We start from the raw sequence: 177497 nt of genomic DNA, 5'->3' as shown, positions 1-177497 counted from the left end.
CTCGGCGGGCGGCTGGAACCGCGGCGGCGCGGGCGGCGGCACAGACGGCCAGGCCGGCGGGGCCTTCCAGCCGGGCGCAGGCGGCGCGGGCGCCGGGAGCTTTGGCGGCGCGGGCTTCGGCGGCGGCCGGATGAACGGCAGCGGCATGGGCCAAGAGTCCGCCGCGCCTTTGGCGGAGCCGGTCTCGCTGGCCGTCTACACCGTGCTGTTTGCCGCAGCCGCCGGGTTCGGCTATCGTGTTTATACCCGCAGACGGGCGGCGCGGACGCAGGCCGGCAGAGGCAGAGAGGCCGAAGGCAGCCTTGCTCAACACAGCCTAACGGACAACCGCCGGTCAAGGCGAAGCATTCTCTGGCTGATCCTCGGCAGCGCCCTGCTGCTCCGCATTGCGATAGCGCCCTGGACCCTGGGGCATGTGGGCGACACGAATTACTTCCGGAAGTGGGCGGCCTCGGCAGCGCTTGACTTTACGGGCTTCTATGTGAACGGCTCGGCCGATTATCCGCCGTTCCTGATTTATTTCCTGTACCTGATCGGCAAGGCGGCCACGCTGCCGGGCATGGACATCTTTTTGAATACGATGATCAAGCTGCCGTCTCTCGTCGCCGATGTGCTGACAGGTTATCTGATTTATCGCCTGGCTTCTAAATATGTATCCTTCAGATTCAGCGTAATTCTCGCGGTGCTCTATATCTGCAATCCGGCGGTCCTCGTAGATTCGCTGTTCTGGGGGCAGGTGGATTCCTTCTTCACCCTGCTGATCGTGCTCGCCGTGCTGCTGATGACGGAGGGCCGCCTGGCCTGGGCGGCGGCAGTATTTGCGGCCGCGGTGATGATGAAGCCGCAGGGGATTATTTTTACCCCGGTCCTGTTCTTTGAGTGGGTAAGGCTGAGAAGCGTGAAGCATTCCCTGACCGGCATAGCCGCCGCGGCGGTTACCGCCATCCTGCTGATTCTGCCCTTCTCTTCGGGCCAGGAGCCGCTGTGGATTGTAAAGCTGTTCCAGAGCACGATCGGCGAATATCCTTACGCCTCGCTGAACGCGGATAATTTCTTCAGCCTGGTCGGCGCGAACCATGTAGACAGCTCTGCCGCCTTTATTCTGTTCAGCTATCATACGTGGGGCTTCATTTTTATTGTGCTGACTACGGCCTTCTCCTGGCTGATCTACTCAAAAATGCGCACCCGGGAAGCGGCTTTCCTTGCCGCCCTGTTCCAGATCGCCGGGGTGTTCACCTTCTCGTCGAGCATGCACGAGCGCTATCTGTTCCCGGCGGTTGCGCTCGCCTTCTGCGCTTACGTGTTCTTTAAGGACAAACGGCTGCTGTGGCTGGCGGCAGGGCTCAGCTTTACCGTCTTCGCCAACATCTTCTCCGTGCTGTACGGCGCAACGGGACGCACCGGCACTCCGAGCTATACCTATTCGATGCAGTTGATATCGCTGGTGAATGTCGTGCTCGTGCTGTGGCTCGCCATCATCATGTGGCAGCTCGCAAGCCGGGCGCAGCAAAGCCGCCAAAGCCAAGCCTCTTCTATAACTCAGGCTGCCGGCAAATAAACCCGGCAGCGGACAAAGCCGCCTGCACCGTGGAATTCACTCCATGGTACAGGCGGCTTTGTCCGTTACTTAGTAGTTCATCCCGATTCGCTGATCCGTGCGGCCCTGCAGCCCTGCCAGCCGCATCATAATTTCAGCCGCTTCAGCTTTGGTTACGTAAGCTCCGGGTTCAAAGCGGCCGCTTCTTCCCTCCATCAAGCCAAGCTTGACAACAAGCGTGACGGCCCCTTTATTGCTGATAGAGGAAGCGTCTGAGAACGCGTCTGCTTCGCCATTTTTCTCAAGGAAGGCGGTTAATTTGCTGTATTTCAGAATTCCGGCCAGCAGAACGGCCATCTGCTCGCGCGTCAGCTTGTCATGAACCGCAAGCTTCGTATCTTCATTGATCCAGCCCAGCTGAACCGCCTGCCGGATATAAGCAAAATATTCGTCATCCGCAGGCACCCCTGCTGCATCTGCCGGCTGGCTTCCGTCCGTGTTCAGCCCGTAATCCCCGGAGGAGATATAGGAAGATGCCCTCGTCATCATCTGAATCCAGTCCCCGGCCGTAATGGCCGCATCCGGGTGAATCAGGCCGGCTTCATCCGGCATCAGGATGTGATAGCGGATCAAGGTCTGAAGCTCCTGCTCCTGAGGATGCCCTTTAATGTCGGCCGGTTCCGCCTCCGGTGCCTCGGCGCTCTCATAAGTGGACACCCATTCTCCGGTCGCAGCATCGAGCACATCATATTCATGCTTCTTATCTTTAGGCACAACTCCATAAACCAGCCTTGTGAACGGCTCTGCATAGACATTATTGGTATAGTAGCCGCCATACCGGCTGAAATGGAGCCCGGTCTGGAACTCCTTCAGATAGGCCGCCTCTGCCGTTTCTTTGCTGACTGCCGGCTTGGACGCAAGCCCTGATTGCTCAACAAGCCTGTTCGGATTCGAGAAATAGGACTCCAGCCCTCCGGCGCTGTTCAGACGGACCGTCACCGTGTCACTTAACACTTTAATGCCCTGGTAGTAGCGCTGGAAGCTGAACGTATACCCGTTGTCCGGCCCCTGCTCTCCTTCTCCGGCAAGTTTCAGCTGCCGGCTGGCATCCGCATACAGCAGATTCACCCAGTACATGGCCTTCTGTTTGGCCGCCGTATAGGACACAGGCTGCCCGGCTGCCGCGGCGGCGGAACCCTTTTCCCCATAAGGCATAAAATCCTCTTTCGTATAAGAATAAATCTGACCCGTGCTGCTATCCACTTCTGCACTGGACTGTGAAGGGAAGGCCGTAACCGGCGCATTCGGGCCGCTGCCCCACGTCAGCCGCCATACCGGATGCTCGGGGTTCCAGTAGCTGTCGTCCAAATAGGAATAGGATAATATCCGCCCTGCGGGAATTCCGATATATTGTTCAACCAGCTTCTGCGCTTCATCCGCTGTCAGATCGGTTTGAACGGATCTTGCCTGAAAAATCTTCCTGCCCAAAGGAACATCCTCCAGCACCGGCGGAGTGCCGTCCGTTTCCTCTCCCATTCCATTAATCCGCTTGCCCGAAACGGCGTCAATGCTGTTCACCGAAGCTTCAGTCGGGCGCCAGGCCAGTACAAGGCGGTCCAGCCCCTCCTCGTCATACAAAGGAACGTAAGCCAGCTCCATGTCCAGCTGCTCTGCAAAACGGCTGTCCGCCTCCGCCTGTGTCACAGCAGGCTTAAGATCCGGTAATTCAGCGGGATCGGCAGATCTCGTAAACTGGGTCACGGTACCGCTGCCGTCCACGATGACATACGTATCGGTATACTCGGACTCAATTCCGTTTCTCTTCTGTTTGAAGCCGAAGGAATACTCGACAGGCCCAAACAGGAGCTGGCTGGCCGGATTGCTGAGACTGCTCTCCTCTGCGACCATCTCAACGCCGTCAGGGAGCGTTATGGCCTTATCCAGAAACGCTTTGGCTAATTCAAACGCCTCCTCCTCCGTTACCTTTGGCGGGTAGTAGACCTCATTGTTCCAGCCGGAGGCGGAGATGAAGGCATTGATCAGGTTGCCGCTAACAGCGTCCACCCGGGCGCTGAACCCGAAATACGAGCTGTTCTGGTTATAGCTCCACTGAAGATTCCATACCATCTGATTCTCGGGGGGCGGATATTCATTCGTAACGCCGAGCTCATAGCTGGTTACCGCCGCCTTGTTCAGTATTGGAAAGAGCTCCTTCAGCTTGGCCACCGCCTGATCCTTCGTAAATTTCACCTTGGAAGGGTCCGCCTCAGCGGTGGAACTGGCCGTTTCGGCTGCTGTTTCTGTGGTTGCTGCGGTTGCTGCGGTTGCTGCTAATGATGCGCCTGTGATCCCTGCTGCTCCTGTAATTCCTGCTGCCCCTGCCGCTCCGGCAGTTCCGCCGGGAACAAGTAAGGAAATGGATGCTGCTCCGATCAACATGAATTTAGCTGCGCTGCTGATTCCCCTCTGGATCTGCTTCAATAAGTTCCCTTCCTTCCCTTTGCTTTGTAAAATACTTCCTCCTCCATTGTAGCTGGATTCCTAGATTATTTCCATTTTTACTAGAGTTAGGTATAAAAGGATTCTATTAAATAAGCCCGTATTAATAGACCCATAAATTTCCTTATTTCTTTCAGCAACTGCTCAGTCAGCGTTCAGCTTGCTTTCAGCCCATTTTCATGTTGGCGGCCGATGAATATTAAGGGCTTAACAGTCCCAAAATTCACCAGACAGAAAGGGGTTTTTCGATGTCATTTTCCATTCAATCTTATGGCACCTCCGCGTGGACCTATGGTTACGCACAAACCAGCAGCACCGGGAAAGAAACGGAAGCCAGTTCCAAATCCAAGTCGTCCTCCGGCGACTCGGTCGAGTTCAGCCAGCAGCTCATGGACATCATGGCCAGTGCTGCCCAATCCGGCCTATCAACCGGAAGTACGTCCACAAGCACGGACACGGGTTCAGAATCCGGTTCTAACAGCGATTCTTTAACGTCCGAGCAGAAGAAGCAGTTCCTCGTTAACATTCAGAACAAGGTGAGCGATCAAACCGATTCCTCCGACACCAGCAGCACGAGCAGCACAAGCAGCTCCAGCAGCACTTCCAGCCTGTACTCCTCCATTTCGGCCGTATTGGACGAATTTGATGCTTCCACTGCAACAGACGACGAGGTTGATGATCTGTTCAGCCAAGTCACGGAGAAGCTGGACGCAAGCCGCTCGTCCAACCCTTATCAGCAGAACGGCGTCGGCCGCCGCATGCCGCCTCCTCCGCCGCCAGCGGACGGCCAGGATTCCAGCGATGATGATTCTTCAGACAGCCTGTCGGTGGATGAGAAGAAGGACCTGCTGTCCGAAATTCAGGACCTGCTTGAAAGCCTGGACAGCTCGGACGATGAGGACGATGACGACAGCAGCGATTCGGACGATTCCACTACGAGTACAAGCACGGACACTTCCTCCAGCACCAGCAGCCTCTTGTCCTCCATTACATCTGACCTGAGCGGTGTAGATCTGTCTTCAGCCAGCGATGACGACATTTCCAGCGTATTTGATCAGGTTATGACAGAGCTGCAGAACGCGCTTCCTAAACCTCCGCCGCCGCCGGAAGAGAGCAGCAGCACGGATTCCGATTCGGATGAAGATGAAGATGACAGCTCCTCCACATCCCTGAGCGGCATACCGAAAGAGCTTCAGATGATGGGCAGCGTCCCTCCTCCGTTCATGTGGGGATTGAACCAGACGGATGCTTCCAGTGACGACAGCGACAGCAGCGATTCCAGTTCGGATGACAGCTCTGCTTCATCTGCATCCTCTTCTTCATCCGTAACTTCAGAGCAGAAGAGAGAAGCGCTGTCCCAGCTTCAGAACGCCTTCGCCCTGTTTGGACAGCTGAGCAATACATCAGCTGACAGCACAGACAGCTCCGCGGACGGCAGCACAGATGATACCTCGAGCACCGATTCGGCTGAGGCTTCAGCGCTTCAGCGGGCCCGGTTTGACAGCAGCCAGGCGACGGATGACCAGGTTTCGCAGCTGTTTGACGTGGTGATGTCCTCCTTCCGTCCACATCTGTCTTCCGCCAATTCGTAGGCTGATTTTTCCTGCAGAAACGGAAGGACCCGGCAATCCTGCCAGGCAAGAGGCCATTTATTCGCCGGGTTTTTCATAGTAAAATACAAGAATACAGACGCCCTTAAGCGTTAGGGGCGTCTTATTTTGTCCATGCAGGGAGAACAATGGAAATGAAAACTATTTTATTTATTAATACAGGAGGCACCATCTCATCGTCGCTGCAGGAGAACGGCCTCACTCCAACCCAAAGCGCAGAGCATATTCTGGAGCAGATTCCGGAGCTCCGGCAGATGTGCCGCATAGACGCGATTGACCTGATGAGTATGGACAGCACCAACACCCAGCCCGAGGACTGGGCCGCTATTGCCAGACTTGTGCACCAGTCGCTTGATCTCTACGACGGAATTGTCATCGCCCACGGCACGGATACCATGGCTTATACCTCTTCTGCTCTGAGCTTTATGCTGGGAACGGTAGAGAAGCCCGTCGTCCTGACCGGCTCGCAGGTGTCCATTATGGCCGAACATACCGACTCCAAGAAAAATGTGATCGACTCCTTCCTTACCGCCTGCGGCGAACGTCCCGGCGTGTTCGTCGTCTTCAACGGCAAGGTCATCAACGGCACAAGAGCCTCCAAGGTCAGAACGCGCAGCTACAATGCTTTTGAGAGCATCAATTATCCCTATATCGGCACGGTCGAGAACGGCCAGCTGGTCTATAACCCGAATCTGCCAGCGCCGGCAGAGCAGCAGCAGAAGTTCCCTTACAACGTCACCTACTGCTCCGAGGTGTTCCTGCTGCGGCTGATTCCCGGCACCAATCCGAGCATCTTTGACGCGATCCGGTCCTTAGGCTACAAAGGAATTGTCATTGAAGGCTTCGGCCTGGGCGGTGTTCCGTTTAAGGAACGCAGTCTGATCAGCAAAATCGAAGAGCTGATGCGCAGCGGCATGACCATCGTCGTGACGACGCAGTGCCCTTACGAGGGCGGGGATTTAACGATTTACGAAGTGGGTCAGCGAGTGCTGGAGAAAGGGGTTATCCCCGGCTATGATATGACCACCGAAGCGCTCGTTACCAAAATGATGTGGGCGCTCGGTCAGACGACAGACCCCGCCGAGGTGGCTGAAATTATGGACACCAACTACGCTGGCGAATTCAGCAAGCCGGTCATGCCGTAGCTGGCTTAACTAACCGGCAGGCAGCCAGGCCGCCCGCAGTTAGTTGTCCTGAGAGCCAGCGTCCGGCATGCCGCTTACTCTCGCCAGCTGAGCATCAGCATCCAGCAGTTCTCCGGCCTCTTCGGCTTCCCGGACCTCTTCTGCTTCTAATACCTCTCCGGCCTCTGCTGCTTCTCCGGCCCCTTCCGTCTCTTTGGCTGCTGCCGCTTCCTCGGCCTGAAACGCAAAGAAGGTATCCGAGCGGAGCCCCAGCCGCAGCGTCTCCAGCGGGATCGGGTCGGAGAACGGAATATTGGCGAGATTCACGTTGGGGCCAGCTATTTTGATAAAGCTGGTTTGGAGATTTTTGTTCGGAGCTTCAAAGATCATGGCGTCCAGATGAATGCCTGCCTGCAAAATTTCTTCCACCACATCCATCCGCAGCTCGCCCGTTTTGCTGCAAATTCCGCTTGTTCCGCTTTCCCTGGCTTCCGTAATGACTTTATAAGCACCGGCCTCCATATCCTCACAGATCGCATCTACCCAATCTGCAGAGCTTTGGCCCCCCGCCCGTTCGGGGTCCTTGTGGCCCACCTCGCTGAACACGTAAAAATGCTTGGAGAACTCCCGGATATAGCCTGCCTTCTCCTTGTTGGAGATGGGAAGCGTCCCGTTTGAAATCTCGACGTAGGAGGCTTTATACTGCTTGCAAAATTTGATGTAATCGTCCAGCTTGTTCTGGGCCAGGCATTTCTCAAACAAGGTTCCGCCGAAGAAATAATCCACATTATGCTCAAACAGGCAGGCAATCTTCTGCCTCAGAGTTGGCGTCACAACCGATGTTCCCCAGCCGAATTTGACGAAGTCGATATAGCCGGACGCGCTTTCAATCGTGTCCATAAACAGCCGGTAAGGCACGCCGTTGTCGATTAATACGGTCAGACCGCTGTGCCTAGGCTTGCACGTCCGTCTCGGGAGGGCTAATTCCAGATTCAATTTACCTGCACCCTTTCAATCCATGGAATAATCGTATCCTTGCCGCTGATCTTCATGACAAAACCGGAGGACAGCTCCTTCGTGCAGAACGTTAAATCCTCCAATAGAAAATCCGGATTGTCCGGATCCCTGAATTTTTCGGCCGCTTGAGACCCCATTATCCGTGCTGCGGCTTGAGCCGGCGTAATCTCCTGTGTGCCCTCCAGCAGGGAGCGGATGTATTCGGCGCAGGCCAAATCGTCATCTCCGGTTGGATGGGAGGCAATGATCTGAATGTTCAGGTTCGGATCGTGATGAAGATACTGCCTGCAAATATATTCCGCAGTCGTTCGGGCATTGGCAAATCCCGTAACAAAGATATGGTCCGCATCCAGCGCATTTAATGCCGCTCTTACGCCGTTCGTTGTCTTCTGCAGTAAAAATCGTCCGCTAAGGTCAAATGACATGAGCCTTGCCGGAGAATTATCCAGATCAAAGCCCTCAATCGCCAGGCCCTGTTCTTCTCCAGCCAGAAGGAACCTTTCGTCCGTGCCTTTCCAGCGGAAGGCCTCCTCCTTGCTGCCCACCAGCCCGATGCCCTTCGCCCCCTTCAACAAGGCGTAATGAGCCACCGTAAAAGCCCTGATGACGTCAACGATGATGTTAATATCCGAATGCCCCGTCCTTCTCGAGCTGCCCTGCAAAATCCGGATCTGCACCGTCTCCCTCCTCCCTTTTGAAAGCATTGTATTCGCCCAGCCCGAAAATGTACCGGTCATCCTCATGGGGAAGGGCACTATTTTTATACACGCAAAAAAAACCAGCCTGGATAAACCAAGCTGGCCGCGCCGCTGCACCTGCGGTGATTCGATTCGGTTGTCACACTCTAACCGCTACGTCCGTTTGACCCGGTCCGGGCCTTCCGTCAGCTCGTCCGGTTTGGTGGTAGATTGGGTCGGGGCCGGCAGGATCGGATGCTCGTGCACGTTTAAATCCTCATAAATCGTCTTGGGGTCTCCGTCCGTTTCGATTTCGAGCGCTCTGCGTTCGTTCGGCATCTATCTGCTCCTCCTTATTGCGGAATACTGAATAGACTGCCCCGCCGTTTCATTTTGATGCAGCAAACAAAAACAAGGCGGCGGTCAGCCCGCCAGCCTTGCTCTTATGGTCTATAAGCCCTGCTTGATATCCAGCAACTCGTATTTGATAATGCCGATCGGGGCTTCCACTTCAACGGTGTCGCCGATCTTGTGTCCGATCAGCGTCTTGCCCAGAGGGCTTTCGTAAGAGATTTTATTGTTCGCTACGTCCGCTTCGGCAGGGCCGACAATCTGATATTCAATCCGCTCGTCGAATTCAAGGTCGTTCAGCACGGCGATGGAGCCAATCGCGACGACATCGGTCCCCTGCTTCTCCACCACTTTTGCCTTGCGGAGAATGTTTGTAATGGTCAAAATCCGGGTCTCCATAAAAGCCTGGTCGTCTTTGGCCGAGTGGTATTCACTGTTCTCCTTCAAATCCCCGTAGCTCAGCGCCACCTTGATCCGTTCCGCGAGCTCTCTGCGGCCGGCTGTCTTCAGCTCTTCGAGCTCCTGCTCCAACTTGGCTACACCCTCAGGGGTTAAAATGATTTCGTCTTCATTCGGCATGGTAACGTTCTCCTAGCTTAAGAGTTTTTTGGCCATTCTTGCAGCTCTAATTAAAAGATATGCATATTATACCATTCTAGGACAGGTTATAGTCGTTTTATTCGATTTTTCACCGGATTCCGGATAAATCGGGCTTACAGAGCCGGGTTCTGCCGTCATTTGACGTTCCTCTCCCGCCAGCCTTAGTATGAGGGATAGGAGGTGGCTTACATGAATCAACTATTGACTGCAGGCGCGGCCGTCATGTTTCTGGCGGTCGTTCTGGGCGCATTTGGAGCTCATGCGCTGAAAGCCAAATTGTCAGAGAATCAGTCTAAAAATTACCAGACCGGCGTCCAATACCAAATCGCCCACGGCCTGGGCCTTATCCTGCTCGGAACGGCCGGGAAGCAGCTCGGACATGCCTCGCTGGTCGAGTGGGCAGGCTGGCTGATGCTCGGCGGAATCGTGCTGTTCTCCGGCAGCCTGTATGTGCTCAGTCTCAGCGGAATCCGCAGGCTGGGCGCTGTAACGCCGTTCGGCGGCCTGCTGATGCTGGCCGGCTGGGTGCTGTTTGCTGCCGCGGCGGCTCAGGGCTGAGAATAATTCCGGCCGGCGCTTCCCATTCTAACGGCATAAGAATTGGAGGAATGGGGATGGGCATGGACAAGAATACGGAAAATAGCGTTCTGCCCGATGATGTCAGTTATCTGCGGACGCTTATCGCCAATGTGGTGATGATCGCCAATCCGGAGGGCAGCGCGGAGGACGGCGGCGGACTGATGGCCGGCGGACCGCCTGCTGGTTGCGGGAGACGCCTTCATTACGGTCAAGCAGGAATCAGCCTTCGCCGTCTTAACCCAGGAGAAGGAAATCCACGGCCCGCCGGCCTATTTTACGTTCGACTGGGAGGCCGCCGGGGAATCCGTGCGGAAGCTTGCGGCCCTGAAGCCGGACACGGCCGTTACCGGGCACGGAGTGCCCGTGTCCGGGCGGGAGCTGCAGGAAGGGCTGCAGCGGCTGGCCGATGATTTCGGCCGGCTGGCAGTTCCGAAGGGGCCGCAGACGCCCTGGAGATAAGGCGTTCCAGCATGAATAATGCTGCAAATGAGCAGGGTCGCAAGAAGACTCCGCACCGGGCAGCGGGCGGAGTCTTCTTCAACCGTATTTTTCTTTAACCGTCTTCTTTAACCCGTTATTCCTCTTCCGGCAGATGCTCCTTGCAGAAGGCCTCAAGCTCTGCCTCCTCTTCCTCCTCCAGATCAAACTCGAGAATTTTATCGGTGCCCCGTTCCAGAAGATCATAGGTAACCATGCTTACTGTACCCTGTTCCTCCTTCACAATGACCCGGGCATAAACCCCGTTCACCGTGTATAAATCGTCGTCCTCCGGAATGTCCAGATTGATTCTGAACTCATATCTTCTCCCGGATAAAATGCCAAACGGATCTTTGACATATTCAGCGCTGTAGTCCGCTATATTCAGCATATATGCATGCATCCTCTTTTCTGATTGATAGATTCATCAAGTGACTTCTGATTCCTGATTATTTTACCATACTCGGTCCTCAGACCGATACGTTATACACCCTGGGGAAGGAAGACAATCCCCTAGGGCCGTGTTATGCTGAGAGCACTTAGAACACGTTGAAGGAGTGAGTCCTTTTGAAACTTGACCGCAGCGCCTTTCTCGGGCCGATTCTGGTGCTCCTGGGCATCTTCATGCTCGTGAAGGGAGAAATTCACTGGACAACCGGTTCGACCTTCGCTTATTTCTGGCCGACCCTGTTCGTCCTTCCTGTAGCGGTATTTTTCCACTGGCTGTATTTCTCTATTCTGCAGCGCCGCGGAGTCGGCGTCCTCGTGCCTGGCGGTGTGCTGCTGACCGTGGCCATCGTCTGCCAGATCTCCATGCTGTTCGACAGCTGGGACGTTATGTGGCCAGGCTTCCTACTGGCCCCTGCCGCCGGTTTGTTCGAGCTGTACTGGTTCGGCAACCGCAACAAATGGCTGCTGATCCCGATTAACATTCTGACCGTGCTGTCCCTGCTCTTCTTCGCCGTCTTCTCCATCGGCTCCCTGATCAGCAGCCTGGCGGGCAGCCAGCCGGTTATTGCTGCCGTGCTGGTCATTGCCGGATGCCTGATGATGTTCTTCCGCAAAGGCAAGGCGATGTAGGGAAGGCGGGCTGTTCACAAAGAAAGCGGCTGTGCTTGGAGGTTCCCCGGGCACAGCCGTTATTTTTTTAAAAATGTGATTATCCTTGTAGTGCCATTCCTTTATCTTTATAATGCTCTCTTTATAGCTCTCTAATCTTGAGTGCAGAAAGAACGTTAATTAGGGCGATATAAATCGGCATTAGAAGAGCCGCACCAATAGTGACAAGTCCACGCCCCGGCAGAGGCAGCTCTTGCGGGTTATTTATCGGGAACCTCCCTAATTTAATTGGTATATATTTTATCAATTCAACATTAAGGCGATTGAAATAAAAAAGAAATCTTTATACGGGTATTACATGGGTTAAATGTGTTATTGGTTGAATGATGGGTTCATTCGTCACTGGGTAGCCCCCTCCTAAAAAAGAAACCTTGAGAGGCGACAGCCAATCAAGGTTTAATCGTATACTACCCCGAATGAACCTCAAAGCAAAAGTACCCAAAGGCTAAGTCGTCCTCCACCAATGTCATTTTTGACCTAGATATCTCCATTAGTTTCGGAATTAACACGTCTATAAATTCCAAATATGCTTCTAGTGCCTTTTTGAAAGTAGATGCATCCTCATGTTTGCACAATGGATATAAAACATGACCATACGTAAATTCCTCACTACTCATGTCTGTGTATTCTTTACCAACGCATGCCCCAATATGCTCTTTTAAATCGTTATCATCAAACTGATCTCTACATTCCATATAAAACATGTAGTCATCAAATTCAATTTGGCGATCTATCCGTTCGTTCACGTAAAAAGGAGTAAATCTAATATAGTTGGTTGTAGAATTTGACTCTATTATTTCACGAATCAATTTTTTCAAATTTGTAATTGTTGGATAGTGCCTATATTTCCCGTTAGGGTAAGCAGTGTTATCATAGATAATTCCGTTTATGATTCCTTCTTTCTTCTCCATATGATCACCTCTACTTTGTTAGATCCATTTTCCAATCAGCTTTGTTTAAATCCGCCACTTGTATTACTTTGCCTGTCCCATTATCAACTGCTACATAATGAACATCATCAACATAGTATAGTGTAACATCATTTCCTGTGTATGGATTCTTCGATGTTCCTATTTTTACTGGGTTGTTTCTCGCATCAGCAATAGAATCATTCGTCCACCCACGATCAGCCACTTGATTTTTATATGCAGGTTTACTGAATTTATCGCTAAACGTGATATCTCTACCAGTTAGTTTAGCAGCACCATTTCCCGCACCCTTACCAACTATTTCTCTCTCTGACGCCTGAATTTGGGTTCGAGTCAAATTAAGGCCGGGGCTAACACTTCTCGAAATGGATTTAGCCGAACGCTTCGGTATATTCTCCATTATTTCTTCATAAGTGTACGGTATTCTATAGGAACCAGCAGAACTAGAAAAACCACCAACTGGGCCCATACTTTCAGACATTGTGCGGTTCACAGGAACATTCCCCGTCGGATCCCACTGCGTTAACGGATTATTCTCCACATACGTATAAAGATTCAAGCTAAGCGGATTATCAATCTGCCCCTCATACGTATCCTAGTTTATAAACCACACACCTCTTCCTGTTAAAAATTAGTATATCATCCTGCTTGTTTTTCCGGTATAGCTGGCATCTGATAGACGGTCTTATGCTTCAAAAGATGATAGACAACGTTGACCAGCTTGCGCATAAGACATACAATCGCTTGTCGCTTGGACTTTCCTTCGGCGATTTTCTGTTCATAGTAATGCAGTAGGTAGGCGTTGCGAGGTTGTTTCGTATTCTTCGCTACGACCAATTGACGTACTGCCAGTTGCTTGAACAAATCATGCAGAACCCGGTTTCCCTGCTTGCTCTTGTAGTTCTTCGTCTTTCCTCCCGTACCGTACATGACTGGAGCAATTCCCGCAAATCGAGCCAGCTTCTCAGCACTTGCGAACCGCTCCACGTCTCCGATCTCCGCCAAGAAACAAGCTGCTGTCACCCGATCAATGCCCGGCAGGCTGTCGAGTGTACAACCTACAATACCGAGCAGAACCCCTAATTCGGCTTCCAACTTTGTCATTTCATCGGCGCTGGCACGCAGGCTTCTAACGAGGGATTGAACAAGCATGTCTCGTTGATCCTGGTGTTCGCGCTTCGTACAGCCGTCTTCGGCAACGAGCTGGAGAATCTGTCTCGCCTTCGCCAGCGACAGATAATGGTTGCTCTCTTGTTTCAGAAAGTCTGCCAGTTCCGACTCGGTTACTTCCTCCAAACAACGCGGAGACGGGTACTTTGCCCAGAATGCCAGTGCCGTCTTGCCGTCCACCTCCGAGAAAAATTGCTTGTAGCTCGGGTAATGGTAGCTCAGTTGCTGATGAAGAGTCTCCTGACGTTTCCGGAATAATGAGCCGCTTCTCCCGCCCTCACTTTGACGATCTGACCGATAGCCCAGTAGTGGTCTAACGGATTCGCGTCCGGCAGGCTGTCCCACTCATCGCGGACAACCCGTGCCACGCATTCGGCGTCCCAGCTATCGTGCTTCTCGACCGTCGTCCGTGTTTTCCGCTTGTCGCTGCTAAGCGTCGGATTGACCTCCTTGACGGTATAACCATCCTCCCGCAGAAAAACCGCCAGTGACCGCCCGAACCCGCCGACATCCTCCAGCCCGTAGATCGGTGTTTGTCCGCGTTTGGTATGCCGTTTGACCACCTTGACCAATTCCGGAAATGCCGAGGGCCGGTTCTCGACCGCGACTTCGCCCAGCTTGCGATTCCAGCAATCGATGATAACCGCGACATGCTGCCGCTTATGAAGATCGACGCCGACATACACATGCTTCGTCGGTTTCGTTGTCAACGTGCAACACTTCCTTCCCCTATCGGGTCAGGCGGCTAGCGTGAAGGCTTGCATCCTCAGTTCGAGCGGACGTGATCGCCGCAAAGATACGTAAGCAAATGCCTGCACGCTCGCCGCCTGACCCCTCAATCTTTCAAACCTGCTTTTGCAACCTACATGACAATAATGCCTTCTCAAATCGGATGTTCAACAAATGCTGGCGGCGGTCGTTTTCTACCGCATATATAGCGTTCAGCATGTCCTCGATCATCGTCATCTGGAAACGGTCACCATGTTTATGCGTATAGCCGAGCATCCCATCCAAATAGGCTTCAATCGTTTCAATTTCCGCTATCAACTGGTCTTCCTTTTCGACAAGGCGGTTGTATCGGACGTTCAAGTCTTCCACTTCATCGCCTCCTAAATAATCGCCGTATAGCGACCCGGAGCTATGACTCCGCCGTAACTGTAGATGCCTTTGTAAAAGTCCTCCCGGTCGAAAATCCGTTTGATCTGCACCTTCGTAAAGGGTTTTCCTTGCGCCGTCTTGTATCCGTCGTAATTCAGTTGCTTGGCGAATTCTGACAACGGCCAATGCGGGAACAATTCTTTCAATTCAAACAGCCGATGGACAATAATGGCACACTCCCAGTCGACCTGAAACGCCTTCTGCCCCTTGATTGCCCGATAACCAAATGGAACGCCGCCGCCCGCGTAACCGCCTTGCTGTGCTTTCTTCTTTCGGCCGCGGCTTAGCTTCAAGGCAATTTCGAGCCGCTGATATTGGTCTAACAATTCCAGCATGCCATTGACGAGGAAATCGTTCGGGTCATGGGCATAAATGCTGTAGTTTGGCTGTTCGATGGCGGTTACATCGACGTTATGGCGTTTCAGCTCCCGCTGAATGAGAACCTTCGCCATGTCAGAACGCCATAGCCGCGACGTGTTCAGCACCACAACAGCGGATACGTTCCAGCCTTTCAGATCGGCTAGCATTTCTTGCAATCCTTCTCGCTCGACGGTCAGCCCTTCCTCATCGACAGCCGCACCGCTGATGCCTTTGTCCTCGTAGATGTGCAGCAAATCCAGACCGTTCTGCTGACAATACCGCTCGATTTCTTCCACCTGATAGGTCAAGCTGTAGCCTTCCTTCGCCTGCCCATACGTGGACACCCGGACGTAGCCGACGACTTTCTCCCTCAAGAAAATCCCCTCCTGTTACACGGACTAAAGTCCCTTTAACGCTCCCGTCGTTTTCTGCGGATAACTGGCATCTGTCAACGGTTAAACGTTGATGCGTAGTATACGACCTTTTCCAAAATCTGCACAACCCGTAAGTTTATGCTCGTTTTCGCTCCAGAAAAGATCGTAAACTGTTCGCAACCATTCAACTGTGGAGGGGAGGGAAAAGCTATGTCACATCATGTCCGAATCCGGTTAAACGAAATTTTGCATGAGCGCCGGATGACTCGACAGGAACTTGCACATTTGACTGGACTTCGTCCGTCTACGGTCAGCGACCTGTGCAAGCCGACTGCCAGCCGAATTTATCTAAGCACCATCGCCGCACTTTGCACAACTCTGAACATTTCCGTCGAGGAACTGATCGTGTTAGAGCCAGACGAGCCTTGTTAAGCCGTGTTTAACGTTCATATTCCGGTGCTGTGCCGGCTCAAACCTATGCTCGGTTTCATCGTACCGATCTATGGTGGAAACGGGAGCAGCACCAAGATAATGACAATCCGGAGGTGTACAATCGTGTCGCCGACGAGCTTGCTCCAGTTCCAATCGCACCATCTTTTCGCGTTGGCTTGCTTCCAGCTTCAAAATGGAGGACATGATCGAATTGCTAACTTCCCGACATTCATACGGCATTTGCTGAATCGAACACAGAATGGCCGCTCCGAATGACTGGCACGCTTGCAAGTTCAACTCGGTCTGAACAACCTCCCAGCACAATGCTTCCGTTCCCATCTTTTTGACTGACTTTCTCATTGCTTCATCTCCCATCATTTTTTTGCTTCTTGCCGACTGTCGACCGTCGTTTCGTCCTTTTCGCATACAAATGCAAAAAGGACACTCAATGCCACCGCTGAAACGGTGAGAATCAAGTGTCCTAAGATTGATAAGGTTAGGTTTGTAAGTTGAGAAGTTGCTTACAGCGGAACTCGGGAACTCCGCTGATGCGTACTCATTATTGCATAGACTTCCGCCTGTGGTCAATAACAAAATTGAAACCGCTACACCACTTCTTGTACGATCATTTTCAGAACTCTGCCTGAAACTCGGGTCATCGCATCTTCCAGTTGAAGTAGGCGATCGAAATTGTTATCTACGTCCTTGTCCCATTCATTCATACGTTGCATCATTCTGGCCCGACGAACAAATTCTATTTCAAGAGGTTCTGTTACCCGTTCATCGGGCTTCATTCCATAATACTGGCGAATAGATTCCCGTTCCCAGTCCTCAAGTCGTCCCCAAGTAATCGTCTCGTATTCCCCGGTCGACAGTTTGCTTTTATTGCCAATAGCATTCTGATTTCCCTTCAATTTATCCGGCTGTTTTGGCCCGGTGCTTTTGCCGCCGTGCATTCGGCAGCGACCGTTTTTCATCGGGATATTTATGCAATAGGTACCTTTTCTCGTCTTTGCTCCGCAGATGACGGTCTGTCCTCTCATCATGCTGAAAACCTCCGTTCATTAACCTGCATAGGGTTCGAGGATGAAAAATACCGCCTGCACAATTTCGGCAAGCGGTAGAATGGTATTGATTTCAATTTGAATGGGTGATGACCGTTATTCACGCAAAGAAGGAAGCTCCCAGTAGCTGTCGGCCAGTTTGACAAAATTGTCTTTATCAAACTCGCTCCAGTTGATCTTATTGGCAGTTGTTTTTGTTATCGTTATTTTCAGTACCGTATTGAGCGATGAATTGCCCCCGCTATCCGTAGTCGGGAACTGCCAGAGGAGCGCGACTTCTTCTACATCCGGCATTACAAACAACGCTTTGAACACTTTGATCGATTCCAGTTGCATACCGCCTTTCATCATCTTATTGCTCAAGTTGTCGTTGCCATGCAAAGTAGCGATGACGATTTTGTCGCCGTCCTTCAGCGTTCCGGCATGGTCGTTCACTTGCAGATCAATGATTTTCGGTTCGCCCATATTGGTTTCCGCGCCGACAGCTTTCGTAATACGCGATCTGACTTGCGATTCGACACTTGTTTCATCTGTTCCGATCATCGCAGTTCAACGCAGGGTCTAACCCGTCGGAAGTGTTTTTGTCACCAAACATAGCAACTGCGACAACGGCTACAATTCCGATCAGGACGAGAACGCCAAAACAACCAAGACAGCCCTGTAGAAAAGTATTTTTTGTTTTCTTGCCACTGGAAGCTGCGTTGTTGTTTGACGCGTCCCCCTTGTTTACTGGCTGTTGCTGTGCCGCATTGGCGTCGTTCTTGGCATTCACGCTAATTTTCGTCTGAATATTACGCTTTTCCTGCATCTTCTGCACCTCTTCGCCAAAGTATGATAGACAAAAGTATACAGGAAAATGATACTTTTTAGTATTATACAATCTAATACCTTTCTATTCATTACCCCTTGATCTGCCATTGTCTACACTCAAATAGAGGTGTTGCCTGTGGCAGATATTCGTAGTTTGGTAGGCTCTAAAATCCGCGATTGCCGGAAAGCGAAGGGGCTTTCCCAAGACCAGCTCGCCGAGCTTTGCGGCTTCCATTATTCCTATATTGGCGGTGTCGAGCGGGGAGAGCGAAATATTTCTCTGGAGAACTTAGCCAAGATCGCTGCCGCGTTGGAACTGGAACCGAAAGTATTCTTTGAATTTGATGTGCCGTTTCAACAACCTGTATCGGACAAGAAGGATGCGGCAATTCAAGAAGTGCTCGCGATTCTGAAAGCAAAAGACGTGCAATATATTCAGATGACGAAGAAGTTGCTCGTAGAAATATTCAAGACATTTCCCCGCCAATGAAAACAGGCCAGTTTCCCCGGCCTGTTTTTTTGCTTGTCAGTTTTTTTCCTCTCCTGCTGTCCGCATATGCCGCTGCGACATTCGAGCGTTGCCTCTGCGACATTTTGTAACGGAGTCCGGTATCATTTTACCTCTTACTGTTGATTTGTCAGATCGTTGATTCTCTTAGAAGATCGAGGATTCTTGATGTTAGTCGAAAAAGAAACCACATGGAGTTGTTACACTCGCATGTGGCCATACTTCTAAGTCATTGTTCATCTAACACATAAGTTTTTATTACTGCACCACTTTCCCAATCAAACACATAAATTCGTTCGCATTTGTAGCAACGCCAAATATCATTCTTTGGAAAAGGAAGCGACAATGGATCGATTGACTCTGTTTGAATAATATTATCCCATTCTTCATCTGAATATACTCGTAATTGTACATTGTTTGGCACTAACGTATTTGAAAGGATTTCCCCGCACTTACATGTAAATCGAGCCATTTTCCCACTCCTTATTGAGTAACAATGCTACCATTTATCCAAATTTCAACGCTTCCAGGCAAGACTTTATTAGCATATGTTCCTGCCGCCCGAGACAATATACTTTGGGCATCTGAAAGTGAAAGATTCGTTGATCTTGCATCAATAATTACCTGTGCTGCACCTTGTTTAAAGGCTTCTTGTATTCTTGTCACCCCAGTATTTAGACTTGTCCCTGTTAGAGTCTTCAACTCGGTTAATACCCCGTTCACCTTTAAATCAGGAGTTTTTACACCTTGCTGATTTGATGTTTGGAGTACCTCGACATTCTTCCCTTGATTGAGTAAATCATCAATAACCGTTTTCTCATAACTCTTCAGTCCGTTTAACGACCCTGTTAGAGTACCGATATTAGGAATTATGCCTTCTTTCTTCAACTGAGTCACTTTATATTCAAACGATGCTCGAACATTTGCTTGCACAGATGGAGGTAGTCTATTGAAATCTTCAGGAGCCATTCCATAGATTTTGACTCCCAATTGGGTGGGGGCGTATTCTTCATCAATAAATGTACGGGCTGCTGAGCGTTTAAAACCGTTTGTAGTACGAAATGCAGCTTCATCGTCGTCGAAGTAGCTTGGTGAATGACCAGTTGGATCAACATAACCAAGTGGATTATTCTCCACATAAGTATAAAGATTCAAACTAAGCGGATTATCAATCTGCCCTTCATACGTATCCTCACCAATAAACCTTGCCGTGGAAGGATCATACCAACGCGCTCTCAGGTACTGGAGTCCGGTATCGGCATCCCAATACTCTCCCGCATAACGCAGCGCATTCGGCACCGTTTCCTGTACAATCACCGGGTTGCCCCAAATATCGTAGCTGTAGCTGTTCAGCAGTTTGCCACTCGCATCTCGCAGCTCTACTACATCGCCATGCAAGTTCGTCACATAATACTGCAGCTTGGATTCCGTCCCTGACTGGCGGCCCACTAACTGGCCCGTCGCGTCGTATACGTAGCCGTACGCAATCGTAACCGTACTTCCGCTGACGTTACCTTCTGCCACCAGCAGCCCCCGATCATCATAGTAATAGCGAGTGGTTTGGCTGCCTTTGATCCGGCCTACCATCAGGCCATCCCCGTTATAGGTATACGCTAGGCTGATTCCATTGACCGTTGCCTTTGTTAGACGGTTCCGGCTGTCATATTGATATGTCGTTGTACTCGGGATCGTAGGGGTTCGGTCACTCGTCAAGCTGCTCCGGTTGTCCCGCTGGTCGTATCCATACGTCTCGTTAAACTGGCTGGAGGCTTTGATCCGGTTCAACACATCGTACGTATACGTGTAACTTGTTCCGTTATCCTTTTGCGAGGTGATATTCCGGTTGTTATCATAACCATACGTATAGGTCTGCAGCGTCGTATCTTTGCTTGCCACAGTCAGGCCCGTGACGTTTAGCCCCGTATAGGTCAGCGTATGCGTCAGCCCCGTTCCCGTTGCCGTTTGCTGCAAGCTGTTATTCTTTAAATATTTATAAGTCAGACTCGCAATGGATGTACTTGCGGTGTTCTTTACGTTTAAGCCGCCAGGCAGGGCCGAGGCTCCTTGATAAGTCGTTTCCAAGGATAACTTGTAGCTGCCCGAGGTGAAGGTCTGACTTTTGCGTATCCCGCGCTTGTCATAGTCAAAAGTCAGCTTAGCTTGGTCCGGATAGGTGAGGCTGGTGAGCTGTCCGGTCGGGCTGAACCCGTAACTCGTCGTCCCTGTGCTGTCCTTCATTGTCTTTCGGTTGCCCATCGCATCATACGTATAGGTGATATTTTCTCCCGGTGCTGAATCCTGAGTCAGGAAGTTTCGGTTATTGTACTGGTATGCATGCGTTTGGCCTTTCCGGTCAACATAGGTCACCAGATTGCTGTTAGCGTCATACGTGTACGTCTCCGATTGTTTAAGCGGATCGGTAGTCTTCAAAAGCCGGCCAATTTCGTCGTAGGTATTTGCCAAGAATTGCCCATCCGCATAGGTTTGCTGAATCATATTGCCGAGCAGATCGTATTTATAACTTGTCGTTTTGCCTTCAGCGTCCGTAACAGAAGTCAAGTTGCCTGCAGCATCATAGCCGTAGCTGGTTTTATTATTGTTGGCATCAATAGTGGACAACAGATGGCCATAGTTATCATAGGTGCTGGAGGACAGTGTAGTGTTTCCGGTGCTTTTTAGTTCCTCAGTTTTAATCAATCGGCCCAGGATGTCATAGGTTTCCCGGATTTGGTTACCTTCGCCATCTTTCGTTGTTTGAGTTCGAGCCACATCATCATAAGCGTAGGCAGTCGTGCTTGTGCCGTCATTTTCAGTTAAAACCCGGCCATAAGCATCATAGGTATAGGTACTAACGTTTCCCTCAGCATCGGTTTGGCTGATCATTCGTCCAAACTCATCATAGGTTTGTATCGTGCTGCCCAAGGCATCGGTCTGCTGAACTAAATTGCCTAAGGGATCGTATTGGTAAGTGACCTGACTGCCGTTTGGCAAGGTAGCGGTTACTCGGTTATTCGCATCCTCATAGGTTACCTGCGTCTGGCTTCCGTCCGGATTGGTTTCCAAAATGACCCGGCCCAGGGAATCGTACATAAAGTCTTCCTATTAACCAATCATCCCAACTCCTTTATCCATCAGAATTAAAGCAAGGCAACTACCATATTTATGTTTTTAGTATATTATTTGGTAATAGAATAAAACAGTGGGTGTAAAATGTACTTTGGGGTCGTTCTTAGTCACATAGTGAAGAATGAAGGAGTTCACCGAAGTTATATTAGTCCATCGGATCTTCACACAACTTAATACTTTAATAGACAACCCTGGAAATTGGTTGAGAGGAGTAAGGACTGGGTGAACACATTGAGGAAGGTAAGAATCAGAGTCTTTGGTGAAGCTGTGACATCCAACAAGTGAATCAGCAGTAGTAAAGGCACTGTAAAAAAGCGTCAAAAATGTAAAAAAGAAGCCCCCCCCTTAATGGATGCTCGACACTTCCATTCTAATCAGGAAAAGGCTTCTTTATGTTGGTAAAATCGCGCCGCTCTGGCCTCAGCCTGCCTTGGCCTCGGCCTTACGCGCCCTTGATCTGCTTGCTGCGCAGCTGGCCGCAGGCGGCGTCGATGTCGGTGCCGTGCTCAAGGCGGACGCTGACGTTGACGTTATTTTTCTTCAACTCGTCGTAGAAGGCCAGGATGGTCTCCCGCTCGCTGCGCTGGTACTGGCTGTGCTCATCGACCGGGTTGTACGGGATGAGGTTCACCGTCACCTGCTGTCTGCGGTCCTTGATCAGCTCCGCCAGCTCGGCCGCATGCTCGCGCTGGTCGTTCACACCCTGCAGCAGAATGTACTCGAGCGTCACCTTCCGGCTGCTCCGCTCGCAGTAGTAGTCCATCGCTTCAAGCACTTTCTCAATCGGGATCGCTTTGTTGATCTTCATGATGCGGGTCCGCAGCTCATTGTTCGGCGCATGCAGCGAAATCGCCAGGTTGACCTGGAGGTCGGAATCGGCGAATTCCTTGATTTTGCCGGCCAGACCGCTTGTGGAGACAGTGATGCTTCTCGGCCCGATGGCCAGACCCTTCGCGTCCTTGATAGTCCGGATAAAATTGCTCATATGCTCAAAATTATCAAACGGCTCGCCTATGCCCATGACCACAACGTGGCTGACCCGCTCCTTCCGGCCGGTCCGGTCGAGGTGCAGCTGCACCTTCATGATCTGCTCCGTGATCTCTGCGGAGGTCAGGTCCCGGCTCTTCGCAAGCAGGCCGCTGGCGCAGAAGCTGCAGCCGATGTTGCAGCCAACCTGCGTGGTGACGCAGACGGAAAGGCCGTATTTCTGCCGCATCAGCACCGTTTCAATCAGGTTGCCGTCCTGCAGCTTGAACAGAAATTTGATGGTGCCGTCAACCGATTCCTGGCGGGTATGCTCCTCCATCGTCTCCAGCACAAAATGCTCCTTCAGCAGCTCAACCGCCGCCGCGTTCGAACCGGTCATCTGGTCAAAAGACGTGACCCGCTCGCGGTACAGGGCCTCCCAGACCGGAATCGCGCGCGACCGCTTCTGCCCGTGCTCCTCCAGCCAAACCGACAGCTGCTCCAGCGTAAATCCGTAAATGGATGGTTTGTTCATTTATGTTCCTCTTTCCTCTTTCCAATCTATATCAATTCAACACGCCCAAAAGGACTTAATCTGCGTATAACCCTATCATTGTCCCAAATTTTGCAGTCCAGCACAAGGGGAATCCTTGGCGGGCGTTCCAGCTTTCCGAATAAATTCCGCATTAAAAATAAAATTTCCACATCAAAAATAAAATTTCCACATCAAAAATAAAATCCCCGGCAGACCCTTCCGGCGGAAAGGTGCGGGGATTCGGTACAGTGCGGTTCAATTTAATGCGGTTCGATCCGCTTCGATTCGATTCGATTTAATACGGTTCGATCCGCTTCGATTCAAGGCGGTTCAATTCAGGAAGAGTAGATTAAGTCCGGATCTGTCTGAGTCATTTTTCGGGCAGCGCACTGCCGGTTTCTGCGTCGATCAGGCTTGCACCGGGCTGTTCTCCAAAACGCTGCGGATCTCTTTCTCAATGCTCTCCGGCGTATCTTTCGGGCCAAACCGTTTGAGCACACGTCCGTCCCGGTCTACGAGGAACTTGGTGAAGTTCCATTTGATGGCTTTGGAGCCGAATACGCCCCGGGCTTCATTCGTCAGCAGGCGGAACAGCGGATGCGCGCTGCTGCCGTTCACGTCGATCTTGGCGAACAGCGGAAAATTAACGCCAAAATTGATCTCACAGGCCTCCGCCACCTCTTCATTGCTCTCCAGCTCCTGGCCCGCAAACTGCCCGCACGGGAAGCCCAGTACGACAAAACCTTGATCCTTGTAGGCGTCATAAAGCTTCTGCAGACCCTTGAACTGCGGCGCAAAGCCGCATTTGGTCGCCGTGTTGACGATCAGCATAACCTGGCCCTTATAAGGGGAAAGGTTGCCGAGCTTCCCTTGAATCGTCTCTACTTCGATATCGTAGATGGACATGGTAGAATGCCTCCTTCGGGATTGTGGTCCTCATTTCAATCATCCGCCAATTCTTGGTGCGCGATATAATCATTATAAACCTTTTTGAAGAAGAAAGGAAAAAATGCCCGCCCCTTAATTGACAAAAAGATGAAATTTGGCCCCATCCCTGAAGGAGGCTCCTTTAAATCCGCTAAACCAGAAACATCGCCAGCACCGTTGTGGCGGCAAGGCCGATCAGCACCGGCTTCAGATTGCGCCGGGCCAGCTCAAACGGGCTGACGCCGCAGATGGCGGCCGCCGGAATCAGCGCCCACGGGATCAGCGTGCCGCCGCCGACCCAGATCGCGGCCACTTGGCCGAGGGCGGTCAGCGTGGCCGCACCGGAGCCGATCGCCGCCGCGAACAGCTGGGCGATGGAGCCCGCGAGGGAGATGCCGGAGAAGCCGGAGCCGTCGAGGCCGGTAATCGCGCCGGCGACCGCAAGCGTAACCGCGCCGACCGCGCCGTTCAGCGGCACCTCATGGGCCAGCGCCACGCCAAGGTCGTTGACGATGCCCTGCGAGCTGTCCGGCAGCACCTTGCCGAACAGCTCCGTGAAGGCCGAGTCGCCGAGGTAGAAGAACGCCGCAATCGGAATTACCGGGCCAAACACCTTAAAGCCGAATACAAAGCCGTCGATCAGGTAGGAGGTCATTTTCTCCAGGCCTTTATTCCGGTGCGCCAGCAAAGTGACCGCCAGGAGAATCAGAACGGCGGTGCCGCCGACTAGCGCGGTAGCGTCGCCTCCCTGAAGATGGAGGGCAAACATTCCCGCCACGTCGATGACAAAGAGAATCGGGATGATGACGGCAAGCCATTTTCTGGCGGCCGGGGAAATGACCGAAGGCGCGAAGTCCTCCAGCCCGCTGGAAGTTAGAGCGCCGGGACCGCTTTTTCCCGAGACCAGTCCGTCCTTAAAGGTGCCCCGCTTCAAATCCCGCCGCATGAACCAATACGCGGAGACCGTCGTCACAAGCCCCATCACCGCGACAAGCGGCACGCTTGCCTCCATCACGCTGGACACCGGCAGCCCGGCCGCGTCTGCGGTCAGCTTCGGCGCCCCCTGGATAATGTAGTCGCCGGATAGAGCGATGCCGTGGCCGAACAAGTTCATCGCCATCGCTGCGCCCAGCGCCGGCAGGCCGACCCGCGTCGCCGCCGGCAGCAGCACCGCCCCGATCAGCGCGACCGCCGGGGACGGCCAGAAGAACAGGGAGGTCACCATCATAATGATGCCGATGCCCCAGTAAGCAAGCGCCGGCGTGCGGAGAAACCGCGTCAGGGGCGCGACCATCGTTTCATTGATGCCGGTCACAATCAGCACCCGGCTCATTGCGACAATAATGGAGATGATCATGATCGTCCCGAGCAGTTCCTTGGTCGCATAGATAAAGGAATTGAAGATTCCGGAGACCGAGCCGCTCAGGGTCTCGGTGGCCAGGAGGCCAAGCGCCAAGATCCCGGTAATACAGATCATCGTTGTATCGCGCCGCCGGATGAGAAATGCCATGATCAAAATAATAAAAGCCAGATACACCCAGTGAATGGCTGTTAAATGAATACCCACTGCCGCCACACCCTTTCCTTCCGCCTGAACCGGTACCTGACAGGTCCGGTGGTTATATGTATGCAGGCAGGCGGGCATGGGTTCGAGCGGAGCCCGGCTCATGCAAGGCGGCGCAGTGCAGTGCGGTACAGTACAATCCAGTACAGTACAATCCAGTACAGCGCAATCCAGCATCATCACCGGGTAAAATCATGCCAAAAGCCGCCCCTCCCGGGACGGCTCTTCAGCTTTTATTTCACAAATCAGGAACCAGGAATCAGCAACCAGGAATCAGCAACCTCAAAAATACAACCCCGCCCGTGCCGCTTCACTCAGCCGCTCCTCCCGGCGCTCCTCCCGGCGTTCTCCCCGGAGCTCCTGCTCATAACGGATGGTCTCGGTTAATCCGTCCAGCAGGGAATAGGCCGGTTCCCACGGCAGCGTCCGCAGCGCTCTCCGGTTGTCGAGCAGGCTGTCCTGAATATCTCCCGGCAGCGCGGGGCGGTATTCCGGCGTCAGCTCCTCCCTGCCGCAGATCCGGCTTACCAGCCGGAACAGCTCGTTCACGGAGGTCCTCCGGCCGCTGCCGATGTTGAGCGTCTCGCAGTCTCCGTGCGCAAGCGCGGCGGCGTTGGCGGCAGCCACATCTTTTACATAGATGAAATCCCGGGTCTGCTCGCCGCTCCCGTTAATATGCGGCCTTCCGCCCTCCAGCAGCTGCTTCACGAAGGAGGCGGCAGCGCCGCTCTCCCCTCTCGTATTCTGGCGCATTCCGTATACGTTCGCGTAGCGCAGAATCGTGTAGTTCAGACCGTACCGCTCGGAGAATAAGCGGATGTAGTGCTCGGCCATCTTTTTCGAGGCTCCGTAAAAAGACAGCGGCTCCGCGCCCTCCCCCTCATGAATCGGGAGCATGGCGGCATTGCCGTACACCGCTGCCGAGGAGGCAAACACGAGCTTGGATACGCCGTAATCGGCGCACTGCTTCAGCAGGTTGACCGTACCCACGATGTTATGCCGCGCGTCCGCAGACGGATTCTCAAGTGAACGCTGCACGCTGACCTGCGCCGCAAGGTGAATGACCGCATCCGGCCTTTCGGCAGCAAAGATGTCGGCCAAATGCTCCGAGCCAATGTCGATCGGGTAAAGAGCAGCCTTCGCCCCCGGGAAGGTGCGGGTTCCCTCCCCGAGGTTATCCACGATCACAACCTCATGCCGCTGCTCCAGCAGCAGCTCCACCGTATGCAGGCCTATGAAGCCTGCGCCTCCGGTAACAATAATCTTCATAACGATCGGACTCTCCCATTCCTCACAATTCATCTTCTTGTCCTTCCAAATATATGAAGACGGGGGGGCTGGCAGACTAGTCCGTCAAGACCTTTTTCGCAAGCTCGCTCCACGCCTTCTGATCCGGAATCCAGTAATAAAGCTCCTTCCCGACCAGCGGGTCCTTGGCCCGGCCGCTGCTGCCCGGAATCTGGACGTAATGAATATCCTCGCTCTTCAGATCCTTTGCCAGCAGGGACAGGCTGATCAAATCGCTGTCGCTCAGGTTGGTGTCCAGGACATCCTTTTTGACCTTGGCGAGGAGCGCGGGGATACGGACCAGATTGTCCGGCTCAAGCATTGTACGGATCAGCGCCCGGAGCACCAGAGCCTGGTTCTGCTGCCGGTTGATGTCCCCGGATGCCAGGGAATGCCGCTCCTGCACCAGCTTCAGCGTCAGATCGCCGCTCAGATGCTGGCTGCCCGCCGGAATCGTCACATGCGCGTAGGTCAGCTTGACCGGATCGTCCAGTTTGACGTCCAGCCCGCCGATGGAATCAATAAAATGAACAAACCCCTCAAAGTTAGTCTTCATATAATAGTTGATCGAGCACCCGCACAGATTGCTGACCGCCTGAAGCGAAGCCATCGTTCCCGCATGGCCGCCCCCTTCAAGCTCGCCTAACAGATGGGCATGGTTGATCTTGGTATAGCCGGTTCCCTTGATATAAACCCTTGTATCCCGCGGAATGGACACCAGATTGACCTCGTTCCGGCTCAGATTGACATGCGCCAGCATCATCACATCCGTCCGTGAATCCTCCGATTCGCGGGCATCAATGCCGAGCAGCAGCAGGTTAAAGCGGGTTTCGGACTGCCCCTGCTCTGCCGAGGCGCCGGAACCTTCTAAAGCCCCGTCCTGAGCGGTAAAAGACGACCCGTCCCCCGCCTGCGCGGCTCCGGAGGCAGAGCTGTCCCCGGCTGAATTGCCGGCGGGGGCGCCTGCGCCAGCACCGGTTCCGGCGACCCCGGCGGCAGTTCCTGCTGTGCTTCCGGCTAGGCCTCCGGCAGCGGCTCCGGCTGCACCGCCGGCATTCGCCTCCGGCGCGGCTGCCACCGGAATGTCCGCCTGCCGGAAGTGACGCTCCGGAGACAGCCGCAGCAGCATAACAGCAGCTGCCCCGGCTGTCAGCAGCAGCACACCTCCCAGGATGAGCAGTGTCCGCTTTAGTGCGGCTCTCGATTTCGGCCGGCTTGTGCGGTTCTTCATCAGGCTGTCACCTCCGTGAAATTGCGGACAACGCGCAGCGAACGGGCGGCTTCGAGCCAGGCTTTCGGCCCGCTGCCGCCCCGCTTTAGGCTGGGCTTCCGGCTATTTCCGCCCGGCCACCGCTTCCGGCGCGTTTACCGGCAGGCCTCCCTGCTGGACAAGGGAAGGCGCCGGCTCGCTGCCGGAGACCCTGTGCAGCAGGCCCTTCGCGCCGGATGCCGGGTCCTCTGCAGGCCGGACTCCCGCCCCGGGCAGTCCGGCAGCCTCTTTCCCGGCCCCGCTTCTTACGCCTCTTGCCTGCTCCCGGCTGAGCACAACCAGAAGGGTCTGGAAGAGCAGCTTCAGGTCGAGAAGCAGGGAATAATTCTTGATGTACATCAGGTCATATCTCAGCTTATCCGCAGCCGAGGTCGTGTAACCCGCCATCACCTGCGCCAGCCCGGTCAATCCCGGCTTCACCATCAGGCGGTACGTGTAATAGGGCAGCTCCTTCTTGAACTGGTCGATAAAAAAAGCCCGCTCCGGCCGCGGCCCCACCAGGCTCATCTGCCCGGCCAGCACGTTGAACAGCTGCGGCAGCTCGTCGATGCGGGTCGAGCGCATGAACCTTCCGACCGCGGTGATCCGGCTGTCGCCGTCCCCGGCCAGCACCGGCCCGGTCGCCTGCTCGGCGTTGTCAATCATGCTGCGGAATTTCAGCAGCCTGAACGGTCTGCCGAGCCGGCCGAGCCGCTCCTGCACGTATAACGCCCGGCCTCTTGAAGTGGCCGGAACGAGCAGGAAGGCCGCGAGCAGGAGCGGGCAGGCCAGAAGCAGCAGCAGGGCCGAGCAGACAAGGTCGAGCGCCCTCTTGAGGAAGCGCTCCGGCAGAGTCAGCTGCGGCGGCATAATGGAGTAGACCAGCAGATCGTCGATTTGCTGGGCTTCAGCTTTGGCCAGGTACAGCTCATAGAAGTCCGGAATCAGCAGCACCTCGACGCCGCGCTCCCCGGCCTCCCGGATCCATTCGCTGCGGACATCAGCCGGCACGCCCTGCCCGAGCATCAGCACCTCCGCTTCTCCCCAGTGAAGGTGATCAGCCCCGCGCCCGGGAAGGGGCCCGCCGCTGTCCCCGGCCTGCTCCGCAGCCGTCAGCACCTGCGTAATTTCCAGCCACGGCGCCCCCTTCTGCTTCAGCTTCTCCAGCATCAGCAGATCCGCAGGCCTGCCGCTCACGATGACGAGGGTTTTTCTGCGGCCGCTGCCTTTGGCCTGGATGCCGAACAGAAGGAGACGAAGGCCGAAGGTGAACGTGACTTGAGCCATAAAAGCCGTAATCACAACCGAACGCGGCAGGCTGAACGACTTCAGCCAATAGTTGACGACAATCAAGGCGGCCATAAAGACGAGATGGGCCAGCACCAGATTGTACAGGAGCACCGCCGGCTTCCGCCTTCCCGCAAAATCATACAGATTAAAGAAGTAATAAATCACTGCTGTCAGCAGACCCAGCCACGGCACATACTGCAGGAACGAAGCCCACTCCTCTTCCGGGATCTGCCCGGAGAATTTCAGTTCATAAGCCAGCAGATAACTGACGAACATGCCTCCTGTATCCAGCAGCAGCACCGCCAGCTTCAGCCAGCCCATCCGAAACAGCTTCATGCCATTTCCTCTCCTTCCCGGTCTTTCACATGCTCCCGGTACAGCTCCGCCAGCTGCTGCCTCACCGCATCAAGCCGGTATCCGGCAAACCGGCTCCGGCCCGCCTGCCCCATCCGCTTCCGCAGCTCCGCATCCCGGTACAGGGTGCTGAGCGCCTGCGCCGTTCCCCGCGTGTCACCAACCGCCACGCGAAAGCCGTTGGTTCCGTGAGCAACCAGATCGCGGCAGCCCCGCACGTCGGAGGCCACAACCGGCTTCCCCGCGCTAAGCGACTCCAGCAGCACCTTCGGCAGGCCTTCCCGCTGCGACAGCAGCACGACGACGTCCGCGGCCGCCATCAGCCGGGAGCCGTCCCGGCGGTAACCGAGAAACTGCACGTTCTCCCGGATGCCGAGCCTGCCGGCCAGCGCTCTGTACCGCTGCTCATGGCTTCCCTCTCCGGCTAACAGGCAGCAGACCGGGATGCCGGCGTTTATCAGGTCATGGACGGCGCGAAGCAGCTGGCCTTGATTCTTATTGCCGTTTAACTCGGCCATGCAGAGCAGGACAAACGCTCCGTCCGGAATAAGCAGCTCCTGCCTGAGATCCGCCAGTTCCCCTTCCGTATGGGAACGGCCGTAATTCTCCTCCACGCCGACCCCCGGGAGCAGAGCGGCTGCACCGCGCAGGCGAAACCGGCCTGCCCGTCCGTAATCCTCGCCGTTAATCGTAATCAGTACATCCGTAAACCGCGCGGCCAGCCACTCCAGCGGATAATAGAGCAGCCAGTTCAGCAGCGGCGCCCCTTTATAGAAGTGAAACCCATGCGCTGTATAGAAAATATTCCGCGCACCGGCGGCAAAGGCCGCCAGCCGGGTAATCCAGCCGGCATTGGGAGTGTGGACATGGACGAGGTCATATTGTTCCAACTTGAAGTGTCTATACATGCCGGCCAGCGCTTTGACATTGCCCGGCGACAGCGGATTTCGGCTGAACGGAACGTCCCGGCATTCAAAGCCGGCACGCTCCACCTCTTCACGCAGAGCGTCCGGGCAGGCGTAAGCATGCACCTCATAACCGGCCGCGCGGAGATCCTCCATAAAGGGCAGATGAAAGGCCGCAAGATGGGAATAGACGGTGGCAGCGTAAGCGGCTTTGCGGGGTTTGAAGGCAGAGCCGGAGGAGATCGCTGAGGACGCCGGCGGCAGCGGTAATGGGGACGGCGGCTGCAATAGTGACGGCAACGGCAGCGGCAACGGCAGCGGCAACGCCGCTCCCGCCGGACCGCTAGGGGAGCTGCCGGACACCGTCCCGCTGCCCTTGGCTGCTGTCCCGCTCCTGATGATGCCCGTTCCTTGAATCATGTCTTCGCCTGCCGGCCTGCTCATAAAGCACCTCCCATCTGCGGGCAATCGCCTTAATGTCATAGCTCTGCCTGACCTTTTCCCTGCCGCAGGCTCCCATGGATTCCCGCTGCTGCGGCGTGCGCTCCATCAGCCTCTGCATTTCCCCGGACAGCAGCAAATGATCGGAGGGGGCGGACAAATAACCGTTCACGCCATGCCCGACGATCTCCCGGTTGCCGCCGGCGTCGGTTGCCACGATCGGCAGCCCGCTTGCCGCGGCCTCCAGCAGCACCATCGGCAGCCCCTCCCATTTGGAGGACATCAGGTAGGCATCGGCCCCGGCCATCAGCTCCGGAATATCGGTGCGGAGGCCCAGAAACCGGACCTGGCCGGCGACCCCCAGCTCGCCGCACAGCCGCTTCAATTCCGGCGCCTCCGGGCCGGTGCCGGCGATCAGCAGCACCGCTGCCGGGAAAGCCGGCTGAAGCATGGCGAAGGCTTTGAGCATGGTAGGGTAATCTTTTTCCGGGGCCAGTCTTCCTACTGCCAGCCACACAAACTGCTCTTTGATTCCAAGCTCATGACGAATCCGGTGCCGGCTGCCCTCCGGCAGGCTGAAGCGTTCTGTGTCGATGCCGTTAGGCATGAGGAGGATTTTTCCCGCCGGGGAGGCCTTGATGGCAATGTAGCGGTTCACCGCTTCCTGGCTGACATTGGTCATGATGTCGCATAACCGGTCGGTCAGCCGGTAGAGCCAGCTCCGCAGCCGCCCGCCCTCATGAATGCTGTGCGCCGTACAGGCCAGCACCGGCATCCTTACGAACAGCCGCGCAGCCCGGGCCAGCAGATTGGCGTGCACCATATGGCTGTGCACCACGTCCGGCCTGAAGGAGCGCACCAGCCGCCGGAGCCGGAAGACTGCGCGCGGATCGGGAACGCCTTTGCGCATGCCAAGCGTCATGACCACAACCCCCATGGCCGCCAGCTCCTCCAGATAAGCCGCAGGCTCAATCATGCTGACCAGCTGCACAATCCAGCCTGCACTGCGGAGCACCCGGCTGAGCTGGACCACCTGCGCTTCAGCTCCGGCGTAATCGAGACCTGTGATAAGAAAGAGGACTTTCTTCATAAATGGCAGCTCCTTCATATTCCCGCTTCGGCTTGAAAGCCAAAACGACCATGGCGATAAACACGTATTCAAAGTTGTAGCCGAAGTCTCCGCTCACCAGGGCACTGCCCAGGGATTGGAGCAGCAGCACAAGGAGCACCGGGTGCTCTCTTGCCGCGTAAACCGTGTAGAGAAAGGCGGCCAGCCAGAGAAAAAGCCCCGCAATCCCCAGCTCGCCCGCCATTTCCAGCAGCACATTATGCGGGAATTCATCCGTCACCGGCGGGGTATGCCCGCCAAGCCCGACGCCGAAGAAGGGATGCTCCGTGAAGGTCTGAAGCGCGTCAAGCTGCAGCCCCACCCGTCCGAGGTAGTTGTCATCGCCCTGCAGCTGATTGGTGTCGATCAGCACGCTGAACCTGCTGCTTTCCACGGCCTCCAGAAGGGTGTCCTTCATCACAAAGCCAAACGCCCCCGCAATTATCCCCGCCGCAGCCAGCACCTTAAGCCACTTTGACAGCTGCCGGGATCTGCCGCCCTTCGTCCGAAGCTCCCGGTAAACGATCCACCCCGCAATCAGCAGGTTCGCCAGAAGGAAGAAGGCGAGCGGACCGCGCGACTGCGTCTGAATCGCCGAAACGATGGCCGTCCCTCCGGCCGCAAGCCTCAGCCACAGGGGAATTCCTCTGCCCCACAAGCAAACCGTTACCGTCATCAGGGAAATTCTCGCATTAAAAATCGGATTATCCCCCGGCAGCGTCAGCCGGCCCGGATATTCGGCGGAATAAACCCCGAACGTCAAATGGACCACCGCATACGCCAGCCCGAACAGCGCGGCAAAGGACCAGGAGAAGGTTTTGTATTTTTTGTAGAAAATGTAGGTGTACAGCCCCGGAACTACGCCGTGCGCAAACAGCAGCAGCAGCTTGGACAGCCCGCCGGACTGCTGCGGCGACCAGGAGAAGGACAGGATGCAGTAGCCGAAGAACGCCGCCCAGAGCCACAGCCCTTCATTGTCCAGCATCCCGAGCGGCCGCAGCGGCCTCTGCAGCACGATAATCAGCACCAGAATCAGCGGCAGGCCGACCAGGATCACGAGCGCATTGCCGGGCATTACCTTCTTATAGAAAAATCCCACCATATCAAAATACAGACACAAGCCAAACAGCAGCGCAGGGTCCAGCTTCAGCCCGAGGTGCAGCACGCTTTGGGCGAGAAACACCAGCATGCTGAGCAGCAGCGCCCCGATAAAAATAACCTCCGTGCTCATCCCCGCTCCCTAATCTTCCGGGCGGCAATTTCCGCCATGAACCGGAGCCGCTCCGCTTCCTTGCGTCCGGTATCAAGCCGGGCCGCCTCACCGGCGGCGATGCGCCGGCCCTGCCAGGCTTCCACAAACCGGGTAATCTCCTGCAAATGAGGGCAGATATTATTTCGTTCGGCCGGCAGCCGGAGCAGAAAGGGCACCTCCTCCGGAAAATCGGTCTCCTCGTAGCCGATGATCACCGGCAGCCCGTTCGCCAGGTATTCCCTCACCTTCAGCGGGGAGGCCTCCTTCATGTCCTTGCGGTACAAGGCCAGCGTGCCGATGGCGGCATCTGCCTGATCGAGCAGGGTTTGATAGCCGCTTCGTGTCAGCTTCCCGTGGAAAAAGAGGTTCGGCGGCAGCTCCCCGCCCTGCGCCGGATGGCCTGCTGCCCGCGCGCGGGCAGCGGATACCGCGGCTTGGCGGCCTTTTGCCGCTGGGCCGGCTGGAGCTGCGGCCCCGGCCGCAGGCGCCGCGGTCGAGGCAGGGCCTGCAGCTGCGGTGCGGCCTGCGGCGGCTGCGTTTCCTGCCGCAGTAACGGCGCCCGCTGCGTCAGGGCGGCCTGCGCGGGCAAGCAGGGCGGCCAGCTCGGCGGCTTCCACGCCGATCAGGTCAAACCGCCAGTCCGGCTTCAGCACCGCCAGCTCGGCGATATGGTCAAGCCCGTGCCAGGGCTGGCCCGCCGAGCCGATAAAGACGAGGCGCGGAGGGCGGCTCTGGCTCTTGACCGGGCCGGGCGGAGCAGCGCCCGGCTGCCCGGCCTCCTCCTGCCCGGCAGGAGCGGCTCCGGAGCCGGCTGGCAGCGCGGCCCCCAGCGGATACTCCTCCAGCCGGATGCCGTTGCCGATGACGACCGACGGCTTCGCAAAGGAGCGGAAATGGCCGCTCTCCGCGAGCTCCCGGCTGACATAGACATGGCCGGCGGCCGCGGCCAGCACCTTCCCGCGGGTAATCGAGTGGTAATAGTAGCGGAAGCCCTGCTCCATGCGCAGCTCCGCCATATCGTTCGTGTTGATTTCGAGCACGGAAGGGAACGCCCGGAGCAGAGCGGGAAGGGAGAGGTAATACAGGTCAAAGCGGTGGTACAGCACATCCGGCCGCCATCTGCGGACCTGTTTGGCCAGCAGGCCGAAATCGGCCATACGGCCCGGGGTTCCTTTGTAGGCCTGGACGGTGAGCGGAATGTCCCGCTCCGCGCACAGGGCGCGCCAGTCGCCATCCGGCTTGCAGGTGAACAAAAACAAAGCCGGCTGATGCCCCTGCCGCTGCCATTCGGCCAGCTGGTGCATGACCTTTTTCAGCACGCCGCTTTCGGCGCCTTCATTCCAGTGAATCAAGTAAGCGATTTTCACGGGTCTCCTCACCTCCCCTTTCTTCTGCCGGCAAGCCCGATCGGAAGAGCCGCCGGAAGGACTGCCCCGCCCGGATCTCCGTCTTCGCGACGTTCATGAATCATGGAGCTGCCCGTTTCATGCGGCCCCGGCTCTCTGGCATCAACCGGCCCGCCTTGGCGGTGCTCCCGGTCCTTCTTGTATCTGTCCAGGGAATCCCGGTACAGCTTCCGGTCGGACCGCCTGACCAGCTGGCTGTTATGCCAAAGCAGTGTAAAATCCCCGCCGTAAGCCGCACACTGATCGTAATAATGGCGGATTGCACCGAAGGCGGCGTCCCCCTTCAGCGCCATGTAGTCCGGGTGGATGATGGACTGGTCCATCACGACAAGGGGACGCTCGCGCAGATGAAGCTGCCTGCGGGTCCGCAGGTTAAACACCGGGTACTCGCAGCAGACTCCGCAGCGGAAGCCTGCCTGGTCGGCAAAGCTCAGCGTGCTGTCATAGTCCAGCCCCGCGTCCTCCCAGTGCTGCCACGTATCCGGCGCTCTCCAGCGGAGGTAATGCTGGCGGCCTCCCCAAACGTCCTGCCGGATACCGGCAGCATCGGCCGCCCGGCGGAGCAGGGCAAACTGCCGGAAGATCCGCTCCGGATGGAGGTAGGTCTGATAGCCGGGATGCAGGCCGATCCGGTGGCCGCGCAGATGAATTTCCCGCAGCAGGGCGCGGATTGCCGGGTCATCCATCGTGTAGCTGCCGTCCAGCCCGGGAGCCGTATCCTCCGTTATAAAGTAAAAAGAACTCTGCACTCCCGCCGCTTCACTGAGTGACATCAGCCAGTCAAACCGGTTAAACGGGTCTGCCGCATACCGGTCCCGGCGGGGCCAGGCCACCCGCGCCTTGCGCCAGGCGGATTCCAGGCTCCGCCTGAACAGAAGCTCGGCCAGCGCTTCCTTCAGCAGGCTTGGGCGGCTGCGCCCCATAGCCAGAAAGGGGACATCGACGTCATGGCTGACCTGCAGCCGGAACCGGCGCCGCTTCCGAGCAAGGCCGGGCCACAGCTGCTGAAGCGCCGCCCACAGCAGCTCGGCGTATTCATTTACGACCGGCCGGTGCAGGAAGCCGTCCCGGGCAGCAGCCGAGCCCGAAGCCGGAAAGCGGTCATGGCGGTCGCGTATGGAGACTTCCGCCGCTTCCTCGTAGCGGGTCAGCATAAAGAAGCTGCTGCCGAACAGATCAATCCCGCACCACAGGCCGTGCGGCGTGCGCTCCAGATAGGCACTTCCGCTGCGGCGGCGGCCTTCCAAGCCGTCCCCGGCCGTATAGTGGCCGGCGAAGTCATGACCGGCATAGCTGCCGCCGGTGTCCGCATCCCTGTACGGAAGCCCGTACAGGACCGGGAGCCCTCCGGAATTGCCCATTCCTGCGGGAAGGAAGATCCCCGGCGGCGCCGTGCGCGGGTCCCAGCGGTCCAGCGGCAGTCTCGGCAGCGACCTCGACTTCAGCCAGTCCCGCTCCGGCGTCCGGAGCAGCACGTCCGCCAGCTCCAGCACGGCTTCACCGCCGGGGGCCCAGCCGCCGCCCGCTGCCTGGCCGCGGCCGCCGTACCTGGCCGCCGCTTCCTCCGCAATGGTAATTTCGATGCCGATGCGTTCTTCATACTCCACCCGGTAAGGGAGGCCGAGGAACTCGCCCAGCAGCACTTCATAGATATAAGCCCTTTCCGGCATGCGCTGCCGGGGAGAACGCACAATCAGCAAGCGGGGACCCTCCTTTTGTTTAGGCTCAGCTACCTTTCCTTTAATGCTAATGCGGAAGCCGCCTCCGGCTCCGTTCCGGCTTCAGATTCAGCTTCTGGCTCGATCACGGGCCCGGTCTGGGGCCCGGCTGCCGGTTTGATTCCTCGTTCGGCTTCCCTCTCAGCCTCCCACCCCTCTCCTCGTTCGGCTTCCCGGTTGTATTCCAAACCCTCCCGCCCCTCCGCCCCCGCCGCATATTTGCGGACGGAGAACCAGGACAGCCCGAGATGCAGCACATATCCGGCGGTCGAAGCGGCGCTGAACATCAGCACGGCGGTGTCTGCGCCCTGGCCTGTGTAATAAGCTCCCAGAATGGCGCCAAGGATTAGGGACGTGCGGATCACTTCGCGGAGCAGGTGAAGATCCTGCCGCTCCATGATGTCGATCGTGGTGCCTACGGCATTCGCGACAAACTGCCCCAGATACATGACAGACATCAGCCGGATGAAATCGGCTGACGCTGCCCACTGTTCCCCGAACATGGGCCCGAACACAAGCGGCGCGATTCCTACGAACAGGATGATAATGGCCAGCCCGGCAGCCAGCACATGCAGCACCGTCCGCCGGAACAGGGGAACGAGCCGGTCAGGGGACTTCTGCAAATATTCCGACGATTCCGCCAGGTAGACGCTGCGCACAGCGCTGACCAGCAGCGTCATCGGCGAGCCGAGAATCCGCTGCCCCAGCGCAAACAGCCCGGCGGCTTCTGCGCCATAGAAAGAAGCAAGCAGCACCGTCGGCAGATACACGCCGATGCTGTTCAGCACGTTTGACGCCAGCGAAAGCTGGGGAAAACGGCGGTACCGCCAGGCCACCTCCTTGAGCCCGCTCAAATGGCCGGCCCTCAAGCGGCTGATCCTCTCCTTCACCCCGGCTCTGAGACGGGCCCGCCATCCTCTCCGTCCAGCCCTCCCCCTCCAGCTCCGCCGGCTGTGCGTGCGCCGCCGTGAGCTGGAACGGGGGAGGAAGCTGGAGCTCTCCGCAAAATCGTTCCGGGGACCGCCGTCCAGAGAAACCCGCCCCAAAGGCTTCGCCTCAAGTCCGCAGGAGAGCGCAGCTCCTTCCGATTCCGGCAGTCCTGCCACCTGCGCAGCCCCTTTGGCCTCCAGCAGCCTTATCACCTGCGCGGCTCCTCTCGCCTCCGGCCTCCTCACAACCTGTGCAGTTCCTTCCGCCTCCACCAGCCTCGTCTCCTGCGAGACCCCATCCAATCGCTCCGCCCCCGCCTCTTTTCCCTGCGCCAGATCAGCCCGCCACTGGCGCCACAACGGAATCAGTCCGCCATAGCGGCCGATTATATCGCCGGCAATCAGGCCGACCGGGCCAAGCGTAGTCAGGCTGAAGGCGAGCTGGCCTCCAACCTGGCCGGCGCTTTGGGTGTATTTGGTGCGGGAGAGGAGGCGGAAATGCTTTTTGCGGACCGACCAGGTGCTCAGAATTTGATAGAAGCCCGCTCCGAGCATGCTGACGGCAAAGAGGACGTAATAGTCCGGCAGGCCGGGCTCCTTCAGCCACTCGGCCAGCTGGTGCTGCAGAAGCGCCATGACCGCCAGCACCAGCAGACTCATCCCGGTGCAGATCAGCAGGCTCAGCCGGACAAGATCCGATGCGCTGCGGTCGTCCTCAGGCAGGGTAATAGCAAATTCGTAAGCGCAGGACACGAGCATCAGCAGCATGCCGATCAGCGATACATACATGGAGTAGGTGCCGTATTCCGCAGGCGTGTACAGCCTGGTGAGCAGGGGCAGCGTAGCGAGGATGAGGATCTGGCTGAGCAGCGTACCTCCGGCCAGGACAGCGACATTGCGGATAAAGCTGCCGCTCAGAAGCCGTTTCAGGGTCCCCAGCATAAGGCGTTAACGGAGGTATTCCGCTATTTTGCCCGCAATGAACAGCTGCGTCTCCGCATCCAGATAAGGCCCGATCGGCAGGGACAGCACCTCACGGGACAGCTGTTCGGCGGCAGGCAGCTGCACGCCCATGTCCGCATAGACCGGCAGACGGTGCACGGGAACCGGATAATACACAGCAGTGCCGATGCCCGTCTCCTCCAGCGCCGCCTGGAGGCCGTCTCTCCTGCCGTCCATCACGCGGATCGTGTACTGATGGTACACATGCTTCGCGCCTGCGCTCTCCACCGGGCAGACCAGGCCGGGGATTTCCCCCAGCAGCTTGCCGTACAAAGCTGCCGCGCGGCGGCGGCGCTCATTCCACTCAGCAGCATAGGGAAGCTTCACCCGCAGGATGGCGGCCTGGATTTCGTCCAGGCGGGAATTCAGGCCGATCAGCTCGTTGTAGTATTTCTTAATGGAGCCGTGAGCCCGCAGCATCCGGGCCTTCCCGGCCAGTCCGGCATCGCTGGTCACCAGCATGCCTCCGTCGCCGTAGGCGCCGAGATTTTTCGACGGGAAGAAGGAGAAGCAGCCAATATGGCCGATCGTGCCTGCCTTTCTGCCCTGATACTCCGCGCCAAACGCCTGCGCTGCATCCTCAATGACTAGCAGCCCGTGCGCCTCGGCGGCTTCCATCACTCCGCTCATATCCGCAGGCAGGCCGAACAGATGCACCGGAATCACCGCCTTGGTCCGCGCCGTAACCGCCTGCTCCAGCTGTCTTACATCCAGATTGAAAGTGTCCGGGTCTACATCCACAAACACCGGCACGGCCTGCACCCGGCTGATCGCTTCCGCAGTAGCGAAGAAGGTAAACGGGGTCGTAATGACCTCATCCCCTGCTCCAATTCCGGCCGCCAGCAGGGCGATCATCAGGGCGTCCGTACCCGAGTTGAGCGCAACCGCATAACCCGCGCCCAGCTCGTCCGCAATCTCGCGCTCCAGCTGCCTTACCTGCTCTCCCATAATAAAAACGCCCGTATCCAGAACCTCCTCAACCGCCTGCAAAATCTGCGGCTTCAGCTCCCGGATTTCCCGGTTCAGATCCAGGACAGGGATGGCTTCCCGGCTCAAACGGTGACTGCCCATGCCTTATTCCTCCTTTATTTTGACAACGCGGCCGTCTCCCAGCCGGTACCGCCTTCCGCAATCCGGACAAACCGCCTGTCTCTCTGCAAAAATAAGCCGGCTCCCGCATTCGCACGCCCAGCCGGTCTGCACGGCGGGAACGCCGGCGCACATCGCATAGGCCGGGACATCCCGGGTCACAACAGCGCCTGCAGCGATAAACGCCCACTCCCCGATCGTTACGCCGCACACTACGGTGGCGTTGGCGCCGATGGAGGCTCCCTTTTTGACAACGGTCTGCAGATAATCTTCACTGGAGCTCCGGGGAAAGGCCGCCCGGGGCGTCCGGACATTGGTGAACACCATGCTGGGCCCGCAGAACACAAAGTCCTCCAGCACCACGCCTTCATAAATGGAGACATTATTCTGGATTTTGACGCCGCTGCCGATCCGGACCCGGTCTGCCACGTACACGTTCTGGCCGAGGCTGCACGAATCGCCGATGACCGAGCGGGAGGAGATGTGGCTGTAATGCCATATTTTTGTGCTTTGTCCGATTTCCGCTCCTGTATCGACCACAGCTGTGGGGTGAACATAATAGGCCATCGTTCTCCCTCTCCTTTTCCTAGATATCTATAACAGGTAATAGCTTGCGGGCTTCCGCCTGTCCCGCATGGCGTTGCGGGTATCAAACACCGGGGCCGTGCTGTCTGCGATCATGTCATAATCGAACCCCGAATGGTCGGTGGTGATGACCACGATGTCGGCTTCGCCGAGCAGCTCCTCATTCACAGACACGCAGTCATAAAATCTGCCGTCCCTCTTGAAGCTCGGAATATGCGTATCGCTGATCCTCACGCGGGCCCCCTTCTCCTCCAGCAGGCCGATAATGTGCAGCACCGGGGATTCGCGGTAATCGTCGATGTCCTTCTTGTAGGCCGCGCCGAGCAGATGGACGACCGAGCCGTGCACCGGCTTGCCGCGCTCGTTCAGAATTCCGGCAATCCGCTGAACGACGAATTCCGGCATCGCCTGATTGATCTCGCCGGCCAGCTCGATCAGCCGGGTATGGTAGTTGTATTTGCGCGCTTTCCAGGTCAGGTAGAACGGGTCAATCGGGATGCAGTGGCCGCCGAGGCCGGGACCGGGGTAAAAAGCCATAAACCCGTACGGCTTGGTCTTCGCCGCATCCACAACCTCCCAGATGTTAATGCCCATCCGGCTGCAGAGCAGCGCCATCTCGTTGGCAAGGGCAATGTTGATGTGGCGGAACGTATTTTCATAAATTTTCTCCATCTCGGCGACCGCCGGGCTGGAGACGACATGCACGCTGCCCTCCAGCACCGCGCGGTACATCGCTGCGGCGGCCTCCGAGCAGGCCGGGGTAACGCCGCCGACCACCTTCGGCGTATTCTTCGTGCTGAACGTCCGGTTGCCGGGGTCGACCCGCTCCGGCGAATACGCGAGGAAGAAGTCCTCGCCGCACACCAGGCCGGAACGCTCCAGAGCCGGCTTCACCAGCTCCTCTGTCGTGCCGGGATACGTGGTGCTCTCCAGCACGACGAGCATGCCGGGATGCAGGAAGCGCGCCACCTCGGCAGCGGAGTTCTCCACGTAGCTCGTATCCGGCTGCTGGTAGACATCGAGCGGCGTCGGCACACAGATCGCGACCGCGTCCACCTCGGCAATAAACGCATAATCCGCCGTCGCCCGGAGCTGGCCCGAGTTCACCATCTCTCTTAAATCCGCATCCACAATATCGCCGATATAGTTGAGCCCCTGGTTCACCATCTCAATCTTGGAAGCCTGCACGTCGAAGCCGATGACCCGGTAGCCCGCCTTTGCCTTCTCCACCGCCAGCGGCAGGCCGACATAACCGAGCCCGATCACGCCGATTACTGCCGTCTTGTCCCTTAATTTCGCCAGCAGCTCTTCCTTATGCCGGTCCTGCTTGACCGGCTTCACCGTTTCTGCTGATTCCCGCAGCATCGCTATCCCCCATTTTGAACATCTGAACTTGATTTCGGTTTAGATCCCGCTTCCGCCGCCAAAGCATCCGCCGATGCCAGCAGCTCCTCAATTAACCGGACGGACCGCAGCCCGTCCTCCACCGTCACCGCCGGTTCCCGGTCCTCCAGAATCGCTGCGGTCATGTCGCGGATGATCTGCTCATGGCCGGGTACGCCGTAAGGATCGGCTTCGATGAACCGCACCAGCGCCGCCGATTCCTCGCGGCTCATGGAGCTGCAGTGCCAGTGGCGGATCCAGCTGGCGGTCTTCCCGCCCAGCACGGCGCAGCCGTCCTCGCCGAAGACGCTGATCGTCTCCTCCAGATTGCCGCCGTACACCGTTGTGGCGGCCTCGACCGTCCCGATTACGCCGCTCTCGAACCGCAGCAGCGCTGCGGCTGTGTCCTCCGCTTCCATGCGGCGGATGCGGGTGTCGGCCATGGCGCTGACTTGCCGGACGCTCCCGAACAGCCAGAGCAGCAGGTCCAGGCTGTGAATCGCCTGGTTCATCAGCACGCCGCCGTCCAGCGCCTTCGTGCCCCGCCAGCCGGCCTGGTCATAGTAGGCCTGGCTCCGGTTCCACCTGACTGCGGCGCTGACATGGCCGAGCTTCCCGAACAGCCCCCGGTCCAGCGCTGCTTTCAGCTCCCGGACTGCCGGGCGGTACCGGTTCGGATGGACAACGGCCGCCTTCACACCGCTTGCCCGGACCGCCTCCGAGATCCACTCCCCATCCCGCGCCGTCAGGGCCAGCGGCTTCTCGATGACGAGGTGTTTGCCGCTGCGGGCCGCCATGACCGCCAGCTCCGCATGAAGCCCGCTCGGCGTGCAGATGCAGACAGCGTCAAGTTTCGGCTCATCTGCCAGCATGTCGGCCAGGCTGGGATACGGAGCAGCCCCCGTCCTTTCGGCGGCTGCCTTCAGCCGGTCCGGATGCGTGTCGCAGACGGCAGTCAGCACCGCACAATCCGTATTCCGGATGGCTTCAATATGTTTGTCCGCAATATGGCCGCAGCCGGCAATGCCATAATGAATCATCGGTAATTCCCTTCCTCCCCGGAGGCTGCTGTCCGCTCAGGCAGACATCCCTGACAGCTCAACCCCGATATTATGAAGCCTTGCTTTCCTGCGCGACTGCTCGCGCTTCTCGAGCGCCACCGCCATGCTTAATCCGGCAAACAGGCCGATCAAGACAGACAGGGCGAGATTAAACGTCTTCTTCGGACTGACCGGAATCGAGGCCTGCTGAAGGCTCGCCCTGTCCAGCAGCGTCACATTGGCGTTCTGGACGATCTTTTTCGAATTGGTGATAAAAGAATCCGCAAACGCATTGGCCACCTCCACCGCCCGCTTCGGATCATCCGATTTGGCATACAGCATAATGACCAGCGTACCCGGGTCGGTCCGGACATTAATGGTCTTCAGCAGTTCATAAGCGGACTGCTCCAGATTCAGCTTGCGGACAACTTCATCGGCAATGTACCGGCTCTGAATCGCTTTCTCGTAGGTTTTGGTCAGCATCTGGCTGGCCAGAAATTCGTTATAGGTGCCCGAGTTCGCCGTAGGCCCGATATTGGCTACCAAGCTTGCTTCAGCCTGGTAGGCCGGCTCAACCAGCTGATTGACCAGAACGGCGGAGCCGATGCAGACCAGGAGTGTAAGGACAAAGGCTATATAGTGTTTTCTCAAGGCTTTTCCCAGAAAAATACCGTTCAACCGCTCTCCCCCTCTCGCTTCGTAATCCATTCGTACAGCTCCTCCATACCGGCGCTCCTCATCCCGTACTGCTCTTCCAGCTCTTTAAAGTGGGCGACGATCCGCTCCAGCAGCCTGAAGCTCCGGCCTTCCCGGTCTGCCAGATTGTAGGGATGCCACCATAAATGGTAGACCTCTCCCCGTTTGGCCGCGCGCGTCATGGCGCTTGTAATTCTCCGCAGGCGGAGCGGCTCCAGGCAGCCCAGCGGTTTGACATAGGAGCGGAGAAAATGGCTGGCCGGCAGGTTCACCGGAACCGGAGCCCCGCTCCCGCTCTCGTTCCCGTCCGTAACGGAAGCCGGGGCCGGGTAAGTATGACAGCCTGTCAAGTTTATATAGGCATCCAGCAGGCGGAGCAGCCGCTTTAGAAAAGGGTCGTTCTTGCTGTAGCCGCCCCGGTACAAAGGATGCTCCGGATTTCCCCTGTAAGAGCGGATGCCGAGCCTTGGCAGCTCCTGCAGATAGTCGTCCCTGAGCTGGTTCCGCGGAAAAACGATGCTTTCCAGCGAAATCCCCTCCCGCTCCGCCGCCCGTACAGCGGCTTCAAGGTCGGCCGCGAACTCGGCCGCCGTCTGGCCCTGTTCCCTGCAGTAGTAATGAGAGAACGTGTGCGTGCCGATCCGCTGGTAAGGCGTCTCCCGGATCAGGCGGATTAAAGAGGGAGCGTAATGCAAAGGGTCCTGCTCTTCGTTCTGACCCACTGCCTCTCCGAACAGGGCCGGATAAGGAGACAGCCTGGAGTTCCTGTAACCGGGCAGGCGCGGCGGAAGGCAGCGCCAGAGCTCCCTTTTTTCCCGGAGAAACAGCAGTCCGACCGTGGCCCAGGTGGCGTGAATCCCCTGTTCCCGGAAGAGATTAAGCACGCTGGGAATCAGCTCCCTTTCTGGCAGCAGCTCCCGCCTGTATCTGCCGGCTGTCATGACATCTCTCAATCCCCAATAGAGCTCAAAGTCGATCGAAACGACAAATACCCCCTGGTTTACCCGCATGTCATCCATCCATTCATGGGCTTAGCTCATTCCTTTGCTTCTTCATCCCCGGCAGCGAGTCCAAAAGCTGTATTCCTCAGATTCTATTAAAAAAAACCGGCTCCTATTCTAGGTCAAAAGACCTAAGAGGTGCCGGCCTGACATAAAAACAACCGCAGCCCGCTCGATCTACACCAGATCGATAACCAGGCTGCGGTTTTTTATTATTTTTATCGGATCACAATATTCTTGTTCCCCGCTCCCTGCCGGATGGTGAACGTGCCCGCCATGATTTTATTGTTCTCGACCGTAATATTCTGCTGGACATAGCCCTGCAGGTAAGTCGAGAGATCAATGCCGCCGCCCTGCTTGACGGTGATGATATTGCTGCTAATTGTGCCGTCAGACGCGTTCTGCCAGGTCCATATGCCCCGTTCCCCGCCGCTGATCGTATTGCCGCTGATGTTAAAATCGGACAGGCTGCCTAACCGGATGCTTGTTGTCCCCTGAACGCGGCTGCCCGCTCCCATCGTAATCCGGTTGCCCGTAATCGCAATATCCTCGACCTGTGTGCCCGCCGCGACTTCGATGGCCGCATAATAGCTTCCGACCCCATCAATGATATTATTCTCTGCAGAGAGATGGCTGCCATACAAGCTGATTGCGGCATACATGTCCGGCGCCAGCTGCCCTTTATCCGCCCCCGCCTGATACCGGTTGTTGTTCAAATAAGAGTTCGTGATATGGTTCCCTTTGACCACAATCCCTTCCGCATAGATCTTGATTCCCCGTTTGGCCACATGGTCAAAGGTATTGCCGCTTATGACGCTGTCCGAGAGCTGCCCGCTGCCGCTGTCCATGCCCGGATCTTCAAAATAAATGCCGTCCCCGTCATCCGCCGGGCCGACGTGATGGATATAAGAGCCCTGAATGCTGACCTGCCGGGCCACCGTCTCTTTAGAGCCCCAGGTTGCAGTGATATAGATGCCGCGGGCGATCGGATCGCCGGTGCGGGAGTTGATCGCTGTAATATTTTTCACCTCAACGCCGCTGACCGTAATCTGCTTCGTGTTCCCGTAAATGACGATGCCGCATACGACCTCGCCATAGCCCTCACTGCCCGGAATCAGGCTCTGTGAGGCATTAGCCACCGTCAGTCCGGACAGGGTGACCCTCTGGCTGCCCCCTGCCACCACCAGCACCCGGTTCACCTGGTTATTGCCGTCCAGCGTCAAACGGGTGACCGTAATATCCGAGCCTGCAGCGCGGAGCAGCTCCCAGCCGAACGAGCCGGTGCCTGCCTTGATAACCGAGCCTGCGCCGTCCCCTGTAACCGTCGTGCCGGAAGGAATGATGAGATCCCGGGTGCTGTCCACCAGATAAGTCCCTTTTGGAAAATATACCGTCCGGCCGCCCCCCGCCGCCTGCCCAAACGCCTTCTGCAGGGCTGCTGTATCATTCGTCCTGCCGTCGCCTTTCGCTCCAAAGCTCTTCACATTAAGAGACACGTTAGCAGAGCTGACCTTCGCCATAAGCTCCGAATCTTCCAGAAGACCTGAAGACTTGAGCAGCATCAGAAGAATCAAAATGATGACGGCGGATGCTCGATACAAAGAAGATCGTACAGCCATTTTCGCCACACTCCCTTGTCGCCTGATAGACTTGCTGCAGCCTGTCAGCCAAACTATTAAATCTTCCTGCCAATCTATGTAATGGAATAAATATTTGGCACGGCGAATATCTTTTAGGCAGACAAGCATGACACTGGCCCGAGAGAGAATAAAATTTCACGACAAGGAGCTAATCAATAAAAATGACGGCACAGGAGTTTTGGACAAACTATGCCGCGGCCTCGGACAAAACATCAGATCTGCTGAACTGGGCTGAGTTTAACCGGCTGAAGTGGGGCTGCCCGTATGTCATCCGCAGGTTCCAGAGCGGGGATTCGGATTATTACGGTGAGGCTATATTTTTCGAGGGAAAAAGAGGAAAGTGGTATCTGCCGCCGCTCAACGCCTACCACTTCATATCTTTCTGCAGCGGGGCTGCCTCCAAAGCCCACAAACAGAGCAGCCGCTGGCATGAGACCGCAGAGCTGATGATCGGGGACTTCAAAGCCAACATGGGTACGGCAGGCATAGTGTTTCCCCCGGACATTACGGATATGCGCCCATTCCTGTGGGCCGGCTTTCAGGTCGGCATCAAGTACACGTACCAGCTGAAGCTGCCCTTTGTCCTGGGAGATGCAAGCTCGGAGATCCGCGGAAAAATCCGAAAAGCCGCCGGCATGGGCTACCGGACGGAACTGACGGCCCGGATGGCCGATGTCGCCGCCTGTCTGGACGAAACGGAAAGCCGGAAGGGCTTCAGCCACCAGCTGACGAAGGAGGATCTGGAGCTGGCCAGAGAACTGCTGGGCGACAAGGCCCTCCGCTGCTATGTCTGCTACGCCCCGGACGGAGAGCCGGCAAGCGCAAGCGTTGTTCTCGCGCTGGATAACGGCATGACCCTGGGGTGGGTTGCCGGCAGCAAAAGCGCGCACCTCTCCAGCGGGGTTGTCCAGTTCTCTCAAAGCTTCGTCTTTGAGGATCTGTCCCGCCTTGGCTGCACCAGCTTCGACTTTGCCGGAGCCAATATTCCGGCGGTCGCCAAATCCAAAGCGCCCTGGGGAGCCGAGCTTGTCCCTTACTATTTCATCCGCAGGCCGAGCCTGAAGGGAATCCTCAGAAGCGGATACGATTGGGGAAGCAGCCGGATGAAGCTGAGCTGACTTGGCTGTGCGCAATAAATGATGAACCAGCCGCCCTCCGGGTGGCTTTTTTGCCGTGATCCCGTTATGATAAATCCAAATTGGGATATTCCCCTAGATGGGATGGGGGATTCTGAAGAGTGAGTATGAGGAGATGAAGAAGTGACGGAGAAGGTTACAATTAACAATGCAGTCAGCGGTACAATCAACGATAAAGACAGAGCTGCAATCAAAAATATGATCGCAGATATGTTAGCCGATTTAGGCAGCCGCCCGAGCAAAACGGAAGTTATGAACATAGCGGAAGTGATGGACAAAACGGAAGTCATGGACAAATTCCTGCTGAACTGGGAAGGGACGATCAGCAGCGCCGTCTTATTTCAGATCGTTGAGGCGGTCTTCGGCATCAGTCTGCAGCAGGTTCCAGTACTGGCCGCTGAACCGGAGCTGGCTGCAGCAGCAGAGAATACGGCTGCACCCGCACTCTCTCTGATTGACCCCGGAGCCGCAATGGACAAGCAGCTGGCGGTAATGTCCGCAGAAGCGTGGACAAGCGGGGCTGAGCTTCGACAAGCCATAAATGCCGTGTTCGGCGTGAACCTGGACGCGATTGCCGGCCTGGGGCAGTGCCGCATTTCCCTGCATTCCAAAGGCCAGTGGATCGTCCGGAATGACCGCGACCTCGTGCTGGTATGGACAGGGGCAGGCGATGTGGATGTCCGGGTATCGCCTACGCGTTATTTTACAGAGCATACGGGCTTAAACAGCCTGCCACACGAGCTCCGCAGCAAGCTGGCCGGACTGGGCTACACCTCCGAAACAGCGGACGGAGCTGGTGCTGAAAGCTTCTATTATGCGCAGCCGGACGGCCAGCCGGTTCCGGATGCCTTCAAGGGCCAGACGATGGGCGCCATTATCCAGACGCTGCGTGTGGGGTATATGGACTTATAATTTTATGAATTTATAATTTTCCGCTAGCCGTACAAACCGAAAGCTTGGGCAGGCTCAAGAATTATGCCGCTGTATTCAGGGAATACTGCATTTATTCCTATACAGAAGGAGCCTTCGGGTGATGGTGATCGATGCTGATAAATATTAATCTAAATTTTTTCGTACTGGCACTCATATGGGCGCTCACCATCGTGATGCTGATTCTAGCAATCCCCAGGCATCAAATCCGGGAAGCCATGTTAATCTTTATGTTCAAGCAGGTGTTAACCTGGCTCTTGGGCTTTATCGTCGTTGAGCTGGGATTACTCGAATATCCGGTCAGGGAATTCGCCTATGCGTCCCGCAGCAGCTTTTCCTTTGAATATTTCATCTTCCCGGCGGTATGTGTAGTGTTTAATCTGAGATTCCCGGTTGGCCGCAGCTTTACACGCAGGCTTCTGTGGTACCTGTTCTTTCCCAGCTGGATGTCGTTCATTGAATCTATGCTGGAGAAGCATACCCGTTTGGTTCACTATGTTCATTGGACCTGGTATTGGACCTGGATCTCGCTGCTCATTACCTTCTTCCTTTCCCGCCAATTTTATATCTGGTTCTATAGAAAAGGACAGGACAGCAGCGCCAAGCCTGCGGACAGCGCAGCAAAAAGGCAATAAAAATAACAGCAGCTGAGGGACTTAATTTCTGTCCGCAGCTGCTGTTATTTTTACATGCGAAAATGCAGAATTGCTAGTTTGAAAGGAAGAGCTCTTTATTATTTTCCAAAAGAAGAAAGGAATTTCACCCGGTCGCCCATCGGCGGGATGCTGTTGTCCTTAAGGGCAACCTCCAGAACGGCCGGGCCGCTCAGCTCCGCAAAGCCTTTGAGGAAGTCATCATTCAGATCCTCCAGGCTGCTTACGCGGAAGGACGGCAGGCCCATCGCCGCTGCCATGGCCGCAATGTTAGTCTCCTGCTGGTCAAACGAAGCATGGGTCCGCTTGTACTGCAGGTTATGGCCGTGATACACCATGCCAAGGCGGGCGTTGTTCATCACGACGAACAGAATCGGCAGATTGTACTCTTTGGCCGTCAGAATCTCCATGCCGTGCATGAAGAAGCAGCCGTCACCGGTAAGGCTCACTACAGGGCGCTCCGGATCAGCAAGCTTCGCGCCGATCGCCGAGCTGATGCCGCTGCCCATCGCGCCGAAGTGGACGTTGATGTCAAAGCTGTGGCTGTCCACGACATGCATGTAATGAATGACGTAAGACATAAATTCACCGATATCCACCGTGTAGCGGGTGTTGGCCGGCAGGCTGTTTTGCAGCGCGGTGAAGACATTTTTCGTGTTGTATTCGTCCGTCAGGATATGCGGCTCCGGCTTGTCCACCTTCCGCAGCTCGCCCTCTTCCTTCCTCGAAAGCCCCATCGCACGCAGCTCGTCGATCAGGAACATCAGGCTGAGGCTAATATCGCCAAGCACCGGTATGTCCACCGGATATTTGCGGTTAAATACAGTCGGGTCAAAATCCATCTGAATCGTAAACCGGCCTTTGTTCAAATTGCCGTTGTAGTTGTTCGTTGCTGTCTCTCCAAGGCTGGAGCCGATCACCAGCAGGGCCTGATTCGGCACCTCTGTGTTGATCAGATTCGAAGCTGATTCATGGCCGGCGAAGCCAAACACGCCCGCATTCAGCGGATGATCCTCTGTCAGGTAACCTTTCGCTACCGGCGTCGTAACGATTGGCCAGTTCAGCATCTCCGCCAGCTCAATCAATTCAGCTACGGAGCCTCTGACCCCTTGGCCGGCCATGATGATGCCGTTCTCCCGTTTAGCCAGCTCTTCCGCAACCCGTCTGATCGTTCCGGCATCGGGCACCACCGGTTTTCTGACCGCAGGAGCTGGAAGCTCCTTATGCTCGACTTGTCCGGCCTGAACGTCAATGGGCAGCGCGACGTGAACCGGGCCCGGTACGCCGGACACCGCGATTTGAACCGCTTTGGCTACCTCGGCCAGCACATCTTTGGACTCACTGACGCGCACGCTGTATTTGGTAACCGGAGCGAAGATCGGTGCTGCATCCAGCTCCTGCGAAGCGTTAAGCCCTACGGTATTTATCGGCACCGCGCCGGTAATAAACAGCACCGGCAGATGCTCCCGCATCGCATTGGCTGCGCCGGTCACCAGGTTCGTGCCGCCCGGCCCGCTGCAGCCGATACATACGCTGAGTCTGTTCGCATATTTGGCATAAGCAGCCGCCATGTAAGAAGCCGCTCCTTCATGCTTGGTGACAACCGGTGTAATTTCCGGCATCTCATAAAGCTCATCGAAGATGACATTCACGGAACCCGCCGGAATTCCAAAAATATATTCAACCCCGTTGTTCTTCAAATACTCCAATACATAACGCGCTGCTTTCATCTGACTCCAGCCTCCACTTTCAAGAATTTATTGGATCCCCTGCTCAAGCTGGGGAATGGACAAAAACTCGCCAGCAATCCCATCAGCCGTCATCGGACGGCCGAAATAATAGCCCTGCATCAGATAGCAGGCCCTGGTGGACAGGAACTCCGCCTGCTCCAGGGTTTCCACCCCTTCGGCTATGACGTTCAGCTTCAAATTCTGCGCCAGGGTGATAATCGTATTCGTAATCGCTGTCGTATCGCTTTTTCCCAGATCCTGAACAAAGGACTTATCAATCTTAAGCGTACTGATCGGGAAGTTCTTCAGATAACCGAGCGACGAGTAGCCGGTTCCAAAATCATCGATCGCAATCTGAACGCCCAGGCCCAGCAGCTGCTCCATCGTCTTCAATGTGATTTCGGTATTCTTGATGATCTGGTTCTCTGTAAGCTCAAGGTGCAGATAATACGGGCACAAATCAACCTTCCTCAGAATGTTCTTCACCGTGGAGAACAAGTTATTCTGCTCCAGCTGGCGGACCGAGAGGTTGACCGACACGCTGATCTTCGGCGCCCCCATGTTATGCCACTGCTTCAGCTGCCTGCAGGCCGTCTTCAGCACATATTCGCCTATCGGAATGATAAGCCCCGTCTCCTCGGCAATTGGGATGAACTCGTTTGGCCCGATCAAACCCTCGGTCGGATGATTCCACCTTACCAGAGCCTCCACTCCTACGAGAGACCGGCTCCGATAGTCGATCTGCGGCTGGTAATAGATTTCGATTTCGCCGTTATCCAGCGCCTTGTAGAGGGCATTTTCAATTTTGACGCTCTCCAGGGACCGTGTATCCATGCCGCTGCTGAAGAAATGGTAGCTGCTGCCCGAAATTTCCTTCGATTTGTACATCGCCGTATCGGCATTCTTGATCAGCTCTTCGCTGGTCTCCCCGTTCTCCGGATACATGCTGATCCCGATGCTTGCATTGATGAAGTTCTCACTTTCACCGAGGTAAAAGGGTTTGGAGAAGCCGCTGATGACCTGATTGACGATGCGAAGCACTTCTCTCTTGCCCGTAATGTCGGGGAGAAAAATCGTAAACTCGTCCCCGCCCTGCCGGGACACCGTTGCATTCTTCGGCACACAGGAGCTGAGCCGGTGCGCGACCTCCTTCAGCAGCAGATCGCCGTAGCTGTGGCCCAGCGTATCATTGATAAGCTTGAAGCGGTCAAGGTCCAGGTACAGGAGCGCGAGCTTGTTGCCGTCCATCTGCGCATAAGTGATCCCCTGGCTCAGCCGGTCCTTCAGCAGCACCCGGTTAGGCAGATCCGTAATGCTGTCAAAGTAAGCATGGTAGCGGATCTCCTCCTCCATCTGCCGTCGTTGGGTGATATCCTTGAAAGTGACCACATCCCCCACAATCCGGTCGCCCTCCTGAATGGAGGAAATGACGTATTCAACTGGAAGCTCGGTTCCATCCTTGCGGTAAAAGGATTCTTCCAGATGGAAATTGTTCCATCCGCGGTTAGCGGAGGCTGAGAATTTGAGCAGATCGAGGTTCTTATCTCCAAAAATCAAGTGATAGCATTGCCCGATCAGCTCGCCCTTCCCGAACCCGAGCATATTCTCGGCAGCCGGGTTGCAGAATGAGATTCTGCCCCCCAGATCCAGACCGAAGATCCCTTCGCCTGCCGAGTTCAGAATCAGCTCCCGCTCGCGGCTGATCTGCTGCAGCTCCGCGATCACCCGCTCCAGCTCCTTGTTCTTCTCCCGCACTTCCAGTGTGCGGTCCTCGATGATGATCTCCTGCTTCTCCCGGTAGAGCAGGTTGGAGATCGTGGAGGCCGTAACGTCCACAATTGACTGGGTCAGCTGAATGTCCGCATCCGAGTAGCGCTTGTCTCTCTTCTCAAAGTCCACAACCGCGATGACGCCAAGCACTTCCCCCATCGAAATCAGCGGGAACATGAACATCGCCTGGATGCCGAAACTTCTGCACATCTCATGGTTAGGCCGCTCATCTTCCCAGACATCGTATACGAGCAGGGATTTCTTGGTTCTCATAACCTCCTGAAACAGCGCGTCGTTTCTCATGTCGAATTTAACCGCCTGGTGCGTCTCCATCCATTCTTCCTGCGACCAGTTGCTGTCCTTGCTCAGTCTGACCGGACGGATGCTGCGCTCGGCAAGCGGATCGACAAGATGCACGGCCGGATTGACATTCTTCAGCACTTTGCCCACGTAAGTGAAGCAGTTGTCCAATACCTCCTGCAAATTGGAGGACAAGGACAGATCCCGGGTCAAGTCCAGAAGCATCTGCTTCTCGGCGATCAGGTTCTCTTTGTGCGTCAGATTCTTGGCATTGCGGATCGCAACCGCTGCCATATTGACGTAAGCTTCAACCGTTTGAATCTCCTCTTCCGTCAGGTTCATCGGATTGCCGTAATCAAAGAGGAATACAAGACCGTACAGCTCTTGCTCATAGGAAATGGGCAAACCTAGCAGCGACTTGATCTGAAAGCCTTGCACGGCCCTCGGGTCAGGCCGGTTATCCTTGGACGTATCCGGGATATAAATCGCCTTCTGGGTCTCAATAACCTCCTTGGCGAGCAGGTCATACTGGGTGTCTACTACATGCATGTCCAGCGTCATTCCATTGATCAGTTCCGGTTTACCTACGTAGCCCCTGAATACACCATCCTCCTGCGGCAGATAGATCCCAACCGAATCGCACTGCACAATCTCTTCAGAGATTGCAGCCGTGACATACTGCAGCATCTCCCGCAGCTCCAGCCTGGTGTTAATCCGTTTGGTTATATCTGCAAGTCGAGAATATCTGGTCTGATCCTTCACAATACACTTCCTCTCCTTGTCTGTTGTGCGATAGCCATGGTGAGCTTAAATGACATATAACCGGTTAGACGGATAATTGTTGGTTTGATTCACTTTAGTTCACTACCGAAAAAAAACGATAACTATATCAATAATTCGACGAAAATTTTGAATTTCCTATTTTAATTCGATGCTGTAGGGAGTTTTTTCTAAAAAAAAGCCGAAGAGCCGCATCCGTTAATCGCAACGAAAGCGGCTCTTGCTCATATCATGGCGCCAGCTTCAGTTCTTGAAGCTGTGGATCGGCGCCGGAATGCGGCCGCCGCGGTCGATAAAGCCGGCACAGCTGAAGCCGCTCACCGGCATAACCGGCGCGTAGCCCAGCAGTCCGCCGAATTCGGCGATCTCGCCGACCCCTTTGCCGACGACCGGAATGATGCGGACAGCGGTGGTCTTATTGTTCACCATGCCGATGGCGGCTTCGTCGGCAATAATGCCCGAAATCGTGGCGGCGCTGGTGTCGCCGGGAATGGCGATCATGTCGAGGCCGACCGAGCAGACGCAGGTCATGGCCTCAAGCTTTTCAAGGGTCAGCGCGCCTTTCTGCACCGCCTCAATCATGCCGTGGTCTTCGCTGACTGGAATAAACGCGCCGCTGAGTCCGCCGACGTAGGAAGACGCCATGACGCCGCCTTTCTTCACGTTGTCGTTCAGGATGGCAAGTGCTGCCGTCGTGCCCGGTGCTCCCGCCTCTTCCAGGCCCATCACCTGAAAAATCTCTGCAATCGAGTCGCCGATCTCAGGCGTCGGCGCAAGCGACAGGTCCACAATGCCAAACGGCACGCCGAGCCGCTTGGAGGTCTCCTGCGCCACCAGCTGGCCGACGCGGGTCACCTTGAACGCGGTGCGTTTAATCGTTTCGCAGAGCGTTTCAAAATCTTTGTCCTTGGCGTCCTCCAAAGCACGCTTCACAACGCCGGGGCCGCTGACGCCGACGTTAATGACGCACTCCGGCTCGCCGACCCCGTGGAACGCCCCTGCCATAAAAGGGTTGTCCTCCACAGCGTTGCAGAAGATGACGAGCTTGGAGCAGCCCGCCGAATCGCGGTCCGCCGTAAGCTCCGCCGTCTTCTTCACGATGCCGCCCATCAGCTTCACCGCATCCATGTTGATGCCGCTGCGCGAGGAGCCGATATTTACGGATGCGCAGATGCGCTCCGTCACGGCCAGCGCTTCCGGAATGCTGTCGATCAGCCTGCGGTCGCCCTCCGTAAAGCCTTTATGCACGAGCGCCGAGAACCCGCCGATAAAGTTGACGCCGATTTCTCTCGCGGCTTTCTCCAGCGTTTCGGCAACCGGGACATAAGAATCGGTTCTGAGCCCGCCTGCGGCAATGGAGATCGGCGTGACCGAGACCCGTTTGTTGATGATCGGAATGCCGAACTGGCGCTCCAGATCTTCTCCAGTCTTGACCAGCTTCTCGGCCAGCCTTGTAATTTTATCGTAGATATTCCGGTTAAAGACCGCCAGATCCGAATGCGCGCAGTCCATCAGGCTGATGCCCATCGTAATGGTGCGGACATCCAGATTCATCTCCCGGATCATTTTGTTCGTTTCTTGTACTTCTCCAATTGTTATCATGGTTACCCTCCTAAGCTGCATAATCGAGCAGGCCCGCGGGCTGCTGCCCGCTCCACTGCGTGCTTCCACTGCCTGCTTCCACTGCCTGCTGCCTGTTTGTCCTTAAATCCGGTGCATGGTATTAAAAATATCCTCGTGCTGCAGCTTGATCTCCACGCCCAGCTCCGCTCCGATCCCTTGGAGATCCTCTACCAGCGCCTCGAAGCTCTTGGCCGGAGAAGAAATATCCACGATCATCATCATATTGAAATACCCCTGGATAATCGTCTGGGAAATATCCAGAATGTTGACGTTCTGGCTGGCAAGATAGGTGCAGACCTTGGCAATAATGCCGACTCTGTCCTTGCCGAGTACGGTAATAATCCCTTTCATAATTACAAATCCTCCTCTGCATTCATCCTTTATTCTGCGCGGAACCCGAATAGTTGTCCTTAATTATGGCAGATGTCGGGCAGTGCTTCAATGCGCTTTCTCGCCTCTGGCATAGGGTTTAGGCTATCCGGGCATGCTACCCTTGTATCCCTACTGTCAAGGAGGCTGATGCAGCATGGCAAGAAGAAAATCCGGCAGAGCACCCGGCACGGAGCATGCACTCCAGCATTTTAAGGCGGAGGCCATGCGCCAGGAAGGCTACAAGGTCGATCCGGCCCATCCGGACAATGTGAAATACGAGGTGGCCGAGTCGCTTGGCGTCCCGCTGAAGCATGGGGACAACGGCGATTTGACCGCCGAGCAGGCCGGCAAAATCGGCGGCGCCATCGGCGGATCCATGGTCCGCGAAATGATCCGTCAGGCGCAGGAGAAGCTGAGCGGCCGGCAGTAATACGGAGAGAAAAATGCAGAGCCGGCCGGGAGACGCCTCCTGACCGGCTTTATTTTTGCTGAAGATTTATTCCCCTAATTCCGCCCTCACAACTGAATTCGCCGAATGCCTGCATCCTGCCTCTCCCCAGCCCAACATGACAAATGTCATGTCCGTTTGATGACATTTCCTTCTGTGTGCGCCAGTCAAATTCCGGTAGTTTATAACTATAAACTTTGACTAACGGAGTGATGCAGATGTCCCCTAATATAATGTCCCGCAAGGAACCGGTTATTGCTTTGAAAGAGCTGACGAAAGAGTTTGCAGGCGGCAAAAGAGCCGTCGATCACCTCTCCTTCACCGTCGAGGCCGGAACCATCACCGCGCTGCTCGGCCCGAACGGAGCCGGCAAGTCCACCACGATCTCCATGATCCTCGGCCTCCAGCAGCCGACGAAGGGCGAAGTGAAGCTGCTCGGCGGCAGTCCCCAGGACCTCGCGGTCCGGAGCCGGATCGGCGCTATGCTGCAGGATACTGAAACCGTGCACGGCCTGAAGGTGGAGGAAGCCATCGACCTCTTCCGGAACTTCTACAGCCGCCCGATGCCGCTGGAGCTCCTGCTCCAAATGGCAGGGCTGGAGCAGGAGCGGCACAAAATGGCCAGCTCGCTGTCCGGCGGGCAGAAGCGGAGACTGGCCTTTGCGATGGCCCTGGCCGGCGATCCCGAGGTGCTGTTTCTGGATGAGCCGACCGTCGGGATGGATGTGATGTCCCGGCAGGTCTTCTGGGAATCGGTGCGCGCTCTGGCCCGCCTCGGCAAGACGATTATCCTGACCACTCACTATCTGGAGGAAGCCGACCAGCTGGCCGACCGGATTATCGTGATCAACAACGGACGGCTGATCGCTGACGGGACGCCCGCCGAAATTAAAGCGACAACCCGGCACAAATCGGTTATCTTCACTGCCGGCCCGGGACTGACGCCCGGGGATCTGGAGCAGCTTCCCGGCACCGCCGAGGCGGTGTGGAACGGCCGGAGAGTGAAGCTGACCAGCCCCGATACGGATACCCTGATCTTCGCCATTGCCCGGATGAATCTGGATGTCAGGGACATCGAGATAACCGGAGGCGGATTGGAAGAGGCTTTTCAAACACTTGTTCAAACGGAAGGAGCTCGATAATCGATGTATACAACTGCGCTGCTTGCCCAATGCCGGGCTGAAATCAAACGGACGCTGCGGAACCGCCGGTTCTTTATCTTTTCCCTGATGATGCCTGCCCTGTTCTATTTCATCTTCACCGGAGTCGTAGGAGACTCCATGCAGATTGGGGGCACGGATTGGAAGTCCTATTATCTGATGTCCATGACGGTTTACGGCGTGCTGGGCTCCAGCATCACCTCGCTGAGCAGCCGGCTTGCGGCAGAGAGAGCCTCCGGCTACATCCGCCTGCTCCGGGTTTCTCCGCTGCCGTCCACTGTTTATGTGCTGTCCAAACTGGTCTCGACCTTGATGGTGAACGCGGGAATTATCGTCTTTATGTTCCTGCTCGGCGGTCTGGTTAAGGGCGTTTCGATGGGCTGGGAGAGCTGGCTGGCCTGCGGATTGTGGATCTGGGCGGGCAGTCTGCCGTTCATGGCTCTGGGCACGCTGATCGGCCTGATTAAGAATACCGATCTCGTCCAGGTCATCGCCCAGCTGGTTTATATGGGCATCTCCGTGCTGGGGGGACTGTGGTTCCCGAAGCAGGCCATGAACTCCACCCTGCAGCGGATTATGGAGGCCCTGCCTTCCTACCGGTTCGGCAGCGGCGCCTGGAGCCTTGCGGCGGGTCATGCGGTTTCCCTGCAAAGTCTCCTGATTTTATGCGGATACGCGGTTGTCTTTATGGTATTATCTTCCTATCTGAACAAAAGACAGGAAGCGATCTGACGTGACGTTTTTTCCAAAGAAGGCGATTTATCTCTTCCCGGTTCTGTGGCTGGTGTACCTCGCTTTTCCCGTTACGGATATCTGGGGCAGGCCTCTAAATGAGCGGGTCCTCGGCTTGGCATTAATAGCGGTGTTTGTTGCAGCCTATCTGCTGAGCTGGTGGGACCTCGGCCCGGGGCGGAAGCGCCTGATCTATTATCTTGCGGCCGAGACCGTCATTACGGCGTACTTCACGCTTTATTGGGCGCCGGAGTATTTGTACATGATCTTCTTCGTCACGCCTGGCGCGGCTCTGATTCCCATCCGCTGGCTGTTCCGGACCTTTTCCGTGCTGCTCGCGGGCCTCACCGGCCTGTATATCTTCTTTAGAGCCTCCTCCATGTCCCCGGGCGAGCTGCTGAATCTGGTGCCGGCGATGATCGTCGGCATCATTGCGCCCCTGGCGATCCGGGTCAGCATCCGCTCCCGTGAATTGAAGGGACAGCTGGTGCAGGCGAACGAGGAAATAGCCCGTCTCAGCAAAATGGAGGAACGGCAGCGGATCTCGCGCAACCTTCATGACACGCTCGGGCATACGCTGTCGCTGATTGCCCTGAAGAGCGAGCTCGTAGAGAAGCTGGCCCTCAAACGGCCCGAGCAGGCCGCGCAGGAGGCGAAAGATATTCAAATGACGGCGCGCGCCGCCTTGAAGCAGGTGAGGGAGCTGGTCTCCGATATGGCGTCGGTTACCGTGCAGGAGGAGCTGGGGAATGCCAAGCGGATTCTGGCCGCCGCAGGGATTGAGCTGACGGTCCGGCAGCCGGAGGAGCCTGCAGAGCTGGAGCCTTTTGCGGAAAATGTGCTGGGCATGTGCCTAAGGGAGTCCGTGACGAATGTGGTCAAACACAGCCAGGCCTCCTTGTGCACCATTACACTGCAGCCGGAAGCCCACCAGTTCAAGCTGATCATCAGCGATGACGGAACCGGACTCGGGGAGAGCGGCGTCTGGTCGCAGGGCAGCGGGCTAAGGGGCATGAAGGAACGGCTCGGGTTAATCAATGGACAGCTGGACATGTCTTCGCCGCCGGGCGGAGGAGTCAGTGTCTGCCTGACGGTTCCAAGAGTCATACGAAATTTATCTGCCGGGGTGAATGCACAGTGAAGATCATCATTGCCGAAGACCAAGGAATGCTGCGGGGGGCTCTGAAGCTTCTGCTCGATATGGAAGAGGATATTGAGGTAGCGGCTCAGGCCGAGAACGGGGAAGAGGCGCTGCAGCTGATCCGGTCGCTGAATCCGGATGTGTGTCTGCTGGACATTGAAATGCCCAAGCTGACCGGCCTCGAAGTTGCAGAGCAGCTAAAAGAAGAAGGCCACCCCTGCAAGGCGGCCATACTTACTACCTTCTCCCGGGCCGGCTATTTCCAGCGGGCCATGAAGGCCGGTGTCAGGGGGTACATGCTCAAGGACTCACCTGTAGACGAGCTCAGCGCTGCGCTGCGGCGGATTCACCGCGGAGAGCGGGTAATCAGCATGGAGCTGTCGCTCAGCCTCTGGGATAACCCGAATCCCTTAACCGAACGCGAGCAGGCCGTTCTCAAACTGGTAGCCGAGGGGCTGCCGGTCCAGGAAATCGCCAAACGGCTGTTTCTCTCCCGCGGCACGGTCCGCAATTATATGTCGGAGGTTATCCAGAAGCTGGAGGCCAAGAACCGGATCGAAGCGATCAAAATTGCAGAGAGCAACGGCTGGCTAGCGTAAAACCGCTGATTAGCATAGGCTGAGCGTACGCTGTCTAGCGCTGCTTAGCGCTTCTTAACGCTGCTTAGCGTCATTAGAATAATTCCTTCAGCGCCCGGGACCGCTGATCCAGTTCCCTGGCCGCCCCATTAATCCCCGAGAAGGTCTCCACTGCAAGCTCCATCTTCCTGCGGCTCTCTGAAATCAGGCCCTGCGAGCTCTCCGTGGCCTGGACCGCATCGGCTGCCTGGACGGCAATTCCCTGCAGGCGGCCGCTGATGCTGTGCGTGGCTTCCTCTGCCTGCGCAGCAAGCTTGCGGACCTCCTGAGCCACAATGCTGAACCCGCGGCCGGAATCACCGGCATGGGCGGCTTCAATCGCCGCATTCAGCGCAAGCAGGCTGGTCTGGGAAGCGATCTCGCGGATCGTCTTCACGATTCCCTTCACCGACTCCGCCTCCAGCTCCAGCTGCTTCAGTGCCCGCATGCTGACTTCGGAATCATGGGCAACATGCAGGATTGTCTCGGCAATTTCCGCACTGCGGGCGCTCCCCGCTTCCGCCTGATCCAGAAGGCGGTCTGCCATCTGCTGAAGCTGGCCGGCAAGCCGGGAAGCATCATTTTCCCGCTGGGTAATGTCTGTGGCGATCTTGATGACCCCCTGCACGTTCCCTTCTTCATTCAGAACCGGCGTATAGGTCGCTTCAAACCAAAGCAGCTCTCCCTGCTTGGACACCCGCTGAATCTTCTCCTGAACCGGAACTCCGCTTCTCAGCTTCTCCCAGAACTGCCCGTATTCCGGGCTATGTACAAATTCAGGCGTACAAAACTGCCTGTGTTTCATTCCGATCATTTCTGCAGGCTGATAACCCATGGACTGGGCAAACAGGTTGTTGACCACAATACATTCCCTTCCGGATCCAGCTCGATCATCGCCAGTGAATGCTCCATGGCGCCGAGCACAGCTGTCTGATCAAGCACCTGCGTGCTGGAAAATATTCTATTGAAAGAAATCATGTCTTCCTTCCTCTGCAAATAGGATGAACTGCTGGTTAGATTATACGAACATTATACAAATTGAACAATCACTATTTAAAGGAATTGAAAATTCTACATTATTCCTTCATTTTCCGCTTACAAATGCCCCCTATTTCGGAGGTGCGCCTAACAGTTTTGTATAATTTTTGTATAATCTCTTTTTACATATATTTGAACGAGAGAAAGACATGGAAGGGACGGTCAGATAACGAGCGCAATAATTCGCTGACGAATCGTCCGCTATAGATTTAGCCGGTCCAGGGCTTGGTTCACGAATCGTTTATGACGTTCTCTGAATTTCAGTAGAGTCTCTCTATCGAGTCCAAAGCCTGACATCCGGCCCGCTGGCCGTAATGCCGCGATTAGGTCCCAATAGGGCAAGTTTGTGTATTCAAGAGAAGCCATTAAGGAGCGATAGTGCCGGGTAAACTCATTCATGGATTCAATTCCGAAAAACATCAGGATTTCAAGTCTGGCATTTGCAAAATCAGAAAGCGGATCCCCGCAGCCTGCATCCTCCCAATCAATAACTGCAGCGATTTGATCTACCTTCCACAAGAGATTGCCCGGCCAGAAATCGCCGTGCAGCAGGGCGGATTTGTTCTTTTGAGGCGGCGGCCACACCTGTTCTAATGTATCTCTGATGCGGCCTTCGCTGAGCGAGTCGTCCAGTTTGGCAGGTCTTGCTGCGATCAAGCTGGCTGCTGCGTGCTCTTGAGCGGGTAAGAAAGACAAGTCGTGTTCCGAAAACTTATGGCTGTGTATTTTTGCAAGAACGTCACCCATCTTTCGAACTAAAGGATGCACATCCGCTGGCTCAGTCCGTGTTTGTCCTTCAATGAACTCAATGACGATATACGGCGCCGGAAGAAGATTAGCGGATTCATCAGCAAAGTACGGCTTGGGGACAGGAATCCCCGCGGCATGCAGCAGGTTCAGAAGTTTCCATTCACTCCTGGCAATATGAGAATTGCTTCTAAGGTTAGCCTCTCCATACTGGCGCACAACTGCCCTTTTACAATGCCCTCCTGCCTCGAACTCAACTGCAGTGGTTTGGGCTGAAACACCGCCTTGCAGATTCCAAATCCGAAGCAGTTTCGCTTGATGTTCAATTTTCTTAATGATTTTGGTAAATGCAGCATACGCAGCATCCTCCGTACATTCAGCCATCGAGATCATCCTTTCAACGGGCACTTTTCTTTTTCAACTTAACGGAAGCAATCGAGGTCGATTTGAAATGAAAGAGGCAGGCGCCCGAGTAAACTGGTACCCATAGATTGGACACTTTGAAAAAAAGGTGTCTGGGCTATGGGTACTTTTTGTATACTGGAAGAGGCAATGGAGGGGATGACATGAGCAAGAAACATTTTAACCAAGCAGAGCGCGAGACTTTATCTGAAAATCCATATATTTCTAGGGTTAGCGAAAAATCGTTAGCGTACACAGATGAATTTAAACGCCTTTTCATCGATCAGTATCTGTCAGGGAAAACACCTAGAGAAATCTTTGAAACGGCTGGATTTGACGTATCTCTCATTGGCTACTATCATTACCTGCAAACCGCGGATGTACGCATCAAACGAGCTTAAAAAGATGAGGAAAGCGTCAAGTGGGTGAAGAAAGCCTTTGATCGCCGAGGTTTCAAGAAGGGAGCTCGCTCCATCAAGATGACCTTAGAGAATGAGTTTGGCATCGTGTATAACCTTAAACGGATTCGCAGACTGATGAAGAAATTCAATATCGTCTGTCCTCACCGGAAACCAACCCCTACAAACGAATGGCCAAAGCCACTCAGGAGCACGGACCGTGCCCAATCTTTTGCAAAGAGATTTTCGAAAAGAAACCCCCGGTCTCGCCCTGCTCACGGACATCACCTATCTGCCCTATGGATCTTCCAAAATGGCCTATTTGTCCACCTTACTGGATGCTTCCACAGGCGAAGTCCTGGCTCATCATCTCTCGGACGAATTACGCTCCCGCAGGAGTCCTTCTTTGGCCATCTCAAAGACCATGTTGACCACTTTAGCTTTACTAACTTCGAGACTCTCAAGCAGGAAATCAATCGATACATACGTTATTACAACAACTACAGATATCAATGGGGACGTAAAAAGATGACTCCTGTACAGTACAGGAATCATCTTTTCTCCGCCGCTTAAAAACCACAAGTCCTTTTTTTTATAAGTGTCCTTGACAAGGGGTACAGTTCAAAGGATCATTCAATGTTTTCCACAAATCATCTGGAATATCTAAACCAAAACTGTTTCGATCAATGGCGTTTTCTTTGCTAAATTTCCGGTAAGTATGATGAAGGGTTCTGGATTCTTCGGTCATTTCCGAAATGGACTCTTGCCAAAGCTTCTCTAGACGCAACTTGCATACGTAATGTTCTTTCCCTTTTACCAGTTCAAAATTTAACTGAAGGCCCTCCCTCTCCAAAATTTGAGCAACACGTGGTAACTCAAGTTGCATGATTTGTGTCATTAAGGGGATCGTGTGAGTACAAACTATAACGGTTTTTATTTTGAGCAGCCCATCGTGCTGCTGGAGTTAAATAACCTAATGATTTACCGGTTCCAGTGCCGGCCTCACAGATCAAATGCTCCCCTTTTTCTAAGGCGTATCCACCTTAGTAGAAATCATAATTTGAGGAGCACGAGGAGAGTATCCGTTTACTAGCTTGGAAAGATGTCCTTCTGCTCCAATAGCTCTTTGAATAAACTCATCCAATAGATTCACTTCCGATTCATATATATTAATATACTATCAAATACTCAGAAGTTATTAAATAACTTTTTGGCTATATCCCTTTACTTTGGTGAGGAAAATAGAGAGCGATTTTATAGGTAGTTGCGGCCCCATGTTAAATCGCTCTATTCTGCTCTCAAATGTAACTGTCCCACGTGGAGAGGATTGCTTCACTAGTCTAATTTACAGATGTATCCAAGTAAGCGAGAAAAGCTTCTTTAATATTCTGTAGTCTAGTTCGACACTGCTCAACTTCTACTGGATAGTGCAGTACTCCTTTTTCTATGACTAGTGACCAATTCATTCCTAATTCCCTTGCTTCATTTACCAATAAAGTAGTATTTTGAAAACTTAATATTTCGTCATGATCACCTTGTATTATAGTAACCGGAACCGTTTTATTTTTAAGATGAAACTTTTCTGAAAAGAAATAGCGATTTTCTTTATTATAGAACCTGGCCTTAAACCAACTAACCATTTCAGGATAAGAGGACTCTAATTTGGCCACGTGCTTTTCTAAACTAACTAAAGGTGCAACAGCTATTACAGAATTAATTTTAGAATTAATTACTGGAGAGGCAAGAGCAAGTGCTCCTCCAAAACTAACTCCAAATATGGAGATTAAGTTCTCACACAATCCATAAGTAATTTTCAGATATTCCAAAGCATGTTCTAGTTCTTTTGAGAACGTATCCAACCAATTATTCCATGGAGAGCTGCGGTATTTAAATCCAAAATTTGCAGAGCCTTGGTAATTTAAAACCAATACTAAAACGTCATCCCTCAACAACTCACGGTATAGTCCCCAGTATCTTAATTCATCATATTCGCAAGATTCAGGCCCGCCATGTAAAGAAATAAATGCTCTCTTAGGTAAACCTTTAGGACGATGCACTAGAAAATTACCATGCGTATAACTTTCGTTCATAAAGATGAAACGTTCAATACCTTGTTTTCTAGCTATAATACCTTCTAAATTACAAACAATCCACTCTGAGCCCTCTAATATAGAACATTTGTGTAGACAAATATTACTTTTCTGAATATTAGAAATATCTAATCTCCCTTTAATATTAGGTACACTATTGATTAAATTATTATTTAAATTTAATAGGAGTAGTTTTTGTATGCCATTACAATTTTGAATTAGAGCTAGATGACTTGAGCTTAAGAATCTTGCATCTAAAATATAATCTGAAAAAGGAAATGTTTTGAATAACTGTAAAGAGTCCCATCTATAAATGTTGACAATTGCCCCTTCCTCTGCTTCAACAACCGTACAAATAAATAGAGCATTGGAACATATATAGTTCCCTTCAATTTCCACCTTTTTTTTGTGTGCTATAGAGTACCAAAAGAATAAATCATTTTCAGGGAATTGGCTCACTCGATAAATTAAGGCTTGTTGTTCACTATTTAGAACTTCCATCTCCTGAAATTCTAGTGAACTCTTTAAACAAAATTTTCTAGATAAGTCAACTTCAAACCAATACTTCTCCTGTAAATCTTCAATTAATAGAAATATACTATTTCTACTCTTGTCCTCTACCACATTCGCCAAGATTGGTTCTTGAAATTTAGTTAGAGGAACCTTCAGAAATTTTGTGGCTTCTCCCTCTAAAGTGATTGTTTGCATGATTAGTTCGTTCATATAAATGTAAATATATGCGATGAGATTAGAGTTAAAAAGATAGTGGATGGCACCATCTAACTCTCCAAATTCAAATAAAGTTATTAAGTCATCTTCATGCATACTAATTAAAGAGAGATTATTTTCTTCAGATTGAATGTATACAAAATGTTTTTCTTTATTAAGACCTACAAAATGTAAATTTTCTTCAAAAAATATTTGGTTATAAAGAGACTGCATTAGTATTTACCTCATCAATTTCTCTAACTTTATTCTTATTTATTAACTTGTAAAATATCGGATAAAAACAACTGTTTAATACTGTGAGCGAAGCAGTAACAACAATTACAATATTTGTACCAGCGTTGTTGTATATCCAGCCAGCTATTGTTCCCCCTAATGCATCTCCTACAAAGAAGGCTGTCTGAGCTAAACCAAAAAATATTCCTACTAATTTGGCTGAAAACATAGATATCTGCATCAGTTCTTCAGACAATACTGATATCGAAATCAAAATAGACCTTATAATTACGATAAGCATTACCAAATAAGGAGAAAACGGTATTAACAAGAGTAAGAGACAAATAGCAATACAAATTTCTGACAATGCAAAATAGACAATTTTATTCTTATTGTTAACTTTGCTACCTATGAAAGGATTAACTACAATACGAAGAATTGTTAATATCGTCATTAATATTGAAATTAAATGTAATGGTAACCCTAAATCTTTCAAAATTAAGGGCAAATACGGATTTAACATACTCACAACTAGTCCAGATAGAACCCCAAATATTATTACTCCAACTGAAAGTAGTTTCTTTTCTTTAAGTAGGTCTCTGTATTTGATTTTTTTCTCTGTATCATCTTTAGATTTAGAAGTATTTGTTCCTTTGATTTTCGGTACAAATAAGACACTAAGCAAAACTAATACTGAAGAAACTATTAGAAAAATGGGATACCCAGTTTTTAGATTCCCTAATGCTGAAATACCAAAACCAGCAATAATTACTCCTATAGATGTCCCTAAATTGTTACTGGTTTGATTTATGGATAGAGCGACAGGACGCTCTTTTTCTGAACTCCAAGAAATTATCCAAGGACGTAAAGAAACTAGTACAGTCGATGCTCCTAATCCCCCTACAATACCTGACACAATAGATAAAGAAAAAGAATCAGCGAAAACACGCAATAATAAAGCTATTGAATAAAGTAATGTACCTATTCTTAATGTCCACGCCGTACCAAATTTATCAACAATCATTCCCGTTAAAAAGGATAAACTTCCTGCTATTGCCATTGCAGTATAAGAAAAACCGAAATAATCCAAAGAGTGATTATATTCAAACCACAATGGATGAATTGTTTTCGAACACCACATACCAGAAAAAAACAATGTCACAAAAACAAAAAAGTGACGAGCACTGCGATTTTTTTTAATTAAAACAAAAAAATTAAGCATTAACATTCACCTTCATACTTCTCAAAATTTTTAAATTTTTTTTAATTTCACTATCTTCGGGCAAGATATTTAACCCACTCATTAGAATTTGCACTGCGTCATTTACTCCCTGACAATTAAGTGCTGCCTCTGCATGCAGTGTAATAATATTACGCAAGCTAGATACTTCTAATTGGGAGGGATTTATTTCGATATTCTCTAACAGCATCAAACACTCTTCATAACGCTCTAATTCCGATAAAGCATAACCATACTCATATGCACTATCAATTTTGGTTTTATCTAGCTTCCACGCTTTTTTATAGTTCTCAATACAATGATTAGTCTCACCTAATTCATCATAACAATACCCAGCTAGTGAGTAAGCCTCCAAGAAAAAGGGATCTAGTTCGATAGACCTATTAATAACTTCCAACCCTTTTTTGTAGTCGCCGGAGAAGATTAGTACCCTTGCATACTCCAAATAATTTTCAGGATAATAGGGATCATGACTAATAACTTGATTATATAACTCCAATGCTTCACCATACTTTTCTATTTTAGTAAAACATTGCGCTAGATTATAAATCAAAACTGTTTTGTGCAATTTTTTATTCTTGTCATTTAAGTTACTTATCCCAAAATTCAAAAGCTCAATAGCTTCCTGAATCTTGCCTTCTCTAAACAAAACTAAGGCGTAACCATTTCGATTAAATATTTTATGAAAATGAATATCTTTTAAATCCGTTTCACTTAAAGAACAAAGTATTTCATAAGCTTCTTCAAGGAAATTTTTAGACTTATTTATATCAAGAAGGAATTTTTGATGATGACGTGCGTATAACATTGATAGAATATAGTTAGCCAAAGCTTTATCACTTAACGAACCTGTTGTTCGACACATTTCCAAATAGTGTTCGGCTTCAATAGTTCTGCCTAGCTGCGTATAGACTACTCCCATTCGATAAAAATAATCAGGATCTGCTTTTTCATTTATAAGTCGCTTTAGTATTTTTTCTGCCGTCCAAGGATCTCCAACCCCTATGTATAAAAGTGCTCCTCTGTGAAGTAAGTGTATCTCTTCTTCTGTTAAAGCTGCTTTTTTAAAAAAAATTGTTTGTAGTTCCAATTCTTTTTCATTGAGTTCATACCTATAAATTGTTTCCTCTTTTCCCTTTCCTAAATGATAGGTTACTTTGAAAATTCCCAATTTATTACTTAAAACCTCTAAAAAGATCTTTGACCCTTCGTCAATTTCATTGTAGTTATAAATATTAATTCGTTAGGATTTTGGGAATCTGTTAAACTTAAGTCTTTTAAAATTAATGATGGGTAGAATACTTTTGATCCAAATGCTTCATGTTTATTCTGGGGTTTAAAGTTTATCGCAGCTAGTAAAGCTTTAACTACCCCGAAACTAATTAGAGAATTTTCTGCACAAATATTGATCTTCATTTTCCTTCTCCTTTGCCCTATATAAAACAACGGTGCCTGGTTAATCCAGACACCGCAGTTTTCAAAATTTTTAATAAGCAGTTTTTCCACCGTACATAACAGCAAAATTGACTTTCTTAACTTGCATTTGGATTTCAAAAGTTTCATTAAAATACCTCCTTATATGTATTTTTGTGGAATAATTTCCACATACACATATTAGTATATGATGTATATTATTGTAAATATATCATTTTTTATTCTCCGATATATTTATCTTATATTGTTTTATTAGGTAAAATATTGTATTCAAATCATTCCAAGTCATGTTTAAGAGCTTGTATAGGTAACTCTCAATTTATTGACTGTACTTGCCGCCCAAAACCACTTCAATAATTTGTGAATATTAAAATGCTGATCGATACCAAGTTCGATCGAGTGCGGGGTGTACTTTAGCTTACCGAACGAAACATCTGTGCATAAAAGCCCTTTACTTTTTGGAGCTCAAAGCGATATTCTTCTTTCCAACTCAAAAATACGACGGCGTTTTCCAAGAGGTTCAGCTGTACTTCATAGCGATAAATCGATATGAAGTACAGCCGAAGGTCATAAGAACGGTATCCGCTTTCGAGAGATTAGCAGCAAAATCCTTGATCGATTGCGATTGCCTTGCATATAGAAAATAAGTTTGATTTTAAGCCAACTAACTGCATCAAACTTCCTCTCAGAACTCTTCTTGAGAACGGAAGCAGGAAAACGAATTTGTAAAAAACAAAGAACCGGGGTCTAAACTGGTACCCATAGACTGGAGACTTTGTTTTTCCCTTTCCATTCCCCGGGCTCCTCCGCCCATCCCTCAATTCAGCTCGCCCTGCAGCGATTTCCGGTACTCGTTTGGCGTCAGGCCGGTGATTTTCTTAAAGACCTTGCTGAAATATTTCTCATCCTGGTAGCCGACCATTTCGGCAATCTGGACCATTCTGAGGTTCGGGTTCACGAGGAGCTTCTGCGCCCGCTCGACCCGGATTCTGGCGATATAGTCGGATAAATTCTCCCCGAGCTCCTGCTTGAATTTGCGGGAGATGTACTCCCGGCTGAGGAAGAACTGGCTGGCGATGTCCTGCAGGGACAGGTCTTCGCGGTGATGGGCCTCTACATATTTTTTGATTTGAAAAATAATGCTCCCGCTCTCCTGCTTCAGCTCATGCAGATGCTTGGAGAACTCCGTGAGCTCACCGGCCAGACGGTCCTGCCAGTTCGCAAGCGAGAAGATACCGTCCGGCTCGGTCCGCACCTGAAACGCTTCGCTGTCCAGCTGGACCTGGGGCGGCACCGCATCGTCGCCAAGCCACTCTTTCGCCCACTGCGAGCACATCATCCGGTATTCGCTCCGCCAGATCCGGAGCTGTTCGGGCGTCAGCTTTCCCGTGTCTGCGGCAGCCTGAACCCACTCCTGAACGGCACCCCGGATCAAGGCCGGCTGGCCGCTGAAGACCGCATGGCGCAGCTTCTCGTCATACTCGGACAGATGCAGCAAGCTCAAGCTGCCGGATTCCTTGGCGGAGACAGGCGCCGCCGGGTGAATCCAGACCCCGGATTCCAGCAGATTGCGGCGCTGGAGGGTATTTTTCGCTTCCTCATAGGCTTTGGCCAGTTCAGCCGGGAAATCATGGCTCTGTCCGAGCCCGATATGAAAGGAGGTGCGGAGCGTCCGCATGCAGCTCTCCTGAATATGCCGCATCAGCGCCTCAGCCTGATCCAGGCTGTTCCAGATCACCATAACGATCTCCCGGCGCTGGTTCCAATAGGAGAAGGCGTACCCCGTCTTGTTCCTGCCCAGAATTTCGTTGCAGATGTTCATCACGGCAAAATAAAACAAATCTTCGTTGGAGGAGAACGAACGCAGGTTTACCGGATGAAGGCCCTCCAGTGACAGCAGCGCAAGCCGGATCAAGCGGCTGCCCTGCGGCAGGCCGGTTTCGGTCTCCAGATCGGCTGCCACCGCCCGGTAGGATTCAGCTCCCTCAATCAGCTGGGAGAAGACCTTATCCAGATAAACCGGCTTGAGCCGGTTCAGCTCGACGCCCCGCTGCACGGCAGACTGCCGGCTGTCCTCTTCCCGCTTCCACTGGGTGACTGCAGCATCCACCGCCTGGGTGAGCATTTCCGGCTCGATGGGCTTCAGGATATAATCCAGCCCCCCGTATCTGAGGGTGCTGCGGGCCAGCTCAAAGTCGTCATAGCCGCTGATGACAATGGTTTTGCCGGTTACCCCGTGGTCATACATCCAGCGCAGCAGGTCAACCCCGCTTCTGACCGGCATCATCATGTCGGTGAAGATCAGCTCCGGGCGCTCCTTCTCGATAAGATCAATGGCGCTTTGGCCGTCTGCCGCCTCCAGGATGGTGCCGATCTCCCAGTTCTGCCAAGGGACGAGCAGCCTGATGGCGTCCCGCACATGCTTCTCGTCATCCACAATTAACGCTTTCATGATTTCTCCTCCTCGTCGCTCCGCAATTTATCCTGCCAGGCTGAACCTGCCCGTTCCTCCGGCCTCCAGAGCGGAATATTCAGCGTAATCGACAGGCCGGAAGGACTGCGGTTGCTGATGCGGACACTTACCTCTTCGCCGTAATATAACCGGAGCCGGGTTACGACATTGAGCAGCCCGATGCCGCTGTCTCCTTCTGCGCCGGATTCCTGCTGCCCTGTCTCAGCCAAAGCACGGGAGAAATCCTTGTCCCCGGCCTCGATCCGTCTGGTCAGCTCCTCCAGCGCCCCTGCCTCCATGCCTGTTCCGTTATCTTCAACCTGCAGCGACAAGAGCTCACCGGACACTTTAGCCTGCAGCCTGATTTCACCCTGGCCCAGCTGGCCGTCATAGCCATGTTTAAAATAATTCTCGACCAGCGGCTGCAGAATCATCTTCGGCACCGTGATGCGCAGCGCCTCCTCCTCAAATTCCAGCTGGTATTGAAACGCCTCCTCGAAGCGCTCCTTCTGCAGCTCCAGGTAGGCCGTCACATGCTCGACCTCGCGGCGCAAGGCCACTTCCGTCTCCTCGTAATTCATGCTGTAGCGCATCATTTTGGCCAGGTTGCCGACCAGCCGGTACGTGTTCACCGAGCCGGAATGCAGCGCCTGGGTGCCGATCAGCTGCATCGCATTATACAGAAAATGCGGATTGATCTGAGCCTGCAGCGCCTTGAGCTGGTTGGTCTTGTTGGCCAGCTCCAGCCGGTATTCGCGGAGAATCAGCTGGTCGATCGTCTCCATCATGGTCTCCATCCTTCTGGCCAGCAGCCCGATTTCGTCCTTGCTTGTGACGTTCATCGGCACCTGAAGATTGCCGCTCTGGACCTTCTTGACGTAGCGGAGCAGCTGCTTGATCGGCCGGGTAATTTGCAGCGAGACCACAACCGTCCCGATAATGGCGACAATCAGCGAAGCTGCCGCTATCCCGGAGTTAATTCCGGTCAGTTCATTGGCGCTGCGGTACAGATCGGTGAACGGGATCTGCTTGACCAGCACCGAGTTCATATAGCCTGTATTCAGATGATCATAGAAAATAATGCCCGAGAAGCCATCGTCCCGCCATTCAAAATGGCCGCTTCCCGACGTGCTCTTCAGCTTCTCCTCCCATCCCTCCCGCAGAATGGTGCCGTAATTCTCCACATTCGAGGAGTAGATAAACCGGCCTTCCTGGTCGAGCAGGTACAGCTGCTCGTGACGGTCGCCGCTGTAGAGCTTGCCGAAAATTTGATTCAGCCCGTCGAGCCTCACATCAATCGACAGATAACCGAGCACGGACACGGTAGGCGCCTCATAGAGCGGCCTGTTCAGCGTAAACACCAGAGCCTTCGAGATCTTCGAGGGAGGCAGGATCGGGGCCAGCCCGTACTGCGTATTCGTATGCGCCGGCTGAATAAAGGGCTTGTATTCCCCCGCCGAATCCTTTGGCATGAGATAACCCGGGTTATAAGCCCGGCGGAAATAGCCGTTCAGCCACAGATTGGACTGGCTGCCGTTCGCTATATAAAAATGCATCTGGTAAATATCCTTGTTCGCCTGATAGAGGTTAAACAAGTGCAGGTAGACGGGATCATAGCTCGTCGCAACCGCAGCCGAATTGCTGGAATCGACCGCCTGCTTCTTGGTGCTTTCCAGGTAGGAATAAAGCGAATCGGCTACGTTAATGCCGCTGTAAATCGAGACCGACTGCTGATTCAGCGTGTTGAAATAGTTAAGCGCATTCAGCTTCCCGAGCTCAATCCGGCTGGAGTTCTGCTCAATCGCCGTCGCTGTGACGGTGGAGCGCGTGTAGAAGTAAGAAATCGCAATGGATGAGCAAATCGGGATTGCAGTTGCGGCCAGCAGCAGAATGAGCAGCTTCTTGCGAATGCTGTTGCGGATCATCGGGCTCCCCCGCCCTTCCTCGGATATTGACTTGACGCTTTCTTTAATGGACGACTTAATTGTATATGCGCTGGAGGTGTCCATGTCAATATCGTCCACCTTCTCCGTCATCATAATCGGTGGTCGCTCCCCCGCTTCGGCAGTATACTCACTGTACCAAACATCAAATCGAAGCATAGCAGCCTGAAAGCGGTTCCTTCCGCTGTCTGGAATGCTCGAAAGTATGAGAAGGGGGAGAGGTTTGGTGACACGCAGACAACGCAGCGAATGGCTGCAGCAGCTAGTTTTTGTCGGACCAGGCATCCTGTTTTTCCTTGGAATCGTTTTTATTCCGTTTCTGCTCGGGTTCTATTACTCTTTTACAGACTGGGACGGTCTGGATTTGAATAAAGCAACCTGGACGGGCATGCACAACCTGAACCGGATCTTTACGGATGATCCCGGCTTCTGGCATTCCTTCGGATTTACGCTCCGCTTTACTTTGGCAACCGTGCTCGGCGCCAATGTGCTGGCCTTCCTGCTGGCGCTCGTGCTGACGAAACCGCTGAAGTCGAAAAATGCGCTGCGGACGGTATTTTTCCTGCCCAACGTCATCGGAGGCATCCTGCTCGGCTTCATCTGGCAGTTTATCTTCACCAAAGGCTTCGGCGCGATCGGCGACCTGACGCACATTCCGTTCTTTAACCAGCCTTGGCTCGGAACGCCGGCTACCGCCTTCTGGGGCATCTGCATCGTCTTTATCTGGCAGACCGCCGGGTACATGATGGTCATCTATATCGCCGCGCTGGCGGGGATGCCGAAGGATCTGCTCGAAGCCGCAAGAATTGACGGCGCGAATTACTGGCAGCTGCTCCGCAGCATTATCCTGCCGCTGATCATGCCGGCGATTACAATCTGCCTGTTCCTGACCACATCCAACGCCTTCAAAATGTTTGACCTGAACCTGTCGCTCACCAAAGGCGGTCCGGGCACATCGACGCAGTCGCTGGCTTACAACGTATATGCAGAAGCACTGAACAACAACCGGTACGGGCTGGGAACAGCCAAAGCGATGATCTTCTTCTTCGCCGTATCCCTGATCACGGTTGTACAAGTGTGGATTACGAAGAGCAAGGAGGTTGAAGCCTGATGGAGACAAGAGAAAGATACAAGGTTTCCACCTTCATCCTGGAAGTTGCCGCAGTTCTGCTGGCTCTGCTGTTTCTTTCACCGTTTTACTTTGTCATTGTCAACTCGTTTAAGAACCTGGGGCAGATCCTGGTTGATGCGGCCTCCTGGCCGAAGCAGTTCAGCTGGGACAACTACTCTAAGGTTTGGGACGCCATCAACTTTCCGCTGGTATTCCGCAATTCCTTGATTATAACCGTCTGCAGCGTCGTCGGCATCGTGATCGTCAGCTCGATGACCTCTTACCGGCTGGTGCGCCGCCCTACGGTATTCAACAAAATTTTGTTTACCGTTCTGATCTCTTCCATGATCATTCCGTTCCAGTCCGTCATGCTTCAATTGGTGCGGGTGACCTCGCTGCTCGAGATCCGCGGCCATCTGTACGGCGTCATCATCTGTTACCTCGGATTCGGCCTGGCGCTTTCGATGTTCCTGTTCCACGGCTTCATCAAGACCGTTCCGCTGGAGATTGAAGAAGCGGCTGTGGTTGACGGCTGCTCGCCATACGGGGTATTCTGGAAAATTGTATTCCCGCTGCTGACGCCGATCATCGTAACCAATATCATTCTGAACACGCTCTGGATCTGGAACGACTACCTGCTTCCGGTGCTGCTCATCGGCGGCAACAATGACCTGACCACGATTCCGATCGGAATTACGAAGTTCTTTGGACAGTATACGAAGCAGTGGAACCTGGCCCTGCCCGGCCTGGCCATCGGCATCGCTCCGGTCATCATCTTCTTCCTGTTCCTGCAGAAATACATCGTGGAAGGCATCACCGCAGGCTCCGTCAAAGGCTAGTTTCTGTTCCTGGCCCTGTTTCTGTTCCTGGCCCTGCCGGCAGGCAGCAGGTTTAAATCAATATGTTCCACCTTTTTGTTCAATGCAGCAAGTAGATGAAAGGCAGATAAATTTCTATACTTGGGTTGTTAGTAAGCGGTTTCAACAAAATAAAGATTCGAGAGGGGCATTCCTAACATGAAAAAAGTCTTAATGGTAGGGGTCACAACGCTTCTGGCGATGGTCATGGCAACAGGCTGCGGATCATCCAACAGCAATAACTCATCCTCCAGCACGAATGGCAGCACGAACAGCAGCAGCAACAGCGCAGCAGAGACAACCTCCGCTCCGGCAAAGGACGTCTCCATCAAAGTGTTCCAGTTTAAAGTAGAAATTGCGGACCAGCTGAACCAGCTGGCCAAAGAATACGAGAAGGAAACCGGGGTTCACGTTGACGTGGAAACCCACGGCGGCGGCGAAGACTACGGCGCACTGCTGAAAGCGGCCATCGCTTCCGGCACAGAGCCTGAAATCTACAATAACGGCGGCTACACCGCGCTGGTTCCGTACATGGACCGTGCAACCGACCTGTCCGACCAGTCCTGGGTACAGAACCTGCTTCCAACAACGAAAGAGCCGACAACGGTAGACGGCAAGCTGTATGGTATGCCGATGAATACAGAAGGCTACGGCATTATTTATAACAAGGACCTGTTTGCCAAAGCAGGCATTACGACTGAGCCTAAGACACTGCCTGAACTGACCGACGCGGTGAAGAAGCTTAAAGACGCAGGCATCACGCCTTTTGAAGCAACAAACGAATGGTGGTCCCTCGGCATTCACATGATGAACGTCGCTATCGCGAACCAGCCTGACCCAGCCCAGTTTGTGGAAGACTGGAAAGCAGGCAAGACAACAGCTGCCGGCAACGAAATCTTCAAGCAGTGGCTGAACTATGTTGACCTGGTATTCAAGAATGCACAGAAAGATATGCTGACAACGGACTATGCGACACAGGTAGCTACCTTTGCAGCAGGTGAAGCCGCTATGCTCCCGCAGGGCAACTGGGTACAAGGCGACATCGACAAAGTCAATCCGGACCTGAACCTTGGCGTACTGCCAATCTCTATTAACGACCAGGCCGGCCATGTTCTGATCGGCGTACCGAACAACTGGATCGTCAACAGCAAATCCGCTCATCCGGATGAAGCGAAGAAATTCCTGGAGTGGATGGTTAGCTCCGACACCGGCAAAAAATATTTGACCACCGAATTCCACTTTATGCCGGCTGAAACGAATATCGACGCTACGAAAGAAGACATCGGCTCCATCGCGGACGGCGTGAAGGCTCTGAACTCCACAGCCCTCGGCTGGTACTGGGACCGCTTCCCTGACGGGACTACTCAAGGCTTTGGTGCTGCAATGCAGGAGTACCAAGGCGGCCGCATCAGCCAAGACGAGCTGCTTGCCAAGTTCGACAAGACTGTTGCCGATATGGTGAAGAAATAAGCCTATTATAGAAAAAGCGAAGAAGCTGGCCGTTAACCGGTCCAGCTTCTTTATTTATGTTCTTATGGCCGTTATGGCTGCCTGCTGGGCCGCACCCCTTTGTCCCTCTGCTCATACACGCAGACGCGGTTTCTCCCTCTGCGCTTGGCTTCATAGAGCGCGTCATCGGCCTGCCGGACAAGCTGCTGCATCGCCTCGCCGCTGCCTCCTGTCAAACCTGCAGTATGGGCAATGCCGAAGCTGGAGGTCATCGAAATTCTTGACTCCCCAACGGAAAGGCTGCTCTCCGCCACCTTCCTGCGGATACATTCGGCCAGCTCCCCTGCCTCGGAGACTTCCGTATGCGGCATGCAGATAATGAATTCATCGCCGCCGTAGCGGCCCGCCAGGGCAGAATCGCCCAGGTTCTCCCGGATAATAAGCGATAAATGAATCAGCGCCTGATCGCCGGCTTCATGGCCGTACGTATCGTTGATCTGCTTGAAATAGTCGATGTCGAACATGATGACCGAGAAAGAGAAGCTGTAAGGGGAGTGCGGCAGCCCCTTCAGCAGCTCCTCCGACCGGTTGAACACAGCCGTTTTATTAAACAGTCTCGTCAAGCTGTCCGTGCTGGCAAGGTATTTGAGCCGCTGCTCCATGGAGACCCGCTCGGTCATATCCACAAAGGTAACGATGCGGCCCATTTTGGTGCCATTTTTGTTGATAATGGTAGAAAATAAGATATGATAATGCCGGGTCACACGGCCCTGAATATGCTCTGCATCGCATTCCACGCCCGCCGCAAGGACAGCAGCCAGCGCTTCATTGTCCCTCAATGCCTCCGCGAGCGGACGGCCGATCAACTCCGCGCTCATCTGCGGGATGACGCCTCGGACCGCATTGTTGAAGTCCACGATTTTGTCGTCCTCGCTGAGGACAATGACGCCTTCCTTCATACTCTCAAACACCTTATCCCTGGCAATCGGCGCAGCATTAAACATCTGGTAACGAAGCAGCGCAACCGCATGGAAGATGAAGGAGCAGCTCATAAAGACAGGACCGAGGTCAATCCCGTAAGGACTCATATCCCCCACGTAGAAGAAGCTGGCAACCGTCGGTGCCAAAATGCCGGCCACCATGGCCAGAATCTGCAGCCTGAACCGCATGAGCACTTTGCCAAGCTGGCTGAGCAGAATCATGATCCCTGATGCAAAACACGAATAGGTAAATACAAAATACACATAAAAATAAGGACCATGCTCAATCTTCGCCACCGGGAAAGGAGCGTCAGCTCTAAGGGATACCGACGTGTAATAGAAATGGTGCCAGTCATTCGTCGTCTGCATAAGAATCGTAGAGATCGGAATCACAAGCAGCAGATAAATGACACGCCTCCTGATCCTCATTCCGACATAAGTGCAGCACATTAATAAAATAACCGGCGGAATGAGCGGCAGAAAGAGATACTCCACCTTAAGCCAGAATTTGATCCCGGATAAAGACGAGCTCGTCAATTCGAATAGATAAGCGAAGTTAAAAGAAGACGCCAGGAATGCCGAGATCATGTAATACCGGCCGCCCGGCGCATTCAACAGCCTGAAGAGTGAATAGAAACCTAAAGAAAGGCTGATGACGCCTCCCAGGACAATAGCCGCCACATAGATAAATAATTGCTGCTCCATCTTCACCTGCTCCAATTGAGTTCACGCTTTGCCATTGACCTGGGGTCCAGGACATGTGTCTTGCCGTACCCTATTATAATAGCAGGTTATTTATGGAAGACTAGCTGTAACTCCGATAATTTGATAATAATCCTCTATTTTCCTGTGGGAAAAATCGCCCCAATCCGAGCTCCCGTGAGCCGGAAGCGTTCAAATTCCCGCCAAACGTCGGCGGGCTTCGACAGCAAAAACGTTCCACGTGGAAACATAGCTGCAATATTGCCGAAGGAAGTCAGCAAAGCCGGAAATCCGCTGTCGCCTGGGCAGGAACAGGGTGTCCCCGTCATTTTTATGACTTTGGGACACCCTTTAATATCCTCCGCCTGATTGTTAATCGAGCGTTAATTGAGTCTAATCGAGCGCTACTTGAGCGCTGCCGGCTCCGGAAACGCCAGCAGTTTGCCCTGGACCTGCACCAGAATCATGCCGCTCTCACGCAGCGTTGGCCCGTAGTTTCTGCCCGGGACAGACAGCTGAAGCACCGGCTTAGCCGCAGAGAGATTTACCGCCCGGAAAATGCCGTCTGTCTGGCCGATATAAAGGCCATTGCCAAGCAGGTCAAACCGGGCAATCGGATTGGTGACCGCCTGATTGTAGGACACGGACATTTTATCAGCGAATTTGACGCCGTAGATCTCCCTATTGTCTAATCCGACAAAAAAGATCCGGTCTCCGTAAGGTCCCGCTGCCCAAGTGAAATCCTTGCGGCCTCCCTCTACCCAGTAGAGATCCTTTTTGGCTTTGGCCGGGTCGGAATTGAGCGGATAAGCATATACCTTATGTCCGAAGGAGATATAAATCCGGTCCCCGGCCACAAAGACTTTGCCTACAGATGGCTGAGCTCCTTCTGTACCGGCAGGGATGTTTTCAGGATTATATTCCGTTTCCGATATAACCCTCCCCGTTTTGAGATCAATCTTCTGAAGGGTTGTAAGCAGCTGCTGTTCAAACAGAGTGCCCGGAACCTGAACCAGGAACGAGCTGTCCGTCATGCTTAATGGCTCGCCGAGATCTTGGGCGCTCCACATTATTTTCCCGTTAGTACGGTTAATGGCTAAAGTCTTATCATACATATATGCCCCTGATTCCTGATGCTGTTCAAGGATCACGTCCCCGCTTAACCAGATCTTCCCGCCTGTTAAAGGCCATTCGTATTGATCTTTCCACTGGAATCTGCCATCCGATAAACGGTAAGCCGACAGATGGTCACTCAACACAAGCAGCTGATCTTTCGTAAAATCGATTTGCCGGATATCCTTCTGCTTAATGGAAGAAGACCAGATCTTCCCGCCGGACTTGGCGTTAACGGCATAAATCGTTCCATCCTCTGCGCTCACATAAAGGCTCCCGTTCCGGTATACCGGAGGACCCGGATTCAGATTGCGGCCAAACCGCCAGACCGGCTTGCCTGTCTTAACAGAAACCGCCGTGAGCTGTCCTTTGGCAATCACGTAGGCTTTCCCGTCAGCAGCCGCGGCCCAGCCTTTAGACAGATTAGAGTAAGGGTCTGAAGGATCCATTGCTGCCGACCAGGAGGGCTGGATGGCCTTGACAGCCGCATCCGTGCCATAGTTCTCCCCGATATAAGAAGAGACGGAGCCGTTATCTGCCAGGGCCGGCGGGACCTCCATCCCTGCCCCGGCAGCCAGGGCAATAGAGGTTAAACAGAGAAGGGCTTTAAGCAAGATCTTCATCCATATCCACCTTTTCCAAAAATTTGCTCAGGCAAAGAAATAAACGCCAGAATTTGGATAAAGTTTCGGCCGGGGCGATTGGGATGGGAAGATTTGGATAATGAGAAGGACTCCTGCCGAAAGCGGGAGTCCTTTCTATGGATTAGGGATGAATCACGAAGCGCCGGATTGTACAGGCGAGCGATCGTTATCATTATCGATATCGTTATCGTAAATCGTAATTATCTCTCCAGCAGCCCGTTTTTCTGGTCCTCAGCCGCCATCGCTTTCACGACGAAGTGCTTCTTCTTCCCGGTCGCGGTGTAAGGAAGCTCGTCGATAAAGCGGTAGTACCGGGGTTTCTTGTAAGCCGCCAGCATCGGGTGATTGCTGCAGTATTTGTTCAGCTCCCTGGCGGTCAGCGCGGGATCGGCTTTGACGATATAGGCCGTCACAGCTTCGCCGCGGAGCTCGTCCGGCACGCCGACCACCACGGACTCCTTGACGCCCGGGTGCTGGTTCAGGATTTCTTCGATCTGGACAGGGTGAATATTTTCCCCGGAGGAGACGATCATATCATTCTTGCGGCCTACGACCGTCACGAACTCCTGTTCATCCCAGGTGCCCATATCGCCAATGTAGATCCAGCCTTTGTAGAACACCTTCTCGCTCTCTTCAGGGTTGTTGACGTAAGAATAGGTCGTTTTGGCCGGGGCTTTGACAATAATCTCCCCGACCTCGGTGCCGTCCTTGGCGACGACGTCATCCGGCTCGGCCCGGCGGTCCGGGTAGACCTTCACGACTGCCATGTCGTCATCGGTGCAGGAGCGGCCGGCTGAGCCTGCCATCCCAGGCAGGTCATAAGGGCGCAGGAATGTATTCCAGAAGGCCTCCGTAGTCCCGTAACCGTTGAAGATATTCGGAGTCAGCACCTTCTGGTATTTGATGCAGTCCTCGCGCTCCAGCGGCGCGCCCATCGTGACGATTCCTTTCAGCCTGGACAAATCGGACGGGGATTTCAGCTGGCTGTCGTGGAGCATCTTCAGCATCGGCGGTGCGCCGATCAGGAAGGTGATGCCGTATTTTTCGGCGAGTTCAAGCGTGGTCTTGGGATGGAAATAGCGGAGAATGACCACTTCGCCCCCTACGTACAGCGTAGGGTTCGGCCCGCCGGAGTGGATGCCGCCGCGGTGGAACCAGGGGCTCATGTTCATCGTTTTATCAACGGGACTTAAAGGAAAATGCATCGCTACGTCATGAGCGGACAGCACGTCATTGATGTTGTTCAGCGGCACGCCTTTCGGTCTGCCGGTTGTGCCGGACGTATACAGGCGGGTATTCTCATCGTAAATGTGGGGACGTACACCGGTCTGCGGCTCTTTCTCGGACTGGCCTGCCAAATAATCGGCCATCTTCATATGACCCTCCGGCACCTTCGCGTTCCCCGTAATGTCAACCATGAGGATGCGGCGCGGCTTGTGGGAAGCCATCTCCAAAGCCTTCAGCGCAATCTCCTTGATCTCCGCATCGTAGATGTACACGGCGGGCTTGCTGTCATCCAGAATGTAGGCGGTCTCTCCCGGAGAGAGGCGGAAGTTAATCGGGGAGTTGATCGCCCCGAGCTTCTGCGGTGCCAGGTAACTGAACACAAATTCAACCGAGTTGAGCAGCTGATAGGTAACGACCTCATTCTTGCTTACGCCATCGGCCAGCAGCGCGTTCGCCAGCTTATTGACTTCCTGGTTCAGCTCGGCGTAGCTCCAGGTACGCTCGCGCTGGGTGCAGGTGACGGCCGGGCGGTCCGCAAACCGGTGTGTGTTGCGCATAAATCCTTTGATATAAGTATATTCGTGTTCAAAGGTCTCTTTGAACATGGAAGCGTCATAGGTGTATTCCACGATAGTTCTCCCTTCTGATCCGTATCCAATCTCTATCAGCTCTGTCCGGCGTCAAATCGGCCGACGATCAGCGAAGCATTTTGCCCGCCGAAGCCGAACGAATTGGACATCGCCACATTCACTGTCCGATGCTGCGCCGTATTGGGCACGTAGTTCAAATCGCAGTCCGGGTCCGGCGTTTCATAGTTCAGCGTAGGCGGCACGATGCCCTCCCGGATTGTCTGGATGCAGGCAATCAGCTCCGTTACGCCGCCTGCGCCCATTAAGTGGCCGGTGGCCCCTTTGGTCGAGCTGACGGCAAGCCGGTAAGCATGCTCGCCAAACAGCGCCTTGATCGCTTTGGTCTCAATCTGGTCGCCAAGCTTGGTAGAGGTCGCATGCGCGTTGATGTAATCCACGTCCGAAGGCTGGATTCCGGCCTGGCGCAGCGCATTCTCCATGCACAGCACAGCCCCCCGCCCTTCCGGCTCGGGCGAAGTCACATGATAGGCATCGCTGCTGTTGGCATAGCCGAGCAGCTCGGCCTTGATGTCCGCGCCCCGGCGCAGCGCGGATTCCAGCGTCTCCAGCATCAGCGCTCCGCCGCCCTCGCCCATGACGAACCCGTCACGGTTCAGGTCAAACGGGCGGCTGGCCTTCTGCGGCTCGTCGCTGCGCGTCGACAACGCGCGCGCCGCAGACAGACCGGCGTCCATCAGCTGGCACAGGATGGACTCTGCGCCGGCGGCCAGGACCGCGTCGGCCTGCCCGCTGCGGAGCAGCATCGCCGCCATGCCGATCGCATCGGCACCTGAGGAGCAGGCCGTGCTGAGCGTCAGGCTTGGCCCTTTGAAGCCGTGCGTGATGCCGATGTACCCGGCCGCAAGGTTGCCCAGCATCTTCGGAACGAGATACGGGCTGACCCGGAAGCTGCCGGTGCTCGTAATCTGCTCCTGGGCGGCGGCTGTTGTCGAGATGCCGCCCAGCGCAGTGCCCAGCACGACGCCGATCCGCTCGGGAGCCGCGTCAGGCCTGCTGTCCTTCAGCGCCTCTTCCGCCGCAATCAGGGCAAACTGCATAAAAATATCCGTTTGCCCGGCAAGCTTCTTCGGCAGATAAGCCAAAGGGTCAAAATCCTTGACCTCTGCGGCGATCTTGGCCGGAAGTCCGCTTGCGTCAAAACGGCTGAGCCGGCCGATGCCGGTTTCACCCTTTTTCAAAGCGTTCCAGTAGTTGTCCACGCCAATGCCGAGAGGGGTTACAGCCCCCATGCCGGTAATGACGATTCTGTCTTTCGCTTCTTTAGGCACTTTGCCTCCATCCCCTTCTACTCCGCCGTCTCCGGCTCTTTAAACACAGGCCACTTCTCCATAAGCTGCTCCCACAGCTCCGGATAACGGCGCTTCAGGTTGAAAGGGTTCCCCTCCAGATCGACGCAGGCGTGCGAGGTTGTCCCCTCTGCCACCAAATCCCCGTTTTGCTTGAAAATCTTGTATTGATAAGCCATCCGGGTGCGCGAGAGCACCGTTAACGAAGTATGTACCGTAATCACCTCTTCCGGCCGAACCATTTTCTTGTATTCACAATCCGCCTTCAGGCAGACCAGCGCAATGCCCAGGTCGTGAAAGGTCGGCATATAAGGCAGTCCGTAATCCGCAAGATGCTTCATCCGCGCATTCGTGAACCAGTCAAACGTTCTTGCATAATACGAAATGCCTGCCGCGTCACAATCGCCCCAGGTCACCTTCATTTCCATTTCGGAAAGCGGGTAAGAATCCGGCATACACCATTCCTCCTTATCTATATATCGCTTTATTCAAATATTGTTATATTACTAATTATATAGGATTCAAATCGTTTTTCGTGAAAATTTTAAATTATTTTTAATGCACAGGCTGGAAAAAGCCTATTTTGAGCTTGCTGCGCCTATCTCTTTCTTACTATTCTTGCCAAAGGAAAAAGCCCCCACTCCCGCTGACGGAAAGGTGAAGGGCAAAGCCGGACCTGCTTATTCCATTTCGATGGCAGCTTCCACTCCCGCTTCTGTTTCTGTTTCTGTTTCTGCTTCTGCTTCTGCTTCTGCTTCTGCTTCTAAGGCCCGGCTCTTGTAGGTTTCTCCCCACGCCTTCATCGCCGTAATGATCGGCGCAAGCGTCATGCCGAATTCGGTCAGCATATATTCCACTTTCGGCGGAACCTGCTGATACACGATCCGGTCTACAATTCCGTCCCTTTCCAGCTCGCGAAGCTGCAGGGTCAGCATACGCTGGGTGATCGTCGGACAGATTCTTCTCAATTCGTTAAACCGCTTCTTCCCGTCCAGCAGGTGATACAAAATAACGCCCTTCCACTTGCCGCCAATCACATCCAGCGTGTATTCAACCGGGCAGCCTTCCTCATTCGGGCATGCGCCGTATCCGCTGACCCTATTTCTCATAAGCAGCCATCCTCCAACAGTATACTTATTGATACTATATAACATAAATGTGTGTACTTGTTCGTTCAAACTATATCACATATATTTAATTCAAGACAATTACTGGATAGGAATATACATCAAATTCAACCCTCGAAAGGTGGACTTACAATGACTGAGCAAGCACCTGAAATGATGAAAGCTGTTGGATTGCACCGCTACCTGCCCGCTGAGGATGAACAAAGCCTGCTCGATCTCCAGGTGGAGAAGCCGGTTCCGGCCGGCCGCGACCTGCTGGTCCGCGTGAAGGCCATTTCCGTCAACCCGGTTGACGTTAAAGTAAGAGCTCCTAAAGCCAGAGTAGAGGAATCGCCAAAGATTCTGGGCTGGGATGTCGCCGGAATTGTTGAGCAGGCCGGTTCACACAGCACCCTGTTTAATGTCGGAGACGAGGTGTATTACGCCGGAAGCCTGATCCGCCCGGGCGGCAACAGCGAGTTTCATCTGGTGGACGAACGGATTGTAGGCCGCAAGCCGAAAAATCTCGATTTCGCCGCAGCCGCCGCCCTGCCGTTAACCGCCATTACTGCATGGGAGGCCTTATTTGAACGGCTCGCCATCTCCAAAGAGAAGGCAGACAACCAGGGCAAAAAGCTGCTCATTATCGGTGCTGCCGGAGGCGTCGGCTCCATTGCGCTGCAGCTGGCGCGCGAAGCCGGACTTACCGTCATCGGCACCGCTTCGCGTCCGGAGACCGAGCAGTGGGTCCGGGAACACGGCGCATCTATTGTGATCAGCCACTATGAGGACTTCCGCTCCCAGCTGGAGCAGCATGGCATGGATTCGGTGGATTACATTCTGTGCCTGCACAGCACGGAGAAGCACTGGAAGGCCATGGAGGCGGTCATTAAGCCGCTGGGCCGGATCTGCTCCATTGTCGAAACCGCAGAACCGCTTGACCTGACCCTCCTGAAAAATAAAAGCGTCACCTTCGCCTGGGAATTCATGTTTACCCGCTCCAAATACGAAACGCCGGACATGATCGAGCAGCATTTTCTGCTGAACGAGCTGGCGGACTGGATTGAGCAGGGCCGGATCAAATCCACGCTATCCGAGACGCTCTCTCCGATCAACGCCGCCAACCTGCGGAAGGCGCACCTTAAAGTCGAGGAGAACCGGATGATCGGCAAGCTGGTCCTGGAGGATTTTGAAGGATAATAAATTTTGAATAGTAAAAAAACTAAAACCATGGCCGCCCTCCCGGGAGCCATGGTTTCTTATTTGGAACCTGTCCTAACGGTCTTGATTCCCCGTTCTAAGCCGGGGGCTGCCTTCCGGCTCCGGCTGCCTGCCAGATAGACGCCGCCCAGAATAAAGAGCAGGCCGGCTACCATGTTCCAGCTCACCGCCTCGCCCAGCAGCGTAAAGCCCCAGATCAGCGCCGTGGCCGGCACCAGATAGGTGACCATGGTGGCAAATTCGGGACTTCCCTTCTGCACCATGAAGTAGAAGAGAATGTAAGCTACACCGGAGCCGAACACCCCCAGGCCGACGACCGCGCTGATAACCGGCAGGGACGCCAGAGGGGCGAAGGATACCCGCTCCGTGGAGAAAGCCATAATTCCGCTCCCCACCATCGCGGACACCAACGTGCCGAACGTGGTCTGATACAAGGTCAGCGACGGCAGGAACCGCTTGGTCAGCTGCGTTCCGAAGCCGTAGCACAAGGTAGCGCCGAGCATGCAGAGCAACCCGAGCGGATCGACCGAAGACAGGGAGCTGGTCCGCAGGCCGACCAGGAGCACCAGCCCGAACAGGGCCACTCCCATGCCGAACCACTGTCTGCGGGTGGTAGCCGTCTGGAACAGCACGACGCCGATAACCATCGTCCAAAGCGGAGTCGTCGCGTTCAGGATCGAAGCCATGCCGCTGGTCAGGTGCGTTTCGCTGAAGCCGATCAGCGTCCAGGGCACCGCGGTGTTGATCAGCGAGATGACGGCCATCGGCAGCCAGCGGATGTCCTTGAGCCCGAAGGGCTGCCGCATGACCAGCATGACGGCGGTGATCAGAACCAGCCCGAAGGAGGAGCGGAGGAAGGCCACGGCCCAGGGGCCGTAGTCTTCCAGCAGGATTTTTACAAACATGAATGATCCTCCCCAGATCAGGCTCAGGAGAATCAGGGCCAAATAAAGCTTGCGGTTCAAATTAGCGCCTTCTTTCTATGCAAAGTTGTCAGGTATAGAGGGCCGAATGTGAGCTTGGCACGGAATCATTATTTTAACGTATTCAAAAAAGAAAGCACAGCCGTCCTCATCTGATCCAAACCCGGCTGTTCAATAGGCAGATGCCCCGCGCCCTCCAGAATCACGCACTGCTTGGTGCCCTGCAGCCGCTTATAGAAGGCCTCGCTCAGAGGGTAGGGCGTCATGGGGTCCAGCTCAGGGTGGATCAGCAGCACCGGGCATTTATCAAAGCTTTCCGGATTGACGGCGGGCTTATAGCTCATGAAGGTTCTTAAGAATTGCACAGGCATTCTTATGCCTGCCGCCCGCGGATCGTCCATGATGAGTGAAGCCAGCCGGGGATTATTCGAGATATGCTTCATCCTGGAAACCAGGTTGACCGGCAGCTGAATGGAATCCAGCAGGAATGGGAGAGCATCCATCGCCCTCTTGCCAGCGCGGCTGATCAGCCGGTTAGGGGCAAGCTGGTCGCGGACCGCCGGATCACGGGTATCGGCGAAGGTCGTGGCGATTAACCCTTTGACATTCTTCGCGGCTGCGGCCGTATGATACGCCAGCATCCCTCCAATGCTGACGCCCAGCAGGACAACGGCTTTCCCGTCCCGTTCCGCTTCCCGCTGGATCAAATCGGTTAAGAGTTCAATCCAGTAGGGGTAGCTGAGCATTTTGGGCGAGTGTACCCCGCTTAGCCCGTAAGGCGGCAGATCAGGGGCGGCTGTCTCATAGCCGTGGAGCTGAAGCATCCGCGCATAGGGCGCCAGCAGTCTGCTGTTTCCGCCAGCGCCATGAATCAGGATCACCTTTAGGCTGGAGTCCGCTGCCGGCCACCGGTCGATATGAATCCTGCCGTCCTTCCGGTTCCACCACTCTTCAACCGGCTGACAGCCGTCATGGATGCGCAGCTCTTCAGGAAAAAAGTGCTGATACTTCTCCCAGTACCGCTCAGTCTGCGCATAAGTGCCCAGGTTATTGTCTATGTTCATCTGCACAAAAACCCTCCCCTCACTATCCCTTCATCTGCTTCGCGACTTATTCCTCTCTCGCTATTCCAGGTTCCTTCAGTATAACAAACAACAGGGCATCCAGCGGAAAAAGAAAAAAGCGCCCGGGAGCCGAATTCCCCCTCCCTGTAAAAGGTTATGGAGGCTCCCCGGACTGCCGGAACGCTTGGTTATTGAAGCTTATTTCGATCAAGCTTATTTTTTATTTCGCTCCGCCTTCGGCTTCCCACTTGGCGATTTCCTCGCGCACACGCGGGGCGACTTCCCTGCCGAGCAGCTCGATGGATCTCATTACCTCGGCATGAGGCATGGTGCCGACCGGCGTGTGCAGCATAAAGCGGGTAATGCCGACATGCTTGCGAAGGTGGATAATCTTGTTCGCCACCGTCTCGGGATCGCCGACATACAGCGCCCCCTGGGCGCTGCGCGCCGCATCAAACGCGGCCCGGTCGTAACGGCCCCAGCCGCGCTCCCTGCCCAGCTTGGACATCGCCGCCTGGGTGGAAGGGAAGAACTTATCCGCGGCCAGCCCAGTCTCCTCGGCCACAAACCCGTGCGAGTGGGACGCCACCGGAAGCTTGGAGACATCGTGCCCGGCATGGGCCGCGGCCCGTTTATACAGGTCTACAAGCGGAGCGAACTGCACCGGACTGCCGCCGATAATCGCCAGCACGAGCGGCAGGCCAAGCAGGCCTGCGCGGACCACGGACTCCTGATTGCCGCCGCTGCCAATCCACACAGGCAGAGGCTCCTGAACCGGGCGCGGATATACGCCCAGGTTGTTGATGGCGGGGCGGTGCCCGCCTTTCCAGGTGACTTTTTCAGACTCCCGGATCTTGAGCAGCAGCTCCAGCTTCTCGTCAAACAGCTCGTCATAGTCGTTCAGGTCGTAGCCGAAGAGCGGGAACGATTCAATGAAGGAGCCCCGCCCCGCCATAATTTCCGCCCGGCCGTTTGAAATGCCGTCCAGCGCTGCAAAGTCCTGAAAGACGCGGACCGGATCGGCCGAGGACAAGACCGTCACCGCGCTTGTCAGCCGGATGCGCTTGGTCTGCGGAGCCGCGGCAGCCAGCACAATCGCCGGATTGGAGGCCGCGTAATCCTCGCGGTGATGCTCCCCGACGCCAAAGACATCCAGCCCGACCTCATCGGCTAAAATAATCTCCTCTACCACCTCGCGCAGGCGCTGCGCGTGGCTGATTACCTCCCCGGTCTTCGGATCGGGCGTTGTCTCGACAAAAGTACTAAGTCCTATTTCCATGAATAATTCCTCCTCTATTTCATTGATCTATTTAACTAAAATTTCGTTAGTTAATTACATAATTATACTTTCTATATTCTGCATGTTTTTTGATGATTTTGCAACCCTAAAGATTCCCTGCTGGAGGACGGGCCGGGCCGAGCCGGGCAGGCCCCTTAAAGGCTGTCCTCTCTCCCATTGTTCCCTCGGACTCTATCCTTTATCATAGAGAGGCAGTACGGCTTCTAGGTAAAAATGATTCTATGAAACTATGAGATACGGGGGTTTATCCGATGAAGACAGCAGCGATCCTGCTTGAAATTCTACTATTGGCCTCATTTCTCGGCTCCGGGCTGGCCAAGGTCTGCGGGCTGCGGAGCCAAGTGGACAATTTTCGTAAAATGGGCTTACCCCAGTGGTTCCGGGTGGTAACGGGGCTGATGCAGCTGATCGGCGCAGCTTTGCTGACAGCCGGCTTCTGGGCGCCCAGCTGGTCGGTCCTCGGCGGCATCTGGTTCGGCTTCATGATGCTGTTCGCGCTGATCACGCATATCCGCAACCGCGATCCCTTTCTGCACAGGATTCCGGCCATCGTGCTGCTGCTGGCAGCTGCATGTGTTATTCTATTGCAGGCTTCGAAGCTGGGAGGGTTCCCGGGTTAACAGGCATGAAAAGCTCTTTCCACATAGGGAAGAGCTTTTTTGTATCCTTAATTTTTTGCGTCTTTAATTTTTTAGCGTCCTTGATATCGTGCCGCGGGGCCGCTCCTCCCCGTTTGTACAGAGTGCGCAGAAACGTGTAAGAAATTGTAATATTTTCACTAATTCTATATTTTTGCAAAAATGAAGAGGATTTTGACAAAAAGATAGAGTATTTATTTAGGAGTCACCTTTGCTTACACGCCACTATAATCGTAGAGGGAGATGAGAGTTTGAGCAGGAGAATCATCGCAGGAATTGTAAGCTTTCTGCTGGCCTTCACGCTGGCCCTGCCGGGAGCAGGCGCGCAGCAGGACGCTGGTCAGCAGAGCGGAACACAGGCCGCAAACGGAGACCGGAAGGTTATATCCCAATTGGACAGCCAGGTGCTGTCATCAGGCGCATTAGACCTGAAGGATAAGGCCGGTCTGCAGGATAAAGCACTGAGCCGCCCCACGGCTTCCAGGCAGACTTCGGACAATAATGGACTCACTATCGAGAAGCAGGATACCGTAACCCAAGAAATCGGAACCCAAGCTCCCCCTCAATCTTCAGATTCAGACACTGAACCTCAAAGCAGTGAACCTCAAAACTTCGTTGCATCTTCAGACAGCCAAGCCCTTATTTCCGTTATAGTTGAACTTCAGGAAGAACCCGTGAAAGTATTTGAAGCGCAGAGAAGCAAGCTCCGTTCGAAGCTGAGCGTGCAGTCTCAGGAATCCATTATCGATTCGGAGCAGAGAACCTTTAAGGCCCAGGCCTTAAATAAGCTTGATGTTGAGTTTAACCGCGAGTACTCCGGTATTTTTAACGGTTATTCCTTGACCCTCCCTGCCAACAAGGTGGATGAGCTTCTGCTTCTGCCGGGAGTAAAAGCCATTTACCCGAATAACACGGTATATGCTACCGCAGATGACGGGGATGCTGCTGCCGCCGCTGCCATGGAGAGCAGCACCCAGTTTATCGGCAGCGATTCGTTCTGGGAGGACGGCGAGAAAGGCGAAGGCATCAAGGTCGGCGTGATTGATACCGGTATCGCCAAAGATCACCCTGATCTCGAAGCCGTCATTCCGTCCGGCGACTGGGGATATGATTTTGTAAATGACGATAACGAGCCCTATGAAACTACCAAAGAGGATTATGAACAAGCGAAGAAGGAAGATCCGAATCTCCCTGAAACCGAGGATGGCCGTCCTTATTGGACTTCACACGGCACCCATGTCTCCGGGGTCATTGCGGGGCAGAATGTGGGAGCGGACGGCAAGCCGGGAGTAGAAGGCATAGCACCTGAAGCCGAGCTTCATGCCTACAAGGTGCTTGGCCCTTACGGCAGCGGCACTTCAGAAGATGTGCTCGCGGGAATTGAGAAAGCGGTAGAGGACGGAATGGATGTCATTAACCTTTCTCTCGGCTCCGACTTCAACAATGAGAAGACAGCCGAGTCGATCGCCCTGAACAATGCTGCGCTGGCCGGCGTAATTCCGGTCGTTTCGGCAGGCAACTCCGGTCCGGACACAGCAACGCTGGGCGAACCGGGAACCTCTGAAATGGCCATTTCCGTTGCAGCCTCCAAATCGCCGCAGGAGACGCCAATCGTGCGTATTAATCCCATGGAGGATGGAAGCTTCTTCATGGAGCCTTTCGCCGGATCGCCGGGGCTGGACAGCTTGTCGGGCGCCTACCCGCTGGTGGACGCGGGCTTGGGCAAAGCCGCCGACTTTAAAGGCAAGAACCTGAAAGGCAAAATTGCTTTGATTAAACGCGGAGAATTTAATTTTTCTGAAAAAGCTGCAAATGCACAGAAGGCCGGCGCCGCCGCCGTCCTAATCTATAACAATCTCCCGGAAGCGCTGGAAACCGGCACCGTAGAAGGCGGGGGAATTACCATCCCGGTTTATGCACTTTCCGGGGTGGACGGTGACAAGATCAAGGCTGCTTTAAGCAGCCATGCCCTGACCGCCGAGCTCAGCCAAGTCATCGAACAGGACATTCTGGCTTCCTTCAGCTCCCGCGGACCGGCCAAGCAGTCCTATACGATGAAACCGGACATCTCCGCCCCGGGCATGAACATTGTATCCAGCGTGCCGGAATACGAGGGCTGGTATGAGTCCGAAAGCGGAACCAGTATGGCTGCACCGCATATTGCCGGGGCCGCTGCCCTGATCAGGCAGAAATATCCGGAGCTTACACCGGATGAGATCAAGTCTCTGATCATGAACAACGCCGTGTCCATGAACGACCGGAGCGGCAGCCGCTATTCCTATATGGATCAAGGCGCCGGCCGGATCGACCTGAATCAGGTCATGGATGCCAAAGCGATCGCAATGGTCCAGCAGACGACAGACGCGGTGGAGAATCAGGTATCTGCCGCTTATCATACCGGAAGCCTCTCTCTGGGCTATGTCGCTAAAGGAACCAGCGCCCAGCGTACAGTAGAGATTAAGGATCTTTCCGGTTCAGCCTCAACCTATACGATTTCATCTTCCTGGTATGGCGAGGCAGCCGGCGCAGCCGACATCACCTTGTCCCAGTCTCTTGTAGAGGTGGCTCCAGGCGGGGATGCCTCTTTCACAGCAACGGTAAACATGTCCGGCAGTGCCGCAGCGGACCAGCTTTATGAAGGGAAGCTGATGTTGACCGATTCCTCCAGCGGTGATGTCATTGCACTGCCGATAACCGTCTATGCGGGTGAAGCTCCTCAGGTCAATACCGTATCCGGCCTGCAGGCCTCTCCGCCTGCCTTCTCGCCTAACGATGACGGAGTTTACGACACGTCCGATATTCTTTTTAATATCAACAAGTACACCGGCTATTTCTCCCTGGATGTCTTCTCCTCCAGCATGGATTGGCTGGGAACCCTGGAGGAAGAAGCAGAAGCTTACCCCGGACAATATGGAATCGAAGGCTGGGATGGCGTTCTGGATGGACAAAAGCTTCCGGACGGCGTTTATTATCTGATTCCTTTTGCCGGGGACAGCTACGAGGATGCTGCTCCGCTTGAAGATGAGGCCGGCCTATTTGTGATTGATACGGAGGCGCCGGAATCTCAGCTGGACGACCCGGAAATCGAAGTCGATAAAGCGAACATGGCCGGCACCATTTCCGGTCAGATTACTCAGGATATGCTGATCGACGAGCTGACCGGTGAGGGCGGCCTAGCCGTAAGCGATGTGGTCGGAGCCGCCGCCTTGTATGAAGCAAATGGTGAATTCGTACAAGCCGATGGCAAAGTTGACGATGAGGGGCATTTTACCATTTCTGTGCCTCTTGCCCTTGGGGAGAATAATATTGAGATCTATGTGTACGATCTGGCGGGGAACGGAAATATAAATCCGGCCCATGTCGTGAGCTATACCTTCACCGGTGTTGCTCCTGCAGCCTCTCCGTCAACGGTAGAGCCGAACGCAGGCTTTGATGTTGCCGTCAACTTTGCCGTTACGGACGCTGTGTATTCCGCCAAATTTGATCTGCTGTACAGCAAACAGCTGGGTGAGGCCGCGGTCACCCCGAGCCCAGAGCTGACGGAGCAGCAGGCCGCATTCAATCCGGAGGTTCCTTTAACGGTATCCGAAGCCGTCTACGATAACGGGGATGACCTCAACCGGCATGAATTCTTTGAAAGCCTAAACGAAGCGGACGGTTATACCGGAAGCGGTTCGCTGGCCGCCTTCCATTTTGACGGGGCGCCTGGCGGACAATACACGTTCGAGCTCAGCAGCGTGATTCTGATGGACAAAGACGGCAATCCTATTGCGGTTGATGTCGTTCCGGCAGCACAAGTTACCGTTCAGGAGCAGCCAGAGCTGAAGGTACAGCCGGAGTCCGTCTCCGTCAAGAAAGGCAAGAGCCGGCAGCTGCAGGTTGTCTATAAGGATGCTGACGGAACGGAAATCAGCGTTACCAATGAAGCAGACTACAGCGTGTCCGATTCAAGGATTGCCTCCGTTAAGGAAGGTCTGGTAACCGGCCAGGCAGTCGGCCAAACCGCGGTACAAGTCAGCTACGAAGGACTTACTGTATCGGTTCCCGTGACCGTTACCACTCAACCTTCATCCCCTTCAACAGGCGGATCCAGCACTTCAGCACCGGCACCAGCACCAGCTCCGGCTCAGCCTGCGGACGGCTCGGTGAAGAAAGCTCTGGAAGCGGGCAAGCCGGCAGCGCTGGAACTGGAGAACGGCATGACCGTAACGCTTCCTGCAGGCGGAACGCTGCCGGACAACGCGGCCTTCGCGCAGATCAAGCCTTCAACAGCAGCCGAGGCCAAACAGCTGATGGAGGGTCTGAAGCTGGATAACAGCTATACGCCGCTCGGGGACTATTATGAGTTCTCTATTTTGGATAAAAATAGCTCGGCCATCAGCGGCACCGCGCTGAATCCGCCGGCTGCCGTCTCCATCCCGCTGGAAGCCCTTCAGGCGGGCGGGATCAATGGAGAAACCATTAACCTGTACGAAATCAGCCCTCAAGGCCAGCTCATTCTGCACGCCGGGCATCTTGAGAATGGCGAGGTCACTGCTGAATTAAGCTCGGCCGGCCGCTATATGTTTATGGCTAAGCATGCAAGCTTTGCCGATGTAACGAATCTGAATTATCCTTGGGCAGCCAACGCCATTGAGGTTCTGGCTTCCAAAGAGATTATCACCGGTACAGGAGCAGGCAGCTTCTCGCCGGGCAAAGAGGTAACCCGGGCAGAATTCGTGACCCTGCTGGTCCGCGCTTTAGGGCTTACAACCAGCACCAGTACCAGCACCACCACCGGCACCGGCAGCAGCAGTCAGGCCACATTTACCGATGTGCCGGCTGGAAGCTGGTATCAAGACGCGGTGAAAGCTGCCGCCGCGCAAGGATGGATTAGCGGTTACGCCGATCAGACCTTTGCGCCGGATCAGACGATTACGCGTTCGGAGATGGCTGTAATCCTGGCGAGAGCGCTGCAGGCTTCCGGACAGCCGCTTCAAACCGGCGCCCAGACTTCCGGCTATGCCGATCAGGCCGAAATTCAGGCTTGGGCCAAAGATGCTATCGCCCAGATTACCGGGCTTGGCATTATGCAGGGCAGCCCGGATAATCATTTTAACGGGGACCAGGCAGCAACAAGAGCCGAGACGGCTGTCGTCATTTACCGGATATTTAACGATTACGCGAATTAACCGAATAACCGCCCTCCCGCCTTCATATCTATGAAGTAAAATGACGGGAAGGCTGTGATGAACATTAGTTATCAGCAAATGCCTGGTTATCAGCAGCGGCCGCTGTATCAAGCGGATGGTCCTTATGTTCAGCAAGTGAAGACGGTCAAAAATCAGCTTCAGCAGATCTGCCGGCAGCATCATAATCAGCTGGTCAAGATCGAAACCATGGACGGCGAGGTCTTTATCGGGCGGATCGTCGGATGCAACAGGGGACTGCTGCAAATCGCGGTTCCCGCGCATTCTGCGCCTCCGGTCCCGACGCCGTATGGCGGCGCGCCGAGAGCCTTATTCGGTTACAATGATATGATTCTGACCCTTGTCCTGTACGAATTGCTGGTCATTACCCTGCTTTATACGTGAGCGCGAATAAGAGAACCAAGAAGAGTCTGCCCCGGCAGGCTCTTCTTTCTTTTTGGGCCGCCAGGGCCGCCAGGGTCGCCAGAGCCGCCGATGTCCCCTGAATACACCTGGCCCGCTTTGGCTGGATGGCCGTTTATGTTACTATTCGGGATAGGATCCTATTTTTCCATTCCGGGAGGTTCATTCATGGGACTGCAGCTGCAAATGCTGGGCACAGGGAACGCTTTTGCCAAGAAAAATTACAACAACAACGCCCTGCTGCTTGGCGATAACTTCACTTTGATGATCGACTGCGGGATTACGGCGCCCGCCTCGCTGTATCAGCTCGGCAAAAGTTTCGGCGATATCGACGCCTGCTTGATTACCCATATTCACGGCGACCATGTCGGCGGGCTGGAAGAGTTCGCCTATCAATGCAAGTTTGTTTATAACAAACGCCCGGTTCTCTACATTGCCGATACGCTGGTGCAGCGGCTGTGGGAGAACACCCTGAAAGGCGCCATGGGCGAAGACGGCGTGGATGGTCTGGAGGCATTTTTTGAGGTGCGTCCCCTGCAGGAAGGCCAGCCTTACGAGCTGTTCAAGGGGCTGACGGTTGAACTGTTCCGCACTCCGCATATGCCGGGGAAGAACAGCTATTCCCTGCTGCTGAACGGGGACATCTTCTACAGCGCCGACATGACCTTTCAGCCGGAGCTGCTCCGGAAGCTCGTGGACGAGCGCGGGGTCCGGAGGATTTTTCATGAATGCCAGCTGACCGGCAAAGGCGAGGTGCATACGACGCTGGACGAGCTTAAATCGCTGCCGCAGCCCATCAAATCCATGATTTCGCTGATGCATTACGGCGATCATTTTGCCGAGTTTGAAGGGAAGACGGACGGGATGGATTTCCTTAAGCAGCATACCGCCTACGAGATTTAACCGGTAAGGACGCAAATTCAGACAGACAGGTGGAAGTACTTGCACATGGTATTATTAGGGGCTTTAGTTAACGGGGCAGCAATTGTATTCGGATCGGCGCTGGGCCGGCTGCTGAGGCGTATTCCGGAAGGTATGAAGACAACCGTAATGAACGGCATCGGGCTGGCGATTGTGGTGCTTGGTATCCAGATGGCCTTCAAGACGGAAAATTTCCTCGTCGTGCTCATCAGTCTTGTGGCCGGCGGAGTGCTTGGCGAGTGGTGGGACGTGGACAAGCGGTTCTCCCAGCTTGGAGGCTGGGTCGAGCGGAGATTGGGCGCCGGCGAGCAGGGCGGCATTGCCCAGGGCTTTATTACGGCCAGCCTGGTGTTTGTGGTCGGAGCGATGGCCATTATCGGCGCGCTGGACAGCGGGATGAAAGGCAATCACCAGGTGCTGTTCACCAAAGCGGTCATGGACGGCTTTATTGCCGTCATTCTGACGTCAACCCTGGGGCTGGGTGTGCTGCTGTCCGCTCTGCCCGTTTTTCTATATGAGGGCGCAATTGCGCTGTTCGCCACGCAGATCAACCGCTTTGTTCCGCAGGCGCTGATGGATGGAATGATCGCTGAAATGACCGCTGCCGGCGGCATTCTGATTGCGGCGATCGGCCTTAATCTGCTTGGCCTTACTAAGATTAAGGTAGCCAACCTGCTGCCCGCCATTCTGGCCGCCGTCCTGTTAACGGCGCTGCTGTTCGGCCTGGGGCTCGGTTACCGGTCCTGAAAGAACCGAGAGGCGAACCCTGCCCTGGAAAAATCACACAAAGAAGGCTGTCCGCCGGGCCTCACGCCCGGGACAGCCTTCTTTGTTTATTGCTCCGCATGCCCCGGCTCGGCCGGGCCGCGGGCGAAAGCGCGGGCTGCACACACGCCGCAGCTCCGCTTACTTCCCGGCGATCCGCCTGTACGTCTCCGCATCCGCCACGATGTACAGCCGCGCGTCCGCCGGAATCGGCTCGTTCAGCCTGCGGTTGATGCCAAGATCGCTGCGGTCCGCCAGCAGGGTCGCCCCCTGCTGGAGCAGCGCCTGGAACGCTTCCCCGTAAGTCCGCCAGCCGGACTGCACCGGAATCTCATAGATGTCGTCGCCGTAACTGCGGCTCAGCAGCTGCTGGATCAGGTCAGGGCTGCCCTCCTGCAGGGCGGACCTGACCGCCAGCCGGGAGATCGCGTCATGGGACAGCACAAATTCATTCACCTGCGCGTGCTGGAAGTTCCGGATATTCTTCTCCTGCGTAATCTCAACCGTGGTATGCACATGGGGAGCCAGGCGCTCAATGCTGGAGACGATAAGGAGCGACTTGCCGTCAATGAGCGATGTCTCCTCAATCCTCGAATCTGCAAAAATAATCGCCGCCCGGCACCCCTTGAGATTGGCTTTCTCCAATACCGCATCCAGCGCGGGGTCCCCGCTGATAAAATGCACCTGGTGCAGGTGCTCCATCGGATGGCGGTCCGATTCGTCGATAATGACGATAGGCATGTCAGGCGAGTAGGCCAGAATCTCCTCTACCGCAGCCCGCGCTTTCCGGCTCCAATTGATCAGAATCATATGGTTCGTTCCGCGGAAGGTCAATGTCCCCGCCCCTCTCTGCCGCTGAAGACTTGCAACCAAATCAATCACCTTGCCGATAATTAGGCTGAGCAGCCCGATCCCGAAGATATACAGGAAGATCGTGAACCCTTTTCCCGCAGGCGTCTTGGCAAAATAATCCCCATACCCTACCGTCGCCATGGTCGTCAGCACCCAGTACAGGGCATTGAACCAGCTGCCGAAGGTAGCCGGCTCCAAGGCGAAGGCAGCCGTCGCGCTCAGCAGGATAAACCCGGCAGCAATGAGGGCGATGGAGGTATTGCGCATCTGCCCCATTCTGGTAATCATTTTAAGCACAAAGAGCACGTACCCGGCACCTCCCCCTCACTGCCGCCATCACACGATCAGGCTGCTTACCGCAAAAGCCGTACCGATAAACACCATGCACAGCAGCAGCCCTACCGCCACATTGCCCTGCTTTAAATGGTCGGAGATTTTAAAGCCCGGCGTCACCAGCTCAAAGATCCAATACGAGGCCAGCAGGCACACGTAGCCGACTCCAAACCACAGCATCATATGCCAGATGGAGGTGTTGGTATAAGCCGCCACACCCAGCACGATCGCTGTTGCCAGAAACTTGCCGCCAAACGCGAGGGCGACGGCTGTATTGCCTTTGCGCAGCTCCTCCATATCTTTAAAAGGCGTCATCAGGCTGAAAATAAACATGCCGAGCAGCTGAAGAACGATAATGACAAGAACACTTACTACAAGATTAACGACGATCGTCAATTGGCCCACCCCCGGAATTTCGCATATGCCAGATCATAATCGGCAAAATCATGTACTTCCTCCAGCTTGACGGAGACATTCTTCTCCTTCTCCAGCTTGCTGTAACGCGCATCGTCGATCGGCTGCTTCACCCGGTTGCCCGAGGGCAGCTCAATCACCGCAAAGCTTCTCGTCTTCCCTTGATAGGACGTCTTATAGACCCCCACCAGCGTCACGTCTGTTGTGACAGAAACCTTCAGCTGCTCCAGATCCTTCTCCGCCGAGGCTTCGTCCTTGTAGGTCTTAAGCGAGCTCCACGACGATAACCGGATGTCGTTCTTGTTGTTCTCGTCGGTGGTCAGCTCGGCGTCCATAAACTGCAGCACCCATACCTTGTCGCCTGTCGCATAGTTGCTGTCATTGGGCAGCAGCTCGTTATCCGGCAGCAGCGTCATGTCGCTGCCCACCAGATCGCCGACCGTCGTCTCCTGAATCCGGTAGTCCCAGGGCACGCGCGCCGTCTGCAGCGTTGTTTCCGCGGAATCTGCACCATTCTGTGTGGAAAAGACGCTGTCCGAATCGGAGGAGCAGGCGCTCAGCGCGGCCGCCAGCACTCCCGCAGCAAGCAGCAGCCCTATTCGTCTCCATTTCACAAACATTTATTTCACTCCCAACGCGATGAAATGACTGGTATTGCCGGTAATCAGGCCGCCCGCCCGGCCCAGCAGGCCGCAGGGCCTGCCATTAATGACAAACATGCCGGTCAGCAGATGAAATTCGCCAAACGCCGTTTCAATCCGCGTCAGCTCTGCCCTCTTCTGATACACCGATGGAAAAAGAACGCTGCTGTCGTAGCCGTCCCGGTCCTCCAGCTCCAGCCTGCCGGCCGCATCAAACAGGCGCACCGAGCCGCCCTCGCGGCCAAACATCGACTTGGACACAAAGCTGCCCGAGAACACCGGCTTGTTATACGTCGGCAGAATATAACGGGAGATGGTCTCCCGCTCTTCTTCATTAAAGAGGAGCCCCAGCTCGTAAAGCCCCCAGACAGCGGCCATCAGGCCTTTGGACTGCAGCAGAATGCTGTGCGGAGGGTTAAAGATCGCAAGCCGCCCCGTCTCAATCGCATAGGACAGCGCTTCCCCCGCATCGTCCACGCTCATCCATTCCTTCGGATATAAGGCGAACATGCGCTCAATGACGCGGCCGTATTTATTTTTCACATAGCCGTTATCAATCCACAGCTCCAGGCAGTCCTCGCACGCAATGTCCAGACCGCTGTGCCGGACCAGCGCTTCGATCGTGCCGGAATCCTCCATGTGCCAGCCGTAGCCGACACAGGCGGCCGTATCCGGACGCTCAGCACCCCAGGCCTGCGCCACCTGATCCTTCATGCCGGCATTCGGCGATACCATCCCGGCCTGCTCCGCCATCCACGGCGTCGCGATCGACGCCTCAACGTAGCCGGTCGGCGTGTCGGCGTTCAGCTCCAGCAGCTTGATCGTTCCGTCATCCGCCACCGCAAAGTCAAACCGCGCATACCGGCTGATCAGTCCCGGCTCGGCCAGCGGCGCCAGATCCAGCATTTCCCACAGAATCGGCGGAATGCCGATCAGCTCATACAAATCGCGTCTGCGGTGCACATACCGCACAGTCTTATCCAGGACCATCCACAGTTTGGACGAAGCCAGCACCAGTTCGTCATACAAAGCCTGCGGCATCAGGACCATCTGATCCACCCAGTAGGGTTCCTCCTCCAGATCGGCCCAGGTGAAACCCAGCTCATACAGCTGCTTCACCCGGCTCTCCCGGTCGGGATGCGGGGTTCCGACGACTTCGAATACGCCGCTCATCCGCCGAATAAGCCTCCGCTGGATTTACCCGAGCTTGAGCTCGAGCTTGAACCGCTGGACCGGGTGATGGAGCCTGACGAGCTTTTGCTGGAGGAGCTTGTGCCGGAGGAGCTGCCCGAAGAGCTGAGCCCGCTCGACTTGCCGCCGATGCTGCCCGGGCTTGAAGACGTTGAACGCCTTGTGATGGAGCCTGTAGTCGTTGTGGATGTCTTCGGTTTGGCTACCGAGCCGGCGGTTGACTTGTTCTGGAAAGACCCGCTCGTATAGCTGCGTGGTTTATACTGCGTGCTTGTTCCCGTGTAATAGCCGCGGTGATTGCCGTACCAGCCGCTCGTCGAATACCCGGAGCCGCTGTTGAACAGCAGATGGTACAGCAGCAGATCGTCCCAGCCGAAGCCGGAGCCTGTGCTGCCGTAATTGTTGACGATCGTAGTGCCGCCGCCCGATCCCGGCTCCGGTGTTGCGGACGGTTCAGGCGAGCCGGAAGGCTGCGCCGCATCCGTGCTTCCCTCCGAGGCTGGGAGCGGAATGCTCCAGTCGACATTTTTATCAAAATACTGCTTCACTTCTTCCGTAGACCAGGAGACCAGCTTCGGTTCATCTGCAGAAGTAGTGGTGCTGTCAGCCGAATAGGCCGCTCCCGGAATGAAAATGGCATTAGCCAGCAGCGCGATTCCGAGTGAGGTCGATAAGACGCGCACCGGCTTGCCCTCAGGGGTGAACAGCCGGGATGCAGCGGGGGCCGGAGCCTGAGCTTTAGATTGAACTTCAGATTGAGCTTCAGGCTGAGCTTCAGATTGAGCTTGAGTCTGAGCTTCACCTTCAGCTTGATCTTGAGTCTGAGTCTGAGTCTGCTCCTGTCCCCGTTCCTGCTCCCTGCCCCCTGTGTTCAGGGGCTCTTCTTGACCGGGCTGCTGCCCGGCTTTCTTGGGTTCATTTTCCTGTGTCAAAACGGTTCCCTCCTTACAGCGCTTCCCCTACTCATGCCGGACCGGCACGATCAGAAGCTCCAGTTTGCCCTCATCGACATTCAGTCTGCCTTCCACCGTTTCGTACTCGCGGCCGCCTACAATCAAATAATTGACGTGCTCAAGCGCCGCAATCATGCTGGAATTCCAGAGGCGTTCCTCCAGCTCCCGCACCCCGCCGTCCTGGCTCTTCTCAAACAAAACCACACTCATCTGTTGATCCACTGTCCTTCCCCCTCTTGTGCTGCATTTATCCTTGATACGTTCCGGAATCTGATCCGTTTCACCTTTCCATCCTTGCCTTTCTTCTGTAAATCAGGGAAATAAACAAACAGTTCTGGGAGGCCTTCCCATTCTAGCATACGGAGTGCGCCAGGGAGTGTAAATTGGAAGTTTAGCCGGACTGCCCTTTCAGCAGATTTTCAGGGTGGATTATTGCCAATATATAGTAAAAGATTAATCCGACGGCCAATTAAGCCGATATAGAAATAGAAACCTTCTGTAAGCGGCGTGTAATTACATAAATTTACATGGAAAATTTTCATAAGGGTGCATCGTCAGTCATCCTTCTTTCGCCGCTTGGATACTGCATAAGAGAGAGAGGATCAGTTTATATGAAAGTTCGTTTTAAACGTTTGAAAATTGGAGCGCCTTCCTCATTAAAATTGAAGCTTATGGCGTACCTTCTTGTCCTGAGCGTGGTGCCCGTAGTCATTGTCGCCGTGATCACCAGCTCGCTGTATTCCAAAATTTTGGTCAAGGATATCCAGGCCCAGCAGTCGGCGATCGCCGCCAGCAACGCCCGGGATTTGAACACTCTGCTGAAGAATAAACTTGGAGCGCTTGAGAGCATGGCGCAGAAATACCAGGATGTCCTGCTCGGAGACGATCAGGCAGCTATTGTTGAGCTCCTCCAAACGATGAAAGCCGCTAGTCCCGACGTCACTTCTTTCGCCTTTTCCGATGCGCAGGGCCATTTGATCAATGAGTCCTCCAAGACGTTTGATATTTCGCAGTACGATAACTACAAGCGGATAATAAAGGAGAAAAGTGCGGGGATCTCGGATATTGCCCAGGATCTTGAAACGCATCAAAATATTATTATCATGGATTTCCCCCTGCTTGACGGCACCGAGGTCCGCGGCATCCTTCAGGCTGTCGTAAGTCCCGGGGGCATTCTGGATCAGCTGAACCAGAGCAAGCTGGGCGATACCGGCAATGCATTTCTGCTCTCCAAAACCGGCAATTATCTTGCCTATTCCGACACCAACCGAATCGGGAAGAACGTCAAAGAGTTTGAGAGCGCAGAGACCACTGCCCTGTTTAACAATGAAATTCTGAAGAACCTGCAAGGCACGGCTGCCTATACATCCAAAGACGGCAAAACGCAGATGGCCGCCTATGAGCAGGTAGGACTGACAGGCTGGCGGGTGGTCATGATCGGCGAGAAGGGCGACCTGATGAAGGATGCCCATCATTCCGAAATGACCGGTTACCTAATCATTCTTATATGCGCGGTCATCGTCGGGGCCTTAGCCTACCTCGCGGCAGTTTATATTCTCAGGCCAACCTATGCGCTGACCCGTGTAATGAAAAAGGCTGCGGCAGGCGACCTGACGCAGCGCCTTCCGGTTAAAGGCAAGGATGAAATGGAGCAGCTCAAGGAGCACACCAACTTCATGCTGGATTCCTTCACGCTTATGCTGGGCAAGCTTGGAGAAGCGGTGCAGCACACAGCCGCTTCGTCCGAGCAGCTTACCGCTATTGCTGCGAATTCGGCCCGCACCTCCGAGCAGACGGCTGATGCCGTGGTTCAGATGATGAACGGGGCTGATGTACAGGTAGAAGGCACTGAGCAGTCGGCTGTGGCTATGGAGGAAATGTCCATCGGCATCCAGCGGATTGCCGCTTCGTCCAGTGTTGTGGGCGACAAGGCCCAGCAGGTGCAGGAGCAGGTGGCGCATGGAGACAAGGTTGTTCAGGCTGCCGTGTCCCAGATCAGCAATGTCAGCGAGGCCGTCGGCCGGTCTGCGGTCATGGTTCAGACGCTCGAGGCCCTTTCGGCAGAGATCAACCAGATTATCAGCTACATCTCGGACATCGCGCAGCAGACGAATCTGCTGTCCCTGAACGCCTCTATTGAGGCGGCCCGCGCGGGCGAACACGGACGGGGATTTGCCGTCGTGGCAGGTGAAGTGAAGAAGCTGGCGGAGCAGACCGCGCAGTCCACGGAGTCCATTGCCGGCATTATTGCCCAGATTCAGCAGGCAACGGCCCGGACTTCCCGATCGATCGCGGAAGAGAGCGAAGAAGTGCTGAAGAGCGTGAAGCAGATCGAGCAGGTAGGCGACGTGTTCGGCTCTATCGTTCAGGCCGTCGCCCAGGTGTCCAGCGAGATCAGCGAGGTCTCCGCAGCAACGGAGCAGCTGTCCGCCGGCACGGAGGAGGTCTCCGCTTCCCTGCAGGAGATGGTCGGCATCTCCAAGGGCTCTCTGCAGGAGCTGACCGGCATCGTCGAAAAGACGGCTGAGCAGCACCGCTCCATGGAGGAGATTTCGGCTTCCTCCGAGTCGCTGAGCCGTATGGCCGGCGAGCTGCAGGAGCTTGTGGCGAAGTTTAAAACGAACTAGCGCGTCAAAGCGTACGCCGGTTCATGATTTGCGCACACGCCGTGCGCTATATAAAAAAATAAGGCTGGAGAAAGAACGCGCTGCCGCGTGTTCTGTTCCCCAGCCTTTTTCTATTGCTCCGAATCTGTTATTCAGAATCTATTGCTCCGAATTTTCCTCAAGGCTTTAAGACACTGCTTGCTGCGCGGGGATCGTTAACAGGAACGTAGTCCCCTCCCCTTTTTCACTATGAACCTCAACCGTACCCTTCAGCTTGTAGATAGTGTTGTAGACCAGCAGCATGCCGAGGCCTGTCCCCTGCTCTATTGTGGAATAGTAAGGCTTGCCGAGCCGTGATAGTTCTTCTTCGGACATCCCGGTTCCGTTATCCTGAACCTTAATGACAATATGATGCTTCTGGTCCGAAATCTCGATGTAGAGCGTGCCGCCGCCCTTCATTTTCATAGCCTCAATGGCGTTCTTGTACAGATTGATCAGGCACTGCTGGAACTGATGGCGGTCATAGCTCGTTCTTAACTTGTTGCTGAAATGGAAGTCCAGCTCCACTCCGTTAATCGAAGCATACGGGAGGATGATATTTATCGTATATTCCAGCTCCGCTTTCAGATCCGAGTAGACCATATTAGCCGACTGCGGCTTGGCGAAGGATAAGAAATCGCTTACGATTTTCTCCGCGTGCCGTAGCTCCTGCAGGGAGATTTGGATATATTCCTTCTCCCGCTCCGTCAAGCCGGCGGACTTCCCCAGCAGCTGGAGAAAGCCGCTCGTAACGGTCAGCGGGTTCCGGATCTCATGCGATACACTTGCCGCAAGCTCGCTGACTACATTCAGCCTCTCCGATTGGAGCATCCAGCTGCGGCTCTTGATATTGGCCAGAATGCGCTCAATTAGGATCATAATGATTGCCATCATCAGGGTATGGACGGTCAAAGCATTGATCGCCAGAACTTTATATTGCTGGTCCAAATCGCCAAGGACAAAAGCCAGGCTGATCAGATAGCAGCTCATTGTCAGGAAGGAAGCCGCACTTGCCGCAATGACCCGGCCCTTGGGCGTCAGGCTCATGAAGGTTTTATGATACAAAGGAACCGCTGCCATGACAGCAGACGAGAAGAGCAAGGAGGGCAGGACGCCCTCCCCGCCTACGTACAGTCTCGACAGGTTCAGGATGATGTATAACGGAAGTGCGTTCTTGTAGCCTCCATAGAGCGCAACGACCAGAAACGGAATGTACCTGAGATCGAAGGTGAATCCGGAGTCCATTTTGATGGGCAGAATCATACATAAACTCATAGTCACCGCTGACAGCAAAACAAGAAGCTCTCTGTAGAACCGATGGGGCCAGTTCTCAAAAAACAATAAGTAAACCACAACCGGAATAAGCAGAAAAAGGAAATTTAACAGCAGAGCTTCGAACAATGGCGATCTTCCTTTCTGTTTGTGCTGGAAGCACGCGGTTATGTGGTGCGATTGTGTGGTGGTGCGATTGTGTGGTTGTGTAATCATGTGGTTGTGTAATCATGTGGTTGAGTAATCATGTGATTGTGTGATCATGTGATTGTCTGATTATTGGCACTATATAATCAAACTTTACGATAATTTATTCTTGAAAGTAAAGCTGCCCGCCCAGCCCGGGAGACTAATTGCGCCGTCCCTCCGCATGCAGCCGCTTCATATCCTCAATAAGCAGCTCCACATGGTCTTCCCTTGTCGCCCAGCTGGTGCAGAAGCGCACAACCGTATGGCCGGCGCCGGCCGGTTCCCAGATGGAGAAGGAATACTTCTTCTTCAAAGCTTCCAGCATGGCATCCGGCAGGATGGGAAACTGCTGGTTCGTTGTCGAGGCATATTTGAAAGCGCAGCCCAGCTCCGCGAGCGTGCGCTGAATCCGCATGGCCAGCCGGGTGGCGTGACGGGAGATCTCGAAATAGAGGCCGTCCTCAAACAAGGTCTCAAACTGGATGCCGAGCATCCGGCCTTTGGCCAGCATGCCGCCTCTCTGCTTGATATGGTAGCGGAAGTCGCGCTTGTAGGCTTCGTTAGAAATCACGACCGCTTCGCCCATCATCGCCCCGACCTTGGTGCCCCCGATATAGAAGACGTCGCTGAGCTTCGCCAAGTCCGCCAAAGTCACGTCATTGTCCTCCGCAGCCAGCGCATAGCCGAGTCTTGCCCCGTCCACAAAGAGCGCCAGCCCGCATTCCCGGCTGACCTGATAAAGGGATTCAAGCTCGGCTTTGCTGTAGATCGTCCCGTTCTCGGTAGACTGGGAGATATAGACCATACCCGGCTGGACCAGATGCTCGTGCGCCGAGTCATTCCAGTGGGCTTCATACACTTCTTTGACCTGCTCGGCCGTCATTTTGCCGTCCCCGCTCGGCACGGTCAGCACCTTGTGGCCTGTCGCCTCAATTGCCCCGGTTTCATGGCCGGCGATATGACCGGTGGCTGCGGCAATCACTCCCTGATGCGGGCGGAGAATCGAAGCAATCACCGTCATATTCGTCTGAGTGCCTCCAACCAGAAAATGCACATCGGCATCAGGCGCCGCGCAGGCCTTGCGGATGTACTCCCGCGCCCGCCCGCAGTGCTCGTCCGTTCCATAGCCGCTGGTCTGCTCCAGATTCGTCTTCAGCAGTCTTTGCAAAATGCGCTCATGGGCGCCCTCGGTATAATCACTTTCAAAACGGATCATCGTTGTATTCTCCTCCTGGTGTCGGTATGTATTGGCTCCATTGTCTATTATACGCGCCAGCGCAACCTTGGCGGACCGGACTGCAGACCCCTTAGGACAAGCAGGAAAAAGGCCCCGGATAAGCAGTTCCGAATACGCAGTTCCGGATACACAGTTATGGTACAATATTTCCAACAAACATCTGTTCTATATCCATAGAAAGGTAACGGTCCTAGATGCACATTCCAATCACCAAAAAATCGATCAAGCAGTGGTGCGGCTCCTACGCTTACCAGAAGGGCGAGCGGTTAAACCGCGCCAACAAGGTACAGATTGTCCAGTTTGACGACGAAAGCGGCCGGTACACGGCTGAGGTGTCCGGCCAGGACCGCTGCGAGGTCCGGCTCTCCTTCACCGCAGAAGGCCGGCCTGAAGCGGTATGCTCCTGCCCGGACCTTGGCTCCTACGATGCGTTCTGCGCGCATATCGCCGCCGTACTGCTCCGTTTGTATGAGGTTCAGCAGACGGACGGCGGGGAGGGCGGCCGGCCCGGCGGCCTGGACGGCTTGAACGGACTGGGCGTCACGGGCGGCAGCTCCCGCCCAAGGGACGGCACTGGCAGCGGCGGCACGCCGGGCACCTCCTCCCTCGCTGAGCGGATTTTGGGCTTGTTCGAGGACAAGCCGGCGCTTCCGATCCACAATCGGACCCTGATTGAGACACGGAGCCTGCTGCAGGTCGAATTTATACTGAAGCTGCTGGAATTCAGCCCCCGCACCTCGCTGTTCGGAGTCGAATTAAAGATCGGCCCCAAATCCCTGTATGTTGTGAAAAATATCGCCGCCTTCCTCGATCAGCTGAACCGCGGAGAGAGCAGCCCCATCTCGCCCCGGTTCAGCTATGACCCGGAGCTGCACAGCTTTGCCAAAGAGGATGAAGCGGTGCTTCAGGTTCTGATGAAGAAGGCTCAAGGCCATACCGCCTACCGGGAGATGGACCGCCTGGAAGCGGTCAGCGGAACCGGCAGGCCTGGCGGCCGCATGCTTCTGATCCCGCCTGAGGTTTGGCGGGAGCTGCTGCCTTTGCTGCCGCAGGCTCCGCAGGTGACGCTGATGGACGGAAGCCTTAAATACGAAGGCATCACGCTGTCAGACGAAGCGCTCCCGCTGAGCTTCGAGCTCGGAGAGGCCGCCGAATATTCGCTTCGCGTTCAGGGGCTTCGCTCCGTCAAAATATTGGAGCCGTACGGCGCGGCCTTTATCCAGGGCCGTCTGCTGCCGCTTCCGGAGAAGACGGCCAGGCGGCTTGCCGAGCTCAAGGCCATCCTTGGCGATACCGATGCCGGGGAACAGGAGATCCAGATTCCCCGCAGCCAGATGGATGCTTTCATCCAGAGGGCGGTTCCCGGCTTCAAGCAGCTCGGCCGTGTCAGCATCGCACCGGAAATTGCCGGCCGGGTCATTCAGTTCCCGCTGCAGGCCAGGCTGTACCTGGACCGGGTCCGGGACCGCCTGCTGGCCGGCGTTGAATTCCAGTACGACACGGTCGTCATCAATCCGCTCGAGGAGGAGCGGCGGCAGCCGGGCACCGGCCGGATTCTGATCCGGGACGCGGACAAGGAGCGCCAGATCCTGGATCTGTTAGAAGCGCAGCCGTTCACTAAGACGGAAGCCGGCTATTACATGGAAGAGGAAGAAGCCGAGTTCCAGTTCCTGTACCAGGTCGTTCCTCAGCTCGAGCAGCTGCTGAAGGTGTACGCGACCACAGCCGTCAAGCTCCGGGTCCACAAGCTGGACGAGGTGCCGAAGGTCAGTGTGCAGGTATCGGCCGGGGAGACGATGAACTGGCTGGAATTCCGGCTGAATATGGGCTGGATTCCGGAGACCGAAATCCGCAGCCTCATCAAATCGCTGGAGGAGAAGAAGCGGTATTACCGCCTGCCAAGCGGCTCTCTCCTGCCGCTGGACAGTGCCGAGATGCAGGAAATGGCAGCGTTTCTGAAAGAAACGGGACTGCTCCATTCCGAGATCGAAGGCGCCGCAATCCGGGTGCCCCTATTTCGGGGAATTTCGCTTGCCGATCAGCCTTCCCGCCTGCTGAAGCTTGACCGGCCGGTGCGGCAGCTGCTGGATAATCTGCGGAACCCGGACAACCTGGACTTTCCGGTGCCGGCGTCCCTTTCGCCTGTACTGAGAGACTACCAGAAGCTCGGCTACCAGTGGCTGAAGACGCTTGCCCACTACGGCTTTGGCGGAATTCTGGCCGATGATATGGGCCTTGGCAAAACGCTGCAGAGCATCGCCTACATCACCTCCGTCCTGCCTGACATCCGGAAGCGGCAGCTTCCGGTGCTCGTCGTCTCACCAGGCTCTCTGGTCTACAACTGGCGGGATGAGCTTAAGAAGTTCGCGCCCGATATCCGCGTGCTGATCGCCGACGGCAGCCAGGCCGAGCGGCAGTCCAAGCTGGCCGCCGCCGGGGAAGCGGATGTCATTCTGACCTCGTACACCCTGCTTCTCCGCGATGTGCGCAGGTATGCCAAGCTGCCGGTTCACACGTTGATTCTGGACGAGGCCCAGGCCTTCAAAAATCATTCGACCCAGACCGCCCGGGCGGTCAAATCGATTCAGGCCGAGTTCCGCTTTGCCTTGACGGGCACGCCGATTGAGAACCGGCTCGAAGAGCTCTGGTCGATTTTTCATGTGGTGTTTCCGCCGCTCTTCCAGGATTTGAACACGTTCGGGAACCTGACACGCAAGGAAGTGGCTAAGCGCGCCCGTCCGTTCATGCTCCGCAGGTGGAAGAGCGACGTACTCCAGGATCTGCCGGAGAAGATCGAGTCGATCGTGCCTGCCGAGCTGCTGCCGGAGCAGAAGAAGCTCTACACCGCCTATCTGGCCAAGCTGCAGCAGGATACGCTGAAGCATCTGAGCGTGGACGGCTACCACAAGAGCCGGATCAAAATTCTGGCCGGACTGACCCGGCTCCGGCAGATCTGCTGCCATCCCGCCCTGTTTGTGGAGGGCTACAAGGGAAGCTCTGCCAAGCTCGAACAGCTGATGGAGATTGTGGAGGAATGCCGGGCCAATCGAAAGAGAATGCTGATCTTCTCCCAGTTCACAGAGATGCTCGGCCTGATCGGGCAGGCATTAAATGATCTGGGCCTGCCGTATTTCTATCTGGACGGCTCCACTCCGGCCCGCGAGCGCGTGGAGCTGTGCCGCCGGTTCAACGAAGGGGAGATGGAGGTGTTCCTGATCTCTATGAAGGCCGGGGGGACCGGGCTTAATTTGACCGGCGCCGATACCGTCCTCCTGTATGACCTGTGGTGGAACCCGGCTGTCGAGCAGCAGGCCGCAGACCGCGCCCACCGCATAGGCCAGAAGAAGGTCGTGCAGGTGATCCGGCTGATCGCCAAAGACACGATGGAGGAGAAAATGTACGAGCTGCAGCACAATAAGAAGCACCTGATCGACGAGGTCATGGGCCAGGGCCAGGACCTGGCCGCACCTTCCCTGACTGAGCAGGAGCTGCGCGATATTCTGATGATCTAAATAATCCTGATTAGCAGATTAATTCATCACGGCTTTTCATCATTTTTTCATCAAAAATCTCTATACTAACCTAGACCTATGCTAATCGAAACTCAGTGTGAGAAATCAGAGAGGTGAAGATGATGAGCAAGAAGAGGACCGTCTGGATTCCGGCGCTCATTGCCGCTGTAATCGCTGCCCTGCTGGCAGGCTATTACTTCTACAATTCGTGGTCAAATGGCGGCGGCATGCACCCTGGTGAAGGCGGCGGGCCTCCCGGCGGAATGAAGGGGCATCCTCCGGGCGGGGAGCAGGGCTACGGGGAGCTGTTCAAGACTTTCGGCACCCTATCTGTCTTTCTTGGGGCTGCCGGATTCTGCTGGTATTGGTTTAAGAAGAAGCTGAAGTCGCCGTCTCTCATTGTCAGGAAGATCGGCAGGCTGCTGCATGCCCTCCATAAACCGCTGGGCTGGGCCGCCCTGCTGCTGATTGCCGCGCACGGCATTTATTTTCTGGTGACGAAGCTGCAGGATCACAAGATCTATTCAGGCCTGGCGGCGTTTGTCATCCTGCTGGCCCTGGCCGGATACGGCTTCTTCATTAACAAGATCCGCAACCGCTGGATGCGCCTGGTTCACCGCTCGCTGGCCCTGCTGTGGGTGCCGGCTTTGCTGCTGCATGCAGGAGGCTCGGCCATTACTGCCGTCCTCATTACCCTTGGTATAGGCGTGCTGATCTGGATTTTGGAGAAATGGGCTTCAAGGAACGTACAACCCGCCGCCTGAACAGGGCGATGGGTTGTTTGGCTTTTACAAGATGGGAATAACCGCAGCAGCAGCCGGGGATATTAGGGGTAAAAAAGGGGCTCTCCCTCATGCCTAACTTTATCCCTTTTCTGGTTCTGGTGATCATCAGTGCAGCAATATTGATTCAAACAGGGGCGCATAACCGGCAGATCGGGATTGCGGCCCTCTTCCTGTGCTTCTCCGGCATGGTCTACACAGCCGAGTTCTTTGTGCTGATCATCTGGGACGGCTACCGGTACTTTCCGCATGTTCTAAAGAATTCCTATTACGACAATGCGCTTGGGGCGGTTGCCTCCAATTTATTTATAATCCCTTCATTAGCCACAGCAGCAGCCGTTTACCAGATCAAAATCCGCTGGCTCATCCTGATCGCCGCCGCGCTCATCGGTGTGGAATTTCTATTTGAATGGCTGGGTGTCTACCAAAGGTACTGGTGGCGGAAAGAATACACCTTTATTGTGCTGGTTACCTTCTTTCTTCTTGCGAAGTTCTGGATGCGCGCCCTTCAGGCCGGCCGGAGTCCGGTCCGCTTTCTGTCCCTTTGGATGCTGGTCTGGGCGAGTGCCGGGACAATCATGTACATCCTGTCGGTTCTGAATGTCCGCCATTACCTGTCTGGCTTATATGCCGATGCAGGCCGTGATGATCTGTTTGTCTCTACTGTAACCGGGATGATCAAAGGCCTTATTTTTGCCTCCGTCCTCACCTGGACCCGCAAAATTCACTGGCATCTCCTTGTCCCGCCTCTGATTCTTGGAGTTGACCTGCCGCTTTATGGATTCGGCATCCTTCATATCGAAATTGCCTTTTGGAAGTATGCATTGATTTATCTGCTGTTCGCGTTTCTGCTGCTTTGGCTGGCCCGCTATGCGCATGCTTATTTTAACAAATTAAACCGGACTGCTGCTTAGGCCAGGCAGACCCGGAACCGGGCCGGGATAATCCATGCCCAATCGGACAAAATAACCTCAGCCCTGCAGCCGCTTCTCAAGCTCCAGCTCGTGCTCGATCGGAATCCCGTCCTGTCCGGTCATCGGGATCTGCGGTTTCAGCCGGCGGTTGTCCTCAAGCGCGTTCCGGTAGAAGCTGCACAGGGTCATTCCATTTTTCTGGAAAAATCGGATCGCGTGAATATTATCATTCGTCACGATACACCACATTCTTGTGCAGCCCTTCGCGGCGGCAATATGCTGGAGCTCGTCCAGCATCAAAGCGGCAGTACCCTGCCCGCGGACCGTACTGTTGACGGTAACGATCTCGCATTCACCGCCGGCGATCTGGTAAGTGAGCAGGCCTGTGATCTGCTCCTCCGAGACAACCGCGAGACCCGGAAGCTGTTCGAGATGGTGAACACGTCCTTTGGACGCCATGAGGGACGAGCCCCATTTTTGCTTGAAAAAGGCTGTAACCTGCTCCTTCGGCAGTTCGGATAATGGCTGTACCATCTGTTTGCCCTTCTTCCTTAGGGTTAATTATTATTATGGACATCTTATGGAAGTCTGCCGGCCAACGCAATAAAGTCCTTCACAGGAAAACGTCATCATGCAGGCATTTCAAAAATAATTTTCAAAAAAACTAAAATTACCATTGCTGTTTGCCCCAGCTCCTGCTAATATGGAGTTGCGTTATTTTTGGAAAGCTAATATTCAATATTCGATTGAGATCTTTCCAGCAGATAATTTTTGACCACTTCTCCAAGAGAAGTTAAGGCCATACGGACAGCCGGGTCAAATGCCGATTGGCAACTCTTGTTGCCTTATTGATTGAGTTAAAAGCTCAAATTTTATAAGTTGGTTACTTTACAACCAGTGCATCTGCACATCAACTTGTGAAACGGTCAATAAGAGTGGTAAAGGCGAATTATTTGCTAAATAGACTCTGATCCCAACCCGATATATTTGAATATTAAGAGCTTATCCATAACAGGGTTTTTTATGGCTGATGGATGCCGGGTTTGTCCGGTCATTTTCAGGGCTTTCTTAATATCGAATTTATCGCAAGCAAGTGATGGTGCGCAGTTGATGCGTCTTGTTCACTTGCTTTTTTATTTGTTGATGACCGGATTTTTGAACAAAAAAGATGAAGAGGAGAATGGAGAAATGGGAAAAGCGCTTATTATCGGAGCCGGCGGAGTTGCTTCTGTAGCCGTCCACAAATGTGTTCAAAACAGCGAAGTATTTGAGGAAATCTGCATCGCAAGCCGCACGAAGTCCAAATGTGACGAACTGAAAGCTAAGCTTGACGGCGGCAAAACAAAAATCACGACAGCTCAGGTTGACGCCAACAATGTTGACGAGCTGATCGCTCTGATCAACGAAGTGAAGCCGGACATCGTGATGAACCTGGCTCTGCCTTATCAGGATCTGACCATTATGGACGCCTGCCTGGCAACCAAAACGCACTACATGGATACAGCGAACTATGAACCGGAAGATACAGCGAAGTTCGAATACAAATGGCAGTGGGAATACCGCGAGCGCTTCGAGAAAGCCGGCATCACCGCTCTGCTCGGCAGCGGCTTTGACCCTGGCGTAACAGGCGTATTCTCCGCTTATGCTCTGAAGCATTATTTTGATGAAATTGAATATATCGACATTCTGGACTGCAACGGCGGCGACCACGGCTATCCTTTCGCCACCAACTTCAACCCTGAGATCAACATCCGCGAGGTTTCCGCGAACGGAAGATACTGGGAGAACGGCGAGTGGATTGAGACGAAACCGATGGAGATCAAACGCGTCTACAACTTTGCTGAAGTCGGCGAGAAAGACATGTACCTGCTGTACCATGAAGAGCTGGAGTCCCTGGCAGCTAACATCCCGGGCCTGAAACGCATCCGTTTCTTCATGACCTTCGGCCAAAGCTACCTGACACACCTGAAGGCGCTTGAGAATGTCGGCATGACTTCCATCGAGCCAATCGAATTTGAAGGCAAGCAGATCATTCCGCTGCAGTTCCTGAAAGCTGTTCTGCCTGATCCGGCATCTCTTGGACCACGTACGAAGGGCAAAACGAATATCGGCTGTATCTTTAAAGGCAAGAAAGACGGCAAAGAGAAACTTTACTATGTATACAACGTTTGTGACCATGAAGCATGCTACAGAGAAGTGGGCTCTCAGGCAGTTTCTTACACAACCGGCGTTCCAGCCATGATCGGCGCAGCGATGATTCTGCAGGGCCACTGGAACAAACCAGGCGTCTACAACGTGGAAGAGTTCAATCCGGATCCATTCATGGACGCACTGAACAAGTGGGGACTTCCTTGGGTCGAAGACTTCAATCCGGTAATCGTTGACGCTTATCCGGAAGACAAGAAGTCCGAGCAGCGGGAAGCAGAGGTCGTTAAGTAAATGCGATTTGAAGACCTGCCCACTCCTTGTTATGTAGTCGATGAAGAGCTTCTGGAGAAGAACCTGAAGATTCTGGCCGGCGTCATGGAACGCACAGGTGCCAGCATCATTTTGGCGCAGAAGGCTTATTCGATGTACACGACCTATCCTTTGATCGGCAAATACCTGAGCGGCACCGCGTCCAGCGGCCTCTATGAGGCCCGCCTCGGCCACGATGAAATGGGCAAAGAGAATCACGTCTTTGCCCCCGCTTACCGCGAAGATCAAATTGACGAGATTATTACGCTCTGCGACCATATAATCTTTAACTCGTTCTCCCAGGTGGAGAAATACGGGGCCAAGGTGCTTGCAGCCGGCAAGAAAATCGGTCTGCGCATCAACCCGGAATGCTCCACCCAGGTAGGACACGACATTTACAACCCATGCGCCGTCGGCTCCAGATTCGGCGTAACGATCGAGAACTTCCGTCCTGAGCTGCTTGACGGGATCTCCGGGCTGCATTTCCACACGCTGTGCCAGCAGAACTCGGATGACTTGTCGACTACCCTGGATGCCATCGAAGAGAAGTTTGGGCCTTATCTGTCCCAAATGGAATGGATCAACTTTGGCGGCGGCCACCACATCACGAGAGAAGATTATGATATCCCGCTGCTGGAAGAGTGCATCAAACGGATGCAGACGAAATACGGCTTGAAGGTCTACCTTGAGCCGGGTGAAGCTGTCGCGCTGAACGCGGGCTACCTGGTCACAACCGTGCTGGATACGCTGAAGAACGGCATGGACATCGCTATCGTCGATGCATCGGCTTCCTGCCATATGCCTGACGTGCTGGAGATGCCTTACCGTCCGCCGCTTCTTGGTTCCGGCGAGCCGGGCGAGAAAGCTTACACCTACCGTCTTGGCGGGCCGACCTGCCTTTCCGGCGACAACATCGGCGACTACTCCTTCGATGAGCCGCTAAAGCCGGGCGACCGTCTCGTATTTGGCGACATGGCCATCTACTCCATGGTGAAGAACACGACGTTTAACGGCATGCCGCTTCCGGCTCTTGTGCTCAAAGAGAAATCGGGAGACTGCAAAGTCCTGCACGAGTTCGGATATGAGGATTTCAAGATGCGTCTTGCTTAACCTGGATATACGGATTTTACGTCACAGATCGAAAAAGTTTCTTGTTCCAAATATATGGATCGTACGTTCTTTTTATACCACCGTCTGTCAGGCTTTGGCCGACAGACGGCTTTTTTGTCTGTTCGGGGAGAACAGGCCGCTGTGCTTGTACAGCAGCCTACATCAGCCCCCGTACAAAGCTCTCAAAATCAGGCGCAAGGCGTGTAACTTTATTGCGGTCCGTCTTGTCCACATGAACCACCTCAGGCTCGCCGTCATTTCCGGCTTCGCGGTAGTCAAGCATTACCACGCCCTGTTCGGACGGGCATTCGCAGATAATGACGCCGAATTCCGGATAACCGTCTTTCTCCATCAGGTACCTGCTGCCGCGGTCTCCGCAGAGCGAATAACTCTTGTCTCGCCCGATGCCCAAGAGGGAAGCGATCTCCACGGCCTGAGCGGAAGTTCCATTCTGTACAGCAAATGTCCGTCTGCGCGGCACTCCGCCGTTGTGCTCCTTCATCAGCTGTACATAGAAAGCCGGCAGCTTAAATACCAGCTCCTCTTCTACGGAAGCAACCAGCTCGTCTGAAGGCGGGGCCATCACGTATTTATCAGCAGCCTCCGCGATGTCGTCCCAGAAGCCCCCCTCTTCCAAATCGGCAGATGAGCCAGTTTGGGCTTGGACAGCAGCCTGCGTCACGCTGCCCGCTGATTCATGAAGCGGAACGGAGCCTTCTGAAACGAAGCCTTCTGAGCCAGCAGCATCAGAGCCAGCAGACTCCTCAGCTGGCGCAGAGCCTTCAACAGCAGCCCCTTCGCCGGACGGAGCGGACTCTCCGGAGCCGGATTCGGCTTCTCCTTCTGCTGCTTCATCCTTTTTCGCGCGGATCCATTCCAGGAACTCCAAAGTATCCTCATCTCCCGGATCCAGCTGGTCCGCAAGCTTAAATTCCCGTTCGGCATCGTCATACTGCTCCAAATAATAATAAGCAAGCCCGATCCGGTAGTGCCAGAGCGGGTCATCCCTGCCTTCCTCCGCAACCGTCAGAAACTGCGCGGCCGCTTCCTCATAACGCTCCAGATTATTCAGCGCCCTGCCTAAATGGCTGACCAGCTCATAACCCCTGTCCTCCGCCGGTATTCCTTCAATGGTCTCCACAATCTGCTCATATTCATCAGCCTCATGATAGGCCTCCAGCTGTGCCCGAAGCTCCTCGTTCATCCCATATGCCCCCCGCTGCTATTTTTTTCAATGTAAATTATACCATCCGGGAGGAGGGGCACTCCAGTGCATCGGTCACGCAGCCTTGCCGCCTATTCGGGCCCCTGTTGTCAGCTTGTGTTAAAGGTGTGCTTGTGTTAAAGGTGTGCCTGTGCTGCAGGCAGGTTATTTACAAGACGGCATTTTGTTAGTACACTAACTATATGCACAATAACTATCTAGCAGCGGACCGGTACAAGATACTGCATCCCAAAGCAACCGGAGGAACAAGTCATGGAACCGAATGAAAATAACATGGGATATCTTCTCAATAAAGCAGCTCTTCTCTTAAAGTGGGACCTTAACAAGAAGCTGAACGAATATGAACTCACCGCTACCCAATGGGCCGTTCTGCGCGATTTGCATAACCAGGAGATGCTTCCTGAGGAAGCCCGGACCATCACACCTGCCCATGTAGCAGAACGGCTCCTCGCCGACCGTCCTACGATTTCAGGCGTTATTGACCGGTTGTCGAAAAAAGGCCTGCTCCGGATTGAACGCAACCCGGCCGACCGCCGATCCCAGCTGCTGTTCTTGACCCCGGAGGCCGGTTCGATTTTTCCTAGACTGGTACAGGACACGGACATCACCCTGGAACAGGCCCTGCAGGGACTGTCCGCTGAACAGATCAAGCAGGCTAAAGAGGTTCTGCTTACAATGATCCGCAATCTTGAATCTTGATGACATTGGAGGAAGAAGGATATGAGGAGAGGTATTCTGGTAACCGGAGCGACAGGGAATATAGGCTTGTATGCAGCAAAATGGCTTCAGGAAAAAGGCCGGGTGGTCAAGGCAGCGGTCACCCGCCCGGAGCGGGCCAAGGCAATTATCGGACCCGGCATAGAGGCGGTTCGGTTTGATTTTTTAAATCCGGAGACCTACAGGGACGCTCTTGCCGGAACAGACCGGATTCTGTTAATCCGTCCGCCAGCCTTGAACAAGCCGGAGCAGCTCTATCCCTTTATTGATGCAGCCCGGTCCGAAGGGATTCTCCATATCGTATTTGTGTCTTTGCTCGGGGCTGAACGCAATCCTTTTCCGCCTCACCACCGGATTGAGAAATACATCAGGCAGTCCGGAATCGGCTATACGTTTCTGCGGCCGAGCTTCTTCATGCAGAACCTGACGGGGCCGCACCGGATGGATATCAAGGAGCACAGCGATATTCTTATCCCTGCGGGACACGCCAAGGTCAGCTTTATTGATACTAGGGATATCGGAGAAGCGGCTGCGCGCATTCTGATCGAGCCTGAGCGGCATAACGGACGCAGCTATTCCCTGACCGGGCCTGAAGCCCTTACCTACAGCGATGCGGCGCACATCTTTAGTGAGGTGCTCGGCAGGAGGATTACGTATTCCAATCCGTCCCTGTCTAAGTTCCGCAAAGCCATGCTGTCCAGGGGACTGCCGAAGGGATATGTAAATGTCATGGCCGTCCTCTATCTCACCACCCGTTTCGGCATGGCGAGCAGGGTCACCACGGAGCTGGAGGGGCTGCTGGGCAGGCCGCCTGTTCAGCTGGCCCAGTTTGCAGCAGACTACCTGGAGGAGTGGAGTTAGGCCGTCATGTAAAAAAAAACAGACCGGGCCGCCCGTTAGGGAAGCCCGGTCTTTATACTTTTTACTGCTTACTGTTTACTGTTGTACTGCTTACTGCTTACTGCTCAAACTGAACCATCCGCAGCGAAGCCTTGCCGCTCAGGACAATGTAAATGTCCTGGCGTCCGCTTACACCGCTCAGAGCGGCTGTGTAGTCGCGCCATTCCTGCGCGCCGCCGGCGGTCAGCTCGGCCTTGCCTGCAAGCGGGCCGTCCGGGCTCTGCAGCCGGATTTCGGCGGTGCCGGCCGTCTGGCTTGCCGCGCGGAGCTTCACGCTGCCTGTGCCATCGCCGAACTCGGCATCCTTGAAGGCGATCCAGCCGCGCTGGTCCTTCACTTCCACCGCGCTTCCGCCTTCATGGCATTCGCCGATCAGCACGCCTTCATAGTCGTCATAGTTGACGGCCTTCACCGGCTGCTTCAGATCGCGCGGCGGAACAACTTCGCCGAGCACGTCCAGCGCTGCGCTTACCGGCAGATTCGCGGAGGATGCGCCTGCCATGAACGTATAGGTGCCGTTCTCGATGCAGAAGCGTTCGCGGGTCACGTCCCAGAACGCGAGCTCGGAGAGCGGCAGCTGGAAGCTTACCTCTGTCGTCTCGCCCGGCTGCACCAGCACGCGGCGGAAGGCCAGCAGCTGCTTCAACGGACGCTTCACACGCGACTGTCCGGCATGGCCGTAGACCTGAACGACCTCTTCGCCCGCGCTGTCTCCGGTGTTGGTCACGCGGACGGTAATGCCGATTTCGGTGTCCTTATCCGCATTGGCCTGGGTACGGTCCAAACTCAGCCCGTCATAACGGAACGTGCTGTAAGAGAGGCCGTGCCCAAACGGATAAAGCGGATCCTCTTCGAAGTAGCGGTAGGTTCTGCCGCCCTTAATGACGTCATAATCCATGAACTCAGGCAGCTGATCAACCGATTTATACCAGGTCATGTTCAGGCGTCCAGCCGGATTCACGTCCCCAAAGAGAACGTCTGCTACCGCATGGCCCAGCTCCTGGCCGACATGGGTCGTATAGACGATGGCCGGTACATGCTCCTCTGCCCAGTTGAGGGCATACGGATAGCTGCCTACCAGCACTACAACGGTGTTCGGATTCACAGACAGTACTTCCTTAATAAGCTGTTCCTGTGATTCCGGCAGCGTGATGTCCGGACGGTCCATCGTTTCCTTGCCGTTAATCAGCGGATGGTTGCCGACAAACACAACCGCCAGATCCGCATCACCGGCAGCTTCTTTAGCTGCCTGGAATTTATCGGTTACCGTCTCCACTTCGAAGACGTCGGCGGCAAGCTGCTCCTCTTCGGCGCCGGCCACAGATGCAGCACCCGCCACGTTAATCTCATTGGCGGTTTCTTCCGCGCTGCCGCTGCCCACGAGCAACTCGCCCGTTTCATTATTCACGGTTACCGGGATATCGTTCCAGGTCGAGAAGGTCACCTTGCCGCTTCCCTCTTCCGACGGACGGACCAGGAAGACTTCCTTCGTGAACCACTCCCAGATCTGATCCGCCGAAGCCTTCACGATCCGGTCGTCGGTCGTCAGATAACGTCCATTGTCTTCGGCAATGAGGGTATGGCTGCCCCAGCCCCAGTCCGTTACCTCGAACACTGACGCCTGCTCACTGGCTTCGCCGGCAGCGGCCAAAGCAGCCTGCTCGCCGTCCTGGACCTGAACGTAACGGCCGCTGCGCTTCGCTTTCAGCTTCACGCGGTCCGTTCCTCCGCTGAATACGGCCTTCCCGCCGTGAGAAGCCAGCTTCTCCTGAATACCCTGCAGCGGTGTAACCGCGTAAGGCAGGGAACCGCTGTACCAGTCGCGGTAGACGATGCCGCCGAGCGGGCCGATAACGGCAACCTTGCTCAGCTTATCTGCCTGAAGCGGAAGAATACCGCCTTTGTTCTTCAGCAGCACAGCCGCTTTGCCAGCCGCTTCGCGTGCCAGCTTCTGATGGTCGGGATGCAGAATCGCCGACTCGTCAATCGCCGCATAAGGGTTGTCTTCCTCCGGATCGAATTCACCGAGGCGGAAGCGCACTCGGAACGTGTTGCGCAGCGCGGCGTCCAGATCGCTCTCCGCAAGAAGTCCTTCCTCCAGCGCTTCGCGGAGCGACTGCTTCATCAGCTCGCCGTCATCGGTAATACTGTCGATTCCGCCTTCTTTAACAGAGCGGGCTACCGCTTCTTTGTGTGTCTCCAGATAGCCGTGGTCGCGGACCGTGCCGGATACATCAAAAGCATCGCTGACCACAAAGCCGTCCATGCCCCATTCCTGCTTGACGATTCCATTAACGTCCGGATTCAGGTTGGCCGGCACGCCGTTGACCGCGTTGTACGCCGTCATCATAGACTGGGCGCCGCCTTCCTTGAACGGAATTTCAAACGCTTTCAAATAATATTCACGCATATTGCGCGGGTCGATGCTGACAGACTGATCGCCGCGGCCCACTTCATTATTGTTGGCAATAAAATGCTTCAGCGTCGCAACCGCTTTCAAATATTTCGGATGGTCGCCCTGAATGCCCTTAACCAGTGAAGCGGTCAGCTTGCCCGCCAATACCGGGTCTTCGCCGTATGCCTCTTCCGTACGTCCCCAGCGCGGATCGCGCTCCATATCAACCGTCGGCGCCCAAAGGGTAAGCCCGTTAATCTCCGGATTACGTTTATAGAAGCCTCTCGCTTCGTCGCCGATAGCGCTGCCAATTCGCTGCATCAGCTCGGTATCCCAGGTGCATCCAAGCCCAAGCGGCTGCGGATAACCGGTGGCTTCACCCAGCCAGGCCATACCGTGGGCCGCTTCCGTACCGTGTTTATACGCTTTCACACCAAGCCGTTCAACAGCCGTCTGATATTGAATCATAAGGCCGACTTTCTCTTCAAGTGTAAAACGGGAAACCAGGTCATTCACCCGCTCCTCCAGCGGAAGGGATGGATCCTGGAATGGATAATTGGTTGTAGACATAATTGAACCTCCTTAGTGTCAGTCCCTCACGCGTCATTCTACATAACATAGCATTCCCCCGCTACCCGAAAAATTAGAGGCGTTTTCATAGAATAATTGGGCTGCGACAAAAAGGCCGTCCTCCCGTCGTCACAATGACCGGAAGGACAGCCCCCTTACGCTGCCCAGCAGCGTTACGCCGTAAACACCGGCGGCTTCTTCTCATGCTCGGAATCGCCGTGCGTCAAGCCAAGCGTCTTGGCTGTGGCCGTTTGCAGCTCATGCATCAGCGACGGATTCTCAAGCAGGGAAACGCCGTAGGAAGGAATCATTTCTTTAAGCTTCGGCTCCCACGCCTTCAAGTGCTGCGGGAAGCAGTTCTGGATAACCTCCAGCATGACCTGAACAGCGGTAGAGGCACCAGGTGAAGCGCCGAGCAGGGCGGCAACCGATCCGTCCGCAGCGCTGATGACCTCCGTGCCAAACTGCAGCGTACCCCTGCCGGCAGCTGTATCCTTGATAATCTGCACGCGCTGGCCTGCAACCAGCAGCTCCCAGTCCTCACTTTTCGCGTCCGGCACAAATTGCCGCAGCTCCTCCATACGCTGCTCTTTGGACAGCAGCACCTGCTGGACCAGGTATTTGGTCAGCTGAAAATTTTTCACCCCGGCAGCCAGCATCGTCACCAGATTATGCGGTTTAACAGAGGTGATCAGATCAAGCATGGAGCCGAATTTCAGGAACTTTGGCGAGAAGCCGGCAAACGGCCCGAAGAACAGCGATTCCTTCTGGTCAATGACCCTTGTGTCAAGATGCGGAACGGACATAGGAGGCGCCCCGACAGCTGCTTTGCCATACACTTTGGCATGGTGCTGAGAGGCGACTTTCGGATCCTTGCATACCATAAAAAGGCCGCTGACCGGGAATCCGCCAATGCCTTTCCCTTCAGGAATCCCCGATTTCTGGAGCAGGTGCAGACTGCCTCCCCCGCCGCCGATAAAGACAAATTTGGCCTGGCGGCGCTGAACGGCTCCCGTATCCAGGTTGCGGACCTTAAGCTCCCACAGACCGTCCCTGGTCCGCTTCATATCCTTAACATGATGATTGAATTTAATATCGACATTCTTATTCTTCAAGTGACTGAACAGGATGCGGGTTAATGCGCCAAAATTGACATCTGTGCCGGATTCAATCCGGGTTGCCGCTATCTGCTGATTAAGAGCGCGGTCCTTCATCATCAGCGGAATCCATTCCGCCAGCTTCTCCGGGTTATTGGAGAACTCCATCCCCTGGAAGAGCGGGTGATCTGAAAGCGCTTCAAATCTTTTTCTTAAAAAGGCTACATCTTTGTCCCCCTGGACAAAACTCATATGAGGCACGGGCATGATAAAATCGCGCGGATCAGAGATCACTTTACTCTTCACCAAGTAAGACCAAAACTGTCTGGAAAGCTGATACTCCTCATTTACCTTCACAGCCTTGCTGATGTCGATGGAGCCATCCGGCTGCTCAACGGTATAGTTAAGCTCGCACAGCGAGGAATGCCCTGTTCCGGCATTATTCCATTCGTTCGAACTCTCCTCACCTGCGCCGCGGCGCCGTTCAAATACGGTAATTTCCCATTCCGGCACTAACTCTTTCAGCATTGCCCCGAGCGTCGCACTCATGATTCCGGCACCAATTAAAATAACGTCTGTTTTAATTTGTTGGTCGCTCATATTTACCGTCCTTCTACCCTACGAATTTTGCAGGAGGATGCAGGCGCTCCTGCTCAGGCGCCACAGCAAGCCGGCACGCGGTCTGTCCGCACACCGTTTCTAAGTCAGTCTGGTTTTAGTTTATCACTATTGGCAGCAGATTTTAATCATTATTCAATTTTTTTATAGGCAAAAAATAAAGTAAAAGGCACACGCAGCGCCCCGCCGCCCTGGAGTCCTAAATTGAAGACAACAGCTGCTCATAAGCTCTATCTATAAAAAGAGGAAGAGGCTGGACGATGCCAGCCCCTTCCCTATTGCCTTCTGCCACTGTCTGCTGCTCGTGGCTTCTTGCTGCTTGCTTCATACTTCTTGCTTCGTAAGCTAGAGAGGGCAGTTGCTGCCCTTCCCTACTCCTCCGCGTAAACCTCTGCGCCGTTCTCAGCGGCGGTAAAATGATGGCTGATCGAGGCTTCCTCAATGTCAGCATATGCCCAGTGGCCTGCCGGCACATCGGACCAGGCTGGAGTTGTTACCCCAGTCAGCGGCCCTCTGTTCAGCACACGGTTGATGATGGCAACCGCTTCAGCGCGGCTCAAGGCTTTATCCGGCTGGAAGCTTCCATCCGGCATGCCGTTCATGTAGCCTGCTTGCTGTACCAGCGCGATGTTATTTTCCGACCAGTGTCCCTGCGTGTCCGTGAAGGAAGCGGAGGCCTCGCCCGTCAAATTCATCCAGCGGACGAGCACGGCGGCCATTTCGGCCCGGGTCATCACGTTCTGCGGGCCAAAGGTGCCGTCTTGATAGCCGGACATCCAGCCTGCGGCGGTGACTTGGCTGATGGCATCGGCTGCCCAGCCGAATTTAGCGCTGTCGCTGTAATTCGTTGTCCCGGTGCCTGCCTGCTGGCTGTTGCCTACACGGGATAGAACCGCTGCAACCTCTGCGCGGGTCATCGCCTGGCCTGGTCTGAACTTGCCGTCAGGGTAGCCCTGGATATAGGCCTGGTGCGAAGACTGCTGGTCCTGGTAAGCAGACCAGTTATCCATCTGCAGAATCGTAAAGGTACTGAACTTCGTAACGCTGAACTTCAAGCCGAGCTGCTGATTGTTGTCGTATTGAACCAGCTCAGGCTGTACGAGCTCCTTGGTGCCGTCACTATGCTCAATGTAGACAGCCAGGTCAGCCAGGAATGCAGCCCGCTCCGCAGCATCAGCTGGAACAGCTTCGCTTGGCAGCGGCAGAACAAGATCAATTGCCTGACCTTCAGCATTGGTTTCAACCGTTACCGGGCGTCCTACTACTGAAACAGCTCCCGTACCTGCAGCCTGCTGAACAATGCTCTCCTGCTTGGCGCTGCTTGCTGCGGCCTGAATCGCCGCTTCACTCTTGACAGGGGTAACCTTGAAGCTGTAATCCCCGCTCAACGCATCAAGCGTCGTCTGAGGCAGAATCAATTGGATATTGGTTGTGTTAATTTCCAGGTTCACATTCCCTGCGGCGAGTGCCTTCATGGTATCGGATGTCAGCCCGACATTCAGTTCGGAGACTTCATCCTTCGTATCCGGAATTGCCACCTGCACGGTCTCTGCTCCTGCAGCCGCAGCCTTGGCAATGGCGTCTGCAGCCTGCGCAGGCGAGTAGTTCACCTGATCCTTCTTCGTTCCATCCGCCTGAGTTGTCCGCTGAACAACTACGCTGGAGACAACCTGACCGTTCACTACAGCACCGCTGCCTGTATTAAGGGTCTCCGTCTGTCCAGTAGTGCTGGAAGAGGACGAAGAGCTGTTATGGTTCGACGAGGATGAAGACGTCGATGACGGCGTTGGTTCTGGTGACGCCGTCGGTTCTGGCGACGCCGTCGGTTCCGGTGACGTTGTCGGCTCTGGCGACGTTGTCGGTTCCGGCGACGCTGTCGGTTCCGGTGACACTGTCGGCTCTGGCGACGCTGTCGGTTCTGGCGACACCGTAGGCTCTGGCGACGCTGTCGGCTCCGGCGACGCTGTCGGTTCTGGCGACACCGTCGGTTCCGGCGACGCTGTCGGCTCCGGCGACGCTGTCGGTTCTGGCGACACCGTAGGCTCTGGCGACACCGTAGGCTCTGGCGACGCTGTTGGTTCCGGCGATGCTGTCGGTGTCGGGTCCTCAGGGTTGTACTCACTTGCAAGGCTCAGGTTGAAATCGTCCAACGTTCCCCAAGCGCCTGCGGCTGCCTTAATATTTGCTCCAATCGTGATAGTTCCATCCGTCACGAGGATATCTTTCAGTTCCGGCTGGCTCCACACTACCCAGCCGTTAACGCCGGTGTCTGCTTTCACTTCATTGCCGTCTGTAACGGCGAACAGGTTCATTACCGGACTGTCACCTGCAGCTCCGCCCTGCAGAAACATGGAGAGATTATAATATCCCGGCTCAAGTCCCGTAATTGTCTGTTCAACCCGGAAGTCAACACCGCTTCCGGAGTAGAAATGCAGGGAATAATTGCCTGACTTGGCATCGGAAGCTTTGTTCTGATAATCGGTATGCGCTGTGACACCCGCCGGGTAAGTGATGGTCCACATGCTCCGGTCGCTGTCCTCAAAACCCGGATTGACGACAAAGTTATGCGGCTTAATCACTAAATAAGCGGTTACCGATCCCTCGCTTGTCGTCCCAGGGATTTCATAGCTGCCTGCTCCGCTGGCCATAGCTGCCTGCAGGGCATCCTGATCCCAGGTTACCGATAGGGATTCCGTGCTGCCGTCATTATAATCAGCAGTAACTGTATCCGGCAGTGTTACGGTTTCTCCCTCATTTGCGGTCACAGTTACATCTTCAATCTTATCAATAGCAAGAGGTGCTGTAGCACCCGTGTCCACATAGTTAAAAACATTCAGCGAAGCAAGCGGATGGCCGGTAAAATCAAACAGCGCCTGGTTGTCTACGGCGCTGCCGCCGTACCATTTGCCTGCATCGTCAGGGTCATATTCCCCGGCGTAGCTTGAGGCCCAGCCAGAGCCGAACTCTTCCCATTTTTCCTTATTGGAATCCAGATCGTCTTTCGGCCCTACCGGCAGCCAGGCTGGTTCCCAGTAGAACACGCCGATTCCCGCGTCACCTACGTTATTTACCGCCTCAATCACATTCCGGACCGAAGTGGCCTGTCCCTGAACACTGATCGGGTAATCAAGCACCTGTCCGGAGCTCTTAGGCGCAGTATTTTCGTGCCCGTCACCGTCCTCCGGGGTATAGGCATAGGAAGTCTCGGCTACCATGACCTTCTTGCCGTAGGTATCGGCTACCTGCTTCAGAACCGATGTCAGATTGCTCAAAGTGCCGTGCCAGAACGGATAATAGGAGCTGGCAAACACATCGTAATCGACATTGTAATCATTCAGTGCTTTTGCATAGGAGGCATAACGGCCAGCCGTTTCCGGATTCGTAAAATGCAGCGCAACAAGGATTTCCTTGCTATTATCTGCTGCTACCTGTCTGACGGCACTGCTGCCGGCATTAAACAGCTGGCTGATATTCGCCCAGCTCGTCTCCCCAATAAAACTTTGGTTGGTCTCGTTCCCGATCTGCACCATGCCGATGTCAATGTTCTCATCGATCATTTTCTGCAGACTTTTCTTGGTGTACTCGTTAACCGCTGTCTCCTTCTCATCGAGGCTCATATCGGCCCACGCCTTCGGAGCCTGCTGCTTGCCCGGATCAGCCCAGAAGTCGGAATAGTGGAAGTCCACCAGCAGCTTCATGTCATTCTCGGTTACTCTCTTTCCGATTTCGATGGCCTTATCCAGGTCGTTGTTGCCCCCGCCGTAGCCTTGGCCCTCGCTGTTAAAAGGATCGTTCCATACCCGCACGCGGACATAGTTCACTCCCGCATCGTGGAGCGTTGTGAAGATATCCTGCTCCAGACCTTCTTCATTGTAGAACTTGACTCCGCTCTCCTCTAATGAAATGACGCTGGAGACATCGACCCCTTTAATAAAGTCGGACTTGAGGCCTTCGACCTTCTTCACGACGATGTCAGCCGCTACCGGCTGGGTCTCATCCGTGCTCACCTGCTTCAATACAAAGCTGTCCAGGTATCCCCAAGCATTTGGAGCACCTGTTACAACGGCCCCGATATTTAACTTCTCGGTATCCTGATCGAGCACAAATTTCAAATCGACGGCTCCCCAGTTATTGTAGCCTGTAGTCGCCACAGCATCAGAGCTCTCCGTTCCGGCAAACAAGGTTACCTTTCCTGCTTCCGCACTATCGCCGCCCATGGACTGAACCGACAGCTCGTAGCTCCCCGCAGGAAGATCATAAACGTTCTGGGTTACCGTAATGGACTGGTCCTCAGCAGCCTGGTCGTTGATCCAGTACTTGAAGTTGTAATCGCCTTCGGAAGGAGTGATATAGGAATCACTCGTGTAGGCAAAATGCTGAATGTCTACCTTGCTCCAATCCGACGGCTCGACGCTCCAGGATTGATCGCTGTAGAAATCAGACTCAAATCCCCCGTTTGTCAGCAGATTACCGCTCTGCGCATTGGCGGTTGAAACATTTTTAGCGCTGAATGAGAACGGGCTCAGCACCAATAAGGCTGCCAAAAATATCTGTAAATACCTGCTCTTTCCCCCCATGAATCCATCCCCTTTTAATGGAACTTGTTGGTGTAAGCACTTCCCAAGCAATCCTTCGCAAGGATAAAGCGTTTACACGAACTTTGTTCCCAATATACCAATAGCTTTAGGGTATGGGTACGTAACAATAAAAACATTTTGTATGCTTAAGCAATCAATTTCACAGATCCACTTGTCTTCAAAAAAATAAAAGATCGTCCATCCGCGGGCTAAACGGAAATTTGGGTTAGAGTCCATACAGAATCAGCGGGAGCTGAATATCTTGATTATGTAAATTGAGAAAAAGGAGGAGAACACATGAGCCACGTACCTGTTGGAGGTTTCACTTCTACTGCATCCATCCTGGTTCTTTACATCTTGCTGGTTATCATCTTGTCTGCAGGAGTCTTCTTCGTCTAAGTAAAGCCGCTTAAGTTTAAAAAGAGAGCCAGAGCCGTTTTTCGGCTCAGCGGCTCTCTTTTTTACTTATTACATCTTATGTAGAAAAGACGCCCGGAGGCGTCCCCTTTGTTATCTGATCCGGCGGGCTGTGACGTAATGGGTCTTCCAATAGCCTGTGGTCAGGTTGCTGTACCCAACCTTGTTAATAGGAGAGCTGTGGATAAACCGGCCGCTGCCCACGTAGATGCCTACGTGATTGATTTTTCCATCGCCATTGGTATCGAAGAAGACCAGATCGCCTTTCACAAGATTGCTCTTGGATACATAAGAGCCTACTTTGGACTGTGCAACGCTTGTCCGGGGAAGAGTAATCCCTTCACGCATAAATACCAGCTTGGTATAGGAGGAGCAGTCGGAATATTTGTATCCGCTGTTCCATGGCTCTGCGCCAAATTTATAAGTGAAATCACCTAAATAATTATCAGCGCGGTTTACAATCTCAGTACCGGTTGCTGCGAACGTCAATGTTCCGAACAGCATAGTTCCGGTCAGCAAAGAAGTGGTCGCAATCGCTAGCTTCTTGAACATCTGTATTCACTCCTAGTCTGTAGTGTTGCATCACCTTGCTTAAAAATGTTGGCAGGCCAAAATTTCTCACGCTGCCTTTGTACACAGGATCTATGATTAATCCGGATTAGCGGATCAGGCCTGCAGGATTGTCCTCAGGTGATTGCGTAATCATGCTAACATGGATTAATAGGGGGGTTAAACCATCAGAAATTTCCATCAAAGTTAGATTTAGCGCAGCCAAAATCTCCGCAAACCCTTATGTACACTGGCTGAATGAATGCTGAAGACGCAGTAATGGCGGCCCCCGGATTCCTGATATTACTTGCAATTCCATGTTATAAATTGATAGATTAACAACTATTTAGGAGAAAAAAAGACAAGCTAAGAGCGAAATAGCTCTTAGCTTGCCGCTGTTATTTTAGACCTGCAGGAGCAGAGCCTTCTGCTTCCTGAATCCTTTTCCGATAAAATAGACCGCCAGGCTCATCTCGTAGACGCCTACAGGCAGGGCGAGGAGCCCTTTTACCGCAGAGTAGGAGTCTACAGCGCCGAACAATTCCAGCAGGCCTGCAATAAAGACCATGACGGCCGTAACCATGCCGAAGACCGCCTGCAGCCTAGGAATACCTCTCATCCGGTAGAGCAGATAGCTGTACAGCGTCGTATTGATGCCGAGCATCAGGTTGGGCCCCAGCACGGAAGTCCAGCGGTAAACCGCCTGCAGCAAGCCGCCCAGGGCGTCCCGCTCTGCCGGGTCCGTCAGTCGGCCCGCCTGATATTCTGTACTTAGATGCAGCAAGCCCAAGATGCTGACCAGGCCTATGGCAATAAACACCGCCTCCATAAAGCGGAAGCAGAGATAACCCAACGCGATATGCTCATTCCAGCGGCGAACGTAGGGGAACAGCATGACGGCAGTCCCCACAGCCGATACGACCAGCAGCAGCTCGTTAACTACACCAAGCAGAACCTTCGCTTTGAATCCATCGGCGGCAGCCGTGTACCAGTGTCCGGATAGGACAGGCTGGTAAAATAGCACCGCTATAACGGAAGTAACCGCAGCCGCGATATAAAAAAGGCCAAGCATCACGCCGTTGATTCTGTCTTTGGACATGCTTATTCCCCCCAAATTATCTTCAGCCTCACTTGCCGGCCGTGTATGTTATACTTATTGCCAAATCATTCAAGAACGCCGGAATAACAAAGGAGATGCGATGGACCATTACCTAGTTATAGAGGATGCCTTGACCTATATTGAGAACCATCTGGAACAGCCTTTGTCTGTGGAGTCTGTGGCGAATAACTGCGGGATGTCCAAGTACTATTTTCACAGATTGTTCTCTGCCCTGATGGGCTGCTCACTCAGCCAATACATCCTGTCCAGAAGATTAAACGCAGCATTATCCTTGATCCACAGCAGCAGCCTGCCGCTGACCGACATTGCTTACCAGCTGAACTTCGGCACACAGGCCTCGTTCACCCGCGCTTTCAGGCGGCAGTACGGGGCAGCTCCGAGTTCGGTAAGGGGGCACAGCAGCCCGTTATCCCCTTCACCCATCCCCTCCGTAGTCAGAAGGCCCGTCAAGAACATAAACGGTGATGTCGTTACGGATTTCACCCTGACCGAATTTGAAGAGCTCCGGGTATGCGGGATTGCCTTCGAGGTTGATCTGGCCGCCAATGACTACAAACAGAAGATTCGTTCTCGTGCGGCCATGCTGCTGAGTCATATTGATGAGACGATAACAGGCGCCTGCTATGTCATTTACTCCAACTGCCAGCCTGATTCCACCCGCTTCAGGGTCCTGTTCGGGATCCCCCGCGATATTCAGATCGACGAGCCCTATTATTTTACGGTGGATGTTCCCCAGACCTTCTGCGCCCGCTTCCATTATTCCGGAGACCTGCTGGACATCGGGGATGTCCTCAAGACGGACTATGCACGGTTTCTAAAAATCTCAAGGCAGGAACCGGAGCATACCGACATTGAGCTCATTCAGGCCTTTGAGAATGTTCACGATCTCGATTCAAGCTATCATATCTACGCCCCTGTCAAGAAGCTGCCGCTGGATTCGGAATTCTGATCTGCTGAAATTAAAATAACACGAACAGGCCGGCTGGACTTTCCACATCTTGCTGTAATTGAAATCTTGCTGTAATTGAAAAAGCAGCACCCCGTGGGGTGCCGCTTGGATGCTGCTTGGATGCCGCTAATGCCGTCTGAATAGGGACAGAAGTCCAAACACATCAGGCTGCAGCTGAATATCTTAAGGATGTAAATTGCCACAAAGGGGGAGAATCCATGGGCCACGTTAATGTTGGTTACACTTCTACTGCAGCGATTTTAGTTCTCTACATCTTGCTGGTTATCATCTTGTCTGCAGGGGTATTCGGCGTTTAAGCAGTACCATTATTTTCGGGCACCCTGCTTCAGGGTGCCCCGCTCGTGATTAAGTCTATGCTAAAAGTTCTGAGGACAAGCACTGCCCGCCGGCATACCATCATTCTCACGTTCTACGGCGATAAAGATCCATACTCTTGAAGCCCCCGGCCAGCGCCGTTATCATGTCCTCCCGGCGTTTGGCTCTTGTCTCCTCCTGTACGGCACTGTAAACGTAGCGGGCCCAGTCCTTCCGGTAGCCCGGCGTAAGCGAGCGGTAGAAGGCGAGAGCCTCCTCCGCACCCTGCAGATCCTTCTCGACCTGGGGAACCCATTCGATGTAGTCATCGGCGATCTGGCTCGGCTTGGACGAGGGTTTAGACGAGGGCTTGGACGAAGATGAGCCCGCCCTTGCTCCATCCTTCTTAAATCCGACGACTGTAAATACCTCATTCATGCCGACCATGCGGCTGAACTTGATCGGGCTTGTCCCGATATAGCCGTCCTCATCCGCTCCCAGGCCGTCAAATAACTCATCCCGGTGGATATAGGACGGGTAGACTTTATTTCCTTTCTTCGGATAAGCAGCGTAGAAGTACCCGCCCTCCAGCAAAGCATCTTGGTCGATGACCTTCCTCATAAGCTCCTGCAGGGATTCCATATCCAGCACAAAGGCAAAGATCAGATCATACTGTCTGCCGGTTAACTCCCGGTCCGCTGACTCAAGCGCCGACAAGCTGTCTTCCCCGTCCGGTGTATTCAAGACGGCGGTCTGCTGATATTTATGCAGGTTTAATTTCTCAATGATCGTTTTCGCCATGGCGGATATTCCTTCCCTCTTGGATCTGCCTGATCTTTGGATCTCAGGATACACTTTCGTAATCGGCAAACTCGATGCGGTTGCGCCCATTTTGCTTGGCCTGGTACAGCGCCTTGTCTACGGCAGCAAACAGCCCTGTCAAATACTCCTCCGGATCGTTCGGTACATAATCAGTTACAAGATCAAAAGTTTCAATAGATAAAATCCCCATGCTTATCGTAATCGAAATCGGCTCGATTTCATGCTCAACTAGCAGGTGGCTGTCCTCCACCGAGGACCGCACCCGTTCCGCCAGCTGTTCAGCCAGGAATCGCTCGGTATGGGGAAGGTAGACCATAAATTCCTCTCCGCCGTATCTTGCCAGAATGTCGGTGCCGCGGATGGACTGCTTGACCGTTTGAGCCGTATGGTACAGCACTTCATCGCCGATCACATGTCCGTAGCGGTCATTAATGGACTTGAAGAAATCAATATCAAAGAGAATCAGCGAGAACGGCGTCCGGTATTGAAGGTTGGTGATCACCTCATGCGACAGCTGCTGGGCCAAATAACGCCGGTTGAAGCAGTTCGTCAGACTGTCTGTAAGGGCCATTTCCTCCAGCTTCTTGTTGGCCTCAGACAGCTCATTGCGAATCTGGTTAAGGGAATGATTCCGCTCCTGGAGAATTTTATTCTGCAGATTCATTTCCTTCACGAGAAAACGCTCCTGCGACACATCCTGAAACGTTAGAATCCTGCCGATATGCATATAATAAGAATCCACAATCGGCGAAGCCTGCAGAATGAAATGACGCAGGATATCCCGCTCGATGATAATCTCAATCTGAGCAGATTTGTTCTCTCTACGGGTGTAATTGTCCAGGAATTCCCCGCTGCTGCCATCCACACGGACCGAGTCCAGAAACCGCTCCATATCAAAGACATCGCCAGCTTTCAGGTCAATGGACACCCGCAGCGTTTTGTTAACCTCAATAATTGACTCATTCTCATCCAGCACAAGTATTCCATAAGGAATCGTGTTAATGACATCCTCCTGAGCGATGGAGACCAGGTCAAACATGTTGTATCTCTTAATCACATAGGCGAAAAATAAAGCCGAAATAAAAATGCCCACAGAGGTCAGTCCCGGTATAATCGGCAGCCATTTGGCCAAAAAGACATTAAGCACCAGATCGGCACAAGCAAAAGCCGCCAGCACGAAGATTCCCCAAAGCGTGATTCTGACCTGTTTTTTAATCGTTAACAGCGTCTTGGAAGAATACATCGAACGAAACAGGAAAGAGAGAGAGGCAAAGAAATAGCTAAGTAAAATAACGATCATCACCCAAAACCATGGGCCGTATGCTCTATGTATGTAGCCGCCTTCCAGCGGTCTGACGAAGAGATGAACAGGATTCGCAGCCACCCCGGCCGCTGCGATCACAGCCGGTACAGACAGCAGAATTAACCTCGTTCTTCCCAGCAGGCCCGCATTTCCGGTAAGGAAGATGGTAAGCAGCAGCCAGCCGCTCCCCAGCATCGACAGCGAGACAAAAGACAGGGTCACATACAGCAGCTGCAGCTGTGAATCCCTCGTAACATCTGTCGCGAACTGGCACAGGGGCCATAGCATCATGAAAAAGTGAAACAAAAAATAAACCTTCCGCAGGTTGGTGATCCGGACCGTAGCAAAGACATATCCAAATAGAGCAAATAATAAGAGGAACAAAAAGAGATCATACCATACTGAATAGCCCACAAATCTTCTCCTTTTTTGATCCGACAATTACAATATTATGGAATTCTTCAAAGAGCTTCTTCGTTCGCGAAACAAATGGGTTAAATTGTCCACCTGCTTAATATCATACAGTAAATTTAAGGAAGTTAGCTAGCACACAACATTCCAAATTTGAGATTTAATATAAATTTAACTCTATGTTCTCTCCGGATGTTCTCTCCGGCAGCAGCTCTTTCAGATACCCCGCCAGCGCCCGGGCCGCCTCCTGGTGGGCAAGAAGACCGGGGTGGCTCCGGGAGCCGGCCGTCTCTTCCGTCATATTCGGGAGCTGAAAGACCGACACGTTCCGGTCCCCTGACTGGGCCATGTACGCATCCACAGCCCGGTAAATCGCCGGCATCATGACCCGGCCGAGCATCCCGTAAGCCCAGACGATCTGAGCCTGCGGATTGCAGGTTCTCAGCTTGCCGAGAAAATGGACCACTGCCTCCTCAAACGCCTTCAGATCCTCCGGATGAAACGAACCGTCTTCAAGCAGCCGCTGCTTGTACGTTCTTCCTGTCTCCCGATCCACCCACTCCGGTGTGAAAAAGGCCCCGCCGTCATTGCTGCCCAGATTAACAACGACCACATCCGGCTGCCAGGCAGCAAAATCATTGTCCTCGCCAGCGCCCAGGGCCTGGTTCTTCTCCCCGCGAAGTAAGCCGCACACCTTCTCATAGTGAGCCGGCAGATTCGTATGCGGATTGTTATCCCAGCCGGTCAGCACTCCCCAGCCGCTCTGGGAGATCACCCGGTACTCCGCATTTACAGCCGCTGCTGTTATTGCCGTGTAATTATGTACAGCGCTGAACCACATGGGAATCCAGTCTTCCTCTGCCTTGGCACCAATGGCCCCTTCGCCCGATGTAATGCTGTCCCCGATAAACTCCAGCTTGCAGGGCTTCTCCTCCACCGGCAGGAACCCGCCGTCAAAGCGGACAGCATGAATGCTCATAAAGCTGCCCGGGTCCCCGCTCATCGCCTGGACGTCCTTGATCACCTGCACATTTCGGGCTTTCTCCGCATTCATGCCCCTATAAATGCACACCCAGTGTCTTCCTGCAGGCAGCATTTGCCTGCTGACAGGCACAGCATTGATCATGACCGTGATCCACTGCTCGTAAAAGTCATAGCCGGTCTCGATTTCCAGCCACAGCTCAGCTCCCCTGGCATTGAACTCAACCCCGCTCCCTGTCCAGAACAAGGTTAACGGATTGCGGCGGCCCGTCGTGCGGCCATGAATACGCAGATGCTCCACTTCTGACAATGCGAGTTCTTTTACCTGCCGGCTCCCGTTCATACGGCTTCCTCCTCTAATGGTTTTTCTCTAATGGTTTTCCTTTAATGGTTTTCCTTTAATGATATTTCTCCTCCGATTATAACAAGGCCTGCCTAAAAAGACGCACCCCCAAAATTCCGCATACTTCCATTTGCGGGCAAAAAAATAGCCGGCTCCTGAATGGAGCGGCTTATTTACGGCCGGATGAGGCAGAATGACAGCAGCACGGCCCGGCCGGAGGCGTGCTCAGTCAAGGCTTGGGGCACTCAGGACATGGCTCAATCCGGGCGTGGGACTGTCAGGGCTTGAGGATGTCAGGGCGTGGATCAGGATCTTCGGCCCTGCTTCTCTTCCTTAAGGCCCTGCCAGCGCTTCGCATTCTCCACGTTGAGCCCAAACTGGTCCAGCGTGCGGACAGCAATATGATTGACGATGTCGTCAATCGTTTCAGGCTGATTATAGAAAGCCGGCATGGGCGGGAAAATGACCGTTCCCATTCGGGATAAGGCAAGCATATTTTCCAGGTGGATCGTATTAAGCGGGGCTTCGCGCGTCAGCAGCACCAGCTTCTTTCTTTCCTTCAAAATAACATCGGCAGCCCGGGTCAGCAGGTTATCGGCCAGGCCGGCACGGATTGAGGCCAGCGTCTTCATGCTGCAGGGAGCCACGATCATGCCCTCTATTTTAAAGGAGCCGCTGGAGATCGGCGCTCCCTGGTCCTTATGGGAATAAGTATAATCGGCCAGCTTCTCCAGCTCTTCTACCGAATAAGGCGTTTCCAGCTGAAGCGTGGACTTCGCCCATGGAGACAGGACGAGATGCGTTTCTGCCCCAGCCTCCTTTAACAGCTGCAGGATACGTACCCCGAAAATAGCGCCGGTCGCTCCCGACATTCCGACAATGATCTTCAAATCCGACTCGTCCTTCCCAATTTTGATGTTATTGTGGTACACCTATTATCTGCAAAAATTTCTAAATTTATTAAGCGAATAAAATTTCTTTTCCAGGTAAATCATGAGTCTGTCAAATCAATACGAATGGGAGGAAGGAAAAATCATGAGCAGCGCACTTTGTCACGTTTTTCTGGCGGATATTCCGGAGAAGAACCACATCATGACAACGTTTTGTATCAAGGAGGGCTACTCGAAGGAGGAGGCCCAGAAGGAAGTCAACGATGTACTGACCAGCAGGAAGATTGATCCGTACACCCTCTATTACCTAGGCGTTATTGATTATCACGAGCTGGATCCCAAAGTCGGCGAGAAGAAGGATGAGTTCTTTGACCGCTATGAATCGGTATGGATTCTGAACTGCTCCTATAACCGGGGTAAATCTTGCTGATGGTGTGCTGCTAGCCGTGAATACTGGATCTGCTGAAAAGGAGAAGATGCTATGCCGATAGGCGTTATAATCAATAGCCTGGCTGTGCTGATAGGAGGTTTTCTTGGCGCATTTCTCGGCGAGAAAATACCCGAACGGCTGCGCGTCGGCCTGCCGCTGACCTTCGGGGCTGCTTCCATGGGCATGGGGGTTTCGATGATTATGAAATTGCACATGCTGCCGCCTGTAATATTGGCCCTGTTGATCGGAAGTGCGATCGGGGAACTGGTAAGACTCGAAAAAGGGATCGAATGGCTGGCCAATAAGGTGCGCGGCCCGATTGAAAAAGTATTTAAAGCGCCCGAGAAAACGGCCGACAATTTCATGACCCAGTTCGTCGGGATTGTCGTCCTGTTCTGCGCAAGCGGCACCGGTATTTTCGGTGCTCTCAATGAAGGTATGACCGGGGATTCCTCGGTGCTGATCTCCAAGTCGTTTCTTGATTTCTTTACGGCAGCGATTTTTGCGACAGCTCTCGGATATATGGTCATGACCATTGCGGTGCCGCAATTTATTGTGCTGATACTGCTGTTTCTGTGCGCAGGAATTATTCTCCCGCACACCACACCTGAGATGATAGCCGACTTCTCGGCGTGCGGCGGGATTATCATGCTCGTAACAGGATTCCGGATCAGCGGGGTTAAAGCGTTCCCCATTGCAAACATGCTGCCCGCCCTGCTGTTTGCCATGCCCATTTCGGAGCTTTGGACCCGGTTTATGACCTGAATCTGAACGATCAATCAATCTCATTCCTAATGGAGGATTAGTCATGTCGAAAGAGAACATCAAGGTGCATGATCTGCGCTCCGCGATTGAACTGCTTCAGTCCATTCCGGGGCAGCTCATTGAAACGGACGAGCCCGTAGAGCCGCATGCGGAAATTTCGGGTGTGTTTCGCTACGTAGGCGCAGGAGGAACGGTGATGCGCCCGACCCGGCTTAACGGGCCGGCAATGATCTTCAACAAGGTGAACGGCCATCCGGATGCCAAGGTCATCATCGGCCTGCTTGCGAGCCGCGAACGGGCAGCCTTATTCCTAAATGAACAGCCTGACCGACTCGGCTTCTTGCTCAACGAGGCTGTACAGCGACCTATTCAGCCGGTTGTGGTATCCAAGGAAGAGGCGCAGTGCCAGGAAGTGGTTCACCGCGCCGAGGATCCGGGCTTTGACATCCGCAAGCTGATTCCGGCACCGACCAACACGGAAGAGGATGCCGGCCCGTACATCACGATGGGCATGTGTTATGCCTCGGATACGGAAACGGGCGAGTCGGATATTACCATTCACCGCTTGTGCCTGCAGAGCAAGGATGAAATCTCTATGTTCTTCACGCCCGGCGCGCGCCATCTGGGTACCTTCCGCGAGAAAGCCGAACAGCTCGGCAAGCCGCTGCCGATTTCAATCAGCATTGGCGTAGACCCGGCGATCGAAATCGGCGCCTGCTTCGAGCCGCCGACCACGCCGCTCGGCTATAACGAGCTGGGCATTGCGGGCGCCCTCCGGAACGAGGCGGTCAAGCTCGTGCAGTGCCTGACCATCAATGAGAAGGCAATAGCCAATGCGGAATATGTAATTGAAGGGGAGCTGATTCCGAACTCCTACGTGCGCGAGGACCAGAATACAAATACCGGCAAGGCGATGCCGGAATTTCCGGGCTATACGGGCGGAGCCAATCCGAAGGTTCCTCTGATCAAGGTAAAAGCGGTGACCCACCGCAAGAATCCAATCATGCGCACCGTTATCGGCCCGAGCGAGGAGCACGTGAATTTGGCCGGCATTCCAACGGAAGCCAGCATCATTCAAATGGTCGAGAAAGCCATGCCGGGCCGGCTGCTTAACGTCTATGCGCACAGATCGGGCGGCGGCAAATTTATGGCGGTTCTGCAGTTCAAGAAGAGCCAGCCGAGCGATGAAGGACGCCAAAGACAGGCTGCTTTGCTAGCCTTCTCCGCCTTCCCCGAGCTGAAGCATGTGTTCCTGGTCGGCGAAGATGTTGACCCGTTTGACAGTGATGACGTCATGTGGGCCCTGAACACCCGCTTCCAGGGGGATGTCGACATCGTCACGATCCCGGCCGTCCGCTGCCATCCGCTGGACCCGTCGCAGATCCCGGAATACAGCCCGTTTATCCGGGATAAAGGGATCTCCTGCAAGACGATCTTTGACTGCACCGTGCCTTATCATCTGAAGGATCACTTCCAAAGATCGAAATTTATGGAGGTTGACCCAAGCCGGTTTGCTCCAAAGCTGTTTAAGAAGTAATGACTTAGAATGAACAAGGGGTGTCCCCTATCGGACACCCCCGCTTTTTTTGCGCTGCACAATCAAGAGCCTTCAGAAGAAAGAGACGTGAACTGGTACTCATATTTCCCGCCGGATTTGGATGAATAGAGGCTGTCCAGCTTCTTCTTCTCCCCCGGCTTCAAGGTGAGCTTCTCGTAAGTCTCCTCCTGCAGCAGCTTGCCGCTGTCATCGTATATCCTCATGATCAGGCTGCCGGTAAATGGTTCGGATTCGGAATAATTACCGGCATAAATGTACATGATGTAGCTGGTGTCCTCCCGGAAAGCAGCGGCAGCAGCAGCAAGCTGATCCGAACCGCTCAGCTCCTGGCCGGATTCCTGCCGGGCCGCATACTGCCGGTCCAGCTCGGCGATCATCCGCTTCTCCACCGCGTCCTTATACTGAACGAACGGAGCAATAGCCGCTGTTGTAATTACATATAGCAGCACCGTCGCCCCCAGTCCGCTTCTTAACACTGTCTTCCGGTCATAGCCGCCGATCCCGAGCGCAATCCAGGCCACGATAATCATGCCGAGGGTGATGAGATGCCATTTTGACAAGAACATTTCCGGTACTAAGTTCATGCGCGCTCCCCTCCTTGACTGCTGCCTTGTTCAGCCTGCTGAGCGTTTATGCTCTTCATCTCATGCAGGAAACGGTCAAAGCACGGCCGGAAGCTGCCGTCATAGGACAAAGGCAGGCTTCCCGCCCCGCTGTCCAGCGTTTGCAGCTGGTCAGCTTCAGACAGGGGCAGCAGAAGCTTCCCGGTAGCCTGGAGCGGGACTCCGTGCTGCTGCAGAGCGCCGAGCCAGCGGTCAACCTCATGATCTTCGTAGAAAGGAACGGCCAGCACGCGCCGGCTTCCCCCGCTGCGATAGACAATATACAGAACAGGCAGCCATTCGTACTGGCGCACCCGTTCTCTCCACTTTGTTTTTTTGTAATGATAGGACTGCGCCGCCGAGTACATAGAGGCGTAAACTGATTCCACACCCTCAAGCGGAATACGTCCCTCCGTAAGGTTCAGCCGGGCTGCATCATAAGCAGCAAATTCGATCCGGTCCTCATAGATCCGGTACGCATTCAAACGGCGGTTCTTTCTGATTAATTTGGCGAGATACCGGAGCGAGAACCGCACAAGCCAAAAGGCAAGCCCTGCCCCGGCAGCAAGAAGCAGCCAGGACCACCAGGCCGGATAATAAGCGATAAGAACTGCAGGCCCTGCAACCAGCGCAAGTGCCAGTACGATCAGAAACGCTGCGCCCTCAAAGGTGAGAATCCAGTAAAAAGGCTCCATCTTTCGGTCTTTCCGTTCATGAATAAGCATCGATCCGTTCATCTGCATGTTTGGTTAAACCCTCCCCGATGAGTAAGAACAATTCAAATTTAAACGAAAATCGTGTAATTCTATACGTTCGATGGGAAGGAAGGTTTCATAAGGGGTCATGTCGTTGCTGTTATGGTTTGTTCGATCTCCTGCAGGAACAAGTCTGCCATATTCGACAAGGTGAATTTTTGGGACTGCGCCAATCCTTTGCGAATGAGCTGCTGCCGGTATTCCGGGCTGCTAACGAGGCTCTTGACCCCAGCCAGAATGGAGTCAGCGTCAGAAGGGTCGACATAAACGGCGGCATCGCCGCCAACCTCCAGCAGCGCCCCTGCCTTCGAGGTTAGAACCGGACAGCCCAGCGACATGGCCTCCAGAACGGGCAGCCCGAACCCTTCGTATAGGCTTGGAAAAATAAGCCCTAAGGCATTTTTATATAAATGAACAAGGGTTTCGTCAGGGGCTTCAACAAAGGCAACCCGGTCCTGAATGCCGAGCCGCTCTAGCAGCGCCTGCTCCCATTTGTTCGTCCGCCCTGTGCACACCAGGTTTAGACCCGTTTCCTCTTCAAGCAGCCAGTTGGAGATGGACTGCACAAAGAAGCGGAAGTTCTTCCGGCCTGTCCGGTCCCCGACAAAGAGGAGATAACGCTCAGGCAGACCTTCCACCGGCCGCCCGGCTGTTTCGGCGTCCAGGGACAGCAGATTTCCTGTATGTATGACTTTAATATGGTCTTCTTCTAGCTGTTCTTTCGCACCGGTTAAGGCAAGAATATCCCTTTTGGTCTGATTTGAGATCGCAATGACCGTAGAGACGCGGGGTATGAGATAGGCAAGCCGGTCAGCGTTGTGCCCTGAAGGGTCGTAAAGACCGTCCGGCCCCTGCACGCATCGCATCGTATCATGAACCACCATCAGGGAGGGCTTGCCCGCCGGCAAATGGGTTAAGAAATGGTCTTCAAACCCCGCCGAGGTGATGAAGACCGCATCATACCGTCCCTGCTTCACCTTTCTGTGGTACCACTTCTTGGACGCCCGGTTCACAGCGCCCTTAAACAGCCTCCAGGCCAGGCCTTGGCCGAGAAGCTTTTTCCCCCGTTCAGCAAATTGGAACTTGCCCGCCATAAAGTCGCTCTCAGAGAGCAGCAATGGCATATCTATGCTTACTCCTCTTCTCTCCAGCTCCCGGAACAAGGCACTGTAGTAACGCACCATTCCGCAGCGTCCGTAGAAGAAAATTTCCGGATCGACCAGCAGTTTCATTGCTAACCACCACTCCATTAAATCTAGAAATAATATTTCTCAAGCAGCACTTCTCTGGACTGACGAGCGAGAGTCTGGGCGAATTCCGCATCCGCGGCAGCCCGTTCACAGCCGGAGATGAAGCTGTCGGCGTCTTCAGCAGGCAAATAATGCCGATACGGCGTCAGTCCCAGCCCATGCACAGACTCGTAAGTCGCGATGATCGGGCGGCCGTACCACATCGCCTCCAGAATCTTCAGCTTTGTGCCTCCGCCTGCATGCAGAGGCGAGATCACTTGGTAGGCTTTGGCGTAGATCTCCTCCAAATGCTCAACCCTGCCATAATAATGAACGCCCTCCGCGGCATCCAGCAGGTCCCTGAAAGCCTGCCTGCTGCTGTGCCCCGCCACATGCAGCACCCACCGCGGGTTCCGCTTCCTTAACCGGGGCAGCACCTCCTGGATAAACCAGGTCACCGCCTCTTCATTCGGAAAATAATCCAGGGAACCGACAAAGAGCAGCCCATAAGGATTGTCCGGCAGCGCAGGCGGCTCCGGATAGCCCGAAATGCGGTTGGGCATCACCTGCAGGCTCACCTGCGGCAGCCTTTCGTGAAAGAGCTGCTTGTCCTCCTCGGAACAGAGGTACACCGATTCAAACGGGCTGCCGAGCTTCTTTTCCCGGCGGCTGAAATTGAGGCCCCTTAGATCAGACAGGAGTGCTCTTGCGGCATGGCCCCTGCTTCTAAACAGCTTCGCCAGCTTCAGATGGGTGGAGGATTCGATATCGTCCAGATCAAGCTCGGCCGACCGGCAATGCGTGAGCTGCTGGAGAAAGACCGCGTAATCGCTCAAATACAAACGGAAGCAGAGAATCTGGTCAAAATGAAGCTGTTCATAGCGCTCCCGAAGCTGTTCCTTCTCCGCGCGTGTCAGCGGAACCCAGCTTAATAAAGGCGAATCCGAGGTCCGGCCGGCCAATAAAGGCAGCACCGCCTTTATCATGGAGAGGATCAGGAAAGGCTTGCTCCTCTTCTCCTCCTTCTTCTCTAACACCGTTAGGCGGGAAATGTCCAGGAAAGGGCAGGCAGGCAGCCCAGGGGCAGCCTTTGCCTGGCCGTTGGCAGCGATCACAAGCATATGGACTTCATGCTCTTCCTGAAGTCTCTTCACCCATTGAAACGCGCGCTTCTCTCTCCCGGCTCCATTAGGGTCAGGGAAGACCGGTGAAATAAACAGTATTTTCTTCAAACCGTGCCCCCCGCTTTCCTCTATAGTCTTGACTCTATATTTCTAAAGCTCTATATTTCTATATTTCTATAGCTCTATGACTTTTGTGGCATGAGCCTTGGCATTTTCCTTCCGGTGGGAAATGAAGACCACGGCGCCGTCCTCCATGAAGGAGCTGATATTCGCCATGACCTCCTGTTCCGTCTGCTCATCAAGCGCGGAGGTGGCCTCATCCAGCAGGAGCAGCTTGGGCCGGTGATAAAGCGCCCGCGCAATGCCGATCCGCTGCCTTTGACCGCCCGAGAGGAACACGCCGTTATCGCCGGCATACGTGTGGAGGCCGTCCGGCAGCTTCGCAATCAGCTCGTCAAGCCTCACGAGGGAGATGACCTTCGTCACCCGCTCCTCTTCTATACGCTCATTCCCGAATACGATATTCTCCAGAATCGTTCCGCTCAGCAGCGCGGTCTCCTGCGGCACGTAGGCAATTCCCTGACGCTCGGGCAGCACAAGCAGTGAACGCTTCACCTCTCCACCGACCGGCCGGATGAATCCGGCAAGAATCATCATCAAGGTGCTCTTCCCCCGGCCGGATTCGCCGGAAATCGAGATGCGGTCACCAGCAGAGACAGCCATGGAGAAATGTTCAATCGTCCCCTGGTGGCCTTCATAGGCAAAAGAGATGTCCGACAGCTCTACGAATACAGAGCCCGGCAATGCCTTTTGCTCCTGATCCGCCCGTCCCTGATTTGTCCGTTGCCGATCCATTCGTTGCCGATCCATTTGTTGCCGGTCCATTCGTTGCCGGTCCATTCGTTCCTGACCCTTCTGCTCCTGACCGGCCCCCGCCTCATCCGGCCCGGAGGCACCGGACAGCTCCTGATTCAGAATCCTTAACTGGCTGTACGTCCCTTCCAGCTCGGAATAGGAGGACAGCAGGAGCGACATCGAAGGAATGATTCTCCGGGACATGACCGTGAAGGAGGCAAGGCTGGCAATAAGCTGCGGTGTCTCCGTCCTGCCGGCAAAGACGACATACAGGATGCCCAGTCCGATCGCTAAAGTAAAGACAGACTCCAAAGCGATTTTGGGCGTATGGGGCAGCACCGACAGCCGGACCTTGGCCTCGCTTAACTGCTCCAGTTCATCAATGGCTCTCTGCTCCATCTTCCGGCTTACGCCGAAAATCCTCATTTCCCTGAACAGATTCAAGCTTTCATTGAGCCTATTGTAGTAGTTCTGCTCATGTATATTATGGGCGTGTGCGGCCTGATTAATCTTCTGCTTCATCGACCTGCTCGTGAGCTGGCCAAACAGCACCAGGATCAGAAGCCCGCCGAGAACAATCTTCGGCGCTATGATGACCATGGTTCCGGCTAGAAGGATCAAGTTCAGAACGGAGCTGATGAAGTTAAAGAAGACCTGGTAAGAATAAGCGCTGTCGAGGGAGGTTGCGATGAGGTGCTTCGTTCTAACCGCTTTGGTCTCTTCCGAGAATGTCCTCCAGGACATCGTTAAATAGATATTTAACAGCTTCGCCGAGAACTGCCGGTACAGCAGCTGGGTGAAGGTTCTGGACTGCCTGACCGAGAAGAATTCGAGCACCTGCCGGATCAGCGTAATGCCGATAAAAGAAATAATAAGAAGAAAGAGGCTATCATTCCCGAATGACAGCCCCCCTATCGTCAGCTTCTGGTTCTGCAGCGACATCATGAGCACATACATCACATAGACAATGATTAAGTCCACGACCGGCAAAGCGCATGTCAGGGACAAGGCCAGGAGCAGCTTCCCTTTCAGGGCAGAAGGGGCAGCGCGGTAAATATACAGGAGGCGTTCGACTTGAGCCTGCAATTTCTTCTGCAAATTTAACCTCTTAAGCATGCGGCTTCCCCTTCAAGCGGCCAAGAAACAGCTTGATATTCTCTGTGGATGCCTTACGGGCTTCGGCCCGGTAAGCCTCCTGGCTGCATTCCGTATCAGCCGGCAGGAAGCTTTTGGCCAAAGCGCTGTAGGTAGAGTTCCCGTACTTAATAAAATTCGGAGTTAAGCGGCCCTCGTGAAAAAAGGTAAAGTCCATCCGCCCCTTCTCCCACCACAAATGGCTCCACAAATGCAAACTGTAGACGTCTTCCGGAAGCTCCACCTTCTTGTTGAACAAGCTGCGGATGCCCTCCCGCGTCCAGTCGAGATAGAAGAAGGACCGCTCCGGTTCAACATGAATCGTCTCCGGATACTCCCGGCTGATCCGATAGGGAAGAAAGGTCGAGTGCGCGCTCCACGAGCCGTCGAATTCATCAAAGATACGGTCCAGCCAAAGCCGGATGAACCGGGCATTTTTCTCCGCCATAATGAAGGCATTACACAAAGAGCCTCCGGCTTCCTTGGCTGCAGGGACACTCTCGTCCACTTTCTCTCTGCCCATCACACAGGCATGCTGATACAGCTCCTCAGGGATAGGCTTTACAAAAATCGTATCAATGTCCGCGTAGACCCCGCCGTATTCCAGCAGAATTTCAAGCCTTGAAATGTCGGACAAATGAGCGTAGCGGTATTTTTCAATGGAGGAATCCTTATAGCGATAAGCAGCCATAGCCTGATCTTTCTCGATCGGATGCAGCGTAAGCGACCCTTTAATCTCGTCCCACCACTTCCCGTAAGGGAGGTGCTCATAATGGAAATAAACCTTGTCCGGCCGATTGACCTCGATGCACGATTTAACAGCCATATAATGAGACAGATGAAAGGGCTCGGTCTGCGGCTTCAAGCCAAAGACAAAGTGGAACACTTTGGGTATGTTAGTCATGAAAAAGTACCTCGGTACATGTATTGGCAATCCTTGTATTCGTGAAGGTCCCGGAGACCCTCTGCCGGAGCAGCGCTCCTCTCTCTCTGGCTTTCGTCTGATTGGAAAAGACCGCTCTCAATACGGCCCTCACCTCACGGATGTCCACATCGGCCCATCTCTGCTCCCGGGCATAAGAAGCCCCTCCATAGGCGGTTTCCACGGCCTTTAGCGTATAAGGCATCAGATAAGCATCATCCGGAGACAGATAATCCAGCTGTCCGCCGTACGAGGTCATGGCAACCGCGTTGCCGTACCAGGCGGCCTCATAGGCTCCCATCCCCCAGCCTTCCCCGCGGGTGCAGGAGATAAAACAATCCCCCTTCTGGTGAATCCATGCCAGGTCTGCTGCCGGCAGCGGACTCGTGAGGTGAATCACCCTGCTGCGGTTCGGATGGTGCTGAGTCAGCTCCTTAAAGCTCTTCCTGCTTGACCCGAAGGACGGCTTCAGATAGAGCCTCCGCCAATTCCGCCGATAGACCGACCAGTCCGACCGGTCTGTCTTCAGCAGAAGAGAGACCTTCTCCTCCTGCCCAAACTCCTCCAGAAAGGCCTGAATGAGCAGCGGGATATTCTTTCTCTCGTTCCACATATTGATGCAGTAGAAGAGGAAATCCCCCTCGGCTTGTTCGAGAGCCGCCGCCAAAGGCCGGCTCGGAGCCACCTCGGGCTTCTGCCCCTGGAACTCCGAGACATGCGGAAGGACGGCCACGGGGACCTGAACTCCGCAGGCCAGCAGGACTTCCCGGTTCCAGCGGCTGGGCACAAAGATCCCGTCCATACTGTTCAGAAGGCCTGTCCAGTGGGAAGGAATCCTGTCCGTCTCCCAGGCGGTATAGCCCCATATCGGCGCGTGCGGAAGGGCTGCCCTTCTTCTCTTCACCCAGTAGGGATAATACTCGGGAACGGTATGGATGACCACGGCCTCTGCCTTCGAGTGTGCCCCGGAGGACTCATCGCTCACCAGCTTCCCGCCATTGCCGGGATTCCCGCGCTTGATCAGGGTCTGCTCAACGCTGACCCCTTCTTCCTGCAGTGCCTTTATTAAGCCCGCTGAGGCATTTCCGTAGCCGGTCTGTTCGTCATAGCCAATCCAATTAATCGTCCTCAAGTTGTTCTCCTGCTCAGATCCTGGAAGGAGATTTTATAATACCGGTAAAGCTTGCAAGCATAGTAGACGAACGATGTACGCTTTGTGGTTAACAGCCGTTTGTAAACTTTGGGGAGCAGGCCCGGCTTGTAGGCCTTGTCGATCTTTTCCCTTACCCTTTGGTCACGAAGAATGCTGTGAATATAGGCCATTTTCTCCGAGCGGCTCATCGGGCAGTCTTTATAGAACAAGTTGATAAAGCTGATGATGATATTCGGAATGAAGATGTAATAGGCTTTGTTCTCAAGCTCTCCGCTTATACCCAGGATCCCGTGCAGATATTCGAGGGCTTTATCATGAGCCAGGTTAAAGGAATGGAACTGCTGGTGCCGGTAGCTTGTCGTGATCGAGCCTTGCTTCTTCTTCGTATAGAAATAATAGGATTTATTCATAAGGAAGATGGACCTGCAGTACTTTAAATATTCGATATTAAACATGAGGTCTTCCGAATAATCAATTCCATCCGGCATCAGAATCCGGTTTGTCTTAATAATGTCCGTCTTATAAAGACGCGCACAAGGGCTGTTAATCATGGCCGTTTCAAATAAAGAGACCACCTTGGCGGCATCCTCCGGGGAAATGTTAATCTTCCCATCGTACTCGAGCGTGGGCAGCAGCATTTTTCTGTTCTTAAAGTATAAATACTCCACCGTCATCGGGCTGATCACAAGATCGGTTTGAGTATCGTGCATCCATCCCATTAATTCCGAGAACATGTCCGGCTTGATATAATCATCAGAATCAATAAAAGCCAGGTAAGTCCCCTTCGCATGGCTGATTCCAAGGTTGCGGGCAGCGGACGGGCCTTTGTTGGGCTGCTGAAAAACCCTGATCCGGCTGTCCTGCTGCTCATACTCCTTGCAGATATTGAGACTGTTATCCTTGGAGCCGTCATCAATCAGCAATATTTCATAATCCGTGTAGGTTTGGTCCAAGATCGAATCCAGACATTTGCTAATATAATCCTCAACGTTGTAAACAGGAATAATAATGGATAACCCGACCATGTGTTCAGCTCGCTTTTATTATGATTTGTACTCGTTTCCAGACAGAGATTTTCCAGCATCATTATAAAGCAATACTCGACAAGAATCATCATTATTTTTCAAAAATTTACAATATCACTGGTCTTTTACTTGAAAAAGAAAGAGTACCAGAGGAACATCCCCCCGGTACTCTGGCTATCATGATCAAAAACAGGGACGGCAGCCGTTACTTCGTACTGCGGTCCTGAAGCTTGCGCGGATCAACCTGGTTGTCGGTCAGAAGCGGCGTCTTCGCCCCTTTCGCGATTTGTCCCCAGTCTACCAGTTTGAAATTTTGATTGAGTTCTTTGCCGCTGTCCATATTGGAATCATCCTGCGCAAGGAACAGGCCGTCAGGATACTGCCCGCCCAGCCCAAAGCCAAGCACATCGATGCCATCGGTTGAAGAGGTTCCGTCAGTCAAGGCGCCGTCCGCGATTTGGAAGCTGTCCAGGTAGGCGTTATTCCCCTCGCGGTCATAGACCGCGTAGCTGTCGCTGCCTTGGCTGGAGGCGATCAAATAGCCATGGCCGTCCGCGCCGTAATAGATGGTCAGCCCCTCAATGTCGTCCTGCAGCCGGCGTCCATCCGCAATATCAACGGTAGACAAAGGCTGATTGCCTCCGTCAGGCTCGGCATTATATTTGTAAATCGCGTAATCTTCCTCCGCAATGTACATCACGCCGTACTCATCATCCGCCGCCAGGCCTTCGGACTGTGTGGCCAGCTTAAACTCCCGTACCAGCTTGCCTGTAATTTTGCCGCTTCCGTTATCAACCAGCTCATACTGCTCAAATTCGCCTTCCTTGCCCAGCACCAGGGCATAGAACTTGCCCGTCCGCAGGCTGTGATAGAGGCTGAAGCCGTACACCTCCTCCATCTTCCCCTTGATCGGTTCCGCCACAATATCCGTCAGCCCGCCGGTTTCACCGTCTATAGCAAAAATATCAATCGTGTTCGTGGAACGGTTCGTGGCTCCCACGATATCTACCTTCTGATCCCCAAGCTGAAAGTCGTAACGGACATCAATATTGTTCATCTTGCCTGTCTTATAGTTTTGCAGCTCCCTGCCATTCAAATCATATACAAGAATGCCCCCGCCCTTGTTGGTGGCAATGATTTTGGAATTAGCCGGCTGATTGGGATCGAGCCAGATGGCCGGATCATCCGCTGCATCCTCGCCGTCCTCTACGGCAGCCGTCTCTGCCTTGGCCGTTACCGGATAAGGGGTGATGACATCCGCAGGATCGGTGTATTTTGCATTTTCAGCCAATATAGCCTCCAGCAGCTCTGAAGGGATGTACATCTTGCCGCCTACGATTTTGACCTCTGCCGGAAGCTCACCGGCCTTGCCCGCCAGTCGGTATTCCTTCTCCCCGGCCGTAAAGGTGCCCGCAAGCCCGTTCTTCAGCTTAACCAGTGCGGACAAGTCGTCGCTGTCCCAAGTGATCGAGGCACCGATCTTCTCCATTTGCTGACGCAGGGGCTCGTACCCCGCTAAGCTGTCTTGGGATGCTGCCGGTGCAGCGTCCGTCGTCTCTGCTGCCTTAGCCGGTGCAGCGGCAGGGTACAGCGCGCCTGCGAGGAGCAGCGCAGCGAATGCCATTTTCCATGTTCTCATATTCATCCATTTTCCTTTCCAGTTTTAGTCATTGCCTATGACTATATAAAATGGATGTAAACAGCCTATTAAGCAGAAACAGGCTTTGTGTAAAATGGGCCTCCCCCAAGGACAGACAGAAGATGCAGACAGAAGATGCAGACAGAAGACGCAGACAGAGGACGCAGACAAAAGGTGAGTCAGAGGGTGCCGGCAGATGCAAAAAGCCCGCCATGCAGACATGTCCGCAGGCAGGCTAGTTCATAAACTATTTCCAGATTTCATCGGCAATTTCTTTAATAAAAGCAATCTTGCGCCACTGCTGCTCCTCGGTCAGGTGGTTGCCTTCCTCGGTGGAGGCAAAGCCGCACTGCGGGCTCAGGCAGATCCGGTTCAGATCGACGTACTGCTGCGCTTCTTCAATGCGCTTCAGAATGTTCTCCTTGCTCTCAAGCTCGCCGAACTTGGAGGAGAACAAGCCGAGCACAACCTGCTGGTTGTCCTTCAGGAAGCGGAGCGGCTTGAAATCGCCGGCACGGTCTGTATCAAATTCCAGATAGAAGCCGGAGTAGTTGTCGATGCTGAGCAGCGTCTCTGCGATCGGCTCATAGCCGCCGCCCACGCCGGCATAAGTCGAAACATAGTTGCCGCGGCAGACATGTGTCGTTACTACAAGATCATCCGGCAGATCGGATACGACCTCTGCGTTCAGCTTCGCCAATTCAGCCGCGTACTCGGATACATTGACGCCGACCTGCTCCATGAGCTCCATGAACTGTTTGTCGCACAGTGCTCCCCATGTGCAGTCGTCGAATTGAAGGCTGCGGCAGCCTGCTTCATAGAAAGCACGAATGGCTGCTTTGTACGCTTGGGCAATATCGGCCAGAAGCTCAGCCCGGTCCGGGTAGAACTGCTTCGTGCTCTCCTGATTCTCTGCCCGGTCCAGCTCAAACAGGAACTGGGCGGCCGCAGGAACCGATTGACGCGCAGCAGCGTCTTCGCCTGCAGCGCTCTTCAGAAAGGCATAATGCGCTACAAAAGGGTGGCTGCTAAAGCTGATTGTTCCGGTGAGGCGGGCGGTTTCCGGTCTGGACTGGGCTCCATTAAACTGGTAGCCCTGATCAATGATAGTCCGCTCAACACCGTCAAATCCCCAGAAGAAGTCCAGATGCCACCAGGAGCGGCGGAATTCGCCGTCGGTTACAGCCTGAAGGCCAGCTTCTTTCTGCTTCTGCACAAGCTTAACGATCTCGGCATCTTCAACTTCCTTCAGCTGCTCGGCCGAAATTTCGCCGCTTTGGAATTTGGCTCTCGCTTCTTTCAGCACAGACGGACGCAGGAAGCTGCCAACGATATCATAACGGAATGGGGTAACGGTTCTCTTTCTAGGTTCGGTTTGGATGCTCATTCGTTTATCTCCTCGTAAAATATTTACAGTTACTATAGCACACCCCGCTGGCTATAGGTTCTACGAATGAGTAATAGCTGGCTATAACTATTAGCTATATCAAATGGCTGTCTGCCGGCTGTCCGTGCCGTCTATTGTCTGCCGGCCGGCAGCGGCTTGACCACGAATCCCAGCGCTTTGCGCGTTCTGAGTACGTTAATCAGCTGTTTCTGCAAAGAGGTGTCACAGGTTACTTCGATAACCACCTCGCTCTTTTTGCCGGTATACTTCTTCAGCTTCTTCTTATTCACCGCTAATTCGATGGCCAGGCCCAGGAAGAATCCTCCGGTTAAACCGAGAAGCCCCCAAATAATAGGCCCCCAGTACAGGACAAACCCATAGATCGCGCCCAGTACGGCAAAGACCGTCGCACTCATCATCGCCCCGTCCAGGACGCTCCTTCCATCTACCCTTTGAATAGAGTCAATAACCTGCACCTGCGATTCCAGATTCTCCAGGGGCAGTGCCACGATCTGCTCTGGCGGAACTCCCAGTCTCTCAAACTCATGAATCGCGATCTCCACGAAGGGAGAATGTTCGAATGTAGCGATAATTTGTACGGTTCCGTCATCAATGGTATGCAGCTGTTTCAAATTCTCAGCCCTCACTCTAAGGTATCGTACTTGCTCAATGTCGAATAACGTGTTGTTTTCATTCACCGATGTATAAGCCTGATAAATGGCGAAGGCGAACATCGAAGGCAGGAACAAGAACCACTGCCAGTTCACAATTGCAGCTGCGCCGCTGAAATCGCCGAGGAACGAATACAGCCAGGAACGGATGGCCACGGCCTTATAGCAGACAAAGATCCACCAGGCCAAAATGAAGGTGCCGACAATCATACTGCCGCCGTACATCTGGCCCAAACCGGGGGATAAAACCGACCAGACCATCCCGAGCCAGGGATGCTTCTTGTCCAGGATAGCAATCTCAAAGAAACTAACATCTGAGGGCGAAACAGGAGCGTCTTCGATCTCGGACAGGGCGTGGCTCTTGACGACCTCAACGGAACAGCGGTAGCTGTCCCAGATGCTGTAGATATATACCGCCACATAAAGCAGAGCCCAATCCTGATCCAGCTGCGCCTTGGCCTCCTCGAACCTGCCGAGGAAGGAAAGGGCAATAGCCGTATTAATGTTGGCCTTGTTATTTACTACGAGTTCCCATACAATCAGCACAAAGCCATGCAGATACTTGCCAATATACATGTGCCCGAACCCTGGAAAAGAGGCCGACCACCAGGCTGCAATCCATGGCGTCCGGGGGTAGACGGAGTTAATCCCGAATACCGAGATTTTTCCTTTGGAATAACGGGGCTTTATGTTGGCTGACTGGAATTTTTGCTGCGGCATAGCATCTTCTCCTGCGGGTATTCCCTTATTTTGTCTTACCCGTACGTTATAATAATGCCCGTGGAAATGAACAGCCGCTTAATTCAGCTCTCTTTCCCCATGTCCCTAGTTTTGCACTAATTCCCATTCATTTATGCGGCATATTTTCAATTACTAAAGGAGAAGTGATTCAATCATGAAACTTACCGGTAATACGATTCTGATTACAGGCGGAAGCACCGGGATCGGGTTAGCTTTTGCAGAACGTTTTATCAAAGCGGGGAATACCGTCATCGTGACGGGACGCCGGGAACAGGTGCTTCAAGCCGCCAAGGACAGATTCCCCTCCCTCATCACCTATGCAGGCGATTTGAGCCAGGAGGCCGGGCGGATCGCCCTGTTCGACTGGGTAACGGCAAACTACCCGGAAGTCAACGTGCTGGTTAACAATGCCGGTATCCAGCAGCGTTTTAATATTCTGAAGGCCGATGCCAAGGATAACTGGAGCTACTACAACCAGGAAATCACCACCAACATTGAAGCGCCGTTTCATCTTGCGATGCTGTTTGCCCCGTACTTCGCCGAACAGAAGAAAGCGGCCGCCATCCTTAATGTCACATCCGGTTTGGCCTTTACCCCGTTTGTGATCGCACCGATCTATTCGGCGACCAAAGCCGCGCTGCACTCCTTCACCATGAGCCTCAGGCACCAGCTGTCGGATACTGCTGTTGAGGTGATTGAAATTGCGCCGCCGGCCGTAAATACCGATTTGGGCGGAGCCGGTCTGCATACGCATGGAGAACCGCTGGACGATTTTGCGGATGGGATTTTTAAAGGACTGGAAGAAGGCAAACCGGAGATCGGATACGGAACCTCAGAAAGCCGCCTGCGCATGTCGAGGGATGAAATCGACGAATATACGGAGAAGATGTACCAGGCCACGAAGAACGCCATCGAGTAGCAGCTGCAGGCCGCTTCAGGCTCGGTATGGGGCGGGAGGTCCGTGGTGGCTGCCTACTGAACATGTAGAGAGCGCCGTTTGAATGGGCGGGTAGTCCCCTCCTGAAAAGACCATGAAAAGACAATGAAAAAGGCACCCCGGCGGGTGCCTTTTTCATTCTGCCGCTTAAATCCCCGGCATTCGCGCGCTTCCTAAACGAATGATCTTCAATTCTATTATTCCAATGTGTTAGCTTCAAACCCTTTCTTGAAATCCGGCCACCAGGAACGGTATAGCTCTACATACAGAAGGTTTGCCGCGTTGTTAACCTCTCTCGCCGTGGAGAAGTTGCTGGTATAGACAGCGAGCGCATTGTCGTAGACTTCTCCGCTCAGCTTCGCAGCGTCGGCATCATCCAGCAGCCCTTTCAGGCGGTCCTTGACGGTCAGGCCGGGAGCCACACGCGCCTGGGTCGCCTGCTCATAGGCGTAACCCATTTCGATCAGCTTCTCCTCGGTGAAGGCGCTGCCCGTAATCTGCAGGTTGATCGGCTCCCCGTTCCCGCCTTCCGCTGTCCGGTAGCCCGTCGGAACTGTAATGCTCGGATAGCCCGCTTTCGCCGCAATGCCAGTCGTAGCACCGTTCAGTCCAACCAAGCCGTCAAGCTTGTATTTATCCAGCAGGTAGTTGATGCCGTTCTTCCGGGCATATGCCACATCGGCGGCCCGCTGCTCATCTCTGGTCTTGTAATTGGCGGAGCCCGGCGTCATGTCGTAGGTTACGGATTCCTCCAGAATAGTCTGGCCGTATTTCAGAACGTCCAGATGCTTCTTGTTGTAGTCGATAATATCCTGCAGGCTCGTAATGACCGTCTTGTTGTCGCTGGCCAATACCGGATTCTTCTGGGCTTTCAGATAATTTTCAATGTCTTCCTTGAAGTCATAATAGAGCACCTTCGAAGCCGGAGCGGCCGGCAGTTCATCGGCCATGTCGCCGCCGTTAGCAGCGTAGACGATTGTCGCGCCCTGATCCTTAAGGACCTGGATAGCCTTCTGGAAGGCTTCATAGACATCCGGCTGCGTCTCCTTATTCGGCGTCCGGTATACGCCGAGGACTTTGCCCTCCAGGCCGTCCTCCTTCAGGTAATCGGTATAATCCGCTTCTGTGTGCTCTTTGAAGTAGGTCTCATCGACCGTAACATCGTTGTCTACGCCCATATTAATGTGAATGTCGTCCGGATCATAGCCCTGGATGGCGGACAGCAGCGTCGCGACATCAGCGACGTCGCGCCCCATTGGTCCGGCCGTATCCTGGCTGTGCGATAGAGGGATGATGCCGCTGCGGCTGACGAGCCCGACCGTCGGCTTCAGGCCGACAAGCGAGTTGCGCTGCGACGGGGACAGGATCGAGCCGGAGGTCTCCGTGCCGATCGTAATGGCCGCGAGGGCTGCCGCTCCCGCTGAACCCGAGCCGGAGGACGATCCCGAGACGTCCAGCACGTTGGGCTTGTACGGGTTAAGGACCTGTCCCTGCAGGGTAGAATAACCGTTGCGCATCCCGCTGGTGATGAAGTTCGCGAACTCGGACAGGTTGGTTTTGCCCAAAATAATGGCCCCGGACTTCTTCAACTGGCCGGCCAGGAAAGAATCATCCTCAGGGTAGTTGTTGGCCAAGGCGATCGAACCCGCCGTCGTCGGCATCCCGTCCTCCTTCGCCGTTCCGATATTGTCCTTGATCAGAACGGGAATCCCGAACATGCCTGCCGCCTTGGAAGGGTCCGCTTTAACCGCGGCGTCGCTTGCTTTGGCCAGCTCGATCGCTTTAGGGTTAAGGCTCGCTACGGCATCTAATTTGACGGTGTAGTTATTGTAGAGATCAATCCGGGTCAAATACATCTTGACCAGCTGTTCGTATGTAAGCTTTCCTGCCTTGACCGCCGCCTGCATGTCTGCGATCGTGGCTTTCTCCAAATCCATTGTCAGCGAATCCAGCGCGACCTGCAGCGTAAGCCTGGCCTCATTGATTTTATACACAGTGCTGTTCGGCGTAAGGCTGCCCACCATACTGAGCGCATACCTCACATCCTCTGCATAGGCGGCAGGATAGTCCTTGAGATTGACGCTCTTTGCTTGCTGGACAACGGATTTAAGGTCCTGGAGCGCCTTCGTCGTTGTCCCGGCATCGGCAATTAAGCTTGTAGGATTCATAGCATACGCGGGTGTGAGACTTCCCAGCAGGGCCAGACTCAAGACCGATCCTGTCATGATTTTGGCCGCCTTACGCTTCTTTGATTTGCTCATTCTACAACACCATCCCCTATGTAAGTATATATGACACGATAGAAGAATATCATAGAATGTATAAATATTCAAAGAAAATTATGTTATATAAAATGACATTAATAGAGTCTTTTTTCACAGAAAATCTATTCCCATCCAAACAAATGTCACTTTTTCTATCTTTTTTGTGCCGCCGCTGACAAAAACAAAAAAAGCATCAACCCACTTGGAATGGTCTTTGACGCTTCTGATCGGCCTCCTGCTCACTTGCGGTCAGTGCTCAGAGCGTGTCAGCCAGACGCCTGATCTCCGCACTCATCCTGGCATTTACGGGATACACTTCTTCCAGATAACGAAGGATATGCAGCGCCGATTCCGGGGTCCGCTCATAGCCGAGAAGCATATCGCCCACCCGCTTTGCAAAGGAAGGGAACCTCTTTTCCAGCCTCCGCTCCTCTCCAAACACATCCGGGAAATAAGTCTCCTCCTTTTCCAGCAAATGAAGCACGGACAGGATGCTGTCAACGGCATAGCTTTGGACGAACCGCGCCGCGGAGAGCTTCTCTCCCCGGGCATAGCGGCCTAATCCCACATACAGATTGGTCAAAGCCTCATTCAGTGGGAAATCCAGCTCCTCTCTCCGCCGCTTCTCGATCTTCTTCCCGCCGCTTATGATCTCCGGATTGGCATAATCTGGATCCATCCAGACGATTCTCGCCCCTGAATACTCGATATGCTTCAGCTCCGCCTCCTCAAACACGGCATACTCTCCATAAATTCCGTCCTCGAACAGGATCTTGTACCCATCCTTCGTATTCCGGAAGGAATACGCCAGCGGGAATACATCCTCCAGCCAATCCAGCCGCTCAATATACTGCTGCTTATACCCCGGCTTCACAATGACAAAAAAGTCCAAGTCCGAATACTCATCGATTCGCGCCGTCTCCACCCCAACCGATCCAACTCCGAGCAGCAGCAGCGTATCCCCTCTCCGCTCCAGTGAACCTCCAATTTCATCGAGCCTTCCCAGAAGCCGTTCCTTCGTCGCCATTCCCATCTCCTCCATTCCGTGATTTCAGGCAAAAAAAGGTCCAACCCCAACTGCTGCGAGGTTGAACCTTTCGGTTGCATTGCCTTTAAGTTGATTTTACATTAATAGGAAAACCCTGCATTGTCAAGACTCTTCCTTAACTGAACCTTCTTAATTATCCTTCTTAATTTCCCTTCTTAATTATCCTTCTTAATGACCAGCATGCGGTCAGCGCCCTTCTGAAATTCGTACTGCACCTCGACTTCTTCCGTATGGTAACCCTGACTTTGGAGGAATGCCGTTAACTTATCCAGATGCTCATACCGCCTGCTGGATAGATCAATTAGAGGGTAGATCCGCACTTCACCGCTGGTAACACGCAGTAACTCCTGCAGCGTCTGCTGGTGAAATTCATAGTCAAACCGGTCCCCGTACATGAACAGGAAATGGGCAGACAGCGTGAGTTCAAATTCTCCGTCTTTGAAGGGCAATTCAGGCAAAACAGCGGGAACATATCGCTCCGGATTCTCTTTCACATGAGCTGAAAAATCAGCCAAGGCCTGTATTCTATGCTGCTTCAGCCCTTCTACCGATCCAAAATAATCCCACAAGTAATTGCTCCGGGCCTTCTCCATGCTTAACATGGCATGCTCAATATCCTGCAATCCTTTATCAACAAGCTGTTCAAAAGGGTGGTGATACGCGATATCAGCCGCTGTAACCTCTGCCCCCTTCTGGCTCGCAATTGCGGTAAAAGAACACGCCCCTGCCGGGCAGTCCAGAATCCTGCGGCCGCGCAGCTCTTCCTCAGACAAGCTGAACATTGACCTGTACTCTTCAAATGTCCTTCCAATAAAGACAACCCGGCTTAAATCCAGTTTAACCTCTGCTCCGCTCATCTCGTCTCATCTCTCCTCATCTTATCTGCCTTCCTCGGCTATCCTAATGTTATTCGTTATTCTTCATAAAATTCTGCTTCTCTAAATAGTTCAGCACGGTCTGTGAATATTCCAGGTGAGATTCTTTCGTATATTTAGCAATTGTATAGATCTGGGCAAGATTCTGGAGTCCCAGGCGCTCTGTCATTTCTTTAAGCCTAGGGACGTCCATGTAGCGCTGCCATCCTTTTTCATTTCTTTCTTTATAAATGTCCTGGATGTCTGCATCCGAATAATCCTGGTACTGCTCGTAATGAACCAGCCCCTGCCTTGGCAGCCGGTCGCGCAGAGCGGGAGCTTCTGCAGGATATCCCAAGGAATAACCGACAATCGGTACGACATTCGGGGGCAGGTTCAGCAGTTCACCGATCTGATCGCAGTTGGCCAGCGTTGAACCCATGTAACAAATGCCGAGCCCCGCATTCTCTGCTGCAAGGGCGCAATTCTGCGCTGCCAAAGCGGCATCAATGGCTCCAATCATAAAGCTCATAAAATTATCAAAATGAACCGGCGCCTCGTTCAGCTCCAGCCATTTTCTCATCCGGTTGAAATCCGCGCAAAAGGTCAACAGAACCGGCGCATCCACCACCATGGATTGCTCCATATGTGCGGTGTACAGCTTGTTCCTAAGCTCTTTATCCTTGGTAACAATAATAGAGTAGGACTGCATGTTGCCGCTGGAAGAGGCGCGAATGCCCGCATCCAGGATTTGCTCCAGCACCTCCTGGCTGACTTCCCTGTCTTCATACTCGCGTATCGATCTGTGGCCGTGAATCACGTCATTGAATTCCAAAGCAATCTCTCCCCTATGACTTTAAATTCGTTCCCCTGTGTAGTTCCGTGTATATTTCTAAATATGCTTTCACTTATTCTACTGAACCGTGCCAAGCGGTGTCTACTATGGTTCCCTGCAGATTAATAGAAAAATCCCCCCGCTGTTATCCTACCATCGTACCTTGACGTGAATGATATTCCAGCTTACCTTATGGGGAAATGCACAGCGGGAGGTAAAATCAGTGAACCAGGCGGTGGAAGCTTATCTGCAGGAGGTATGGAAGGAAGTCACGTCGATTTATGCCAGAGAACATCAAAGAGCAGGCAGGATGAAGAACCCCAGTCTCCTTCAGGCTGGAATCCGGAATTATCTGCGCGTGGCATGGAGAAGAGGCAGAGCGTATGGAGAGCAGGGGAACATTCATATTGAGGTGGACGAACCGCTCTCCTGGAGCGACAGCGCCTACATAATGGAGGCGGGCCCTTATCTTGCGGAGCTGACGGATGAACAGCTGTCCGGGGAATTTTTCCCCGCTTTGTGTGAGCTTGCCAATAACCTGTTCCGCTCGGATGAATGGGGTCCTTCCTTTTTCAATTACCAGTTTGAAGTGGTGCTTGAATTGGAAAGGGAGCAGTCCGAGTTCAAGCTGCACCGGCGCCTGCTGAATGAATCCAAGCTTGCCGGGCTAGGGCAGTCGCTGGAACATTTTATTCAAACCAAAATTCTCCCTGATCCGCCCGTGCTGCCCAAGGCAGACGACCTGTTCTTCTTCGCCCAGCTCCTCATCAATCCCGACCTGATGCAGCAGCAGGAGCAGGTAATTGAACCGCTGATCCGGCGTCTGTCCGATAAGCTGCAGCTAAGCCCGAAACGCAGACAGGAGTGGATCGGTCACTACACCTCGGTCTTCGACCAATGGGCTCAGGGGCATTTTCTTCCTCAGTATTTCGTGCGTCCCGATGATTACGGATACAGCGATTGGGAGCTGAAGCAAGAGGCAGAGCGCCCTGCTATTGATGACGAAGACGACGAAGAAATGAATTTCTTTCTGTATGCCGCCCTGCAGATCGGCCTCACCAGGCCGGATACCCGGCAGAAGTACCTGGAGCTTGCAGGACAGCTGGGCTCCAAACAAGCCGTGCAATACTTAAAATCCGGCAGCGGTAAATTCCCGGCCACGTACCGGGGAGCAGGGGTGGAAGGCAGCTGCAATGACATCACGCAGACGATCGAAATCCGGATTCTATCCGAAGGTGAGCAGGCTTACGGAGAAGCGCTGGATTATATCATCAGCCTGCTGAAGCATGGGTTCCCCAAGGGCTACCACTTGAAGCTGAAGAGTGCCCAGAAGCATTATCTGCCGCTGAATAATCTGGCGAAGTCCAGGCTGCATCAGTTTTTCGCGGGTGCGCTCCGCTACCCGGCCCTCTTCCCCAAGCTTGCCGAATATGCGGATATGGCTATGGAGGAGTTTGCGTGGTACCGCGATGTGGAGCCGGGCCCGAAATCGGTTATGCCGGGCACCTACGCCGTCTTCGGCCTCGGCTTGTACAGCGAAGACTATTTTCCGCTGATCTGCCGCTATATGGAGCTGGTGGATACAGAGCACCAGATGGTGCAGGACAGCTATGCAGGAGCCTTCATTGAAGCTCATGGCGTCCAGCCGGAGCATATGCCGGTGCTGATCTCCATCCTCCTTGGCGGCAGTGAGGAAGCGAGACCGGTCAAGAACCTGACCATCGACCGTCCCGAGCTTGCCGCAGCGCTTCTGCAGGGGCTGCAAAATAAACAGCAGCATGAGCGGGAGCTGGTGCTGTGCCGGATCTTTCGCAGCGCGGACAAGCTGAAGAGGGCAGCCCGGCAGGCGGACTCCCCTCTTAAGGAAGGATTGGAGCAATTGGCGGCCTTATTCGGATAAACCTTGGCTCTCCTGGACATGGTTCAGGTGCTCAATCATTTTACCCAGCATTTCCTCTGTAAAATGACCCGCGCTAAAGTTGGACAGGGCGCGCAGCGGCATATATTTCATCATCGCGGCCATCATTTCCGAGGCATCGCCCCCGTCAGCCGGAAGGCTGGCCAGCGGATTATTTTCATTGGCCTTGGCAAGCAGTTCAGCGGCCGCAGGTCGAAGAACAGGATCGCTTAACAAATCACCAACCGTGGTGTTGCGGTCAATCTTCTGCCGGATAGAAACCGTGGAGGTGACGGTGACCCGTTCACTTAAGCGGATGTCTTTAGACGAAGCGCCAACCAGGAGCTCAAATTCGCCGGATTCAACCTGCCAGTCCTTTAAATCCGTGTTGTAGTAGGCAAAAGCCCGCTTATCCAGCGTGAAAGCAACGCTCTGTTCCTCGCCCGGCTGCAGATCCACCTTGACAAAGCCCTTTAATTCCTTGTCCGGGCGGGCAGCCGTGCTGTGAATGTCCTTCACATACAGCTGCACAATCTCTTTGCCGGGGACCGCTCCCGTATTTTTGACGGTAAGCTTCACTTCCACCGATTCGGTATCGTTAAACGCCTGCTTATTCACTGAAATGCCGCTGTATTCAAAGCGGGTGTAGCTTAATCCGTGTCCAAACGGGAACATCGGCTCCACCTGTTTCGTATCGTAATAACGATAGCCCACAAAGATGCCTTCCCGGTACTCCACTTTGTCGCCTTCACCCGGGAAGAAGAGATAGGAGGGATTGTCGCTTAATGTCTTTGGAAAAGTTTCGGCCAGCTTCCCGCATGGGTTGGCATCGCCAAACAGCAGATCCGCAGCCGCCCCGCCGAGCGCCTGCCCGCCAAGATACCCTTCAATCAATCCTTTTACCCGGTCAATCCAAGGCATTTCAATAGGCGCTCCGTTGCTCAGAACCACCACAACATTCGGCTGGACCTCGGAGACCGCCTCGATCAAAGCGATTTGGTTCGCTGGAATGCGCAGATGTTCACGGTCATACCCTTCGGATTCATACCGGTCAGGCAGGCCCGCAAAGAGAATGGAAACATCGGATTGCTTGGCAGCCTCTCTGGCTTCTGCCAGCAATTCAGCATCCATCTCATCCGTGTCCGCGTCGAATCCCCGGGCAAACAGGACCTTCCCCCTGCCCTCGAGCTTCTTCTCGATCTCTCCAAGACTATTTTCCAGCTTGGTCGGGTTGACGTGCGAGCTTCCCCCGCCCTGGTAACGCGGGTTTGCCGCAAAAGCACCAATCACCGAAACCGTACCCGCTTTGGCCAGAGGGAGAATCTGATCCTCATTCTTGAGAAGGACCATGCTTTCGCGTGCAACCTTGCGGGCGAGCTGGTGATGGGCCTCCTGGTCATAGGCGGCAGCAGGCTTCTTCTCCTCTACCGCTTTAAAGATCATCCGCAGCAGCCTTTCCGCAGCACGGTCCAGCACTCCCTCGGGCAGCTCCCCGCTTTGGACAGCCGCAATGATCTTCTCTTCCCCGATTCCGAAGCTTCCCGGCATCTCGAGCTCCAGGCCGGCAGCCAAGGACGCAGCGCGCTCGTTAACGGCTCCCCAGTCAGAGACGACAATGCCTTCAAAACCCCATTCATCTCTTAAAATATCACTCAGCAGGGTCTTGTTCTCCGAAGCATAGGTGCCGTTCACCCGGTTATAGGAGCTCATCACGGTCCATGGCCGGGCTTCCTTCACAGCCGCTTCAAAGCTGGCCAGATAGATTTCTCTCAACGTTCTCTCGTCAATCCGGGCATCTACCGACATCCGGCGGTGCTCCTGGTTATTGGCCGCAAAGTGTTTAAGGGAGGTCCCCACCCCTTGACTCTGAACCCCTTTAATATGGCTCGCTGCCATTTGGGAGGATAAATAAGGGTCCTCGGAAAAATATTCAAAGTTCCGTCCGCAGAGCGGGGAACGTTTAATATTGGCGCCTGGCCCAAGCAGCACCGCCACATCCTCCGCCTGGCATTCCTCTCCCAGCGCCTGGCCCACCTGCTGAATCAAATTCCGGTCCCAGGAGCAGGCAAGGCCGGCGGCTGAAGGGAAGCAGGTAGCCGGAACACTGTCATAAAGCCCCAGGTGGTCCGCACCTGCGGCTTGTTTTCTGAGACCATGTGGGCCGTCCGTTACCATCAGAGACGGGATTCCCAATCTTTCAATCCCTTTCGTATGCCAGAAGTCGAGTCCAGAGAAGAGGCTGGCTTTTTCCTGCAGGGTCATTTCTTGAATGAGTCCGTGAATCTTTTCGGTCACTTTGTTATCCTCCCTATTTAAAAATAAGTGCTGGCTCAAAGATCAGTGCTTGCCTTAAAGAAAGCGCTTGCTTGCAATCAAGCATAATCCTTTTTCCATGCAGCTGCAAAAAAACGGGATAGGGAGAATAGCGCGGCAAACAGGACAAGCCGAACGACAAAAAGAACAGCCCGCAGGCTGTTCTCTTCGACTGTATGCCTTCTTAGAAGCAGGTGAATGAGCGAATCCGGTTCAAATCGATGCCGAAGTACGCCCAGAAGAAACCGAACCATCTGAACCCTGCAACCGAATTGCGCCCGACGAATACCGGGTAGAACCAGAACTGCTCGCCGTTGTTCAGCCAAACGTAAGTGTTGCGGAACAGGCAGCCTCTGATCGCGCCCGAGTCGATGGCATATGCAGTAGCCTGCATCTGCGGTACGAACTGCGGCGGGGGAGCCGTCGGTGCTTGAGCCCCTCCCGGCGCGCCCCCCGGATTACCCGGCGTTCCCGGCGTCCCCGGAAATCCCCCCGGAAATCCGCCTGGGGACCCCGGCCCTCCCGGTCCGCCAGGTCCGCCTGGCCCTCCTGGTCCGCCCGGTCCTCCTGGTGCACCTGGAAATCCCGGAAATCCTCCGCCGCTTCCCGGCCCTGGAAAAAATCCCATATCTGATCGCTCCTCTCAATGAATAGGCATAATCATCATATGCATTCGCGGAGAGGGCGCCTGGGCGGATGCCTATAAATAGCACTGCTCTTTTTTAAATGCGCTTATCGTCCAAGCTACTCCATCGTTTTAGGCTGTCATTTCTGCTTGCGTCTGCTCTTTGTGCTTTGCCTTGGAAGGCTTCAGGGAGGAGGCAAGCAGAACGAGAAGGCTTACAATCCCAATCCACATCAGGACGCTTGTCGGATGATTCATTTTTAACCCTCCGCCAAAGAAGAAGATTTCGCGCAGTCCATCCACCATAAAGCGCATTGGCAGCCATGACATCACCCAATCGCGATAGAACGGCGAAAGCAATTCAGGAGCAAAGCTGAGAAGAGGAGCGCCGAAGAATAAGAAGAGAACAAAGATCCCCATACCTCCAAAACCAATCCAGGAGAAGACGGCCGAGATCATCAGGAAGAAAGCGAAATACGCAATCGATAAGAATAGAGCGACATCCAGGAAGTCCGGAATGCTGAGACCCCAGCTGTCAGCGAACCATGTTAAGCCGAATCCTGTCACGAGAGCCAGGAATGCGCCCCATACAACCTGAAGGCCATTGGCCCGTAGTTTATCTGCGCGTCCGGCGGACTTCATTTTATTCTTAGCCAACAGAAAAATCACACTGCCAATCAGACTGCCCATCCATAACGGCTGAAACAGGGTTACCGGAGCATTACCGTTCGCGCTATTGGCGCCGACTGGATTCACCGGAATCACCTTGCTGGCAATAGGCGAAGCCAGTGCAGCGGCTTGTTTCGTTGTCAGGGTTCCGCCCTGCTGATCGAATGCGGCAATCAATTGGGCGCGTATTTTCTCATTCAAGCCGCTGACCATCTGAGTGAGGATCTGCTGCGACATGTTGGCGGCAGTCATATTCATGCCCTGGTTGACATAGATTGTGATTTCAGGAGAAACAGGCTCCGGCGAGGCGAGCGATGCTTGATTCGCGCTGTAATCCTTGGGGATCACCAGTGCGGCATAATAGTCCTGGCTGTTAAGCCCTGCCTTGGCCGCCTCTTCACTCCCCACCTTAACCCACTTGATCGGAGGCTGCTCAGAAATGGCGTCAGTGGCCGATTGAATATTGCTGACAATCAAACTTCCCATATTTTGTCCGGAACTTAGTCCTGCGTCCTCATTCACGATGGCGACAGGGAGATTTTTGGCGGCTGGGTTTATGCTCGGAATTGCAGTTAAGCTAAACACAAATACAATCGCAAGTACAATTACAGGCAAAGCTGCAACCAGCTTGTTCTTAAATAGGCTCATTCCTATTCCCCTTACATTCTAAATTTTTATTTCATTGATTAAACGAACGGTGAACCAAACGGCAAAAAAAATTTCTTCCGTCCAGTATCTCTTTAAGAAATTTTCCACAAACCGATAGTGAAGTCCACCACTCTCTCGAAATACCGGTCGACATCCGGTTCGTTGATAATTTCTATGCCTGTTATGCGGGAGATTCCAATTTGCATGACCATGGTCAGAAACTGCCGTGCGGCAAGTGTTACGTCAAGATCAGCTTTTACTTCCCCTTTGAGCCGTCTCCGATCCAGAAAATCAGCGAATATTGCAAATTGTTCTTGCAACCAAGAGGCTAATCGCTGCGACTCCTCCAGCCCCAGTACGTCATTCTCTCTAAACAAGATCTTCATGAGATCAAGATCCACCATAAACAGGTCGAACAGCTTTCTGGTGAAAGTAAGCAAAGCCTCACGCAGATCAAGATGCTCAACAGTCCGGTTTGTCTGCCCGATCGCTTCCCTGCGGCGGTCAAAGCTTTCCCGAATCAGGACCGTCAAGATTTCTCTCTTGCCCCCGGGAAAATAGTGATAAAGAATGCCATCTCCCATTTGGATGGAACGATTAATCAGCCTTACGGGAGTCCCATCGAATCCCTTCTCCGCGAACAAGGATTTAGCGGCCTCTAGAAGCTTCTCCCTGGTCTCGGCAGCCTGTTCGCTTCTTGTTGTAGACAAGGTTCTCTCTCCTTTCCGTCAACGATTTCCTTCAACGATCGTGTAACGAAATTATATCGGCCTGCAAAGCTGCTGTCAAACAGGATAACGGCCAGCACTTTTTATAAATCCAACCGGAGGACCAGCTTGGTTGGGCTACTCTTACTTGTTGAATTTCGACATACCCCTCCAATAAACGAACATACATTCCCTTATTACTTCACTTAAATTTATATAGCATGATATAATAGTGTGACAATTATGAGGGGGAACAAATATGTCGCGTGTCAAAAGTATAGATGCTTTAATGAAGTATTTGAGAGATAATCATGGTATCACCATTCAAGGAAGTAGTCATAAGCGTAAACTTCGGAACATCGGATACTATCATGGATATAAAGGTTACCGCTTCATAAATAATCCTTCTCGCAAAATTGCATACAACGATTTTAATCAAGTTCTTGCGGTAAATACCTTTGACATGGACCTCAAGTCCCTTTTCTACCCCCAAATAATGTTTATCGAAACTGCATTGAAAAATTATTTCCTTGAAGTAATATTGCAACATGGCAGAACAGAGAATTTCAATATTATTTACGATTCGCTGTTAACTTATCACAAGAGCCATCCTGTCGGTTCAAAACAATATAAGCTGGCTCAAAATAAAAGATTACGATTGCGGGACCAGTTTTATAATGTTCTCACAAGAGATTATTCTAATGATAAGCAGGTCGTGCAGCACTTTTATCATAAAGATGAACCAGTCCCTATTTGGGCTATATTTGAAGTAATAAGTTTAGGTGAATTCGGCAACTTTGTTTCCTGTGCAAATATTAATATTAAAAAGGACATATCTAAATCCTTAAATCTGAATCAATCGTGTGATGCAAATGGTAAATTAACAGAAAGCATTGTATATACAATTAAAGATCTTAGAAATTCAATTGCACATAATGATGTTATATTTGATACTCGTTTCAAGAGAAGCAACCCGAATTATTCATTAATCTCTTCACTCCAATTAGATACTGGTATACAGAATATTTCTTTCGATACAATAATTGATTATTTAATTTTAGTTATTTATTTGCAGAAAAATTTAATGACTCCAAAACATGACTTATTAAAGGTTGTTTCACGTTTTGAAACCATTATTAATAGCTTCCGAAATCAAATTCCAATTCATGTATATAATCTTATTCTTTATACAGACACAAGAAACAAGATAAATTTATTAAAATCATTTATCCGCCTTTAACTTGTTGCATCGTTTAGGCGGTAAGGGTATATTATATATACGGAATAGCGGTGGATGTCTTCGGACTACACCTAAGGGAGCTGGATGCGTCCAGCTCCCTTTTTATTCGTTAATCCACCACCTTCCTCCGGTACAGGCGGGATGGCCGGTGCCCGGCATTTTCGGTGAAATGATCGGTCTCTGCTACGAGATCGGCCACTTTGCGGCGGAAGGCCGCCTTCAGCAGCTCCTTATCCAGAATGACCTCATAAACCTGCTGCAGCTCCGTCAAGGTAAACAGCTTCGGCATCAGGTGCAGCGCAATATCGGTATAATTTACTTTTCCCCGCAGGCGCTCGGTCGCGTAGGCTATAATTTTCGCGTGGTCAAAGGCCAATCCGTCACTCGATACAATCTTATAATCCGTGCCAGTCGATGCTGCCTTCACCGTCACCGTTCTCGCCACAACCGCCGTAAGCTCCTCTTCGCCGCTCAGCTTGAGCTCGTACTCCAGGGTCTTGATGTATCCGTCCTCCAGCAGCTCCTTCTGCTCCCGCAGCAGCCGATAGGATACCTGGAACCAGGCGGCGTCGTCCGCATCGTCACCTGCCTTAAGCTCCAATTGGCCGCTGTTGATCAGGGCCATATAGCTGCAGCTCATCACCCAGCCCCGGGGGTCGCGCCCCGTGTCGCTGAACGTGTACAGCTGCTCCAAATAGACGTCGCCCACGCCCGTTTCCTCAAGCAGCTCCCTTGCTGCGGCCTGCTCCGTCGTCTCGTCCGGCCGGACAAAGCCGCCGGGCAGCGCCCATTTTCCAAGGAAGGGGTGGCCTCCCCGGCGGATGAGCAGGATGCGCAGCTCCTTCTCCGGAAGCTTGCGATAGCTGTCCCTCTCCGCATCCGTCACGGTGAAGATCACCATATCCGCGGCCACCGAAGGCCGCTCATAATCTCCTGGCCGGTACTGCGCCAGAAATTCGCGTTCGGTAAGTCCGTCCCGGTCCAACAAGCTCATTCTGTTCCCTCCTTAATTTGTAACTCTCATCGTCAATTTGTAACTCTCATCGTCAATTTCTAACTCTAACCGTCCAGCTCCATTAAACATATCCAAATTAGTTGTCAAAGTCCTTCCCGAATAAGCTGCCGAACAAGTTCCCGTAAGGCTCAAACCCCGCCAGCACCTCGTCTACCTTCTGCATCCGCTCCTCCAGACTGCCCCGCAGCGTAATGTAGGGAATGCGCCGCTCCTTCAAGTCCGCGATGATCTGTTTATGAAAAATATGCCGCTTCTGGTCCCCGCTGCGGTCCCACGTATCGTCATAGGGAATATCGTCGTCGCACAGGAAGAACAGATCATAGCGCTGCGCGTTCTCCAGAGCCAGCCGGGTTAACAGCTCAGGGGCCCGGCCGTGGTAATCCAGGGCGAACATATACGTAGTAATCGCATTGGTATCGACAAACAGATACCGGTTCGCCTTCAGCAAGGCCTCTTCCTCGCGCTCGATATGACCGACTGCGATTTCATCGAACGCTTCGAGGCCGATTCTGCGGTCCACCTGATGCTCGGTCCAATAATCCCGTCCGTATTCACTCGCATAGACCGTGTTATACCGCTGCGCCAGCGCTTCGGTGATCGTCGACTTCCCCGTCGACATTGCTCCCACGAATACTACCTTCGTGATCAAGTCCCGGTACACGATATCACTTACAAACTCTCGGTACTTATACGGATCGGAGCGGACCATCGTCGCTGAAATCGGAACCCGCCCGCGGGCTTCGTCCACCCGCCGGTCCACCGCGCCCAAAGCGATACTCATATGCCTGCCGTAGAACTCACTCGAGTAAAAATGCGTCACCTGCTCCCCGTTCAGCAGACCGAGGATATACTGTTCCTCCCGGATTTCATGCTCCCTGTCATCCGAATACCCGTCGGGGCCGTCCCAAGCTTCAATTACCCGGACTTCCGGGTAGAGCCTGCGGATCCAGTTCGCCCGGATATGAAGCGGAATGGGGGTGACCGTCGTCTCATAAATAACCACGATCAGTTCATCCACCTCCTGCAGCGCCGTTTCGATCATGAACTGATGTCCTTTGTGCAGCGGGGCAAACTTGCCCAGCGTTAATCCTAGCTTTTTCATGCCGCAGCCTCCTTAGCCCCTTTGTTCCAAATAGAGTATCCGTACACCGCGTTGACCAGATAAGCGCTCCACATCACGATCATCAGCAGGCCCTCGCCGCTGCCCTCCAGCATCCGGATCACCCACAGCAGCACTGTAAACAGGTTCAGCACGATGTAGACCAGCCACTGCTCCTTGAATCTCCACACCATTAAAAAGGTCGCCGCAACCGACAGCACCGTCGTCGCAGCATCAATATAAGGCGAGTTCTGCCCCTGGATGAACGAAAGCCCGAAGCCCAGCAGCAGACAGCCTGACACGCAGACCGCTCCAACGAGGAGCAGGCCTTTAAGCTCCATCTGGCGCATGGCGAGCTTGCCGCCTTGGCGGTTATTTTTCCACATGTAAAATCCAATGACATTCATAGGCACGAAGAACAGCAGATTCAGCATCACCTCGCCAAACAATCCGTTCGTATAGGCCAAATAGGCGTAGCCGACCGTATTATACATGCCAAACACATAGCTCATCAGGCTGCCCTTCGCCGCAAGCACCACGCACAGTACCCCGGTAATAAACACCGTAAAACCAAATAAAGAGTCCTTTGAAATCATCGTAAACCCGGCAGCAATCGCGGTAAACAGCACCAGCCACCCGATTTCGAACAGGTTCCAGCCCTTCGCATCCTTCTTCATCCTGCATCCCTCCGAATGGTGTATTGTTATGGAGCAAAACGAACGAACATTACTTAGTACAATTATGTTAATAACAATATGTTACTAACAAGATAACAGAAAGGTCCACAGATGGCAAATAAAAACTAAGTGATTATAATCACAAAGTTAACTGCCAGGCCGTGTATACTTTTATCCAGTACAGATATCCTAGGAGGTTCCAGCATGGGACGATATGAACAGCAGAGAAATTTCCTGAAGTCCAACTTTCTTGAGTTTAAACATGTGAAGACAGATAAAATAAAGGGTCTGCCCAAACCCGCAATCGTTAAACCTTACTCCTCTTCATCCGTCATGATTGATCTTCCCGAATGTAACGAGGACGTTGTAAAGAAGCCAAATATATATGAGCTCATAAAGCAAAGAAGAAGCACCCGATTTTATGCAGAGGACCGTTTGAGCCTTGAGGAGCTGTCCTATCTGCTATGGGCTACACAAGGAATAGCCGGTACAAACAAGGCCGGACTTACCCTCCGGACGGTGCCGTGCAGCGGGGCCACGCATACGTTTGAGACCTACCTGTTCATTATGCGCGTAGAGGGAATCGCCCAGGGAATCTACAGATATTTACCGGTGGAGCACAAGCTCTTATTTATGTTTGATCTGGAGGAAATGGACCAGAAAGTGGATGCCATTACTTTAGAGCAGCCCTTTGTTCCTAATTTCGCGAAAAAGGCGGCCGTCATGTTCGCTTGGAGCACCATTCCCTACCGGTCCGAATGGAAATATGATATCTCCGCGCACAAAAAAATCCTGATCGATATCGGACACGTCTCCCAGAACCTTTATCTGGCGAGCGAATCGATCGATGCAGGAGCATGTGCAATCGGTATTTATGACCAAAACCTCATCGACGAGGTATTAGGCTTGGACGGTGATGAGGAGTTTGTCCTATTCCTGGGCGCTGTGGGGAAGAAGCGGAAATAGTCCGGAAAAAGGGAAGGCCAGCCTTGCCGGCTGGCCTTTATCAATTGTTTCATTACCCGCATAAGGGAGCTTTACTTCACACAGGATTTAACGAACTCTTCAAACAACCTAAAGTTATACCGGTCCGACTGGTAGCTGAATTCCGGATGCCACTGCACAGCCAGAATGAACCTTTTGTCTGGCATAGCCACCGCTTCGATCAAGCCGTCTTCTGCTTTGGCAGCCGGAAGCAGCTGCTCGGACAGCTTCTTAATCCCCTGATGATGGCAGCTGTTGACTTTCAGGGTCTCCGTCTTCAGAATGCGGTGCAATAGATTACCTTGTTCGATATAAACAGGGTGAGCCGGCTCTGCATACGGAGGAGCTTGTTTGTGTCTAACCTTTGGCTCAGACCTTAACTGCGCCGGGAGATCCTGATAGAGCGTACCTCCCAGCAGGACATTGAACAGCTGCAGCCCGCGGCAGATTCCAAGCGCTGGTTTGTCTAATTTTACAACTTGTTGAAATAGGGCTTTCTCCAGAACATCCCGCGGATTACACAATTCCCCGCATACCTCTTCCACTGTCTCTCCATACAATTCGGGATTCACATCATGCCCGCCGGTGAAGAGAAAGCCGTCGAACATATGGGCGATTTGGGTGATGTGCTCAACATCCGAGGTTAACGGCAGCATGAACGGAATCCCGCCAGCGTCTTCAATTGCTTTCATATACCCCGGAAGCATCCAATAGCTCTCTTTGTCCCCGTCATACAATGGCAATACTCCTATGATTGGTCTCTCCATATGATCTCTCCCGCATAAGGTATGATTAAATTACACCCATTGTATAACAAACTTAACAACACTCAAATTACTTTTTGAGAGCCTGGACGTTTGCAAGTTTGCGGAAGAGAGATCGTTACTTCAAAGCAGCTGCCTGACCAAGCCTTTAATGATCAGCGTGTAATTTATCCCGGTCTACAGCTTCTGGGGGCTGCTCCATCCAGCCGCGGTCAATCATAATATTGGCACCATCTTCTACGTATAAGGAGACATCCAGCTGGCATTTTGCAAACAAGGCGCCAACATCCTTTCTACCGTTAAGTGATGCACCATTCGCGTATTCCCTTATCTTCATGGAGAACATGTCGATCTTATGATAGACCATTAGTTTATCTGAGAAAGGGGGCTCCGTAGAGGTCCTGACCAAATGATCAATACTCGAAGGCGATGGCAAATCGTTCTTAGTCAATTTATCCGACATGAGCTCAATATGCTTCTGGTTAAGATTCTTTCCACGTTCTAAATATTGTCTGACCTCTTCACTTTTCGCCACCTGCATAAAGCCAACAATAACAGCTTTGCTCGTGATATCGTTGTTCAGGTTGCCGTAAAGATGGGCAATTTCCAGACCGTGGAGCGGTCTGTCTTTTTCGAAAAAGACATTTAAAAAGCTCTGCTTTTTAACAAAGTCGACTCCTTCAGGAGGAGAAATAACGGGCGGATTGATTAACGTATTCTGGGGGAGCAGCGCGTCATTAACAAGGACCATCAATTTGCTAGTATCCCGAAGAGCTTTGACAAAGAAATCCCGGATATCTTTCCTTGTCACTAAAGGGATCGCCACACTATAAATACTCATCCCCCCCTTGCCCAAATACTGTAAGTAATGGAGGTAAAAATCATCTTCGTACAGCCGCGGCGCCTCCAAATTTACATCTTCCTCCGTAAACCCGACCGGTATTGGAAAATGGGCTTGTTTAAAAACAGCTTCTATGTCCTGTATATAGTCCTTACATAACCCCAGGGCAAATTGCAGGATTTTCTCAGTTTCTTTATCGTCCACATGCTGAAGGAAATAACTCAGTACGCACTTCCCCAGCGTATTTCCAACGTATGTTGCCCAAAGCTTTCCCATCTCTGCTGCGGTTAATTGAGATTGATCGGCTGTCACAATAATCATTCCTTTACGGTCTATTGGTACCCCTGCCTAGGGTATCCAGCAGACAACCTGGAAATACACCAAAAGTGCAGCTTTAATCAGCGAGTCTCCTTCAACAACAGTCAGATCCTGTACAATCAGCAAAAGAGGGAAGCAAGGATTTGCCTCCCTCCGTTTCTAAGGCCAACGGCTACCGCTTCGCAAGCTGCAGCAGAAGCCGATTCAGCTGTCCAACCTCATGACCAAGGCCGGAGAAAAAAGCCCGGTCCTCGGCTTCAACCGCCTGAACGGCCTGCGATGCAGCCGTGTCCCCCGCCTTCGTGACGGAAATGACATTCGCCCGTGAATCCGCCGGGTGAGGCCGGCGCTCGATGTAGCCTTTCTTCTCCAGCGTCCTCAGCACCTGCGACGTGACATTCACGTCTATCTGTGCATGCTGGGCCAACTGAACCTGGGTAATACCCGTTTGGCCATTATGTTCATTCAGCCATTTGCAGGAAAACAAAAGGACGAATTGCGGATGGGTCAATTCATAAGGCTCCAATGCATTCCTGATTGCCTTTTGCCATAAATTCGTGACCCGCCACAGCATAAAGCCGGGGCTTTCCTCTTCATTATTGAATTCTGAGCTCATATGCCTTTCCCTCCGTGCTGTTCAACATTGCGTCTGCAATAATCTGAAAGTCCTGCTCCGAGATTTCAAAGTGACCAAACCGAAACCGGCAGCCCCAATTTCTCTCACCGCGTGTAAAGCTTAGCTGCTCCAGCAGCGAACTAATCTTTGTTACCCTACAAGAAGTATAGCGAATGTTGCGGCGAAAGGGTATGAACGAGTCAGACATCGGGTATTCATAGACCCGGTCATCCTCCACCTGGCCGATCGCCGTAAAAGCCTGCAGCGGTTCCCCCTTCTGCATATCTGTGCGAGGCGAGTAATAAATCAGCCAGTCGCCGGCTTGCATCCGTTTGAGGGGCGCTGCCTTCCCATGACAGAGCTGGGCGAAGCCGCCCTCCACTCCCCTCGAGACATGGGATGCGGAAACGACGCCAATCCAGTACCGAGGGGATTCTTTTGTCATCTGCTCTGTCATATTTTCCAGCCTCTTCTCTGGCATCTCACTCACCTTGTTCACGTTCCTTCTGCAGGGCCAGCTTTGTGAGTCCCTCCATTGTCTGAGGGATGCCTTCTACCATGTGAGCCCCGAATTTGGGCCCCAGCTGCTCCGCATTCGGCCCCGTAATCTTTACTTGATGGGTAACCTTGGTCGTTCCGTTCGATTCCTCCAGCAGATGAGTAAATTGAACTTGAATACCGGCGCCCGGAATATCGGTGATATCCGAGAATCCACGCTGAGGATGAACCTCCACAAGCTCGAAGGGGAGCGGCTCTTGCCCCTCCGGCTGCAGGAGCCCCTTTGTGCCTTGGACAAAATGCCCCTCCAGTGAAGCGCTTACGATGCCTTTATCCCACTCTGTCCAGGTTGTAATATCGCTGTACAGCCCCCAAATTGTTTCTGCCTTCGCCGTCGTCGTAAGGGAATGCTCAAATTGCCACATAGGGATCTCCCCTCAAATAGTATTTGTACGTATTATATTTATAAATATTATATAAGTCAATACTAGCGCGCACAAAAACACGAAAGGAGTTTTTTATTTTGCAAAACCGGATTAGAAAATGGTGGGTGTTAGTCACAGTGAGTTTGGCTGTATTTATGGCCATGCTGGATATTACGATTGTGAATGTAGCCTTACCCGAAATTCAAAGGAATCTCTCATCAAGCTTCTCAAATCTGCAATGGGTCTTGAATGCTTATACTTTAGTGTATGCCGCGATGTTATTGCCAGTCTCCAAATTAGGAGATATCGCCGGACGTAAAAAAGTATTTTTAGTCGGATTAGGTATCTTTGTAATCGGCTCCCTCGCAAGCCGATTAGCAGGCAGTGATCTGTGGCTGAACATTTTCCGGGGTTTCCAGGGAATCGGCGGAGCTGCGATGATGTCTTTATCCCTGACCATTGTTACAGCTTCTTTTCCTGAACAGCAGCGCGGACTTGCATTAGGTATTTGGAGCAGTGTGGTTGGTCTGGCGATTTCAGGCGGGTCATGAAAAGAATGATTTCTTAGGATTCGTTCTGAGCACTGCCTTGATCTTTACTATGGTATTAGCCTTAATTCAAAAAGAAATGCATGAAGAATACTTGTGGACCAATTGGCACGTTTTAGGTTTGTTAGGCTTATCAATCGTTTTAATAATTGCTTTTATAGTCACTGAGAGAACGGTCAAGCAGCCCATGATCGAACTAACTATTTTTAGAAATTGGTCCTTTAACGGCGCCAACATTGCGGCTTTTGTGTTAGGAGCAGGTTTATATGGCGGGTTTACCATGATATTGGGTCCGCTGTCCGGGATTATTTCCGGAAAAATCGGCAATCGCTGGTTAATTAGCGGCGCGCTATTTATTGGGGCAATCGGGATCCTGGTGATCCGTCATACCCTTAAAGTTCCTTTTGAATGGAGCTATTAAGAATATTGTTATTAATGCTTTCAACGCCGGCATGAAAGATGTGGAATTGTTTATTGCCATCTTCCTGCTTATTGGAGCATTTGCAAGCGCCTTCTTTATTCACAAGAAAAGGGGAGCCTGAACGGCAGCAAATTGTCCTGCATAAAAAATAAGCCAAACCCCGCTGTTCCAAGCAGCGGGGTTTCGTCTCTTATTATATAATTCCGAACTTAAGCATGCTGTTTATCGAAGAAAGTACTATTTCCTCATTGGCTGCAATCGGCTTCCAGCCCAGCATTGTCTTAGCCTTCGCATTGTTCACATTGCGGTTCATCCGTAGCAGCAGTGCCGCCTCTTTGGCCTGCTTATTAAATAGTGCTCCCAAATAAATGACTGCGTTTGGCAGTGTTCTAGCGGATACTTTTCCTGCTGCATCCGGATATTTCTTTCTTATCAATGCCGCAATTTCGGGCAGCGATATTTGGCCGTCTGCCGATGCAATAAAACGCTGCCCATTTGCAAGAGGGTGGGTCATGGCACGGATATGGAGATCAGCCACGTCCCGGACGTCAACAATATTCAAAGGGATATTGGGAACTGCTTTAAACGAGCCGTCTAGTACAAGTTTGAGGAGATCAAAGCTTCCTGAGATATGGGCACTCAAGGATGGGCCGAATATTGCAACAGGGTTAATGGTAGTAAACTCCAGGTCGCCGCCCTCCTTCTTAATGAAATCCCAAGCGGCACGTTCTGCTAATAATTTGGATTTTTCGTAAATGGATAGGCCTTTTTCATTCGGGTTTGTCCAATCGGCCTCTGTCGTCACCTTATTCGGGTCCTTATTACTAAATCCAACGGCGCCAAAATTGGACGTCATGACCACACGCTTAACACCTGCGTTTCGGGCCGATTTCAGGATACGGATGATGCCTTCCACAGCAGGGCGTACCGCTTCTTCTTCATCTTGTGGAATCGTAAAAAAGACAGGAGACGCCACGCTTAATACATAATCGCAGCCTTCCATCGCTTCGTCCCAATGATCATCTTTTAATAAATCTGCTTCCACAAATGCAAGGCTGTCAAAGCTCTTGATTCCGTTGGATTGAAGGGTATCCATCACTTTATATTTACTGCTAAGTGAGCGAAGTGTAGTCCTCACGTTGTAGCCTTGCTGCAAGAGTTGAAGAATGATCTGCGCACCAACAAAGCCTGTACCGCCTGTTACTAAGACCGTATTTGTCATGATAAAATCCTCCTTAAATGTTTGACTAGTCACTCTTTTATTTCCGAAAAAAATTTCGGAAAAATTTTATACCACCATTCGCCAGAAGGCTTCGAAACCCACCATACGATGTTTATCTGCGTTGGCTGGGTCTTGCATCATGTAGTCAATTGTCGCTTCCGCTACTCCGTTCAACAGGGCAACTCGCAACCCTAACGGCTCTTCTCGCATGGGGCCATTTTCGGTGATTCGTCTCATAAACTCTCTGACCCCGCTCATGACCTGTCTCGCTGTCTGGCGGCTCTCCGGTGTCACCTCGTCCGATACATTCAAGAGTGCCAAGGCCCGCCGCTTCTCCGGAAAAGATGCTGCCCAGTTCATCCACTGGGTCCACATATAAAGCGCTTGTTCCCGCAGGTCATGATCAGCCGGGATTCCGTCTATGACCGAACTCATCTCCGTCTTAAGCTCGATGTAAAGCTGGTTCAACAAATCTGCCTTTGTATCAAAGTAGGTGAACAGTGACCCATTAGAGACACCCGACTCTTTGGCGATTGCTGCTGTCGATGCTCCCAATCCTTGAGAGGCAATCACCCGGGTCGCTCCCGCCAGGATCGCAGTTTGTTTGTCGTCGCTTCTAGGTCTGGCCATGTGTCTCCTCCTTGTTCCTTGTTTCCCCTATTATATAAGAGAGTGATTAGTCAGTCAATATTGTTATGTGCGAATAACCTTTAGCAATTGGAGCTGTGACATACCTCCTTGGAAGTAGGATTAGTATGAAATAACATACGATTATGCAGATTTTGAATCAAAGGAGAGATTGAGAATGCACCAAAGAAAAGATAATAGTCATGGCTTCGGGCATGGCAAAGTGCTGGGAACCACATCCATGGGCGAGCGAGGCCAAATTGTAATTCCCCGGGAAGCAAGGGAAGAGCTTGATATCCAGCCGGGCGAGAAATTCATCGTATTCGGGAATAAGCGCAAGGGAGCTGTCATTCTGGTCAAAGCAGAAATGTTCAACCGGTTTGCGGATTTCTTCATGAGCGCTTCGAAAAAGTTTGAAAGCATGGCTCAAGCGATTTTTGATAAAAGCACCCCTGTTTCTGAAGAGGATGAAAATGAACCTGAGGTAGCTGAAAAAGAATGAGCGAATTCATCCAGTTGATGAAGGATGTCCGGTTCAGAAGAACCATGCGCATGATTTTGAAGTTCGTTTGGGGGTTCTGGTGGCTGGGCAGGCAGAAGCATTTTATTCCGAGACGGCGCTTGGAGGCGAAAACCAAGGCTTTATATCGAAAATTGGCCGCGTATTTTACGCAGACTGCCATGGATATGGGCGGATTAATCATCAAACTTGGCCAGCATGTCAGTGCGCAGGTGGATATTCTGCCGAAGGAAGTTCTCGATGAATTGTCCAAGCTGCAGGATTCCGTAGCTCCGGTCGATTTTTCCGAGATCAAACAGAAGGTAGAGAGTGAGCTTGGCGCGTCGATTAGCGAGATTTTTGCCAAGTTTAGTGAAACTCCGATTGCAGCGGCTTCCTTAGGACAGGTACACCGGGCGACATTACCCACAGGTGAAGAGGTCGCGGTGAAAGTGATGCGTCCCGGGGTCGAAGACATTATTGCCATTGATTGGATATCCATACAGGTTGCGATAAGGTTATTAAAACGCTTGACCCAGATGAGAAACTTCATGGACCTCGATGCCGTGTACGATGAGTTTCACGAAACCGTGATGGATGAGCTCGATTATCAAAAAGAGGGGCAAAACGCCGAACAATTTCAGATGCAGTTCATCCACCGGGAGGATATTGTTGTTCCAGGCATTCACTGGCCCTATACCACTTCAAAAGTGTTAACCATGGAGTTCTTGGAAGGGGTAAAAATCAACGATTTTGCCCAGCTTGATGCCTGGGGTGTAGATCGGACCCAACTAGCCAAGTCCTTGATGGAGATTTTTATCGAGCAGATTCTGATAGAAGGCTTCTTTCACGCAGACCCGCACCCGGGCAATGTGCTCGTGCAGCCTGACGGCACTATCGCTTTAATCGATTACGGCATGGTCGGACGAATTGCAGAGGATATGAAAGCGCAGATGATAGCCCTTCTGATGGCTGTGTATCTAAAAGATGCCCACGGCGCAATCGATGCCCTTACTCGTTTGAAATTTTTAAGACGGAATGCGGATTTAGAGGTGTTTGCAAGGAATCTTACGTTATTGTTTGAGCAAATCAACGGCGATACGTTTGACCTGGATTTTGTGACGTCAGGCGACAATGTGGAAGAGCTGCGGGATTTCCTCTACTCTCAGCCCTTTCAGCTGCCTGCAAATACAACCTTTTTGGGAAAAGCAATTGTCACGCTTTATGGCCTTTGTCTGGGACTGGACCCTGAGCTTGATCTGATCGGGACCGCCAAGCCTTATGTCGAAGAGGTGATGCGCGGCGATCTGCGGGGAAGTGCCTTTTCAACCGTGATGGATGAAGGCAAGAAACTTCTAAAAGGAATCCTTCCTACAACCAAGAAGTTCATTTCTGTCGTCGATAAAATGGATGGCGGAAATTTACGGGTAAAGCTATCGAGTTCCTTTGAGAAGAAATTAATCGATACGCAAAATAAGAACACAGGGCGGATCATTGCAGCCATCATTGGCGCGGTATTTTTTCTGACGGCTGCAAACCTGTGGAATGAAGTGACTCACGTCGTTTCTTATGTGCTCGGCACGTTGGGGCTGCTTATTATGCTTGGTCAGCTCAAATCGCGGCAACGCCGCAGGGATGTAAGACATGCCCAGCAGATGCAGGCCATGCGTGAGCAGAGCAGGCTGGAACAGAAGAAGTTTAGATCACGGTCGTAAGGGGTCAGGTCCAAGCCCAGAAGAATCCGTCGCGGTCCCAAGCAATCTTGCCGCCGTGGAGTTTGCGGAAAGCCTTCTTCACCTCTTTAGACAGCGATGTATTTCCGTTCTCATTCACAAATATGAACTGTTCGCCGAAATGGGTCTTCACATATTCAATCGCATCGGTCTGGTATAACGTTCCCGTAGACCTGATTTCCGTGACCATCCATTCTGCAGCTTCCTGTGCGGTGACTTCCATAGGATGATGCTCCTTTCTACTCACGTATTGCCAGGAGCCGTCCCTCTGCGGAGCGGCTCCTTATTTTTCCCCATAGACGCATCAATAGTCCATCAGCGCTAATGCCTCTTCATTATCAGGCTCAAGTTCCAACAGCTTTTGTAAGTACCTCTTGGCGTCTTCAACTAGGCTTAACTCGAAGCAGCAAATGGCTAGACAATAAAATACCGTTGATACAACCTCTTCTTGCTCTTGCTGTACCGAAATCTCCAAATAAGTTTTGGAGTGTTCGTACATGTCCATCTCGAATAGTAACAGTCCGGCATCGAGCGCCAGATCATATCGCTGCTCCATGACGTAGTACGAAGACCACATCCGTTGAATGCCTCTAAGCAAATCCTGTTTTTCTTCTTCGTTTGATTCTGGCAGCAAGTCGGAAATGCGCTTGGTACTCTGAATGAAAAATTCCGCATCATAGCCGCCCAAACGCCAAAAGCTCAAGATTTGCTGCAACCCCATGGTATCCAGATGGCGGTCCACCCACCATTTCATACTAAAAAATTCATCAGGACCAAAGCGTTCAATACTACGACGGTAAGCTAATCGCAGGTTGTGATAATCCATCGGCTTATCCAAATGGAGAATACAGCCTACATTAATATTTTTGTAGTGATGCGGTGGAAATAACGCCGCAGCTCCTTTTTGTTCATAGACATATTTCATCGCGTGGTAGTTTGCCGTTAAGGAAAAGCTTCCATGTAAGACC

The 177497-nt window shown here is 53.5% G+C and carries 154 protein-coding genes and 4 pseudogenes (1 of these 158 only partly in view); 48 read left to right on the top strand and 110 right to left on the bottom strand.

Going from position 1 to position 177497, the window contains the following annotated elements; all coding sequences use genetic code 11:
* A partial coding sequence (locus FCN15_RS08305; RefSeq protein ID WP_162515321.1) for a glycosyltransferase 87 family protein occupies nt 1–1558 on the top strand: 1558 nt, incomplete at its 5' end.
* Between the two features lie 69 nt (nt 1559–1627).
* Here the strand turns inward: FCN15_RS08305 and FCN15_RS08300 are convergent.
* Nucleotides 1628–3976: a YcdB/YcdC domain-containing protein gene (locus tag FCN15_RS08300; RefSeq protein ID WP_162515320.1), complete on the bottom strand. Its 2349-nt coding sequence runs from the start codon at nt 3974–3976 to the stop codon at nt 1628–1630.
* 308 nt (nt 3977–4284) lie between these two features.
* Between FCN15_RS08300 and FCN15_RS08290 the strand changes: the two genes are divergently transcribed.
* On the top strand, nt 4285–5628 hold the full coding sequence (locus tag FCN15_RS08290; protein ID WP_138494530.1) for a hypothetical protein: 1344 nt from the start codon (nt 4285–4287) through the stop codon (nt 5626–5628).
* A gap of 152 nt (nt 5629–5780) precedes the next feature.
* A complete protein-coding gene (locus FCN15_RS08285; protein ID WP_138494529.1) occupies nt 5781–6791 on the top strand; it encodes an asparaginase in 1011 nt (336 codons plus the stop codon).
* A 225-nt stretch (nt 6792–7016) separates the two neighbouring features.
* Here FCN15_RS08285 and FCN15_RS08280 read toward each other — a convergent pair.
* From FCN15_RS08280 to greA, 4 genes and pseudogenes are all read right to left on the bottom strand, one after another.
* Nucleotides 7017–7766: pseudogene (locus FCN15_RS08280) on the bottom strand (phosphosulfolactate synthase); the annotation flags it as partial.
* Nucleotides 7763–8464 carry a 2-phosphosulfolactate phosphatase gene (locus tag FCN15_RS08275; protein WP_238996569.1) on the bottom strand — a complete coding sequence of 234 codons (702 nt, stop codon included), beginning with the start codon at nt 8462–8464 and terminating at the stop codon, nt 7763–7765. The pseudogene FCN15_RS08280 and the gene FCN15_RS08275, both read right to left, overlap by 4 nt.
* A 174-nt stretch (nt 8465–8638) precedes the next feature.
* Entirely contained in the window at nt 8639–8803 is a 165-nt protein-coding gene (locus FCN15_RS19165; RefSeq protein WP_162515319.1) for a hypothetical protein, read from the bottom strand.
* A gap of 111 nt (nt 8804–8914) precedes the next feature.
* Nucleotides 8915–9394 (bottom strand): transcription elongation factor GreA, encoded by a 480-nt coding sequence (gene greA / locus FCN15_RS08270; RefSeq protein ID WP_138494528.1) that lies wholly within the window; start codon nt 9392–9394, stop codon nt 8915–8917.
* A gap of 210 nt (nt 9395–9604) precedes the next feature.
* On the opposite strand from greA, the gene FCN15_RS08265 reads away from it, so the two are divergent.
* A complete protein-coding gene (locus FCN15_RS08265; RefSeq protein ID WP_138494527.1) occupies nt 9605–9973 on the top strand; it encodes a DUF423 domain-containing protein in 369 nt (122 codons plus the stop codon).
* Here FCN15_RS08265 and FCN15_RS08260 read toward each other — a convergent pair.
* On the bottom strand, nt 9964–10197 hold the full coding sequence (locus FCN15_RS08260; protein WP_162515318.1) for a hypothetical protein: 234 nt from the start codon (nt 10195–10197) through the stop codon (nt 9964–9966). The genes FCN15_RS08265 and FCN15_RS08260 overlap by 10 nt on opposite strands.
* Here FCN15_RS08260 and FCN15_RS08255 point away from each other — a divergent pair.
* A pseudogene (locus tag FCN15_RS08255) lies at nt 10163–10453 on the top strand (MBL fold metallo-hydrolase); the annotation flags it as partial. The gene FCN15_RS08260 and the pseudogene FCN15_RS08255 sit on opposite strands and share 35 nt — an antisense overlap.
* Before the next feature lie 115 nt (nt 10454–10568).
* On the opposite strand, the gene FCN15_RS08250 reads toward FCN15_RS08255, so the two are convergent.
* Nucleotides 10569–10862, bottom strand: coding sequence for a DUF6509 family protein (locus FCN15_RS08250; protein WP_138494524.1), 294 nt, complete (start codon nt 10860–10862; stop codon nt 10569–10571).
* Nucleotides 10863–11038: 176 nt separating this feature from the next.
* On the opposite strand from FCN15_RS08250, the gene FCN15_RS08245 reads away from it, so the two are divergent.
* Nucleotides 11039–11551 carry a hypothetical protein gene (locus tag FCN15_RS08245; RefSeq protein ID WP_238996568.1) on the top strand — a complete coding sequence of 171 codons (513 nt, stop codon included), beginning with the start codon at nt 11039–11041 and terminating at the stop codon, nt 11549–11551.
* A gap of 446 nt (nt 11552–11997) precedes the next feature.
* Here the strand turns inward: FCN15_RS08245 and FCN15_RS08240 are convergent, their stop codons facing one another.
* From FCN15_RS08240 to FCN15_RS08220, 5 genes and pseudogenes are all read right to left on the bottom strand, one after another.
* Entirely contained in the window at nt 11998–12501 is a 504-nt protein-coding gene (locus FCN15_RS08240) for a hypothetical protein (RefSeq protein WP_138494523.1), read from the bottom strand.
* Between the two features lie 10 nt (nt 12502–12511).
* Nucleotides 12512–13000 carry a colicin E5-related ribonuclease gene (locus tag FCN15_RS08235; RefSeq protein WP_162515317.1) on the bottom strand — a complete coding sequence of 163 codons (489 nt, stop codon included), beginning with the start codon at nt 12998–13000 and terminating at the stop codon, nt 12512–12514.
* Nucleotides 13001–13158: 158 nt separating this feature from the next.
* A pseudogene (locus tag FCN15_RS08230) lies at nt 13159–14399 on the bottom strand (IS110 family RNA-guided transposase).
* A 133-nt stretch (nt 14400–14532) separates the two neighbouring features.
* A complete protein-coding gene (locus tag FCN15_RS08225; RefSeq protein ID WP_138494521.1) occupies nt 14533–14787 on the bottom strand; it encodes a hypothetical protein in 255 nt (84 codons plus the stop codon).
* Between the two features lie 11 nt (nt 14788–14798).
* Nucleotides 14799–15581 carry a recombinase family protein gene (locus FCN15_RS08220; RefSeq protein WP_138494520.1) on the bottom strand — a complete coding sequence of 261 codons (783 nt, stop codon included), beginning with the start codon at nt 15579–15581 and terminating at the stop codon, nt 14799–14801.
* A 210-nt stretch (nt 15582–15791) separates the two neighbouring features.
* Here FCN15_RS08220 and FCN15_RS08215 point away from each other — a divergent pair, with 210 nt between their 5' ends.
* On the top strand, nt 15792–16013 hold the full coding sequence (locus FCN15_RS08215) for a helix-turn-helix domain-containing protein (protein ID WP_138494519.1): 222 nt from the start codon (nt 15792–15794) through the stop codon (nt 16011–16013).
* Between the two features lie 605 nt (nt 16014–16618).
* Here the strand turns inward: FCN15_RS08215 and FCN15_RS08210 are convergent.
* From FCN15_RS08210 to FCN15_RS08200, 3 genes are all read right to left on the bottom strand, one after another.
* Complete coding sequence (locus FCN15_RS08210) at nt 16619–17059, bottom strand: HGGxSTG domain-containing protein (protein WP_138494518.1); 441 nt, start codon at nt 17057–17059, stop codon at nt 16619–16621.
* Nucleotides 17060–17173: 114 nt separating this feature from the next.
* Nucleotides 17174–17620 carry a hypothetical protein gene (locus FCN15_RS08205; protein ID WP_162515316.1) on the bottom strand — a complete coding sequence of 149 codons (447 nt, stop codon included), beginning with the start codon at nt 17618–17620 and terminating at the stop codon, nt 17174–17176.
* Nucleotides 17604–17885, bottom strand: a complete 282-nt coding sequence (locus FCN15_RS08200) for a hypothetical protein (RefSeq protein WP_138494516.1) — start codon at nt 17883–17885, stop codon at nt 17604–17606. The genes FCN15_RS08205 and FCN15_RS08200 overlap by 17 nt, the downstream gene beginning before the upstream one ends.
* A gap of 138 nt (nt 17886–18023) precedes the next feature.
* On the opposite strand from FCN15_RS08200, the gene FCN15_RS08195 reads away from it, so the two are divergent.
* Complete coding sequence (locus FCN15_RS08195; protein WP_138494515.1) at nt 18024–18377, top strand: helix-turn-helix domain-containing protein; 354 nt, start codon at nt 18024–18026, stop codon at nt 18375–18377.
* Between the two features lie 247 nt (nt 18378–18624).
* On the opposite strand, the gene FCN15_RS08190 is transcribed toward FCN15_RS08195, so the two are convergent.
* The 21 genes from FCN15_RS08190 to FCN15_RS08085 form a co-directional block, all read right to left on the bottom strand.
* Complete coding sequence (locus tag FCN15_RS08190; protein ID WP_138494514.1) at nt 18625–18867, bottom strand: hypothetical protein; 243 nt, start codon at nt 18865–18867, stop codon at nt 18625–18627.
* An 11-nt stretch (nt 18868–18878) separates the two neighbouring features.
* Entirely contained in the window at nt 18879–21485 is a 2607-nt protein-coding gene (locus tag FCN15_RS08185; protein ID WP_138494513.1) for an RHS repeat-associated core domain-containing protein, read from the bottom strand.
* 478 nt (nt 21486–21963) lie between these two features.
* Nucleotides 21964–23022 carry a dual-specificity RNA methyltransferase RlmN gene (gene rlmN, locus FCN15_RS08180; protein WP_138494512.1) on the bottom strand — a complete coding sequence of 353 codons (1059 nt, stop codon included), beginning with the start codon at nt 23020–23022 and terminating at the stop codon, nt 21964–21966.
* 408 nt (nt 23023–23430) lie between these two features.
* Nucleotides 23431–23928, bottom strand: a complete 498-nt coding sequence (locus tag FCN15_RS08175; RefSeq protein WP_138494511.1) for a glutathione peroxidase — start codon at nt 23926–23928, stop codon at nt 23431–23433.
* 172 nt (nt 23929–24100) lie between these two features.
* Nucleotides 24101–25516: a hypothetical protein gene (locus FCN15_RS08170; RefSeq protein WP_138494510.1), complete on the bottom strand. Its 1416-nt coding sequence runs from the start codon at nt 25514–25516 to the stop codon at nt 24101–24103.
* Nucleotides 25517–25795: 279 nt separating this feature from the next.
* Nucleotides 25796–26782, bottom strand: coding sequence for an NAD-dependent epimerase/dehydratase family protein (locus FCN15_RS08165; RefSeq protein WP_138494509.1), 987 nt, complete (start codon nt 26780–26782; stop codon nt 25796–25798).
* 76 nt (nt 26783–26858) lie between these two features.
* Nucleotides 26859–28031: an LCP family protein gene (locus tag FCN15_RS08160; protein WP_138494508.1), complete on the bottom strand. Its 1173-nt coding sequence runs from the start codon at nt 28029–28031 to the stop codon at nt 26859–26861.
* A 102-nt stretch (nt 28032–28133) separates the two neighbouring features.
* Complete coding sequence (locus FCN15_RS08155) at nt 28134–29675, bottom strand: sugar transferase (RefSeq protein WP_138494507.1); 1542 nt, start codon at nt 29673–29675, stop codon at nt 28134–28136.
* A complete protein-coding gene (locus tag FCN15_RS08150) occupies nt 29672–31042 on the bottom strand; it encodes a glycosyltransferase family 4 protein (RefSeq protein ID WP_162515315.1) in 1371 nt (456 codons plus the stop codon). Before FCN15_RS08150 ends, FCN15_RS08155 begins: the two co-directional genes overlap by 4 nt.
* On the bottom strand, nt 30942–32129 hold the full coding sequence (locus FCN15_RS08140) for a glycosyltransferase (protein WP_138494504.1): 1188 nt from the start codon (nt 32127–32129) through the stop codon (nt 30942–30944). Before FCN15_RS08140 ends, FCN15_RS08150 begins: the two co-directional genes overlap by 101 nt.
* The gene (locus FCN15_RS08135; protein ID WP_138494503.1) at nt 32080–33378 is read right to left on the bottom strand and encodes an O-antigen ligase family protein; all 1299 of its coding nucleotides are present in this window, start codon (nt 33376–33378) and stop codon (nt 32080–32082) included. The genes FCN15_RS08140 and FCN15_RS08135 overlap by 50 nt, the downstream gene beginning before the upstream one ends.
* Entirely contained in the window at nt 33375–34766 is a 1392-nt protein-coding gene (locus tag FCN15_RS08130; RefSeq protein ID WP_138494502.1) for a glycosyltransferase, read from the bottom strand. Before FCN15_RS08130 ends, FCN15_RS08135 begins: the two co-directional genes overlap by 4 nt.
* An 8-nt stretch (nt 34767–34774) precedes the next feature.
* Nucleotides 34775–36496, bottom strand: a complete 1722-nt coding sequence (locus tag FCN15_RS08125; protein WP_420819557.1) for a polysaccharide deacetylase family protein — start codon at nt 36494–36496, stop codon at nt 34775–34777.
* A gap of 38 nt (nt 36497–36534) precedes the next feature.
* Entirely contained in the window at nt 36535–38394 is a 1860-nt protein-coding gene (locus tag FCN15_RS08120) for a lipopolysaccharide biosynthesis protein (RefSeq protein ID WP_138494500.1), read from the bottom strand.
* Between the two features lie 6 nt (nt 38395–38400).
* Nucleotides 38401–39525 (bottom strand): DegT/DnrJ/EryC1/StrS family aminotransferase, encoded by a 1125-nt coding sequence (locus tag FCN15_RS08115; protein WP_138494499.1) that lies wholly within the window; start codon nt 39523–39525, stop codon nt 38401–38403.
* A 3-nt stretch (nt 39526–39528) separates the two neighbouring features.
* On the bottom strand, nt 39529–40110 hold the full coding sequence (locus tag FCN15_RS08110) for an acyltransferase (RefSeq protein WP_138494498.1): 582 nt from the start codon (nt 40108–40110) through the stop codon (nt 39529–39531).
* A gap of 27 nt (nt 40111–40137) precedes the next feature.
* Nucleotides 40138–41493: a nucleotide sugar dehydrogenase gene (locus FCN15_RS08105; protein ID WP_138494497.1), complete on the bottom strand. Its 1356-nt coding sequence runs from the start codon at nt 41491–41493 to the stop codon at nt 40138–40140.
* Nucleotides 41494–41495: 2 nt separating this feature from the next.
* The gene (locus tag FCN15_RS08100) at nt 41496–42551 is read right to left on the bottom strand and encodes a Gfo/Idh/MocA family protein (protein ID WP_138494496.1); all 1056 of its coding nucleotides are present in this window, start codon (nt 42549–42551) and stop codon (nt 41496–41498) included.
* Nucleotides 42552–42587: 36 nt separating this feature from the next.
* Nucleotides 42588–43259: a YveK family protein gene (locus tag FCN15_RS08095; RefSeq protein ID WP_138494495.1), complete on the bottom strand. Its 672-nt coding sequence runs from the start codon at nt 43257–43259 to the stop codon at nt 42588–42590.
* Nucleotides 43226–44266 carry a polysaccharide deacetylase family protein gene (locus FCN15_RS08090; RefSeq protein ID WP_138494494.1) on the bottom strand — a complete coding sequence of 347 codons (1041 nt, stop codon included), beginning with the start codon at nt 44264–44266 and terminating at the stop codon, nt 43226–43228. Before FCN15_RS08090 ends, FCN15_RS08095 begins: the two co-directional genes overlap by 34 nt.
* 200 nt (nt 44267–44466) lie before the next feature.
* Entirely contained in the window at nt 44467–45867 is a 1401-nt protein-coding gene (locus FCN15_RS08085) for a right-handed parallel beta-helix repeat-containing protein (RefSeq protein WP_162515314.1), read from the bottom strand.
* Nucleotides 45868–46049: 182 nt separating this feature from the next.
* Between FCN15_RS08085 and FCN15_RS08080 the strand changes: the two genes are divergently transcribed.
* From FCN15_RS08080 to FCN15_RS08070, 3 genes are all read left to right on the top strand, one after another.
* The gene (locus FCN15_RS08080; protein WP_138494492.1) at nt 46050–47006 is read left to right on the top strand and encodes a GNAT family N-acetyltransferase; all 957 of its coding nucleotides are present in this window, start codon (nt 46050–46052) and stop codon (nt 47004–47006) included.
* Nucleotides 47007–47147: 141 nt separating this feature from the next.
* Nucleotides 47148–47936 carry a hypothetical protein gene (locus tag FCN15_RS08075; RefSeq protein ID WP_138494491.1) on the top strand — a complete coding sequence of 263 codons (789 nt, stop codon included), beginning with the start codon at nt 47148–47150 and terminating at the stop codon, nt 47934–47936.
* Nucleotides 47937–48067: 131 nt separating this feature from the next.
* Nucleotides 48068–48589, top strand: a complete 522-nt coding sequence (locus FCN15_RS08070; RefSeq protein ID WP_138494490.1) for a CBO0543 family protein — start codon at nt 48068–48070, stop codon at nt 48587–48589.
* Nucleotides 48590–48687: 98 nt separating this feature from the next.
* Here the strand turns inward: FCN15_RS08070 and FCN15_RS08065 are convergent, their stop codons facing one another.
* The 4 genes from FCN15_RS08065 to FCN15_RS08050 form a co-directional block, all read right to left on the bottom strand.
* Complete coding sequence (locus FCN15_RS08065; RefSeq protein WP_138494489.1) at nt 48688–50337, bottom strand: thiamine pyrophosphate-binding protein; 1650 nt, start codon at nt 50335–50337, stop codon at nt 48688–48690.
* 27 nt (nt 50338–50364) lie between these two features.
* The gene (locus FCN15_RS08060) at nt 50365–53172 is read right to left on the bottom strand and encodes a sensor domain-containing phosphodiesterase (protein ID WP_138494488.1); all 2808 of its coding nucleotides are present in this window, start codon (nt 53170–53172) and stop codon (nt 50365–50367) included.
* Nucleotides 53173–53430: 258 nt separating this feature from the next.
* Nucleotides 53431–54786 carry a PFL family protein gene (locus FCN15_RS08055; RefSeq protein WP_275259484.1) on the bottom strand — a complete coding sequence of 452 codons (1356 nt, stop codon included), beginning with the start codon at nt 54784–54786 and terminating at the stop codon, nt 53431–53433.
* 105 nt (nt 54787–54891) lie between these two features.
* Nucleotides 54892–55161 (bottom strand): ACT domain-containing protein, encoded by a 270-nt coding sequence (locus FCN15_RS08050; protein WP_138494486.1) that lies wholly within the window; start codon nt 55159–55161, stop codon nt 54892–54894.
* 175 nt (nt 55162–55336) lie between these two features.
* Between FCN15_RS08050 and FCN15_RS08045 the strand changes: the two genes are divergently transcribed.
* The 5 genes from FCN15_RS08045 (at nt 55337) to FCN15_RS08025 (ending at nt 59262) form a co-directional block, all read left to right on the top strand.
* A complete protein-coding gene (locus FCN15_RS08045) occupies nt 55337–55612 on the top strand; it encodes a small, acid-soluble spore protein, alpha/beta type (protein ID WP_138494485.1) in 276 nt (91 codons plus the stop codon).
* 236 nt (nt 55613–55848) lie between these two features.
* Entirely contained in the window at nt 55849–56772 is a 924-nt protein-coding gene (locus FCN15_RS08040; protein WP_238996567.1) for an ABC transporter ATP-binding protein, read from the top strand.
* A 3-nt stretch (nt 56773–56775) separates the two neighbouring features.
* On the top strand, nt 56776–57522 hold the full coding sequence (locus FCN15_RS08035; RefSeq protein ID WP_138494484.1) for an ABC transporter permease: 747 nt from the start codon (nt 56776–56778) through the stop codon (nt 57520–57522).
* 1 nt (nt 57523) lies between these two features.
* Nucleotides 57524–58663 (top strand): sensor histidine kinase, encoded by a 1140-nt coding sequence (locus tag FCN15_RS08030; protein WP_138494483.1) that lies wholly within the window; start codon nt 57524–57526, stop codon nt 58661–58663.
* Entirely contained in the window at nt 58660–59262 is a 603-nt protein-coding gene (locus tag FCN15_RS08025) for a response regulator transcription factor (protein WP_138494482.1), read from the top strand. Before FCN15_RS08030 ends, FCN15_RS08025 begins: the two co-directional genes overlap by 4 nt.
* A gap of 73 nt (nt 59263–59335) precedes the next feature.
* Here the strand turns inward: FCN15_RS08025 and FCN15_RS08020 are convergent, their stop codons facing one another.
* The 3 genes from FCN15_RS08020 to FCN15_RS08015 all read right to left on the bottom strand — a co-directional run bounded on the left by FCN15_RS08020 (nt 59336) and on the right by FCN15_RS08015 (nt 61449).
* Complete coding sequence (locus tag FCN15_RS08020; RefSeq protein WP_238996566.1) at nt 59336–60142, bottom strand: methyl-accepting chemotaxis protein; 807 nt, start codon at nt 60140–60142, stop codon at nt 59336–59338.
* A complete protein-coding gene (locus FCN15_RS19470) occupies nt 60091–60258 on the bottom strand; it encodes a hypothetical protein (protein WP_238996565.1) in 168 nt (55 codons plus the stop codon). Before FCN15_RS19470 ends, FCN15_RS08020 begins: the two co-directional genes overlap by 52 nt.
* Before the next feature lie 261 nt (nt 60259–60519).
* On the bottom strand, nt 60520–61449 hold the full coding sequence (locus FCN15_RS08015; RefSeq protein WP_138494481.1) for a phosphotransferase family protein: 930 nt from the start codon (nt 61447–61449) through the stop codon (nt 60520–60522).
* A gap of 182 nt (nt 61450–61631) precedes the next feature.
* Between FCN15_RS08015 and FCN15_RS08010 the strand changes: the two are divergent.
* Nucleotides 61632–62438 (top strand): annotated as a pseudogene (locus tag FCN15_RS08010) (IS3 family transposase).
* Nucleotides 62439–62457: 19 nt separating this feature from the next.
* On the opposite strand, the gene FCN15_RS19160 reads toward FCN15_RS08010, so the two are convergent.
* From FCN15_RS19160 to FCN15_RS07980, 7 genes are all read right to left on the bottom strand, one after another.
* A complete protein-coding gene (locus FCN15_RS19160) occupies nt 62458–62763 on the bottom strand; it encodes a hypothetical protein (RefSeq protein WP_162515313.1) in 306 nt (101 codons plus the stop codon).
* A gap of 442 nt (nt 62764–63205) precedes the next feature.
* Nucleotides 63206–64897, bottom strand: coding sequence for an alpha/beta hydrolase family protein (locus FCN15_RS08005; protein ID WP_138494480.1), 1692 nt, complete (start codon nt 64895–64897; stop codon nt 63206–63208).
* Nucleotides 64881–66125, bottom strand: a complete 1245-nt coding sequence (locus FCN15_RS08000) for an MFS transporter (protein WP_138494479.1) — start codon at nt 66123–66125, stop codon at nt 64881–64883. Before FCN15_RS08000 ends, FCN15_RS08005 begins: the two co-directional genes overlap by 17 nt.
* Nucleotides 66112–67308 (bottom strand): tetratricopeptide repeat protein, encoded by a 1197-nt coding sequence (locus FCN15_RS07995; protein WP_138494478.1) that lies wholly within the window; start codon nt 67306–67308, stop codon nt 66112–66114. The genes FCN15_RS08000 and FCN15_RS07995 overlap by 14 nt, the downstream gene beginning before the upstream one ends.
* Nucleotides 67309–67325: 17 nt before the next feature.
* Nucleotides 67326–67700, bottom strand: a complete 375-nt coding sequence (locus FCN15_RS07990; RefSeq protein ID WP_138494477.1) for a hypothetical protein — start codon at nt 67698–67700, stop codon at nt 67326–67328.
* 688 nt (nt 67701–68388) lie between these two features.
* Nucleotides 68389–70023, bottom strand: a complete 1635-nt coding sequence (locus FCN15_RS07985; RefSeq protein ID WP_138494476.1) for a helix-turn-helix domain-containing protein — start codon at nt 70021–70023, stop codon at nt 68389–68391.
* The gene (locus FCN15_RS07980) at nt 70020–72125 is read right to left on the bottom strand and encodes a cache domain-containing sensor histidine kinase (RefSeq protein WP_162515312.1); all 2106 of its coding nucleotides are present in this window, start codon (nt 72123–72125) and stop codon (nt 70020–70022) included. The genes FCN15_RS07985 and FCN15_RS07980 overlap by 4 nt, the downstream gene beginning before the upstream one ends.
* Before the next feature lie 67 nt (nt 72126–72192).
* On the opposite strand from FCN15_RS07980, the gene FCN15_RS07975 reads away from it, so the two are divergent.
* The 3 genes from FCN15_RS07975 (at nt 72193) to FCN15_RS07965 (ending at nt 75404) form a co-directional block, all read left to right on the top strand.
* Nucleotides 72193–73077, top strand: a complete 885-nt coding sequence (locus tag FCN15_RS07975; RefSeq protein ID WP_138494474.1) for a carbohydrate ABC transporter permease — start codon at nt 72193–72195, stop codon at nt 73075–73077.
* Nucleotides 73077–73916 (top strand): carbohydrate ABC transporter permease, encoded by an 840-nt coding sequence (locus FCN15_RS07970; RefSeq protein WP_138494473.1) that lies wholly within the window; start codon nt 73077–73079, stop codon nt 73914–73916. The genes FCN15_RS07975 and FCN15_RS07970 overlap by 1 nt, the downstream gene beginning before the upstream one ends.
* 177 nt (nt 73917–74093) lie before the next feature.
* Nucleotides 74094–75404 carry an ABC transporter substrate-binding protein gene (locus FCN15_RS07965; protein WP_138494472.1) on the top strand — a complete coding sequence of 437 codons (1311 nt, stop codon included), beginning with the start codon at nt 74094–74096 and terminating at the stop codon, nt 75402–75404.
* Between the two features lie 71 nt (nt 75405–75475).
* Here FCN15_RS07965 and FCN15_RS07960 read toward each other — a convergent pair whose 3' ends face one another.
* The 6 genes from FCN15_RS07960 to FCN15_RS07935 all read right to left on the bottom strand — a co-directional run bounded on the left by FCN15_RS07960 (nt 75476) and on the right by FCN15_RS07935 (nt 83094).
* Nucleotides 75476–77068 (bottom strand): histidine kinase N-terminal 7TM domain-containing diguanylate cyclase, encoded by a 1593-nt coding sequence (locus FCN15_RS07960; protein ID WP_138494471.1) that lies wholly within the window; start codon nt 77066–77068, stop codon nt 75476–75478.
* Nucleotides 77069–77469: 401 nt separating this feature from the next.
* Nucleotides 77470–78801: an outer membrane protein assembly factor BamB family protein gene (locus FCN15_RS07955; RefSeq protein WP_138494470.1), complete on the bottom strand. Its 1332-nt coding sequence runs from the start codon at nt 78799–78801 to the stop codon at nt 77470–77472.
* A gap of 221 nt (nt 78802–79022) precedes the next feature.
* Nucleotides 79023–80678, bottom strand: coding sequence for a class I adenylate-forming enzyme family protein (locus tag FCN15_RS07950; RefSeq protein WP_238996564.1), 1656 nt, complete (start codon nt 80676–80678; stop codon nt 79023–79025).
* 35 nt (nt 80679–80713) lie between these two features.
* Nucleotides 80714–81967 carry a beta-ketoacyl-ACP synthase II gene (gene fabF / locus FCN15_RS07945; RefSeq protein WP_203232102.1) on the bottom strand — a complete coding sequence of 418 codons (1254 nt, stop codon included), beginning with the start codon at nt 81965–81967 and terminating at the stop codon, nt 80714–80716.
* A 17-nt stretch (nt 81968–81984) separates the two neighbouring features.
* Nucleotides 81985–82440, bottom strand: a complete 456-nt coding sequence (locus FCN15_RS07940) for an acyl-CoA thioesterase (protein ID WP_138494469.1) — start codon at nt 82438–82440, stop codon at nt 81985–81987.
* 225 nt (nt 82441–82665) lie between these two features.
* Nucleotides 82666–83094: a winged helix-turn-helix transcriptional regulator gene (locus FCN15_RS07935; protein ID WP_138494468.1), complete on the bottom strand. Its 429-nt coding sequence runs from the start codon at nt 83092–83094 to the stop codon at nt 82666–82668.
* Between the two features lie 150 nt (nt 83095–83244).
* On the opposite strand from FCN15_RS07935, the gene FCN15_RS07930 reads away from it, so the two are divergent.
* Nucleotides 83245–84291: a zinc-binding alcohol dehydrogenase family protein gene (locus FCN15_RS07930; protein ID WP_238996563.1), complete on the top strand. Its 1047-nt coding sequence runs from the start codon at nt 83245–83247 to the stop codon at nt 84289–84291.
* 59 nt (nt 84292–84350) lie between these two features.
* Here FCN15_RS07930 and FCN15_RS07925 read toward each other — a convergent pair whose 3' ends face one another.
* From FCN15_RS07925 to FCN15_RS07915, 3 genes are all read right to left on the bottom strand, one after another.
* Complete coding sequence (locus FCN15_RS07925; RefSeq protein WP_138494467.1) at nt 84351–85277, bottom strand: DMT family transporter; 927 nt, start codon at nt 85275–85277, stop codon at nt 84351–84353.
* A 68-nt stretch (nt 85278–85345) separates the two neighbouring features.
* Entirely contained in the window at nt 85346–86299 is a 954-nt protein-coding gene (locus FCN15_RS07920) for an alpha/beta hydrolase (RefSeq protein WP_238996561.1), read from the bottom strand.
* A gap of 220 nt (nt 86300–86519) precedes the next feature.
* Nucleotides 86520–87578, bottom strand: coding sequence for an LLM class flavin-dependent oxidoreductase (locus FCN15_RS07915; RefSeq protein WP_138494466.1), 1059 nt, complete (start codon nt 87576–87578; stop codon nt 86520–86522).
* Between the two features lie 272 nt (nt 87579–87850).
* Between FCN15_RS07915 and FCN15_RS07910 the strand changes: the two genes are divergently transcribed.
* From FCN15_RS07910 to FCN15_RS07890, 5 genes are all read left to right on the top strand, one after another.
* Nucleotides 87851–88219: a DoxX family protein gene (locus FCN15_RS07910; RefSeq protein WP_138494465.1), complete on the top strand. Its 369-nt coding sequence runs from the start codon at nt 87851–87853 to the stop codon at nt 88217–88219.
* A gap of 269 nt (nt 88220–88488) precedes the next feature.
* Nucleotides 88489–93408 (top strand): S8 family serine peptidase, encoded by a 4920-nt coding sequence (locus FCN15_RS19610; RefSeq protein ID WP_138494464.1) that lies wholly within the window; start codon nt 88489–88491, stop codon nt 93406–93408.
* 57 nt (nt 93409–93465) lie between these two features.
* Entirely contained in the window at nt 93466–93810 is a 345-nt protein-coding gene (locus tag FCN15_RS07900; RefSeq protein WP_138494463.1) for a hypothetical protein, read from the top strand.
* Nucleotides 93811–93996: 186 nt separating this feature from the next.
* A complete protein-coding gene (locus tag FCN15_RS07895) occupies nt 93997–94731 on the top strand; it encodes an MBL fold metallo-hydrolase (RefSeq protein WP_138494462.1) in 735 nt (244 codons plus the stop codon).
* Between the two features lie 45 nt (nt 94732–94776).
* Nucleotides 94777–95496: a DUF554 domain-containing protein gene (locus FCN15_RS07890; RefSeq protein ID WP_138494544.1), complete on the top strand. Its 720-nt coding sequence runs from the start codon at nt 94777–94779 to the stop codon at nt 95494–95496.
* A gap of 159 nt (nt 95497–95655) precedes the next feature.
* Here the strand turns inward: FCN15_RS07890 and FCN15_RS07885 are convergent, their stop codons facing one another.
* Genes FCN15_RS07885 through FCN15_RS07860 form a run of 6 tightly spaced genes read right to left on the bottom strand, consistent with a single transcriptional unit; the run spans nt 95656 to nt 100120 of the window.
* Nucleotides 95656–96654: a potassium channel family protein gene (locus tag FCN15_RS07885; RefSeq protein ID WP_238996559.1), complete on the bottom strand. Its 999-nt coding sequence runs from the start codon at nt 96652–96654 to the stop codon at nt 95656–95658.
* Nucleotides 96655–96702: 48 nt separating this feature from the next.
* The gene (locus FCN15_RS07880) at nt 96703–97095 is read right to left on the bottom strand and encodes a DUF350 domain-containing protein (RefSeq protein WP_138494460.1); all 393 of its coding nucleotides are present in this window, start codon (nt 97093–97095) and stop codon (nt 96703–96705) included.
* The gene (locus tag FCN15_RS07875; protein ID WP_138494459.1) at nt 97092–97733 is read right to left on the bottom strand and encodes a hypothetical protein; all 642 of its coding nucleotides are present in this window, start codon (nt 97731–97733) and stop codon (nt 97092–97094) included. Before FCN15_RS07875 ends, FCN15_RS07880 begins: the two co-directional genes overlap by 4 nt.
* Nucleotides 97734–98927, bottom strand: a complete 1194-nt coding sequence (locus tag FCN15_RS07870) for a glutathionylspermidine synthase family protein (protein WP_138494458.1) — start codon at nt 98925–98927, stop codon at nt 97734–97736.
* Nucleotides 98924–99877 carry a hypothetical protein gene (locus FCN15_RS07865; RefSeq protein ID WP_338044366.1) on the bottom strand — a complete coding sequence of 318 codons (954 nt, stop codon included), beginning with the start codon at nt 99875–99877 and terminating at the stop codon, nt 98924–98926. Before FCN15_RS07865 ends, FCN15_RS07870 begins: the two co-directional genes overlap by 4 nt.
* Nucleotides 99878–99904: 27 nt before the next feature.
* Nucleotides 99905–100120 (bottom strand): hypothetical protein, encoded by a 216-nt coding sequence (locus FCN15_RS07860; RefSeq protein ID WP_138494457.1) that lies wholly within the window; start codon nt 100118–100120, stop codon nt 99905–99907.
* Nucleotides 100121–100509: 389 nt separating this feature from the next.
* On the opposite strand from FCN15_RS07860, the gene FCN15_RS07855 reads away from it, so the two are divergent.
* Nucleotides 100510–102525 (top strand): methyl-accepting chemotaxis protein, encoded by a 2016-nt coding sequence (locus FCN15_RS07855; RefSeq protein WP_162515311.1) that lies wholly within the window; start codon nt 100510–100512, stop codon nt 102523–102525.
* Nucleotides 102526–102690: 165 nt separating this feature from the next.
* Here the strand turns inward: FCN15_RS07855 and FCN15_RS07850 are convergent, their stop codons facing one another.
* Complete coding sequence (locus FCN15_RS07850) at nt 102691–103896, bottom strand: ATP-binding protein (RefSeq protein WP_275259483.1); 1206 nt, start codon at nt 103894–103896, stop codon at nt 102691–102693.
* A gap of 268 nt (nt 103897–104164) precedes the next feature.
* A complete protein-coding gene (locus tag FCN15_RS07845; protein WP_138494454.1) occupies nt 104165–105220 on the bottom strand; it encodes a threonine aldolase family protein in 1056 nt (351 codons plus the stop codon).
* Nucleotides 105221–105435: 215 nt separating this feature from the next.
* Here FCN15_RS07845 and FCN15_RS07840 point away from each other — a divergent pair, with 215 nt between their 5' ends.
* The 3 genes from FCN15_RS07840 to FCN15_RS07830 all read left to right on the top strand — a co-directional run bounded on the left by FCN15_RS07840 (nt 105436) and on the right by FCN15_RS07830 (nt 110449).
* On the top strand, nt 105436–108753 hold the full coding sequence (locus FCN15_RS07840; protein ID WP_138494453.1) for a DEAD/DEAH box helicase: 3318 nt from the start codon (nt 105436–105438) through the stop codon (nt 108751–108753).
* A 122-nt stretch (nt 108754–108875) separates the two neighbouring features.
* Nucleotides 108876–109517 (top strand): hypothetical protein, encoded by a 642-nt coding sequence (locus FCN15_RS07835; RefSeq protein WP_138494452.1) that lies wholly within the window; start codon nt 108876–108878, stop codon nt 109515–109517.
* Nucleotides 109518–109606: 89 nt separating this feature from the next.
* A complete protein-coding gene (locus FCN15_RS07830) occupies nt 109607–110449 on the top strand; it encodes a hypothetical protein (protein WP_138494451.1) in 843 nt (280 codons plus the stop codon).
* Between the two features lie 57 nt (nt 110450–110506).
* Here the strand turns inward: FCN15_RS07830 and FCN15_RS07825 are convergent, their stop codons facing one another.
* Nucleotides 110507–110983, bottom strand: coding sequence for a GNAT family N-acetyltransferase (locus FCN15_RS07825; protein WP_138494450.1), 477 nt, complete (start codon nt 110981–110983; stop codon nt 110507–110509).
* Nucleotides 110984–111637: 654 nt separating this feature from the next.
* On the opposite strand from FCN15_RS07825, the gene FCN15_RS07820 reads away from it, so the two are divergent.
* Nucleotides 111638–112888 carry a saccharopine dehydrogenase family protein gene (locus FCN15_RS07820; RefSeq protein ID WP_138494449.1) on the top strand — a complete coding sequence of 417 codons (1251 nt, stop codon included), beginning with the start codon at nt 111638–111640 and terminating at the stop codon, nt 112886–112888.
* On the top strand, nt 112889–114016 hold the full coding sequence (gene nspC, locus FCN15_RS07815; protein WP_138494448.1) for a carboxynorspermidine decarboxylase: 1128 nt from the start codon (nt 112889–112891) through the stop codon (nt 114014–114016).
* 157 nt (nt 114017–114173) lie between these two features.
* On the opposite strand, the gene FCN15_RS07810 is transcribed toward nspC, so the two are convergent.
* On the bottom strand, nt 114174–115220 hold the full coding sequence (locus FCN15_RS07810) for an SMI1/KNR4 family protein (protein WP_138494447.1): 1047 nt from the start codon (nt 115218–115220) through the stop codon (nt 114174–114176).
* Between the two features lie 273 nt (nt 115221–115493).
* Here FCN15_RS07810 and FCN15_RS07805 point away from each other — a divergent pair, with 273 nt between their 5' ends.
* The gene (locus FCN15_RS07805; RefSeq protein WP_138494446.1) at nt 115494–115940 is read left to right on the top strand and encodes a MarR family winged helix-turn-helix transcriptional regulator; all 447 of its coding nucleotides are present in this window, start codon (nt 115494–115496) and stop codon (nt 115938–115940) included.
* Nucleotides 115941–115961: 21 nt separating this feature from the next.
* A complete protein-coding gene (locus FCN15_RS07800; RefSeq protein WP_138494445.1) occupies nt 115962–116819 on the top strand; it encodes an SDR family oxidoreductase in 858 nt (285 codons plus the stop codon).
* Nucleotides 116820–116916: 97 nt separating this feature from the next.
* Here FCN15_RS07800 and FCN15_RS07795 read toward each other — a convergent pair whose 3' ends face one another.
* The 4 genes from FCN15_RS07795 to FCN15_RS07785 form a co-directional block, all read right to left on the bottom strand.
* Nucleotides 116917–119823 (bottom strand): glycoside hydrolase family 3 protein, encoded by a 2907-nt coding sequence (locus FCN15_RS07795; RefSeq protein ID WP_138494444.1) that lies wholly within the window; start codon nt 119821–119823, stop codon nt 116917–116919.
* A 173-nt stretch (nt 119824–119996) separates the two neighbouring features.
* On the bottom strand, nt 119997–121520 hold the full coding sequence (locus tag FCN15_RS07790) for a malate:quinone oxidoreductase (RefSeq protein WP_138494443.1): 1524 nt from the start codon (nt 121518–121520) through the stop codon (nt 119997–119999).
* A gap of 217 nt (nt 121521–121737) precedes the next feature.
* Nucleotides 121738–121866: a hypothetical protein gene (locus tag FCN15_RS19605; protein ID WP_275259481.1), complete on the bottom strand. Its 129-nt coding sequence runs from the start codon at nt 121864–121866 to the stop codon at nt 121738–121740.
* Between the two features lie 43 nt (nt 121867–121909).
* Nucleotides 121910–126115 (bottom strand): glycosyl hydrolase 53 family protein, encoded by a 4206-nt coding sequence (locus tag FCN15_RS07785; protein WP_138494442.1) that lies wholly within the window; start codon nt 126113–126115, stop codon nt 121910–121912.
* A gap of 297 nt (nt 126116–126412) precedes the next feature.
* Here FCN15_RS07785 and FCN15_RS07780 point away from each other — a divergent pair, with 297 nt between their 5' ends.
* Complete coding sequence (locus tag FCN15_RS07780) at nt 126413–126514, top strand: sporulation protein YjcZ (RefSeq protein ID WP_138494441.1); 102 nt, start codon at nt 126413–126415, stop codon at nt 126512–126514.
* A 111-nt stretch (nt 126515–126625) separates the two neighbouring features.
* Here the strand turns inward: FCN15_RS07780 and FCN15_RS07775 are convergent, their stop codons facing one another.
* Complete coding sequence (locus FCN15_RS07775; RefSeq protein ID WP_138494440.1) at nt 126626–127084, bottom strand: C40 family peptidase; 459 nt, start codon at nt 127082–127084, stop codon at nt 126626–126628.
* Nucleotides 127085–127484: 400 nt separating this feature from the next.
* On the bottom strand, nt 127485–128180 hold the full coding sequence (locus tag FCN15_RS07770; RefSeq protein ID WP_138494439.1) for a DUF4386 domain-containing protein: 696 nt from the start codon (nt 128178–128180) through the stop codon (nt 127485–127487).
* A gap of 100 nt (nt 128181–128280) precedes the next feature.
* Here FCN15_RS07770 and FCN15_RS07765 point away from each other — a divergent pair, with 100 nt between their 5' ends.
* Both FCN15_RS07765 and FCN15_RS19285 read left to right on the top strand, forming a co-directional pair.
* Nucleotides 128281–129150 carry a helix-turn-helix transcriptional regulator gene (locus FCN15_RS07765; protein ID WP_138494438.1) on the top strand — a complete coding sequence of 290 codons (870 nt, stop codon included), beginning with the start codon at nt 128281–128283 and terminating at the stop codon, nt 129148–129150.
* 218 nt (nt 129151–129368) lie between these two features.
* A complete protein-coding gene (locus tag FCN15_RS19285; RefSeq protein WP_203232101.1) occupies nt 129369–129467 on the top strand; it encodes a sporulation protein YjcZ in 99 nt (32 codons plus the stop codon).
* A 106-nt stretch (nt 129468–129573) separates the two neighbouring features.
* On the opposite strand, the gene FCN15_RS07760 is transcribed toward FCN15_RS19285, so the two are convergent.
* The 4 genes from FCN15_RS07760 to FCN15_RS07745 form a co-directional block, all read right to left on the bottom strand.
* Complete coding sequence (locus FCN15_RS07760) at nt 129574–130266, bottom strand: YdeI/OmpD-associated family protein (RefSeq protein WP_138494437.1); 693 nt, start codon at nt 130264–130266, stop codon at nt 129574–129576.
* A 43-nt stretch (nt 130267–130309) separates the two neighbouring features.
* Nucleotides 130310–132004, bottom strand: coding sequence for a GGDEF domain-containing protein (locus FCN15_RS07755; protein ID WP_138494436.1), 1695 nt, complete (start codon nt 132002–132004; stop codon nt 130310–130312).
* A gap of 157 nt (nt 132005–132161) precedes the next feature.
* Nucleotides 132162–133325 (bottom strand): SGNH/GDSL hydrolase family protein, encoded by a 1164-nt coding sequence (locus FCN15_RS07750; RefSeq protein WP_138494435.1) that lies wholly within the window; start codon nt 133323–133325, stop codon nt 132162–132164.
* A 305-nt stretch (nt 133326–133630) separates the two neighbouring features.
* Entirely contained in the window at nt 133631–134215 is a 585-nt protein-coding gene (locus tag FCN15_RS07745; RefSeq protein ID WP_275259480.1) for a non-oxidative hydroxyarylic acid decarboxylases subunit B, read from the bottom strand.
* A 145-nt stretch (nt 134216–134360) separates the two neighbouring features.
* On the opposite strand from FCN15_RS07745, the gene FCN15_RS07740 reads away from it, so the two are divergent.
* Genes FCN15_RS07740 through FCN15_RS07730 form a run of 3 tightly spaced genes read left to right on the top strand, consistent with a single transcriptional unit; the run spans nt 134361 to nt 136947 of the window.
* Nucleotides 134361–134645: a hypothetical protein gene (locus FCN15_RS07740; RefSeq protein ID WP_138494434.1), complete on the top strand. Its 285-nt coding sequence runs from the start codon at nt 134361–134363 to the stop codon at nt 134643–134645.
* A gap of 51 nt (nt 134646–134696) precedes the next feature.
* Complete coding sequence (locus tag FCN15_RS07735; protein ID WP_138494433.1) at nt 134697–135410, top strand: DUF554 domain-containing protein; 714 nt, start codon at nt 134697–134699, stop codon at nt 135408–135410.
* Nucleotides 135411–135453: 43 nt separating this feature from the next.
* Complete coding sequence (locus tag FCN15_RS07730; protein ID WP_138494432.1) at nt 135454–136947, top strand: UbiD family decarboxylase; 1494 nt, start codon at nt 135454–135456, stop codon at nt 136945–136947.
* A 62-nt stretch (nt 136948–137009) separates the two neighbouring features.
* On the opposite strand, the gene FCN15_RS07725 is transcribed toward FCN15_RS07730, so the two are convergent.
* The 11 genes from FCN15_RS07725 to FCN15_RS07675 form a co-directional block, all read right to left on the bottom strand.
* Nucleotides 137010–137552 carry a hypothetical protein gene (locus tag FCN15_RS07725; RefSeq protein ID WP_138494431.1) on the bottom strand — a complete coding sequence of 181 codons (543 nt, stop codon included), beginning with the start codon at nt 137550–137552 and terminating at the stop codon, nt 137010–137012.
* A complete protein-coding gene (locus FCN15_RS07720) occupies nt 137549–138313 on the bottom strand; it encodes a hypothetical protein (RefSeq protein ID WP_138494430.1) in 765 nt (254 codons plus the stop codon). Before FCN15_RS07720 ends, FCN15_RS07725 begins: the two co-directional genes overlap by 4 nt.
* Before the next feature lie 98 nt (nt 138314–138411).
* Nucleotides 138412–139575 (bottom strand): glycosyltransferase family 4 protein, encoded by a 1164-nt coding sequence (locus tag FCN15_RS07715; protein WP_138494429.1) that lies wholly within the window; start codon nt 139573–139575, stop codon nt 138412–138414.
* A gap of 5 nt (nt 139576–139580) precedes the next feature.
* Nucleotides 139581–140786 (bottom strand): glycosyltransferase, encoded by a 1206-nt coding sequence (locus FCN15_RS07710; protein WP_138494428.1) that lies wholly within the window; start codon nt 140784–140786, stop codon nt 139581–139583.
* A gap of 66 nt (nt 140787–140852) precedes the next feature.
* On the bottom strand, nt 140853–142631 hold the full coding sequence (locus FCN15_RS07705; protein WP_138494427.1) for an ATP-binding cassette domain-containing protein: 1779 nt from the start codon (nt 142629–142631) through the stop codon (nt 140853–140855).
* A gap of 10 nt (nt 142632–142641) precedes the next feature.
* Nucleotides 142642–143493: a glycosyltransferase gene (locus FCN15_RS07700; protein WP_162515310.1), complete on the bottom strand. Its 852-nt coding sequence runs from the start codon at nt 143491–143493 to the stop codon at nt 142642–142644.
* 70 nt (nt 143494–143563) lie between these two features.
* Nucleotides 143564–144721 (bottom strand): glycosyltransferase family 4 protein, encoded by a 1158-nt coding sequence (locus tag FCN15_RS07695; protein ID WP_138494425.1) that lies wholly within the window; start codon nt 144719–144721, stop codon nt 143564–143566.
* Entirely contained in the window at nt 144718–145767 is a 1050-nt protein-coding gene (locus tag FCN15_RS07690) for a glycosyltransferase family 2 protein (RefSeq protein ID WP_138494424.1), read from the bottom strand. The genes FCN15_RS07695 and FCN15_RS07690 overlap by 4 nt, the downstream gene beginning before the upstream one ends.
* A gap of 205 nt (nt 145768–145972) precedes the next feature.
* Entirely contained in the window at nt 145973–147406 is a 1434-nt protein-coding gene (locus tag FCN15_RS07685) for a phytase (protein WP_138494423.1), read from the bottom strand.
* Nucleotides 147407–147653: 247 nt separating this feature from the next.
* Nucleotides 147654–148793: a 5-methyltetrahydropteroyltriglutamate--homocysteine S-methyltransferase gene (locus FCN15_RS07680; RefSeq protein WP_138494422.1), complete on the bottom strand. Its 1140-nt coding sequence runs from the start codon at nt 148791–148793 to the stop codon at nt 147654–147656.
* A 131-nt stretch (nt 148794–148924) separates the two neighbouring features.
* Nucleotides 148925–150184 carry a hypothetical protein gene (locus FCN15_RS07675; RefSeq protein ID WP_138494421.1) on the bottom strand — a complete coding sequence of 420 codons (1260 nt, stop codon included), beginning with the start codon at nt 150182–150184 and terminating at the stop codon, nt 148925–148927.
* Nucleotides 150185–150359: 175 nt separating this feature from the next.
* Between FCN15_RS07675 and FCN15_RS07670 the strand changes: the two genes are divergently transcribed.
* A complete protein-coding gene (locus FCN15_RS07670) occupies nt 150360–151124 on the top strand; it encodes an SDR family oxidoreductase (RefSeq protein WP_138494420.1) in 765 nt (254 codons plus the stop codon).
* Between the two features lie 215 nt (nt 151125–151339).
* Here the strand turns inward: FCN15_RS07670 and FCN15_RS07665 are convergent, their stop codons facing one another.
* The 4 genes from FCN15_RS07665 to FCN15_RS07650 all read right to left on the bottom strand — a co-directional run bounded on the left by FCN15_RS07665 (nt 151340) and on the right by FCN15_RS07650 (nt 156143).
* Nucleotides 151340–153403, bottom strand: coding sequence for an amidase family protein (locus FCN15_RS07665; RefSeq protein WP_138494419.1), 2064 nt, complete (start codon nt 153401–153403; stop codon nt 151340–151342).
* A gap of 259 nt (nt 153404–153662) precedes the next feature.
* Nucleotides 153663–154433, bottom strand: a complete 771-nt coding sequence (locus tag FCN15_RS07660) for a hypothetical protein (RefSeq protein ID WP_138494418.1) — start codon at nt 154431–154433, stop codon at nt 153663–153665.
* A gap of 176 nt (nt 154434–154609) precedes the next feature.
* Entirely contained in the window at nt 154610–155311 is a 702-nt protein-coding gene (locus FCN15_RS07655; protein ID WP_138494417.1) for a class I SAM-dependent methyltransferase, read from the bottom strand.
* A 49-nt stretch (nt 155312–155360) separates the two neighbouring features.
* The gene (locus FCN15_RS07650) at nt 155361–156143 is read right to left on the bottom strand and encodes a nitroreductase family protein (RefSeq protein ID WP_138494416.1); all 783 of its coding nucleotides are present in this window, start codon (nt 156141–156143) and stop codon (nt 155361–155363) included.
* A 223-nt stretch (nt 156144–156366) separates the two neighbouring features.
* On the opposite strand from FCN15_RS07650, the gene FCN15_RS07645 reads away from it, so the two are divergent.
* On the top strand, nt 156367–158043 hold the full coding sequence (locus FCN15_RS07645; protein ID WP_138494415.1) for a DUF6138 family protein: 1677 nt from the start codon (nt 156367–156369) through the stop codon (nt 158041–158043).
* Here FCN15_RS07645 and FCN15_RS07640 read toward each other — a convergent pair.
* The 4 genes from FCN15_RS07640 to FCN15_RS07625 form a co-directional block, all read right to left on the bottom strand.
* Nucleotides 158032–160335, bottom strand: a complete 2304-nt coding sequence (locus FCN15_RS07640; RefSeq protein WP_420819555.1) for a glycoside hydrolase family 3 C-terminal domain-containing protein — start codon at nt 160333–160335, stop codon at nt 158032–158034. The genes FCN15_RS07645 and FCN15_RS07640 overlap by 12 nt on opposite strands.
* 202 nt (nt 160336–160537) lie before the next feature.
* On the bottom strand, nt 160538–160981 hold the full coding sequence (locus FCN15_RS07635; protein ID WP_138494414.1) for a collagen-like protein: 444 nt from the start codon (nt 160979–160981) through the stop codon (nt 160538–160540).
* A 129-nt stretch (nt 160982–161110) separates the two neighbouring features.
* Nucleotides 161111–162295 carry a YhgE/Pip domain-containing protein gene (locus tag FCN15_RS07630; protein WP_138494413.1) on the bottom strand — a complete coding sequence of 395 codons (1185 nt, stop codon included), beginning with the start codon at nt 162293–162295 and terminating at the stop codon, nt 161111–161113.
* Nucleotides 162296–162387: 92 nt separating this feature from the next.
* Nucleotides 162388–163005 carry a TetR/AcrR family transcriptional regulator gene (locus FCN15_RS07625; RefSeq protein WP_138494412.1) on the bottom strand — a complete coding sequence of 206 codons (618 nt, stop codon included), beginning with the start codon at nt 163003–163005 and terminating at the stop codon, nt 162388–162390.
* Between the two features lie 256 nt (nt 163006–163261).
* On the opposite strand from FCN15_RS07625, the gene FCN15_RS07620 reads away from it, so the two are divergent.
* Nucleotides 163262–164242: an Abi family protein gene (locus FCN15_RS07620; RefSeq protein ID WP_138494411.1), complete on the top strand. Its 981-nt coding sequence runs from the start codon at nt 163262–163264 to the stop codon at nt 164240–164242.
* Between the two features lie 109 nt (nt 164243–164351).
* Here FCN15_RS07620 and FCN15_RS07615 read toward each other — a convergent pair whose 3' ends face one another.
* The 3 genes from FCN15_RS07615 to pnuC all read right to left on the bottom strand — a co-directional run bounded on the left by FCN15_RS07615 (nt 164352) and on the right by pnuC (nt 167033).
* The gene (locus tag FCN15_RS07615) at nt 164352–165236 is read right to left on the bottom strand and encodes an NUDIX hydrolase (protein ID WP_138494410.1); all 885 of its coding nucleotides are present in this window, start codon (nt 165234–165236) and stop codon (nt 164352–164354) included.
* A gap of 97 nt (nt 165237–165333) precedes the next feature.
* A complete protein-coding gene (locus FCN15_RS07610) occupies nt 165334–166359 on the bottom strand; it encodes an AAA family ATPase (protein WP_138494409.1) in 1026 nt (341 codons plus the stop codon).
* Nucleotides 166356–167033 carry a nicotinamide riboside transporter PnuC gene (gene pnuC, locus FCN15_RS07605; protein ID WP_138494408.1) on the bottom strand — a complete coding sequence of 226 codons (678 nt, stop codon included), beginning with the start codon at nt 167031–167033 and terminating at the stop codon, nt 166356–166358. The genes FCN15_RS07610 and pnuC overlap by 4 nt, the downstream gene beginning before the upstream one ends.
* Before the next feature lie 204 nt (nt 167034–167237).
* On the opposite strand from pnuC, the gene FCN15_RS07600 reads away from it, so the two are divergent.
* Nucleotides 167238–167999, top strand: a complete 762-nt coding sequence (locus FCN15_RS07600; RefSeq protein WP_138494407.1) for a SagB/ThcOx family dehydrogenase — start codon at nt 167238–167240, stop codon at nt 167997–167999.
* A 71-nt stretch (nt 168000–168070) separates the two neighbouring features.
* Here the strand turns inward: FCN15_RS07600 and FCN15_RS07595 are convergent, their stop codons facing one another.
* From FCN15_RS07595 to FCN15_RS07575, 5 genes are all read right to left on the bottom strand, one after another.
* The gene (locus FCN15_RS07595) at nt 168071–168784 is read right to left on the bottom strand and encodes a gamma-glutamyl-gamma-aminobutyrate hydrolase family protein (RefSeq protein ID WP_138494406.1); all 714 of its coding nucleotides are present in this window, start codon (nt 168782–168784) and stop codon (nt 168071–168073) included.
* A 145-nt stretch (nt 168785–168929) separates the two neighbouring features.
* A complete protein-coding gene (locus FCN15_RS07590; RefSeq protein ID WP_138494405.1) occupies nt 168930–169943 on the bottom strand; it encodes a DUF3231 family protein in 1014 nt (337 codons plus the stop codon).
* A 169-nt stretch (nt 169944–170112) separates the two neighbouring features.
* Nucleotides 170113–170556 carry a MarR family winged helix-turn-helix transcriptional regulator gene (locus tag FCN15_RS07585; RefSeq protein WP_138494404.1) on the bottom strand — a complete coding sequence of 148 codons (444 nt, stop codon included), beginning with the start codon at nt 170554–170556 and terminating at the stop codon, nt 170113–170115.
* Nucleotides 170537–171037 (bottom strand): EVE domain-containing protein, encoded by a 501-nt coding sequence (locus FCN15_RS07580; RefSeq protein WP_238996572.1) that lies wholly within the window; start codon nt 171035–171037, stop codon nt 170537–170539. Before FCN15_RS07580 ends, FCN15_RS07585 begins: the two co-directional genes overlap by 20 nt.
* A gap of 1 nt (nt 171038) precedes the next feature.
* A complete protein-coding gene (locus FCN15_RS07575) occupies nt 171039–171479 on the bottom strand; it encodes an SRPBCC family protein (protein WP_138494403.1) in 441 nt (146 codons plus the stop codon).
* A gap of 98 nt (nt 171480–171577) precedes the next feature.
* Here FCN15_RS07575 and FCN15_RS19450 point away from each other — a divergent pair, with 98 nt between their 5' ends.
* A complete protein-coding gene (locus tag FCN15_RS19450; RefSeq protein ID WP_238996557.1) occupies nt 171578–172030 on the top strand; it encodes an MFS transporter in 453 nt (150 codons plus the stop codon).
* Nucleotides 172002–172448: an efflux MFS transporter permease gene (locus FCN15_RS19445; RefSeq protein WP_238996555.1), complete on the top strand. Its 447-nt coding sequence runs from the start codon at nt 172002–172004 to the stop codon at nt 172446–172448. Before FCN15_RS19450 ends, FCN15_RS19445 begins: the two co-directional genes overlap by 29 nt.
* A 193-nt stretch (nt 172449–172641) precedes the next feature.
* Here FCN15_RS19445 and FCN15_RS07565 read toward each other — a convergent pair whose 3' ends face one another.
* Nucleotides 172642–173670 (bottom strand): SDR family oxidoreductase, encoded by a 1029-nt coding sequence (locus FCN15_RS07565; protein WP_138494402.1) that lies wholly within the window; start codon nt 173668–173670, stop codon nt 172642–172644.
* A gap of 66 nt (nt 173671–173736) precedes the next feature.
* Nucleotides 173737–174300, bottom strand: coding sequence for a TetR/AcrR family transcriptional regulator (locus tag FCN15_RS07560; RefSeq protein WP_138494401.1), 564 nt, complete (start codon nt 174298–174300; stop codon nt 173737–173739).
* A gap of 175 nt (nt 174301–174475) precedes the next feature.
* Between FCN15_RS07560 and FCN15_RS07555 the strand changes: the two genes are divergently transcribed.
* Together FCN15_RS07555 and FCN15_RS07550 are read left to right on the top strand one after the other, a co-directional pair.
* On the top strand, nt 174476–174799 hold the full coding sequence (locus FCN15_RS07555) for an AbrB/MazE/SpoVT family DNA-binding domain-containing protein (protein ID WP_138494400.1): 324 nt from the start codon (nt 174476–174478) through the stop codon (nt 174797–174799).
* Nucleotides 174796–176511 (top strand): ABC1 kinase family protein, encoded by a 1716-nt coding sequence (locus FCN15_RS07550; RefSeq protein ID WP_138494399.1) that lies wholly within the window; start codon nt 174796–174798, stop codon nt 176509–176511. The genes FCN15_RS07555 and FCN15_RS07550 overlap by 4 nt, the downstream gene beginning before the upstream one ends.
* A 4-nt stretch (nt 176512–176515) precedes the next feature.
* Here the strand turns inward: FCN15_RS07550 and FCN15_RS07545 are convergent, their stop codons facing one another.
* Together FCN15_RS07545 and FCN15_RS07540 are read right to left on the bottom strand one after the other, a co-directional pair.
* Entirely contained in the window at nt 176516–176752 is a 237-nt protein-coding gene (locus FCN15_RS07545) for a DUF6953 family protein (RefSeq protein ID WP_138494398.1), read from the bottom strand.
* A gap of 81 nt (nt 176753–176833) precedes the next feature.
* Nucleotides 176834–177497, bottom strand: partial view of a tetratricopeptide repeat protein gene (locus FCN15_RS07540; protein WP_138494397.1) — the 3' end only. The gene runs 884 nt beyond the window's last position; 664 of the gene's 1548 nt are visible here — the last part of the coding sequence; its start codon lies beyond the right edge, outside the window; it ends in the stop codon at nt 176834–176836.

Source organism: Paenibacillus pinistramenti (assembly GCF_005869875.1).
GTDB classification, from domain to species: Bacteria; Bacillota; Bacilli; order Paenibacillales; family Paenibacillaceae; genus Fontibacillus; species Fontibacillus pinistramenti.
Note: the sequence above shows the minus strand (reverse complement) of the source record. Positions and strands in the feature narration are given on the sequence as shown.

Excerpts from the sequence above, each read along its gene's own strand:
- FCN15_RS08300 (WP_162515320.1), bottom strand. The coding sequence starts at position 3,976 with ATGTTGATCGGAGCAGCATCCATTTCCTTACTTGTTCCCGGCGGAACT.
- FCN15_RS08290 (WP_138494530.1), top strand. The coding sequence starts at position 4,285 with ATGTCATTTTCCATTCAATCTTATGGCACCTCCGCGTGGACCTATGGT.
- FCN15_RS08285 (WP_138494529.1), top strand. The coding sequence starts at position 5,781 with ATGAAAACTATTTTATTTATTAATACAGGAGGCACCATCTCATCGTCG.
- FCN15_RS19165 (WP_162515319.1), bottom strand. The coding sequence starts at position 8,803 with ATGCCGAACGAACGCAGAGCGCTCGAAATCGAAACGGACGGAGACCCC.
- greA (WP_138494528.1), bottom strand. The coding sequence starts at position 9,394 with ATGCCGAATGAAGACGAAATCATTTTAACCCCTGAGGGTGTAGCCAAG.
- FCN15_RS08265 (WP_138494527.1), top strand. The coding sequence starts at position 9,605 with ATGAATCAACTATTGACTGCAGGCGCGGCCGTCATGTTTCTGGCGGTC.
- FCN15_RS08260 (WP_162515318.1), bottom strand. The coding sequence starts at position 10,197 with ATGAAGGCGTCTCCCGCAACCAGCAGGCGGTCCGCCGGCCATCAGTCC.
- FCN15_RS08250 (WP_138494524.1), bottom strand. The coding sequence starts at position 10,862 with ATGCTGAATATAGCGGACTACAGCGCTGAATATGTCAAAGATCCGTTT.
- FCN15_RS08240 (WP_138494523.1), bottom strand. The coding sequence starts at position 12,501 with ATGGAGAAGAAAGAAGGAATCATAAACGGAATTATCTATGATAACACT.
- FCN15_RS08235 (WP_162515317.1), bottom strand. The coding sequence starts at position 13,000 with ATGTCTGAAAGTATGGGCCCAGTTGGTGGTTTTTCTAGTTCTGCTGGT.
- FCN15_RS08215 (WP_138494519.1), top strand. The coding sequence starts at position 15,792 with ATGTCACATCATGTCCGAATCCGGTTAAACGAAATTTTGCATGAGCGC.
- FCN15_RS08210 (WP_138494518.1), bottom strand. The coding sequence starts at position 17,059 with ATGATGAGAGGACAGACCGTCATCTGCGGAGCAAAGACGAGAAAAGGT.
- FCN15_RS08205 (WP_162515316.1), bottom strand. The coding sequence starts at position 17,620 with ATGATCGGAACAGATGAAACAAGTGTCGAATCGCAAGTCAGATCGCGT.
- FCN15_RS08200 (WP_138494516.1), bottom strand. The coding sequence starts at position 17,885 with ATGCAGGAAAAGCGTAATATTCAGACGAAAATTAGCGTGAATGCCAAG.
- FCN15_RS08190 (WP_138494514.1), bottom strand. The coding sequence starts at position 18,867 with ATGGCTCGATTTACATGTAAGTGCGGGGAAATCCTTTCAAATACGTTA.
- FCN15_RS08185 (WP_138494513.1), bottom strand. The coding sequence starts at position 21,485 with ATGTACGATTCCCTGGGCCGGGTCATTTTGGAAACCAATCCGGACGGA.
- rlmN (WP_138494512.1), bottom strand. The coding sequence starts at position 23,022 with ATGAACAAACCATCCATTTACGGATTTACGCTGGAGCAGCTGTCGGTT.
- FCN15_RS08175 (WP_138494511.1), bottom strand. The coding sequence starts at position 23,928 with ATGTCCATCTACGATATCGAAGTAGAGACGATTCAAGGGAAGCTCGGC.
- FCN15_RS08165 (WP_138494509.1), bottom strand. The coding sequence starts at position 26,782 with ATGAAGATTATTGTTACCGGAGGCGCAGGCTTCATAGGCCTGCATACG.
- FCN15_RS08160 (WP_138494508.1), bottom strand. The coding sequence starts at position 28,031 with ATGAAGAACCGCACAAGCCGGCCGAAATCGAGAGCCGCACTAAAGCGG.
- FCN15_RS08155 (WP_138494507.1), bottom strand. The coding sequence starts at position 29,675 with ATGAAGCTGTTTCGGATGGGCTGGCTGAAGCTGGCGGTGCTGCTGCTG.
- FCN15_RS08150 (WP_162515315.1), bottom strand. The coding sequence starts at position 31,042 with ATGAGCAGGCCGGCAGGCGAAGACATGATTCAAGGAACGGGCATCATC.
- FCN15_RS08140 (WP_138494504.1), bottom strand. The coding sequence starts at position 32,129 with ATGAAGAAAGTCCTCTTTCTTATCACAGGTCTCGATTACGCCGGAGCT.
- FCN15_RS08135 (WP_138494503.1), bottom strand. The coding sequence starts at position 33,378 with ATGAGCACGGAGGTTATTTTTATCGGGGCGCTGCTGCTCAGCATGCTG.
- FCN15_RS08120 (WP_138494500.1), bottom strand. The coding sequence starts at position 38,394 with ATGCTGGGGACCCTGAAACGGCTTCTGAGCGGCAGCTTTATCCGCAAT.
- FCN15_RS08115 (WP_138494499.1), bottom strand. The coding sequence starts at position 39,525 with ATGGGCAGTCACCGTTTGAGCCGGGAAGCCATCCCTGTCCTGGATCTG.
- FCN15_RS08110 (WP_138494498.1), bottom strand. The coding sequence starts at position 40,110 with ATGGCCTATTATGTTCACCCCACAGCTGTGGTCGATACAGGAGCGGAA.
- FCN15_RS08105 (WP_138494497.1), bottom strand. The coding sequence starts at position 41,493 with ATGCTGCGGGAATCAGCAGAAACGGTGAAGCCGGTCAAGCAGGACCGG.
- FCN15_RS08100 (WP_138494496.1), bottom strand. The coding sequence starts at position 42,551 with ATGATTCATTATGGCATTGCCGGCTGCGGCCATATTGCGGACAAACAT.
- FCN15_RS08095 (WP_138494495.1), bottom strand. The coding sequence starts at position 43,259 with ATGGATTACGAAGCGAGAGGGGGAGAGCGGTTGAACGGTATTTTTCTG.
- FCN15_RS08090 (WP_138494494.1), bottom strand. The coding sequence starts at position 44,266 with ATGGATGACATGCGGGTAAACCAGGGGGTATTTGTCGTTTCGATCGAC.
- FCN15_RS08085 (WP_162515314.1), bottom strand. The coding sequence starts at position 45,867 with ATGGCTGTACGATCTTCTTTGTATCGAGCATCCGCCGTCATCATTTTG.
- FCN15_RS08080 (WP_138494492.1), top strand. The coding sequence starts at position 46,050 with ATGACGGCACAGGAGTTTTGGACAAACTATGCCGCGGCCTCGGACAAA.
- FCN15_RS08070 (WP_138494490.1), top strand. The coding sequence starts at position 48,068 with ATGCTGATAAATATTAATCTAAATTTTTTCGTACTGGCACTCATATGG.
- FCN15_RS08065 (WP_138494489.1), bottom strand. The coding sequence starts at position 50,337 with ATGAAAGCAGCGCGTTATGTATTGGAGTATTTGAAGAACAACGGGGTT.
- FCN15_RS08050 (WP_138494486.1), bottom strand. The coding sequence starts at position 55,161 with ATGAAAGGGATTATTACCGTACTCGGCAAGGACAGAGTCGGCATTATT.
- FCN15_RS08045 (WP_138494485.1), top strand. The coding sequence starts at position 55,337 with ATGGCAAGAAGAAAATCCGGCAGAGCACCCGGCACGGAGCATGCACTC.
- FCN15_RS08040 (WP_238996567.1), top strand. The coding sequence starts at position 55,849 with ATGTCCCCTAATATAATGTCCCGCAAGGAACCGGTTATTGCTTTGAAA.
- FCN15_RS08035 (WP_138494484.1), top strand. The coding sequence starts at position 56,776 with ATGTATACAACTGCGCTGCTTGCCCAATGCCGGGCTGAAATCAAACGG.
- FCN15_RS19470 (WP_238996565.1), bottom strand. The coding sequence starts at position 60,258 with ATGATTTCTTTCAATAGAATATTTTCCAGCACGCAGGTGCTTGATCAG.
- FCN15_RS08015 (WP_138494481.1), bottom strand. The coding sequence starts at position 61,449 with ATGGCTGAATGTACGGAGGATGCTGCGTATGCTGCATTTACCAAAATC.
- FCN15_RS19160 (WP_162515313.1), bottom strand. The coding sequence starts at position 62,763 with ATGACACAAATCATGCAACTTGAGTTACCACGTGTTGCTCAAATTTTG.
- FCN15_RS08005 (WP_138494480.1), bottom strand. The coding sequence starts at position 64,897 with ATGCAGTCTCTTTATAACCAAATATTTTTTGAAGAAAATTTACATTTT.
- FCN15_RS08000 (WP_138494479.1), bottom strand. The coding sequence starts at position 66,125 with ATGTTAATGCTTAATTTTTTTGTTTTAATTAAAAAAAATCGCAGTGCT.
- FCN15_RS07990 (WP_138494477.1), bottom strand. The coding sequence starts at position 67,700 with ATGAAACTTTTGAAATCCAAATGCAAGTTAAGAAAGTCAATTTTGCTG.
- FCN15_RS07985 (WP_138494476.1), bottom strand. The coding sequence starts at position 70,023 with ATGAAAGCGTTAATTGTGGATGACGAGAAGCATGTGCGGGACGCCATC.
- FCN15_RS07980 (WP_162515312.1), bottom strand. The coding sequence starts at position 72,125 with ATGCTTCGATTTGATGTTTGGTACAGTGAGTATACTGCCGAAGCGGGG.
- FCN15_RS07970 (WP_138494473.1), top strand. The coding sequence starts at position 73,077 with ATGGAGACAAGAGAAAGATACAAGGTTTCCACCTTCATCCTGGAAGTT.
- FCN15_RS07965 (WP_138494472.1), top strand. The coding sequence starts at position 74,094 with ATGAAAAAAGTCTTAATGGTAGGGGTCACAACGCTTCTGGCGATGGTC.
- FCN15_RS07960 (WP_138494471.1), bottom strand. The coding sequence starts at position 77,068 with ATGGAGCAGCAATTATTTATCTATGTGGCGGCTATTGTCCTGGGAGGC.
- FCN15_RS07955 (WP_138494470.1), bottom strand. The coding sequence starts at position 78,801 with ATGAAGATCTTGCTTAAAGCCCTTCTCTGTTTAACCTCTATTGCCCTG.
- FCN15_RS07940 (WP_138494469.1), bottom strand. The coding sequence starts at position 82,440 with ATGCCGGATTCTTACCCGCTTTCCGAAATGGAAATGAAGGTGACCTGG.
- FCN15_RS07935 (WP_138494468.1), bottom strand. The coding sequence starts at position 83,094 with ATGAGAAATAGGGTCAGCGGATACGGCGCATGCCCGAATGAGGAAGGC.
- FCN15_RS07930 (WP_238996563.1), top strand. The coding sequence starts at position 83,245 with ATGACTGAGCAAGCACCTGAAATGATGAAAGCTGTTGGATTGCACCGC.
- FCN15_RS07920 (WP_238996561.1), bottom strand. The coding sequence starts at position 86,299 with ATGAACATAGACAATAACCTGGGCACTTATGCGCAGACTGAGCGGTAC.
- FCN15_RS07915 (WP_138494466.1), bottom strand. The coding sequence starts at position 87,578 with ATGGAAATAGGACTTAGTACTTTTGTCGAGACAACGCCCGATCCGAAG.
- FCN15_RS07910 (WP_138494465.1), top strand. The coding sequence starts at position 87,851 with ATGAAGACAGCAGCGATCCTGCTTGAAATTCTACTATTGGCCTCATTT.
- FCN15_RS07900 (WP_138494463.1), top strand. The coding sequence starts at position 93,466 with ATGAACATTAGTTATCAGCAAATGCCTGGTTATCAGCAGCGGCCGCTG.
- FCN15_RS07895 (WP_138494462.1), top strand. The coding sequence starts at position 93,997 with ATGGGACTGCAGCTGCAAATGCTGGGCACAGGGAACGCTTTTGCCAAG.
- FCN15_RS07890 (WP_138494544.1), top strand. The coding sequence starts at position 94,777 with ATGGTATTATTAGGGGCTTTAGTTAACGGGGCAGCAATTGTATTCGGA.
- FCN15_RS07885 (WP_238996559.1), bottom strand. The coding sequence starts at position 96,654 with ATGATTACCAGAATGGGGCAGATGCGCAATACCTCCATCGCCCTCATT.
- FCN15_RS07875 (WP_138494459.1), bottom strand. The coding sequence starts at position 97,733 with ATGTTTGTGAAATGGAGACGAATAGGGCTGCTGCTTGCTGCGGGAGTG.
- FCN15_RS07870 (WP_138494458.1), bottom strand. The coding sequence starts at position 98,927 with ATGAGCGGCGTATTCGAAGTCGTCGGAACCCCGCATCCCGACCGGGAG.
- FCN15_RS07855 (WP_162515311.1), top strand. The coding sequence starts at position 100,510 with ATGAAAGTTCGTTTTAAACGTTTGAAAATTGGAGCGCCTTCCTCATTA.
- FCN15_RS07845 (WP_138494454.1), bottom strand. The coding sequence starts at position 105,220 with ATGATCCGTTTTGAAAGTGATTATACCGAGGGCGCCCATGAGCGCATT.
- FCN15_RS07840 (WP_138494453.1), top strand. The coding sequence starts at position 105,436 with ATGCACATTCCAATCACCAAAAAATCGATCAAGCAGTGGTGCGGCTCC.
- FCN15_RS07835 (WP_138494452.1), top strand. The coding sequence starts at position 108,876 with ATGAGCAAGAAGAGGACCGTCTGGATTCCGGCGCTCATTGCCGCTGTA.
- FCN15_RS07830 (WP_138494451.1), top strand. The coding sequence starts at position 109,607 with ATGCCTAACTTTATCCCTTTTCTGGTTCTGGTGATCATCAGTGCAGCA.
- FCN15_RS07825 (WP_138494450.1), bottom strand. The coding sequence starts at position 110,983 with ATGGTACAGCCATTATCCGAACTGCCGAAGGAGCAGGTTACAGCCTTT.
- FCN15_RS07820 (WP_138494449.1), top strand. The coding sequence starts at position 111,638 with ATGGGAAAAGCGCTTATTATCGGAGCCGGCGGAGTTGCTTCTGTAGCC.
- nspC (WP_138494448.1), top strand. The coding sequence starts at position 112,889 with ATGCGATTTGAAGACCTGCCCACTCCTTGTTATGTAGTCGATGAAGAG.
- FCN15_RS07810 (WP_138494447.1), bottom strand. The coding sequence starts at position 115,220 with ATGAACGAGGAGCTTCGGGCACAGCTGGAGGCCTATCATGAGGCTGAT.
- FCN15_RS07805 (WP_138494446.1), top strand. The coding sequence starts at position 115,494 with ATGGAACCGAATGAAAATAACATGGGATATCTTCTCAATAAAGCAGCT.
- FCN15_RS07800 (WP_138494445.1), top strand. The coding sequence starts at position 115,962 with ATGAGGAGAGGTATTCTGGTAACCGGAGCGACAGGGAATATAGGCTTG.
- FCN15_RS07795 (WP_138494444.1), bottom strand. The coding sequence starts at position 119,823 with ATGTCTACAACCAATTATCCATTCCAGGATCCATCCCTTCCGCTGGAG.
- FCN15_RS07790 (WP_138494443.1), bottom strand. The coding sequence starts at position 121,520 with ATGAGCGACCAACAAATTAAAACAGACGTTATTTTAATTGGTGCCGGA.
- FCN15_RS19605 (WP_275259481.1), bottom strand. The coding sequence starts at position 121,866 with ATGAAGCAAGCAGCAAGAAGCCACGAGCAGCAGACAGTGGCAGAAGGC.
- FCN15_RS07785 (WP_138494442.1), bottom strand. The coding sequence starts at position 126,115 with ATGGGGGGAAAGAGCAGGTATTTACAGATATTTTTGGCAGCCTTATTG.
- FCN15_RS07780 (WP_138494441.1), top strand. The coding sequence starts at position 126,413 with ATGAGCCACGTACCTGTTGGAGGTTTCACTTCTACTGCATCCATCCTG.
- FCN15_RS07775 (WP_138494440.1), bottom strand. The coding sequence starts at position 127,084 with ATGTTCAAGAAGCTAGCGATTGCGACCACTTCTTTGCTGACCGGAACT.
- FCN15_RS07770 (WP_138494439.1), bottom strand. The coding sequence starts at position 128,180 with ATGTCCAAAGACAGAATCAACGGCGTGATGCTTGGCCTTTTTTATATC.
- FCN15_RS07765 (WP_138494438.1), top strand. The coding sequence starts at position 128,281 with ATGGACCATTACCTAGTTATAGAGGATGCCTTGACCTATATTGAGAAC.
- FCN15_RS19285 (WP_203232101.1), top strand. The coding sequence starts at position 129,369 with ATGGGCCACGTTAATGTTGGTTACACTTCTACTGCAGCGATTTTAGTT.
- FCN15_RS07760 (WP_138494437.1), bottom strand. The coding sequence starts at position 130,266 with ATGGCGAAAACGATCATTGAGAAATTAAACCTGCATAAATATCAGCAG.
- FCN15_RS07750 (WP_138494435.1), bottom strand. The coding sequence starts at position 133,325 with ATGAACGGGAGCCGGCAGGTAAAAGAACTCGCATTGTCAGAAGTGGAG.
- FCN15_RS07740 (WP_138494434.1), top strand. The coding sequence starts at position 134,361 with ATGAGCAGCGCACTTTGTCACGTTTTTCTGGCGGATATTCCGGAGAAG.
- FCN15_RS07735 (WP_138494433.1), top strand. The coding sequence starts at position 134,697 with ATGCCGATAGGCGTTATAATCAATAGCCTGGCTGTGCTGATAGGAGGT.
- FCN15_RS07730 (WP_138494432.1), top strand. The coding sequence starts at position 135,454 with ATGTCGAAAGAGAACATCAAGGTGCATGATCTGCGCTCCGCGATTGAA.
- FCN15_RS07725 (WP_138494431.1), bottom strand. The coding sequence starts at position 137,552 with ATGAACTTAGTACCGGAAATGTTCTTGTCAAAATGGCATCTCATCACC.
- FCN15_RS07720 (WP_138494430.1), bottom strand. The coding sequence starts at position 138,313 with ATGCAGATGAACGGATCGATGCTTATTCATGAACGGAAAGACCGAAAG.
- FCN15_RS07715 (WP_138494429.1), bottom strand. The coding sequence starts at position 139,575 with ATGGAGTGGTGGTTAGCAATGAAACTGCTGGTCGATCCGGAAATTTTC.
- FCN15_RS07700 (WP_162515310.1), bottom strand. The coding sequence starts at position 143,493 with ATGGCTGTTAAATCGTGCATCGAGGTCAATCGGCCGGACAAGGTTTAT.
- FCN15_RS07690 (WP_138494424.1), bottom strand. The coding sequence starts at position 145,767 with ATGGTCGGGTTATCCATTATTATTCCTGTTTACAACGTTGAGGATTAT.
- FCN15_RS07685 (WP_138494423.1), bottom strand. The coding sequence starts at position 147,406 with ATGAGAACATGGAAAATGGCATTCGCTGCGCTGCTCCTCGCAGGCGCG.
- FCN15_RS07680 (WP_138494422.1), bottom strand. The coding sequence starts at position 148,793 with ATGAGCATCCAAACCGAACCTAGAAAGAGAACCGTTACCCCATTCCGT.
- FCN15_RS07675 (WP_138494421.1), bottom strand. The coding sequence starts at position 150,184 with ATGCCGCAGCAAAAATTCCAGTCAGCCAACATAAAGCCCCGTTATTCC.
- FCN15_RS07670 (WP_138494420.1), top strand. The coding sequence starts at position 150,360 with ATGAAACTTACCGGTAATACGATTCTGATTACAGGCGGAAGCACCGGG.
- FCN15_RS07665 (WP_138494419.1), bottom strand. The coding sequence starts at position 153,403 with ATGAGCAAATCAAAGAAGCGTAAGGCGGCCAAAATCATGACAGGATCG.
- FCN15_RS07660 (WP_138494418.1), bottom strand. The coding sequence starts at position 154,433 with ATGGCGACGAAGGAACGGCTTCTGGGAAGGCTCGATGAAATTGGAGGT.
- FCN15_RS07655 (WP_138494417.1), bottom strand. The coding sequence starts at position 155,311 with ATGAGCGGAGCAGAGGTTAAACTGGATTTAAGCCGGGTTGTCTTTATT.
- FCN15_RS07635 (WP_138494414.1), bottom strand. The coding sequence starts at position 160,981 with ATGGGATTTTTTCCAGGGCCGGGAAGCGGCGGAGGATTTCCGGGATTT.
- FCN15_RS07630 (WP_138494413.1), bottom strand. The coding sequence starts at position 162,295 with ATGAGCCTATTTAAGAACAAGCTGGTTGCAGCTTTGCCTGTAATTGTA.
- FCN15_RS07620 (WP_138494411.1), top strand. The coding sequence starts at position 163,262 with ATGTCGCGTGTCAAAAGTATAGATGCTTTAATGAAGTATTTGAGAGAT.
- FCN15_RS07615 (WP_138494410.1), bottom strand. The coding sequence starts at position 165,236 with ATGAGCTTGTTGGACCGGGACGGACTTACCGAACGCGAATTTCTGGCG.
- FCN15_RS07610 (WP_138494409.1), bottom strand. The coding sequence starts at position 166,359 with ATGAAAAAGCTAGGATTAACGCTGGGCAAGTTTGCCCCGCTGCACAAA.
- pnuC (WP_138494408.1), bottom strand. The coding sequence starts at position 167,033 with ATGAAGAAGGATGCGAAGGGCTGGAACCTGTTCGAAATCGGGTGGCTG.
- FCN15_RS07600 (WP_138494407.1), top strand. The coding sequence starts at position 167,238 with ATGGGACGATATGAACAGCAGAGAAATTTCCTGAAGTCCAACTTTCTT.
- FCN15_RS07595 (WP_138494406.1), bottom strand. The coding sequence starts at position 168,784 with ATGGAGAGACCAATCATAGGAGTATTGCCATTGTATGACGGGGACAAA.
- FCN15_RS07590 (WP_138494405.1), bottom strand. The coding sequence starts at position 169,943 with ATGATTATTGTGACAGCCGATCAATCTCAATTAACCGCAGCAGAGATG.
- FCN15_RS07585 (WP_138494404.1), bottom strand. The coding sequence starts at position 170,556 with ATGAGCTCAGAATTCAATAATGAAGAGGAAAGCCCCGGCTTTATGCTG.
- FCN15_RS07580 (WP_238996572.1), bottom strand. The coding sequence starts at position 171,037 with ATGCCAGAGAAGAGGCTGGAAAATATGACAGAGCAGATGACAAAAGAA.
- FCN15_RS07575 (WP_138494403.1), bottom strand. The coding sequence starts at position 171,479 with ATGTGGCAATTTGAGCATTCCCTTACGACGACGGCGAAGGCAGAAACA.
- FCN15_RS07565 (WP_138494402.1), bottom strand. The coding sequence starts at position 173,670 with ATGACAAATACGGTCTTAGTAACAGGCGGTACAGGCTTTGTTGGTGCG.
- FCN15_RS07560 (WP_138494401.1), bottom strand. The coding sequence starts at position 174,300 with ATGGCCAGACCTAGAAGCGACGACAAACAAACTGCGATCCTGGCGGGA.
- FCN15_RS07555 (WP_138494400.1), top strand. The coding sequence starts at position 174,476 with ATGCACCAAAGAAAAGATAATAGTCATGGCTTCGGGCATGGCAAAGTG.
- FCN15_RS07550 (WP_138494399.1), top strand. The coding sequence starts at position 174,796 with ATGAGCGAATTCATCCAGTTGATGAAGGATGTCCGGTTCAGAAGAACC.
- FCN15_RS07545 (WP_138494398.1), bottom strand. The coding sequence starts at position 176,752 with ATGGAAGTCACCGCACAGGAAGCTGCAGAATGGATGGTCACGGAAATC.